The sequence below is a fragment of the Frankia alni ACN14a genome, from assembly GCF_000058485.1.
GTDB classification, from domain to species: Bacteria; Actinomycetota; Actinomycetes; order Frankiales; family Frankiaceae; genus Frankia; species Frankia alni.
In genome coordinates, this window is record NC_008278.1 from 5,512,179 (window position 1) to 5,742,864 (window position 230,686).

Here is a 230,686-nt window from a genome sequence, read left to right on the forward strand (position 1 = left end):
GCAGCACGTGCCGGAAACCCCGCTCGGCCAGCAGCCGGCCCTCGGCCGCCACCTCGTCGACGCTGAGCGTGCGCCGCGCGACCGGCAGGCCCTTGGCGAAACCGCAGTAGGTGCAGGACGACAGGCAGGCATTCGAGACATACAGCGGGGCGAACAGTCGCACGGCCCGCCCGAAGCGGCGCAGCGTCGTCGCCCGCGCGGCGATCGCGAGCTGTTCCAGCCGGTCCGTCGCGGCCGGCGAGAGCAGGACGGCCAGCTCGTCGAGACCGACCCGCCCCGGCGCCGACTCGCCCCGGCCACCCGGACCACCCGGACCGGGGGCGACCCGGCGCAACACCTCGTCGACCTCCGCCGGCGTCGCGCGTCGCGACCGGGCGGACAGGCCGGCCAGGTCCAGCGCGGCAAGCTCGCGGGCGAACTCCCCCGGCGGCGCGCTCACCCGGTTCCCCTGCCGTTGCCGTTACCCTTCGCGGGGGCGCCGAGGGCGCCGAGGAAGCCGGTGAGCGGCGAGGACGCGGACGCCGCGGTGGCCGTCCCGGGCCCGGCCTGCCCGGCCAGGTGGCCCAGCCGCCCGGCGACGGTCGCCAACGCGAAGGCCCGGGCCATCCGCACCGGGTCGGCCGCCACCGCGATGGCCGTGTTGACCAGCACGGCGGCCGCGCCGATCTCCATGGCCTCCGCCGCGTCGGAGGGCACCCCGAGGCCTGCGTCGACGATCACCGGCACGCCCGCGGCCGCCACGATCGCCTCGATCGCGTCCCGGGTGCGCAGCCCGCGGTTCGAGCCGATCCAGCTGCCGAGCGGCATGACCGTGGCACAGCCGGCCTCCTCCAGGCGGCGGGCCAGGACCGGGTCCGCCGAGCAGTACGGCAGCACGGTGAAGCCGTCGGCGACCATGAGCTCGGCAGCGCGCAGCGTCTCGATCGGATCCGGGGCCAACGTCCGCGGGTCCGGAGTGACCTCCAGCTTGACCAGGCCGGTGCCGGTGGCGGCGCGGCCCAGGCGGGCCAGCCGCAGGGCCTCCGCCGCATCCACGGCACCGGAGGTGTTGGGCAGCAGCGTCATCCCCGGCGGGACGAAGTCGAGCACGTCGCCCTCGCCGGCGCGGTCGAGGTCGACCCGGCGCAGCGCGACTGTCACGATCTCGGCGCCGGAGGCAAGCAGGCTGTCGCGCATCACCTCGTGCGCCGCGAACTTGCCCGTCCCGACCAGCAGTCGGCTGCGGTAGGGACGCCCGGCGATCACGAGCTCGTCGCCCTCGACCGGCTCGACGGCGCCGGACGACGCGAGGCCGGACGACGCGAGGCCGGGCGGGCGGGACCACTCCGACGCGGGAACAGCGGGACCTGGCAGAGCCTGCGACACGATGACCATCCTCCCCACGCGCGCATGACCGCGATCGGGTATGCGGGTCGCCGACGGTGCTCCTGGCCGGCCTCTCAGCCCATGTCCACGGGCTCCCCGGTGCAACCCCAGTCTAGCCGGCCCGCAACCGAGCCCGCGCCGGATCGATGCAGGCCGCCGACGTCCGGCGTCCGGACCGGCGTCCGGACCGAGGGCCGAGCGGGGGCCGAGCGGGGGCCGAGCGGGGCGATCAGGGGCCGAGCGGGGGCCCGCGGATCGGGGGCGGCACCCGGACGGGCGGCGTCCCGCGAACGTCATGTTCACGGACAGCGACGACTCGGGCGTGCCGGGACACGCCGTCGCCGGCCCGGGCGGTTTCGCGGGACGATATCCATACGCCACGGCGGATCCGCGCAGCGCGGTGGCCGCATAGCCGCGGGATCAGGGATTCAGCCGACGGCCATCAGCAGGTAAGGCGATAGGCCGCGCTATGTCCGCAGGCATGGCGATGCGTAGTACGGGCATGCCGATGCGTTCGCCGCCGCCCCGCAGCCGAATCCGGAGCTAACGCCACGTGGCGCCGGTAGCGGCATGGTTCGGCAACGATCGTAAACTGTCTCCCGTGGATGCCACCGTGGCCGACCCCGTCATAGGTCGGCTTCTCGACGGCCGCTACACGGCGCAGGAACGACTCGCCGTCGGCGGCATGGCGACGGTGTACGTCGCGCACGACAACCGGCTGGACCGGCTCGTCGCACTCAAGGTCATGCATCCCAACCTCAACCACGATCCGGAGTTCGTCGGCCGTTTCCACCGCGAGGCCAAGGCGGTGGCGCGCCTGAACACCCCCCGGGTCGTCTCGGTGCTCGACCAGGGCTCCGACCACACCTCGGCGGGCCTGATCAACTACCTGGTCATGGAGCTGGTGCGCGGCCGGTCGTTGCGCCAGCACCTGGGCGCCCGGGGGCGGCTGTCGGTCGCCGAGGCCGTCGAGATCATCGAGCCCGTGATGGAGGCGCTCGCCGCCGCGCACGACGCGGGCATCATCCATCGCGACATCAAGCCCGAGAACATCCTGCTCGGCGACGACGGTCAGGTGAAGGTCGCCGACTTCGGTCTGGCCCGCCCGCTCGGCCAGCCCACCCAGGCCCTCACCGACGGGGTGGTGATGGGCACCGTCGGGTACCTCGCGCCCGAGCAGGTCACCCTCGGCACCGCCGACACCCGCAGCGACGTCTACGCCGCCGGGGTCGTGCTGTTCGAGTCGCTGACCGGCCACCTTCCGCACAGCGGCGCGACCCCGATGTCGATGGCCTACCAGTCCGTGCACGGCGACGTGCCCGCGCCGTCCACCATCGTCGAGGGCGTTCCCGCGGAGCTCGACGGACTCGTGCTGCGGGCGACGGCGCGCGACCCCGCCCGCCGGCCCGCCGACGGCGCGGCGCTGCTCGACGAGCTGCACCGCATCGGGCCGTACCTGCCGGCGCCGGACTCCTACCAGACCGGCTTCACCGGCGAGGTCGAGCGGATCGGCCTGATGGCGCCGCCCCCCGAGGACCCGGGCCCCGACCACACCCGCCCCTTCCAGCCCACCGACTACGACAACGACTACAACACCGGCTACGGCGCCGACCATGACACCGGCTACGACGGTCCGCACGGCGCCGCCGGGTTCACCGGCGCGGAGGCGGGACGGCCGCGGGCGGGCATCGCGGAGCACGACTCGGCCGCCGGGGCGCCCTACGCGGGCGGCGTGGCGAGCCAGCCCGGCACCGGGGCGCTCTACCGCTCCGCCGCCGCGCCGACCCCGACCTCCACCAGCTACCTCGGCGCCGGGCACGGGCGGCGCCGCGCCGCGGGCCCCGGCTCGGGCGCCGGCCCGCGCCGGTACCTGCCGCTCGCCGTGGGCGGCGCGGCGATCCTGGTACTGCTGATCGGCTTCCTCGCCGTGCGCATGCTGTCCAGCGACAAGGTCGAGGTCCCGCTGCTGACCAGCGTCAGCAAGTCGGACGCCGAGACGATGCTGCGGGACGCCGGGCTCAAGGCGACCTACCTCGATCCGATCGCCAGCCCCAAGGTGGCCGCCGGTCACGTCGCCCAGCAGGACCCCAGGGACGGGACGAAGGTCGACAAGGGCGCGGTGATCACGCTGCGGCTGAGTTCCGGGCCCGCGACCGTCCCCGTGCCGGATCTCGCGAACCTCACGCGGGACCAGGCCGCGGCCCGGCTCAACGAGGTCAACCTCGCCGTGGGCGGGCAGATCAACCAGGCCAGCGACACCGTCCCGGCCGGCCACGTGATCGGCACGAACCCGGCCGTCAACACGGTGCTCAAGCCCCGCGACGGCGTCACGCTGATCATGTCGAGCGGACCGGACACCCGGCAGATGCCGGCCGACGTCATCGGCAAGCCCTACGACGCGGCCAAGGCGGAGATCGACGCTCTCGGCGTCGCGGGCGTCACGGTTCAGCGCGATCTCGCCGTGACCGAGGACACGCCTGCCGGCAACGTCGTCGGCGCCGCCCCCGGGGTCGGCCAGCCGATCGCGCCGAACACCGTCGTGACGCTGACGGTCGCCACCGCGCCGGACGACGGAACCGACACCTCCGGCACCTCCGACGGCGGTGACGGCAGCGGCGTGCAGGTCGTCGTCCCCAAGGTGGTCGGCAAGACCTACCGCGAGGCCGAGGGCATCCTCGCCCAACGCGGGCTGAAGATCGACCGGTTCGCCCCGTTCGGCAAGCCGAACGACCGGGTGACAGCCCAGTCCGCCCAGCCCAACTCCAAGATCGAAAAGGGTAGTACAGTACACGTGAACACTGTGTGGCAGCTCGGTAACTGAACGACGGCAGACCTCGGTCGGGCCGGCGCGGGGGGCAGCCGGCCCTCGGACCGCCGCCGCACGACCGCTCCCAGGGGGAGGACGTGAGGGCAGCGCGCGGCCGCGACCGGCGTTCCGCCGGGGTGGAGCAACCCGGGCCTCGGCAGCGCGGCTCCCGGTGGTGGCGGCCGCGGCGAGCCCGCGCCCGCGCCGAGCGGGTCGCCTCGCTGCTGGACGGCCGACGAGCCCCGACCGACGCCGCCGACCTGCGCCTGGTGACCGCGGCGACGGCCCTGCGCGACCTGCCGTCCCCCCGCATGAGTCCGGCGCGCCGTGACGCCGTGCGCACCCGCCTGCTCGCCTTCCTCGCCGAACAGTCCAACGCCGAACAGACGAGCACTGAGCAGACGAGCACTGAGCAGACGAGCGCTGAGCAGACGAGCGCTGACCAGGGCAGCACCGAACAGACCAGCACCGCACCGGCAAGCCCCGCACCGGCCAGCCCCGCACGTGCCGAGCCCGCCGTGGCCCGCGGATCGGGCGTGACCGGACGGCGGGTGCGTTCGGCCCCGCCACCACGAGGCCGGGTCCTGCGCGCCGCCCGCCCGCTGCTGGCCGTCTCCCTGGCCGCCGCGGTCGCCCTGGCCGGTCTCGCCGTCAGCGCGGAGGACGCCCTGCCCGGGGAGACGCTCTACAGCGTCAAACGGGGGGTCGAGAACCTTCAGGTATCGCTGGTGCGCGATCCGGTCGCCAAGGCGAAGACCCGCCTCGACGTGGCCGGCACCCGCATGAGCGAGTTGCGCGCCATCACTCTCGGCGACGGCGCCCCCCTCGACCGCCCCGGTGCCGGCGGCACCCGCACCGAGGCGGCTACCGGGGTTCCGCCGACGGCGGCGGCCGGCGTACCCGAGGCATCCTCGCTGGCCGGGGTCGGCACGCTCTCGTCGGCCCTGCGGACATCCGCGTCGGCCACCGGTCCCGCGGGCCCCACCCACCAGGGGTCAGGCCCTGCGGAGGACCCGTCACACCGGGGTGATCCGTCGAACCACGAAGGTCCGGTCGGCCCGCCGCGCACCGCAGGGACGCCCCTTCCCCTCCTGCCCGTCCGGCTCCCCCCGTCCCCCGGGCCTCTCCCACCCGCCGCACTCCTCCCCCCTGCCGAACTCCTCTTCCCTGCCGAGCCTCTCCCGCCCGGCGGGCCTCCCGCCCCGGTTGTGCCGCGCACCCCGCGCGTGGCGGCAGCGCCGAACCCGACAGCCGCGCCGAACCCGACAGCCGCGCCGAACCCGGCAACCACCTCGGGCACGGCGGATGCCTCGCCCACGGCAGTTGCCTCGACGCGGGCCCCCGCCCCGCCCGGCCGTCACGCGGATGCCGGCACGGTCAACAGCCTGCTGCGGGCCTGGTGCGCCCAGGCGCGGGCCGGTTCGCGTGTGCTGCTCGCCCGCGCCTTCGCCGGGAACGCCGATGCGTGGGCGACGATGGACACCTTCACCACCGAGCAGTCCGACCGGCTGAGTCCCGTCCTCGCCGCCCTTCCCCTCGGTACGACCGGTGCCGCCCAGGCGGCGGTCGACCTCATCGGCGAGTTCCGCCGGGCCCTCGGCCCCCGGCTCCCGCGGACGACGGCCGCCACCGCGACGCATCCCACGAGCGCCGTGCCCACCCCAGCGCCGACCACGTCCCCGCAGGACCTCCCGCCGCCCGTCACGCCGGACAGTCCGACCTCCCCGAACGATGCCGATCCGAGCACTGCGCCGACGCCGGCCAGCAGCCCGATCGGCGGCGCTGACGACGAGGCGCCCGGTACGACCGGGGCGGAGCGGGCCGCCGAACTGGCCGCGCCGAGTCCGGCAGCCGCGCCGGGGCGGCCGAGCCCCGCGGCCCCGGCCGCGCCACCCGACGCATCCTCGACGAGGTCAGCGGCCAAGGCTCCGCGCACACCAGCCATCGCCGTGCCGGCGACCACCGACGCCAGCACGACCGCAGTCCCCAGCCAGACCGATGCCACCGGTCAGACCGGCACCGCCAGCCAGTCGAGCAGCACTGGCCAGCCGAGCAGCACCGACCAAGGAGACAAAACCGGCCAAGGGGATAACGCCGACCAAGGGGACAACGCCGGCCTGACGGGCATCGACAGGTGGGAGCCTGCGGGCGGCGACGACACGGCCCCCGCGAGCGGCACGGCCCCGACGGCCAGCACCACGACGGGCGCCACCACGGACTACGGGCTCGCCGACTGAACGGCGCCCCCGGCGTCCGGACGCGGCCTAGGCGGTGGGGAGCTCCTGCATCGCGGCGGCGCGCTCGCCCCGCGCCTGCTGGAGCATCTCGGCGACGAGGAAGGCCAGCTCGAGTGCCTGGCCGGTGTTCAGACGCGGGTCGCAGGCGGTCTCGTAGCGGCCGCCGAGGTCCTCCTCGCCGATCAGCTCGGCGCCGCCGAGGCACTCGGTGACGTTCTCGCCGGTCAGCTCGATGTGCAGCCCGCCCGGGTGGGTGCCCAGGGCCTTGTGCACCTCGAAGAAGCCGAAGACCTCGTCGAGCACGTCGTCGAAGTGACGGGTCTTGATGCCACTGACGTCGCGGGTGTTGCCGTGCATCGGGTCGCAGGACCAGACGACCGGCGGCCCGGCGGCGTTGACCTTCTCGATGATGGGCGGAAGGGCGTCCCGGATCTTGCCCGCGCCCATCCGGGTGATCAGGGTCAGCCGGCCGGGGACGTGCTGCGGGTTGAGCCGCTCGGCCAGCTCGAGGACCTCGTCCGGGCTGGCCTTCGGTCCGATCTTGCAGCCGATCGGGTTGCCGACCCGGGACAGCAGGTCGACGTGGGCGCCGCCGAGGTCCCTGGTCCGCTCCCCGATCCAGATCATGTGCGCGGACAGGTCGTACGGGTTGCCGGTGGCGTCCTCGACGCGGGTGAGGGCCCGCTCGTACTCCAGCAGGAGACCCTCGTGGCTGGTGAACAGCTCCACCCCGGTCAACGCCGCGCTGCCGAGGTCGATGCCGCAGGCCGCCATGAAGGCCAGCGCCCGCTCGATGTTCGTCGCCATCACCTCGTAGCGCCGGCCGGCCGCCGAGTCCCGCACGAACGCCTTGTTCCACTCGTGGACCTTCGACAGGTCCGCGAACCCGCCCGTGGCGAACGCCCGGACGAGGTTCAGCGTTATCGCGCTCTGGTGGTAGGAGGCGACCATGCGCATCGGGTCCGGCCGGCGGGCCGCAGCCGTCGCCGCGATGTCGTTGACGGCGTCGCCGCGGTAGGACGGCAGGCCGGTGCTCGACTCGATGTCCGCCGAGCGCGGCTTGGAGTACTGGCCGGCGATGCGGGCGACCTTCACCACCGGCGTGCTCGCGCCGTAGGTGAGCACGACCGCCATCTGCAGCAGCGTCTTGACCTTGTCACGGATCTTGTTGGCGGTGTTCGCCGCGAAGGTCTCGGCGCAGTCACCGCCCTGGAGCAGGAACGCCTCACCCCGGGCGACCATCGCGAGGCGCTCGGTGAGCGAACGCACCTCCGGCGCGGTGACCAGCGGGGGAAGTGCCGCAAGCTGGTTGTAGGCGGACTGCAGTTCCTCGAGGTCGGGCCACGACGGCTGCTGCTTGGCCGGAAGGGTCCGCCAGACATCCAATGCGCTCACGAGACACCAGGGTACGGTCCCGACCGCCATGTCGGCCGGTCATCCGGCCGACATGTTGCCGCTCAGCCGAAGTCAGCCGAAGAAGGTCTCCGCCTCGTTGTAGAGCTCCTCGGGCACCGTCTTGAGCTCACGGGTCGCCTCCGCCAGCGGCACGCGGTCGATGCGGGTCCCGTGCAGGGCGACCATCACCCCGAAGTCGCCCTCGTGCACCGCGTCGACGGCGTGCAGGCCGAAGCGCGTCGCGAGCCAGCGGTCGAACGCGGTCGGCGTGCCACCACGCTGGAGATGGCCGAGCACGGTGGCGCGGGCGTCCCGGCCGGTGCGGCCGCGGATCTCGGTCTCGAGCACCTGCGCGATGCCCTGCAGACGGACGTGGCCGAAGGCGTCGAGCTCGCCCTCCCTCGTGACCAGGGTGCCGGCGATCGGGGTCGCGCCCTCCGCGGCGACGATGATCGGGGCGTAGTGGGTCGCGAAGCGGGCCTCGACGAAGGCGCAGACCTTGTCGAAGTCGAACGGCCGTTCCGGGATGAGGATGACGTTCGCGCCGCCGGCCATGCCGCTGTGCAGCGCTATCCAGCCGGCATGGCGTCCCATCACCTCGACGATGAGCACGCGGTGGTGGCTCTCCGCGGTGGTGTGGAGGCGGTCGATCGCCTCGGTGGCGATGTTGACGGCGGTGTCGAAGCCGAAGGTGTAGTCGGTGGCGAACAGGTCGTTGTCGATGGTCTTGGGGACCCCGACCACGGGCAGACCCTCGGCGTGGAGCTGGGCGGCCACGCCGAGGGTGTCCTCGCCGCCGATCGCGACGAGCGCGTCGATCTCGGCGGCGGCCAGGTTCTCGCGGATGAGCGACGGCCCGTCCACGGCGGCGTAGGGGTTCGTGCGGCTCGACCCGAGGATGGTCCCGCCGCGCGGCAGGATGCCCCGTACGGCGGCGGTGTCGAGCGGCACCGTGTCACCGGTCAGCGGCCCGCGCCAGCCGTCCCGGAACCCCACGAAGCTGTGCCCGTAGACGCTCTCGCCCTTGCGGACGACGGCCCTGATCACCGCGTTGAGTCCGGGACAGTCGCCGCCACCGGTCAGTACACCGATCCTCATCGCGCATCCTCCTGTCGAGCCGCAGGCCCCCGCCGGCGGCAGCGTAGCGGCAGGTCCGCGTCCAGGAAGCGAGTTCAGTCACTCGGCGTGGCGCTTCGACCACACGGAAGGACGAGGGCTCCGCGGCCTGCCCGCACTGGCCGACAGCGCCGCGGGGACGGAGCGCCGACAGCGCCGCGGGGACGGAGCGCCGTCGGCGCCGGGAGGACGGGAGCGGCGTCAGCGCCGCGGGGACGGAGCAGCGGCGACGCGGGCCCGCAGCGGGGCGAGGACCTCCCAGCGAGCCTGGTTGTGCACGGCGTCGGCGAGGGCATCGTGGGCGTTGGCCGGCGGCGGCGGCAGTGCCGGGCGGCCGACGTCCTCCCAGAGCTGACGCAGGTCCCGGGTGAACCGCGGAAGCGCCGCGGGCAGGTCGGTCATCGTCCCGAAGAGCTGGCAGAGCACCACGTGGTCATAGGCGCCGTACCAGGCCCAGAGCTCCGGCGTGCCGTCGGCGGTCAGCAGCGCGGCGATCTCCTCGCGGATCCGCGCGCGGGACCGCCACGCCGGGTCGGCGGGCGGCGGTAGCTGGTCGAGGACGTTGCGACGGACCCACGGCACCGCGAAGGCCGGGTCGAACTCGGTGGACACGGCGTAGTAGCGCTGCGCGCCGTCCTCGCTGACGATGCCGATGCTGACCAGATCCAGCCAGAGATGATCGGCCTCACGGCGCTCGATGAACTCGGTGTCGTAGAAGAATCGGGTGCCCACCGGCTCAGTCTCCTCCGCGGTCCGGATCGGCGGGAACGGACGCCTGCCCCGGGACCACCACCGGCCGCCGCTCCGCCGGCTCGGCCGGCGCGGGCCGCGGGTGCAGCGGCGCCGGGTCGAGCGGCGCCAGGTCCAGCGGCGACGACCAGCCGGGCGGGCCGGAGGGGCCCGAGCGACGCGAGCGTCGGCGCCAGGGCCGGAACACGAACGCGAGCGGCGCCGCCGCGCCGGCCGCCCCGACCAGGGGCAACACCCACAACAGCGGCCCGGAGTAGTCGTCGTCGCGGCCCTCGGCAGCCGCCGGGGCAGGGGTGACCGATCCCGCCGCCCCCGCCGCGGGGACCGGCGAGGTCGCGCAGCCGCCCGCGCCCGCGGCCGCGGGCGCGCGCACCTGCGGGCCGGCGGTGGCCGGGGAGACCCGGACGTCGACCCGGGCCGCGCCGGGCTCGGCCACGACGCACAGCAGGCCCGCACCCGGCGCCGAGGTCACCCGCGCGCCGACGACCTGGACCTGGTACCCCTGCGGATAGGACCATGCCGGCACGCTGATGGCCGTCGCCGCACCGGGCGCGAGGGAACCGCCGGCGGGCCCCTCGGTCCGGTAGGAGACGGTGAGGACCCGCGCGTCGTCGAACCGCAACGACTCGGGGGTTCCCGCGACGGCCACCGGGTACGGACGGACGATCTCTGCCGGGGCGGCCGGGAGCGACCCGCCGCCCAGGGCCTGCGGCGGGTCGGTGCCAACCGTCCCGCCCGTGCCGCTGGGCGCGTCGTAGAACCAGCTCAGCCCGAACGCGTCCGCGGCCGACGCCAGGGCGCGCACCGCCGCGGGCGAGCCGTCCTTCCACCCGACCAGGTAGCCGGTCGGGTCGTTGACGGCGACGGTGGCGGCGGCGTCGAACGGCGCCGGGCGGTCCCGCCACAGCAGATGGTCGGGGTCCTGCGCCGTGACGGCTTCGGCCAACGCCGCCCCGATGCCCGCCGCCCCGATGCCCGCGGCGGGGACCTCGTAGCCGATCAGGCCCGGTTCCCCGCGGAACCGGGTCGCCAGCCGGCCGAGGCCGGTGGCGAGCGTCGCGCCCGACAGCGCCTGGCCACGGGCGGCGGGAACGAGGCGCAGCACGACTCGCATCCCGCGGCCGGTGAACGCCCGGGTCAGGCCCGTGACCTGATCGAGCCCGGGATCGGCGGCGGCGCGCGCGGTGGCGTCGGACGCCGGCCAGCCGGCGGTGGCCGGAAAGCGGCCGCCCGCGGCCACCGGCACCGCGAGGCGCACGCCGCTGAAGCCGTAGGCGATCCAGGTGTCGAGGTCGGCGGCGGTCGGGGTGACTCCGGCCGGCACCGTCATCCCGCGGATGACGACCGCTCGGCGCTCGCCGTCGGTCAGGTAGGCCCCGGAGTGGCCGATGGTGCCGGCGGGGGCGGGAGCCGCGGGGGCGGGCACCACTGGGGCGGGAGCGGCGAGTGCGGCCGGGCCGCCGGCGACGAGGCAGCCGGCGATCGCGCCAAGCGCAAGCAGCAGCACGGCGGGCCGGCGGGCGCTCTGGCGCGCGCCGGGCGCGCCGGTGCGGCGGCCACGGCCCCGCCGCGAGCCCGGAGCACACCGCCACCGGCGCGCGCCAGCCGACCGATCAACCACCGCCGGCAAAGGACCGCAATCGCGACGCACGCGGACCATCCTGCCGTGTTGCCGCCAGCCGGGTCAGACCGCCCGGTCGGCGTGGTCGTCGGAGCCGCGCGGGCGGGTCGGCGCGGCCACGGGCCGGGCCGGGCGTTCGCCCGCCGCCGCGGCCGGTCCCTCGGGGATCCCCGCCACCGCCCCGGCCGCCGGCACGTGTCCAGCCGCCGCCGGCACCGACCCCGTACCCGCAGTCGTGCCGGTCCCGGCAGTCGTCCCCGTCCCCGCAGCCGGCAGCGTCCCCGCGGCCGGCGTCGACCGTCCGGCCGGCACCGAGGTGCCAGCGGCACGGGCGGCGGCAATCTCCTCCTTGGCCCGCTTGGCGTACATGTCGACGTACTCCTGGCCCGACAGGGCCATCAGTTCGTACATGATCTGGTCGGTGATCGACCGCAGCACGAACCGGTCGTCCGCCATGTCGGCGTAGCGGGAGAAGTCGAGGGGCCGACCGACCCGCATCCCGATCCGGCGGATCTTCGGGACGAGCTGTCCGGGCGGCTGCACCTCGAACGTGCCGATCATCGCGACCGGGATCACCGGCACGCCGGCCTCCAGGGCCATGCGGGCGACGCCGATCTTGCCGCGGTAGAGGCGACCGTCGGGCGAGCGGGTGCCCTCCGGGTAGATGCCGATCAGCCGGCCCTGACGCAGGACCCGCACGCCGGAGCGCAGGGCACCCTCGCTCGCCTTGCCGCCGCTGCGGTCGATCGGGATCTGGCCGGCGCCGCTGAAGAACACGCGCTTGAACCAGCCCTTGACGCCAGCCTCGGTGAAGTAGTCGCTCTTGGCCAGGAAGGTCACCCGACGCGGCACCACCACCGGCAGGAAGAAGTGATCCAGAAAGGAGAGGTGGTTGCCGGCGAGGATCGCGGGGCCCTCCAGGGGGATGTTCTCGGCTCCCTCCACCCACGGACGCCAGACCACCCGAAGGATCGGCGTCAGGACCGCCTTGAGCACCCAGTAGAACAAGACAGCTCCCACCTGGTCACCGCCGTCAGACGACGCCCGCCGGGGGCGGCCGTGGCCGGACCGCCCGTCTCCATCCGCCGCCGATCACACCAGAACCGAGCATCCCACCGTGCGCCAGGTGGGGCACGGCGGCGCTCCGTGGCCCGCGGACTGCGACGGTACGCGGGCCGCCCGGCGGACCCGGCCCGGCCATGGTCGCCGAGGGACGCCAGCCGCCCGCAGGTCCGGTGATCGGCCATCATCACGTCCCTCCAACGCCGATGCGGCCCGGGTCGTGCCCACGGTCGCCGGTCGGGCCCCGACGGCACGCAACTCGCCGGGCGCGCGCGGACCGGCCCACGCCTATATCATCCCAGCCGGGGCTTTCTCGGTCCCGGCGGGATCCTGGCGTTTCGACGGGGTCCGCACGACCGTGAGATACGCACGATCGTGGCCTCAGCCCGCGGACCGTGCGAGCATACGTTTACCGGCGCTTTCCTTTCGCGCCGCCCGCGGACGTGGCATGCGGGCGGGCCCAGGGCACGAAAGGCGGATCACGATGGCGGGCTCCACCGGCACAGCCGTCCTACCCGGTGCCGAACCGTTCGAGTTCGCGGGTGGCCCGGTGGGCGTCCTGCTCGTCCACGGGTTCACCGGCTCGCCGGGCAGCATGCGGCCCTGGGGCGAGTCCCTCGCCGCCGCCGGGCTGACCGTCTCCTGCCCGCTGCTGCCGGGCCACGGCACCCGCTGGCAGGACATGGTTCCCACCACCTGGCCGGACTGGTACGCCACCGTGCAGGGCGCGTTCCTGCGCCTGCGGGCGGACTGTGAGCAGGTGTTCGTCATGGGCCTGTCGATGGGCGGGACGCTGACGCTGCGGCTGGCCGAGGAGCACGGCTCCGACCTCGCCGGCGTGGTCACCGTGAACGCGAGCCTGTCGACCGAGCGGTGGCACGCGGCGCTCGCCCCGCTGCTCGGGCGGTTCATCCCGGCCGTGCGCGGCGTCGCCGGCGACGTGAAGGCCAAGGGCGTGCCCGAGGTCGGTTACGACCGGGTGCCGCTGCTCGCGTTCGCCTCGCTGCGCAAGCTGTGGGGGGTGACCCGCGGCGACCTCGGGCGGATCGAGTGTCCGGTGCTCGCGTACCGCAGCGTCGTCGATCACGTGGTCGAGCCGAGCTCGGGGGCGATCCTGCTGGCCGGGGTGCGCGCGCCGATCGAGGAACGGCTGCTGCCGGACAGCTGGCACGTGGCAACCCTCGACAACGACAAGGAAACGATCTTCAAAGGCAGTCTGGACTTCGTCCAGCAGCATGCGGCGCGCGCGCTCGTGCCCGACACCCCCCGCGACGATGGCTGAGCATCCGCCGTCGCCGGGCCAGGGCGATCCCCGGCCGTCCGCGGCGAGCGCGGCGGAGCCCGACCGTCCGGTGACGGACCGCGGGGCGCCAGGGGCCGGCGTGGCACCCGCCGGGTGCGGCGCGGCACTGCCGGCCGAGACCGGCCCGTCCGATGCCGCGGGAACCCCTGCGGGTGGCGAGGCGTCGGGCGTGGCCGGCACGTGCGCGGGCGGCAGCCCGTCCGGACCCCCCGGCACCGCTGCGGCGTCCTCCACGGACCCCGGCCCGGCCGGGCCGGGGTCCTCGGCCGTCCCGCCGTCGACGGCACCGACTCCTTCGCCGGCCTCGACGCACCCGCCAGCCCCGCCGTCCTCCACCGGGCGGCCGGACGCCGCCGCCGGCGCCCCGGGGAAGCCGGAGGCGGACGAGGTCGTCGCCGGCGGAGGCGGGCAGGCCGGCCCAGCCGACGGACAGTCGCCCGGGTCTCGGCCCGAGGAGCCCGCCGCGCGGCCCGCGCCCCGTTCCCAGGAGGCCGACGACGCGGCCTTCCTCGATCTCATCGCGCACTTCGACGACGAGCCCGACACCCGGCGGTGGCCGGCGGCGGAGGACCTCGGCGACACCCGCCGCCCCACCGTGATCATCCTCCGTCCGCCGTTCGAGCCCGGCGTTCCGCCCGCGCCGGACGACCGCACCGATCCCGGCCTGGACGAGGCACCGCCGCCCCCGGGGCTGAACCCGCCCGGCATCGGCGGCGGGCGCGGCGCCGACCCGGCCGACTTCGTCGTGATCGACCTGGGCGGATCGACCGACGCCCCGGCGGACCCGGAAGACGACCACTACGTGCCGCCACCGGCGCCGCCCCTGCCTCGGATCCGGCCGGTGACCCGCTGGGCGCTGGGCTCGATCGCCCTCGGGGTGGTCTTCCTCGTCGTGCCGACCCTGATCGGCTTCAACCAGTCGCGCGCGCAGGATGTCACCGGCGTGCTGCTGATCCTCGGTGGGGTCGGCACCCTCGTCGCCCGCATGGGTGACCGACCACCCACCGATGTCGACGGCCCCGACGACGGCGCGGTGATCTGACCGCGACGGACCGGGGCAACCAGCCGCCGCGATGAACCTGCGGCGGCGAACCGGTGGTGCGGCCGGCGTCGGTGCGTGGCCGCGTGGTCGGGGCGCGCGCCCTGTGGACGTTCTCGCGCCCCGGCCGGATCCCGGGAACGGTCACCCCGGGCACACCGGAGGGAAGGCAGGGTCGGTGCATGGCATCGGGCCTGAGGACGACGTCGGCGTGGCAGCCGTCGTACTGGCACCGAAGGGAAGGCGTTGGGCGTGCGTTACCACGAGAAGGTCGAGGTGCACGGGCACCTCATGGACACCGGTGTACTGGCCAGGGTGCTCGACGACGTGCTGGACTACGGCGGCGACTACCGGGTGGATCACATCGACCTGGGGCGCAGCCACGACGACGAGTCCCACGCGGTCATCACCGTCGGCGCCGAGACGCCGCGGCGGCTCATGCGCATCCTCATGCGGATCCAGGTCCACGGGGTGAACAAGGTCGAGGCGGGCACGGCGCGCTGCGAGGCCGCGGACCGCGACGGTGCCTTCCCGCCGGACTTCTACTCGACCACGAACCTGGAGACCGTCGTCCATCTCGACGGCCAGTGGGTCCCGGTGGAGCACCCCGAGATGGACTGCGGCCTGGTCGTCTCCGGCGGGCGCGTCCGCACCGTCCCGGTGACGGACGTCCGCGCCGGCGACATGATCGTCTGCGGGGTGGACGGGGTGAAGGTCGTCCTGCCGGTCACCGACCACTCCAGCCGGATCTACGCCGAGTACGAGGCGCTCGGCGCACCGCTTCCGAGCTCGACCCAGCCGCAGGCGGTCCTGGTGAAGGCGATCGCCCGCCAGGTCCGCGAGGTCAAGGCCGAGGGCGCCCAGGTGCTGTGGGTCGCCGGGCAGACGGTCGTCAGCACCGGCGCCGCACCCGCGCTCGTCGCCCTGGTCGAGGCCGGCTACGTCGACGTGCTGTTCACCGGGAACGCGCTGGCGACCCTGGACGTGGAGGCGGCGCTCTACGGCTCCCCGCTCGGCCTCGGGCCGCTGCGCAGCGGCCGGGTGCAGCGTGGCAGCGAGCAGCACATCCGCGCGATCAACACGATCCGCCGCGAGGGCTCGATCCAGGCCGCGGTGGAGTCCGGCGTCCTCTCCCAGGGGATCATGCACGCGATGGTGAAGGCGAACAAGACCTTCGTGCTCGTCGGTTCCGTGCGCGACGACGGCCCGCTGCCCGACGTCCACACCGACGTGGTCGAGGGGCAGCGGGCGATGCGCGCGGCGCTGCGCGGAGTCGGCTACGCACTGATGATCGCCAGCGCCCAACACTCCGTGGCCACCGGCAACATCCTGCCGGCGTCGATTCCGGTCGCCTGCGTCGACGTGAACCCGACGACGGTGCACGCCCTCACGGAACGCACCAGCGCGCACGCCGTCGGGGTCGTCGCCGACACGGGCCTGTTCCTGGAGGAGCTCGCCGTCGAGCTGGTGCCGGACTTCCGCCCACCCCGACCGGGGCCGGGCGGCCCGGGCGCCTGAACCGGGGCCGCTCAGATCCCGGGCCGCTCAGATCCGGGCGAGGTCGGCGGCGCCGACGAGACCGGCCTGGGAACCGAGCTCGGCGATGACCACCTCGGCCGGGGGCCGATGCGCGCGGCCGGGCACCGTCTGGGCGAACCGCTCCCGGGCCGGGCCGAGCAGCAGGTCGCCGGAGTCCGACACCCCGCCGCCGATGACGAAACGGTCCGGGTCCAGCACGGCGGTCAGAGTCGCCATGCCCTCGCCGAGCCAGTGGCCGATCTCGGTCAGGCAGCGGATCGCCGCCGCGTCCCCCTTGCGGGCCGCCTCGGTGACATCCGGGCCGGTCAGCCGCTCGGCGTCACCCCCGCACGCCTCCAACATCGACGCGGCTGCGGACGGATCCGTCGCCGCGATCTGGCGCGCGGCGCGGACCAGCGCCCGACCGCTGGCGTACTGCTCCCAGCAGCCGCGGTTGCCGCACCCGCACAGGTGGCCGTCGGGCACCATCCGCATGTGGCCGGTCTCCGCGCCGATGCCGAACGCGCCGCGGTAGAGCTCGCCACCGAGGACGATGCCGCTGCCGATACCCGTGCCCACCGTGAGACAGACCAGGTCACGGCGCCCCCGCCCGGCACCGAACCGGTACTCGGCCCAGGCCATCGCGTTGGCGTCGTTCTCGACGACGACGGGCAGCCCGACGCGGCCGCTCACCTCGTCGCGCAGCGGCTCGTCGCGCCAGGCGAGGTTGGGAGCGAACAGGACCCGCGAGCGGTCCGCGTCGATCCAGCTGGCCGCGCCGATGCCGACCGCCTTCACCTCGTAGTCGGCGCTGAGCTCCGCCACCACGGCGGCGATGGTGTCCGCGACCTCGGACGCCGAATGACCGGGAGTCGGGCGCCGGACCGACGCGAGGACGGTGCCGGCGCCGTCGACGACGCCGGCGGCGACCTTCGTCCCCCCGACGTCCACGCCGATCGTGAGGCCCGCGGTGCACCGGTCGTCGTCGGCCGACCTGTCCGCGACGGCGGGCGGGAGGGGGCTGAGCGGGGCGTCCGAGCCCGCGGGACGGGCTGAGGAGCTGTCCGGCGCGCCGGGACGATCCGCGTTACCGGAACCATCCGGGCTGCCGGGACGATCCGAGCTGCCGGAAACAATGGTGCTCACGTGACATCGATCCTCTGGACGCGTGGTCTGGGCGCTGGGGCGGGACGGGTGCCCGCGGCGGCCCCCGGCCGCGGGTCCTGGTGTGCTGTGCGCCCCGCGCCCGAGGACGCGGGGGCGGCGGCGCTGGTCTCGTCGCGGGCGTCGCGGGAGGGGGTTCCCCCAGGGCGGGCGTCACCGGTGCGCGTGGTGCCGGGTCGGGCCGTGTCAGGGCGCGCCGTGTCAGGGCGCGCGGTGTCACGGCGCGCGGTGTCAGGGCGGCCGGTGCCAGGGTGCGCGGTGCCGGAGTGGGCGCCGCCGGAGTAGGCGTCGAGGGCCGCGCGGAAGGCCGCCGTCAGTGATTCCGCGGCGGTCACCAGGTGGCGGACCACCTCGGGTCGATCCCCCGCGAACATCGCCAGCAGCCGGCACAGCGGGCACGACGTGCAGGGCCGCCCCTGTCCTGCGCAGCCCGCGCCGCCAGCCGCCCCCGCAGCGCCGGCGGGCACACCGGCGTCGGTCCGCGCGCCCGTGCCGGCACCGACATCACCGGCACCGACATCACCGGCACCAACGCCGCCGGCCCCGGTACGGCCGGCCCCGACACCGCCGACGCCGAACCCGCCGGCCGCGGTCCCGACACCACCGGCGACGTCGGCGACGGTTTCCCACAGGCGGCCACCCGACTCGGTGCCGGCCAGGCCCCGCAGAGCATCGACGAGAAGGGCCGCCTCGACTGCGAGCGGCCCGGGCGGTGGCGGCCGGTCCGGGCCGCCACGCGGGGTGGGATCGCTGCTCGGGGTGGGATCGTCGAGGGGCGGGTCGACCGGGACGGACGTCATGCCCGCACCCACTGATCCGGATCGGGTACGAACGAGACCACCAGCCGATCGTCACGCAGCCGGGCGGCACTGACGTCGCAGCGGCGCAGCGCCGCGGGCAGTGGGACCGCCCGGCGAAACGCGCCGACGGTGATGATCAGATCGTCGCCCAGCCGGGCCAGGTCGATCTGGGAGCCGTCGACGAACGGCAACCCGAACGACAGCGCGTACCCGTCGTCGGTGCGCTCGACCCGCGGCTGTTCGCCGGCCCCGGTCGGCGAGGCGCCGAGGACCCCCGCCGGGTCGAGCTCGCCGTACGTCGCCGCGCCGAAGGCCGCAAGCTCCTCCAGGCCGACCGGTTCGCCGGCCCGATAGCTCACCGGGAGGATCGGGGTCGGCGCGAACGCCCCGGTGATCTCGGCGAGTGCCTCGCGGTGGGCGGCGGCCCAGCCGGCCCGCCAGGCGTCCGCCCCGGCCGGCGAGAAGATCCGGTTGACGACCACGCCGTCGAGGGTGAAGCCATGCAGCGACAGCGCGGTCAGGCTGCTGCGCGCCGTGGCCAGCGCCCCACTCTCCGGAGTGAGCACCAGCCGGATGCTGGTGGCCGCGTGATCGGTCAGGATCGCCCGCAGATCCACGGCGGCGCGGTGCACCCGGGAGACCGTGTCGTAGGCGGGCGCGGCGAGGTTGCCCCACCGGCCGCCGAACGCGCCCGCCCAGCCGAAACCGGGCCGCAGCCAGCGGGCGAAGGCGCCGTCGGGCGGCAGCAGCCGCCGGCAGTACCACGACAGCGTCTCCGGGAAGGCGAGCAGCCGCAGCAGGCCGGCGACCGGGCCACCGTCGACGATGACGACGTCGTGGTCGGCACTGGCCAGCCCGTCACGCAGTTCGAGCAGGGTCAGCGTCTCGATGGCACCGGGCAGGAAGGCCAGCTCCTCGAGCTCGACCGGATCGACGTCGAAGGACGGCCAGGTGTCGGCCAACACCTCGCGCACGGCCGGCCAGCGCGTGCCGACGGCGCGGCGCAGGTCGACCTGCTGACCGGTCAGCCCGGGTTCGAGGTCGGTCGGGTCGGCACCGACGGGGTGGTCAAGCGCGCCGGAGAGCCCGGCCGCCGGATCGACGGACAGGACCAGGGTGCGATGACCCCGTTGCGCGGCAAGGATCGCGGTCGCCGCCGCCACCGTCGTGGTGCCGGCGCCGCCCTTCCCGGTGAAGAGCACACACCGCACGTGCGCTCAGCTCTCGACGTGCTTCTTGAGGTCCTTGAGAGCGGCATCCACGATGCCGCTCTGTACCTTGCGCCGGAGCAGTCCCGGAATCTTGATCTTGGTTTCGGCGGTGAGGTCATAGGTGACCTCGGTGGTGCCGTCGCCGAGGTCACGCAGGGTGTAGCTGCCGTCCTGCGACGACATCGCCTGGCCCTCGACCATGGACCAGGTGACCTGGAGGTCGTCGGACCAGACGTACTCGTTGACGAACTCGTCCTTGACGACGATGGCGTTGATCCGGAAACGGGCGCGCCGTGGCCGGCCGTCCGGGCCGACGTCGAGCACCTCGGCCTCCTCGATCTGGCCGACCCAGGTCGGGTACGCGGGGATGTCGGCGATCGCCCCCATCACCGCGGCGGGCCTGGCATTGATGACGATGGTCGATCGGGCGTGGTCCGCCATGGAGAGCAGCACCTCCACATTCGTCAAGCACGTCTGAAGGAGCACGGCGTCGCCGGCCCACCGGCAACCCGGATCTCTCCGGGATCCCGGATCATTCCCCGACCGATCGCCTGAGGCTACCGGAACCCCGGCCACATCTCGCCCAGCGGCTGGCTACCACTCGAGGACGAACGGGGTACCTCGTGCGTTGAAATGACCGACGTTCACGCAACGCGTTCCGTCGATCTCCAGACTGGCGGTGAGGGGCTGATGAACGTGCCCGAAGAGCACGTAGCGCGGCCGGGTGGCGTGAATCGCCTCGAGGATCGCGACGCTGCCCCGCTCGAAGCGCCGGGCCTGGACGTCATAGACCAGCTCCGGCAGATGCGGGGGAATGTGGCAGCACAGAACGTCCACCTCGCCGACGGCGGCCACCTTCGCGGCGTAGACGTCGTCGTCGATCTCGTACGGCGTGTGCATCGGGGTCCGCAGCCCGCCGCCGACGAAGCCGAACCGCCAGCCGCCGATCGTTGTGGTCTGCCCGTCCAACAGGGTGATGCCGTCGCGCAGGTAGTCGGGGTAGAGGTGGGGCAGGTCGACATTGCCGAACGTCAGGAAGGTCGGGGTGGGGAAGGCGGCGAACAGCCGCTCGTACTGCCGGCGGATAGCGGCCTCGACGATCTCGGTCCGGTCACCGTCGAGACGTGCCCACAGCGAGCGCGACCACTCCCGCGCCTCGTCGAAGCGCTGCGCGGTGCGCAGCTCCACCATCCGGCCGACGGCCTCGGCGCCGAACAGATCACCCATGATCCCCCGGCTGTGGTCGCGGTAGTCGACGAACAGGATGAGGTCGCCGAGGCAGATGAAGACGTCGGCGCCCTCGGCGGCGGCGGGCAGCGCGTCCGCCCGTCCGTGCACGTCGCTCACCACGTGGACCCGCATACCGGGAAGCTTAGGCGGCGGCGAGGGACATTCGGCCCGGTCCGGACAGGTCGGTCGGCCGCCACCGTAGTGCCGTACGACACCCGCACCTCGGGTGGGGCGCTTCACCGTCGCGAGCAGCCACCATCCGTACGCGGACAGGTCGCGCCCCGTCCATCGCCGTCCGCACGGTCGCCAGCACCCCGCCCGCCCGCTAACGTCTGGTGCCCTGAACGGTCTTGCGCCGTTCGGCGGCCTCGTCATCCGGCGGGCGCCCGCGGGCATCCGGTAGGACACACGAGAGCACCTGGTAGGAGTAGCAGTGCGGGAGTACACCTCTGCGCCCCTGGTCACCATCGAGGACGATGCGACGCTGACGGACGCCGTGTTCCGGCACGCGGCCGCTCATCCGGACAAAATTCTCATCCGCCACAAGGTGGCCGAAGAGTTCGTCGGGATGACGACCCGCGAGTTCCACGATCACGTGGTGGCCACCGCCCGGGGACTCCTCGCGCGCGGAGTGGAGACCGGCGGTCGGGTGGGGATCCTCAGCCACACGCGCTTCGAGTGGACCGTGGTCGACTACGCCGCCTGGACCGCCGGCGCCGTCTGCGTGCCCATCTACGAGACGTCCAGCCCGAGCCAGATCGCATGGATCCTCCGGGATGCGGGGATCGAACTGCTCGTCGTCGAGAACGCCGAGCTCGCCGCGCGGGTCGAGCAGGTCCGCGGCGAGGCGCCGGCCCTGCGCGACGTGCTCGTCCTCGACGACGGCGCGCTGGGCACCCTCGCGGCCGACGGCGCCGGCGTCGACGACGACCGGCTGGCCGCGGCGCGCGCGCCCCTCGGTGCCGACAGTCTCGCGACGATCATCTACACCTCCGGTACCACGGCGCAGCCGAAGGGCTGCGAGATCACCCACCGGGCGCTGCTGTTCACGGCCGAGGCGTCCATCGCCATGCTGCCGGAGGTGTTCGCGCCGGGCTGCTCCTCGCTGCTGTTCCTGCCGCTGGCCCACGTGTTCGCCCGCATGCTGCAGGTGGGCCTGGTGCAGGGAGCCTTCGAGCTCGCCTACACCCCGGACTCGGGCACCCTGCTGCCGGACCTGGCCAAGGTGCGGCCGACCTTCCTGCTCGCCGTTCCCCGGGTCTTCGAGAAGGTGCACGCCGGCGCGCGGCTCAAGGCGCACGGCGAGGGCAAGGGCCGCATCTTCGACGCGGCCGAGAACACGGCCGTGGCCTACAGCGAGGCCCTCGACCGCGGCGGTCCCGGGCTGCTGCTGCGGCTGCGGCACCGGCTGTTCGCCGCGCTGGTGTACGGCAAGCTGCACGCCGCACTCGGTGGGCGGGCCCGGTTCGCGATCAGCGGTGGGGCGCCGCTGGGCCCGCGGCTCGGCCATTTCTTCCGCGGCATCGGCTTCACCGTGGTGGAGGGTTACGGCCTGACGGAAACCTCGGCGCCGGCGGCGGCGAACCGGCCGCACTCGGTGCGGATGGGCACCGTCGGGCAGCCCCTTCCGGGGGTGACGATCCGGATCGCCGACGACGGCGAGATCCTCGTTCGGGGCGACCTGCTGTTCCGCGCCTACCACCACAACGAGACCGCGACGAAGGAGGCGCTCGACGCCGAGGGCTTCCTGCACACCGGCGACCTCGGCTCACTCGACGACGACGGCTACCTGCGGATCACCGGCCGGAAGAAGGAACTGCTGGTCACCGCCGGTGGGAAAAACGTTGCGCCGGCCCCGCTGGAGCACGTGATCCAGTCCAACCCGCTGGTCAGCCAGGCGATGCTCGTCGGTGACCAGCGCCCGTTCATCGCCGCGCTGGTCACCATCGACCCGGAGGCCTTCGAGCCCTGGCGCGACGGCGCCGGCAAGCCGGCCGGGACGACCGTCGCGGACCTCGTCGACGACGCCGACCTGCGCGCCGAGGTGCAGCAGGCGATCGACGCGGCCAACGCGACGGTGTCGAAGGCCGAGGGCATCAAGAAGTTCGTGATCCTGCCGCAGGACTTCACCGTCGAGAGCGGCGAGCTGACCCCGAGTCTGAAGGTCCGCCGCGCGCTGGTGATGGACCGCTTCGGCAGCGCCGTCGACGGCCTCTACGCCGACGCGCGCCGTTCCTGAGGCTCCTGGTCCCGGACAGGCCGCGCCGACCGTGGTCGGGGCCACGTCCAGGTCGGGACCGGGATTCAGGTCAAGGTCAGGTCAAGGTCAGGCCGGGTCGGGCTGGCCGGCGAGCAGCGAGCGCAGCTCGGCGGCGAGCACGTCCCAGCGCCAGCGCTGCTCGACCCACGCCCGCCCGGCGGCGCCCATCGAGGCGGCCCGATCCGGGTCGGCGAGCAGGTCCCCCACGGCTCGTTCCACCGCGCCGAGGTCGGTCCCGTCGACGACGAGACCGGTGCGCTGGTCGAGCACCGCGTCAGGGGCGCCACCGCTGTTCCCGGCCACGACCGGCAGGCCGGTGGCCGACGCCTCCAGGTAGACGATCCCGAGCCCCTCCACCTCCAGCCCGCCGAGCCGTGACCGGCACGGCATCGCGAACACGTCGCCGGCCGCGTAGTGCGCGGGCAGCTCCTCCCACGGCACCGAACCGGTGAACGTGACGTGCTCGTCCACCCCGCTGTCCCGGGCGAGCCGTTCGAGCTCCGCGCGGTGCGGGCCGCCGCCGACGACGAGCAGCGCCGCCTCCGGCACCCGACGCCGCAGCGCCGGCAGGGCGCGCACGAGCATGTCCTGCCCCTTGCGGGCGACCAGCCGGCTCACGCACACCACCACCCGCCGCCCGGACAGCCCGTACCGGCGGCGGGTCTCCTCCCGCCCGGTGCCCGGGCCGAACAGCGTCGCGTCGACGCCGCTGGGCAGGCGGGCGAGCGCCGGATGAACGCCGAGCGCAGGACCGATCCTGGTCCGGGTGTAGTCGGTGAGATAGGTGACGACGTCCACGCTCGCGCCGATGCGGCGCAGCGCCTGGCGTGCGGCCGGCAGCGCCGCCCAGCCAACCTCGTGCCCGTGGGTGCTTGCCACGACGCGGCGCACCGCCGTTCCCCCGCGCAGCCGCGAGCCCAGCAATGCGAGCGGGGCGGCCGCCCCGAACCACACCGTGTCGCAGCCCTCCGCCCGGGCGATCTGGCGGGCCCGCCGCAGCACGTCGGGGGTCGGCAGCATGAGCGAGGTCCGGTGGCGCACGACCGGGAAGCCCTGCGCGGCGTCGAAGGCCGCCGCGCCCTCCCACGCCGGGGCGTAGACGACGACCTCGCCGGCCGGCAGCCGGGCCGCGAAGTTGTGCACGTAGGCCTGGATGCCGCCCGGACGCGGCGGGAAGTCGTTGGTGACGGCCAGAACGCGCATCCGCCCATGCTCTCCCACGCCGGCCGGCGGTCACCGCCCGGCCGGCGCCCCGAGCCTTCCCGCACACCCTGTGCTTCCACCACGCCCGCAGCCACCACGCGCGACCCCACCACCCGAGGAGTTCCGCCACGCGGAGACGGCCTGCGTCGCGCAGGGTCGTCGACCTGCGCCTCGACATGGCGGGCCGCTCAGCCGGCGCGACGCGGCGGGCGAGCCGCCGGGCGCGCGGCATCGCCGGGCACGCGCTCGAGTACCGAGCCGGCCAGCGCCTCCAGCGGCGGCAGCAGGCCCGCGGCGGCCAGCACGGCAAGCGCGCGACGCTCCTGCGCGTCCCACACCAGCCCCCCGTCCGCGAACATGACGGTGACGACGCAATCGGCGCACCGGGCGCCGCGGCCGACACAGGAGTCGCAGTCGATCAGCATCGCACTCACCTTCCCGAGGTCCGGCCGGTGACGGCTGGCGACACAATCCGCGCACCGATGTCCCGACGTGATCGACGGTAGGACCCGGGTCCGACAATTTTCGGCGGCCACCGCCGGTGAAGGGTCGTGATCCGCGGGACGAGCGGGGGCGGGGAGACGACACCGCCGCCACTCAGAGACGAGTAGCCATGACCCTGGGCGGTGCGGACACGCTCGTCTAGCGGTCGAGCCGCGCCAACAGGGCCGCCGACGGCACCGCCCGGGCACCGGCCGCGGCGCTGTTCTCCGCCACCTCCCGGTCGGAGGTGACGACGAAGACCGGTCGACCCTGGGGCTCCATCCGGACCAGCCGGACGATCTCCTCGTCGGCGAGCTGGCCGGGCCGGCTGAACAGGACCCGAACACCCCGGGGCATCGTGACGCCGACCGGGCGGGCGACGACCGCGGTCGCGTCGAAGACGACCGTGACCTCGCTGTCCGGGTTGCGCCCGGCAAGCGCGCCGAGCCCGGACAGCAGACGTTCCCGCTGCGCCTGCAGGGTGAGCCGGCCGTAGCCGCGTTTGGTCACGTTGTACCCGTCGATGATCAGATGCACGCCGGGCACGGCGAGCACCTCGTCGATGAGGGTGGGATCGTCGTCGGGCCGCCCGCGGGCCCCGACGAACGCCTGCGGCGCGCTGCTCGGCCCGTCGCCGCCGCGGGCCAGCAGGTCCGCCGGCCGGGCGACCATCGTCGGCAGGTCGAGCTCGCGGCGCACACCGTGGGCCGAGGCGATGAGCGTGTCGAGCAGGACGCGCATGCGGGCGTCGTCCACGCTGCGGGAGTCGCGGGAGTCCCGGCGCGCGGCGGCCAGGGCGCTCTCCAGCTCGGCGACCCGGCCACGTAGCCGACGCACCTCCACCTCGGCGTCACGACCGGCGGCGAGCGCCGCGTCCCGCACCGACTCGGCCGCGACCACCGACTCCCTGGCGGCCTCCTCGGCGCGGCGGATCCGATCCGAGGACGCCCGCAGTCGCCGCCGGGTCTCCTCCGCCTCGGCGCGTGCCGCCGCGAGGCGTTCACGCACCTGCCCCAGCTCGTCGGCGGCGCTGCGCTGGTGCGCGGCGAGCTGCTCGGTGAGCCGGCGGATCGTCCGTTCGGCCTCGTCCGCCCGGCCGCGGACCTCCGCCTCCGCGGCCGAGGCCGAGGCCAGCTCGACCAGCTCGGGCCAGTGCGGGACCCGCAGCAGGTAGGCCACCGCCGCGACCTTCTCCGGCGGGGCGGCCGGCGGGGGCCCATCGGCGGAATCGGCAGCCTCGGCCAGCTCCGGCTGATGCCGGCGGATCCATTCGGCGACGCGGCCGCGGAACACGTCGTTGTCGACGGCGGCGGCCAGCGGGATCGCGCCCACCTTCGCCCGCCGGGACGCCTTGAACCGGCGCACCGCGGCGAGCGACGGCGGCACGTCGGACTCGGGCAGATCGGCGAGAGTCTGCGCGGCGAGCTCGATGACGTACTCCCGCACGGACGCGGGCAGCGGACCCGTCACAGCATGCTCCCCGCCGGGCCGGTCGCCACGGACACGGCCCGGACGGCCCGCGCCGAGGACACGACCGACGCAGCACCCACCATCCCGGCGGCAGGCCGGTGGGAGAGGCCGCCTGGCGCGGTTGGAGCACCGACCGGGACGGCCCGCGGTCCGGACCCGGGCAACGCGGGTTGAGGTCCCGTGCGGAAATGTCCGTCAGCGTCCGGACGACGCGGGAAAGCCGACGGGCCGCGTCTCCGACGGCTCCTCCGACCGGCCAGACAGCAAGGCACGTAGGGACTCCGGAGCCGACGGGAAGAACGATGAAGGTACAGCGTATCGAGAGAGCTCAGAGGGCTCACGCGGACCACCGGTGTGGGATCTAGGACCGGTGAGCCGCGCCGGGGCAGGCATTGTCTCACGGGAAAGCCTGCTTATGTAGCCTCGCGTGGTGCGTTCCCCAGCGTGCGATTTATTCCAAACGCGGCCCGGCTGCGCCGGAGAGGATCATCGTGACCGACCAGAACCCCCCTCACCAGCCCCCCGGCGGTGACGGGAGCCAGGAGACGTGGAAGCAGCCGAGCAACCCCTGGCACCAGTCCGCGCAGACGCCGGGCAGCGGCGCGACGCCCGGCCCGTCCGGGTCCACTCCTGCGCCGGCCCCGTCGTGGGGCGCCGCCCCGGACCGGTCCGACGAGCAGACCCGGCTCGCCTGGTCCGCCGACACCCCTGCCCCCTCGGGTGGGACCTCCCCGAGCGGGCCGCAGGTCCCTGGGCCCGCCACCGCCGGGCAGCCGTGGGCGGCGGGACCGCGCCCCGGCGGTGAGCAGTCCTGGCCGCCGCCGCAGCAGCAGCCCGGCGCCGGCTCCACCGGCTGGGGGCAGCCGGGCGCGGGACAGCCCGGCGCCGAGCAACCGGGCTGGGGGCAAGCCGGTGGGGGGCAGCAGGCGTCCGACCAGCAGAGCTGGGGGCAACCCGGTGGGGGGCAGCCAGGCACGGAGCAGCAGGGCTGGGGACAGCCGAGCGGCTGGCCCCAGGCCGGCTACCCGCCCGGTGGCACCGGGGCCTACCAGGGCGGCCCGGCGTACCAGGGGCCGGCAGGCTACCCGGGCGCGCAGGGCTCCTACCAGCAGAATCCACCCGGTGGCTGGCAGCCGGGCGCCGCCTGGCAGCAGGGCGGCGGCTGGCAGCAGGGTGCCCCGCCCCCGCCGCCGCCGCGGCGGCGCAACCCGCTGTTCGTGATCGTGCCGCTCGCCGTCGTCGCCGCGATCGTCGTCGGGGTGGTGATCGCGCTCGCGGTGGGGGGCGACGACTCGAACGACCTCTCCGCGCCGGTACCGCTGCCCTCGTTGAGCGCACCCGCGCTTGCGGTACCGACGTCACCCGCGCCCAGTGCCACCGCGACCGGCCCGATCGGCGTCTCGAACTGTGTCGCGGTCACCCCACAGGGTGCGCCGGGGGCCGGCGCGGCCGCCATCGGCGGCTCGGGGACCGTCGTCGGCGAGGCGAACTCGTCCGTCAGCGACTTCGAGGCACGGGTGACCCTCAACAGCGTCTGCTCGACGACCGGCAAGGTGACCGAGTACGGCGACCCGCCGACCCAGGGTGCCTACTACATCGTCAACGTGACGGTCGAGGTGAGCCGCGGGGACACGTCCGCCTCCCCGTCGGACTTCTACATCCAGACCCCGGACGGGACGCGCTACGACGGCAGCTACGAGAACGTGGAGCCGCGGCTGTCCGCGTCGACGGTGAAGGCCGGCCAGAAGGTGCGCGGCAACGTCGTCATCGACGCGCCGCCCGGGCACGGCGTGCTGCACTGGGAGCCGCTGTTCGCGGTCAGCCCGGCCATGTTCCAGCTCTGAGCCCGTCGGGTCCTACCGGAGCCCCCCCACCCGGCCCGCCGCGGGCACGCCGGGTGGGGTGGACCATCGCCGGATCCATCCCACCCGGCCGCACGTCAGCCGACGGCGGCGCGGATCCGCTCCGCCACGGCGTCGAGCTCGGCCGAGTCCGGGTCGTGGTCGGCGAGCGTGAAGTCGATCTGCGACTCGTTCTCGATGGGCAGCAGGTGCACGTGCACGTGTGGCACCTCCAGCCCGGCGACGAGCGCCGCCACCCGCCGGGGCCGGAACGCGGCGTCGATGGCCCGGCCGACCGTCGCGGCGGCGGTCCACAGCGCCGTCTGGACGTCGTCGGGCAGGTCGATCCAGTGGTCGATCTCGGCGCGCGGGACCACCAGCGTGTGGCCCGGCCGGATCGGGGCGATCGTCAGAAACGCGACCGTGTACTCATCGGAGTACACGATGCGCCCGGGAAGCTCGCCGTTGATGATCCGGGTGAAGACGCTCGGCATGGCTCACGACCCTATCGACCCGGTCATCCGCCCGCCGGCCGGTCATCGGTGGACCGGTCATCCATCGCGGGACCGGTCATCCACCGGTGGACCGGTCATCAGACGAAGGGCCGGGCGAAGCCGGTCGGACCGGCCGTCATCACCCGGAACTCGTTGCCCTCCGGATCGGACAGGATGTAGCCGCGCTCCCCGTCGTCGTCGTAGCGGCCGACCCGGCGGGCGCCGAGGGTCGACAACCAGCCGATGACCCGCTCGGCGTCCACCGCGTAGAGGTCGAGATGCAGCCGACTGGGACCGCCGCCGCGGCGGGCGCCCGGCCGCAGCAACAGCTTCGGCCCCGCCCCGGCGGGATGACGCAGCAGAGCCGCGTCGTCGTCGCGCCGGTCCACCTCGTACCCCAGCGCGGCGGACCAGAAGCGCACCATCACGTCCACGTTCGCGCAGTCCACTGCGACCCGCCCCACCCGAATGCCGTTCGTTTCAAACCACGCCACCTGCGCATGATTTCGCATTCCAGGCGGGTTGGCCTGCCGAGTGGCCGCCACGTGTCTCCGGCGTGGCGCCACAAGGGGCGCGGGACAGCCCCGACGGGACCACAACGACACCCGCGGGGGGACCCGTCACGTCCCCTGTGGACGCCTCCCGCGCCCCGAGCCTGAACCGACCCGTGCCAGAACTGTCGGCGGTGGGGCTTACCGTGACGCCGTGCGCCCGGACCCCGCTCCCGCCGACCGCTCCCCCGTCGACCGCCCCGCCATCGACCGCCCCGCGGCCGACCGCCCACCCGTCGACCGCCCGCCCGTCGACCGCGGTGGCGTGCCCGCGCATCGGCAGGCCAGCCTCGACGAGCTCGGCCGGCCGCTGTCCGATCTGACGTTCGTCGTGGTCGACCTGGAGACGACGGGGACCTCGGCGGCGACCAGCGAGATCACCGAGATCGGCGCGGTGCGGGTGCGTGGCGGCGAGGTGCTCGCGGAGATGTCCACCCTGGTCCGCCCGAGCGCAGGTATCCCGCCGATGGTCTCGGTGATCACCGGGATCACCGACGCGATGGTGGCGACGGCCCCCGCGGAGGCCGAGGTGGTGCCGACGTTCCTGGAGTTCGCCCGCGGTGCCGTGCTGGTCGCCCACAACGCGCCGTTCGATCTCGGCTTCCTGCGGGCCGCGGCGCAGCGCTGCGGCTATCCGCCACCCGCCTGGGAGCATCTCGACACCCTCCGCATCGCGCGGCGGCTGGTCAGCCGGGACGAGGCTCCCGACTGCCGGCTGGCCTCGCTGGCCCGGCTGTTCCGCAGCTCGACCGAGCCCTGCCACCGGGCGCTGGCAGACGCCCGCGCCACGGTGGACGTGCTGCACGGGTTGTTCGAGCGCCTCGGCAACGCCGGCGTGCGCACGCTGGAGGAGCTGCACGAGTACAGCGCCCGGGTCTCCCCGGCTCAGCGGCGCAAGCGGTACCTCGCCGACGGGCTGCCCACCGGCCCGGGCGTCTACATCTTCCGGGACGCCGATGGACGGGCCCTCTACGTCGGCACCTCTCGGTCGGTCCGGTCCCGGGTGCGCACGTACTTCACGGCGAGTGAGCCCCGCACCCGGATGGCGGAGATGGTGGCACTGGCCGAGCGGGTGGACGCCATCGGCTGCGCGCACGCCCTGGAGGCCGAGGTGCGGGAGCTGCGGCTGATCGCGGAGCACAAGCCGCCGTACAACCGACGCTCCCGCTTCCCGGAACGCACCGTGTACCTCAAGCTCACCGACGAGCCGTTCCCCCGGCTTTCCCGGGTGCGCGCCGCGCGGGACGAGGCGACCTACCTCGGTCCGTTCGCCAGCACCCGGGGCGCCGACGACGCGGCCGACGCGCTGCTCGCCGCCGTGCCGCTGCGCCAGTGCACCGGCCGGCTCTCGCCACGCGCCCGCCGCCCCGCCTGCGCCCTGGCCGACCTGGGCCGGTGCGGGGCACCCTGCGACGGCCGGGAGGACGTCGCCGCCTACGCCCGCCACGTCGCCGCCGCCCGGGCGGCCATCACGGGCGATCCGGGGCCGGTCATCGCGGCGTCGACGCGGCGTATCGACCGCCTGGCCGGCGAGCGGCGCTACGAGGAGGCGGCCGTCCACCGCGACCGGATGGTGTCGTTCGTCCGCGCCGCGGCCCGCGGTCAGCGGCTGGCCGCGCTGACCCGCATCCCGCAGCTCGTCGCGGCGGCGCCGACCGCGCAGGCCGGCTGGGACCTGGCGGTGGTCCGGCACGGCCGGTTGGTGTCAGCGGCGAACGTGGCTCCCGGCATCGACCCGCGGCCCTGGGTCGACGCCGCGGTCGCCAGCGCCGAGACGGTGCGACCACAGCCGGGGCCCGCGCCGTGCGCCTCCGTCGAGGAGACCGAGCGGATCGCCCGCTGGCTGGCCGGCTCCGGGGTGCGGCTCGTGCGCCTCGACGGCGAGTGGAGCTGGCCGGCGGCGGGTGCCAGCCGCGACGCGCTGCGCTACGCCGAGCTCCACCGTTCCCCCGACAGCCCGGAGCAGGCGCCTGGCCGGCGCGCCGAGGGCGAGCGTCCCCGCCGCTGACCACACCCGGCGAGCTCGGCAGTCGCGGCAAAGGCCGCGGGGCCGGCCCGCCGCGACGGCGGACCGGCCCCGCGGCCGGTGTCAGCTCAGCGCTGACGGAGTCGGTGCCGGCGTCAGTGCCTGCCGCCGCCGACCGGTGCGCTCGGACCGCCCGGACCGGTCTCCTTCTCCTCGACGAAGAAGCCACCCACGGCCTTGCCGGCGCGGCGGGCGAGGCCCTTGCCGTGACCGTCCCCGTCCCCGTGGCCGTTCGCCGACGGCAGCGCGAACCGGTCGTTCGTGACCAGCGGGTGATCGGGTACCGGGGTCGGCTTCGGCCGGTGATCCTCCACGAACTCCCCGCTGGGGAGCTGGCGGATGATGCCGGTCTCGATGCCGTGGTGCTCGACCTCGGCGTCCTTCGCCTGGAGGGCAAGGCAGATCTTCTTCGTGATCGCGTACGCGATCGGCGGGACGATGATCAGACCGATGCGGCCGGCCCACGTCATCGCGTTCAGCGAGATGCTGAACGTCTTCGCGATGACGTCGTTACCACCCGAGATCCACAGGACCAGGTAGAAGCTGATCGACATCGCGCCGAGCGCTGTCCTGGTCGGCGCCTCCCGGGGTCGCTGGAGCAGGTTGTACGACTTGGTGTCGCCGGTGAACCTGGCTTCCAGGAACGGGTAGAGCGCCAGCAGCGTGAACAGGATGCCGGGCAGGACCGCCGTCGGCCAGAACACGGCCGGGACCGTATGGCCGAGGCCGCGGAACTCCCACGGTGGCATCAGTCGGGTCGAGCCGTCGAGGAAGCCGATGTACCAGTCGGGCTGGGACGCCGAGGAGACCTTCGACGGGTCGTACGGACCGAACATCCAGATCGGGTTGATCTGCGCGAGGCCACCGAGCAGGGCGAGCATCGCGAAGACCATCATGAAGAACCCGCCGGACTTCACCGCGAACACCGGGAAGACCCGGTGGCCGACGACGTTGTGCTCGGTCTTGCCCGGGCCGGGGAAGTCGGTGTGCTTCTGGTGCCACAGGATGCCCATGTGCGCGCCGATGAGGGCGAGCAGCACCCCGGGCACCAGCAGAATATGGATCACGTAGAGCCGGGGCAGGAAGTTGTCACCCGGGAACTCGCCGTTGAACACCAGGAACGACGCCCACGTCCCGATGATCGGGATGGACTGGGCGATCGAGGCGGCGATCCGCAGACCGGTGCCGGAGAGCAGGTCGTCCGGCAGCGAGTAGCCGGCGAAGCCCTCGAGGATGGCGAGGATCAGCAGGCCGACCCCGATCAGCCAGTTGACCTCGCGCGGCTTGCGGTAGGCGCCGGTGAAGAACACCCGGAACAGGTGGACGACGATCGACGCGACGAAGACCAGCGCGGCCCAGTGGTGGATCTGGCGGAACACCAGTCCGGCCCGGGTGTCGAAGCTGATGTCGAGCGTCGAGGCGTACGCCCGGCTCATCTCCACGCCCTTGAGCGGGACGTAGGAGCCGTTGTAGATGACCTCGGTGTTCGACGGGTCGAAGAACAGCGTGAGGTAGATGCCCGTGAGCAGCAGGACGATGAAGCTGTAGAGCGCGATCTCCCCGATCATGAACGACCAGTGGTCGGGGAAGACCTTGTTCAGGTTGCGCCGCAGCCCGGCCTGGGTGCCGAACCGCTCGTCGATGGCGCGGTTGGCCTTGCGGGCCGGGGTCGGCCGCTTGACGAACTCCGGTGGGGATGCGGTTGTCATGAGCGCTCCCAGAAGGCGGCACCGACCGGCTCGTCGTAGTCACCGTTGCGGGCGTACAGGAATCCGTCGTCGTCCACGGCGATGGCCAGCTGCGGCAGCGACCGGCTGGCCGGACCGAAGATCGCCCGGCAGCCGTCCAGCACGTCGAAGACCGACTGGTGGCAGGGGCAGAGCAGGTGGTGGGTCTGCTGCTCGTAGAGGCTCACCGGGCAGCCGGCGTGCGAGCAGATCTTGGAGTAGGCGACGTGGCCGTCGACGGACCAGTTCTCCCGCCCCTTGCGCGGCCGGTCCACCCCCGGTGGCAGCCGGATGAGCAGCGTGGTGCTGTCCGCCTTGGTGTGCACGTCGGTCTTCGGCTTGTAGGTCGTCGTGCCGTCCGACTCGGTCACCGGGATGGCCGGGAAGACCGTCTCGATGCCGCCGATGGAGATGTCGCCGAGCTTGACCAGGCGGCCGTCCTCGGTGACCAGGCGCGCGCCCTTCACCCAGGAGGTGTGGTCGAGCTTCTTGCCCGGCTTGGAGTTGGTCAGGTTGAGCAGCGGCACGACGATCAGGCCACCGAGCACGGTGCCGGCGCCCAGCAGGGTGCGTCGCAGCAGCGGGAAGCGGGCGAGACCGGTGTCGGCGAAGCCGGCGGTGATCTCCGCCTCGGTGACCGCGATCTCCTCCTTGGCGGAGGTGAACTCGTGGCGCTCCTGGACGGCCTGCTCGTGCGGCATCAGCCGCTTGGCCCACAGGATCATGCCGATGCCGAGCCCGCCGACGGCCAGGCCGAGCGCCGAACCGAGGCACGGCGTGTAGTACGCCTGGTGCTTGTCACCGACGAAGTTCGTGATGACGAACCCGACGGTGCCGACCACCGAGATCAGGAACCAGCAGGCGATCAGCCGCTCCGCCCGCCGTTCGGCGCGGCGGTCGACGTCCTCGGCGCGCGGCGGGCGGACGGTGACCCCGCCACCGCCGCCGGCGTGCGTGCCGTAGGACGGCTGCGCCACCCCGGCGTCGCCGGTCCGCATCACCGTGGTCTCGGGATCGCGGGTGGAGTCCGTCTGGTGCGGCGGGGTGCCCAGGGCCTCCGGGCCGTCGGAGGTGCCGGCCGGGATGTCCGGTCCACCGGCCGAGATCCCCGACCCCCCGGCGGCGGCACCCGACGTGTCGACCGGGTGCTTGGCCCGCTTGAAGATGCTGCTCATCGAGTCCTGGTCCGACTTGTCTGCCGGCTCACCCTGGTAGCCCGCGTAGTGCACGCGTTCCTGGGCGGAGTCGCCCGGCTGGTCCCCTCCGCCCGAGCCCGCCGGTCCCGGCGTCCCCGGGCCCGTCTGGTCACTCATACCTTCTGCCTCGCTCCGATCCACAGGCACACGACGAGCAGGCCACCAATGCCTACCAGCATGGCCAGCAACCCTTCGGGCACCGGACCGTACTTACCGAGGCTGAAACCACCGGGGCTCTTGGTGTCGGTCAGGTGCTTGATGTAGGCCGCCACGGCGGCGGCGTCCTCGTCGTTGAGCTGACGGTCCCCGAAGACCGGCATGGACTCCGGCCCCGTGCGCATGGCCTCGACGATCTGCTTCGGAGTGGACTCGCTCAGCGAGGGCGCAAACTTACCGTAGGTCAGCGGAGCACCCTGGGCGACGGCCTGGTGGCACTGCGCGCAGTTGGCGCGGTAGAGCTCGCCGCCGTGAGCCAGGTCTGCGTCGCTGAGCTCCTTGTCGGTGACCTTGGGCACCTCCGGGCCACCGCCGAGGCTCGCGACGTACGCGGAGAGCTGGTCGATCTGCGTCGCCGAGTAGATCGGCGGCTTGCGGTCGGCCTGCGCGGCCGGGGCGGCCAGCGGCATGCGGCCGGTCGAGACCTGGAAGTCCACCGCGGCGGCGCCGACACCGACGAGGCTGGGACCGGTGTTCGAGCCCTGGGCGCCGAGGCCGTGGCAGGTCGAGCAGCCCTGCAGGTACAGGGCGCGACCCTGCCGGACGGCCTCGTTGGCGTCCGCCGTCTGCGCGGCGTTGCCACTGGGAGCCAGCATCGTCCACAGCACCCCGGTGGCCATCAGGCCGAGCACGAGGACGAGGGCGGAGGATCTCCGGCGCCGGCGCGCGGACGGACCACGCTTGCGCGCGGACGTGTCGCGCTTGCGCGCGGACCGCTTCGTGGCGGCGACCGGCGCCGCGACCTCGCTCGGCGCGGAGTCCGACGAGGCTTCCGGCGGCGTGTCCGACGGTGTGCCCGAGGTTTCAGTCATGTCGCTCACTGGAGGAGGTAGATGGTCGCGAACAGGGCGATCCAGACGACGTCGACGAAGTGCCAGTAGTACGACACGACGATCGCCGATGTCGCCTTCTCCGGCGTGAAGCGCCCGAACGTCGATCGGCCCAGCACCATGACGAAGGCGACGAGACCACCGATGACGTGCAGCCCGTGGAACCCGGTGGTCAGGTAGTACACCGAGCCGTAGGCGTGCGACGCCATCGTGAACTTGTTTTCGCCGAAGTACTCGTTCGCCTGGCCGCCAACGAAGACGAGGCCCATGATCAACGATGCCAGGTACCAGCGCCGCAGTCCGTGGACGTCACCGCGCTCGGCGGCGAACACCCCGAGCTGGCAGGTGACGCTGGACAGCACCAGGATCACGGTGAAGAACAGCGCGTACCCGACGTGCAGCTCCACGGGGCCGTGTTCGGAACCGGCGGGATCACCCGTCACGGGCGGCCAGTTGCCGCTGTTGACCGAACGGATCGTGAAGTACATCGCGAACAGGGACGCGAAGAACATCAGCTCCGACGACAGCCACACGACCGTGCCGACCGAGACCATCGAGGGACGGTTGGCCGTCGGGTGTGGTGGAGGAGCCTTCTCGAGGACGGGGGCTGAGGCCACGACGGTCATTCTGGCACGCGACGCTCCAGGCGCCACCGTAGGTTCGACGTTCGGTAGGACTACGACGCGTCGATGACCGGCCCGAGGCCCCGTGCGGACCACCCCACCCACCGCACAAATCGCTGCGCCGCAGCGGAAACCGCAGGTCCTCGGGCCGCTGCGGCGGGGGTCGAAAAAACCATGACGACCGGTGCCCTTCCGGCGGATGTTGCGTGCCTCACCCGTCGGACGTCCACCTCAGGAGCCGGGTCGCCCGGCCCGGTGGAGCCGGGCCGGACGGCACGGCCCACGTGGCCCTCCGCGCGTCGCGCGACCGCCATAGCCGATCGAAACGGCAGGTCAGAGCGCCTACCGGGCGCCGCGAGCACCCAGTCGACCGCCGAGCCGAGAGGGTGACCGACTGGAGCGGAGCCGGGCCGGTGGCCGGAAGGAGTTCGAGGTTCTCGATGCGATGGCCCTGGCGGTCCGGGCGCACCCCGCCGCCGATCCTGGTCGACGACGGCTCACTCGCCGTCCTCGCCTCCTCGTTCGATCCGGCCGCCGGGGAGGGGCCGGCCCTGGCCGCCCTGGCCTCTGCCGGCCACCCAGCCGACGCCCCCGTGCTACTCCGCCACCTGTTCGCCCTGCCCGACCCCTCCGACGCGCCCGGCCAGCCCGACACGCCCGCCCAGCCCGACACGCCCGGACCGCCCGAAGGCGCCGGAGCGTCGAGTTCCGGAGCAGGCGAGGCGGCGCTGAGGACCGCGGTCGAACGGGACGGCTACGAGGTCCACCGGCTGGGCGAGCGGCTCGCCGTGACCCGCCAGGTGGTCCCGACGATCCTGGCCGTGGCCCAGGAGCGGGCCCGGATGACGGGCCTGGAGACCCGCCTGCCCGTCGTCTACCTCGGCTGGCAGGCGCTGGCCCCGCCGCCCGCCCGGACGTCGAACCCACCGTGAGAGCGCGCACCCGCGTGAGATCAGGTGGTGGCACGCGGGAGGCGCCGCGGCGGGTAGCTGTCCTGTGGCCGAACTGCCGGCGGACCGGTCTTCAGCATCCGTTCTTCAGCATCCGTGGGTGATCGGCGGGATACGGGACCTGCCGAACAGGTGAGCCGAGCCGGCCGCACGCCCGGGCGGAAGGCGTGCGGCCTGGCGGAGGCCACGAGGTCAGGCGGACATGGCGGCGAGTGCCCGCAGGCCCTCCGCCGGCAGGGCGATCCCGGCTTCGGAACCCGGATCGACCGCCAGCAGCAGGTCGTCCGACGGCCAGATCCGACCGAGGGTCGCGATCTGCACCGTGCGGTAGCGGGCGACGTCGGGCAGGGCCTCGGTCAGGCGCTGCTCGGAGGTGAACGTCGGGACGAACTGAGTGCCGTCCTGACGCTCCGCAACGGGAAGTTGCAGAACCTCGCTCTCCTCGGAGAGGTCGGTGATCTCGTCGCCGAGGTCGGGGAGCAGGACGTCCGCGAGGGCGAGGTCACCGAGCGCGGAACGCTCGTCCTCCCCGTCGGCCAGACGGTGCAGCGCGTCGAGCGCCGCCGCGCCCTGCTCGGACGCCCGGCCACCGGCCGTCGGCCCCCGCCCGGTACCCCCGGCCGGCCCGGGGGCGCCGCCGTTCGCGCCGGCGAAGTCCGGGTCGCGGCCGGGGACTGCGCGGGACGGGTCCGAAGCGCCGCGGGACAGGTCGGGAGCTGGTGAGCCGGCGGACGCGAGGTCGGGACGTAGCTGGTCATCGGTCACGGGTGACTCCCTTGACGTGGATGAACGTGCTGACGTGAGTGCCGTAAGTGCCGTAAGCCCTTCGCGTACCCGGTCGCGGGCGCTCCGAACGGATGGCCCCCGACAAATCTCGCCGGCCGCCCCCAGCGGCCCATCGACCTCCTGCTTCCTCGACTACCTGTTCCCCGGATCGGTGGCCCGCACGAGGGACGGCGGGTCGGTCAGGGGCGCAGGGCGAGGTCGGCGATGAGGGCGCGGCGGGTGGCGCCGGTCAGGGGGGTGGAGTCGCTGTACTCGGCGTGGTCGACGACGAGTTCGGCGGGGACGTCCGGATCGCGGAAGGCGTCGCGCAGCTCGTCGGTGAGCACGAAGCGGACCATGTGGACGGAGACCGTCTCGGACGGGACGTCGGGGTCCTCGTCGAGGCCGGGGATCTCCTCCCCCGCGACGCGGGTCCCGCCGATCTCCAGGGCCAGGCTGTGCTGCAGGCCGGCGAGGCGGCTGAGCTCCTCGCGCACCGTCTCGAGCACGTTGAGCTCGATGAACACGGTGGCGGTCAGGACGTGGCTGCCGGGCAGCAGGCGGGAGTACGCCTCGATCTCGTGGGCGACGTCGGCAGACGCCGTCAGTCGCTCGGTGTAGACCATCTCCTGCACCTGGTAGCGCAGGGTCTGCTCGTTCTCGAACTCGGCGAGGACGATGTCGCCGACCCGGACGCGGCGCTCGGCGCGCACGGGAAGCATCTGGCGGCGCAGCTGCGGGCGGCTCTCCGCGTACGCCTGGTGGTCGGTGGTGATGTCGGCGACGGTCAGCGCCATGGCGCGGCCTCCTGTCCGGAAGCGTGGAGTGGGTGTCGTCGGGGGTAGAACACGTCGGGGGTAGAGCACGGCGATGGCCGGCTCCGGCGGAAGGATGCCCGGAGCCGGCCACCGACGTGGTGCGCAGGCGCCGATCAGGCGTCGGCGGTCTCCTCGGCGTTGAGGGCGTCGAGGGCCTTCTTGAACCGGCCGGCGTGGGTCTTCTCGGCGCGGGCGAGGGTCGAGAACCAGTCCGCGATCTCCTCGAAGCCCTCCTCGCGGGCGGTCTTCGCGAAGCCGGGGTACATGGCGGTGAACTCGTAGGTCTCGCCGGCCACGGCGCTGGCCAGGTTCTTGGCGGTGGTGCCGAGCGGCTCGCCGGTGGCCGGGTCGCCGACCTCGGCGAGGAACTCCAGGTGCCCGAAGGCGTGCCCGGTCTCGCCCTCCGCGGTGTCGCGGAACAGCGACGAGGCGTCGGTCAGACCCTCGATGTCGGCACGGCGGGCGAAGTACAGGTAGCGCCGGTTGGCCTGGCTCTCGCCGGCGAACGCCTCCTTGAGGTTCTCGTGGGTCTTGGTGCCGTCAAGCTTCGGCATGAAGCGCTCCTTTGGCGTGGGTGTTCACTGTCGGGCCGGTCCCGCCCGCGGCGCGGGCCGGATCGGAGCCGTTCGCCTGACAGTCCGGGCACATGCCCCGGAACTGCAGGTCGTAGCCGGTGATGGCGAAGCCCGAGCGACGGGCGATCTCCGCCATCATTCCGTCCGGCACGGGGTGATCGATGTCGACCGCGCGGCCACAGCCGTCGCAGACCGCGTGGTCGTGGCGGCGGGTGTTGGCGTCGTACCGGGCCGCCGCGCCGTCGCCCAGGTTGAGTTCCAGCGCCCGACCGGTCGACACCAGCAGCGCGAGGGTGCGGTACACCGTAGCGCTGCCGATTCGCGGCGAGGCACGGCGTACCCGCTCGTACACCTCGGCCGCGGTGGGATGGTCGTCGGCGGCCCGTAGGACCTCCAGAACGGCCATCCGTTGCGGGGTCAGTCGAAGATCAGCCAGGTCGGTCATGGATCACGCCCGTCGGTCGCAGCGGAACCCGCCGCCCGTGCCTGCGGGCGAACGCCCGGCGACCGTGCCGACGGAGGGCTCCGCTGGTTGAGAACGACTCTCACTATCACCGATGTTCCCGCCTCCTGGCAACTGTTCCCGCCTCCTGGCAACTGTTCCCGACTCCTGGCAACCGCTCCGGCCACCGACGCACGCGGCGGGCCGGCCCGGCACACCCGTGGCCGCGGACCGGGTGGACAACGGCGTGACGGCGTGACGTGACCCCACGACCGGGTAATCTTCGGAGCGGATCGCGCCGGTCATCCGGTCGCTCCCGCTCGCCCGCGATCGCCCGCCCCGCGCGGGTCCGGTCGCGGTCGCGGCGGGGAGCGGCGGTCCGCCCCGGGCCGCCGGTCGGCGGTGGCCACCTGATGCGAAAGGCCGTGGACGCCATGAGCACAGTCCTCGTCTACGCCGACCGCGCCGACGTGCGCGCGCGCGTCATCGCCGCGATCGGTCGACTGCCCGCCGCCGACCTCGGCCCGCTGGAGTTCGTCGAGGCCGCGGACGCGGCCGCGGCGATCGACGTCGTCGATCACCACGAGGCCGATCTCTGCATCTTCGACGGCGAGGCCACCCCCACCGGCGGCATGGGCCTGTGCCGCCAGTTGAAGAACGAGGTGGCCGACTGCCCGCCGACGGTCCTGCTCGTCGCGCGCGCCGACGACCGGTGGCTGGCCACCTGGTCGCAGGCCGACGCCGTCGTCGCCCACCCGGTCGACCCCGGCCGGCTCACCGAGGCCGTCGTCACGCTGCTGCGCGCACGGGCCGGCGGCGCGGCGGCCCGGCGGCCGCTGACGGGCGCCCAGCTCGCCGGCTGACACCGATGACCATCGAGGCCACCGTGCCGCCCGCCGTGTCACCCACCGGGCCGCTGGCCGGGCCCGGGCCACTTGCCGGGCCACCCGCCGGCTCGGCCTCGGCGGTGGCGAGCTGGCCGGAGCTGATCGGCGCCCTGCTCGCCCGCGAGTCCCTGGACTCCGCGCGGACGGCCTGGGCCATGGACCAGATCATGGCCGGCGCCGCCACCCCGGCCCAGATCGCCGGGTTCGCGGTGGCGCTGCGAGCCAAGGGCGAGACACCGGCCGAGATCGGCGGCCTGATCGCGGCGATGCGCGCCCACGCCGCCCCGCTACGCATCCCCGACGAGATCCGGGCACGCGCGGTGGACACCTGCGGGACGGGCGGCGATCGGTCGAACACGGTCAACCTGTCCACGATGGCGGCCCTCGTCGTGGCCGGAGCGGGCGTGCCCGTGATCAAGCACGGCAACCGGGCCGCGTCGTCCGCCTGCGGCTCGGCCGACCTGCTCGCCGAGCTCGGAGTCGCCATCGACCTGCCGCCGGCCGGGGTCGAGGCATGCCTGCGGGCGGCCGGCATCGCCTTCTGCTTTGCCAGGATCTTCCACCCGGCGATGCGGCATGTCGGCGGCCCCCGCGCCGAGATCGGCGTGCCGACGGCCTTCAACATCCTCGGTCCGCTGACCAACCCGGCCGAGCCGGGCGCGCAGGCCGTCGGGGTCGCCGACGCCCGCCTCGCGCCGGTCGTCGCCCAGGTCCTCGCCGACCGCGGCACCCGGGCGCTGGTCTTCCGCGGCGACGACGGCCTCGACGAGCTCACCCCGACGACCACGTCCACCATCTGGGTGATCCCCGGCGGCCAGCCATCCGCCGCCGGCGAGGCGGCCGGCCAGACGGCCGCGCCGCCGCGCCGCGAGCAGTTCGACCCCCGCGACGTCGGCATCCACGTGCCGGACATCGCCGTCCTACGCGGCGCCGACGCCCCGCACAACGCCGCCGTCACCCGCGCGCTGCTCGCCGGCGAGCCAGGGCCGGTCCGCGACACGGTGCTGCTTGCCGCCGCCGCCTCGCTGGTCGCCGCGGCGGGGCCGACCGACGCCGCCATCACCGAGCAGATCGCCGCAGCGCTGCCCCGGGCCGCCCACGCCATCGACTCCGGCGCCGCCGCCGCAGTCCTGGACCGCTGGACGGACGCCAGCCAGGCCGCCGCCGCAGCCGCGGCCATCGCCCGCTGAGCCGCCCCACCCCACCCCCGGCACGGCGAGAACCCGCGGCGGGGCGCGCACGCGAAAGGGGCCGGCCGATGCCGAAGCATCTGCCGGCCCCGAAGGTGCGCGGGGCGCGGCCCGGGAGGTGTCCCGGGCCGCGGGGTGAGACTCAGTCCTCGGGCACCGGGGGGTGCCAGAAGTTCTCGAACACGAGGCAGGTCGCGAACACCACGACCATGGCCAGGCCGAGGACGAGCAGCCAGATCCCGAAGACGAGCCCCATCGCCGCCGTCACCGAGCTCGCGCCGATCAGGAACGGGTAGTAGCTGCCCGGCGTGAAGTGCCCGAGCTCGCCGGCACCGTCCGCCACCTCGGCGTCCGGAAGGTCCTGCGGGCGCATGCCGATCCGGCGGCCGGTGAAGATGAGGTAGCCGCCGACCAGCAGGCCCAACCCGGTGGTGAGCGTGAGCGCCGCGGTGCCGGTCGGGTCCTTCGCCCAGAACCAGTAGACCAGCGCCGCAGCCCCGGCGAAGACGCCGAAGAAGCTGAAGATGATGCCTTCCACCTTCATACGATCACCGCCTCCTAACCGATCTCGGGTGTCGCGTGGTAGTCGACCCGGCCCACCGTGGCCGGGAAGTGCAGGTCGAACGCGGGCCGCTCGGAGCGGATCCGCGGCAGCGTCCGGAAGTTGTGCCGCGGCGGCGGGCAGGAGGTCGCCCACTCCAGCGAGTTGCCGTAGCCCCAGGGATCGTCGACGACGGCGAGCTGGCCCTTGCGGTACGAGTGCCACAGGTTGTAGATGAACGGCAGCGTCGACAGGGCCAGCAGGAACGACCCCGCCGAGGAGAACGTGTTCAGGGTGGTGAAGCCGTCGGTCGGCGAGTAGTCGGCGTAGCGCCGCGGCATCCCGCGCAGACCCAGCCAGTGCTGCACCAGGAACGTGGCGTGGAAGCCGAAGAACACGGTCCAGAAGTGGATCTTCCCGAGCCGGTCGTTCATCATCCGGCCGGTGACCTTCGGGAACCAGAAGTAGGTGCCGGCGTAGGCGGCGAACACGACGGTTCCGAAGATCACGTAGTGGAAGTGGGCGACGACGAAGTAGCTGTCGCTGACGTGGAAGTCGATCGGCGGGCTGGCCAGCAGCACCCCGGTCAACCCGCCGAACAGGAAGGTCACCAGGAAGCCGAGGCTGAACAGCATCGGCGTCTCGAAGGTGAGCTGCCCGCGCCACATCGTGCCGATCCAGTTGAAGAACTTGATGCCGGTCGGCACCGCGATCAGGAACGACAGGAAGGCGAAGAACGGCAGCAGCACCGCGCCGGTGACGTACATGTGGTGCGCCCACACCGCGATCGACAGGGCGCCGATGCCGATGGTGGCGAAGACGAGGCCCTTGTAGCCGAACAGCGGCTTACGGGAGAACACCGGCAGGATCTCGCTGATGATCCCGAAGAACGGCAGCGCGAGGATGTAGACCTCGGGATGGCCGAAGAACCAGAACAGGTGCTGCCAGAGCAGCGCCCCGCCGTTCGCGGCGTCGAACACGTGCGCACCGAACCGGCGGTCGGCCTCCAGGGCCAGCAGCGCCGCGGCGAGCACCGGGAACGCGACCAGCACGAGGATCGAGGTGACCAGGAAGTTCCAGCAGAAGATCGGCAGCCGGAACATCGTCATGCCGGGCGCGCGCAGCGTCAGGATCGTGGTGATCATGTTGACGGCGCCGAGGATGGTGCCGAGACCGGACACCGTCAGGCCGACGATCCACAGGTCCGAGCCCGCCCCGGGCGAGTAGATCTCGTTGTTCAGCGGCGAGTAGGCGAACCACCCGAACGACGCCGCGCCGTTCGGGGTGAGGAACCCGGCCACCACCGTGAGGCTGCCGAACAGGAAGAACCAGTAGGACAGCGCGTTCAGCCGCGGGAAGGCGACGTCCGGCGAGCCGATCTGCAGCGGCACCAGGAAGTTCGCGTAGGCGAACGCGATCGGCGTCGCGAACATCAGCAGCATGAGCGTGCCGTGCATCGTGAACAACTGGTTGTACTGCTCGTTGGAGAAGTACTGCAGGCCCGGCCGCGCGAGCTCCGCCCGCATCATGACGGCCAGGATGCCGGCGAAGAGGAAGAACGCGAACGAGGTCACGAAGTACATGACCGCGATGTCCTTGTGGGACGTCGTACGCAGGTAGCCGAGCAGGTTCGTCCGCTTGGGTAGGTGGGGTTGCTCGGGCTCGGCGTGGCCGACGCCCGACTCTTGCACGAGGGTCACTGTCCGCTCCCGGTGGTGGCGGTGGTTGCGGTGCTGGCGGCGGTCGTCGTCCCGGCGGACGTCGACGGAACAGACGCGTTCTGCCGCTCCGAGATGAACCTGTCGTACTCGTCCTGCGGCACGACCTTCACGTAGAAGTTCATCCGGTCGTGGTCGGTCCCGCAGAGCTCGGCGCACCGACCGATGAAGGTACCGGTCTTGGTCACCGTGAGCTCGAACTGGTTGATCCGACCGGGCACGACGTCCCGCTTGAACAGGAACTCGGGCACCCAGAAGGAGTGGATGACGTCCGGTGAGGTCTCCACGAACCGGATGGAGCGGTTCTGCGGCAGGACCAGCACCGCGGGCTCACCGGGCCGGCCGGTGACCTCGATCTGGTTCGGCCCCGTGTGACCGGCGCCGGGGTCGATGTACTTGAACTGCCAGTTCCACCGGAAGCCGATGACGTCCACCGTGACATCCGGCTTGGCCGAGAGCTTCGTGACCTTCGACTCGTCGCGGGCGGTGTAGAAGAACATCGCCCCGACGATCACGACGGGTATGACGGTGTACAGGATTTCGACGGGCAGGTTGTAGCGGATCTGGCGCGGGAGCACGTCGCTGCGCTTGCGGAAGGCGACGACCGCGTAGAGGATCATGCCCCAGACGATCACGCCGACGACGAGCGCGGCGATCGCCGAGCCCTGCCAGATGTTGAGCAGCCGCGGGGTGTGGTTGGTCACACCATCCGGGTAGCCGAAGTTGGGTCTGTCGCAGGCGGTCGCCGCGATCCCCACGACGGCGAGCGCGCCGACCAGGCGCAGGGGTCGGCGCACCGGCCGCGCCCGTCGCCTCCCATGGGCGCCGACCGTGCCAACCGCCTCGACCGCGTCGTTCGCGACCCCGCCCGCACTGCCGGAGTCAGCCGGCGTCGTCGGCGTGTCCTCGACATCCGCGACCGACGGCCGGGTCCGACCGAAGGATCTCCTCACCAGGTCCTGCCTCCCACGACTAGCGGCCCGCGTCGACGGGGCGGAGGCTGTCCGCCGCCATCCGCGAGACCCCAGAAACGCCATGTCACCCCGGTCGATCCCTCCGGACGACATGCTGTCTTCGACACGCTGTAGATGGTGCGGCAGCAGCGTATCTCAGCGGCCCGACAGCTTCTCGCCACAGGCCCCATCAAGGGCCTGTGACGCACGCCCCCCAGGACCCGTCACGGCGTAGCGTCGCAGCCGTGTCGGCCTATCTCGACCACGCGTCGACCACCCCCCTGCATCCCGCGGCCCGGGAGGCGCTCGGGGTGGCGCTCCAGGACGGCTGGGCGGATCCGGCGCGGCTCTACCGGGAGGGCCGGCGCGCCCGGATGCTGCTGGACGCCGCCCGCGAGACCGTCGCGGGCGTTCTCGGCGCCCGGCCCGACGAGATCAGCTTCGCGGCAAGCGGGACCGCGGCGGCCACGCTCGCGCTGCTCGGCACCGCGTCCGCCCGCCGCCGCGCCGGCGATCTGATCATGGTGAGCGCGGTCGAGCACTCCAGCGTGCTGCATGCGGCGCAGCACCACGAACAGGCCGGCGGGCGGCTCGTCGAGGTGGGGGTCGACCGCTTCGGGCGCGTCGATCCGGCGGCCTTCGCGCCACCTCCCGGTACCGCCGTGGCCAGCCTCCAGCACGCAAACCACGAGGTCGGCACCCTCCAGCCGGTCGCCGAGGTCGCCCAGCGGCTGCACGCCACGGGCGTCCCCCTGCACACCGACGCCGCCGTGACCGTCGGCCGGGTGCCCGTCGACCTGGGCGCGCTCGGCGCGGACCTGCTGACCGCCAGCGCCCACAAGTTCGGCGGCCCGGCCGGGGTCGGCATCCTCGCGGTGCGCACGGGAACCCGCTGGCGCAGCCCTGGGCCGGCCGACGAGCGCGAGGGCGGGCGGGTCGCCGGCTACCCCGACGTCCCGTCGATCGTGGCCGCCGCCGCCGCGCTGGCCGCCCGCGCCGCGGAACTCGCGGCGGAGGGCCCGCGGCTGGCCGGCTACGTCCGCGACCTGCGGCGCCGGCTGCCCGAGCTCGTCGACGGAGTGGAGCTGCTCGGGGATCCGGACCAGGCTCCGACCGTGCCGCACATCACCGCGTTCTCCTGCCTGTACGTCGAGGGCGAGGCGCTGCTGACCGAGCTGGACCGGGCCGGCATCGCGGTCAGCTCCGGGTCGAGCTGCACCTCCGACACTCTGACCCCGAGTCACGTGCTGGTCGCGATGGGCGCGCTGACCCACGGGAACCTGCGCGTGTCCTTCGGCCGCGACTCCACCCGGGCCGATCTCGACGCGCTCCTCGACGTTCTGCCGGGCGTCGTACGGACCGTGCGGGCGCGCCTGGGAGCGGACGGGCTGTGACCGGACAGGCTGTGACGGGACGGGTCGTGACGGGTCGGGCAGTGACCGGACGGCCCGGGACGGGACGGGCTGTGACCGGACAGGCTGTGACCGGACGGCCCGGGACGACGCGACGTGTGGCCGTCCGGATCGGGACGGCGGACCCGGCGCGGCGGGCGACCAACGTCACCCGGATCCACCGACGCCCGGCCCGGCCCGGAACGGCCGGTGACCTGCCCGCTCAGGGCCTCGGGAGGTGAGCGGCGGATGACCGTGGACGGGCCGGCGGACGCCGGCACGAACCCCGATCGGGACATCGCCGCGCCGGCGGCGACGGTGGACTCGCGTGGTCGGCGCTGCCCACTGCCGATCATCGACCTCGCCCGTGCGTTCGCCTCGTTGGTGCCCGGCGCCACGATCGCCCTCTGGGCCGACGATCCGGCGGCGGGCCCGGACGTGGCGGCCTGGTGCCGGCTGCGGGGTCAGGAACTGGTGACGGTGCGCGCGCTGCCGGGCGGCGGCGAGGAGTTCGTCATCCGTCGCCTGGCCTGATCGAGCGGCCCGCGGTTCGGCCCGCCGGCCGGTTCAGCCGGCCGCTCGGTTCGGCCCGCCGGCCGGTTCGGCCGGTTCAGACCGCGGGCAGGTGCTCGGCGATCTCGGCGGCCGCGTCGGCGCCGTAGGCCTCGGTGATCCGCTTGAGCATGTCGGACGGCTCGGCGGTGTACTCCTGCGTGCCGACGGTCTCCAGCACCAGGGTCGCGAGCAGGCAGCCGACCTGGGCGGAGCGTTCGAGCGGCAGCTCCCAGGACAGCCCGGCGAAGAACCCGGAACGGAACGCGTCGCCGACGCCCGTCGGGTCCGGAGTGGCCCGGGCGGGCACCACGGGGACGCGGATCGGGTCGCTCTCCGGCGCCTCGATCACCACGCCGTCCTTGCCGTGGGTGGTGACCCGCACGCCGACCTTCGCCAGGATCTCCGCGTCGCTCCAGCCGGACTTGCTGGCCAGCAGCGCCTTCTCGTACTCGTTGCAGAACAGGTAGGCCGCACCGTCGACGAGCTCGCGGATCTGCGGGCCCGCCAGCAGCGCCAGCTGCTGGGACGGGTCGGCGGCGAAGGCGTAACCGCGCTCGCGGCACTCCCGGCTGTGGCGCACCATCGCGTCCGGCGCGTTCGGGCTGATGATCACGACGTCCAGGCCGCCGAAGCGGTCCGCGATCGGCCCGAGCTCGATCTCGGCGGCCTCGTTCATCGCCCCCGGGTAGAAGGAGGCGATCTGGTTGAGATCCTCGTCGGTGGTGCAGACGAAGCGGGCCGTGTGCGCGATCTCACTGACCCGGATGGTGGTGGTGTCCACGCCGTGCCGGTCGAGCCAGGAGCGGTAGTCGGCGAAGTCCTCCCCGACGGCACCGACGAGGATCGGGTGCAGGCCGAGCTGGCCGAGACCGAACGCGATGTTGGCCGCGGTCCCACCGCGGCGGATCACGAGTTCGTCGACGAGGAAGGACAGCGACACGCTGTGGAGCTGATCGGCGAGCAGCTGCTCGGCGAAACGGCCCGGGAAGCGCATGAGGTGGTCGGTGGCAATGGAACCCGTCACGGCGATACGCACGATCGTGGAGCCTACCGGCACCTGTGGCGGTCCGGAACAGCCCCCGCCGCCGCGGGGAGACGCACGAAGCCCGGCCCGACCGTGGTGGGTCGGACCGGGCTTCGTGCATCAGGCACTATCCGGCGGCTCCCGCGGGAGCCGGCCACGACCTCCGGGCCAGTGGCGACCTCCGTGCCGCTGGTGAGAGGAATGCACCAGGGCTGACAGGCGGTCGCCGCGGGCGGCCCGGGTCGGCCGCTCGGTCGATCAGTGGAACGAGTCGCCGCAGGCGCAGGAGCCCTGCGCGTTGGGGTTGTCGATGGTGAAGCCCTGCTTCTCGATGGTGTCGACGAAGTCGATCGTCGCGCCGCCGAGGTACGGAGAGCTCATCCGGTCGAGGACGACCTTGACACCGGAGAAGTCCAGGACGGTGTCGCCGTCGAGGGACCGCTCGTCGAAGAAGAGCTGGTAGCGCATGCCCGAGCAACCCCCGGGCTGCACCGCGATGCGCAGCTTGAGGTCATCCCGGCCCTCCTGCTCCAGCAGGGTCTTGACCTTGCCGGCGGCCGTGTCGGTGAGGATGACGGTCGAGGACTGCGTCGCGGTCTCCGTCGTGTCCTGAACGGTCATAAGGAGTACTCCTGCCCTTGCTGGACGTGCCTGAGGTGCCAGGCATCACTGGTTCCGGTCGGGTACTGCGCTTCCGGTCGGTTGCATCCGGTCGGGTACTGCCCGCGGCGAACCGAGTGGCCTCGGCGACGCCCCGGGCACGGCACAGCGTCTGCGCCGACGTTCATGCCCAACACCATGGGACGGGATCCGCTTCCCATCGTAGCGATGCCGACGGAGCCGAGCCACGGCGCCGACCGGTGGGCCACGAGACGCCGATCACCTCCGATCACCCTGGGTCGCCTTTTCTCACCTCGGGTCGCCTTCTCGCCTGCGGTCACCTTCGTGACCACGTTCACGTCCGGGACCGAAGCGGGCCGAACAGGTCGAACAAGCCGGCGCCCGACCGGCGGAGCTCCGCATACGATGGGCGCGGGGAGTTAGAGTCTCATCGACCATTCGCGGACGACCTCCGGCGGGATCGCCGGCCGGTCGGCGCGGACGACCAGGCGGCCAGGCTGCGGGCCGGTCGACCAGAGGAGCGCCATGACGATCAATCCGACCCTCGGGCGGGATCCGGCCCTCGCGCAGGTGGGCGTCACCCCGTCCCCGCTGGCCCTGCTGCTGCTCGGCCGCGGGTCGGACCCGGCAAGCGAGCGTGGCGTCGACTGCCCCGGCGAGCTGCCGCCGGCCGCCGACCCCACCCTCGCGGCCCGCGCCGCCGCCGCGAAGACCGCGCTCGGTGACCGGGTCTTCATCCTCGGGCACCACTACCAGCGCGACGAGGTCATCGCGTTCGCCGACGTGACCGGCGACTCGTTCAAGCTGGCCCAGCAGGCCGCCGCGCGTCCGCAGGCCGAGGCGATCGTCTTCTGCGGCGTCCACTTCATGGCCGAGAGCGCCGACATCCTCACCGGCGCGCACCAGCGGGTGATCCTGCCCGACCTCGCCGCCGGCTGCTCGATGGCCGACATGGCCACCGCCGAGCAGGTCGAGCAGGCCTGGGACGACCTGCTCGACGCCGGCGTCGCCGCGCAGACCGTCCCCGTCAGCTACATGAACTCCTCGGCCGCCATCAAGGCGTTCACCGGCCGGCACGACGGCACGATCTGCACCTCCTCGAACGCCCGGCGGGCGCTGGAGTGGGCGTTCGGCGAGCGCGGGGGGTCGAAGGTGCTGTTCCTGCCCGACCAGCACCTCGGTCGCAACACCGCCGTCGGCGAGCTGGGGATGACCGAGGCGGACTGCGTCGTCTACGACCCGCACCGGCCCGGCGGCGGGCTGACCCACCGCCAGCTCCGCGAGGCGAAGATGATCCTCTGGCGCGGGCACTGCTCGGTGCACGGGCGCTTCACCCGCGACAGCGTCGACGAGGTGCGCGCCCGCATCCCCGGGGTCACCGTCCTGGCGCACCCGGAGTGCCGCCGGGAGGTCGTCACGGCGGCGGACCTGGTCGGTTCCACCGAATACATCATCTCCGTCGTCGACGCCGCCCCGGCCGGCTCGGCGTTCGCCATCGGCACCGAGCTGAACCTCGTGCAGCGGCTGGCGAAGCGGCACCCCGACAAGACCATCGTCTTCCTGGACCGTACGGTGTGTTTCTGCTCCACCATGAACCGGATCGACATGCCGCACCTCGTCTGGGCGCTGGAGTCGCTCGTCCGCGGCGAGACGGTCAACCAGATCTCCGTCGACCGGGACGTGGCCACCTTTGCCCGGAAGGCACTCGATCAGATGTTGGCTCTGCCCTGATGGCCCTGCTGAAGCGGCGTGGCTCCGCCGAGGCCGACGCCGAACCGCTCGCCGAGCAGGTCGAGCTCGACGATCAGGACCCGTCGGCCGACCCGCGGCGCACCGCGGCGAAGGGGCGTCCCACGCCGAAACGCTCGGACGCCCGGGCCGCCCGCGGCAGGACCGTCGCGCCGGCGGGCAAGGGCGCGAGCCGCCAGGACGCCAAGTCCGCCCGCCGCCGGCAGAGCCAGGAGTACCGGGCGGCGATGATGTCCGGGGACGTCAGCCGGCTGCCGCCGCGCGAGCGCGCCCCGGAGCGGGTGCTGGCACGCGACCTGGTCGACACCCGGCTCACCGTCGGCCCGTTCTTCCTGGTGGCCGCGGTCGTGTACTTCGTCGGCGGCCTGATCCCGAACGGCGTCGTCCGGCTCGCCGCGACCCTGCTGATGCTGCTCGGCATCATCGCGGTCGTCGTCGACTCGATCGTGCTCTCCTGGCAGGTGAGCCGTAAGGTCGCCGAGCGTTACCCGGACTCGCGGGTGCGGGTACGCGCCTACGCCGCGCAACGGGCCCTGCTGCCGCGCCGCTGGCGGCTGCCGCGCCCGCGGGTGTCCCGCGGCGACGCGCGGCCCTAGCCCTCAGCTGGGCTGCGAGCCCCGGCGTGGGTTACGCGGACCCTCGCCGGGGTGGGCGGACGCCGTCGTAGGTTTGTGATGTGAAGCATCGGCGCCTGGGGCGCAGCGGCCTGTCCGTCAGCGAGATCTCCTACGGAAACTGGATCACCCACGGTGATCAGATCGAGGCGGACGCGGCGACGGCCTGCGTGCGCGCCGCCCTCGACGAGGGCATCACGACCTTCGACACCGCGGACGTGTACGCGGGCACCCGCGCCGAGGCCGTGCTGGGCGACGCTCTCCAGGGCGTCCGCCGGGAGTCCTACGAGCTGTTCACCAAGGTCTACTGGCCGACCGGCCCCGGCGAGAACGACAAGGGCCTCGGCCGCAAGCACATCATCGAGTCCGCCCACGCCTCGCTGCGCCGGCTGCGCACCGACCATCTCGACGTCTACCAGGCGCACCGGTACGACCCGACGGTGCCGCTGGAGGAGACGCTGCGGGCCTTCGACGACCTGGTCCGCGCCGGCAAGGTGCTCTACATCGGGGTCTCGGAGTGGTCCGCCGAGCAGATCACCGACGCCGTGCGGATCGCCGGCGAGCTGGGGCTGGACCGGATCATCTCCAACCAGCCGCAGTACTCGATGCTGTGGCGCACCATCGAGGCGGACGTCGTGCCCGCCAGCGAGAAGGCCGGCATCTCCCAGATCGTCTGGTCGCCGATCGCGCAGGGCGTGCTCACCGGCAAGTACCTGCCCGGTCAGCCGCCGCCGAGCGGCAGCCGCGCCACCGGCGGCACCGGCGAGAGGTTCATCTCCCGGCTGCTCAACGACGACGTCCTGACCGCGGTGCAGGACCTGCGCCCGATCGCCGCGGACGCCGACCTCAGCATGGCCCAGCTCGCCGTCGCCTGGGTGCTCCAGAACGACAACGTCGCCTCGGCGATCATCGGCGCCTCCCGGCCGGAGCAGGTACGGGAGAACGTCAGGGCCGCCGGGGTGACCCTCGACCCGGCCCTGCTCAAGCGGATCGACGACGTGCTCGCCGACGTCATCCAGCGCGGCTGAGGCCGCCGCCGAACCCGATCGAGGTGACCGGTGAGTGCCGCCGACCCGACCTCCGACGAAGCCGAGTTACCCCCGCCGGCCGCGGGTGAGCACGTCCTGACCCGCGACGCCGGACCGGTCCGGTGGCTCACGCTGAACCGTCCCCACCGGCTCAACGCCCTGACCGCGGACTCCTACCGGGCGCTGCGGGCGGCGCTGGTGGCGGCGGACGGCGACGAGGCGGTGGCGGTGGTCGTGCTCACCGGCGCCGGGCGGGCGTTCTGCGCCGGCGCGGACCTCACCGAGCTTCCCGGCACCGACCGCGGCCGGCTCGTCGCCGACTTCGAGGCGCTCGTCCTCGCCCTGGCCGGCCTGGCCAAGCCGCTCGTCGCGGGGGTCCGCGGGCCGGCCGTCGGCCTGGGGATGACGATGCTGCTGCACTGCGACCTGGTGGTGGTCGCGGAGTCGGCGCGGCTGCGGGCACCGTTCACCGAGCTGGGGACGGTGCCCGAGGCGATGAGCTCGGTGCTGCTGCCGCGGGCGGTCGGCGCCCAGCGGGCCGCCGAGCTGCTGTTCACCTCGCGCTGGCTGAGCAGCGCCGAGGCCGTCGAGTATGGCCTGGCGATCCGCCGCTGCCCCGACGCCGACCTCGACGCTGTGACCGGCGAGCTCGCCGCGCGCATCGCCGCCTTCCCGGCGCCCGCGGTGGCGGCGACCAAACGCCTGCTGCGCGCCGGTCCCGCCGAGCCCGCGGCGGCGCCCCGGCCGGGGATCGAGCGGGCCGGGATCCAGATCGCCCGCGCGGTGCTGCGCCGCGAGCTCGCCGAGGGCGCCGCCCTGAACAGCCGGCTGGGCCGCTGAGCGGCTGGCGGCCCGACGCCCTCGGCTGCGGCCCGGCCTCCTCGGCTGCGGCCCGGCCTCCTCCGCCGCCGCGGGCGGGCGGGACGCGACGGGAGCGGGATCAGGCGCCGTCGACGGGTCGACCGAACGCCGCGGTCAGCGCGGCCCAGGTCCGATCCAGGTCGGAGCCCGGCAGGTACCGGCCGTCCAGTTCGAGGATGACCGTGCCGTGCGCCGCCGCCCACAGCGCCTGCGCGAGGTAGGGCTCCCCCGTGGCCCGGTAGAACGGCTCGCCCGCCCAGTCCTCCACCCCCGCGGTGAGCTGGTCGCGGCGTAGCGGGCCGGAGGTGACCAGGCGGTAGAGGTTCGGATGCGCGCGGGCGTGGGCGCGGTAGGCGGCCAGCAGGTCGCCGAGCACGCTCGCGGCGTCGGCGCGGTCGACGACACCGTGCAGCAGGTCGCCGATCTCGACCAGGGCGGCGTCGACCAGCCTGGCCTCCAGCTGGTTCTTGCCGGCGAGGTGCTTGTACAGCGAGGGCGCGCGGATGCCCAGCAGCTCGCCGAGCCGGCGCATCGTCAGCGCCGCCGCGCCCTCCTTCTCCAGCACCTCCCGCGCGACCGCGATGATCTCGCCGAGCCGCGGCGAGGGCGGCGCCAGTGCGGGCCGGGGCGCGACGGGCGCCAGCGGCAGCCCACCCGAACCCTGCGGCGTCCCCATCCGTCCCGTCCCTCTCTCGCGCGCCCGTGCCGATCTCTCCCGCGGCGCCGGGGCGACGCCACGAAGGGTCAGCGCGCGGTCAGCGTGAAGACCGGATGGCGAGGGGCGATCCGGCGGATCTCCTCGTCGGTGGAGTCGGGCCCGATCCCGTCGAAGAAGGCGCCGACCTCGGCCTTCCATCGCTTCAGGTAGGCCCGCAGCACGGCGACACTGTCCGCCGGGTCCAGCTCGTCGGCGTGGTAGAGCGTACGCGAGCGCCCCCGCAGCAAGGACAGCTCACCACCCGCGGCGCGGACGTTGCGGACCCACTGCCCATGGCCGCGCGCCGACACCAGGTACTGCCGCCCCTCGTAGGTCAGCAGGTTCACCGGGGTCCGCCGCGGCTGGCCGCTGGACCGCCCGCGCACCTCCAGCACCCGGCTGCCCAGCACGCTCACCCCGGCCCGGGTCACCAGCGCCACCAGGCGGTTGGCCACGTTGCGGGTGAACCAGCCGGGCGCGAGGTAATGCGCCCCGCCGGCGCGGGACGATGCCTGATCACGCTGCTCGCTCATGGATCCACACCTCCGGGTCGACAATGCGGCTAACACCGTTAGCCACACCGCTAGCTAACAACGTTAGCCAGAGCCTGTCAACCCGCTCCGGGCGGCATGCCAGGGCAGCCGGCGATCCTCTCCTCGCCGGATCCGAGGCCGCCATGCGTTCAGCCGTGGCCTTCTTCGGTCGCGAGTTCGACACTGCTGCAGACATCGCCGTGCAGGCGCAAGCACGCGCACACCCGTACATCGTTCCGATGCTGGCCTGCGCACAGGCCCGCGCCTTCGCCCTTGCCGGGCGGCAGGACGAAGCGCGCTCCGCCCTGCGAACCATGGGCGAGAACATCTGGACGGGCAAGCAGGTGCCGGGCCTCTCACCCATCGATGACGAAACGTACGAGGCGTTCAGTGCTGTCATCCTCGGTTACCTCGGCGCGGGCGAGGAAGCTGAACCACACGCCAGAAGATCACTGACGATGCTGGCCCACAGCGGGCGATACAGGTCGACCGCCGGTACACATCTCGCACTCGCGCGCGCGTCTGTTCACCGCCGCCACCCCGACCCCGAACAAGCCGCCAGGGCCGCAGTCGACGCCGTAGCGACGATCGACGGCAGAGAGGTTCCTGACGGTCCCACCGTCGGCCGCGCCGCAGGCCTTTGGTGCATGCTGGTCCGCAACAACGACTGGGCACGCCTCGCATCTGTTCGGGATCTCGGCGACCAGGTTTCGTCCGGGCGACACGCTCTCCCTCCCGGGCCGACCATCTGAGGCGCTCACAGCGCTCTTCTCCGCGATGGGGAACGAGAGCGCGTGTCTGGCGACGCCGAGCTCGCGGGCGACGCCGGTCGGGGATCGGCGCGGCGCGCGAAACCGCGCCACGCGTCCCAATCCCGGCCCCGGCCAGCATGCGGTTCCGCGGAACCGCGCCGCGCCATCGGCCCGGTTCCATCGATGGCAGGCAGCATCACCGGCCACCAGGTACCGGCCACCGCCTGCTGGCCCACCACGTGCCGTGAGCAGGCCGGCATCGGGGAGGTCGGGACGCGGCACGGATCAGGTGACCGGGCGCAGGCTCATCGGGCCGTAGATGCGGCGTCCGGCGTCGAGCAGGGTGACCTGGAGGACGCCCGCGGCGAGCAGGTCGCGCCAGGTCTCCCCGAGCCAGGTCTCGGCGTCGCCCTGGCTGGTGAAGGATTCGGAGCTCGACGCACCGCCGACCGTGACGATCGCTCCGTCGTCGCCCTCGTAACGCCAGGTCCAGGTCATGCGTGGGTCCCTTCTCCGGGGCGGCCCGAGTCGGCCGGCCGCCGTGCGCGATCGCCGATCGGTCGACCGGTGGACCCATCCAACCGTGTGCCCCTCGTCGGCGCGGCGCCGCGGATCAGCGTGCCGCCCGTGGTCACCGTCGCCAGGGGCCGATGCTCCCCGGGGAATCGGCCGAGCGGACGGCTGGTTCGGTGCCGCACGCCACTGGCGCGCAGGCGGACACCCGCGTCAGGATGTCCTCGACGCCGGTAACGTCGGCCTCGACAGGACACGGAACGACGTGCGACGTCGAGCGCACATCCGGTCCATCCGGTCGAGTCCGGTACATCCGTCGAGGAGGAACAACCCGCGTGGGAACGACCGTCTACAACGCCGCAGCCTTCGCCGCCGAGTCCGCGGAGCACGATCCGCCCCTGACCTGGTGGGCTGCCGTGATCGTCACCTTCGTGGCCATCTTTCTGCTGGCGGCGGTGCTCGCGCTGATGACCCGGTGGGAGCGCAAGCGCCACCCGCACGTGTGATCCGGGCGCGGCGGCGGTGCGGGTAACGCTGCTCGGCACGGGTTCGGCGGACGGCTGGCCGAATCCGTGGTGCGACTGCGCGTCCTGCGCCTGGGCGCGCCAGAACGAGGTCCGCGGGCAGACCGCCGTCCTCGTCGACGACGCCCTGCTCATCGACTGCGGGCCCGACGTGCCGCGGACCGCCGCCCGGCTCGGGGTCCGACTCTCCGGCCTGCGCCATCTGCTGATCAGCCACGCGCATCCCGACCACCTCGGCCCGGAGAGCCTGATGTGGCGGTCGTGGTCGTCCGCCGCCGGTCGGCCACTCGACGTCGTCGGGCCGCCCGCGGCGCTGGCGGTGTGCCGCGCGTTCCTGACCCGGTGGGAGGGCGCCGACCCGACCCGGGAGGGCTCCGCCCTGCGATTCGTCCCGGCGACGGCCGGCGACGACGCACCGGACGGCGACGACTCACCGGACGGCGACGACTCACCGGACGGCGATCCGCTGCGCCTCGGCGAGGGTGACGCCGCGTACCTGGTGCGCCCGCTGGCCGCCCGGCACGGCGACGCGAGCATCGGCCCCGCGGTGCTCTACGACGTCACCGCGCCCGACGGCGGCCGGCTGCTCTACGGCTGCGACACCGCCGCGCCGCTGCCAGCGGCAACGCTCGCCGCGGTGACCGGCCGGGCGTACGACGTGGTGCTGCTGGAGGAGAACAACGGCGACCGGCCCGGTTTCGGTGAGCACCTCGATCTCGACTCCTTCGCCGAACTCGTCGCGGAGCTGCGCCGCCGCGGCGCCGTCGTCGACGGCACCCGGGTGCTCGCCGTCCACCTCAGCCACCGCAACCCGCCTGGCGACGAGCTGGCCCGCCGGCTCGCCCTGCTCGGCGCGCAGGCTCCCGGCGACGGCACCGTCCTCGACCTCGCGCCCCACTCACGCCCCGCCGGCCCCACCGGCTCCACCGGGACGCCGGCGCCGCACCGGGTCCTGATCACCGGTGGGGCCCGGTCGGGGAAGTCCGCCGAGGCGGAACGCCGGCTGCTCGCCGAGCCGGCAGTGGTGTACGTCGCCACCTCCGCGCCCCCGGACCCCACCGACGCCGAGTGGTCGGCGCGGATCGCCGCGCACCGCGAGCGCCGTCCGGCGGCGTGGACGACCGTGGAGACCCTCGACCTGGCGCCGCTGCTGCGCTCGCCGGGTCCGCCGCTGCTCGTCGACGGCGTCGGGCTGTGGGTGGCCGCACTGCTCGATGACCCGGCGGAGCTGGCGAGGCGGGCGGGCGAGCTGGTCGAGGCGTGGCGGCACACCGCGCGCCGCGTCGTGGCGGTGACCGACGAGGTCGGCTCCGGAGTGGTGCCGGCGACGGCCGACGGTCGCCGGTTCCGCGACGCGCTCGGCCGCCTCAACGCCGAGCTCGCCGCCGCCTCCGACGAGGTCTGGCAGGTCGTGGCGGGCACCGCGATCCGGCTTCGACCCAAAGCCTGATCACAGGCCACCCCTACAGACAAGTCGCGCGCTGGCGTCGGAGCACGCCGGCGCGCCGGCGGATCCGTCCGCGTGTCTCACCCGTCGAGGTCGAGGTCGTAGCGGAACAGTCCGGCCGAGCCGGCCATGACGAGGCCGCGGCCGAGGGCGGGCGGGAGCCACGTGCAGGCGCGGGCGCCGCCGTCGAAGCGCATCATGGCGACGCAGCGCCAGGTCGCCGCGTCCCAGATCCGCAGCGCGCCGTCGCCACCTGCGGTGGCCAACCAGGCCCCGTCCGGCGAGAACCGCGCCGCCCGGACGGTGTGCACGTGCCCGGTCAGCGTCACAACCGGGGCGCCGTCGTCGACACGCCATACCCGCGCCGTGTGGTCCGACGCGGCGGTGACCAGCAGCTCGCCTCCGGGCGAGAAGGCGACGCCGAGGATCTCGCCGGTGTGCCCGGTGAACTCCCGGCGCAGCCGGAGGGTCGCCGCCTCCCACAGCCGCACGCCGCGATCCCGCCCGCCCGAGGCCACCCAGCGGCCGTCCGGGCTGATGGCGCAGGCCAGTGCGGCCCCCCGGTGCGCCGCCCCGGCCGGCACACCCGGCGGGCCGTCCGGATGCCCCGTGGACGCCGTCCCCACCGGTGACGCCCTCCCCACCTGCGACGCCGTCGGCGACGGGTGTCCGCTCGCGATGTCCCACCGCCGAAGCGTCCCGTCCATGCAGGTGGCGACCGCCCAGGTGCCGGTGGGGTCGAGGGCGAAGCAGGTGATCTCGGCGTCGGCCGTCAGCGTCGCCGCGACGGCGCCCGTCACCGGATCCCACCGACGCAGGGCGGTGAGCGTCTCGGGCACGAGCACCCAGGCTCCGTCGGGACTCACCTCGGCGCCGCGGGCCATCTCCACAGCGCCGGCGATGGCGGTGCCGGTGCGCTCGCCGGTCGCCAGGTCCCAGGCGGCGGCGGTGCCGTCGTCGGAGTAGGCGACGACCCGCGGCGCGACGCCCGGCTCGCGGGAGTCCACGACGGCGCAGCCCTTCATCGGCTCATCCCGGCCGCCGGCGGACGGTTTCGGCAGGTCGACGTCGGTGGCCCACACCCGGATCACGCCGTACCGGTCCGCGGCGGCCGCCCAGGTCCCGTCCGGTGAGAGAACGCAGGTGCGGCTGCCCACCGCCCCCGACAGATCGGCCCGGTGACCGTCCGCCGACACGTCCCACAGCCGGATCACGTCATCCCGGCTCGTGGTCGCCACCAGCCGGCTGTCCGGGCCGACCGCGGCGCCACGGATCGCCCCCGAGGCCTCCCGGAGCATTCCGATCCGGTGGCCCGCGGGCATCGACCATCGACGGAACGTGCCGTCCTGCCCCGACGATCCCAGCCAGCTCCGGTCCGGCGCGACGACCAGCGCCAGGACGGGCCCGCGATGGCCGGTGAGGGTCATCGTCGGCGCCCCGGTCGACGGGTCGACGATGCGGATCACACCGTCCTCCCCGGCGACAGCGATCCAGCCCCCGTCCGGGGCCGGGACGCAGCAGCGCAGCGGTACGTCGGCGACGGTGACCGCGAGCAGGCAGGCCGCGCCGCGCGCATCCCACCAGCGCAGGCTCCCGTCCTCGCCGACCGAGAGGACGACGTCACCGTCCGGGCCGAACGCACAGGCGGTGACGCTCCCGACGTGCCCGCGTCGCACCTGTGACGGGGCCGCCCGGCGCGGGGGTACCGCCGGATCGGGCTCCCCTGGCCCGCCCGGCCACGACCCGCCCACCGGCAACCTGTCCGCCGACGACCTGTCCGCCGACGACCCGCCCGCTGATGACCCGTCCGCCGGCAACCCGCCCGTCCACACCGCGGATCCGTCGTCCCACACCCGCGGCACCGCCCAGGTCCGCACCGTGCCGTCCGCCCCGGCAGAGGCGACCGTGCGGCCGTCCGGCGCGAACGCGCAGCCGAGCACCTCGCCGTCGTGGCCCGTCAGCACCGCCTGGCCCCGCCCGTCCGGCACCTCCCACAGCCGCACGGTGCCGTCCCGACCCGCGGAGGCCAACATCCGCCCGTCGGGGGCGACGGCGAGCCCGTCGACCCAGCGACGATGGCCGCCGAACGTGCGCCGCAGTGCCGGATGCGGCTGGTCCGGACGCGACCACCGGTTGGTCAGCCGGGGCAGGGCGACGTGGGGCGCGAGGGCGGACCGGGCGTCGTCGAGTTCGGGGCTGCCGTCGAGGCGGCTGAGCAGGACCGCGCCGAGGGAGGCCGGCGGGTCGGTCGGGGCCAGCAGGTGGGCGTTGCGCAGGATCGCGCGGCGCAGGGCGGCGAGTACCGGATCGTCCGGCAGGACGGTCGCCGCCAGGGCGAGGTCGGCCTGGACGGCGACCGGGCCGAGCTGCGGGCGTTGCAGCTTGGCCAGCGTCCAGCGCAGATCCCCGACCAGCGCGGCGACCTCGGCCGTCCGGCCCGCGCCGACGAGATGGCCGACGAGGTGGGTCCACGCGTAGTCGGCGGACTCCGGCAGCAGCCACCAGGGCGCGCCCGACGCCCCCGGCGCCGAGGCCGGGACCGAGGCCGGCGCCGCGGCCGGGGCGGGCAGGAAGGTGTCGCGCAGCGCGTCGCAGAGCACGGCCTCGAACTCGCGCAGCCGCTCCTCGCCGACCCGGGCCCGCAGGTAGGTGCGCAGCACGTCCTGCAGCAGCAGCGAGGGCGGCGACCTGCGGTAGGCGACGACCAGGGAAAGATCCGCCAGCTCCTGGCAGAGGTCGTCGACCTCGTCCGGATCGAGATCGCCGGTGGTCCCCCAGTAGGCGTCGAGCACCCGGCGCGGGATCTCGACGTCCTCGGGGAAGACCGCGAGTTCCAGGTAGCGCTCCAGGCGGTGCCCGGTCAGCAGGCCGAGGCTGGCCGCCAGCGTGGCCTCGACGGCCTCGGATCGCTGCGCCGCGCGGGTGACGTCGAGCCCGGTCGGACCGCGCCGGCGCATCCGGCGCAGCACCCGCTCGGCGGCCCGGGGCAGGCTCATGCCGTCGCGGACATGCCGCACGAGCGCGCGGTTGACCAGGCGCACCAGCACCGGCCAGCGTCCGGTCACCCCCAGCAGCCGTTCGGCCGCCTCCGGCGCCTGCGTGCCGAGGTCGCGCAGCAGCAGCGTCATGGCCTCGGCGGGGAGCATTGCCTGGATCTCGATCATCCGCGCCCGGGGCACGAGGTCACGCAGCCGGGTGGTGACGAGTCGGACGGTGCCCGCCCCGCCCAGCAGAAACGGCTGCAACTGGGTGGGGTTCCACACGTCGTCGACGACCAGCAGCCGGGACTCGTCACCGAGCAGCGTCCCGAGATGGAAGCCGGCCTGCTCCGGATCGGCGAGGGTCGGCCGGACGCCGCTGAGCGCCTCGCTGAGATCGTTGATCCGTTCCGCGAGCCGGGCGCCGTCCAGTGTCTCCCCGATCGTGACCCAGAGTAGCCCGCCGCCGAACGTCTCGGCGATCTCCGCCTGCCGGCAAACCGCGCGGGTCAGCGTGGTCTTCCCCATCCCGCCGGTGCCGTGCAGCACGACGGGCTCACGGACAGCGACAAGACGGGCCCCGCCCGCCGCGCTCGCGAGCACCTCGGCGAGCACGGCCGCGGTAAGCGCGGGGCGGGGCACGGAGTCGTCCCGGTCGCCGGGGAGCATCCACGGCCTGCGCCGACCGCCCCCGCCCGGGATGCCCGCGACGCCGCCGGCCGGATCCAGCCCGGTACCGCCCGTGCGGACCACGCGCCGTTGGCTCTCCCGCAGCTTCACCAGGGCGTCGAGGACGGCCGTCTCCAGATCGCCGGCGCTGCGAAAGTCGGCTGTGATGATGCCGGACTCGCGCAGCCGGCCACGGAACGCCTTCTGGCGTTCCGCGTGGTCCTCGTCGACGAACTCACCGAAGGGAACCTCGGCGAGATAGTCCAGCAGGAACACCAGGCGGGGCATCCCGGCCCGGGTGGCCGTGTCGAACTCCAGCTCGGTGTAGGACGTCTCGGGCTGGTTGGTCACCAGCGAGCCGTACCGAAATCCGATGAGTCCCAGGTAGACGTCGGAGGAAAGGACCGTCCGCACGCAGAAGTCGGCGGGATCGGCGTCCCGGGCACCGAAGTACTCCATGTCGATCACCCGGTCGCCCGCCAACGCGACGGCCCGCTCGGCGGCGGCGACGAACGACCGCTCCCGTGGGAACCGGCGCAGCTCCGCGGTATGGCTCAGGAACACCCGCCGTTCGCGCTGGACCGGCAGCCCACCGCCGGCCGACGCCGAGCCGGGTACCCGAACACGTTCCGGGAACGGATCAACCGGGAACGCCATATGTCGCAACGTATCCGATCGACTCCGCTGTCCGCATCCGCCGCCCGCCGCGCTGTCCGCTCCGCCGCGCTGTCCGCTCCGCCGCGCTGTCCGCTCCGCCGCGCCGCCCGGCCGCCGCCGCCGCGCCGCCCGGCCGCCGCCCGGCCGTCGCCGCGTGGCCTGCCGTAGTGGAGACGGGGTGCCGGCTCCTCGAGACCGATCAGGTAGTAAGGACCTCGTGGATTCCCATGACGCTAGCGGCGTCGTTCCCGTCGTCCCGGTGCTGGACAGCGACGCGATGGCGGCGGCCCGGCGCCGGCAGGGCGAGCTGACCAAGCCGCCCGGCGCGCTCGGCCGGCTCGAGGAGCTGTCGATCTGGCTCGCCGGGGTGCAGGGAACCTGTCCCCCGCGGCCCTTCGAGCGCGTCCGGGCGATCGTGGTCGCGGGCGACCACGGCATCGCCGAGATCGGCGTGTCCGCGTTTCCCAGCGACGTGACGGCCCAGATGGTGGCGAACTTCGCCGCCGGCGGGGCGGCGGTCAACGTCCTCGCCCGCCAGGTCGGGGCCGGCGTGCGGGTCGTCGACGTCGCCGTGGACAGCCCACGGCCGACCACCGTGGGCGGGGTCGACGGCACCGCGCCGCCCGACCGCTACCGGGTGCGGCGCTCAAGCGGGCGGATCGACCGGACGGACGCGTTGAGCGTGGCCGAGGCCGAGCGGGCGTTCGCCGTGGGCCGGCTCATCGCGGACGAGGAGATCGACGCCGGTGCGGACCTGCTCGTCCCCGGCGAGATGGGGATCGGGAACACGACCCCCGCGGCGACCATCGTCGCGCTGCTGGCCGATCGCGAGCCCATCGAGGTGGTCGGGCGGGGCACGGGCATCGACGACCGCCGCTGGATGGTGAAGACGGCCGCGATCCGGGATGCCATGCGGCGCGGGCGGCCGTTCGCCGGCAACGCGCTGTCCCTGCTGCGGGTCGTCGGCGGGGCGGACCTGCTGGCGCTCGCCGGCCTGCTGGTGCAGGCCGCCGTGCGGCGCACCCCGGTCGTCCTCGACGGTGTGATCGTCTGCGCCGCGGCGCTGGCGGCCGAACGCGTCGCGCCGGGCGCCCGGCAGTGGTGGGTGGCGGGCACCCGCTCCCCCGAGCCGGCGCAGGCGATCGCGCTCGGCGCGCTCGGGCTGACGCCGCTGATCGACGCCGGGCTGCGCCTGGGCGAGGGCACCGGAGCCCTGCTCGCGGTGCCGCTGGTCCGCGCCGCGCAGGCGACCCTGGCGGAGATGGCGACGTTCGACCAGGCCGGTGTGAGCGGGAAGTCCGAGGCCGTCGACGGTGTCGACGCCACCGACGCCACGGCGGTCGACGTCACGTGATGGTGGCGGCGAGAACCGCGTTCACGCTGCTCACAGCGTTCCCGCTGCGGGGACCGGAGCGGCTGGACCGACGCCTGGCCGGCCGGGCCATGGCGCTTGCCCCCCTGGTGGGCCTGGTCCTCGGCCTGCTCACCGCCGTGGTCGTGGTCGCCCTGCGGGTCACGACCGGGACGCCCGGCCACCGCAACCAGAGCCTGCTGCCCGCCGCGGTCGGCATCGCCGTCCTCGCGCTCGCCAGCCGGGGCCTGCACCTCGACGGCCTGGCCGATCTCGGCGACGGCCTCGGCGCGCGGCGAGTGCGGGGGCGGGACCGCGCCCTGGAGATCATGCGCGAGTCGACGATCGGTGCCTTCGGCGTCATCAGCGTCGTGTTCGTCGTGCTGCTGCAGGTCGTGGCGCTCAGCGCCGCCATCACCGTGCACCGCGGCACGGTCTCGATCCTCGTCGCCGTCATGACCGGCCGGCTCGCCGCGACCCTCGCCTGCACCGGGCACACCCCGCCCGCCCATCCGGACGGTCTCGGCGCGCTCGTGGCCGGCACGGTCCGCACCCGGGACGCGGTGCTGGCCCTCGTCGGCGTCTGCGCGGTGGCGGCGCTGGCCGGCCGCCTCGACTTCGACGGCGGGGACGTCGGCCGGGCCGTGCGCGCCGTCGTCGCGGTCTGCCTCGGAACCGCCTTCGCGGCGGCCCTGCGCCGCTATCTGACCAGCCGCTTCGGCGGCCTGACCGGTGACATGCTCGGCGCGATCATCGAGCTCACCACCATGGTGACCCTGATCGTCATGGCTATGACACTACCGACGCCCGCCGTGCGGTTCCTGGGTCAGTAATAACCGCTCCTCTCGGCGCCGATGAGACCGCGAAGCAGCGGCACCGGGGGACTCCAGGAGCCACGCGCGAGATCAGCATGCGGACCTCTTGGGGAATTGGTTGCACGACACTCGGAAATGGCGCATCCGAGCGCGCCCACCCGCCGGCCGGCTGTATGCTTTCCCGCATGAAAGACTCTGTGCGGGGATTTCTCGGGACGGAGGACGGGCCAGCATGGATCTGCTGTCCGGGCGCACGCGTCGGTGGAATAGTGTCCGACGGCCCGCGCAAGTGTCTGACCTGCACAATGATGGTGCGTCGGTGTTTCCTCGCCGGCCGAGGACCGTGGCGGTAGAGGCCGTTGATGCCTGAGCGCGCCATCCTCGCCAACATCACGTGCAGCACCACCGGGCATCCGGGGGTCGGCCGGTTCAGCCGGCAGGGGGCGAACCTCGAGCTGAAGGGTGTGTCACGGCAGCGCCCGGACAGCGTGCTCCCCGTGTCCGGCTCCCTGGCGCAGGCCACGGACGGCGGTTCCTTCACCATCGGCGCGGATTATCGCGGCTGCCCGAGCTGCGGCGCGGACAATGTCGTTCGATGCAGCCAGTGCCGGCAGCTCGCCTGCTGGTCCTCCTCTCAGCCGACCTTCCACTGCCCCTCCTGCGGCAGGAACGGCCCGGTGAGAGGCGTGATCACCGCTTTCTCCACGCTCGGCGGCGGCTGATCGAGATGGCGGCGGTCACCGGAAGCTGGGGAACCTATGTCGTCGAGAAGGACGAGCTGAGCAGAGGCGGCGTCGGCTCGATTCACCGCACGAACGATCCCGACTCCGTCTTCAAGCGCTACTTCGACCCGGCCAGGGCGCCCGCCCGCACCGATCTCGAAAGGCTGGTCGAGGTGGGCCGCGAAGTCCTGATACGGCAGCGCCGCAGGCCGGGTGAGACGCCCGAGTCCTCGGTGAACTGGCCGGTCGACATCAGCGTCGACCAGCACGGTGCGGTGACCGGCGTCCTGTTACCGATCATTCCGCAGGTGCTCTTCCACGAGGAGTTCGGCGGCGTCCGCACGCTCGACTTCCTCGTGATGGCCCGCGCGAAGCCACCGACCGCGAAGGGGCGCATCGTCCTGCTGCTGCGGATGGCGGAGATCTTCAACTTCGTCAACGCGCGAGGTCTCGTGCACGCGATGTGAACGGCAAGAACCTGGCCTGGGCGGTGCAGCCACAGCCGATCATGTACCTGATCGACTGTGACGGCATGGTCCCGCAGCAGCCCGCGCCAAAGGCGGGCGTGCAGGCCATGGGGTGGACGGACCCCCGGGTCGTCGAACGCCGCATCCCCGCGCACGACCACTACAGCGACTGGTACGCCCTCGCCCTGGCCATGTACCGCGGTCTGCTGCTCACCCCGGGCAAGCTGGACCGGGCGGCGGACGGGAGCTGGCCGCCGCCGCAGAAGATCCCGAACGGCTTCCCGGCGCGGCTGGCCGACCTTGTTCGCAGGGGACTCGAACCGACCGCTGCCGACCGGCGACCACCGCCGGACGCATGGGTGCGGGCACTGCGGGAGATCTACCTGCCGAACAACCGTTTCGACGACGCCGCGATCGCGGCTCTGGACGCGATGAGCGCCCCGGTGAAGAAGACCCCGCCGCCGACGTTCACCCCGTTGCCGGCCACGGACTGGACGACCACGGTCCGGCCGGCCCCCACCGCACCCGCGACCGGCCGCCAGCCGATGAATCCGCCGCGACAACCTCCCAGGCCAGGACCGCCGCCGTACCAGCCGCCCAGAACCGGCCCTCGTTACCAGGGATCCCCACCGCCGCCGTACCAGAACCCGAGGCCAGGACCGCCCTACCCGCAGCCCCCGCCCTACCGGCCGCCCGGAACCGGGCCGTACTACCGGCAGCCCGCACCCCCGCCCTACCGGGCGTCCGGAACCGGGCCGTACTACCGGCAGTCTGCACCCCCGCCTTACCGGACCGGACCGGCGATGCCGCCGAATCCCTACCAGGCACCGGGCTACGGGCCGCAGTATCGGCAGCCCGGCCCCCCTGTCGGCCGGGTGCCCACCGACCCGATCGCTTTCGCCGCACTGCGGGGCGGTGGCCGCTGGTATGCGTTCGGCGTGCTGGCGGCGCTGTTCCCGATCGGCGGCCTCACCTATACGATCACCGGCCTGGTTCAGCTTCGGCACGTCGACGGCGCCTATCCGGGAGCCCAGCGAGCGCGCATGGCGCTCATCGCCTTCACAGTATTCTATCTCCTAGAAATGATCTTACTCATATCTCTTCAAGCCCTGACCCGGAGAACGTGAGAGGATTCCGCGTGGCCGACGAGAGTTCCGAGCTGTACACGATATTCCCGGTGTTCATGGTGCTGGACGTGAGCGCGTCCATGGCCGGCGGCCCGCTGGAGGCGCTGAACGATTCCCTGCCTGCGTTGCAGAAGGAGATGCAGTCCAACCCGACGGTCGGCGAGATCGCCCGGATAAGCATCGTCACCTTCTCGGACGTGGGGCGGACCGTCGTGCCACTGTGCGACCTGGCCGAGGTCTACCTGCCGGAACTCATGGTCGAGGGCGGTACGAACTTCGCCGCCGCATTCCAGGAGACCAGGCGGGCAATCGAGGGTGGGTTGCGGTCGCTACCGAAGGGAACGCCGATCTACCGGCCGGTGGTGTTCTTCATGAGTGACGGAGAGCACCAGGCGCCGGGCGACTGGACTGCGGCACTCAACGACCTGCGGGACCGGTCGTGGCGGTTCGCCCCGGAGGTGGTCGCGTTCGGGTTCGGTGACCAGGTCAACGTGGACAGCATCCGCCGGATCGCGACCCGTTTCTCCTTCCTCGCCAGGGACGCCGACCCCGCGACGCAGGTCCGGGAGATCATGAATGCCCTGATTGGCAGCATCCGGACCACGTCGACGAGCTTCCGCGACCCGAGCCAGGCCGATGGTCTGCACCTGGAGACACCCACCGAGTTCTTCACGCCGCTCCCACCGATGACGCTCTGATGCCAAGGCCCCGATTCCGAGACCTCCTCGGCCACGGAGCCGATCCGTCGGAGCATCCGCCGCAGAACGACGCGGAGCACGACCGGCCGCTCCACCCGGGCGGTGCGACGCCCGGGTGGAGTCGGGGAGCCGGCGAGGCTCCCGCGGCCCCGGATCATGCCGCTGCGCCGGACGCCCCTGCCGCGCCGTGGGCGCCCGCGGACACCGCCGACCCGCCGAGCGCCGCCCCCTGGGAGCAGCCGGCCGGGCTGCCGCCGGCGGCAGCCAGACCCGGCGCCCCCAGACCGCCGGAGGCGGACGGCGCCAAACCGGCACCGGGCGAACCGGCACCGGGCGGGCTGGCCGAACCACCACCGCCGGCCGGTCCGGCCGAGGCGCCGGCGGGCGAGCCCACCCGGCCCGCGGATCCCTGGCGGCTACACAGCTCGCCGACGGCCGCGCCCACCGTCGGCAGGGTCCTGCCCCCGCCGCGGCCGGTACTGGCGCCCGCGACGGTCTTCCGCCGATCGATGCTGAGCCTCGACAGCATCTTCGTCGGCGGCTTCCACGTGGCCGCCGGTTCGCTGGTGGGAACCGCGCACCTGGTGTCCGGCGCCCCCTGCCAGGACGCCTACGACTTCGCGGTCAGCCCCGGCGGCCGCCTGATCGTCGCCATCGCGGACGGGCTGGGGTCGCGCCCCCACTCGCAGGTGGGGGCCCGTTCGTTCTGCGAGGGCGCCGTCCAGGCGGGGTTGGCGCGCGAGGAGCTGACCGCCGCCGACCTGTTGGCGTACGCCGCCCGGTACGCCGAGAGCCAGGCCGGCGCGCACCGGTTGGCGCCGCGGGAGATCGGGTTCGTCGGCGCGGTGGCGGTCTTCGCCGGCGGTCGCTGCGAGATCGCCCGCGTCGGTGACGTCTCGGCCTTTGTGCTGGTCGACGGGGAGTTCCACGAGCTGTTGACGAACGCCCCGGACGAGCACGTCAACGTCGTGACGGACGCCCTGCCCGAACAGCCGCTGCCCGAGCCGGAGGTGCGCCGCCTTGACGCGGTGCGGCGCGTCGTGCTGTGCACCGATGGTCTCGCGACCGACCTGCGCAACTCCCCCGGTGTGCGGAGCTGGCTGGCCGAATCCTGGGAAACGCCCGGCGACGTGCACGCGATGGGTGAGGCGTTGCGGTTCCGGCGCCGCGGCTCGCACGACGACCGGACCGCGGTGGTGATCTCCGTACTGAAGGATCCCGTCGCCGCGGACACTCCCGCCGCCGGCTCCTAGCCGGCCGCGTCGGCCCGCGCCCGAACGCGGAGCCGAGCCGAGCCGAGCCGAGCCCGGGGCCTGTGCGCGTAGGAGGCCTACCGAGGTGTGGACGGGACGAAGGGAGGTCGGACGACCGTCATCGGGCCTGGCCGGCCGCGGACGTCGACGTTCACGGTGTCGCCCTCGGCGACGCCGCGGTCGAGCAGTGCCAGGCCGATGCCCTGGCGCAGCGTCGGGGAGAAGGTGCCGCTGGTGACCTCGCCGACCGGCGCGCCGTCCGCCGCGGTCACGGGCATGTGCGGCCGGGGAATCGCCCGGCCTGTCGACGCCAGCCCCCACAGCAGGCGCGCGGGCCCGGCGGCCCGCTCGGCGAGCAGCGCCTCCCGGCCCCAGAACCGCTCCTTGCCCCAGCCGACCGCCCACCCGGACCGGGCCTGCACCGGCGTGATCGTCGGCGAGAGGTCCTGGCCGTGCAGCGGGTAACCCATCTCCGTGCGCAGGGTGTCGCGGGCGCCGAGACCGACCGGCGAGGCGCCGAGGCCCTCCCCCGCGGCGAACAGCGCGTCCCACAGCGCGGGCGTGTCGTCCCACCGGGGCAGCAGCTCGTAGCCGCGCTCGCCGGTGTACCCGGACCGGCAGACGATCACCGGGCGGCCCTTCCACGCCGCCTCGACGAAGCTCATGTACGCCCCGTCGGTGGGCAGACCGAGGGCCGCCACCAGGGTCGGGGCCGCGGGGCCCTGCACCGCGAGCACCCCGAACCCGGTGTGCCGGTCGGTGACGGACACACCCGCGGGGGCGGCCGCGGCGAGGCGGGCGACGACCTCGGCGTTGTTCGCGGCGTTGGGCACGAGCAGGACCCGCTCGCCGGAGAAGAGATAGGCGATCAGGTCGTCGACGACCCCGCCTTCGTCGTTGCAGCACAACGTGTACTGAGCCTGTCCCGGGGCGATACGACCCAGGTCGTTGCTCAGGCAGGCATTGACGAACTCCGCGGCGCCCGCGCCGGTCACCTCGGCCTTGCCGAGATGGCTGACGTCGAAGATTCCGACCGCGCCCCGGACCGCCTGATGCTCGGCGAGTACTCCGCGCCCGGCGTACTCGATCGGCATCTCCCAGCCTCCGAAGCCGGCCATCTTCGCGCCGAGATCGACATGACGGCCGTACAAGGGAGATCGACGCAGGTCTGCCATGGCGAACAGCCTAGTAGTCGCCGCGATCCGGACCGGAACGACCGGCGGGGGCTCGGCGCCGGCCGGGTCACGGCACCCGGGTCACGGCACCGGGGGGCGTCGACCGGGCTTGTCGTTCAATACGCTCACCGCATGACCAGCATCGCGCCCAGCTCAGCAGCCCTAGCCGATCTCGACGCGGATGCGGTGGTGATCGGCACCGCGATCGGCGAGGACGGCCTCGTGGTGGCCGGCGGCGCCGCCGAGCTGGACGCGGCGCTCGGCGGCCGGCTCGCCGCGGTGCTCACCTCCCTGGGCGCGACCGGGAAGGCCGGCGAGACCGTGCACTTCGCGACCCTGGGGGCGCTGCCGGCGGCGACCGTCCTCGCGGTCGGACTCGGCCCGCTGGCGTCCCCGACCACCCCGTCCGCCCCTCTGGACGCCTCGCTGGACGCGGAGGTCCTGCGCCGCGCCGCGGGCACGGCGGTGCGGACGCTGGCCGGGACCGGATCCGTGGCACTGGCCCTGGCCGCCGCGCCCGGCGCGATCACCGCGGAGTCGCTGCGGGCGGTGGCGGAGGGTGCGCTGCTCGGCACCTACTCCTTCGACCGCCTGCGCACCACCTCGGCGAAGGGGCGGCCCACCCCCGTCGGCACGCTGACGCTCCTCGTGGACGAGGGGTCCCAGGCGCTCGCGCAGCAGGAGATCGACCGCGCCGTGGTCGTCGCCGAGTCGGTCGTGCTGGTCCGCGACCTGGTGAACACCCCGCCGAGTCACCTCTCGCCCGCCCTGCTCGCCGACGTCGCCGTCGAGAAGGCGACCGCCGCCGGCGTCACCGTCGAGGTTCTCGACGAGGTGGCGCTGGCCGAGGGCGGCTTCGGCGGGATCATCGGGGTCGGGCAGGGCTCCGCCAACCCGCCCCGGCTGATCCGCCTCGAGTGGCGTGGCGGCGGCGATTCACCGGCGCTCGCACTGGTCGGCAAGGGCATCACCTTCGACTCCGGCGGCCTGTCGCTGAAGCCCCCGACGGCGATGGAGTGGATGAAGACGGACATGGCCGGCGCGGCCGCCGTCCTCGCCACGGTCGTCGCCGTGGCGCGCCTGCGCCTGCCGGTCACGGTGACCGGCTGGCTGCCCTGCGCGGAGAACATGCCGTCGGGCGAGGCGATCCGACCCTCGGATGTGCTGACGCTGCGCGGTGGAACCCGGGTCGAGGTGCTCAACACGGACGCCGAGGGCCGGCTCGTCCTCGCCGACGCCCTCGTGCGGGCAGCCGAGGAGGCACCGGACCTGATCGTGGACATCGCGACGCTGACCGGCGCCCAGATCGTCTCGCTGGGCCAGCGCACCAGCGGGGTGATGGGCCGCGACGGCGCCGTCGAAGCGGTCACGACGGCCGCCGCCGCGACCGGGGAGAGCGTCTGGCCGATGCCGCTGCCGCCGGAGCTGCGCAAGGGGCTGGACTCCCTGGTCGCCGACATCGCCAACGTCCCGCCCGGCGGCAGCCGGGACGGCGGGATGCTGGTCGCGGCGCACTTCCTCGCCCACTTCGTGCCCGACGAGGCGAGCTGGGCGCACATCGACATCGCCGGTCCGTCGTGGAACGGCGGCCAGCCCTACGGGCACACGCCCAAGGGCGGCACCGGCGTGATCGTTCGCACGCTCATCCAGCTCGCCGAGAGCCGCGCCGGCTCGCCGGCGGCCGACGGCCCCACGACCGCCGGCTGACCGAGCGGGAGGGTGCGGCAGAGCGGCGATTGCGACTGCACCTCGCGCGATGCAGCACACTCACCCATCCGAGCGGAAGGGGGCCCACGGCGTGAAAGACTGGGCTCGGACCGACGTGGTGTGGCGAGTCGTGGCCTGAAACGCCGGCCCGAAGGGCACGTCGATGCCGGCGTTCCCGGCCCTGCCCGGCACCGATCGCCGCCGGCGCGGCTGGCCGTTTCACCGGCATCGCGGGCACGCGACACCGGTGGGTACGGGTCACACTCCCGGCATCACCGGCACAACCATAGAAGTCAACGAGAAGGGACCTCTGGCGTGGCGGATTCAGCGGCCGGTCCCGTCGACCTGGTCATCCTCGGCGGCGGCAGCGGCGGATACGCCGCCGCGCTGCGCGCCGCGGAACTCGACCTGAGCGTCGTTCTGATCGAGAAGGACAAGCTCGGCGGCACCTGCCTGCACCGAGGCTGCATCCCGACCAAGGCGCTGCTGCATTCGGCGGAGATCGTCGACAACATCAATGAGAGCGAATCCTTCGGGATCCGCTCCACCTTCGACGGCATCGACATGGCGAAGGTCAACTCCTACAAGGACTCGGTCATCGCCGGCCTGTTCAAGGGGCTGACCGGCCTGATCAAGTCACGCGGCATCGAGGTGGTCGAGGGATTCGGCCGGCTCGTCTCGCCGACGTCCGTCGCGGTCGGCGACCGGGTGATCTCCGGCCGGCACGTCCTGCTCGCCACCGGCTCGTACTCGAAGTCCCTGCCCGGTCTGGACATCGACCACGACCGGGTCATCACCAGCGACGACGCCCTGACGCTCGACCACGTGCCGGCGTCCGCCGTGGTCCTCGGGGCCGGCGCCATCGGCTGCGAGTTCGCCTCGGTCTGGCGCTCCTACGGCGCCGAGGTGACGATCGTCGAGGCGTTGCCGCACCTGGTGCCGCTCGAGGACGAGTCCAGCTCCAAGCTGCTGGAGCGCGCCTTCCGCAAGCGGGGCATCGCCCAGCACCTCGGCGCCCGCTTCGCCGGCGTGAAGACGACCGACCACGGGGTCACCGTGTCGCTGGAGAGCGGCACCACCATCGACGCCGAGCTGCTGCTCGTCGCGGTGGGCCGCGGACCGGTCTCGGCCGGCCTCGGCTACGAGGAGGTCGGCATCGCGACCGACCGCGGTTACGTCCTGGTCGACCGTTTCCTGCGCACGAACGTCCCCACCGTGTCCGCGCTCGGCGACCTGCGGCCGGGCCTGCAGCTCGCCCACGTGGGATTCGCGGAGGGCATCTTCGTCGCCGAGCAGCTCGCCGGGCTCAACCCGGTGCCGGTCGACTACGACAACGTCCCGCGGGTCACCTACTCCCACCCCGAGGTTGCGTCGGTCGGGCTGACCGCCGCGGCCGCCAGGGAGCGCTTCGGCGAGATCAGCACCGTCACCTACAACCTGGCGGGCAACGGCAAGTCGCAGATCCTCAAGACCGCCGGTGCCGTGACGCTGGTCGCCGTCCCCGACGGTCCGGTGGTCGGCGTCCACATGGTCGGCGACCGCGTCGGCGAGCTCATCGCCGAGGCCCAGCTCATCACGAACTGGGAGGCGTTCCCCGCCGAGGTCGCCCAGCTGATCCACCCCCATCCCACTCTGTCCGAGGCTCTCGGCGAGGCGCACCTGGCGCTGGCCGGCAAGCCCCTTCACGTCCACGGCTAGGGCGATCGCCCTGGGATCGGTGGCGCGACCGGGTTCGCCCCGCGGCCCGATCCCGCCCAGGTACTCACGTTCACGCCACAGCATGAGCGCCTCCGGCCGGCCGCTTGCGCGGTGCATGCCGGATGCGACGAAGGAGTCGTTCCAGCATGTCTGTATCTGTCACGATGCCCCGGCTCGGGGAAAGTGTCTCCGAGGGAACCGTCACCCGTTGGCTGAAGCAGGAGGGTGAGCGCGTCGAGGCCGACGAGCCGCTCCTCGAGGTCAGCACGGACAAGGTCGACACCGAGATTCCTGCCCCCGCCTCCGGTGTCATCAGCTCCATCAAGGTCGCGGAGGACGAGACCGTCGAGGTCGGCGTCGAACTCGCGGTCATCGACGACGGCTCCGGCGGCGGTTCCGCCGCGGCCGCCCCCACCGAGGCCCCCGCCCCCGCCGCGGAGCCTGAGCCGGAGCCCGAGCCGGCCAAGCCCGTCGCCGCGGCGCCCCCGCCCCCGCCCGCACCCACCCCGGCCCCCGCGCCGGCGCCGGTCCGCGCGCCGGAGCCGGCCCCGGTGCCCGCCCAGGCCCCGACCGCGCCCGCCCCGGTGGCCACGTCCAACGGCGACGGCGGGATCGGTCGCTACGTCACGCCGCTGGTCCGCAAGATGGCCGCCGAGCTGGGCGTCGACCTCGCCGACGTGAACGGCTCGGGCCCCGGCGGCCGGATCACCAAGCAGGACATCCAGGAGGCGGCCCGCTCCGGCGGCGCCCCGGCCGCTCCCGCGCCCGCCGCCGCCCCGGCGGCTCCGGCCGCGCCGTCGGCACCGGCCCGCCCCGCGGCGCCGACCGCGGCCCCGGCCGCGTCCGCCCCGAAGGCGAGCGGCGCGGGCACCTCCACCCCCGCCCCGGTCCGCGGGCGCACCGAGAAGCTCTCCCGGCTGCGCGCCCTGGTCGCCAAGCGCATGGTCGAGTCGCTGCAGATCAGCGCCCAGCTCACCACCGTCGTCGAGGTGGACGTCACCCGCATCGCGCGGCTGCGGGACCGGGCCAAGGCCGGCTTCCAGGCCCGCGAGGGACTGAAGCTGTCGTTCCTGCCGTTCTTCGCGCTGGCGACCTGCGAGGCGCTGCGCGAGTTCCCGCAGCTCAACGCCAGCCTCGACGTCGAGGCGGGGACGGTCACCTACCACGGCGAGGAGAACCTCGGCATCGCCGTGGACTCCGAGCGCGGCCTGGTCGTACCGGTCATCCACAGCGCCGGTGACCTCAACCTCACCGGTCTCGCCCGCAAGATCGACGACCTGGCCAGCCGGACCCGGGCCAACAAGATCTCCCCGGACGAGCTCGGCGGCGGGACCTTCACCCTCACGAACACCGGCAGCCGGGGCGCCCTGTTCGACACTCCGATCATCAACCAGCCGCAGGTCGGCATCCTCGGCACGGGGATCGTGACGAAGAAGCCCGCCGTCATCGACGACCCCGAGCTCGGCGAGATCATCGCCGTCCGGTCAGCGGTGTACCTGTCGCTGACCTACGACCACCGCATCGTCGACGGGGCCGACGCCGCCCGCTTCCTGACCTTCATCAAGCGGCGGCTCGAGGAGGGCGCGTTCGAGGCCGACCTCGGCCTCTAGGCTCCGCCCGCCTGGCAGGCCTCGTCAGCCTGCCAGGCGCCGTCAGGAGACACGGACCGGTCGCCGCCTCGCATCCGGGGCGGCGACCGGCCACGATGGTCACCATGCGCATCGTGGTGACCGGGGCCTCGGGACTGATCGGTTCGGCACTCGTCCCCGCCCTGCGCGGGGACGGCCACACCGTGACCGCTCTGGTCCGGCGGACACCCCGCTCCGGTGGCGAGATCCAGTGGGATCCCGCCACCGGTCGGCTCGACCCGGCGGCGCTCGCCGGCACCGACGCCGCCGTCCACCTCGCCGGCGCGGGCATCGGCGACCGGCGCTGGACCGACGCCTACAAGCGCCAGCTGCGCGACAGCCGGATCCGCGGCACCGACCTGCTCGCCCGCACCCTGGCCACGCTCACCCCGCCCCCGCGTGTGCTCCTCTCCGGCAGCGCCGTCGGCTGGTACGGCACCTCGGCGGGCGGCGACACCGGCCCGCTCGACGAGAACGCCCCCGCCGGCGCCGGGTTCCTCGCCCGGCTCGTCGAGGACTGGGAGGCGGCGGCCGCGCCGGCCCACGAGGCCGGCATCCGGGTCGTCACGCTGCGGACCGGGGTCGTGCTCTCCCGCCATGGGGGCAGCCTCGGCCGCCAGCTCCCGCTGTTCCGGCTGGGGCTCGGGGGGCGGCTGGGATCCGGCCGCCAGTGGTTGAGCTGGATCAGCCGCACCGACCACGTGGCCGCGCTGCGCCTGCTGCTCGCCGACGACGCGCTGGCCGGGCCGGTGAACCTGGTCGCGCCCGAACCCGTCACCAACGCCGCCTTCACCACGGCACTCGCGTCGGCGCTGCACCGCCCGGCGTTCGCCGCGGTGCCCCGCCTCGCCCTGCGGGCCGCCCTCGGCGAGTTCGCCGACGAGGGCGTCCTCGCCTCCCAGCGGCTGACCCCCGCCGTGCTGACCGGGGCCGGCTTCCACTTCACCCACCCCGACATCGACACCGCGCTGCGGGCGATCCTCACCGACGGCGCCTAAGCCGCCTCAGGCGGCCGCGGTCAGTTCCCCGTGACGGGGATGCTCTCCGAGACCCGCCAGCCGGAGCTCGTGCGCAGCAGCACGAGATCGTGGCGCTGGGGGGCCTTCTCCGGCTGGTGGGCGAGAAGCTGGCCGCGGGCGTCGAGGTAGTCGTAGGCGGCCAGGCGTTCGGTCACCCGCAGCACCGTACGGTCCGGCTGGTCGGCGCGCACCTGCAGCGCAAGTACCTCGCTGTGCAGCGGCGACGCGTGCGCGCCCTGGGCGACGACCTGCCTCATGAGGGTGACATCCGCGTTGTAGGCGGGGCTGCCCGGAGCATCGGACTGCCCCAGCAGGGACTCGTCGGCACGCTCGAAGGCCCGGCTGCGGGCGGTGTTGAGCTCGCCCAGCACGCCACGCCAGATCTGCTCGGGCGACTGGTTCGCCACCGGCGAGGCGGTCGGGTCCCGGCCGGGCACGCCGGCCACGGGCGACGACGCCTGCTGCGACGGCGCCGGCTGCGACGCCGGCTGCGACGACGCCGACTGCGACGCGGGGGCCGCGGTGTCCCCGCTACCGTCCCCCGACGGGCTCGTCATGAGCAGCACGACGGCCACCACGACGACGAACAGCCCCAGCCCCGCGGTGACCGGCAGCAGCCAGCGCCGCCGCCGGGCGCCCGTCCGTCGGGGCCGGCGACCGGCCCCCGCCCGGCCGGCCCGACCCGACGAACCCGCCGTCCCCGGCGGGGAACCGGACCCCCCCGACGCACCGGTCCGGCCGCGGGTCCCGCGGGATCCGCCGGCCACCGCGCCCGCGGCACCGGCACCGGCGCCGGCGCCGGACCGCGGCGGGCGGGCGGTGGGCCGCGACGCTCCCGGGGGCGCCTTCGCCGGGCCGGTCTGACCCGCGTCGGCCGGGGCCGACCCGGCACCCCGGCCCGCGACGCGTGACGTCCGGCGGGCGGGTGTCGAACGCCGCGGCAGCGGCGGCAGGGAGTCGAGCAGCTCCGCCGCGTCGACGGCGGTGGCGCCGCTGGTCGGCCGGCCGGTTGGGGGGGCGCCCGGTGGGGACTGGCCGGCGTCGTCCCGCGGACCCGGCCCGTCACGCGGGTCGCGGGTGCCGTCCGGCCCCGGGTTCAGGCGGGCGCCCGCCAGCAGCCGCGGCCGGCCGTCGCCGTCGCCGTCGCCGTGTCCGTGTCCGCCGGGTTCCATCACGCCCTGCGCGCCGGCGGACGGAGGTGGACGGCGCGGCGAGCCGGGTGGCTCCGGCGGCCCGGCCGGGGTGCCCCGCGCGCCGGGCGGGCGGGTTTCGGCGGCGTGGCCGCGACCCACCGGGGGAATCCGCGGCAGGGTCTCCGTGGGTGAGGGTCCCGGGGGGCGCGTGGCCGTCCTCGGCTCGCCGTCGCCGGGCAGCCGCACGGGCAGGGGGGTGGCGCTACGGGCGAGCGCGGCGGCGAGCTCGGCGGCGCTCGGCCGCCGATGCGGCTCGTCGATCATGGCCGTGGCGACGGCCACCGCGACCGCGGCGGCATCCGGGCCCGTCGCCTCCCGCATCGCCCCCAGCAGCAGATCGGCAAGGTCGTGCACGTCGGCGGAGGCCGCCTCGGGCGGAACGGGATCGGCCCGGGCGGCGTCGGCCAGCGCGGCGACCCCGAGGCCGGTCAGGACCGGGCGCCCGTTCGGCTCCAGCAGGATGTCCTCCCGCTCGAGCCGGCCGTGCACGATGCCGACGGCGTGCGCGGCGGCCAACGCCTGCGCGACCGGCAGGCCGACGGTGACGACCTCGCCCGGGTCCAGATCACCGCGCACCGCCAGCAGGCGGCCGAGACTGATCGCGCCGACGACCGGCTCGGTGATCAGCGCCAGCCCCTCCGCCGTGGGCAGCACCGCCACCAGGGGGTTGAGGTGCGGGTGTGCCAGCTCGGCCAGCGCGCGGGCCGCGGTGACCGCCGCCGAGCGCAGCACCGGGTCGGGGGCGAGACGCACGCGGCGCACGACGCACTCGATCCCGGACTGGTCGAACTGACCCGCCCAGAGTTCGCCGGAGCCGGCGTCCCGCAGCCGGGAACGCACGCTCACCCCCGGCACCTCGGGTGCCCCGCCGACGCGCCGCGCCGGCCTGTCCGCGGAATCGTCGGTGAAGGTCACAGGTAGCGACGCTAGGCTCATTCGGGGTCGGTCTGCATTGGTCTTCGTCCGGTTGTGGATAACTTTTTACGATCACTCCCACGGCGGCGTCCGCTCCCGCACCGGTCCGGGTCGGGACCTGCCTGGTCACGGCGGGTGCGGGCCGGCGTCCGGCGGGACCGCGCGGCGCAGCGGCCGGCCCCGGCCGGAAACCTGGCGGCGACGCCCGAGCCCCCCGCAGGGGCGCTGCTGCGCGGAGGGCGGACAATCGCCCGAGACGGGTCCGGACGGCCAGCGCCGCCGGCCCACGAGCCAGGGGGAGACCGTCGTGCAGATCCTCGCCACCAGCGGCGGTTTCCTTCCCGACGGCCGGTACGGCGCGAAGGTCGGGCCGATCCTGACCCACGCGATCGAGCTGGCCGCGGCCGGCCCGCGGCCCCGGGTCTGCCTGCTGCAGACGGCGCTGGGCGACGACCAGGGCGCCTACGCCCGCGGCTACGCCGCGTTCAACCGTGACCGCCCGGACGTGCGGGTCTCGCACCTGGCGCTGTTCCCCATGCCGAACATCCCCGACATCCGCGGGCACCTGCTGGCGCAGGACGTGATCTGGGCCGGTGGGGGCAGCGTGGCGAACCTGCTCGCGGTCTGGGCGGTGCACGGGCTGGGCGAGATCCTGCGCGAGGCGTGGGAGGCCGGCGTCGTCCTCGGCGGCGTCTCGGCCGGCTCCCTGTGCTGGCATGTCGGCGGCACCACCGACTCGTTCGGCCCGGACCTGCGGCCGGTCACGAACGGGCTGGCGCTGCTGCCGTTCAGCAACACGCCGCACTACGACTCCGAGCCGGGCCGGCGCCCGCTGTACCAGCGCCTCGTCGCCGACGGGACGCTGCCGGCCGGCTGGGCCACCGACGACGGCGTCGGGCTGCACTTTCGCGGCACCGACCTGGTCGAGGCCGTCGCCGACCGGCCCGGCGTGCACGCCTGGCGGGTCGAGCGCGGCCCGGACGGTGCCGCGGTCGAGACACCGGTCGTGCCCCGGCTGCTACCCGGCGCGTCGGGTGCGGACCTCCCCGGCTGACGCCGGTTCGCGGGCCCGGAGCTCCGGTCGAGCTCACACTGGCGCGGCGTGGCGCGGGCGTACGCTGAATGACGTGGATGTTCTGAGGCTTTCCGTGGTCCCCTACCGCGAAGCGTGGGACATGCAACGCTCCCTCGCCGAAGCCCGGGTGGCCGACGAGGTGGACGACACGCTCATCCTTGTCGAGCACCCCAGCGTCTACACCGCCGGCCGGCGCACGCAGCCCTTCGAACGGCCGCTGGACGGCACCGAGGTCGTCGACGTCGACCGCGGCGGCAAGATCACTTGGCACGGCCCGGGGCAGCTCGTCGGCTACCCGATCGTCAAGCTGCCTCGTCCGCTGGACGTCGTCGCCTACGTGCGCGCCCTGGAGGAGGCCCTCATCGACTCCTGCGCCGAGCTGGGCCTGGCCACCCGCCGGGTCGACGGCCGCAGCGGCGTCTGGACGGCGGACGGTCTGCGCAAGGTCGCCGCCATCGGCGTGCGGGTCCGGCAGGCGGTGACCACCCACGGCTTCGCGCTGACCTGTTCGTCGGACCTGCGCGCCTTCGGGCAGATCGTGCCCTGCGGCATCACCGACGCCGGGGTGACGAGCGTGTCCGCCGAGCTCGGCCGGTCGGTGAGCGTCGCCGAGACACGGCCGATCGTCGAGCGGCACACCCTGGCCGTGCTTGCCCGCTACCTCGGCGGGCGCAACCTCGGCGATCGCGTCACCGCGCGGGTCGAGCCGGCCGACGCGCCCCCGGCGCCGCCGCAGCCGCCGTCGTCGTCGCAGGCCGGGACCGAGCGGATGGAGCTGGTCGGATGAGCGCGGTCGCCCCCGAGGGACGCCCCCTGCTGCGCCTGGAGGCGCGCAACGCACAGACGCCGATCGAGCGCAAGCCGCCGTGGATCCGCACCCGGATGCGCACGGGCCCGGAGTACTCCGACGTCAAGGGGCTGGTGCGGGCCGCCGGGCTGCACACGGTGTGCGAGGAGGCCGGCTGCCCGAACATCTACGAGTGCTGGGAGGACCGCGAGGCCACCTTCCTGATCGGCGGGGACGTCTGCACCCGGCGGTGCGACTTCTGCCAGATCGACTCGGGCCGTCCCACCCCGCTGGACCGGGACGAGCCGCGGCGGGTGGCGGAGTCGGTGCGCACCATGGGGCTGCGCTACGCGACGGTCACCGGCGTGGCCCGCGACGACCTGGCCGACGGCGGCTCCTGGCTGTACGGCGAGACGGTCCGCCAGATCCACGCGCTGTCCGCGGGTACCGGGGTGGAGGTTCTCATCCCCGACTTCGGCGGGCGCGCCGACCAGCTCGACGAGGTCTTCGGCGCGGCCCCCGAGGTGCTCGCGCACAATCTCGAGACGGTGCCGCGGATCTTCAAGCGGATCCGGCCGGCGTTCCGCTACGAGCGCTCCCTCGACGTTCTGCGTCAGGCCCGCGCGGCCGGGCTGGTCACGAAGTCGAACCTGATCCTCGGCCTCGGCGAGACCGCCGAGGAGATCCACGCGGCCATGCGGGATCTGCACGCCGCCGGCTGCGAGCTACTCACCGTCACCCAGTATCTGCGGCCCACGCCCCGTCACCACCCGGTGGAACGGTGGGTGCGGCCGGAGGAGTTCCTCGACTGGGAGCGCGTCGGCGCCGAGCTGGGCTTCTCCGGGGTCATGTCCGGGCCGCTCGTGCGCTCGTCCTACCGGGCCGGCCGGCTCTACCAGCAGGCGATCACGGCTCGTGGCGAGGGCCACACCGCAGCGTCCGATCTCCCCAAAAGTGTGCTGGAAACCTCTCACACGCAGTGACGAGCACGCTGGTGGGTGTCCCCCCGACGGGCTAGGCTACCCATCGTAGCGTCACCCCCTTGTCACGAGGGGGGTCTCTCGCTGGCCCATCATCGAGGTGTGCGCCCACGACCGTGCCGGGAGGTCGTTCCCATCGTGCTCCGTTCACTGCTCAGCGTCCTTGAGGAAGCGACCCTGCTCGTGCTGCCGCATGGCGGGCAGAAGACCGCGCGGCGCAACGCCTGGCGCGCGGCCGCAGATCTGCACGTCACGTCGGGTTACCGGTGGGTCGACCCGGTGGCGCTGGCCCCGATCGTCCCCAGGCCCGAGGCCTGCGCGAGCATCCCGGGCGCCGAGAGTGGCGCACGGGCCCCTCGGCTGGCCGGCCTCGGCAGCGCCGCGACCACCGCCCGGCTGGGCGCGGCCGTGCGCGGGCTGCCGCGGATCGTCGCCGTCCAGAGCTGACCGCCCGACCGGCGGGCCATCCCGCGCACAGCCAGCCGGGGCCGCACGAATCCCCCTGACCGAGCGAATCCCCCTGACCGAGCGGATGGCTCCCGACGGATGCTTCCCGACGGACGCGACAGCCGCACGGGGGCGACGCGCCAGGCCGTAGGCTCGCGGTCATGGCACTGAGGAAGCAGCCGAGGGACACCGCGGGATCGTCGACCCCCGCGGCGGCGGGCAGGAACGCGGCAGCGGGCGGAAAGAACGACGGGAGCCGAGGCGGCGCCTCGGGGCGCGGCGGCGGGGCGGGCCGCAGTGGCGGTACGAGCGGCAGTGGCGGTACGAGCGGCAGTGGCGGTACGAGCGGCAGTGGCGGCGGTAACAGTGCGGGCCGCCGTGGCAGCGCGAGCGGTGCCGCGGAGGGGACCGGGTTCAAAGCCCGTCTCGCGCAGCTGCGGGTGGTCTTCAAGATCACGCGCCAGCGCGATCCGCAGGTGCTCTGGTTCACCCTTGCGGCCTTCTTCGTTCCGCTCGCGGTCGGCATCCTCCTCGGACTCTTCGTCGGGCCGCTCTACGTGTGGATCCCGATCGCCATCCTGCTCGGCGTCGTGGTCGCTCTGAACGTGTTCAGCCGGCGCGTCCAGCGCACCGCCTACGCGGAGATGGAGGGCCAGCCCGGCGCCGCCGCCGGCGTGGTCGAGCGGATGCGCGGCGACTGGCGGATCACTCCCGCCGTCGGCGTGAACCGCCACCAGGACGTGGTGCACCGGGTCGTCTCCCGCGCCGGAGTGGTCATCATCGCGGAGGGCCGCGGCCGCGGGCCGAGGGAGCTGCTCGTCGCGGAGAAGCGCCGCATCCGCAAGGTCGTCGGCGACACGCCGGTGACCGACATCATCGTCGGCACCGGTGAGGGCGAGACGCCGCTGCCGAAGCTTCAGGGCACGCTGATGCGACTGCGCCGGACGCTGCGCCGCGGGGAGGTGGACGCCCTCGACCGCCGGCTGCGCGCTCTGGGCGGCGCGGCCCTGCCGATCCCGAAGGGCCCGATCCCCCGCAACGTGCCTCGCGGCGGCCGCCTGCGCTGACGCCCCCTCGACCGAGGACGACCGAAGAACGGCCAGGACGAGCAGGCAGGGCAGGCAACCGCCGAACAGGACCTACCGGTCCAGGAGGTTCAGCCGGCATTGGAGGTCGGGCAAGCACTGGAGGTTCAGCCGGCACTGGAGGTCGGGCCAACCCTGGAGATCCAGCCGACCCAGGGGCCCAGCCGGTCTAGGAGGCGGAGTCCGCGCGGACGGGATCGCGCACGACCACGGTCCCGGCCGCCCGGTCATGCAGGCCGCGCTGGTCGCGGTCCCAGATGAACACGGGCACCAGCAGGGCCAACAGCAGGGTGCGCACCCCCACCCAGGGCCAGGACTGCCGGCCGCGGTCACGCAGCCGGATCACGCGCATGCCCAACAGCCGCATGCCGATCGTCTGGCCGCCGGTGCTGACGAGGATGAACTCCTCCAGCAGGAACACCAGGTAGATCGCCAGGCCGCGGACGTCGCCGGCGGAGCCGAGCCCGGCCAGGTACAGCACGCCGACGATCAGGTTCGCCACGACCGCGTCGATGAGGTACGCGCCCAGCCGCGGCCCGAAGCCCACGACCGAGCCGCGGCCCTCCGCCGGCAGCCCCAGCCGGACGCCCGGCGGCGTGTCCCTGGGCAGACCAGGCCCTTCGAGCCAGCCTCCAAGTGCTCGTCCCACGACGCAAGCTTATCCGCCGCACCGAGCTGCACCCAAGGGTTCACCAAGGGTGATAAAGTGCGCTCCTGTAACATAAACGAAACGACTTCGTGATGTCACGGGTCCGCCGGGGCATGACCGAAGACACATCGACATGCCGTAACCTACAGGCTTGATAAGCGTGACGGGACGCTGGAGGTCGTATGTTCACAAAAGCCGAGGACGTGCTCCGTTATATCCGCGACGAGGACGTGCAGTTCATCGACGTACGATTCTGTGATCTGCCCGGAATCATGCAGCACTTCACCATTCCGACGCAGGTCTTCGCCGAGTCGGTGTTCACCGACGGGCTGATGTTCGACGGGTCCTCGATTCGAGGCTTCCAGGCCATCCACGAGTCCGACATGCTGCTGCTGCCGGACCCGCAGACCGCCTTCGTGGATCCGTTCCGTGAACACAAGACCCTCGCGATGACGTTCTTCATCCACGACCCGATCACGAAGGAGCAGTACTCCCGGGACCCGCGGAACATCGCCAAGAAGGCGGAGACGTACCTGCGCGGTACGGGCATCGCCGACACGGCCTATTTCGGGCCCGAGGCGGAGTTCTACATCTTCGACGACGTCCGCTATGACTACAACCCCTACGGGTCGATGCACCAGGTCGACTCGGTCGAGGCCGCCTGGAACACCTCCCGGAAGGAAGAGGGCGGCAACCTCGGTTACAAGCCCCGTTTCAAGGGCGGCTACTTCCCGGTCCCGCCGACCGACCATTTCACGGATCTTCGCTCGGAGATGACCCGGGTCCTCTACGAGACCGGCATCACCGTCGAGATGCAGCACCACGAGGTCGGCACCGCCGGCCAGGCGGAGATCGACATCCGCTATGACACGCTGCTGAAGACCGCGGACAACCTGATGCTCTACAAGTACGTCATCCGCAACGTCGCCCGCAGCCGGGGCAAGACCGTCACCTTCATGCCGAAGCCCCTGTTCGAGGACAACGGCTCGGGCATGCACGTGCACTCCAGCCTGTGGAAGGACGGCGAGCCGCTGTTCTACAGCCCCAACGGCTACGGTGGTCTGTCGGACACGGCGCGCTACTACATCGGCGGCCTGCTGCACCACGCGCCGGCGCTGCTGGCATTCACCAACCCGACCACGAACTCCTACCGCCGGCTGGTCCCCGGCTACGAGGCACCGGTCAACCTCGTCTACTCGGCACGCAACCGCTCCGCATGCTGCCGCATCCCGCTCGGCGGCGACTCGCCCAAGGCGAAGCGGGTCGAGTTCCGCGTCCCGGATCCGAGCTGCAACCCGTATCTGGCCTTCGCCGCGATGCTCATGGCCGGCCTGGACGGCATCCGTAACAAGATTGACCCGCCGGACCCGATCGACAAGGACCTCTACGAGCTCCCGCCGGACGAGCTGGCCGCGGTTCCGCAGGTTCCCGGCTCGCTGGAGAAGGTGTTGGACGCGCTCGAGGCGGACAACGACTTCCTTCGCGAGGGCGACGTCTTCACCACGGATCTGATCGAGACCTGGCTGGAGTACAAGCGGCTCAACGAGGTCGACGCCATCCGGCTCCGGCCGCACCCGTACGAGTTCACCCTCTACTACGACATCTGACCGACAGAAGCACCGTCGCCGCCGGCCGGGTCGAGAAACCCGGCCGCGCGGCCGGGGCACCGCGCGCGCGGGCCGAGAACCGGCGAAGAACCGGCCGAGATGCCCGCCGGCCGCCTCTCCAGTCCCCGTTCCGGCCGGGCCGGAGTGGCCTCGCGCATGGCCGCCGGCGTCCCCCGGGCGAAATACTCCGTACTGCCGGGGCGGGAGCGGTAAAATTGGCGCCCACCACCTTGGGACAGCCGCCCGAACGGCCTCGGGGAACCAATGCCCTGGTCCGGCCGCCAATACCATCCGTGACGCACCAGAGACGAAGAATTAACAATCACGGAACGGGCCGGTAACGGGGCCCGACGAAGCTCCGACCGAACCCTCCCGTCCACCGCGGCCTGGGTCGGCCTCCCCCAGGCCGATCACGAAGTCGCTCCGTTCCGTGCAGGACCAACCACGGGGAGTATTGAGTGAGCAAGGCCGAATTCATTCAGGCCGAATACATCTGGATCGACGGCACCGAGCCGGAGCCCCTGATGCGCAGCAAGACCCGCATCATCAAGAAGGGCAAGGAGCCGGAGATCTGGGGCTTCGACGGCTCGAGCACCAACCAGGCGCCGGGATCGAACTCGGACTGCGTGCTGCGTCCCGTCTTCGTCACGCCCGACCCGATCCGGGGTGGCGACAACATCCTGGTGCTGTGCGAGGTCGAGCTGACCGACTTCACGCCCCACCCGACGAACACCCGGGCAGCCACCCGCGCGGTCGCCGAGAAGTACGCCGACATGTCGCCGATGTTCGGCATCGAGCAGGAGTACACCTTCTTCAAGGACGGCCGCCCGTACGGCTGGCCGGAGGTCGGGTACCCCGCACCGCAGGGTCCGTACTACTGCGGTGTCGGCGGCTCGAAGATGCCCGGTCGCGAGATCGTCGAGCGGCACACCCAGGCGTGCCTCGACGCCGGCCTCGCCATCGAGGGCACCAACGCCGAGGTCATGATGGGCCAGTGGGAGTTCCAGATCGGCGTCCTGCCGGCGCCCGCCATCGGCGACCAGATCTGGCTGGGCCGCTGGCTGCTGCACCGGATCGCCGAGGACTACGGCGTCGAGGTGTCCTTCGCCGCGAAGCCGATCCCCGGTGACTGGAACGGTGCCGGCGCGCACACCAACTTCTCCACCAAGCAGACGATGGAGGGCTGGGACGCCATCGTCGCGTGCTGCGAGGCGCTCGGCACGCGCGTCATGGAGCACGTCACCCACTACGGGTACGGCATCCAGGACCGGCTGACCGGCAAGCACGAGACCGCCCCCTGGAACAAGTACTCCTGGGGCGCCTCGGACCGCGGCGCCTCCGTCCGTATCCCCTGGGCCGTCGAGAAGGCCAAGAAGGGCTGGCTGGAGGACCGTCGTCCGAACGCGAACATGGACCCGTACCTGGTCACCGCGCTCATCGTCGACACCTGCTGCAGCGCCCTGGCCGGCGACAAGCCGACCCTGTTCGTGCCGTCGCAGACCACTGCGGCGCCCGCCGAGGTGAGCGTCTGAGCCTGGCCGACGAGGCAGGCCAACGAGGCAGGCCAACGAGGCAGGCCAACGAGGCAGGCCGACACGGCTGGGCAGACATCGCGTCATGGCCGGGGCGCTCGCGCGGGGGAGCGCCGGCGCCCCGATCCCCCGGTTCCCGCAACGGTGCGCACCGCGCGACGTGAGGTGGCAGGCGATAGGCCGGCCGTCCGAGGCTTCCCTCGGACGGCCGGCCTGTCGGCGTCCCGGGGCGGGCGGCGGCGGGCGCTCAGCCGAACTCGGCGGTCCGCTCCCGCGCGAAGACGTCCGCGACGACCGCCTCGGCCCGGGCCGCCAGCCGCCGGTACTCGGCGACGAGGTCACCGGCGCCGTCCGCCGGCCAGCCCGCGGCCCGCGCCGTCGCCTCCAGGGCCGCCGGGCGATCAGGCAGCACGTCCGGCCGCGGCCAGCCCGCGAGTGTGCTCGCGTTGCGCAGCCGCGACGCCAACAGCCAGGCCGCCTGCAGGTCACCCGCCTGCGCCTCGCCGAGCAGCCCGGCGAGCACCGCGGCCCGCAGGCCGTCGAGGGTCGAGGTGGTGCGCAGCGACGGGACCTCCCGGCCGTGGCGCAGCTGGAGAAGCTGCACCGCCCATTCCACGTCGGTGAGCCCGCCGGGACCGAACTTCAGGTGGCGGCTGGGATCGACCCCGCGGGGGATCCGCTCCCGCCGCATCCGACCCCGCAGCCGGATGATCTCCTCGATCGACGCCGCCGGCAGCGCCGTCGGGTAGCGCACCGTGTCGGCGAGCCGGCAGAACCGGTAGGCGAGCTCGGGAGCGCCCGCCAGCGGCCGCGCCCGCAGCAGCGCCTGCGACTCCCAGTCCTGCGACCAGCGGCGATAGTAGGCGTCGTAGGCGTCAAGCGGGCGCGACAGGGCGCCGCTGCGGCCCTCCGGGCGCAGCGTCGAGTCCAGCCGAAGCGCCGGATCCGGGCCGGAGACGGCGAGCAGCCGGTGCAGCTCCCCGATCACCTCGGCGGCGGCCCGCTGCGCCTGCTGCGCCGAGTAGCCCGGTCGGGCCTCGTGCACGAACAGGACGTCGGCGTCGCTGCCGTAGGACATCTCCGCCCCGCCGAGCCGGCCCATCGCGATGACGGAGAGCCGCGCCGGCAGGCAGGCGGGGTCGCCCCCGGCGATCCTGCGCTCCGCGACGAGCAGCGTCGCGGCGACGGTGGCGGCGGCGGCGTCCGCCAGGGCCCGCCCGACCGCGGCCACGTCGAGCAGACCGAGCAGATCCGCGCAGGCCACCCGGACCAGCTCCTCGCGGCGCACCGCCCGGGCCCGGCCGACGGCGTCCTCCCAGTCGGGGTTGCGGTGCGCGATCGCGAGCATCGTTCGGCTGAGCGTCTCGCGCGGCACCGGGACGAGGTCGGCCTCGGTGCGCAGCAGCCGGACCGACTCGGGCGCCCGCGTCATCAGGTCCGCGACGTACGGGCTGGAGGCGAGGACCCGGGCGAGCCGGTCGGCGGCGCCGGCGGAGTCGCGCAGCAGCCGCAGGTACCAGGGGGCGCGGCCGAGCGCCTCGCTGACCCGGCGGTAGGCCAGCAGGCCCGCGTCGGGGTCGGGCGCGTCGGCCAGCGTCGGCAGCAACGTCGGCAGCAGATGGCGCTGGATCGCGGCCGTCCGGCTCACCCCACTGATCAACGCCTCGATGTGGCGCAGTGAGCGGTCCGGGGCGGCGAATCCCAGCGCGGCGAGCCACTGCTGCGCCTCGGCGTGGGACAGCCGGATCTCCTCGGTCGACAGCCGCGCGACCGCCTCCAGCAGCGGGGCGTAGAACAGCTTCTGGTGCAGGGAGCGCACGGTGCGCACGATCCGGGCGTGGGCGTCGACGAAGTCCTGGGCGGTACGCATCCCCATCGACCGGGCGAGCCAGCGCAGCTCGCCCGGATCCCGCGGCAGGCTGTGCACCCGGCGCAGGCGCTGGAGCTGAAGCCGGTGCTCGGCGTTGCGCAGGAAGCGGTACGCCTCGGTGAGCTCGGCGGCGTCGCGCCGGCCCACGTACCCGCCGCGAGCGAGGCCGTCGAGGGCGGCGAGCGTCGAGCGCTCCCGCAGCTTCGCGTCCACCCGGCCGTGGACGAGCTGCAGGAGCTGGACGGCGAACTCGACGTCGCGCAGTCCGCCCGGGCCGAGCTTGAGGTTGCGCTCCGACTCCGCGCGCGACAGCGTCGACTCGACCCGGCGCCGCATCGCCCGCACGTCGGCGACGAAGTCCGGCCGGGAGGCGGCAGTCCAGACCAGCGGCGCGACCATGGCGCAGAACTCCGCGCCGAGCACCAGGTCACCGGCGATCGGACGGGCCTTGAGCAGGGCCTGGAACTCCCAGGTCCGGGCCCAGCGGCGGTAGTAGGTGCGGTGGCTGTCGAGGGTGCGCACCAGGACGCCGTCGCGGCCCTCCGGCCGCAGGCCGACGTCGACCTGGAACAACGCGCCCGCGGAGGTCACCAGCCCCGCCGCCCGCACCAGCCCCTCGGCCATCCGCGTCGCGGCCCGCAGCGCCGCCTCCCCGCCGACCGCCGCACCACCGGCCGTCGCGCCACCGGCGGCCGCCGGCTCGGCGACGAACAGGACATCGACGTCGCTGACGTAGTTCAGCTCCCGGCCCCCACACTTGCCCATGCCGATGACGGCGAGCCGGACCGAGGGCAGGTCCGGGTCGAGGCCGGCGCGGGCGATCGCCAGCGCCGCGTCGAGCGCCGAGGCGGCCAGGTCGGCGAGCTCCGCGGTGGCGTCGTCCAGCGCCACCGCGCCGGTGAGGTCCCGGGCGGCGACGACGAGCAGCGCCCGGCGGTAGGCGACGCGCAGCGCGTCGAGGGTCGCCGGCCGGTCGTCGACGGCGCGGGGCGCCGGATCGGTGGGGTTCGCGCCGACCGCGCGCAGCAGCGCCGCCCGCATCCGGCCGGCATCGGGCGGGGCTGCGACCAGCTCGTCGGGCCGCAGCACCTGCCAGTCGGCGGGATGGCGAGCCAGGTGATCGCCGAGCGCACGGCTCGCGCCGAGCACGGCGCACAGCCGCTCCCGCAGCCCGGCGTGCCCGGCCAGGTCCGCGACGAGTCCCCGCCCGTCGGTCGGGCCGAGCGCGTCGACGAGCCGGTCCAGCGCGGCGAGCGCCAGGTCGGGGTCGGCCGCCGCGGCCAGCGCGCCGACCACGACGTTCCCCGCGAGCCGGACCTCCCCGCCCGACCCGGCCTGCCACTGTCCACCGGCCCGCGACTGTCCACCGGCCCGCTCATCCCCGCCGGACGGCGCCGCCGAACCGTCGAGCAGGCCGAGCCGCTCCATGGTCGCCGCCACCCGGTCGACGTCGCTGAAGCCGAGCCGGGCGAGCCGGGCGACTACCGAGCTGCCGCGCGGATGGTCCGCGGCGGGCGGCGCGGGCGGTCCGCCGGACCCGATCGACACCCCCGGCCGTTCGACACGCATCGCGGGACGCTCACAACACGGGCAGGTAGCGGTCGATCTCGAACGGGGTCACCTGCCGACGGTAGTCCTGCCACTCGGCCCGCTTGTTCCGCAGGAAGAACTCGAACAGCTCGTCCCCGAGGGTCTCGCGCACCAGCGAGGAGCGTTCCATCACCGTGATCGCCTCGGCGAGCGAACCCGGCAGGGCCGTGATCCCCCGCTCCTGACGCTGGACGTCGGTCAGCGTCCACACGTCGTCGGCCGCCGGCGCGGGCAGATCGTAACCGCCCTGCACCCCTCGTAGCCCCGCGGCCAACACCAGGGCGAAGGTGAGATAGGGATTGCACGCGCTGTCCGGTAGCCGGAACTCCACCCGGGTCGCCTGCGACTTGTGCAGCTTGTACAGCGGCACCCGCACCAGGGCCGACCGGTTGTTGTGGCCCCAGCACACGTACGCGGGCGCCTCCAGCACCTCGCCGAGGCGCTGGTCGCCGATCAGCCGCTTGTAGGAGTTCACCCACTGGTTCGTCACCGCGGTGATCTCCGCGGCATGCGTGAGCAGACCGGCGATGAACGCCTTCGCGACCTTCGAAAGTTGGTATTCGTCGGTCGGGTCGTGGAAGGCGTTGCGGTCACCCTCGAAAAGGCTCAGGTGGGTGTGCATGCCCGAGCCGGCCTGATCTCCGAACGGCTTCGGCATGAAGGTGGCGTAGATTCCCTGTCGCAGCGCCACCTCCTTCACGACCTGCCGGAAGGTCATGATGTTGTCCGCGATGGTGAGGGCGTCGGCGTAACGCAGATCGATCTCCTGCTGGCCGGGCGCGACCTCGTGATGGCTGAACTCCACCGAGATGCCCAGCCGCTCCAGCATGCTGATCGCCTGCTGCCGGAAGTCATGGCTGATGTCGTTCGGCGTGAGGTCGAAGTACCCCGACTCATCGACGGGTGCCGGCATCGGGCCACCGCGCTTCGGCGGCTCCTTGAGCAGGAAGAACTCGATTTCGGGATGCGTGTAGAAGGTGAAACCCGCGTCCGCCGCCCGGGCCAGGGCGCGGCGCAGCACCCACCGTGAGTCCGTGGCGGCCGGCGCCCCGTCCGGCATGATCAGGTCACAGAACATCCGCGCGGTCAGCGGATGCTCACCGCGCCACGGAAGCACCTGGAACGTGGAGGGGTCCGGCCGGGCCAGCATGTCGGCCTCGTGCACCCGGGCAAAACCCTCGATCGCGGAACCGTCGAATCCGATGCCCTCGGCGAGCGCACCCTCGAGCTCGGCCGGCGCGATCTCCACCGACTTCAGGTAGCCGAGCACGTCGGTGAACCAGAGCCGAACGAAGCGGATGTCCCGCTCCTCCAGCGTCCGGAGAACGAACTCCTGCTGCTTGTCCATGGTGCCTCCGCGCTGAGGTGGGGACTCGACCATACGGGCCGCCCGGTCAGCCTGACCCGACCCTAGCGAGGACACCGCTGCGCCGCCGTGCTGTTGCGCGCCGGCAACCCGCCCGCCAACAGCGCGTCACATCCTGCCCACACCATCTACCGGAGGGTCTACCCCGCAATCCGCGACCGCACCGCGGATCATGCTGCCGACGAGGCGGGGCGGAGACAGCACTCAGGCCTGGCCTTTGCGCCCCATTCGCAGCGCCTTCCGGTGGAGCTCCGGGACACGATATCGCTCGGCCTCGTCCCGCGTGCCGGAGTCGATGTGCAACAGGCCGACCTCCAACCCCAGGCTGACCACATCCGAGTCCACCGCGAGCTCACCGGCCGGGAACGGCGTGCGGCCGATCTCCCGCAGCGCGTCGAACAGCGGGACGAGTTCGGCGAACTCCTCCTCCAGCGAGGCCATCTCCTGGTCGCTGATGTCGTCCAACGATTCCACCAGCGCCCTGGGCCGGATAAGGCTTCGCTCGTACGGCGATGCCGGATACCATCCGCGTTCCCGCTCCAGCACCCGATCGAACAGCCGGACCAGCGATCGGGGCGAATGATCCCCGTTGCCGTCCGCGAGCCGACGCCAGACCCAGTTGTACGGCGTATACCCGCAGATCCAGCGGAAGATCACTTCTGTGGATCCCGCATTCTTCAAGCAGCGGTATGAGGTTGTGCGTGTGCAGCACGGGCCGCCCGCGTGCCGAGGCGAGGGCCTTCGCGTATGCCTCGGCGACGTAACCCGTGACATAGAGCGCCGCGAGCTGGCGTGCCTGCGCATGGAGCGCGGCGGCGTCGACGCCTCGCTCGCGGGCCACGCTCGCCCAGTGATCTGCCAGCTTGCGTCTTGTCGGATTCAGCGTCCCCCGCGTCTCCCCCGCGCACCACCCACATCTCCAGAAGAGTGGAACCACCCGATTCCGGGGTGACGTCACGGATTCGACGTCACCCCGGAAGGCGGACTGGTGGTGATGCCCCGGGCACCCGGGATCACGTCTGGGTGCGCGCGGCGGTCAGACCTGGAGGCGGCGGGTGACGGCGTCGAGGATCTCGGCGACGGCATCGTCGACGGGGACGCCGTTGCGCTGGGTGCCGTCGCGGAATCGGAACGACACCGCACCCTTGGCGACGTCCTCGTCTCCGGCGAGCAGCATGAAGGGGACCTTCTGCTTCTGCGCCGTGCGAATCTTCTTCTGCATCCGGTCGTCCGAGGAGTCGACCTCCACCCGGACACCGTGGGCGGACAGCTTCGCGGCCACCCCGTCGAGGTAGGGCACGTGCTCGTCGGTGATCGGGATGCCGATCGCCTGGACCGGGGCCAGCCACGGCGGCAGCGCCCCGGCGTAGTGCTCGAGCAGGATGGCGAGGAAGCGCTCGATCGTCCCGAACAACGCTCGGTGGATCATGAAGGGACGCTGGCGGGTGCCGTCCGCGGCCTGGTACTCCAGGTCGAAGCGCTGCGGTAGCTGGAAGTCGACCTGGATGGTGGACAACTGCCAGGTCCGGCCGATGGCGTCGCGGGCCTGGACGGAGATCTTCGGGCCGTAGAACGCGCCGCCGCCGGCGTCCAGGACGAGCTCCAGGTCCTGCTTCTGCGCCGCGGCGCGCAGCAGCTCGGTGGCCTCCTCCCACTCGGCGTCGGTGCCGACGGCCTTGCCCTCCGGCTTGGTCGACAGCTCCAGGTAGAAGTCGCTCAGGCCGTAGTCCCGCAGGAGCCCCAGGACGAAGTTCAGCACGCTGTCGAGCTCGGCGGGCAACTGCTCACGGGCGCAGAACAGGTGGGCGTCGTCCTGGGTGAGGCCGCGCACCCGGGTCAGGCCGTGCACGACGCCGGACTTCTCGTACCGGTAGACCGTGCCGAACTCGAACAGCCGCAGCGGCAGCTCCCGGTACGACCGGCCCCGCGACCGGTAGATCAGGATGTGCATCGGGCAGTTCATCGGCTTGAGGTAGTAGTCGGTGCCGCCGTCGAGCTCCATGGGCGGGTACATGCCGTCGGCGAACCAGTCCAGGTGACCGGAGATCTCGTACAGGTCGGACTTGGTGATGTGCGGGGTGTTGACGAACGAGTAGCCGGCCTCGATGTGCCGGCGCCGCGCGTAGTCCTCCATCGCGGTGCGAATCGCGCCGCCCTTCGGGTGGAACACGGCCAGGCCCGGGCCGATCTCGGTCGGGAAGGAGAACAGGTCCAGCTCCGCGCCGAGGCGGCGGTGATCACGCTTCTCGGCCTCGGCGAGCCTCGTCTGGTAGGCCTTCAGGGCGTCGCGGGACTCCCAGGCGGTGCCGTAGATGCGCTGGAGCTGCGGGTTCTTCTCGCTGCCCCGCCAGTAGGCCGCCGCCGAGCGCAGGATCGCGAACGCCGGGATCGACCGGGTGCTCGGCACGTGCGGTCCCCGGCAGAGGTCCTTCCAGCACAGCTCGCCGGTCTTCGCGTCGAGGTTGTCGTAGATCGTCAGCTCTCCGGCGCCGACCTCGACGGCGGCCTCGGCATCGGCCTCGGCCTCGGCATCCTCGCCGGCGCTCGACTTCAGCCCGATCAGCTCGATCTTGTACGGCTCGGCGGCGAGCTCGGCGCGGGCCTGCTCCTCGGTGACGACCCGGCGGGAGAACCGCTGGCCGGCCTTGATGATGGCCTGGGCCTTCTTCTCGATGGCCTTCAGGTCCTCCGGAGTGAACGGCGTCTCGACGTCGAAGTCGTAGTAGAAACCGTTGTCGATGGGCGGGCCGATGCCGAGCCGGGCCTTCGGGAACAGGTCCTGGACGGCCTGGGCGACGACGTGCGCGGCGGAGTGCCGCACGATGGCCCGGCCGGCCGGCGAGCCGATCGCGATGGGCTCGACGACGGCGCCGTCGTCGAGGACATGCGCGAGATCACGCTGCTGGCCGTCCACCAGGGCGGCGATGACGTCACGGTCGTCGGCGAACAGGTCGGCGGCCGTCGTCCCGGTCGGCACCACCCGCGGATCGCTACGCTGGGCGTGCTGGACGGTAACGCGGACGTCGGACACCGAGAGTCTCCTGTTGCGATAGGACACACGTGCGCGGGGATCACCGCGCCGACGACGTGTCGCCGGCCCTGCGGGCGGCCCCACGGCGGGCCTTCCTGACCCGTCCGCGATGCTACTCGCGCCCGTGTGGGGCCCCCAAGGCGTTTACACTCAGGGTGACGAGTCCGCCCCGCCGCGCTCGTTGGTGACGACCGGCCCGGTCAGCCGGTGCGTCCCGCCGGAGCCATGCCGGCCGGCCACGCCGCGCACGGCCCGGGTCGGGTACATCCCGCCGTGGCCACGCGACCCGCCGACGCCGTTGGACCCGCCGACATTGTTGGACCCGCCGACATTGTTGGACCCGCCGACATTGTTGGACCCGCCGACCCCGTTGGACCCGCCGACACCGTCAGCGCCATCGACGCCGTTGAGTCCAGCGACGCCGTTGAGTCCAGCGACGCCGCTGCTCCCGCCGACGCGGTACGGACCACCGACCGGATACGGACCGCCAACCGGGTAGACGCCGGAATCCGGGCGCCCGCCCGCGCCCGGACCAGCCGTCCCCGCGGGACCGGCCGAGGCCGGCCCGCCGGGACGGGCTGGGCCCCGCGAACCGCCGCCGTCCGGGTCGTCAATCCCGGGGGCGGCCTCCGGGCCGGCGCCCGTTCCCGGCAACCCGGGGTCACGGCGCAGGATGCCACCGAGCACGGTGTCGACGATCGTGCCGATGCGCGTGCCGCTCACCTCTCGATTGCCGCTCATGTACTGGCGGTAGGCGACCGGGCCGATGAGCATGTCGACGACCAGGTCCACGTCGACATCGGCGGCGAGCTCCCCCGCGTCGACGCCGCGGCGCAGCAGGTCGGCCGCGCGCTGCCGGGACGGTTCGATCACCTTCTGTGAGTAGGTGGCGAACAGCTCCGGATGGGTGGACCGCTCCGCGGCGAGCCTGGGCATGATGCGCCCGGACAGGGACTGGATGTTGTGCCGGCGCAGGGCGTTGAGCCAGGCCACGAGGTCATCGCGCAGCGAGCCGGTCTCGACGGCCTCCACGCTGTCGGCCAGCGTGTCCAGGGCGTCGACGATGAGGGCGTCCTTCGTCGGCCACCGCCGGTAGACGGTGGCCTTGCCCACACCGGCGCCGGCCGCCACCGCCTCCATCGACAGGCCGGCGAACCCGACGGTGGCCAGCTCGTGCAGGGCGGCGTCGAGGATCGCCTCATCGCACCGGGGATCCCGGGGCCGGCCGGGCGAGCGCGCGGGCTTCACCCCGGAGGGCACGCGATCGGACGGACGCCGGGGACGCGGGGGGCGCGCATCCGCGGTCGTCATCCGGCACGTCCTCCCTCTGCCCTGCCATCCATCCCGTCACCACCGTGCCGATGCATCCGCATGGATAGGCCACCCGCTACCTGGTCGCGCCGTGTGTTCTCACCGTGTGTCTTCACCGCGTCGTCTCGCCGCATTTCAAGATCAGCATACGTGCCCGGAGGCCCAGACGCATCCGTTTGCCATGGCAGCGGCGTGGCGGGCGGTTCCCTTCCGCCCGGGTGTGCGATGCGCACCGGTTTCACCCACTCGGCGGGCGGGCCCGACCGTGGCAGCATGGACAGCACGCCGGGACGCCCAGCGCCCGGACGGACGCATCAGGGAGTGCTCATGGATTCGTCAGGCACTGTCCGCAACCAGACCTCCGACGACCACTCGCGGCCCGCAGACGCTGCGGGCACGGCGGCGACGCTCTACGGCGCGCCGGCCGAAACCCGGTCGCCGCGCCGGTCGCGGTTCACGGTCCGCGACGTGGCGGCGGCGAAGAGCCGGGGCGAGAGATGGTCGATGCTCACCGCGTACGACTTCACCACCGCCACCGTCTTCGACGAGGCCGAGATCCCCGTCCTGCTGGTAGGGGACTCGGCCGCCAACGTGGTCTACGGCTATGACACGACCGTGCCGGTCACGGTCGACGAGCTGATCCCGCTCGTGCGCGCCGTGGTGCGCGGCGCACCGCACGCGATGGTCGTCGCCGACCTGCCGTTCGGGTCCTACCAGGCCGGCCCGGAGCAGGCACTGGCAACCGCCACCCGGTTCCTCAAGGAGGGCGGCGCCCAGGCGGTGAAGCTCGAGGGCGGCGCGCGGGTCGCCCCGGCGGTCGCCGCGCTCGTCGGCGCGGGCATCCCGGTGATCGGCCATCTCGGCCTGACCCCGCAGAGCATCCACGCCCTGGGCGGCTACCGGGTGCAGGGCCGGGACGAGGCGGGTGAGGTCCTGCTCGCCGACGCGCTGGCGATCGAGGCCGCCGGCGCGTTCGCGGTCGTGTTGGAGGTCGTGCCCGCGGATCTCGCCGCCCGCGTCACCAAGGAGCTGCACATCGCCACGGTCGGGATCGGCGCCGGCGCCGACTGCGACGCGCAGGTACTGGTCTGGCAGGACATGGCCGGGTTGAGCGGCGGGCACGTCCCCCGGTTCGTGAAGCGGTACGCCGATCTGCGCACCGTGCTGGGCGACGCCGTGCGCACCTATCGCGACGAGGTGCGCGGCGGGCAGTACCCGACGGTCGAGCACAGCTACTGATCGCCCACTGACGCCGGCGGTCGGTGGCCGGCCGCGGACGCCGCAGTCCCGCCACCGACCGCCGATCACCGATCCACCGACCATCCGCCAACCGCCAACCGCCAACCGCCGGAGTCGGGCGGTCAGGCGCGGGCCAACGCCGCGGCGAGTTCGTGACGCGCCGCCACCAGCGACGGTCCGTACCAGGTCAGCAGGCGGCCCGGGACGCAGACGGCGGGGGCGGCGAACGCTTCGGGCCCGTCGGTCGGGCTGAAGGCGTACGGCTCGTCGGGCAGCACGACGAGGTCGTGCGGCGGGAGGTCGGCCGGATCGAACCGCGGGTAGCGCTGCGGGGAGTCCGCCAGCACGTTGTCCACCCCGAGGCGGCGCAGCACGTCACCGGCGAAGGTGTCGCGCCCGACCGCCATCCACGGGCGGCGCCAGATCGGCACCAGGGCGCGACGGCGCGAGCCAGGGCGCGCGGCGTCGCCCTCGCCGCCGCCGTCGCGGCCGCCATCGGTGTGAGCGTCTGCGACGGCGGGGCCGGCGGCGACGGGGCCGGCGGCGACGGCGTCAGTGCCGGTACCCGTGTCGGCCCAGGCCACCTGGGCGGCGTCGAGCCAGGCGGGGCGCGTCAGGCCGCAGGCCAGCCGCAGCATCCGGTCGAGGCTGTCCAGGGCCGCCTCGACGGTGCTCGGCGCCGTGACCCACACCGCGAGCCCGGCCGCGCGCAGGGCGGCGAGGTCGGATTCGCGGTTCTCCTCGGCGTTGGCGACGACCAGGTCCGGGGCGAGGGCGACGATCGCGTCGACGTCCGGATTCTTCGTCCCGCGCACCCGGGCCACCTCGAGCCCCGGCGGATGGCTGCACCAGTCGGTCGCCCCCACCAGCAGGCCCGGCGCGGAGAGCGCGATCGACTCGGTCAGGCTGGGCACCAGCGAGACCACCCGGCTCACCGATGCGGGAATCCGCACCGGGCGGCCGAGGTCGTCGTAGCTCGGGTCATCACCGTGAGATGCGCCCGGGCGGGGCCCTGTCCCCATCGCCGTCCCCATCGCCCGCGCGGCGCTCAGACGTCGGTGATGCGCAGGCCGGCGTGCGACTTGTACCGGCGGTTGACCGAGATCAGGTTCGCGGTCAGCGCCTCGACCTGGCCGGCGTTGCGCAGCTTGCCGGCGTAGATGCCGCGCATCCCCGGAATGCGTTCGGCGAGCGCGGCGACCAGATCGGTGGCGGCCCGGTCGTCCCCGAGCACGAGGATGTCGGTGTCGATCTTCGCGACCGACTCGTCGGCCAGCAGCACCGCGGACACATGGTGAAAGGCGCCGACGACGGTGCTGTCCGGCAGGACGGCGGCGGCCTGCTGAGCGGCGCTGCCCTCGGGCACCGCCAGCGCGAAGGCGCCGCCCTTGTCGAACCCCATCGGGTTGACGCAGTCGATGACGATCTTCCCGGCGAGCGGCTCACGCAGCGCCTCGAGCGTCTCCCGGTGACCGTCCCACGGGACGGCGACGATCACGACGTCGGCACGCTGCGCGACGGTGGCGTTGTCGGCGCCCTCGATGCGACGCCCGGGGCCGGCGAGCTTGGCCGCCGCCTCCTCGCCACGCTCGGTCGACCGGGAGCCGATCAGGACGAGGTGGCCGGCCGCGGCGAAGCGCAGGCCCAGGCCGCCGCCCTGCGGCCCCGAGCCGCCGAGGATGCCGATCGTCAGTGCGGGAACGTCCGGGAGGACGCGGTCAGTCGAAGTCACTCTGTCATCCTGCCCGACCGGGCCGTTCGCCGCGCGAATCCATGACCGGCCGTGAATCCGCCCACGGATCTCGGCCGAACGGTGGGAACCGGGACGTTCACCCTCCGGCGCGACGTCCGACCACGAGCCCACCCCCTCGCGGACAGCCGGGGGCAATGAGGGACTATGCATGAACAACGGGACAGCTACGTGTTTGCTTCACCCGCCCCCACCCGGCCGGGACTTCGGCCGGACCCGACGGGGCCCACACACGTCGCTACCGGCAGAGGAGCAGCGCACGTGACTGACAGCTACAACACATGGACCGCCACGATAGGTGAGCGAGCGCATACACCGGGCGATACCGGTGGCGCCCACGGCAACCCCGGGCGTGCATTGGTCCCAGATGGGCCGTACCGTTCCGTTCCACACGCATCGAGCAGATCTTCCGAATCAGGCGAGAGAGGTCGAGCAATGGCGGACGTATCGGTTCGCTTCGCGATGACGAACGACAGCGAAGTGGTGCTGAACCTGTCGCTGCCGCAGGCGCTGCGCCTGATGGAGGCGATCGCACGCAAGGTGGGCGAGACCCTCGCCGAGCGCAGCACGCAGGCGGTCGGCGGAGTCGGCGGGGTGCCGACGTCGGCGCCGTCGAACGGCATGCCGAGCCTGGGGCCCTACACCCCGTCCTGAGCAGCCGGTTGTGGGCACGCTCGGTCACTACCCGAGTTCCGTGCCGCCGAACGGGGCACGGCCGGCGCGACCGTGGCGGCGCCGGTCGGGTCCCTCAGCCGCCGGCCGGGTGCCCGGGAATCCAGCCAGCGGCCGCGGGTGGACCCGCGCCCAGCGCCCGGGGATGTGACGTCGCATACACCTCCCGCAACCGATCCACCGTCACCAGGGTGTAGATCTGGGTGGTGCTGACCGAGGCGTGGCCCAGCAGCTCCTGGACGACCCGGACGTCCGCCCCCCCGTCGAGCAGGTGGGTGGCGAAGGAATGCCGCAGCACATGCGGTGAGACGCCGTCGACTCCGGCCTGGTCAGCCGCGGTCCGCAGCACCGTCCACGCGCTCTGCCGGGACAGCCGGTTGCCGCGCCGGGAGAGGAAGACCGCCGCCCCCGACCGGGGCCCCGCGAGGCTCGGCCGGCCCAGGCGCAGGTAGTCCCCGAGCGCGGCGACGGCACACCGGCCCAGGGGCACGATCCGGTCCCGGCCGCCCTTGCCGTGCAGCCGCACCGCCGCGGACTCCAGATCGAGATCGTCGACGTCCAGCCCGACCGCCTCGGAGATCCGCGCACCGGTCCCGTAGAGCAGCTCCAGCAGCGCCGTGGCGCGCAGCCGGCGGACCGCCTCGGCGGGTTCCACCGGCGCCGCAGCGAGATCCTCGGCCCGGCCGGCCACCCCCGCCACCCCCGCCCGCGGGGTGCCCGCGGCCGCGGCGAGCACCGCTGTCACCTGGTCGACGGAGAGCGCCTTGGGCAGCTTGCGGGGCGGCGTCGGCGGTCGCACCGGGCGGGACACGTCCTCGCTGACGTCCCCCTCCTCTGCGGCGAAGCGGTGCAGCGAGCGCACCGCGACGAGCATCCGCGCCACCGATGCGGCCGCGAGCGGCGGATGGGTCTCGTCCCCCAGACGCAACGCGGCGGCGAAGCCGGCAACCTCCGCCTCACCGACCGCGTCCAACGAGCACAGGCCCTGCGCCGACAGATGGTTGAGGTAGCGGCGCAGATCGCGACGGTAGGCAAGAACGGAGTTCTGGGCGAGTCCCCGTTCGCCCTCCAGATGATGGAGATAACGCGCGATGACGTTCCCGGGCGTGCCCCGCTGCGAGGGCACGGGATGATCGAGGGCCGCAGCGGGCCCGCTGCCGTCGGGCGGCGATCCCAGCCGCATCGCCTCGACCGGCCCGCCCGCCGCGGCGGGGGGGCGCATCCGGAATGCCCGGTCGCCGTCGGTGACTCCCATCATCGAACTGATAGTAGGACCTGCGCACCGTTCCCCGTTGGCGCCTATCCACATGCCGGGCTCCTGCGGCTATTCTGGCGACTTGTGCGGACGGACGCCGAATCGTCACGCTACGCCGCGCGGCTGGGGGTCGTCATCACCGCCGTCACGACACTTGCCCTCCTGGCGGGAGCGGGCCTGCTCGCGGGCTGCGGCGGCGACGGCCACGAGCCCGCCGGCGCGGCCGTCCCCGCCCGCCCGGGCGCGGCGTCCGCCGGCAGTCCGTCCGGCGCCGGCTCGCCCGCCGACGTTCCCTCCGCCGACGTTCCCTCCGCCGACGTTCCCTCCGCCGACGGCCCGTCGGACGCCGGCCCGGCCGACGGCGATCCGTCCGACGGCGATCCGTCCGCGGGCGGCTCCGCCGGGGTGGCCGGGGGCTCCGACGACACGCCCGCCGCGGCCGCCCGCACGGTCCAGGCGTACTTCCGCGAGATCAACGACGCCACCCGGGCCGGCCGGCTGGCGGTGATCACGCCGACCGCGCTGGCCGGCTGCCAGCCGTGCGCCCTGGACGTCGGGGTGACCCGATCGCTCCAGCAGCGCGGCCTGCACGCCGACGCCGCCGCCTACCGCCTGACCGACCTGTCCGCCCGGCCGCGGGCCGGGCTCGTCGGCCTCGTGACCTTCACGCTGCACACCGGCGCCGTCGGGCTGCTCGACCTCGCCGGGCGCCACGCCGCCGACGCCCCCGGCGTGCCCAGCCGGGCCGCCACGGCCGTGCTCGCCCTCACCCAGCGCGGCTGGCGCATCCAGGCCCTGCGTTACGCCCCGGGGCCGGCATGACGATCCAGCCTGCCGCGTCGGACTCCCCCGCCGATCGGCGATCACTCGCCGGCCCGCACGGGCACTGCGAGTGCTCGCGCGGACACTGCGAGTGCTCGCGCGGACACTGCGGCCGGCGATCGCCGTTCCGCCGGCGGTGGCTCGCACGGGTGGTGGTGGTCGCCGTCGCGGTGGGGCTGCTCGCCGGTGTCGGCGGCCCGCTGCCGGGCGCGGGGCTGCCGGGCCTGGCAGGGCTGCCCACCGCCGGCCGCGCCGAGGCGGCTCCCGGCGGCGAGACCCGCGTACCCTGCGTCGGCGTGCTCTGGGGCAGCTGCGACACCCGCGCCACCGCCAACGGCTACCAGTACAGCTACCACGACGGGGTGCTCGAGCGGATCCCGGCCGGCGCCGACGGGGGCGTCCCGCGGCGGGCATCCTGCGGGCAGGCCTGTCCGGACGACCCCGCCGCGGTCTGCGAGCTGTACGAGCTCGTCGGCCCGGACCCGGCGATGACCCCCGCCGAACGCGCCCAGTTCGACCAGACGATGGCCGGGTGCAACAACTACCTGCTGCCCGACAACGCCGTGCCGGTCGCGGCCGTGCAGGCCGCGCTCGCCGACTACCTGCGAGACAAGCTCCTGCCGAAACCGTCGATCGTCATCGCGCCGTCCGGGCGCAGCTTCGCGAACCTGGCGACGATCCTCTACACGCCCGTGCCGGAGTCGTACACGTTCAACGTCGACGAGCCCGTCGTCGCCACGATCAGCGCGATCCCCCACTACCGCTGGGAGTTCGGCGACGGCGGGACCGGCCCCGACGCACCCGGACGGCCCTACGACTCGGCGATCTCCCCGCGTGACCACCCCGAGGCGTACGTGTCGCACGAGTACGCCCGGCCGGGGCAGTACCAGGTCACCCTCACCGTGACCTGGGACGGAACGTTCACCCTGCCCGGCGTCGCGCAGGCGTTCGCGCTGGACCCGGTGACCCTCGCCGCCGCGCAGGGCCTCGTCGTCAACGAGGCCGCCGGCGTGCTGGTCCACAACGACTGACCAGGCTCCGCCGGGCTAACCGCGGTGGGCCGGTCGGGCGGGCCAGGGGGCGTCGAGCGGGCGCAGGCCGGCGAAGTCCGCCGCCCGTGCCCGCACCGTCGCCAGCAGGCCGACGACCGCCATCGCGTTGGTGATCTCGCCGCGCAGGAGCCGGGCGACGGCCTCGTCGAGGTCGATGCGCGCCAGGCCCATCTCGGCCTCCTCGTGCTGCGGCACGTACCGCTCGGCCGCCGGGATCTCGTGCAGGTCCCGAGCCAGGAAAACCCGGTAGGCCTCGTCGGTCATGCCCGGCGAGGACCAGACGTCGACGAGCAGGTCGTACCGGTCGGCGCGCAGCCCGGCCTCCTCGGCGAGCTCCCGGGCGGCGGCGACGGACGCCGGCTCCCCGGGCACGTCGAGGATGCCGGCGGGCAGCTCCCACAGCGGGCCGCCGACGGGATGGCGGTACTGGTGCACCATCACGACCCGGCCGTCGTCGTCGAGCGCGACCACGCCCACCGCACCGGGGTGGACGACGACGTCGCGCTGGGAGACGTCGCCCTCGGGCATGCGCACCTGGTCGCGGCGGACGGAGATGATCCGCCCCTCGTAGGCCAGCGTGCTCTCCGTGACCTCGTAACGGTGCGCCTCGGCGGTCACGGCGACACCAGGGCGGCCGTGCCGTTGGAGCTGGCCCCCGGCCGGGCGTTGCCGCGCCGGCCGCCACCGCCCCGGCCGGACGCGCCACCCGCGCCACCCGCATGCCCAGCGCCGGCGACAGCCGGCGCCACGACGTCGTCCGCGGATCCCTCGGCGTGAGCCGCGCCCGCCGTCTCGGCTCCCTCGTGGGCCCCGGCGTCGGTGGCCGGCAGGTCGACGGGCAGCACCCCGCGGCGACGGTCGGCGTGTGCGATCGCCGCGGCGACGAGCCCCCGGAACAGCGGATGGGCCCGCGTCGGCCGGGACCGGAACTCCGGATGCGCCTGCGTTCCGACGTAGTAGGGGTGCACGTCGGCGGGCAGCTCCACGACCTCGACCAGCCGGCCGTCCGGCGAGGTGCCCGAGAAGACCAGCCCGGCGGCGGCGAGCCGGTCGCGGTAGTCGTTGTTGACCTCGTACCGATGACGGTGACGCTCGGCGACCTCCGGCTGCCCGTACTCGCGGCGGGCGACCGTGCCGGGGGCGAGCGTGCACGAGTACAGGCCCAGGCGCATCGTGCCGCCCATGTCCCTCGTGCCGGCGACGACCTCGTGCTGGTCGGCCATCGTGGAGATCACGGGGTGCGGGGTGTCGGACACGAACTCGGTGGAGTTCGCCTCCGCCAGGCCCGCGAGCCCGCGGGCCGCCTCGATGACCATGCACTGCAGGCCCAGGCAGATGCCCAGCGTCGGCAGGCCGTTCTCCCGGGCGTGCCGCAGCGCGGTGAGCTTGCCCTCGATTCCCCGGATCCCGAAGCCGCCGGGCACGATGATCCCGTCGACCCCGTCGAGCAGCGCGGCCGTCTCCTCCGGCGAGGAGCACTCGTCCGAGGTGATCCACCGCAGCTCGACCCTGGTGTCGGTGGCGAACGCGCCGGCCCGCAGCGCCTCGGTCACCGACAGGTAGGCATCCGGCAGGTCGACGTACTTGCCGACGATCCCGATCGTCGCCGTGTTCGTCGGATGGTGCACCCGGCGCAGCAGCGTGTCCCACTCGGTCCAGTCGACGTCGCGGAACGACAACCCCAGCCGGCGCACCACGTAGGCGTCGAGGCCCTCCCGGTGCAGCACCCGGGGAATGTCGTAGATCGAGCTCGCGTCCGGCGCCCCGACGACCGCCTCGTCGTCGACGTCGCACATCATCGCGATCTTCTTCTTCAACGCGTCGGGCAGCGGCCGGTCGGAGCGGCAGACCACCGCGTCCGGCTGCAGGCCGATACTGCGCAGCGCCGCCACCGAGTGCTGCGTCGGCTTGGTCTTCAGCTCCCCGGACGGGGCCAGGTAGGGCACCAGACTGACGTGCACCGTCAGCGCGTTGTCCCGGCCGACCTCGTGGCGCACCTGGCGGATCGCCTCCAGGTAGGGCAGCGACTCGATGTCGCCGACGGTGCCGCCGACCTCGGTGATGACCACGTCGACACTGTCGTCGGCGAGCCGCCGGATCCGATCCTTGATCTCGTCGGTGATGTGCGGGACGACCTGCACCGTCTGGCCGAGGTAGTCGCCGCGGCGCTCACGGGCGATGACCGCCGAGTACACCTGGCCGGTCGTCACGTTCGCGCTGCCGTCGAGGTTCACGTCGAGGAACCGCTCGTAGTGCCCGATGTCCAGGTCGGTCTCGGCCCCGTCGTCGGTGACGAACACCTCGCCGTGCTGGAACGGGTTCATCGTGCCGGGATCGACGTTGAGATAGGGGTCGAGCTTCTGCATGGTGACCCGCAGTCCGCGAGCCTTGAGAAGCCGCCCGAGGCTGGATGCGGTCAGTCCCTTGCCGAGACTGGACGCGACCCCGCCGGTGACGAAGATGTGCTTCGTGACATGCACCTGGCCCACGTGAAACTCCCGTGGTCACGCCGCCGGTCCGGACCCGACGCCTCCACGGGACTTCACGGTAACACCTTCCCCGTGAGGTGCCTTCGGCACCTCACGGGGACCCCTGGTTCCAGGCCGCCGTGCGGGTCCCGTCAGATCGCCTTCGGCGATCCTCCTGGGCACACCGCCCGGGGCGCCTCCGCCCGTCACGGGGACCCCGGTCCCCACCGCCGTAAGGGGAACTCCTGCTTATCCAGAGGCCTTCGTGTCCGGTTTATCCCTCCGGATAAGCGGGAAGGCGGCGTTGGCAGACTCGCGGATGGCATTCCACCAGGGACATGGGAGGTCAGTAGCGGGCGCCGACCACCTGGGCGTCGAGGGCGTCGAGGACCGCCAGGTCGTCGGCGTCCAGGGTGAGGTCGAGGGCGGCGGCGTTCTGCTCCAGCCAGCGGCGGCGCTTGGTGCCGGGGATCGGCACCACCGGGACGCCGAGCCGCCCGGCCTGCCCGTGCACCCAGGCGAGGGCGACCTGGGCCGCAGCGGCGTTCCTGCGGGCGGCGATGTCGACGACCGCCTGCACGATCGCGCGGTTGGCCTCGCCGGCCGCCCCGACGAAACGCGGGCTGCGCGCCCGGAAGTCGAGCGCACCGAGATCGGAGCCGTCGACGGTCGCGGTGAGGAAGCCCCGGCCGAGCGGGGAGTAGGGCACCAGCCCCACGTTCAACTCGCGCAGCGCGTCGAGGACGGACGTCTCGGGATCGCGCGTCCACAGCGAGTACTCGCTCTGGACCGCCGCGATCGGGTGCACGGCGTGCGCCCGCCGCAGCAGCGCGCCGTCGACCTCGGACAGCCCGAGGTAACGCACCTTGCCCTGCGCGACGAGTTCGCCCATCGCCCCGACCGTCTCCTCGATCTCGGCGGTCTGCGGCGGCCGGTGCAGGTAGTACAGGTCGATGACGTCCACGCCGAGCCGCAGCAGCGAGGCGTCGCAGGCCCGCTGGACGTACGCCCGCTCCCCGCGGACGACCCGGGCGCCGTCGCCGGCGGAGCGGTCGATGCCGAACTTGGTGGCCAGCTGCACCTGGTCCCGGCGGTCGTGGATGGCCCGTCCGACCAGCACCTCGTTGTGCCCGGCCCCGTAGACGTCGGCGGTGTCCAGAAACGTGACGCCCAGATCGAGCGCGCGGTGGATGGTCGCGATCGACTCGTCCCAGTCGGTGGCGCCGTACCACTCGCTCATTCCCATACAGCCGAGCCCCTGGGCCGAGACGTTCAGTCCACCAAGGTTGACCTCGTGCATGCCGCTACTCCCTGCCCGCCGGGTCCGTGCGCCGTCAGCGGCAACCCTAGGTGTTGGAGCGCGCGCTAAGACAAGTCCGCACGCTACGGCCGGGCCCTGACCTACGGGCGGGCCTTGTCGGCGGCGGCGGCGGCGAGGAGTTCCTCGGCGTGGCCGCGGGCCAGCGTGCTCTCCTCCTGGCCGGCAAGCATCCGGGACAGTTCGCGGACGCGGCCGGCGTCGTCGAGGGTGATGACGCCGCTGCGGGTGACCGAGCCGTCGTCGGCCTTGTGGACGACGAGATGGCGGTCGGCGAACGCGGCGACCTGCGGCAGGTGGGTGATGCAGATGACCTGGTGGGTGCGGGCGAGGCGGGCCAGGCGGCGGCCGATCTCGACGGCCGCGCGCCCGCCGACGCCGGCGTCGACCTCGTCGAAGACCATCGTGGAACCGGCGTCGTCGGCGGCGAGGACGACCTCGATGGCGAGCATCACCCGGGACAGCTCGCCGCCGGAGGCGCCCTTCTGCACCGGCCGGGGCGGGGCGCCGGGATGTGGGATGAGGCGCAGTTCCACGTCGTCGACGCCGGAGGGGCCGAAGGCGAGGCGCCGGTCGCCGACGGGCAGGCCGGCGGGATCGTCGCGCTGGGCGACAGCGGCCTCGACGCGGGCGCGGGGCATCGCCAGACCGGCGAGCTCGGCGGCGACGGCCGCGCCGAAGCGGGCCGCGGCGGCGCGCCGGGCGTCGCTGACCGTGACGGCGAGCCGGGCGAGCTCCGCGGTCAGCTCGTCGCGGCGGGCCGTGAGGGCCTCGGCGCTCTCGCCGGCGCCGTCGAGCTCCAGCAGCCGGCGGCCGGCCTGGTCGGCCCAGGCGAGCACGCCGTCGATGTCGGTGCCGTGCGCGCGGGTCAGGCCGGTCAGGGCGGCCTTGCGGTCCTGGGCGTCGGCGAGGCGTTCGGGGTCGGCGTCGATGCTCTCGGCGTAGGAGGCGAGGTCGGCGGCGACGTCGGTGAGCAGCATGCTCACCTCGGTCAGCCGGGCACCCAGCGCGGCGAGGTCGGCATCGAGGTCGGCGTCGCCGGCGATGACGCGGCGGGCGGCGGAGACCAGATCGACGGCGCCGGGGTCGTCGGAGCCGGACGCGGGGTCGCTGATCAGCGCCGCGTGGGCCATGCGGGCGGCGCGCACGAGCGTCTCGGCGTGTTCGAGCTTCGTCAGCTCCGCGTCGAGGGTGACGTCCTCCCCCGGCGCCGGTTCGACCCGCTCCACCTCGGCCAGGCCGATCCGCAGCAGCTCCGCCTCCTGCTCGCGTTCGCGGGATCGTTCGGTGACCTCCGCGAGCGCCCGGCTGACCCGGTTCAGCTCCGTGTAGACCACGCCGTAGCGGGTCAGCGGCCCGGCGACGGCGTCGCCGGCGAAGCGGTCCAGCGCCACACGCTGCGTGGACGGGCGCAGCAGCCGCTGCGCCTCGGACTGGCCGTGGACGGCGATAAGATCCTCGGCGATCTCCGCGAGCAGGCTCGCCGGCACCGAGCGGCCCGCCACCTGCGCCCGGGACCGGCCCTCCGACGTCAGCGTCCGCCCGACGACGAGGACGGCGCCGCCGGGATCGTCGTCGAGGTCGCCGCCGACGTCGCGGACCCGCTCGGCGACCGCGGAGTCCGGCGGGATCAGCAGGCGCCCCTCGACGAACGCCCGCTCCACCCCGGGCCGGACCAGGCCGTAGTCGGCCCGGCCGCCGGTGAGCAGGCCCAGGCCCTGCACAATCATCGTCTTGCCGGCGCCGGTCTCGCCGCTGACCACGGTCAGGCCGGCGGCGAGATCGAGGGCAGCGTCGTCGATGACCCCGAGGCCGCGGATGCGAATCTCCTCGAGCACGCCCCGAACTCTAGCCGCCCCACCGGGTCCGCCGACATCCTCAACCGTCAACAACCGTCTACAACCGACACCGGGCCCGGCCCGCACCCGAAGCCGGAGCCGGAGCCGGACCCGAAGCCGAAGCCGAACCCGGACCCGAACCTGCCCGAGTCCACCCGACCGGGTCCGACGGCCGCTCAGCGCTCGTTGCGGCCCCGCCAGCCCGCCACGGGCAGGTCGAACTTGGCGACGAGCCGGTCGGTGAACGGCAGCGGGCGCACCACGGCCAGGCGCACCGGCCGCCGGCCGCGCACGACCTCGACCCGCGACTCGGGCGGCACCTCGACGAGGCGCCGCCCGTCGCAGTAGAGGACGCCGGGCACCGGCTCCAGGATCTCCACGGCGACGGTCGCGCTCGGCGCGAGCACGAGCGGCCGGGCGAACAGCGCGTGCGCGCTGATCGGGGCGACGAGCAGCGCCTCGACCCCCGGCCACATCACCGGGCCACCGACGGAGAACGCGTACGCCGTCGACCCGGTGGGCGTCGAGCAGATCACCCCGTCGCAGCCCCACCGGGACAGGGGGCGGCCGTCGATCTCCAGGACGCATTCCAGCATCCGCGCCCGCTCGGCCTTCTCCAGCGACATCTCGTTGAGCGCCCAGCCGGAGTAGGTGACCTCGCCGCGGCGGCGGACGGTCACATCGACGGTCATCCGGTCCTCCACCGTGTAGTCCTTGCGGACGACGTGGTCGATGGTGGACTCCAGCGCGTCCGGTTCGGCCTCGGCGAGGAAACCGACGTGACCGAGGTTGACGCCGAGCAGCGGCACGTCGGCGCCGCGGGCGAACTCCGCGCCGCGCAGCAGGCTGCCGTCGCCGCCGAGGACGAGCACCATCTCCACCCCGACGGCGGCGTCCGCGTCGTGCGGGACGACGTTCGCCCCGGTCAGGTCGAGCTGCTCGGCCTCGTCGCGCAGCACCCGCGGCGACACCCCGGCGGCGGCCAGCCCCTCGATCACCCGCTGGGCGCTCTCCCGCACGATCGAACGGCGTGGATGGGTGACGACGAGGATCTCCCGGGTCATGCCGGACGCTCCGGGCGGCCTCCGGCGGGACCGGTCTCGACCGCGTGGGCGAGCGCGTCGTCGTCGAGGGGCGGCGCGCCCGCGGCGAGCCAGAGCAGGTACTCCACGTTGCCGGCCGGGCCGGGCAGCGGGCTCGCGGTCACCCCCCGCACGCCGAGGCCGAGCCCGCCCGCCACGGCCGCGACGTCACGCACCGCCTCGGCGTGCAGCGCCGGATCGCGGACCACGCCGCCGGCGCCGAGCCGCTCGCGCCCCACCTCGAACTGCGGCTTGACCAGGAGCACGAAGTCGGCGTCCGGCGCCGCGCAGCTACGCAGCGCCGGCAGCACCAGGCGCAGCGGGATGAACGACAGGTCCCCGACGACCAGCTCGACCGGCTCGCCGACCTCGGCCGGGGTCAGCGCGCGGGCGTTGACCCGGTCGAGCACCCGCACCCGCGGATCCGAGCGCAGCCGCCACAGCAGCTGGCCGTAGCCGACGTCGACCGCGACGACCGACGCCGCGCCGTGGCGCAGCAGCACGTCGGTGAAGCCCCCGGTGGACGCGCCGACGTCGAGGCAGCGCCGCCCGGCCACCACCAGCGACGCACCCGGAACCACCCCGGCCGGCGTAACCACCCCGGCCGGCGTGGCCGGCGTAACCACCCCGGCCGGCGTGGCCACCTCGGCCGGCGTGGCGCCGGCGTCAGGGGCGTCCGGGCCGAAGACGGCGTCAGCGGCGGTGATGCCGTCAGCGGGGGCGACGGCGTCGGGGACGGCGTCGGGGACGGCGTCGGGGACGGCGTCGAAAGCGGGGACGCCGAAGGCGGCGAAGGCGCCGAGCAGCTTGTGCGCGCCGCGCGACGCCCAGCCGGGGTCATCGCCGGCGGACACGGCGATCGACGTGGTGCCGTCGACGACGGTGGCGGCCTTCGTGGCCGGGATGCCGCCGACCAGGACGCGGCCGGCGCTGATCGCGGCCACGGCCTGCTCCCGCGAGCGGGCGAGGCCACGCCGGACGAGCTCGCTGTCCAGACGTACGCGACGGGACACCACGCCCCCTGCCCGACTCACCGAACCGGCCGGACCGGACCCGGCCGTGGCTGCGCCCGATCGACCTCGGCTGCCGCGCCGCCGCCCGACCCGTCCAGGTCGGCCAGGGCGTCGGCCAGTCGGCGGTTCATCTCCTCGAAGACCTCCACATGTGCCGACGTCGCCACGACGTCGAGGGTGTCCAGCCGCGCGAGCGCGTCGCGGATCTCGGCGGGCAGGTTCTCGATGCTCACTCTGTCAGCCTCCCGCACTTTCCGTCGATGATGCGACGCTCCCGCGCGACATGGGTCATGCGACGTATCTCATGACCGCCGCGGGGCCGCCCGCGCCCCGGCCGCCCGCGTCCCCGCCACCTTCGCCGGCCACGCGCCCGGCGAGCGTCGCCTGCCGCCCCGCGGAAGGCACCATGGGAGGGCCCCCGCCGACGGGCGGCCCCGAACCGACCCGAAGGAGGCCGGAGCTCCCGATGGCCGACAGGTCACAGTGTGAGATCGCGTTCCGTAGCATCGCCGACCGTCTGGACAGGCTCGCCGCCGAGGGCCGCCCGCCTCGGACCCCCGACCGCACGATCGTCTGCCGCATCCCGGATCTGGGGACCGCCTTCTCCGGCGAGCTGCGCGACGGCTGCCTGCGCGACCTCGGCGAGGGTCACCGCGACGACGCCCAGATCACCCTGACCGTGAACAGCGACGACCTGATCGCGGTGACGGAGGGTCGACTGTCGGTGCTGTCCGCCTGGACGAGCGGCCGGCTGAAGGTGGACGCGAGCGTGCGCGACCTGCTCAGGGTCCGCTCGCTGCTCTGACCGCGCATCCCACGCCGACTCCCGTACGGCTACCACAGCGTCATCCTGGCCAACGCCTGCGGCCCGAGCTGCGGCCGCCCACCGATCAGGACCGATACGGTGCATCGGAGGTAGCCATGACCATCGCCGTCATTGGAGCCGGCCTGGGCGGCCTGGCTCTTGCCCGTGTGCTGTATGTGAACGGTATTGACGCCGTCGTGTACGAACGTGAATCAGCGCGCGGCGCGCGGGGGCAGGGCGGCATGCTTGATCTGCATTCCGGGACCGGGCAGCGGGCGCTGCGGGAGGCCGGCCTGATCGACAAGTTCCACGCGATTGCCCGTCCCGAAGGCCAGGACCTGCGACTTCTCGAGCCAGACGGCACCCTGCTGTTGCAGCAGGACACGCCCGACGACGCCCCGCTCGAACGACCTGAGGTCGACCGTGTAGATCTGCGCAACCTGCTGCTGGACTCTCTGCCCGAACACGCGGTGCGCTGGGGCCGCGCCTTCACCTCCGCCGACGATGGCGTGCTGTACTTCGCCGACGGCAGCAGTGCGACGTATGACCTGCTGGTCGGCGCCGACGGCGCGGATTCCCGGGTCCGCGCGCTGCTCACCGACACCCGACCAGTGCACACCGGCCAGAACGTCGTCGAGCTCGGCATTCCCGACATCGACCGTACTCATCCCGATCTCGCGGCGATGGTGGGGCGCGGCAACTACTGGGTGCTCGGCAACGGGCAGTCCCTGTCGGCGCAGCGGAACGGCGACGGCCGCGTACGCATCTACCTCAGCTTCCACACCGCCGAGGACTGGTTCGCGGCCAGCGGCATTCCGTTCGGCGACCCGGCCGCCGCCCGGATGCGGCTGATCGAGCTGTTCGCCGGCTGGGACCCACGGTTCACCGCACTGATCGCAGCCTGCGACGACACGATCCTGCCACGGTCGATCACCACGCTCCCGATCGGCCTGACCTGGCCGTCGAGGCCGGGCGTGACGCTGCTCGGCGATGCCGCGCACCTGATGCCGCCGGTGGGGCAGGGCGCCAACATGGCGTTGCTCGACGGCGCCCTGCTCGGCCTCGCGCTGGCCGCGCACCCGGACGACTTTCCCGCCGCCGTCCGGGAATACGAACGCGAGATGTTCGCACGCACCAGCGCCGCCGCCCAGCAGTCCGCGCGCGCCCAGGAAATCCTGATGGCGCCGGACGCCAGCCGGAAGATGCTGGCGTTCTTCCAACCGGACTGAGGGAGGGCGGACGGTGCCGCCGCGCTCGTGCTGCCGGGGTCAGGACGCGGCGGCGGGTGCGACCAGATCCGCGCAGCCCGGGGGCCGTTCGGCCGCGATCGCGTGGACGGCGATGCCCACGTCGGTGGCGGACCAGACCGCCGCGCACGCGGCCCGCAGCGCGTCGAGGCCGTCCCCCTCGTCCTTCTCGTCCTTCTCGACCTTCTCGACCCTCTCGGCCCGCTGGTCGCCCGCATCCACACCGTCCGCCGTCCAGCGCAGCTCGCCGTCCTCGACGCGGGCGACCCATCCGCCGCAGGCGGCAGCGTGCTTGCCGGCCGCCGGCAGCGCCCGCACCGGCGGCGCGGGCCGCAGCAGGCCCCGCAGGTCGGCGGCCAGGAAGGTCGGGCGGTGCTCCGGCGGCGCGGCGAGCAGCTCCGACGGCGTCGTGACCCCGGTGAAGACCAGCAGCGTGGGCGTGGACGACCGGGTCCCGGCTTCGATGTCGGTGTCGAGCCGGTCTCCGACGATCACCGGGGTGCGGGCGCCGCTGCGCCGCATCGACTCGCGGTGCATCGCCGCCTCCGGCTTGCCGGTCACCAGGGGCTCCTGGTCGGTCGCGGCGCGCAGGAACGCGGCGACGGCGCCGTTGCCGGGGGCGATGCCACGCTCGGTCGGCACCGTCCGGTCGGCGTTGCTCGCGACCCACCAGGCTCCGGCCCGGATCGCGTAGGACGCCTCGGCCAGGCGGGCGTAGGTGAGGTCGGGGTCGAATCCCTGGACGACGGCCACGGGGGCGTCCTCGGCGGAGTCGACCGGGGTCAGCCCCTCCTCGGTGAGCGCCTGGCGCAGCCCACGCCCGCCGAGCAGGAGCACCCGGGCGCCGGCGGGCAGCCGTTCGGCGAGGACGTGCGCCGCCGCCTGCGCGGAGGTGACCACGTCCGCGGCCCGCGCCGGCACGCCGAACCCGGTCAGCCGATCGGCGACCTCCGCCGGCGGGCGCAGGGCGTTGTTGGTGACGTAGACGGTGCGCAGGCCGCGGCGGCCCGCGGCGGCGATCGCCTCCGCGGCGTGCGGCACCGCCGCCGCACCGCGGTTCACCACCCCGTCGAGATCCATCAGGGCGACGTCGAACAGGTCGGCGAGCGGCCGGTCCGTGCCGCGCAGCGGGCCGGCCCCGGCCGCGTCGCGGGGCTCGGCCACCAGGCCGGCGGTCAGATCTGGGGACACGGCGAACTCTCCGGGGGTTGCGCTGGTCGCGGGCCTGCCGGCCGCGGGGGGCGGTGGCGCCGGACCGTCGCCGGCAGCCGATCGGTCATGCCCGGGCCAGGGCGGCGCGGGCACCGCGCAGCGCGATCCCGTAGTGCCGGATGTCCGGACGCATCGCCACCGCCAGCGCGAGGTGCTCGACGGCCGCGCGGAGGTCGCCGATCTTGCGGGCGGACAGACCGAGGCCGAACTGCGCGTAGTCGTCGGTAGGGTGACGGTCGACGATCCAGGCGAAGGTCTCCCGGGCGGCGACGTACTGCCCGGCGCTGAACTGGGCGCGGCCCAGCGCCTCGCGGACGCTCGGCGAGGCGGGCTCGGCCGCGACGGCGTGCGCGAGCAGCTGCACCGCGGCGTTGGCGTCCCCGTGGCCCAGCAGAGCCATCCCGCGGGTGTACCAGTCGTAGACCTCGCCTGCCGGCCCCGGGCGGACGCTGTCCGTCGGGGCGCCCTCGTCCGGAGTCTCTTCCGGGCGGCCGGTCTTGTCGACCATCTTCACCTCCACGACCTGGACGAACACCTACGCTGCCGCCGGGCGCCCGCACCGCGTCGGCCCTGCCGCGCCCAGCAGGTCCACCAACCGTGATTCCGAGACCCGGGAATCACGCTTCGTAACCACACCTCCCACCAGCGAGGATGGTGATGCTCCGGTCTCCAGTGTCGCCGCAAAGCCCGCCGGGACGCCCCCGGATCGGATAATGATCACTTCCGGTGGCCCGCGACCTCACCGTCCCGGCCGGACACACCACGCCCCGCGCCTCACGGCGACCGAGCCGGGCGGTTCGCGGCGACACCCACCTACGGGCCGCCGGCGCCACCCCACCCGGCCGGCGGGCCCCCCGCATCGGTCGGATGGCACCGGGCGGGTCCTACGATGCGGCTCATGCCGCATGCCGATCATCCCGTCCCCGTTCCCGCGGGACTCGTGCTCGTCCCGTTCCGGGCGGCGCGCTTCCCCGCCTCGGGGCCGGCTCTCGCCGCGCTGACCTCGCCGCCCTACGACGTGATCGACGACGCCGAGCGCGCCCAGCTGCAGGCCCGTGACGCCCACAACGTGGTGCGGCTCATCCTGCCCGGCGACGACTACGACGGCGCCGCCCGCACGCTGCGGGAATGGCTCGACGGCGGGGTGCTGCGCCGGGACGACAGGGCGTCCGTCTACGTCTGCGAGGAGGAACAGGACGGCCACGTCCAGCGGGGGCTGATCGGCGCCGTCGCCCTGGCCGACCCGGAGGCGGGGATCATCCTGCCGCACGAGAACACCATGGCGGGGACGGTCTCGGACCGGCTGGCGCTGACCCGGGCGACCCGCGCCAACCTGGAGCCCATCTTCCTGCTGTACTCCGGCGGCGGCGAGACCAGCCGGGTCGTCGGCGAACTGGTCGCGACTCCCCCGCAGGTCGAGACCACCACCGACGACGGGGTGACCCACCGGCTCTGGGCGATCGACGACCCGACGGTGCTCACCGCCGTGGCGGCCGACCTGCTGCCTCGGCGGGCCGTCATCGCCGACGGGCACCACCGCTACGCCACGTACCGGCAGTACCAGGCGGAGCGCCACGCGGCCGGGGACGGTTCGGGTCCGTGGGACTTCGGCCTCGCCTTCCTCGTGGACGCGACCGTCTCCGGCCCGCAGGTACACGCCATCCACCGGGCGGTGACCGGCCTGGACCTCGCCGCCGCGGTGCGCCGGGCCGCCGCCGCGTTCACCGTCCGCCGGCTCGCCGGCCCGGACGTCGCGGCCGCCGAACCAGCCAGCACCGAATCAGCCGACACCAGGCCAGCCGACACCGAGCAGGCAGGCACCGAGCAGGCGGGCACCGCCTGGTCGGCCTCGGGCTCCGCCGCCGGGCGCCCGGGTGGCCTCGACCCGGATCAGCTGCTCGACGAACTGGCCCAGGCCGGACAGAGCGGGCATGCCTTCGTCGTCACCGACGGCACCTCCGCCTACCTGCTCACCGAGCCCGCCGCGGACCTGCTGGCCCGCAGCCTGCCGGCCGGCCGCTCCGCCGCCTTCCGCCGGCTCGACGTCACCGTCGCCCACCTGGGGCTCATCGTGGACGTCTGGGGACTCGCGGACACGGTCGGCGTCGTCGACTACCACCACGACGCGCCGGCCGCGATCGCCGCGGCCGCAGCCGCCGGCGGGACCGCGCTGCTGCTCAACCCGACCCCCGTCGCGGACGTGACCGCGGTCGCCGAGGCCGGGGAGCGCATGCCCCGCAAGTCGACGCTGTTCACCCCGAAGCCGCGCACAGGCCTCGTCCTGCGCCCGTTGGACGCCTGACCGGCGTCAAACCGGCCTGGGAAGCCGACTGCGGTGCGTTGTGCACGATCTGCGGGCCCCTACCGTGCTCAACGCGCCGCAACCAACCGGCCTGTGCGTCAACTGGCCTGTGCGTCAAACCTGTCTGTGCGTCAACCGGTTTGTGACGGGCCGTGTGTCTGCTCCACCGCCGCCGCCGAATCCGCTTCCACAGAGTCGTCCGGATTCACCACCACTGCGGCGGCGTCTCCCTCCTCCGTGTCGGTGGCGCCCGAGGTGGAGGAGTCGCCCGGACCGACAGGGCCCACCAGGCCCTGCTGATCGGCGGCTGTCGGCGCGCTTCCCAGCAGTTCGACGGCGTCAACCGTCTCGGAGTCGACGTCTTCCGCAGAGTCGACGTCTTCCGCAGAGACCGCGTCCGCGTCCTCGGGCATCGGCTGGCCGGTGACGATTTCGTAGGCGCGAGCGGCCGCGTCCGTCTCACCGTCGTCGACGGCCGCGGCAGAGGTGAACCACCGGGCCGCCTCCTCGGGACGGCCGGCGGCCAGCAGCGCCTCGGCGTAGGCGTACCAGAGCCGCGGAGCCCACGGCGCGGGCGCACCCTTCGCGGTGGCGAGGTCACGCAGCAGGACGACGGCGGCCTCCGGTTGGCCCAGGTCGCGTCGCGCTCCGGAGATCACGATCAGCATCTCGGCGCGGGCCGCCGGGTCCAGCTCGTCGGCCTGCGGGTCGCGCAGGTAGGCGATGGCCCGCTCGGGCCGGCCGAGGCCGCGCTCACTGTCCGCCATCAACGGCAGGTTGTGACCCGAACCGTCCATCCGCCGGGCCGCCCGCAGCTCGACGAGCGCCGTGGCGTACTCGCCGGCGTGGTAGGCCGCGATGCCGACCGCCTCACGCACGGCGGGAAGGCGGGGCACCCGATCGGCGGCGGCCTGTGCATGGGCGAGGGCCGCGGCCGGATCGTCGTCGAGCAGCAGCGCGGTCGCGACGAGATGCCGGGCGATGGTGTCCGCCAGATTCGTCGGCAGACCCCGCAGCGAGCGGCGGACGTCATGATCGAGCATGTCCGCGCGGGCCTCGTCGGGCAGCGGCGGGGTCTGCACCCGGGGCCGGCGGCTGCCGACGTCGGTGCGCTCCGGCCGGGCCGACCGATCCGGGCGGTCCCCTCGCCGATCATCGGGACGGCCAGGTCCACCCGGTCGCCCGCCGCGTCCCTGCGGGGCCCCGCGCCCCTGGCCCACACCGCGCGCCCCGGCGCCTCGGGGGGCACCGTTACCCCGCGCGCCCGGCGCACCGTCGCGTTCCCCACGACCGCCCGCGGCCCGAGCACCCGCCCCGCGAGCGCCGGCCCCAGCGCCTCGAGCACCTGCACCCGCACCCGCACCTCGCGCACCCGCATCGGGGGCGCCGGAGCCAGCCCCGGCGCGCCACGGCCGCTGCTCGCGGTACTCGCGTCGCTCGGCGCCGTCCGTCGCGGCTGATCGGGGCGCGGCTGATCGGGGCGCGGTCGGTGGGTCACGACGATCGTCACCGGCAGTGGCGTCGGCGGGCCGTGCGCCCGCCGGCCGGCCGGCCGACCACCTGTCGGGTCGGCCGTCACGCCCCGACGGACCCCGGTCCGGTGCCATCCGCTCCCGGCCGCGCTCCCACGGCCGCTGCTCCCGGCCATCGCGCTGGTCCTGGCCCTGACGGGGCGGCCGCTCGCCACCGGCGACCCGCGGCCGTTCGAACGGCGTTCGGGTCGCGGTGGACGGCCGCTGCCCGCCGGTCCACGAACGGGTCGCGGACCCTCCGCGTCCCTGTCCGGACTCGCTTCGCTGCCACCCGCCGCGGCCGGCGGCGCCCTCGGAACGCGACGGCCGCTCGGCCTGCACGCGCCCGTGCGCCATACCCCGCTCCGGCGGGGTCTGATCCGGACCGCGCCGGTCGGGGCCGCGCCCGGAGGCACCGGCCGCGCCGTACCTGCGGGCGGTGTCATCACGGCGCCCGGCGTCATCACGACGGGCGGCGTCACCACCGCGGGACCTGTCGTCAGGACGGTCGTTGCGGTCCTGCGAAGGATCCCGGAACGGGCGGCGCCGTGCCTCCGGGGCACCGGTGCGGTGGCCGCCGGAGGCGGTCCTGTCGTCGGCACCCGGCCGGCCACGACGGGTCCGCCATGCCGACTCCGCCGTCATCCGTCCCGGGGCCTGTCCCGCACGGCCGGCGCCGCCCCCGCGCGTCGCCCCGCCCGCACGTCCGTCACCGTTACTACCCGCGCCTGCACGAAAGCCGGCACCCGGCCGGCCCCCGCCGGCCCGGTCATCACGGGGCCGGCCGGCACCATAGGACGCCTCGGCCGGCCCGCGCCGAGCGAAGCGGTCGCCGCCGGCCGAATCCTGCCCACCCTGCGGACGGTCACCCCGCGGGCGGTCGGTACGCGGGAAACGGGCGCCTCGGTCCGCACCGCCCGCGGAGTCGCCGGCAGCCCGCGGCCGCCGGGCCGGCGCGTCCCGGCGACCATGCCCACCGCCGTCGCCCTCCGCGCGGTCGGCCCAACGGCGGTCTGACCCGGTCGGGCGCGCGCCTCGACCGGGGGCGGCGTCGGTCAGCCGCCGGACCTGTCCGGACCTGGCTCGGCCCGCGCCGCTGGCGGCATCGCCGGACCAGCTGCCGCGGCCGGCGCCCTGCCCTCGGCCGGCGCCCGAACGCGGCGCTCCCGACCGCGACGCGGTGGCGCTCCGCCCAGGCTCCCGGTCGCGCCGCTGGGGCCGGTCGGAAGCGTGCGGCACCGATGCGCCACGCTCGTTCGCTGTGTCTTCCCTCGCCATGACCGGCCGTTCCCCTTCGTCCCGCCTGCGCCGCGGTCGGCGGCCGCGGATCTGATGTGTGCTGTGCCTGCAGGGCATGGGCCCCGCCGATCTGCTCCGGCGCGGCCCAGCCGCGGCATCGGAGGAGACCTCGACGGGAATCCGGCCGCGGATCCGCGGGATGGCGCAGCGATGTCCACAGTACGGGGTATGCCCCACGCGGAAGCTTCCAGCCGGACGCGTCACCGCGACGGCGCCGACTCCCTACCGACCGGACCACGACCGGCGCGGCGCCCGGCGGCCATCGAAGTACAGCGATCGGGCCTCAGCCGACCGCCGGGAGAATCCCCACGCAAAAAACAAGTGTGGGGTTGCCTCGAAAGGCAACCCCACACTTTGTGTAAGTCCGGCGGCGTCCTACTCTCCCACACAGTCCCCCATGCAGTACCATCGGCGCTGAAGAGCTTAGCTTCCGGGTTCGGAATGAGACCGGGCGTTTCCCCTTCGCCAAAACCACCGAAACACTATTCAACTATACAACCAGCACCCAGCCGGCCATACAGCTGGGAACCGCACAGTGGACGCGTAGCACCTTCGAAGACAAGCCCTCGGCCTATTAGTACCGGTCAGCTCCATGCGTCACCGCACTTCCACCTCCGGCCTATCAACCCGATCATCTAGTCGGGGGCCTTACCAGGCTACCCTGTGGGAGACCTCATCTCGAAGCAGGCTTCCCGCTTAGATGCTTTCAGCGGTTATCCCTTCCGAACGTAGCCAACCAGCCATGCCCTTGGCAGAACAACTGGCACACCAGAGGTTCGTCCGTCCCGGTCCTCTCGTACTAGGGACAGCCCTTCTCAAGTCTCCTGCGCGCGCGGCGGATAGGGACCGAACTGTCTCACGACGTTCTAAACCCAGCTCGCGTACCGCTTTAATGGGCGAACAGCCCAACCCTTGGGACCTACTCCAGCCCCAGGATGCGACGAGCCGACATCGAGGTGCCAAACCTTGCCGTCGATATGGACTCTTGGGCAAGATCAGCCTGTTATCCCCGGGGTACCTTTTATCCGTTGAGCGACGGCGCTTCCACAAGCCACCGCCGGATCACTAGTCCCTGCTTTCGCACCTGCTCGACATGTCTGTCTCACAGTCAAGCTCCCTTGTGCACTTGCACTCAACACCTGATTGCCAACCAGGCTGAGGGAACCTTTGGGCGCCTCCGTTACTCTTTAGGAGGCAACCGCCCCAGTTAAACTACCCACCAGACACTGTCCCTGATCCGGATCACGGACCGAGGTTAGACATCCAGTACGACCAGAGTGGTATTTCAACAATGACTCCACCAGAACTGGCGTCCCAGCTTCACAGTCTCCCACCTATCCTACACAAGCCGAACCGAACACCAATATCAAGCTATAGTAAAGGTCCCGGGGTCTTTCCGTCCTGCCGCGCGTAACGAGCATCTTTACTCGTAATGCAATTTCGCCGAGTCTGTGGTTGAGACAGTGGGAAAGTCGTTACGCCATTCGTGCAGGTCGGAACTTACCCGACAAGGAATTTCGCTACCTTAGGATGGTTATAGTTACCACCGCCGTTTACTGGCGCTTAAGTTCTGAGCTTCGCCCCGAAGAGCTAACCCGTCCCCTTAACGTTCCAGCACCGGGCAGGCGTCACTCCGTATACATCGTCTTACGACTTAGCACGGAGCTATGTTTTTAGTAAACAGTCGCTTTCCCCTGGTCTCTGCGGCCACTCCCCGCTACGGAAGCAAGTCCCTACACGGAGAACGGCCCCCCTTCTCCCGAAGTTACGGGGGCATTTTGCCGAGTTCCTTAACCACAGTTCACTCGAACGCCTCGGTATTCTCTACCTGACCACCTGTGTCGGTTTAGGGTACGGGCGGCCCTGACACTCGCTAGAGGCTTTTCTCGGCAGCATGGGATCATCCACTTCGCCACAATCGGCTCGGCATCAGGTCTCAGACACATGGAACGCGGATTTACCTACGCACCGTCCTACACCCTTGCCCCAGGACAACCACCGCCTGGGTTGGACTACCCTCCTGCGTCACCCCATCGCTTGCCTACTACCAGCCGGGATCCCACCCTCCCAGACACATCTCCGAAAAGACACATCCGATCAGATGGTTAGCACAACCAGGTTCAGCATGGGCGCGTCAGCGCCGGTACGGGAATATCAACCCGTTGTCCATCGACTACGCCTGTCGGCCTCGCCTTAGGTCCCGACTCACCCTGGGCGGATTAGCCTGCCCCAGGAACCCTTGGTCATCCGGCGGACGGGTTTCTCACCCGTCATTCGCTACTCATGCCTGCATTCTCACTCGTATGGCATCCACGACTAGGTCACCCCGCCGCTTCACACGCCACACGACGCTCCCCTACCCATACACACACCTGGACATCAAAGATGCCTGGCTAACATGCGTATGCCGCAGCTTCGGCGGTGCGCTTGAGCCCCGCTACATTGTCGGCGCGGAATCACTTGACCAGTGAGCTATCACGCACTCTTTCAAGGGTGGCTGCTTCTAAGCCAACCTCCTGGTTGTCTATGCGACTCCACATCCTTTTCCACTTAGCGCACGCTTAGGGGCCTTAGCTGGCGATCTGGGCTGTTTCCCTCTCGACTACGAAGCTTATCCCCCGCAGTCTCACTGCCGCACTTCACTTACCGGCATTCGGAGTTTGGCTGACTTCAGTAAGCTTGTGGGCCCCCTAGGCCATCCAGTGCTCTACCTCCGGCAAGAAACATGCGACGCTGCACCTAAATGCATTTCGGGGAGAACCAGCTATCACCGAGTTTGATTGGCCTTTCACCCCTACCCACAGCTCATCCCCCAGGTTTTCAACCCTGGTGGGTTCGGTCCTCCACACGGTCTTACCCGCGCTTCAACCTGGCCATGGGTAGATCACTCGGCTTCGGGTCTTGGACATGCGACTCAAACGCCCTCTTCGGACTCGCTTTCGCTACGGCTACCCCACACGGGTTAACCTCGCCACACATCGCAAACTCGCAGGCTCATTCTTCAAAAGGCACGCGGTCACCAGACCGAAGTCCAGCTCCCACGGATTGTAGGCACACGGTTTCAGGTACTATTTCACTCCCCTCCCGGGGTACTTTTCACCTTTCCCTCACGGTACTAGTCCGCTATCGGTCACCAGGGAGTATTTAGGCTTAGCGGGTGGTCCCGCCAGATTCACACGGAATTTCACGGGCTCCGTGCTACTTGGGAACACGTCCGGGAGGAACACTGTTTTCAGCTACAGGGCTATTACCCTCTATGGCGGCCCATTCGCATGACCTTCGCCTAACAGCGCTCTTTCTGACTCCCCGACGGAACGGCAGTCCCGTCCGGACGATCCCACAACCCCAGCATCGCAACGCCTGCCGGCTATCACACGACACTGGTTTAGCCTCATCCGCTTTCGCTCACCACTACTCGCGGAATCACGGTTGTTTTCTCTTCCTGCGGGTAATGAGATGTTTCACTTCCCCGCGTTCCCTCCACATGCCCTATGTGTTCAGGCATGGGTGACAGGATTTAAAGCCCTGCCGGGTTTCCCCATTCGGAAATCCTCGGATCACAGCTCGGTTGACAGCTCCCCGAGGCATATCGCAGCCTCCCACGTCCTTCATCGGCTCCTGGTGCCAAGGCATCCACCGTGCGCCCTTACTAACTTGGCCACAAAGATGCTCGCGTCCACTGTGCAGTTCTCAACGTACGGACGGCCCCAGCCGACCCGGCAGAACCCACCCCCACACAGGAAGGCGGTCTCCTACCACGACCGGTCCGTTCACCAGCAGACCCCCACCACAACCCCCCGAAAGGGATCAGCAGAAGGGGTCACACCAGACGAGGAAGCCTCACTCCCTCAGGACCCAACAGCGTGCCACGCACCACCAGCCACCCACCAGACCCGTTCCACCCCCACCCACCCAACCCCACAAGGGAGAAGGACGACCAGAGAGTACTAGACGCCTGCCAGACAACCAGCAGCACTATCGTCAGCGTTCCACCCATGAGCAACCAGACCGGCATGCACATCCGGCCCTGGCCCTGAACCAGCCCACCCCCAACAGGACAGACCAGCCAGACGCTCCTTAGAAAGGAGGTGATCCAGCCGCACCTTCCGGTACGGCTACCTTGTTACGACTTCGTCCCAATCGCCGGTCCCACCTTCGACGGCTCCCCCCACAAGGGTTAGGCCACCGGCTTCGGGTGTTACCGACTTTCGTGACGTGACGGGCGGTGTGTACAAGGCCCGGGAACGTATTCACCGCAGCATTGCTGATCTGCGATTACTAGCGACTCCGACTTCACGGGGTCGAGTTGCAGACCCCGATCCGAACTGAGACCGGCTTTTTGGGATTCGCTCCACCTCACGGTATCGCAGCCCTTTGTACCGGCCATTGTAGCATGTGTGCAGCCCAGGACGTAAGGGGCATGATGACTTGACGTCATCCCCACCTTCCTCCGAGTTGACCCCGGCAGTCTCCTATGAGTCCCCGACATAACTCGCTGGCAACATAGGACGAGGGTTGCGCTCGTTGCGGGACTTAACCCAACATCTCACGACACGAGCTGACGACAGCCATGCACCACCTGTGCAGGACCCTTACGGACCCCGTATCTCTACGAGATTTCCCTGCATGTCAAGCCCTGGTAAGGTTCTTCGCGTTGCATCGAATTAAGCCACATGCTCCGCCGCTTGTGCGGGCCCCCGTCAATTCCTTTGAGTTTTAGCCTTGCGGCCGTACTCCCCAGGCGGGGCGCTTAATGCGTTAGCTGCGGCACGGAGGCCGTGGAAGGTCCCCCACACCTAGCGCCCAACGTTTACGGCGTGGACTACCAGGGTATCTAATCCTGTTCGCTCCCCACGCTTTCGCTCCTTAGCGTCAGTTCCGGCCCAGAGACCCGCCTTCGCCACCGGTGTTCCTCCTGATATCTGCGCATTTCACCGCTACACCAGGAATTCCAGTCTCCCCTGCCGGACTCTAGCCTGCCCGTATCGACTGCAGGCCCGGGGTTGAGCCCCGGGTTTTCACAGCCGACGCGACAGGCCGCCTACGAGCTCTTTACGCCCAATAATTCCGGACAACGCTTGCACCCTACGTATTACCGCGGCTGCTGGCACGTAGTTGGCCGGTGCTTCTTCTGCAGGTACCGTCACTTGCGCTTCGTCCCTGCTGAAAGAGGTTTACAACCCGAAGGCCGTCATCCCCCACGCGGCGTCGCTGCGTCAGGCTTTCGCCCATTGCGCAATATTCCCCACTGCTGCCTCCCGTAGGAGTCTGGGCCGTGTCTCAGTCCCAGTGTGGCCGGTCGCCCTCTCAGGCCGGCTACCCGTCGTCGCCTTGGTAGGCCATCACCCCACCAACAAGCTGATAGGCCGCGGGCCCATCCCGAGCCGATAAATCTTTCCACACCACCAGATGCCCGGTAGCGTCATATCCGGCATTAGCCCCGGTTTCCCGAGGTTATTCCAGAGCTCGGGGCAGGTTGCCCACGTGTTACTCACCCGTTCGCCGCTAGGAGCCGAAGCCCCTCGCTCGACTTGCATGTGTTAAGCACGCCGCCAGCGTTCGTCCTGAGCCAGGATCAAACTCTCCATCAATGATTTCGAGAGTGCCGGACAAACCGGCAGACCCCGACATCGACACCACAACCGTGATGCCGTGTCCAAAGGAATCCCTCACAACCACAACCAGCCACCCCCCACACACCACAAACGATGCGCAGAAAACAACCAGCCAGGCCATGAACGGGGTAAAACAATTGGCACTGACAATCGGCACGCTGTTGAGTTCTCAAGGAGCAGGCGCGAACGAGATGACATCGGGAGATGTCGTACTCGTGCGGATTCCTAGCCACTTACGAAGTTTTATGGAGCGGTGCTCGTCAGTACGCCCAAGAAGGGGCCGCCTCGCACCTGCTCTCCCCGAGCTCCCTCCGGGGAGGGGCTCTGCCAGCGAGTGGAGCCGCCCTGTTCGGCGTCTGCCGTGCTGCGCTGACAGAGAGAACATTACGGGTGGATGACGGGGGGCGTCAAATCAATCCCCCGCCCAGATGTGTGACCTATGTCACACCACTCGCGGAGAGGTTCGTTGTGATGTTCTGATATGGGAGGCTTGGCGGTCTGGGCCAAGTTGCCCACGAGCAGGCCGCGTACCGTCCGTCCGCATCTGTCCGCGGGGCCGTCACCTGCGGCGACGGCCCGGCCGCGCGGTGCTGACCGATGGCTCGCCCGCCAGCCAGAAGCGCCACGGACGCTCGGCAGCGGCGCTGATCCCCACTCGTGGGCCACGGGCGATCCGTTGGCCGGGCGCCCCCGACCTCGCCCCATCCCCTGCCGCTCCGGCGCCCCCTGCCGGTATCGCGCCCGCTGCCGGTCCAACGCCTGCGGCCGGTACAACGCCTGCGGCCGACACACGGCCGACGAGCGGTCCATTGCCGAGCCCGGCGACCTCGGATGTCGGCGGGCGGACGACAAGAGGTCCGCCGCCCGTCACCGGGGTTCCGGTCAGCGATGCGGTGACGCCGAGGACCCGTCCGAGTCGACCGGGTCCTCGGGCCAGATCCCGGACGGCGAGCGTGGGCCAGCGGGCCTGCGCCGCCTCCAGACCGACGACGACCTCACCGGCCCGCAGCAGCACGGCCGACCCCTCCCCCACCGGTCCGCAGACGATGTTGAGGCACCAGTGGACGCCATAGCTGAGGTACACGTAGGCCCGGCCCGGCGGCCCGAACATCACCGCGGCCCGCGGGGTCGGCCCGCGGAAGGCGTGGGAGGCGGGATCGCCCAGGCCGCCGTAGGCCTCGACCTCCGTGATCCGAACGGCGACCGGCCCGTGCCGGACCGTCGCACCGAGCAGATCCGGTGCCACGGCCAGCACGGGCCGGTCGAAGAAGCCCGCCGGGTACGGCGCCGGGCCGGCCACGTCGGCGGCCGGCCCGGGACCCCCTGGGGGCTCGAAACCCTCGGGAGGCTCAAGTCCCGCAGAGAGCTCGAGACCGTCCTGGGGCCTGGGACCCTCGGAGGGCCTGGGAGGGCCCTGAGAGGGCTTGGCAGGACCCTGAGGGGGCCAGGGAGTAGCCGTCAGTCCACCGCCCACGCGCGGTCCCGGTCGAGGACCGGCCGCAGCGCCGCGAGCTGCTCGCGCACGCGGTCCGGTGCGGTCCCGCCGGGCGCGGAGCGGGCCTGCAGCGCGCCCGACACCGACAACACGCCGCGCACGTCCGGGGTGAGCAGCGGATTGATCACCGCGAGGTCGTCGTCGGAGACACCGTCGAGGTCGACGTCGTGGGCGACGCACCAGGACACGAGCTGGCCGACGGCCTCGTGCGCCTGACGGAACGGCACGCCACGGCGCACCAGGTACTCGGCGACGTCGGTCGCCAGGGCGAAGCCGTCCGGCGCGGCCGCGGCCAGCCGCTCGCGGCGGACCCGCATCGTCGCGACCGTGCCCGTCAGCGCGGGCAGCACCAGCAGCAGCGTGTCGACCGCGTCGAAGACCGGCTCCTTGTCCTCCTGCAGGTCCCGGTCGTAGGCGAGCGGGAGCCCCTTGAGGGTGGCGAGGAAGCCGGTCAGGCCGCCGATGAGCCGGCCGGACTTGCCCCGGGCGAGCTCGGCGACGTCCGGGTTCTTCTTCTGCGGCATGATCGAGCTGCCGGTCGCGAAGGCGTCGTCCAGCTCGACCCAGCCGAACTCGCGGGTCGTCCAGAGCACGATCTCCTCGCCGAGGCGGGACAGGTGCACCCCGATCAGCGCGGCCACGAACAGGAACTCCGCGGCGAAGTCGCGATCCGACACGGCGTCGAGCGAGTTGTCGAACGCCCGGTCGAACCCCAGCTCGGCGGCGACCCCCCGCGGGTCCAGCGGCAGCGACGAGCCGGCCAGCGCCCCGGCGCCGAGCGCGCTCACCGACGCCCGACGGTCCCAGTCCCGCAGCCGGTCGGTGTCCCGCACGAACGCCTGCACATGGGCGAGCAGCTGATGACCGAACGAGATCGGCTGAGCGTGCTGCAGGTGCGTCATCCCCGGCGCCGGAGTGTCCACGTGCTGCTCGGCGACGGTGACCAGCGCCTGGGACAGCTCGGTCAGCCGGGCGGCCACCTGGCGGGCGTGCTCGCGCAGGTACAGGCGCAGGTCGGTGGCGACCTGGTCGTTGCGGCTGCGGCCGGCGCGCAGCTTGCCGCCGAGCGCGCCGAGCCGCTCCAGCAGCCCGCGTTCGAGGGCGGTGTGAACGTCCTCGTCCTCGACCGTGGGACGAAACCGCCCCTGGGCGACCGCGTCGGACAGGTCGTCGATGGCGGCGAGCATCGCGGCGAGCTCGGCGTCGTCGAGCAGGCCGGCCCGGTGCAGCACCCGGGCGTGCGACTTCGAGGCGAGCAGGTCGTAGGGCGCGAGCCGCCAGTCGAACTGGACGCTCACCGACAGCCGGGCGAGCGCCTCGGCCGGGCCGCCGGCGAACCGTCCGCCCCACAGCCGCATCGGGGCGCCGGCCGACGCCCCGCCGGCGAGCACCCCGCCGGCGGGCGCGTCGGCGTCGGTGGCCCCGCCGGCGGGTGGCTTCGGCACCGCCGCCTCCTCGGAGTGATCCGTCGAGGTCACGGGTTCAGCCGCTGCTCGCGGGCCGCCCAGACCTTCGTCGGCAGGCCCCAGAGCTCGATGAACCCACGGGCATCACCCTGGTCGAACTGGTCGCCGGCGTCGTAGGTGGCCAGGGCGTGGTCGTAGAGGCTGCCCGGGCTGCGCCGGCCGACGACCTGGGCGACCCCGCCCGCGAGCCGCAGCCGCACGTCCCCGTCGACCCCGGCGCTCGCCGCGTCGACGAAGGCGTCGAGCGCGGCCTTGAGCGGCGAGTACCACAGGCCGTCGTAGACGATCTCGCCCCAGCGCTGGTCGACGCCCCGCTTGAACCGGGCGACGTCGCGCTCGAGGGTGAGGTCCTCCAGGTCGCGGTGCGCGGTCAGCAGGGTGATCGCCGCCGGGCACTCGTAGATCTCCCGGCTCTTGATCCCGACCAGGCGGTCCTCGATCATGTCGATCCGGCCGACACCGTGCGCGCCCGCGCGGGTGTTGAGCTCGGCGACGAGCTCCGCCAGCGACAGGGATCGCCCGTCCAGACCGGTCGGGACGCCGTCGGTGAAGGAGATCGTCACCTCGTCGGGGGTCCGCGCGACCGTCGGGTCCGCCGAGTAGACGAAGACGTCCTCCGGCGGCTGTGCCCACGGGTCCTCGAGGATGCCGCACTCGGCGGTGCGCCCCCACAGGTTCTGGTCGATGGAGTACGGCGAGCGCTTGGACACGTCGATGGGCAGCCCGCGCTCCTCGGCGAAGGCGATCGCCTTGTCCCGGGTCATGCCCGAGTCGCGCACCGGGGCGAGCACCTTCAACCCGGGCGCCAGCGCCGACACGCCGACCTCGAACCGCACCTGGTCGTTGCCCTTGCCGGTGCAGCCGTGGGCGATCGCGTCCGCGCCGTGCTCGCGGGCGGCCTCGACCAGATGCTTGACGATGATCGGCCGCGACAGCGACGAGATCAGCGGGTACCGATCCATGTACAGCGCGTTGCTCCGGATGGCCGGGGCGACGAAGGACTCGGCGAACTCAGTGCGGGCGTCGACCACGATCGACTCGACGGCGCCGCAGGTGAGGGCGCGCTGGCGGATGGCCTCGAGGTCCTCGCCGCCCTGGCCGACATCGACCGCCAGCGCGACGACCTCGGCGCCGGTCTCGGCGCCGATCCAGCCGATGGCCACGGACGTGTCGAGGCCGCCCGAGTAGGCAAGCACGACGCGTTCGGTCACGGGACTTACTCCTTATGTCGGATTGCGCGGAAGATCATCATCAGGTGTGCCGGTGCCGCCGCCGGTGCCCGCCAGGACCGCCCCGCCCGCCGGCGGGGTGCGTGGACGGGCCTGGGCGGCGGCGGCCACGCCCGGCACGGCGCGGGCCCGCCCGTCGGCGAGCCGCAGCAGGTGGGCTGCCAAACCCGGCCCGCCCGGGACCGGCGGCTGGCCCGCGGACGGCCCGGTCGGCGACGCCTCCCCCGCGCTCTGCCCGCCGGCCGGGGTGGTCTCGGAGATGCTCCCACCCGCGGGAGCGGGCAGCTGCGCCCGACAGACGACGAGGACCGTGTCGTCCCCGGCGATCGTGCCCATGACCGCCGGCAGCGCCTCCCGGTCCAGCGCGGACGCGAAGAGCTGGGCGGCCCCGGGCGGGGTGCGCAGGACGACGAGGTCGCCGTTGGCCTCCGCCGAGACCAGCAGCTCCTCGCAGAGCCGGGTCAGCGGAAGCCGGACGATCTCCGCCGGCGCGAGGTTCACGTCGACGGCGTAGACCAGGCCGCCGTCGGCGCCGCGCACCTTCGTCGCCCCGATCTCCTCCAGGTCACGGGACAGGGTGGCCTGGGTGACCTGGACACCCTCGGTGGCGAGCAGGCGGGCGAGCTCCGACTGCGAACGCACCGGCCGCTGCGCGATCAGCGCCGCCAGCCGCGCCTGCCGGGCGTGCTTGGTCAGCGGGGCGGCCCGCCGCACCCCCGCGCCCACGCCCGCCGTGGTCATCGGACCGTGCCCTCCCCCGCGGACGTGCCCTCGCCGGCGGCCGTGCCCTCCCCGGCGGACGTGCCCTCGCCGGCGGCCGTGCCCGCCCCCGTCGACGGCGGCGCGAGCAGCAGCGAGAGCAGGGCCTTCTGCGCGTGCAGCCGGTTCTCGGCCTGGTCGAACACGACCGAGTGCGGCCCGTCGAGCACCGACGCGGCGATCTCCAGGTCCCGGTGCGCCGGCAGGCAGTGCATGACCAGCACGTCCGGCCGGGCGGCCTCGACGGCCTTCTCGTCGAGGCGGTAGGGCTGGAACACCAGCGAGCGGCTGTCCGACTCGTCCTCCTGGCCCATCGACGCCCAGACGTCGGTGTAGAGCACGTCGGCGCCGGCGGCCGCCTCCAGCGCGTCGTGCATAACGAGCGCCTCGCCGCCGGTGGTCGCGCCGATCTCGTTGGCGTGCCGGACGACCTGCTCGAACGGCTCGTAGCCGGGCGGGGAGGCCACGTGCACCCGCATCCCCGCGAGCGCCCCGGCGAGCAGCAGCGAATGCGCCACGTTGTTGCCGTCGCCGAGGTAGGTCAGGGTGAGCCCGGCGAGCCGGCCGCGGCGCTCCCGGATCGTCTGCAGGTCGGCCAGCGCCTGGCAGGGATGGGCATGGTCGGACAGCGCGTTGACGACCGGCACGCTCGCCGCGGCCGCGAGCCGCTCGAGGCGCTGCTGGGCGAAGGTGCGCACGACGATCGCGTCGACGTACCGACTGAGCACCGCGGCGGTGTCCTCGATCGTCTCGCCGCGGCCGAGGTGACTGGTCGTCGCGTCGATGACGATCGGATGGCCGCCGAGCTCGGCGACGCCGACGTCGAACGACAGGCGGGTGCGGGTGGAGGGCTTCTCGAACAGCAGGGCCACCGACCGCCCGGCGAGGGGACGGTCCGCCGGCCCGGGATCGCGGCGGCGGGCCTTGAGCTGGTCGGCGACGTCGAGAATTCCGGCCTGCTCCGCGGAGGTCAGGTCGGTGTCGAGGAGGAAGTGTCGGGCCGTCATGCGGTGACCTTAGAGGCTCGCTCCGACAGGCTCGCGCCGTCACGGGCGGCGCCGACGATCGCGGGTAGCGCCGCGGCGAAGGCGTCCGCCTCGGCGTCGGTGAGGATCAGCGGCGGGGCGAGCCGGACGGCGTCCGGGGCGACCGCGTTGACCAGGTAGCCGGCCGCGCGGGCCGCCGTCTCCACCGCCGGGGCGAACGGGCCGTCGAGCTCGATCGCCCGCCACAGGCCGACGCCGCGCACCCCGATGACACCCGGGATCCCCGCCGCGACGATCTGGGCGGCGAGGCGGTCGCCCAGCCGCGTCGCGTGGTCGAGCAGCCCCTCGGCGGCGATCGTGTCGAGCACGGCCAGGGCCGCCGCGCAGACGATCGGGCCGCCGCCGAACGTGCTGCCGTGATCACCAGGACGCAGCAGGTCCGCCGCGGCGCCGATGCCGATGCAGGCGCCGATCGGCAGGCCGCCGCCGAGGCCCTTGGCCAGGGTGACGATGTCCGGTTGGACGCCGGCGGCCTGGTGGGCGAACCAGGAGCCGGTCCGGCCGATGCCGCTCTGCACCTCGTCGAACACCAGCAGCGCCCCGGCGTCGTCGCAGGCCGCCCGCGCCTGCGCCAGGTAGCCCGGCGGCGGCGGGACCACGCCGGCCTCCCCGAGGGTCGGCTCCAGGAACACCGCCGCGGTCCGCTCGCCGACCGCGGCCCGCAGCGCGGCGGCGTCGCCGTAGGGCACGAACCGCACGCCCGGCAGCAGCGGCTCGAACGGCGCGCGCTTGGCCGGCTGCCCGGTGATGGACAGCGCCCCGAGGGTACGGCCGTGGAACGCGCCCTCGGCGGCGATGATCTCCGGCCGGCCGGTGCGTCGGGCGATCTTGATGGCGGCCTCGTTGGCCTCGGCGCCGGAGTTCGCGAAGAAGGTCTTCGCGCCGCCGGCGGGCAGGCCCGGGGCCGGGGCGCCCGCGGCGAGCAGCTCGACGAGCCGCTCGGCCAGGCGCACCTGCGGCTCGTTGGCGTACAGGTTCGACACGTGGCCGAGGGTGTCGAACTGGTCGACGACGGCGGCCCGGATCGCCGGGTGGCCGTGACCCAGCACGCTGACGGCGATCCCGCCAAGCAGGTCGAGGTACTCACGCCCGGCGTCGTCCCACACCCGGGTGCCCTGCCCGCGGACCAGGGAGATCGTCGGACGGCCGTAGGTCGCCATCACGACGGCGTCGCGCCGGGCGAGCAGATCGGCGGTCATGGCCTTCCTCCGGAGTAGGCGGTGGGTGCGGCGGGTGCAACGCGGTTGGCGGTGTCACGGTCCGGGGTGATCAGGGTGCCGATGCCGTCGTCGGTGAAGATCTCCAGCAGGACGGCGTGCGGCACCCGACCGTCGAGCACGTGCGCCTGCGGAACGCCGCCGCGCACCGCCCGCCGGCACGCCTCCATCTTCGGAATCATGCCGGCCGCCAGCGTCGGCAGGAGCTGTTCGAGCTCTGTGATGCTCAGCTCGCTGAGCACCTCGTCGCTGGTCGGCCAGTCCGCGTACAGCCCCTCGACGTCGGTCAGGACGACGAGCTTGGTGGCGCCGAGGGCGACGGCGAGCTCGGCGGCGGCCGTGTCGGCGTTGACGTTGTAGACGCCGCCGTCGATCCCGCGGGCGACGGAGGCGACGACGGGCACCTTGCCGGAGTCGAGCAGGGCGTCGACCGTCTCGGCGCGGACCTCGACGATGTCGCCGACGAGGCCGACGTCGACCTCCTGCCCGTCGACGATCGCGGGGCGCCGGCGCGCGGTGAACAGGTTCGCGTCCTCGCCCGACAGGCCGACGGCGAACGGGCCGTGGTCGTTGACCAGGCCGACGACGTCCCGGTTGACCTGGCCGAGCAGCACCATCCGCACGACGTCCATGGTCTCCGGCGTGGTGACCCGCAGGCCGCCGACGAACGTCGACTCGACGCCGAGGCGCGCCAGGTGCGCGGTGATCTGCGGCCCGCCGCCGTGGACGACGACCACCCGCAGCCCCGAGTAGCGCAGGAAGACGATGTCGGCGGCGAACGCGGCACGCAGCGCGGGCTCGGTCATCGCGTTGCCGCCGTACTTGATGACGATCGTGGCGCCCTGGAAGCGGGACAGCCACGGCAGCGCCTCGATGAGGACCTGCGTCTTGGCCAGCGCCGCATGCCCGCGCGCGGTCGCCGCCGGTCCCCGGCCGGTGCCGGTGGCGGCGCCGGTGGCGGTGGTTATGTCGGTGGCGGTGGTGATGTCAGTGGGGGCGGTGTCGGTCATGTCGAGTAGGCCGAGTTCTCGTAGACGTAGCCGTCGGTCAGGTCGTTCGTCCAGATGGTGAGTTCCTCGCCGCCGGCGTGCAGGTCGACGAGGATGTCGATCCGCCGGTCGGAGAGGTCGACGAGGTCGCGGTCCTCCCCGGGCGCGCCGGCCCGGCACACCTGCACGCCGTTCATGGACACGTCGAGCTGGTCGGGCTCGAAGGCTGCCTGGGTGGTGCCGACCGCGGCGAGGACGCGCCCCCAGTTCGGGTCCTTGCCGTAGAGGGCGCACTTGAGCAGGTTGTTGCGGGCCACGGACCGGCCGACCTCCAGGGCGTCGGCCTCGCTCGCGGCCCCGGTGACGGTGATCGCGATGGTCTTCGTGGAACCCTCGGCGTCGTCGAGCATCTGCTGGGCGAGGTCCGCGCACACCGCGGCGACGAGCTCGGTGAGCTCGGCCTCGGGCAGCGTCACCCCGGCGGAGCCCGAGGCGAGCAGCAGCACGGTGTCGTTGGTGGACAGGCAGCCGTCGGAGTCGACCCGCTCGAAGGTGACCCGCGACGCCTGGCGCACCACCCGGTCGAGGGTCGCGGCGTCGGCGACGGCGTCGGTGGTCACGACGACGAGCATGGTCGCCAGCGACGGGGCCAGCATCGCCGCGCCCTTGCCCATCGCGCCGACGGTCACCCCCGGCGTGGCGGTCGAGGTCCGCACCGCGGTCTTCGCGACGGTGTCGGTGGTGCGGATCGCCTCGGCCGCGTCGTCGCCGCCGGTGTCGGCGAGGTCCGCGACGGCCCTGGTGACCCCGGCGAGCAGGATGTCCATCGGCAGCCGGACGCCGATCAGCCCGGTGGAGCAGACCGCGACGTCCCCGGCGCCGAGGCCGAGCCCGGCCGCGACGTGCTCGGCCGTGGCGTGGGTGTCGGCGAAGCCGCCCGGCCCGGTGCAGGCGTTGGCGCCGCCGGAGTTGAGGACGACGGCACGCAGCCGGCCGTCGGCGAGGGTCTGGCGGGTCCACAGCACGGGCGCGGCCTGGATCCGGTTGCGGGTGAACACGCCGGCGGCGGCGTCGGACGGCCCGTCGTTGACGACGAGGGCGATGTCCGGACGCCCGGACGGCTTCAGTCCGGCCGCGACTCCGGCGGCCCGGAAGCCCTTCGGGGCGGTGACGCTCACCGTGACCTCTCCTGTCTGCTGTCCCTGTCGTTTCTGCTGTCCATGTCGCTTCTGCGGTCCACGTCGCTTCTGCGGTCCACGTCGCTTCTGCGGTCCACGTCGCTGGTCGATCGGCGACGGCCGGTCGCCTTTACTGCGTATCCCGAGGCTTTGGTGTCCGTTTCGTCCCTCTGGACAAGCAGGGAAGCGGCGGTCACGGGGCGATGCCCTGGGCGGTCAGGCCGGCGGTCTCGGGCAGGCCGAGCATGAGGTTGGCGCACTGCAGCGCCTGGCCCGCGGCGCCCTTTCCGAGGTTGTCGATGGCGGACACGACGATCGCCCGCCCGGACTCGGCGTCGAAGGTTCCCTGGATGTGCACGGCGTTGCCGCCGAGGGTCGCCGCGGCGTGCGGCCACCGCCCGGGCGGCAGCACCCGGACGAACGGCTCGCCCGCGTAGGCCGAGCGCAGCGCCTCGTACACGGCGTCCGCGTCGGTGCCGGGGGTGGCCCGCCCGGAGCAGGTCGCGAGGATGCCGCGGGGCAGTGGGGCGAGCACGGGGGTGAAGGACAGGCTCACCGCGGTCCCGGCCACGCCGGACAGGGCCTGCACGATCTCCGGACGGTGCTGGTGGGTGCCGACCTTGTAGGCGGTGAGGTCGCCCATCACCTCGCTGCCGAGCAGGTTGACCTTGGCCGACCGGCCCGCGCCGGAGGTGCCGCTGGCGGCGACGACGCTGAGGTCCTGCGGCTCGACGAGGCCCGCGGCCAACAGCGGCGCGAGGGCGAGCGAGGAGGCGGTCGGGTAGCAGCCCGGCGCCGCGACTCGGCGGCTCGCGGCGATCCGAGCCCGCGCCCCGGGCAGCTCGGGCATGCCGTAGGTCCAGGTGCCGGCGTGCTCGCCACCGTAGGCGCGTCGCCACGCCTCGGAGTCGGCAAGGCGGTGGTCGGCACCGAGGTCGACGACGCGGACGGTGCTCGGCAGGGTCGCCGCCACCGCCGCCGACTGCCCGTGCGGCAGGGCGAGGAAGACGACGTCCGCCTCGGCCGCGGCGAGGGTCTCGGCGTCGGTGAAGACGCGGCCTTCCAGGTCGGGCAGGTTCGGGTGCACGTCCGTCACGGGCAGGCCGACCGACGTGTTCGCCGCCAGCGCGCCGATCTCGATCTCCGGGTGGGCGAGCAGCAGGCGGAGAAGCTCCCCGCCGCCGTACCCGCTCGCCCCTGCCACTGCTGCGGTCACTCCCATGTGCAAGGTTATACACACGAGCTTATGAGCATGCAACGGCATTCGGCGAACGCGGGCGGCGCGGCGGGCAGCGCGGCCGCGTCGGCCGCGGGCACAGACGTCGGTCCGCGCCCCCTCCGCGCCGGGCGTCGACCGCCTGACCTGGCAGTTGACCTCACGTTGACGCTGAAGGTACCGCGCCCTCCCATCCTGGGCCGCACATATCACGCACTGTCCATCGGACGACGCACGGCAGTGAGGAGCGGCGGATGGTGATCGCGATCGGCCATGTCGCGCTGGTGATCGTCGCAGGCGGAGGAGCTGGCCCTGCTCGACGGCGGCCCGGATCTGGCGGCACTGGTCGCGGTGGTCGCGGTGGTCGCGCTCGGCGAATCGGGAGCCGTGGGGCCGGGCGCCCCCCGGGGACCGTGATCTCCCGTCGCCCCGCGGTCGGCGCAGATCAGGATCTGCGCTGCGCCATCCACCAGGAGATCGACGCGCACGGCGAGCGCCGCATCGCCGAGCTCGGTCGGTGGCTCGCCGGCACCCCCGCGCTGGCCGCGACCCGCCAGCGGCTGTGCGAGGAGGGGCTCCTGCCCACCGTCCGGCAGAAGCGGGTGCTGCGCTGGTGCCGGACCGCCGCGTGGGCCCTGTTCGTCGGCGGGATCATCCTGCTGGTGGCGGACGTCGGCTCGCCCGACGGCAACGCCGTCTTCGTGCTGGCGCTCGGCGAGGTCGGCGCCCTCGTTCTCGGCGTCTGCCGCACGACGCCGCGGACCACCCTGGCCGGGTGGGCGGTGGCGACCGAGGCCCGGCAGCGCCTGCCCGGACTGGCCGGCGGCGGTCTGCCGGGGCAGCATGCGCTCGCGGTCGCACTGTTCGGACCGGAGGCGCTCGGCCGCGCCGACCGGAAACTGGCCACCGAGCTCGGGCTGCTCGCGCCCGCCGTCCCGCTGCGGCCCCGCAGCGTCGACCGATCGAGAAGAAGCCTGGACACCACCTCGAGTGGCGGCTGCGGCGGCGAGGGCTGTGGCGGCGGGGGCTGTGGAGGCGGGGGTGATGGCCCGGACCGTCCCGAGTTGATCGACAAGCGCCGGTCGGCGGTGGCCGAGCACTGGCCCGCGCTGGCGGCGACGCCCGGGCTTCCACGCCGGGTACCGGCCAGCGCGGGCGCGGCTGACGGGACTGACTGACCTAGGCGCGCAGGGCGGCGCCGGTGCGCTGGGCGGCGAGGTCGACGGCGGCGTCGCGCACCGCGTTGGCCTCGGCGGCGGTCAGCGTGCGGTCCGCTGCCCGCAGCCGCAGGCCGAAGGCGAGGGAGCGCTGGCCGGCGCCGACCTGGGCACCCTCGAACACGTCGAAGAGGGTCAGCGACTCCAGCAGGTCGCCGGCGCCCTCGCGCAGCGCCTGGGTCACCTCGGCGACGGGTACCTGGGTCGGGACGACGAGCGCCACGTCCCGGTCCGCCGGCGGGTAGGTGGAGATCACCGGCGCGACGATCGGCGGCGCCGCCGTCGCGGCCTCGACGAGGACCTCGAGGCTGAGCTCCAGCGCGACGGTCCGCGGCGGCAGGCCGGCGTCGCCGAGCACCCGCGGGTGCAGTTCCCCGGCGAAACCGACGAGCCGGCCGCCCACGGTCAGCTCCGCGCAGCGGCCGGGATGCCACGGCATGGCGTCACCGGCGTTGACGGTCAGCGTGAGTCCGACCGCCTCGGCGACGACCTGCGCGGCGTCGACGGCGTCCGCCCAGTCCGCCTCGCGGCCCGGCGTCGACCAGCCGGCCGGCTCCCGGCGACCGGTGAGCAGCGCCGCGACGTGACGGGCCTGCCTGGGCAGGACCGAGTCCAACGCGGCGACCTCCTCGGCGGACGGGCGGCGGTCCACCGGCGGCGTCGGCACCCGCACCGGCGCGCCGGGCAGCTCCCGGAAGACCCGGCCGATCTCGAACAGGGCCAGGTCCTGCTGGCCGCGGCCGATGTTGCGCACCGCGGCGGCGATCAGCCCGGACAGCAGGGTCGTGCGCAGGTAGGCGGCGTCCTCGGCGATCGGGTTGGCGACCCGGACGGCCAGGCGCCGCTTGTCCTCCGCGGGCAGGCTGAGCGCGTCGGCGGCATCCGCGGCCACGAACGGCAGGGTCAGCACCTCGGCCAGACCGGCGTATGCCAGCGCCCGGCCCACCGCCCGGTGCATCCGCTGCGCGGCGGTCAGGCCGCGGCCGGCGGGCAGCAGCGGCAGGGTCACCGGGATCGTGTCGTACCCCTCCAGCCGCACGATCTCCTCGACGAGATCCGCGGGTCGGGTCAGGTCGGGCCGCCACGACGGCGGCGACACGACGAGGACCCCCTCGCCGGCGGCGCTGTCGGCGGCACTGCCAGCGGCGGGGCCGACGACCGTGCAGCCGACGTCGGCGAGGCGGCGGCGGACGACCTCGGCGGAGTACGGCCGGCCGGCGAGCCGCTCGGGCTCGCGCAGGGGCAGCGGCACCGGCGCCACGGCCGGTCGGTGGTCGAGGTCGGTCACCCCCGCGGCGGGGCGGGCGCCGGCGAGTTCGACGAGCAGGTCGACGGCCGTCGCCGCGGCGACCGGGGCGAGCGCCGGGTCGACACCGCGCTCGAAGCGCCGCGAGGCCTCCGACGACAGCCGGTGGCGCCGCGCCGTGCGGGCGACGCTGATCGGGTCGAAGTGCGCGGCCTCCAGCACGATGTCGGTCGTCTGCGTGGAGATCTCCGTGCTCGCGCCGCCCATCACCCCGGCCAGCGCGATCGGGCCGGTGTCGTCCGCGATGACCAGGTCCTCGGGGTCGAGGGTGCGCTCGACCCCGTCGAGGGTGCGCAGCGTCTCCCCCGCCTCGGCCCGGCGCACGATGATGGCGCCGGTGAGCTTCGCCCGGTCGAAGGCGTGCAGCGGCTGGCCGAGCCCGAGCAGGACGGCGTTGGTGACGTCGACGGGCACGGAGATCGGCCGCATCCCGGCCAACGCCAGCCGCCGCGACCAGGTCAACGGCGTGACGGCCGCGGGATCGACGCCGGTGACCACCCGGGCGACGTAACGGTCGCAGCCCGCGGTGTCCTCGACGACGACCGGATACGCCTCCCCGGCCGCTCCCTCCCCGGCCGCGGCCTGCCCGGAACGGGGGGCGCCCGGGTCGGTGAAGGGCAGCGCGAAGGCGGTCGCCGCCTCCCGGGCGATGCCCCGCACCGACAGCGCGTACCCCCGGTCGGGGGTGACGGCGATGTCGAGGATCTCGTCGACGAGGTCGAGCAGTTCGGTGACGTCGGCGCCGAGCGGGGCCGACGGCGGGAGCACGAGGATGCCGTCGTGCTCGTCACCGATGCCCAGCTCGCGGGCCGAGCAGATCATCCCGTCGCTGACGTGGCCGTAGGTCTTGCGGGCCGTGATGGCGAACCCGCCGGGCAGCATCGCGCCGGGCAGCGCGACGGCCACCCGGTCGCCGACGGCGAAGTTGTGCGCCCCGCAGATGATCCCCCGCACACCGGGGGCGGACGAGGCCTCGCCGGCCGCCACACGGACCTGGCACCAGCGGACGGCCTTCTTCTTCGTCTCCACGATCTCGAAGTCGACGATCTCCCCGACGACGACGCCGGAGACGTCGCTGCCGACGCCGCGCAGCCCCTCGACCTCGAAACCGGCGCGGATCAGCGCGTCGGCGACCGCCCGGGTGGGTGGCAGCCCCTCGACGTACTCCCGCAGCCAGGACATCACGATCAGCATCTGCTCAGACCTCGATTCCGAACGGGAGGCCGAACCGGACGTCACCGTCGACGAAGTCGCGGATCTCCCGGACGCCATGCCTGATCATCGCGGCCCGTTCCAGGCCCATCCCGAAGGCGAAGCCGCTGTAGCGGGTCGGGTCGACCCCGGTGGCCCGCAGCACGTTCGGATCGACCATGCCGCAGCCGCCGATCTCGATCCAGCCCTCGTCCGAGCAGACCCGGCAGGGCTGGCGGGTCGCCTCGCCGCGGCAGGCGAAGCACTGCACGTCCAGCTCGGCGGACGGCTCGGTGAACGGGAAGAACGACGGCCGCAGCCGCGTCGACAACCCGGAGCCGAACAGCGCCTGGGCGAAGACCTCCAGGGTGCCGCGCAGGTCGGCCATGGTGATGCCCTCGTCGACGGCGAGCCCTTCGAGCTGGCCGAACACCGGCGAGTGGGTGGCGTCGATCGTGTCGTTGCGGTACGTCCGCCCCGGGCACACGACGTACACCGGCAGCGGCCGCTCGAGCAGGGCCCGGACCTGTACCGGCGACGTGTGGGTGCGCAGCACCCGGCCGGAGGCGGTGGGCTCGACGTAGAGGGTGTCGTGCTCGCTGCGGGCCGGATGGTCGGGGGCCATGTTCAGGGCCTCGAAGTTGAACCAGTCGTGTTCGATCTCCGGTCCCTCGGCGACCTCGTAGCCCATCGCGACGAACACGTCGACGAGCCGGTCGGACAGCGAGGACAGCGGGTGGCGGGCGCCGCGGCGGCGGCGCGCCACGGGCAGGGTGACGTCGACGCGCTCCTCACGCAGCACACGGGCGTCGCGTTCGGCGGTCAGCTCGGCCAGGCGCGTGTCGTAGGCGGCCTGGACCTCGGCGCGGGCGGCGTTGTGCCGGCGGCCGGCGTCGGCGCGCTCCTCGCGCGGCAGCGCGCCGAGCTCCCGGCGGGCCAGCACCAGCGGGGCGGCGGCGCCGTGAACGTGGGCGGTGCGGGCGGCGGCCAGCGCGTCGAGGTCGGCGGCGGCGCGGATCGACTCCCGGGCCGCGGCGACGGCCGCGGCGAGCTGGTCGGGGTCGAGGGCGTGGACCCGGGACGGGTCGACAGTCTCTCCAGGGGCGGGCACGGTGCTCATCCTCGTATCGTTTCGCCGGGCGTGAGGTCGCCCGGCCGTGGTGGTCGCCGCCGGCCGGGACGGGCCGAGGCGGGCGCTGGAGGCCGGGAGGCAGCCGCGGCGGCGGCGCGATCGCGCTCGGTGCCGCCGCCGGCAGCCCGGGGCGCCCGCCGGCCGATCGTGACGCTCGGCCTCAGCCGAACACCGGACCGCCGGCGGGCACGAAAAATCGGAACTCGGCGCCGCCGCCCGCGGCCCGGCCGACCGAGATGGTGCCCCCATGCGCCTCGATCAGTGCCTTGGCGATGTAGAGCCCGAGACCGGTGCCGTTGCCGCGGCTCGCGCCGCGCCAGAACTTCGTGAACACGCGCGCGGCGTTCGATTCGGACACGCCTTCGCCCTCGTCGGCCACGCTCACCTCCGTGCCGGTGTCGCTGCCGCGCAGCAGCACCGTCACAGTACCCGCGCCGTGGCGCAGCGCGTTGTCGACGAGGTTGTGGAGCACCTGCTCCATCTTGTCCGGGTCGACCCACATCTCGGGCAGCTCGCCCTCCTCGCGGACGTCGAACCGCTCGGCACCCGCCGCCCCGGCGGCGATCTTGCCGTCGACCACGGAGCGCACCCGGCCGGGCAGGTCGACGATCTGCTTGCGGACCTGGATGCGGCCCGAGTCGATCCGGGAGACGTCGAGCACCTCGGCGAGCAGGCGGGTGACCCGGTCGGCGTCGGTGTTGACCGTGTTCAGCATGAGCTTCTTCTGCTCGTCGGTGAACCGGTCCCACTTGGCCAGCAGCGTCGCCGTGAAGCCCTTCACGCTGGTCAGCGGCGAGCGCAGCTCGTGGGCGACGGTGGCGACCAGATCCGCCCGGTTGCGCTCCAGCCGCTCCCGGCTCAGCGTGTCGCGCAGCGACAGCGAAACCCGGGCCAGCCGGCCCGCGACCCGGGTGAAGCGGACGGTGACGTGGAAGTCGCGGTCATGCACGGGACCGGCGTAGGTCAGCCGTCGCTCGGGCTGGCCGATGACCCGCGGCAGCTCCCGGCTGACCGCGGAGCACTCCCACCAGTCGTTGCCGCGCTCATCCAGCAACGGGAGCACCTCGGTGAGGTGCCGGCCGACCGCGGCCGGCGCGGACACGCCGATCAGGCGGACCGCGGCCCGGTTGAAGACCTCGACCGTGCCGGCGGCGTCGGTGACGACGACCGCGTCGGGCAGCAGGTCGAACGCGGCCGCGGGCAGCGGCCCGTCCAGCGCGGCCGAGCCGGCACCGTCGCCGCCGTCGGCCGCGGCGGGGTCCGCCGGTGCGCCGTGATCCTGCGCGGGCTCGTCGTCAGCAGTCATGGCCTCGCCTGATGCCGGGGCGGCGGTGGTGGGCAAGCCGGCCGAGCCGCCCGCCGGGGGAACGGTTGCACCGGCGGGAGCCGGTGGCTGCTGCGCGGTCGGCGCCTGTTCGGATGTCGATGCGACGGTGTTCACCACCGCCGACCACCTCCTCCGGTGCCGTCAGTACCGGACCTACCCGTTCTCTGCGCCCGCGCCGATGCGTATAGGCACAGGGCGGACGCAACCGCAAGATTCAGGGACTCGGCCTGACCGTACACCGGTACCCGCAACGCCGCGTCCGCGGCGGCCAGACCGGCGGGGTCAAGACCATGCGCCTCGTTGCCGAACAACCAGGCAGTGGGCCCGTCGAGCTCGCCGGCGTCCACCGCGGTGTCGAGATCACGCCGCGCGGAACCCGAGGTCGCGACGATTCGGCACCCCCGTGCGCGCAACCCCGTCACCACCTCGGTGAACGTCGGCTCGACGATCACCGGGAGGTGGAAGTGGCTGCCGGCCGACGACCGCACGCACTTCCCGCCGAACGGGTCGACGCCGCCGCCGGTGAACACCACCGCGTCCGCCCCGGCCGCATCCGCACTGCGGATCACGGTGCCGGCGTTGCCCGGATCGTTCGCGCCCACGCACACCGCCACGAGTCGGGGGGCGGCGAGGTCGGCGAGCCGGTGCCCCGGCAGAGCGGCGACGGCGACGAGCCCCTGAGGGGTGACCGTCTCGGACAGTGCCGCCGCGGCCTCGTCCGTCACGAGCCGGACGGGCACCGCGGCGGCCCGCAGCAGATCCTCGTGGCGGCCGGCCGCCGACACGCCCACGAACACCTCGAGCAGGCCGCCCGCGGCGACGGCCGCGCCGACGGCCTGCGCCCCCTCGACGAGGAAGCGGCCCTGCTCGCGACGCTCCGCCGGGCGCCGCAGACGCCGGGCGGCACCGACCCGGGCCGACCGCAGCCCGGCGACCGGCCCATGATCGGGCGGCGGGAGCACGCGGGCGGCGGACACGGGTCGGCGTCGCGACGGGCTCAGGCGGCGGTCGGCTCCGGCGCCGCCGCCAGGGCCGCCCGGGCCACCTCGACCAGCGCGGTGAAGGCGGCGGCGTCGTTGACCGCCAGATCGGCGAGGATCTTGCGGTCCACCTCCACGCCGGACAGCTTCAGACCCTGCACGAAGCGGTTGTACGTCAGGCCGTTCGCCCGCGCCGCGGCGTTGATTCGAGTGATCCACAACTGCCGGAAGTCGCCCTTGCGCGCGCGACGGTCCCGGTAGGAGTAGGTCATCGAGTGGAGCATCTGCTCCTTGGCCTTGCGGTAGAGCCGCGAGCGCTGGCCCCGGTAGCCGCTGGCCTGTTCGAGGACCGTACGGCGCTTCTTCTGGGCGTTGACCGCCCGCTTCACGCGTGCCATGAGGGCACCTGTCTCCTTCGTTCGGGTGCATCCGGCCGGCCGGACCGGGATCGATCACCGCGCAGGGCGCGCCGGTGTCACCGGGGCCGGATTCGTCAGCGGGGCGCGATCAGCGGGCGAGAAGGCGCTTGATTCGGCCTGCGTCCGCCTTCGTCAGCGGCTCCACGCCGGCCAGCCGGCGGGTACGGCGGCTGGACTTGTGCTCCAGCAGGTGGCGGCGGTTGGCCTTCTGGCGCACCACCTTGCCGGAGCCGGTGATCCGGAACCGCTTGCTCGCGCCGCTGTGGGACTTCTGTTTGGGCATGTCGACATCCTGACGGTTTACGGGGGGTGGTCGAGCGGTCGGCGCGGCGAGGTCCGGACGGTGGGCACACCACCGCGCGGACCCACCGACGTCGGGTCAGACGTGGCCAGCCGGTTCAGGCAGCCGCTGCGGCTTGGAACCCTTGTGCGGGGCCATGACCATCGTCATGTTCCGGCCGTCCTGCTTGGGCTGGGCCTCCACATAGCCGAGTTCGGCCACGTCGGCCGACAGCCGCTGAAGCAGGCGGATGCCGAGCTCCGGCCGGGACTGCTCCCGACCACGGAACATGATGGTGATCTTCACCTTGTCACCGGCTCGCAGGAACCGCACGACGTGACCCTTCTTGGTCTCGTAGTCGTGCGGATCGATCTTCGGCCGCAGCTTCATTTCCTTGATGACGGTCTGGACCTGGTTCTTCCGAGCTTCCCGACGCTTCTGGTCGGACTCGTACTTGAACTTTCCAAAGTCCATCAGCTTGCAGACCGGAGGGCGAGCGGTCGGCGCGACCTCCACGAGGTCGAGATCGGCCTCCTGCGCCATGCGCATGGCCTCGCCGATCGCAACGATGCCGATCTGCTCGCCTTCCGCGCCGACGAGGCGGACCTCGGGAACGCGGATCCGGTCATTGATACGGGACTCTGTGCTGATGTGTTCCTCCGTTGCTCGACGCGCGGGCGTGACCTCACCGCAGCGGAGCACCGAGCCTGGCGGCACCAGGCTCCCGGCCGACAACCGCGGGAACGGCTCGGCCGACCGGCGACCCGGCTGCCGTGGCCACGGCCCGGAACTCGGGCCGATCGACACTCCGGCGCCCCGTGGAGGCGGCGCCAGTCGGCAACATCGGGTGGAGGGCGAACCCCCGCTTGGTCCTGCCGGACAGGCTCCGTGCCCTCGCCAGGGCCGCCACGAACGACGACCCATCGGATGGGTGGAACCAACCGGCAATCGGTCTGAGGCCAAGAGTAGCACCACACCGCCGGGGCAGGACGATCACAGCCGCGACCGGCCGCCCCGAACGGGCCCGGTGACCGATCCGCGGGCCGGTTGGCGAGGCGATCCCCGTGTCAGTCCGCGCAGAACGCACCGCAATCGGCCCCGCCCCGGCCCGGACCCGCCTGGATCGGCGTCGGCAGGCCCCAGGGACGTCGGGGCGGCCCAGGCTCGAAGTCGGCCGCGGGCCCGCCGTGGCTCAGCGGTGCAGCCGCGAAGCCCAGCCCCGCTCCGCGCGCAGGCCACGGCCCAGGAGCCGACGCACCGCCCGTGCCTCGGACGCCCCGACCACCAGCACCGCCACCGCAGCGGCACCGGCTCCTGCACCGGACCCGGCACCGGCACCGGCACCCAGAGGCTCGGGCCCAGGACCCCCGCGCCGGTCGACCGCGTTCGTCGCGTCCGTCGGGGCTGAACCACCGGGGTCGGGGACGGCACCCAGGAGCTGGGACAGGCGGCGGGCGATCGACTCTCCCGCCGCAGACGTGTCCCCCGCCGGGCCATGGACGGCGATGGCGAGCACGGGCCGCGGGGCCGCCGCGCCGGGCTCGACCAGTTCGGCCGGCCAGGCCTCGACCCGTTCCGTGATCGCCCGCAGGGCCACCCGCACCCGCGCGCGGGCCAGCGGCCCGTCGGGGTTCGCTGGCCGCCGCAGCGCCGTCAGGGTGGTGTCGGCGGACGGATCGGGCCGTCCCACGCCCACCGGCGCATCCACACCACCGTCGGCGACACGCGAGCGATCGACCGCTGCCGCGCGCTCGTCGACGGCGGCCGCGCGGTCGGCTCGCCAGGCATCGCCGACGGCGTCCGGGCCGACCGGAACGTCGGCGCCGCCGTGGCCGACCTCCAGGCTGGTGGAGTACGGGCCCGCGACGTCGATCACCACCGAGTCGAGGCCGAGCCGGACCGCCTCCGCCCAGGCGTCCGGCGCGGCCACCGGCACGGGGCGGGCGGCCCCGCGCCAGGCGGCGAGCGTCGCCACGCTGGAGAAGATCGGCAGCGCGGTCGCGCCGGACGGGGTGCGCAGGGTGGCCAGCGCCATCTCACTGGTCTTGTCGGCGCCGGTGGTGGCGTCGGCCGAGGTGAGCATGGCCTCGATCGCGACGAAGACCCGGGCGCGGCGCAGGGCGGCGGTCAGGGCGGCAGGATCGACGCGACCGGTCGGGCCGCCGGCGGCGAGCACCCGGACGAGGGCCTCGTCGGCCGCCCCGTCGTCTCCCTGCCCGGCCGGAGTCAGCAGATGGCGTGCCATTCCCCGCAGCCTAAACGCCGCAGCGCCGGACGGCCCCACCACCGCCGGTGCCGGACGGGCATGCAGCCGCACCCACCGCCCCCCGCCGCCGGCGGGCCGGCTGGCGACCGCTCGTGCCACCCGGGCCGCGCGACGGGTGCCTCAGGCCCCCGAGGGCCAGGCGGCGACGCGGGCCTGCGGGTCGGCGGCGGCGAGCGCGGGACGGGCGAGGGCCGCCGCCGGCTGGGAACCGGGCAGCGGGGCGGTGGCGACCGCGCCGGCGAGGCGCTGGAAGGCGAACCTGGTTCGCCGGCGCAGGCGATACCAGTTGATCGGACGGCTGTCGGCCAGCGCCGCGTCGAACGGCACCGGCACCGTCATGTACGCCCGGTCCTCGAGATGGTCCAGGCGCATCCGGGCGCCGCGGCTGAGCCGGGACGGGTAGGTCTCCACGACAGCGACGATGACGGTGGCGGCGAGGTCGCCGCGGCCGGCCGCCGTGAGCGCGGTCAGGGCGTCGTCCGCACCCGCGATCTCCGCCTCCCCGGCGCGGACGGTCAGCACGAGCAGGTCGGCGCGCGCGAGCAGGGTGGCGGGGACCGGCTGGTTCCAGCCCGGCGGCGCGTCCGCGACGACGACCGGGTACCAGTGGCCGAGCAGGTCCAACGCCCAGGCCAGCTCCTCGGGCAGCAGGCCGGGGCCGGCGAGGTCGCGCATCCCGGCCAGCACCTCCAGCCCACCCGACCCGTCGGAGGCCAGGAAGCGGCGCACGTCGTCGAGGGAGGAGACCGGCGGACGGGCGCCGGCCAGCTCCCGCAGGCCGACCCCCGGGGGCATGAGGCCGACCCGGTGCGGGAGCAGTCCGCACTGGTCCGGGGAGGCGTCGACGGCGACGACCCGGTGGCCGTGGTGCGCGGCCATCGCCAGGCCCAGCCCGGCAGCCACGGTCGTCCGCCCGCCCCCGCCGCCGAAGCCGCCGATCAGCACCCGCCGGCCGCCGGCCCGCGCACGCTGGTGGACCGGCCCGTCGGAGCCCACCGGCGCCGCGCTCGCCGCCGCAGCGGCCGCGGCCTGCGGGACGGCTCCGGCCGCCCGAGGCGCGAGGACCGCCCCCGCCGATCGAACCGCCGCCACGGGAACCCGCCGGACCGGCATGTTCGGCGGCGGCGGGGGAAGCGCGGGCGCAGCGGAGATCGGCTCCGCCCACCGGCCTACGGCAGACTGCTCGCCCGCCCGCCACGAGTCGCCGGCGGCCGCATCGACCGCCCGGCCCCGCCCACGAGCCTCGTTCTGTCCACCAGCCTCGTTCTGTCCACCGGCCTCGTCCAGCCGACCAGCCCCCTCCTGCCCGCGGTCCGTGGCCGCTCGGTCGGTCATGACGCCGTCGCCGAACCCGGCTACGTCATCACGTCGAGGGACGTCGCGAGTCGCGGCGCCGTCGCCGGTCAGGGCGCCGTCACCGGGGCGGGGGAACAGGCCGGTCCCGGGCGGGTCCGGGATCTGGGGCGGCTGGGCCGGCATCAGGGCCGCGCCCGGGCGGGTGACGTCGAAACGGCTCGCCTCCTCCCGGTGCGCGGGCGCGGTCTCCTCGGCTGCGGGCCGGGGCGGGTACGCCACGCCCGACGCCGCGGGGCTCCCCCCCGGCACCTGCCACGGCGCGGCGGGGTTGGCGGACGAGGGCAGCGGCGGTAGTTCCGGTCCGGCCGGGGCCGCAGCCGGGTGAAAGGGGGTCCCCGGGACGGCGGCCGGGCCGTACTCGGCCCCGGAGGGGCCGAACAGCGGATCGGCCGGCCGGTACGCAGCGGCGGATGCCGGCAGGCCGGCCGGCGATGCCGGTGTGACGTCCGGATACGGCAAGGGCAGCGCAGGCCTGGACCGCTCGTGGGGCATGGGCATGGGCATGGGCCCGGCCGAGGCCGGGTCGATCGGCGTGGAGTGGGGCGCACCGACCCACCGCTGACCGGGCTGTTCGGTGCCCGCGCCGGCGTCGGCGTCTTCGGCGCGGTCCGGTCCCGAGGCGGCGGGTGCGGCACCGGGCGGGAGGAGGGGGCCGGCCGCGGGCACGAGGACCGTCATGCTGCCCCAGCTCTCACCGGGCGGCGGAACCGTGGGGGGTGGCGGAACCGTCGGGGACGAGGCAACCGCGGGAGACGGGGACACGGTGGGAGACGGGGACATGGTGGGAGACGGGGACACCGTGGGAGACGGCGGTGCAGCGGGGGGAGTCAGAGCAGCGGGAATCCGCGGGGAGACATTCGGCGGCACCGCCGTGGCGCTGGGTGGCGGAGGTACCGGGAGGAACGGGATGCGCTCGCCAGCCGCCTCGACGGGCTGCGCAGCGTCCGCGGCCGACGGGGGGACCAGGCCACCGGGGACCGGACTCGCGGCCGGCGGGCCCGGCGGGGGCGGTACGGGCGGCGGGGGCGGCAAGGGGTGGGCCGGGACCGCGAGGTCGGGCGTCCATCCGGCCGGGGCCGGGGTGCCGAGGTGACCCCGGCCAGGCCGGCCCGGGGGCGACGCGGGCGGCCCGTCGGTCGCGGTCGGCCACCCGCCGCCGACTGCGGGCGCCCAACCGCCGGCCGACGGGATCTGATCGCCGGCGCCGGTAACCGGAGGCGGCGGGAGCGCCGGGCTGTCCGTGGTGGACGCGGCGGCCTCCCCGCCGTCGGACGGCGCGGGATACGGCGACCACGGGGGCAGCGGAGGAGGCGAGGTCCGATCGTCGGAGGGGCGGTCCTCGGGCGGGCGGGCGGGCGGCGCCGACCGTTCGGCGGGCGGCCGGGTCTGCGGGGGTCGGGTCTGCGGAGGTCGGGTCTGCCCGGGCCGGGCGGGCGTCGAGGCGGAAGGGGAGGGCAGGGGACCGGGCACGCGATCACCGGGAACCCCACCGGAGGGCCCCCCGGTCGGTCCCCCGGAAAATCCACTGCCGGAGTCGACCCGCGGCACGCCGGGGCGCGTCCGCGTGGGGCGCCGTGTGACCAGGGCGTTGCGCGGCGACTGCGGCTCGGTCAGGCGCAGTCCGAGCAGGGAGATCGGACGCGCGTCGCCGCCCCCGCCGGAGGCGTCCGCATCGGCGGATCGGGCCGTGGCGTCGAGGCCGTCCCGGTCGGCCCCGGACGGATCGGCCGGCGCCACGGTGTCGTCACCGTCCCGGCTCCCACCATGACTCGCCATCCCTGCCACCCCGCCCCCATCTCCGGTCCGACTCCGCTGGACGACACCGGAGCGCGAGGCCACTGCTACGGCGTGACATCACGGTCTCGCGTCACCCACTGCCCCGACAAGAGCTCCGAGATGATCCAGATCGCCGGAAACAGACCCACGAGCAGCGAACACACCACCGGCACACTCGATCCACTCCGAATCGCCATGCGATGGCAACACCATACCGAGGCCATGTCACCGGGACGGATCAGGCTCGTACCGTCCGTGCGACATGAGGATGCGGACGGCCACCGCCCCCCGGGGGGACGGTGGCCGTGTGACGCCTGGGGCGCGGATCGAGAGCTCGGCCGATGCGGGTCGGCCGATGAGGTGTCAGCCGATGCGGGTCGGCCGACGGGTCAGCTCGCCAGGGCCAGGTCGCGCAGCACCGCGGCGGTGTCGAGGGCGGCCAGCGTCGCCTCCCGGCCCTTGTCCTCGGCGGAGTCGGGCAGCCCGGCCCGGTCGCGGGCCTGGTCGACGGTGTCGCAGGTGAGCACGCCGAAGCCGACGGGGACCCGGGCGTCGAGGGTGACCCGGGCCAGCCCCGCGGTGACGAACTGGCAGACGTAGTCGAAGTGCGGCGTGCCGCCGCGGATGACCACGCCGAGGGCGACGACCGCGTCGTGCCGCTGGGCCAGCGCCGCGGCGACGACGGGCAGCTCGACCGCGCCGGAGACCCGCACGACGGTCGGCGCCGTCGCGAGCCCGGTGTCCTTGACCGCGCGCAGCGCCCCGGCCAGCAGCGCGTCGGTGATCTCGGCATGCCAGCGGGTGGCGACGATCGCCAGCCGCAGCCCGGCCACCGGCGGGAGCACCTCCTGCGGCGCGCCGAAGCCGCTCACAGACCCTCTCCGTCGGTGAGGTCGACGCCCGCCGAGGAGCTGCCGGCGCCGCCCGGGACGGCGGCGCAGCCGGAGGTCGCGGGCACCCGCGCGGGGCTCGGCGCCCAGCGGCCGCCGGCCGGGGTGTCCTCCCCGACGGCGCGGGCCAGCCCGGGCAGGACGTGGCCCATCCGGTCCCGCTTGGTCGTCAGGTACCGCAGGTTCTCCGGGGTCTGGGTGACCGGCATGCCGATGAGCTCGACGATGCGCAGCCCGTAGCCCTCCAGGCCGGCCCGCTTGGTCGGGTTGTTCGACAGCAGCCGCAGGCCGCGCACCCCGAGGTCGACGAGGATCTGCGCGCCGGTGCCGTAGTCGCGGGCGTCGGCGGGCAGGCCGAGCGCGAGGTTGGCGTCCACGGTGTCGTGGCCGGCGTCCTGGAGCTGGTAGGCCCGCAGCTTGTGCATCAGGCCGATGCCGCGGCCCTCGTGGCCGCGCACGTAGAGGACCACCCCGCGACCCTCGGCCGCGATCATCCGCAGGGCGGCGTCGAGCTGGGTGCCGCAGTCGCAGCGCCGCGAGCCGAACACGTCGCCGGTGAGGCACTCGCTGTGCACCCGGACGAGGACGTCCTCGCCGTCGCCCAGCTCGCCGCGGATCAGCGCGATGTGCTCCACCCCGTCGAGGACGTTGCGGAAGCCGACGGCGCGGAAGGTGCCGTAGCTGGTCGGGATCGTCGCCTCGGCGACCCGCACCACCTGCTTCTCCGTCCGCCGACGGTAGGCGATGAGGTCGGCGATGGAAATCAGCAGCAGGCCGTGGTCGCGGGCGAACGCGGCGAGCTCGGGAAGGCGCGCCATCGTCCCGTCGTCGTTGACGATCTCGCAGATGGTGCCCGCCGGGCGCAGTCCGGCGAGCCGGGCCAGGTCGACGGCCGCCTCGGTGTGGCCCGGCCGGCGCAGCACGCCGCCGTCCTTGGCCCGCAGCGGGAAGATGTGCCCCGGCCGGCTCAGGTCGCCCGGGACGGTGTCGGGGTCGGCGAGCAACCGGATCGTGCGGGCCCGGTCGGCGGCGGAGATGCCGGTGGAGACGCCCTCGCGGGCGTCGACGGTGATGGTGAACGCCGTGCCCATCCGCTCGGTGTTGTGCGGGACCATCTGGTCGAGCTCGAGCCGGTCGGTGTCGACGGCGTCCATCGGCACGCAGATCACCCCGGAGGTGTAGCGCGTCATGAACGCGACGAGCTCGGGGGTGGCCGCCTCGGCGGCGAAGATCAGGTCGCCCTCGTTCTCCCGGTCGGCGTCGTCGACGACGACGAGCGGCCGGCCGGCGGCGATCTCGGCGATGGCGTCCTCGATGGAGGCGAACGTCACGTCGACGTCGCCGTCGACGGTCGCCGGGCCGGCACCGGACGTCCCGCCGACGGCCGCGGGCAGAGCGTCCGCGGGCAGGGCGGAGGCGGGCGGAGCTGAGGCGGGCGAGGCGGGGAGGGACGAGGCAGAGCGAGGCGAGGCGGGGGCGGGCGGGGCGGGGATGGCCGTCGAGGAGGCGCCGGCCGCGGATGTGGTCATCGGGGCAGTCCGTTCGGGTCGATGGTGCCGGCATGCAGCTTCTCGACGTACTTCGCCAGCACGTCGACCTCGATGTTGACCCGGGCACCCGGTGCACGGCGGCCGAGCGTGGTCAGGTCGAGGGTGGTGGGGATCAGGCTGACGGTGAACGTCGCCGGAGAGTCGCCCCCGGCCGGGGTGACCTCGACGACGGTCAGGCTGACGCCGTCGACCGTCACCGAGCCCTTCTCCACGAGGTAGCGGTCGAGGCCGGCGGGCAGGGCGATGCGGACGATCTCCCAGTGCTCGTCGGCCTGCCGGTCGACGACGACGCCGACGCCGTCGACGTGCCCCTGGACCAGATGACCGCCGAGACGGTCGGCCAGCCGCACGGGCCGTTCGAGGTTCACCGGATCGCCCACGGCGAGCTGGCCGAGGGAGGACCGCACGAGGGTTTCGCGCATCACGTCAGCCGTGAACGTCGCGGACGCCGAGATTGTGCCGGCGGGACCCGCGCGACCGGCCCCCGCGGCCGGCGCGCCGCCCCCCGGGTCGGCGCCACCAGGGTCGGCGGCAGTCAGACCAGCGCCGGCCGGATCGCCGCCGGCCCGCTGGAAGGAGGTCACCGTGAGACACACGCCGTTGACGGCGATGGAGGCGCCGTGGGTCGCGTCCGCCAGTACGGTCTGACAGGCAATGGTGAGCGCCGCCGACTCCGGCCGCGCATCCACCGCAGCCACCACGCCGAGCTCTTCAACGATGCCGGTGAACATCCGACTCGCGCCCTTCGGTCCCGGGCACCGCTCCCCGGATTCGGGGGGTTCCCACGCGGGACCTGCCGGCGTGCGCACGCCGACGCGCGCCCGCGGACGGCAACGGCCACCCACGGACACTCGGCCCGCGCGCGTCCTCCCATCCGGACTTTGACCGTCGGTCCCGGAGTTCCACCGGATCAGCCGTCCCATTACCTGCGGACGGGTCGCGGACTATCACCGCCGGCTCGGAGTTTCACCGACCCCGGAGCGCGCGTGCTGCTGGTTGTACTGCCCCAAGTCTGACATACGAAGCGGCCACACGCCGCACCCGGCGACGTGACCGAGGTCATGCCCGCCCGGGCAAACACCAGGTCGGGCGCGCCTGCGCGGTGCTCAGCCGAGCGGGAGGTGGCTGTTGACCGCGCGGACGTCCGCGGCGAGCGCCGGGATCTCGACCACCTCGACGCCGGCCGCGGCCAGCCGTTCGGCGCCGTCGCAGTCGACGAACAGCGACGGCTCGCGCCAGGCGAAAACCACCCGGCCGATGCCGGCGGCGAGGATGAGCTCCGTGCAGGTCCACGGCCGCGACGCCCGCGCGCTGCACGGCTCCAGCGAGCTGTACACCGTCGCCCCCGCCGGATCGACACCGACACCGGGATCGCCGCCGCCACCGGAATCGACACCGCCACCGGGATCACCGCCGGCGGCCGACGCGTCGAGGCGGGCGGCGAGGCGGCGCAGCGCGACCTCCTCGGCGTGGTCGTGCGGTTCCTCCGCTCGGGAGTAGCCCTCGGCCAGCGGGGTTCCGTCGGCCGCCACGATCAGCGCGCCGACCGAGTACGCCGTGGACGACGGCGGGCAGCGGCGCCCGAGCTCGACCGCGCGGGCCAGCCAGTACCGGTCCCTGTCGGGGCCCGGCGGCGGACCACCGGGAGACGGCGAGCCGGCCGACGTCACGCCGGGTCGCCGACCGCCGGGTCGCCGACCGACCGGGAGGCCGGCGGGGAGGCCGGCGGGGTCAGCCGGGGGGCGACCCGCAGCGCCTGGGCGCGCAGCTTCTCGACGGCCTCGCCGGGATCGTCGGCGCCGAAGACCGCCGTGCCGGCGACGAAGACGTCGACCCCGGCCGCCGCGGCCTGCTCGACGGTGTTCTCGTTGACCCCGCCGTCGATCTGCAGCCACAGGTCCAGGCCGCGGTCGTCGATCAGGCGGCGCGCCGCCTCGATCTTCGGCAGCACCTCGGTCATGAACTTCTGACCTCCGAAGCCGGGCTCGATGGTCATCAGCAGCAGCAGATCGAAGCGGTGCAGGTCGTCGAGGTAGCGCTCGACCGGGGTGTTCGGCTTCACGGCGAGGCCGGTGCGGGCGCCGGCGGCCCGGATCGCCGCGGTGGTCCGCCGCAGGTCGGACACGGCCTCGGCGTGGATGGTCACGTTCGCCGCGCCGCGCTCGGCGTAGTCGGCGGCCCAGCGGTCCGGGTCCTCGATCATGAGATGGCAGTCGAGCGGGGTCTGCGTCGTCGACCGCAACGCCGTCACCGCGTCCGGGGAGAACGCCAGGTTCGGGACGAAGTGGTAGTCCATGACGTCGACGTGCAGCCAGTCGGCCCGGCCCTCGACCGCGAGGGCGGCGTCGGCCAGTCGACCGAAGTCCGCGGCGAGCATGCTGGGATAGATCTGTGCGGTTGCCACCCCGCGAGACTATCGACCGAATCGCCGCACGCCCCGACCCGTTCGACACCTTCGCGGCGGACATCTTCCGCGTTCGACAACCTTCGCGTTCGGCAACCTTCGCGTTCGGACCCTCGGCCGCGCGCCGGGCCCAGGTCGGGCAGCCGGCGGTCGGTGGGCAGGCGCCTGCCCACCGGGCGGGCTCAGTCCGGGTTGCGGCGCAGCAGCGCCACGAACATCGCGTCCGTGCCGTGCCGGTGCGGCCAGAGCTGGACGAACGGGCCGGATCCGAGCCCGTCGACCTCCGGCAGCCCGAGCCGGGCGTCGAGCACGGAGACATCCACCCGTTGCCCGGTCACCTGGCGGACCACCTCCACGGTCTCCGCCGGATGCGGGGAGCAGGTCGCGTAGGCGACCACCCCGCCGGGCCGGACCAGGTCCAGCGCGGCGACGAGCAGGGCGCTCTGCAACGGCACGAGGGCGGCCAGGTCGCCGGGGATGCGCCGCCAGCGGGCCTCCGGACGGCGCCGCAGCGCCCCGAGCCCGGTGCAGGGGACGTCGACGAGCACCCGGTCGGCGCTGCCCGCCGGCAGCGGGGCCGCCCGCCCGTCCGCGCGCACCACCCAGGCCCGCGGCTCCCCCGCCAGCGACCGGGCCACCAACCCGGCCCGGGTCGCCCGCGGTTCCAGCGCGAGCAGCGTCGCGCCGGAACCCGGCGCCGCGAGGCCTGCGGGCGCCGCGGGCTGCGACGAGAAGCCGGGCCCGCCGCCCGAGCGGTCGGTGAGCAGCCCGGCGAGCAGCGCAGCCTTACCGCCCGGACCGGCGCACAGGTCGACGGTCAGCCCACGGTCCCGGCCGACCGTGGGCGTGCGGGCCAGGGCGAGCGCGACCAGCTGGCTGCCCTCGTCCTGCACCGCGGCGGCCCCGGACGCCACCGCAGGCAGCCGCGCGGGATCGCCGCCGTCGAGGCGCACCGCGTACGGCGAGTAGGGCCCGGCGGCCGCGTCGAGCCCCTCCTCGGCGGCCTCGGCGAGCAGGCGGTTCTGGTCGGTGCGGCCCGGCCGGGCGACCAGGTGCACCGCGGGCCGGGTGTCGTCGGCGACGAGCGCGGCGCGGGTCTCGTCGAGGTCGTCCCCGAGCGCCTCCGCCACCACCTCGACGATCCAGCGCGGGTGAGTCGTCACCACCGCCAGGTGGCCGATCGGGTCGGTCTCGAAGCGGGGAGCGCCGAGCAGGGTGGCGAGGTCCCCGCCCGTCTCCGCGATCCGGGTGGCCACCCGACGCAGCACCGCGTTCGCGAACCGGACCGGACGCTCGCCGCTGGTCGCCCGGACCAGGTCCACGGTGCTGGCCACCGCGGCGCGGGCGGGCACCCGGGTGCGCAGCAGTTGATAGGCGCCGAGCCGTAGCGCGTCGCGCAGCGGCGGGTCGATGTCGTGCACGGGCCGACTCGTCGCCGTGTCGAGCAGACCGTCGAGGGTGCCCTGGGCGCGCAGCGCACCGTAGGCGAGCTCGGTGACGAAGCCGCGATCGCGGGCCGGCAGGCCGCTGCCGGCGAGCAGCGACGGCAGGAGCAGGTTCGCGTACGAACCACGCTCGTCGACCGCGCGCAGCACCTCCCAGGCCAGCAGACGGGGGCGGTCGACGGCGGCGGGCGGGCGGGCCCCGCGGGTGCCCGGTGATCCGGCCGGGCTCACGGGGCTCCCCCGGCACCGGCCGGACTCCCCGCCGCCGAGACCCGCTCCGCCGGGGCGTGCAGGAGGTCGTCGTCGGTCAGCCGGGCCCCTCGGGCCCAGTCGGCGGCCTTCATTGGTCCGCGGCCCTCCGGCCGCACCTCGTCGAGCAGCACCGGCGCCGTCCCGGTGCCCACGGCGACGGCGCCGTCGGCAAGCGCCACCAGCCGGCCCGGCGCCAGCTCGTCCGGCACGTTCTGCGCCCCGAGACGCACCGGGCCGATCTTGATCCGCCGGTCCCGGAACACCGTCCAGGCTCCGGGGGCGGGCGCCGCCGCCCGGGTCAGCCGGTCCACGGCGACCGCCGGCAGGGTCCAGTCGATCAACGCGTCCTGGGCGGTCAGCTTCGGCGCGAACGACACCCCCTCGGCGGGCTGGGGCACCGCCTGCAGGGTCCCGTCATCGATGCCGTCCATGACCGCGGCGAGCAGGTGCGCCCCGGAGTCCGCGAGTCGGTCGAGCAGGTCACCGGAGGTGTCGGTGGGGCGGACCCGCTCGGTGACGACGCCGAACACCGGCCCGGAGTCCATCGCCGGTTCGATCTGGAACACGCTGGCGCCGGTGAGATCGTCACCGGCGAGCACCGTTCGCTGCACCGGGGCCGCGCCGCGGTAGGCCGGCAGCAGCGAGAAGTGCAGGTTCACCCAGCCGTGACGGGGGATCGCGAGCGCCTCCCGGGGCAGCAGGGCGCCGTAGGCGACGACCGGGCAGCAGTCCGGCGCCAGATCGGTGAGCGCCGCGAGGAAGTCCGGGTCACGCGGCCGCTCCGGACTGAGCACCGGGATGCCGGCCTCGTCGGCGAGCAGGTGTACGGGCGGTGGCTTGATCTTCCGACCTCGACCGGCGGGCCGGTCGGGACGGGTGACGACCGCGACCACCTCGTGGCGTGGGCTGTCGATCAACGCCCGCAGGCTGGGCAGGGCGACCGCCGGTGTGCCGGCGAAAACAAGACGCATACGCGAGCACCGATCCGCCGCGACGCCGTGCGGACGCCGCAGCCGTCTACAGGGGCAGGGGAGCTGTCCGGCCAGGCCGGGGAGGTCCGCCGGCACCCAGGACGGGAACGGGCGGCATCCTCGGGCCTGCCGCCGCCCGACCGTACCGCGGACGACCACCACTGTGACGGACGGTCGGCCCCAGCCGCGATCGGGCCGCGGTCAGCCGATCACGAGCGGGTCGAGCTGGACGCGCAGGCCAGCCGTGCTGCGGCGGGCCCCGAGGACGCCGCGGGCCTCGTGCAGGGCGGCGGCGAGCGCCGCGCCGCGCTCGCGGGGCACCCGGATGAGCAACCGCTCGATCTCGCCTGCCTCGTCCGGGCCAGCGCCGCCCCGGCCGCCGGCCGGGGTCGGTGCCGCCCGGGCGGGGGGCGGCACCGGCACGGGGCCCAGCAGATCGGCCCCTTCGGGCAGGCGGGTCACCGCGAGCAGCTCGGCGACGGCCGCGGCACCGCCCTCCACGGTGGCCATCCGGGTCGCCGGCGGGAAGCCGAGTTCGGCGCGCTCGTCGGCCTCCCGGGCGGCGAAGGTCGCGGGATCCCAGCGAATCAGGGCCTGCACGACCGGCAGCCCGGCGTCGGCCGACACGATGACCCGCCCGCCCTGTGGCGCCGGGCGGGCCAGCGCCGCCGCCGCCGCCCAGCGCCGCAGGGCCGTCTCGGCGGCCCGCAGGTCGGGACGGCCGAGCAGGGCCCAGCCGTCGAGCAGGAGCACGGCGCCGTAGCCGCCGGCCGCGACCGGCTCGGCGCCGGGGGTGGAGATGACGAGCGCCGGCTCGGCGGGAACGGCGGCGAGCACGCCGTCGCGCCCCGAGGTCCGCACGGGCACGTCGGGGAAGGCCCGGCCCAGCTCCTCGGCGGTGCGCCGATCCCCCGTCACCGAGGCCCGCAGCCGCACGCTCGAACACGACGGGCATCGCCAGACCGACGCCCCGACCGGGCCGTCCGGGGCGGCGGGCACCGGTCGTCCGCACCACCGGCAGGTCAGCAGGCCGGCGCCGGAGGAGCGGCCCAGCGGACCCTGGCAGTGCCGGCAACGGGCGGGACGCCGGCAGTCCGCACACGCCAGCGAGGGGTGGTAGCCGCGCCGGGGCACCTGGACCAGCACCGGGGCGCCGGCCGCCAGGGCCTGGCGGGCCGTGCGGACCGCGAGCGACGGCAGCCGAGCGGCGCGGGCGGCCGGATCGCGGGCGTACTCGTGGTCCGAGCCGGTCGCCTCGACCCGGGGGGCGAGCGCCCGGACCTCGGGCAGGGGCAGCACCAGCGGATGGGCCCAGCCGCCGCGCACGAGCGCCTCGGCCTCCGTCGTCGGACAGAAGCCGCCGATCAGCAGGGCGCAGCCGTCCTGGCGCGCGCGCAGCACGGCGACGTCGCGGGTGTGCGGGTAGGGGGCCAGCGGCTCGGCGTGCAGATCGTCCCCGTCGTCCCAGACGACCAGCAGACCGAGGTCGGCGACGGGGGCGAAGACCGCGGAACGGGTGCCCACGACGACCCGCGCCTGGCCGCGACTAACCGCGAGGAAGGCGCGGTAGCGGCGGGACGGGCCGAGGTCGGCCCGCAGGACGACGGTGGTCTCCCGCCCCACGACCTCGACCAGCGCGGCCTCGACCCGGTCGACGTCGCGATGGTCGGGCACGACGACGACCGCCCCACGGCCCGATCGCACCGTGGCGCCGACCGCGGCGGCGATCATCGACGGCCAGGCGGGGCCGGGCGGCGCCCACCACACGGCGCGCGACGATCGGCCCGCGGCCAGCGCGGCGAGCATCGAGGGCCCGGCGGGATAGCGTGCCCATTCCTCCGGCCGCTCGCCGGGGGCAACGTCACCCGCCGGCGCCGAGGGCACAGCCGCACTCTCGGTGCGGCCGTGGCGGGGTGGCACGGCGAGGCGAAGGACGTCGGCCAGCGTGCCGGCGTAGCGGTCCGCCACGGCGCGGGCGAGCCGGGCGATCGACTCGGACAGGACGGGCTCCGGCGAGACCGACCGCTCCAGCGGGGCCAGCCGGCCCGGATGCTCCGAGGCGGCCCGCCGTTCCAGGACGAAACCGTCCACCTGCCGGCCGGCGAAGCGGACGCGGACCCGGGAGCCGGGCACGGCCGCCGCGGCGAGATCGGCCGGAACGAGGTAGTCGAAGGGACGGTCGAGGTGGGTCAGCGGGGTGTCGACCGCGACCCGGGCCACCGGCAGCTCCGCGGCCGGCGGGGAAACGCCGGGGGTCGTGGCGGGCTGCTCGGTCATGAGGGCATTAGTACCAGGCACCTCCGACAGGACCGACCGCCGGGAAAGCGGAGGCCGGGCCGGTCCACGCGGCGCGGACCGGCCCGGCCTCCCGGGTCGTGCCAGGAACGGGCGGGCGGAGTGTCAGCCCTTGACGGCGCGCTGGAGCGCCTCGGCGCGCGAGGTGGACTCCCAGGTGAAGTCGAGCTCGGGGCGACCGAAGTGCCCGTAGGCGGCGGTCTGGGCGTAGACCGGGCGCAGCAGGTCCAGGTCGCGGATGATGGCGGCCGGGCGCAGGTCGAACACCTGGGTCACGGCGTCCTGGATCTGCTCCTCGGGGACCGTTCCGGTGCCGAAGGTCTCGACGAACAGGCCGACCGGGTGCGCCTTGCCGATGGCGTAGGCGACCTGCACCTCGCAGGCGCTGGCGAGGCCGGCGGCGACGACGTTCTTGGCGACCCAGCGCATGGCGTAGGCGGCCGACCGGTCGACCTTGGACGGGTCCTTGCCGGAGAAGGCGCCGCCGCCGTGGCGGGCGTAGCCGCCGTAGGTGTCGACGATGATCTTGCGGCCGGTCAGGCCGGCGTCGCCCATCGGGCCGCCGATCTCGAAACGGCCGGTCGGGTTGACCAGCAGGCGGCGGCCCTCGGTGGAGATCTCGAGCAGGGCCAGCTCCGGCTCGACGACGTACTCGGCGATGTCGGGCGCGAGCAGCGTGTCGAGGTCGATGTCGGCGGCGTGCTGGGTGGAGACGACGACCGTGTCGAGGCGGACGGGCTTGCCGTCGGCGTACTCGATGGTGACCTGGGTCTTGCCGTCCGGACGCAGGTAGCCGACCTGGCCGTCCTTGCGGACCGCGGACAGCCGCCGGGCGAGGCGGTGCGCCAGCGCGATCGGCAGCGGCATGAGCTCGGGGGTCTGGTCGCAGGCGAAGCCGAACATCAGGCCCTGGTCGCCGGCGCCCTGACGGTCGAGCTCGTCCTCGCTGGACCCCTCGACGCGGGTCTCGTGGGCGGTGTCGACGCCCTGGGCGATGTCCGCGGACTGCGCGCCGATGGAGACGCTGACCCCGCAGGAGGCCCCGTCGAACCCCTTCTTGGACGAGTCGTAGCCGATCTCCAGGATGCGCTCGCGGACGACCGCGGCGATGTCGACGTAGGTCTTGGTGGTGACCTCACCCGCGACGTGCACCTGGCCCGTCGTGATGAGCGTCTCCACCGCGACCCGGCTCTTCGGATCGTCCTTGATCATGGCATCGAGGATCGAGTCGCTGATCTGGTCAGCGATCTTGTCCGGATGTCCCTCGGTGACGGACTCGGACGTGAACAGGCGCGTCGCCACTGGTCTAACCCCCTGGGAGATCCGGTTGATTCCGACGAAGCTTACCGAGGCGTCCGCACGGGTACCCGCACTGCCTCGCTGGACGTTCCGTCCCCGTGACCGATCGGGAACTCCACCACGAGGTCGAGGATCCGGTGCGCGACCAGATCCTTGCTCGACCGTTCGATGGTTGTCTCCCGCCCGTCGGCCGCCAGGACCACCGCGGCGTTGTCCGCCACCTCGAACCCGAGGCCGGCGCCGACCTGGTTGACGACGAGGAGGTCGACGGGCTTGCGGGCGAGTTTCGCCCGCGCGTGGTCGAGAACCCCTCCGTCGGGACCGCCCGTCTCGGCGGCGAAACCGACCAGGAGCTGCCCCGGACGACGGTTCGCCACCAACTCGGACAACACGTCAGGGTTTCGCACCAGAGCAATGGAGTCGGGCGCCGCGGATTCTTTCTTAATCTTGTACGCCTGCGTCGCCTGCGGCCGGAAATCGGCGACCGCGGCCGCCATCACGACGACATCCGCGGACGGCGCCACCTCGTGCACCCGCTCCCGCAACTCGGCCGCCGAGGTGACCGCGACTGTGCGCGCCCCGGCCACCTCGGGCAGGGCGACGTTGGCCGCGACCACCGTCACCGCGGCCCCGCGGGCGAGCGCCGCCCGCGCCACCGCGTAGCCCTGCCGCCCGCTGGAGGCGTTGCCGAGGAAACGGACCGGATCGAGATACTCCCGGGTACCCCCGGCGGTGACCAGCACGTGCCGGCCGGCGAGGTCCGGGCGGACGCCGTCGGCCCCGCGGGCGAGCACCGCCATGCCGAGCGCGGCGATCTCCGCCGGCTCGGGCAGCCGGCCCGGCCCCGAATCGGCGCCGGTCAACCGGCCGACGGCCGGGTCCAGCACCACCGCGCCCCGGGCCCGCAGCGTGGCCACGTTCGCCCGGGTGGCCGGATGCTGCCACATCTCGGTGTGCATCGCCGGGGCGAAAACCACCGGGCAGGTGGCCGTCAGCAGGGTTCCGGTGAGCAGGTCGTCCGCCCGCCCGGCGGCCGCGCGGGCCATCAGGTCCGCGGTCGCCGGGACGACGAGGACGAGATCGGCCTCCCGCCCGATGCGGACGTGGGCGACCTCGTCGGCGTCGCTCCAGACGTCGGTCGCGACCGGGTTGCCGGACAGCGCCGCCCAGGTCGTCTCCCCGACGAACCGCAGCGCGGACGGCGTGGGCACCACCCGGACCTCGTGCCCGGACTCGGTGAACCGGCGCAGCACCTCGACCGCCTTGTAGGCGGCGATGCCCCCGGCCACGCCGAGCACGACCCGGGGCCGCCGGGCCGGGGCGCCCGCGGCGCCGGTGGGCTCGTCGGTCACGGCCGGCTCGTCGGTCACGGCCGGGTCAGGCGACCGGCGGGAGGCTGTCGGAGACCGTCTCGTGGGTGAGCAGGCCGGCGTTGATCTCGCGGAGCGCGATCGACAGCGGCTTCTCCTGGGCGTTGGTCGTCTCGACCAGCGGCCCGACGTACTCCAGCAGGCCCTCGCCGAGCTGCGAGTAGTAGGCGTTGATCTGGCGAGCCCGCTTGGCCGCGTAGATGACCAGGCTGTACTTCGAGTCGGTGGCCTCGAGCAGCTCGTCGATCGGCGGGTTGGTGATGCCTTCGGGGTGGGCTACGGTTCCGGCCACGATGTCCTTCCGGGGTGAGCGTCCGGGGCGGCGGCCGCCGTCCGGACCGTGCTCCCGCGCACAGGGTTGCATGCGCAGGCCGCCAAGCCGCCTGCGCCCGGGTTCAGGCGCGTGAGGTGCGGCTTCGCGGCGCGGTACGAGGAGACCCGCACCTAGGAGCCGATCATCAATGCTACCAACCGCGCGGCCGCGGCCCGCACATCGTCGTTGACGACCACGTGGTCGAACTCCGTCTCGGCCGCCAGCTCGATGCGAGCCCGGTCCAACCGGCGGGCGATGACCTCGGGTGACTCGGTCCCCCGGCCGGTCAGCCGCCGGACCAGCTCCTCGAACGTCGGTGGCGCGAGGAAGACGAACCGGGCGTCGGGCATCGCCGAACGCACCTGGCGGGCCCCGAGCAGCTCGATCTCCAGCAGGCACGGGACGCCGGCGGCGAGCCGTTCCCGCAGGGGACCCCGCGGGGTGCCGTAGGCGTGCCCGGCGAACATCGCGTGCTCGACGAACTCGCCGGCCTTGACCATCCGGGCGAACTCCTCGGCGTCGACGAAGTGATACTCGACGCCGTCGGTCTCCCCGGGCCGGGGAGCCCGGGTGGTCGCACTGACCGAGACCCAGACCTCGGGATGACGCTCGCGGACGGCCGCGACGACCGTTCCCTTCCCGACGCCGGACGGCCCGGACAGCACTGTGAGACCCACGGCCCCAACCCTAGGGCCTCCGGGACGGCTGCCGCACAGCGGTCATCCGGCCGCGGATGGCCCAGGATGGGACTTGTTTCCCATGGACTTTCGGATCGGGGGCCGGTAAAGAATTCGGCCCCCGATCCGCTCGGAAGGTACCGCGGCTTCGCCGGAAGAACGTGAGTGAGACCACTCACCCGACGACGCCGCGTCCCGCCAAGGCCCTGTTCCGGTTGCCGGAGTGGATTTCCCACTCCACCGGATCAGGCCGTTCCGAACTCCTCGAGGAGCGCGGCGCGCTGCTTCGCGCCGAGCCCTCTCAGCCGGCGGGTCGGACTGATCCCGAGCCGTTCTCGGATCTTCTGGGCGCGCACGCGCCCAACTCCGGGAAGCGACTCCAGAACAGCCGAAACCTTCATCTTGCCGACGACCTCATCGATCTTGCCGACGACCTCATCGGCCTCGGCCTGTTCCAAGACGGCGGCCAGAGTGGTCTCCGCCTTCTTCAACCGCTCCTTGAGTTCCGCGCGCTGCTTACGAGCCAGCGCGGCTTTCTCGAGGGCGGCGGCCCTCTGCTCGGGCGTTAGGGGCGGCAGGGGCACGGGTACGCCTCCTCAATTCGGTGATCGCGCCGCGCAAACTAGCGAGGAAGTGGCTCCTCGGTCCAGCCTTGGCCACAACACTCTGATGCGGACATATTGTCCGCACAAGAGAAGGCTTTGACGGGACGAAAGGGGTGGCCCGCTCGTGCCGCACCCTTTCGGTCTACGACGGCCCCACCGTACCGCTTCGTACCGCACCAGGACGAACACACCCCGCCCTGACCACGGCCGTCAGCGAGCCGCAGGCCCCTGACCTGCGGAAATACTGTCTGCGACCATCTTCGCCGCTCCGCCCAGATCGGTGGCTCGGGTGATGGGACGGCCCACCACGACCAGGTCCGCACCCGCCTCCAGCGCCTCCCGCGGGGTCGCGATCCGCGCCTGGTCGGCCGCCTCGGACCCCTCCGGACGCACTCCGGGCGTGATGAGAGTCACGTTGCTACCGAGCTCCGAACGGACCATTCGGACCTCCCGCGGGCTGCACACAAGGGTGCGCGCCCCCGCCTCGACGGCGAGCACGGCGAGGCGGCGGACGGCGTCCTGCGGCGGTCCGGCGAGCCCGACGGCGGCCAGCGCGGCCGCATCCAGCGAGGTGAGGACGGTCACAACGGCTACCTCGACCGTGGGGGCCGCGGCGATGGCCGCACGTATCATCGCCGCTCCCCCAGCCGCATGCACGGTGACGAATCGAGGCTGCAACGTGGCAACCGACCGCATTCCACCGGCGACCGTCGCCGGAATGTCGTGCAGCTTGAGATCAAGGAACAGCTCGGGCGGCCCGCCGGCCGCCTCCCCGGGCGCCGTGCCGAGCTCGGCGGGCCCGGCGCCGTCGGCAGGCCCGGCGAGCAGGCCGGCCGCGCGCAGGGCCGTCACGATCGCCGGCCCCTCCCGGTAGAACAGCTCCAGCCCGATCTTGAGCACGGCGGTGTGCGGCGCGACCGCCGCGGCCCACCGCAGCGCGGTCGCGCCGTCCGGAGCGTCGAGCGCCACGGCCAGCGGTGCGCGACCGGCGCGCGGGGTGAAGCGGCGCCCGGCGCTCACCGAACGGTCCGCGCGGGGTCGAGGCCGGCGTCGAGGCCGGCCACCGCGCCCGGCCCGGCCGACGCATCCGACCGGGTCGACGCAGGTGGTCCGGTGGACGGGTCCGGGCCGGTGGACGGGTCCGGGCCGGCGCCGCCCGTCACCGGCCCGGCCGGCAGCTCCTCGATGTGCTCGGTCGGCTGATCCTCGAACGGCCCGGGCAGCAGGCCGTCCAGACGCTCGGTCGGCTGATCCTCGAAGTCCTCGTCCTCGAAGTCCTCGTCCTCGCTCTGGTCATCCTCGACGTCCTCGAACGGCTGCTCGTCGAACGGCACGCCCGGATCCGCGCCCGTGAACTCCGCGGACGCGGCTTCCGTGAGCTCCGTGGACGGGACGTCCGTGGACGGGGCGTCCGTGGACGGGGCGTCAGTGGAGGGGACGTCCGTGGACTCCGGGGAGGGGGCGGCCGTGAACGGGGCGGGATCGGCGCCCAGCGCGTCCGAGGTGTCCGAGGTGTCCGAAGCAGCCGCGCCGCCCCACGCCTCGCGCAGGGCCGCGTGGTATTCCTGCAGGGGCCGGACGCCCAGCTCTCCGCGGACCAGGGCCTCGACGCCCTGCACGCAGGCGGCGGCGCCCTGGATGGTGGTGATGCACGGCACTCCGGCGCTGACGCAGGCCGTGCGGATCTCGTAGCCGTCGAGCCGCGGGCCGACGCCCCACGGGGTGTTGATGACCAGATCGATCTGGCCCGAGGTGATCATCTCGACGCAGTCGAGCAGGCCCTCGGTCGGCGCCCGGTGCTTGCCGAGCACGACCGCCTTGACCCCGTTGCGCCGCAGTACCTGGGCGGTCCCCTCGGTGGCGTAGACGACGAAGCCGAGGTCCGCGAGCCGCTTGATCGGGAAGATCATCGCCCGCTTGTCCCGGTTGGCGACCGAGACGAACACCCGCCCGTAGGTGGGCAGCCCGTTGTAGGCGGCGGCCTGCGACTTGGCGTAGGCGGTGCCGAAGCCGTCGTCGATGCCCATCACCTCGCCGGTGGACTTCATCTCGGGGCCGAGGATGGTGTCCACCCCGCGCCCGACGGCGTCGCGGAAGCGGCCGAAGGGCAGCACCGCCTCCTTGACCGCGATGTGCGAGTCCAGCGGCAGAGTGGCGCCGTCGCCGGTGCGCGGCAGCAGGCCCTCGGCGCGCAGCTCGTCGACGGTGGCGCCGAGCATCACCCGGGCGGCGGCCTTGGCCAGCGGCACCGCGGTCGCCTTGGAGACGAACGGGACGGTGCGCGAGGCCCGCGGGTTGGCCTCCAGCACGTAGAGGACGTCGGACTGCAGGGCGTACTGGACGTTGAGCAGCCCTCGCACGCCGACGCCGCGGGCGATCGCCTCGGTGGACGTGCGGATGCGCTCCAGGTCGGCGTGGCCGAGCGTGATCGGCGGCAGGGCGCAGGCCGAGTCGCCGGAGTGCACGCCGGCCTCCTCGATGTGCTCCATCACGCCGGCGAGGTAGAGCGTCTCGCCGTCGAACAGGGCGTCGACGTCGATCTCGACGGCGTCGTCGAGGAACCGGTCGACGAGGACGGGGTGCTCGGGGGAGATCGCCGTGGCCCGCTCGATGTAGTCGCGCAGCATGGAGTCGTCGTAGACGATCTCCATCCCGCGCCCGCCGAGCACATAGGAGGGACGGACGAGCACCGGGTAGCCGATCCGCTCGGCGACGGCTCGGGCCTCCGGGAAGGAGGTTGCCACCCCGTGCGGCGGCGAGGGCAGGCCGGCGTCGGCCAGCACCCGGCCGAACAGGCCGCGGTCCTCGGCCAGGTGGATCGCCGCGGGCGCGGTCCCGACGATCGGCACGCCCGCCTCCGCCAGCGCCGCGGCGATGCCCAGCGGGGTCTGGCCGCCGAGCTGGACGATCACCCCGGCCAGCGGGCCGGCCTGCTGCTCGGCGTGGACGACCTCAAGGACGTCCTCGACCGTCAGCGGCTCGACGTAGAGCCGGTCGGCGGTGTCGTAGTCGGTGGACACCGTCTCCGGGTTGCAGTTGACCATGACGGTCTCGAACCCGGCGTCGGACAACGCCATCACGGCGTGACAACAGGCGTAGTCGAACTCGATGCCCTGGCCGATGCGGTTGGGGCCGCTGCCGAGCACGATCACCCGCGGGCGCCCACTCGGCGCCACCTCGGTCTCGCTGTCGTAGGCCGAGTAGTGGTAAGGGGTCTCGGAGGCGAACTCGGCCGCGCAGGTGTCCACGGTCTTGAACACCGGCCGGATGCCGGACCGGTGGCGGAAGGCCCGGACCACGTCCTCGGACGTGCCGAGCAGCTCGGCGAGCTGGGCGTCGGCGAAGCCGGCCCGCTTGGCCCGGCGGATGCCCGCCGGCGTGCGGGTCACACCGGCGGCGATCTCGTTCAGGAAGACGATCTGGTCGACGAACCAGGGGTCGATGCCGGTCACCCGGGTGACGTCCGCCGGGTCGGCGCCGGCGAGCAGTGCCTGCTGGACGGCCCGCAGCCGCCCGTCGTGCGGGACCCGGGTCGACTCCAGCAGGGTGGCCGCGTCGTCGGCCGGCGGGATGAACGAGAACACCGAGCCCGCCGACTCCATCGACCGCAGCGCCTTCTGCAGCGCCTCGGCGAAGCTTCGGCCCACGCCCATCGCCTCGCCGACCGACTTCATCGTCGTCGTCAGCGTCGGGTCGGCGCCGGGGAACTTCTCGAACGCGAACCGCGGCACCTTCACCACGACGTAGTCCAGCGTCGGCTCGAAGGCGGCCGGCGTGGTGCGGGTGATGTCGTTGGGGATCTCGTCGAGGGTGTAGCCGAGGGCGAGCTTCGCGGAGATCTTGGCGATCGGGAAGCCGGTGGCCTTCGACGCCAGCGCCGACGAGCGCGACACCCGCGGGTTCATCTCGATGACGACCTGCCGACCCGTCGCCGGGTCGACGGCAAACTGGATGTTGCAGCCGCCCGCGTCGACCCCGACGGCGCGCATGACCGCGATCGACATGTCGCGCATCGTCTGGTACTCGCGGTCGGTCAGGGTCATCGCCGGGGCGACGGTGATCGAGTCGCCGGTGTGCACGCCCATCGGGTCGACGTTCTCGATGGAGCAGACGACGACCACGTTGTCGGCGCGGTCGCGCATGAGCTCCAGCTCGAACTCCTTCCAGCCGAGGATGGACTCCTCGACCAGGACCTCGGTCGACGGGCTCGCCGACAGGCCGTCGGCGGCCATCCGGGTGAGTTCGGCCGGGTCGTGGGCGAAGCCGCTGCCGGCGCCGCCGAGGGTGAAGCTCGGCCGCACGACCACGGGGTAGGCGAACTCCTCGCCCGCGGCCAGGCACTCCTCGACGGTGTGGCAGATCGCGCTGCGCGCCGTCTCACCGCCGACGGCGGCGACGATGTCCTTGAACGCCTGGCGGTCCTCACCGGCGCGGATCGCATCGATGTTCGCGCCGATCAGCCGGACGCCGTAGCGGTCCAGGACGCCCGCGTCGTGCAGGGCGACGGCGGTGTTCAGCGCCGTCTGGCCGCCCATGGTCGCGAGGACGGCGTCGGGCCGCTCCCGTTCGATGATCTTGGTGACGATGTCCGGGGTGATCGGCTCGACGTAGGTCGCGTCGGCCAGCTCCGGGTCCGTCATGATCGTGGCCGGGTTGCTGTTGACCAGGATGACCCGCAGGCCCTCCGCCCGCAGCACCCGGCACGCCTGGGTGCCGGAGTAGTCGAACTCGCAGGCCTGGCCGATGACGATCGGCCCGGAGCCGATCACCAGGACGCTGCGCAGATCCTCGCGCCGGGGCATCAGGACTCCCCTCCGGCGACCGTGGCGCGCGCCTCACGGGCGGCGGCCATCAGGTCGCGGAACCGCTCGAACAAACCGGCCGCGTCGTGGGGTCCCGGCGCGGCCTCCGGATGAAACTGCACGCTGAAGGCCGGCACGTCCAGGCACTCCAATCCCTCGACGACCTCGTCGTTGAGGCCGATATGGCTGGCCACGACCCGGCCGAACGGCGTGTCCGTCACGCCGGTCAGCGGGGCGTTCACGGCGAAGCCGTGGTTCTGGCTGGTGACCGCGATGCGGCCGGTGGCCACGTCGCCGACGGGCTGGTTCACCCCGCGGTGGCCGTAGGTCAGCTTGTACGTCTCGAAGCCCAGGGCGCGGGCGAGCAGCTGGTGACCGAAGCAGATCCCGAACACCGGCACGTCGGCGCGCAGCACGGTGCGCAGGGCCTCGACGGCGTAGTCGGCGGTCGACGGGTCGCCGGGGCCGTTGGACAGGAAGACCCCGTCGGGTTCGAGGGCGAGCAGTTCCTCGCCGGTGGTCCGGGCGGGTAGCACGTGCACCTCGCACCCCAGCGCCGCCATGGCGGCGGGGGTGGCCCGCTTGATGCCGAGATCCACCGCGGCGACCTTGAACCGCGCCGGGCCGTTCGCGGCCGGGACCACATAGGGCTCGGAGGTGGAGACGACCGGCGCCAGATCGGCGCCGACCATCTGCGGCGAGCTGCGGACCCGGTCGAGCAGCGCCGCCAGCGCAGCGCTCTGCCCGCCCCCGTCGGCGTCGGCGGCCGAATGCTCGGGAGCTGGGTCGTCGGCGAGCGTGCTGCTGATCCCGCAGCGCATCGCTCCGCGTTCGCGCAGGTGACGGGTCAGCGCCCGGGTGTCGATGCCGCTGATGCCGACCACCCCGGCGGCGGCCAGCTCGTCGTCGAGGCTGCCACGCGAGCGCCAGCTCGACGGGCGCCGCGCCGGGTCGCGCACGACGAAGCCGGCGACCTGGATGCGGTCGGACTCGTAGTCGGCGTCGTTGACGCCGGTGTTGCCGATGTGCGGCGCGGTCATGATGACGATCTGGCCGTGGAACGACGGGTCGCTCAGCGTCTCCTGGTATCCGGTCATTCCGGTGCAGAAGACGGCCTCGCCGAAGGTCTCGCCGAGCGCGCCGTACGCCTCGCCGACGAAGCTGCGACCGTCCTCCAGCATCAGCACGGCGCGGGTCGGGTTCGCCCGGTCGGCCGGCCGGTGTGCCGGCGCCGCCGCGGGAGCCGCGGGCTGGTCGCCGGCCGCGGAGCCGGGGGTCGTGGTGAGGGTGCTCACCGATCCTCCTTCAGCCTGCGCACCTCACCCAGTGGTGAGGTCAACGGGTCGACCGGTGACCGGCCGGGGTCGGACTGCTCGGGGCGGCCCTGGTCGCCGTAGCGCGGGTCCGCCGGATGGGGGTCAGAAGGGCGAGGGTCGGGCTGACGGGAGGCTGGCCGGCGGGGGTCTGCGCGGCGCGGGTCCGGACCACGCGGGTCCGGACCACGGGGGTCCGGACCGCGCGGGTCCGAGTGGCGGGGGTCCGGGGGCCGGGTGTCGGCGGGGCCGGGCACCCGGCGCGGGTCCCCGCGGTCGAGATCGGCCGGGCGCGGACCGCCGCGGCGGGGATCCGGCAGGTCGGCGTCCTGGTAGCGGGGGTCCGGACGGCGGGAATCCAGGGCCCGGGGGCCCGAGGCCCGGGGGTCGGGGGCTCGGGAGTCCGAGGCTCGGGAGTCAGGGTCGCGGCGCCGATGCGGGTAGTCGGGCCCGTCGGCGGCGACCGGCCGCTCCCCGCGGGCCGCACCGCGCTCGCCGCGGCGCAGCCGGGGACCGGTGCGGATCGCCGGCATCTCCTCGGTGGGCTGGCCCGAGCCCGGGCGGGGCGGCAGGCCACCGCCCGGTCCCGTGGCCGCGGCCCGCGGGCGCAGCCGGGGTCGCATCCGCGGCACCGCGTGCGGCGAGGTGACGTCGCCGGAGGCCAGGTGGGCCGGCGGCGGGCCGATGAGGTCGTGCACGGCGCGGACCACCTTGGGCTGACGCGCCCGGTCCTCCCCGCGGAAGCCGGTCTCCAGTTCGTGCCCCTCGTACGACCAGGCGATCACGATCAGGCGGCCCGGCGCGGAGACCTTGCCGGCGTGGGCCCGCTCCAGCCGGGCACCGCGCACGGCGTCCCGAGGGATCCAGAACGTGTCGCTGCCGCGGTCGACCCGCACGCCGGTCTCGTACACGCTGACGTACCCGCCGGTGCGTCCGCCCAGGCCGTGGGCGGCGATCCGCTCCAGCCAGTGGCCGGCGTCGACGGTGCCGAGGTACATCCCGCGCAGCGGGGCGGCGAGGACCGTGCCGGGCTCGGCCGGCGGGTCGGGCAGCTCGGGCAGGTCCTCCTCCTGCCGGTCGGCCTTGGCGCGCCAGGCCCGCAGCATCGCCCCCACCACCGCGACGAACAGCAGCAGCAGGCCCACCACGAGCAGCAGGTGCAGGCCCAGGCGGTCCGGCCCCCGGCCGGCGGCGAGGACGACCGGGCCGGTGGCGGCGGGCGCGTCGGCGAACGGCGAGGTGGGAAACGGCGAGGTGGGAAACGGCGAGGCTGCGAACGGCGAGACGGCAAGGGGCGAGACGGCCGCCAGCGAGACAGTCATACGACCTTCCCGTCGAGCACGGTGGGTCGGCCTCGCAGGAACGTGGCGCGGATCGCTCCCGGCAGAGACCGCCCCGCATAGGGGGTGTTGCGGCTGCGGCTGGCGAGCGTGTCCGCCTCGACGACCCGCCACGGTGACGGGTCGAGCAGCGTCACGGTCGCGGGCGCACCCACCGCTATGGAACTCCACCGCTGCGCCGCCGGTTGCGGCAGGCCGCCGATGCGGGCCGGGGCCAGAGCCATCCGGTCGGCGACGCCGGCCCAGTCGAGGTGCCCGGGGATGACCATCGTCTCCATCACCACCGACAGCGCGGTCTCCAGGCCCAGCATGCCGGGCCGGGCCGCGGCCCATTCGGTCTCCTTGTCCTCCAGTGCGTGCGGGGCGTGGTCGGTCGCCACGCAGTCGATCGTCCCGTCGGCGAGCCCGGCGCGCAGCGCGGCGACGTCCTCGGCGGTCCGCAGCGGCGGGTTGACCTTGAAGACCGGGTCGTACGAGCTGACCAGATCGTCGGTGAGCAGCAGGTGGTGCGGGGTGACCTCGGCGGTGACCTGCCAGCCCTTCGCCTTCGCCCAGCGGATGAGCTCCACCGAACCCGCGGTGGAGACGTGGCAGACGTGCAGCCGGGAACCGACGTGCCCGGCCAGCAGCGCGTCCCGGGCGATGATCGCCTCCTCGGCGACCGCGGGCCAGCCGGGCAGCCCCAGCCGGGCGGCCACGACCCCCTCGTTCATCTGGGCGCCGGCGGTCAGCCGCGGCTCCTCGGCGTGCTGGGCGATCACTCCGTCGAACGCCCTGACGTACTCCAGCGCCCGGCGCATGAGCAGGGCGTCGGACACGCAGTGCCCGTCGTCGGAGAACACCCGCACCTCGGCCGCGGACGTCGCCATCGCGCCGAGTTCGGCCAGCCGCTCCCCCGCGAGCCCCACCGTGACCGCGCCGACCGGCCGCACGTCGCAGTGCCCGGCGTCGAGCCCGAGCCGCCAGACCTGTTCGACGACGCCCGCGGTGTCGGCGACCGGGTTGGTGTTCGCCATGGCGAACACGGTGGTGTAGCCGCCGAGCGCCGCGGCCCGGGTGCCCGACTCGACCGTCTCGGCGTCCTCTCGGCCCGGCTCGCGCAGGTGGGTGTGCAGGTCGACCAGGCCCGGCAGCATGATCAGGCCGTCGGTGTCCAGGATGGCCGTCCCGGCGGGCAGGCCCTCGGAGTCCGGGCCGGTCGAGCCCGGGGGGCGCCAGGCCGCCACGACCCCGTCGGCGAGCAGCACGTCGACGGGATCCCCGCCGAGCGGGCGAACCCGGCGCAGCACCCAGGCCCGTCCCGAGCCGTCCGCTCCCGAGCCATCCGCCGTCATGAGACCTCCCCGGAACCGCCCAGCAGCAGATACAACACGGCCATCCGCACGCTCACCCCGTTCGCAACCTGCTCCACCACCGTCGACCGGTCGGAGTCGGCGACCCGGGAGGCGATCTCCATCCCGCGCACCATCGGCCCCGGATGCATGACCAGGGCGTGCTCGGGCAGGGTCGCGGCCCGGTCGACGTCCAGCCCGTAGCGGCGGCTGTACTCCCGCTCGGTGGGGAAGAACGCCGCCGACATCCGCTCCCGCTGTACCCGCAGCATCATCACCACATCGGTCTTGGGCAGCACCGCGTCGAGGTCGTACGACACCTCGACCGGCCACGAGGAGACACCGATGGGCAACAGCGTCGGCGGAGCCACCACCGTCACACTGGCTCCCAGGGTGGCCAGCAGCCAGACGTTGGACCGCGCCACCCGGGAATGCAGCACGTCACCGACGATGGTGACGGCGAGCCCGTCGACCCGACCGAGCCGCTGGCGCATGGTGAACGCGTCGAGCAGCGCCTGGGTCGGATGCTCGTGGGTGCCGTCGCCGGCGTTCACGACGCTGCCGCGCACCCAGGTCGCCAGCCGGTGCGGCGCGCCGCTGGCCGAATGCCGGCAGACCACCGCGTCGGCGCCCATCGCCTCGAGGGTCTGCGCGGTGTCCTTCAGGCTCTCGCCCTTCGACACGCTTGACCCGCGAGCCGAAAAATTGATCACATCGGCCGACAGTCTCTTGGCGGCTACTTCGAAGGACGTGCGGGTACGGGTGGAATCCTCGAAGAAAAGGTTGACCACGGTGCGGCCCCGCAGGGTCGGCAGCTTGCGGACCGACGCCTCGGCGACCCGCGCCATCCGCTCCGCGGTGTCCAGCACCAGCAGCGCGTCGTCCCGGCTGAGGTCCTCCGTCGACAGCAGGTGGCCCTTCATACCCGACCTCCGTTCGCCGCCGACGCCGACCACTCCGCCTGCGCGCGCCCGCGCTCGGCGAGCAGGCGCCGGGTCACGGCCGGTCTCCCGGGTCCGCCGTGCCCGCCGCGGCGCCGGCCGGGCTGGCTTCGGGCGAGACGATGAGCACGCCGTCGGCGCCGTCGATCTCCCGCAGCCGGACGGCCACCGACTCGCGGCGCGAGGTCGGCATGTTCTTCCCGACGTAGTCCGCGCGGATCGGCAGCTCGCGGTGGCCCCGGTCGACGAGGACGGCGAGCTGGACCGTGCGTGGGCGGCCGTAGGCGGCCAGCGCGTCGAGCGCGGCGCGCACCGTGCGCCCCGAGTAGAGGACGTCGTCGACGAGGATGACCACCCGGCCGTCGACCCCGCCGTCGGGAATTTCGGTCACCTCCAGTGGCCGAACTCCGCGCAGTCGCAGATCGTCGCGGTACATCGTGGGGTCGAGCGAGCCGACGGGGAGATCCACTCCCTCCACAGCCTGTACTCGCTGTGCCAGTCGATGCGCGAGGGGTACCCCGCGGGTGGGCACCCCGAGCAGCACGACACCGGCACCACCGGAGGTCTTTTCGAGGATCTGATGCGCCATCCGGCTGACGATCCGGGTGATGTCGTCGGCGGACAGTACTGTCCGGGCAATGCCGGGACGGCGCGATGCGGGGTCGCTCGCGGCGGCAGAGGCCACGCGGCATCCCTCCTTCCCCGCCTCACGGGACGGTCCTTAAAGGAGCGGTCTCAGCGACGTTACCAGGGCACTCCGGACGAGTGAGGGTCTCGCGGCACCGGTCCGCCGACCCCCGTCCGGCCGCCTGACTCCGTCCGCGCCCCCCGGTTCGCAGGCTCGTGCGGATTGTTGCCGCGCCAACTATCATCGCCACGCCGTGACTGCACGTCACCGGGTTCACTTCCGCCTGCGCCGGTACGGCGATCGGCGGAAGTTCCCGCCGGGCAGGCGTAGGGCGCAACCGGAGGGCTACAGAAAGTGGTACAAAGAAAGAAGCGACACGACCCCCCGGGTGTCGAGCCTCAACCCGGGGGGCACTACTATCGGTAACCGCCGGCGGCACGAGCCCCGGTTCCAACTGATCGACCACGACAGGAGTGGGCACTCCGATGTCCGACTATGCGAAGGCGCTCGGTGCTCGGCTGCGCGCGATACGCACCCAGCAGGGGCTCTCGCTTCATGGCGTCGAAGAGAAGTCGCACGGTCGGTGGAAAGCCGTCGTCGTCGGTTCCTACGAACGTGGGGACCGCGCCGTCACCGTACAGCGTCTCTCGGAGCTCGCGGAGTTCTACGGCGTTCCGGTCGGGGAGCTTCTTCCCGAGGGTTCCACCGTCGCCCCGCTGGAGCAGTCTCCGCGGATCGTCCTCGACCTCGAGCGCCTTTCCCAGGTGCCCAAGGAGCAGGGCGGACCGCTCGCGCGGTACGCGGCGACCATTCAGAGCCAGCGCGGCGACTACAACGGCCGGGTTCTCTCCATTCGCTACGAGGACCTGCGTTCCCTCGCGGTGATCTATGACACCTCCCCCAGCAAGCTCACCGAACAGCTCGTCTCGTGGGGCGTGCTGTCCCCGGAGCAGGGCGCGGACGCCACCGCTTCCGACGTCTGACAACCCTGCCGGTGCTCCACCGGCAGCGCACCAACCAACGGTTCCAGCATCACCAACGTTCCAGCATCACCAGCGGTTCCAGCATCACCAGCGGTTCCAGCACCACCAGTGGTTCCAGCACCATCTAGCGACGCAGCATCACCAGCAGTCTCGTTCGTGGCACAGCAGCTTCATCTCGATGTGATCGCGGGTCGGCATTCGGGGTCTCCGGCCGGCCGAACGCGAGTGGCACACCGGCAGCCGGGGGTACCCCGGTACGTCGCTGGGGCGACGTACCGGGCACGCCGATCGCGCGGCACCGGCCACGGCCGACAGGCCGGTCAGGACTCCCGGACCGACCCGGTGTCCGGTTCGGCCGTCACCGGCACCGCCCCGGCGTCGACCAGGCCGTTGACGAAGGACGGCGACCGGTCGGTGGACAGGTTCTTCGCCAGTTCCACCGCCTCGTCGATGACGACTCGGGGCGGAACGTCGGGCCGCCACAACAGCTCCAGCACGGCGATCCGCAGGATGTTGCGGTCGACCGGGGGCATGCGCTCCAGCGTCCAGCCCTCGGCGTGCCGGCCGATCCGCTCGTTGATCTCCCGCCAGTGCTCGACGACGCCCCTGACCAGCCCCTCGGCGTACTCCGAGACGGGCGGGTCGGCCTGGGCGCGCCGGGCGGTGAGGATCTCCGGGACGGCGGCACCGCGCACGTCCGCCTCGAACAGGATGTCCAGCGCGCGCTTGCGGGCCTTGGACCTGGCGCTCAGCTCGTCACCCGGCCCAGATAGCGGCCGTCGCGGGTGTCGACCTTGACCTTCTCGCCGGTCGTGATGAACAGCGGCACGTTGATCGTCGCGCCCGTCTCCAGGGTCGCGGGCTTCGTGCCGCCGGTCGAACGGTCGCCCTGCACGCCCGGGTCGGTCTGGGCGATCGTCAGCTCGACGCTGGCGGGCAGCTCCACGTAGAGCGGGGCGCCGTCGTGCAGCGCGACGGTGGCGACGGTGTTCTCCAGCATGTAGTCGGCGGTCGTGCCGACGACGTCGGGCGGGATCGGGATCTGGTCGTAGGACTCGCTGTCCATGAAGACGAACTCGGCGCCGTCCCGGTAGAGGTAGGTCATCTCGCGCCGGTCCACGGTCGCGACCTCGACCTTGACGCCGGCGTTGAAGGTGCGGTCGACGACCTTCCCGGTGAGCACGTTCTTCAGGGTCGTGCGGACGAACGCCCCGCCCTTACCCGGCTTGACGTGCTGGAAGCCGACGACGTTCCACAACACCCCGTCGATGTCGAGCGTCATGCCGTTCTTCAGGTCGTTGCTGGTCGCCACTGCGCGCGTTCTCCCGTTCGGTTGCCATGCGTCGGCACGGCGGATCGTCGTCGTGCTGAAGCCTAGAGTCATCGGGTCGCACGCAGCGCGGCGACCCTGCCGGCCGCGACCGCCCGCCCGGGACCACTGCCGGTCCCTGCGCGGCGGCGATCAGCCAGGCCGCGGACAAGTCTACCGAGCCCGGCGCCCGCACCCCCGGGGCAGCGGTGTGATCAGGGTGCTTCGGGCAGCGCCAGGCCGCCGGGGGCGACCGCCGTGAACGCGGCGATCAGCAGGCCGGTGTCCGGACTGTCGAGGATGACGGTCTCGCCCTGGGCGGCCAGGCCGATGAAACGCAGCCGCCGGCCGCGGGACTTCTTGTCCACCCGCATGGCGTCGAGCAGCGCCGGCCACCGGTCGCCGCGGTAGCTCACCGGCAGGCCGATGCGGGTCAGCAGCTCGCGATGCCGGTCGGCGGTGGCGTCGTCGAGGCCGGCGACGAGCCGGGACAGTTCCGCCGCGAACACCATGCCCACCGAGATCGCCGCGCCGTGCCGCCAGGTGAAGTGCTCGACCTTCTCGATCGCGTGGCCGAGGGTGTGGCCGTAGTTGAGGATCTCCCGGCGGCCGGCCTCCCGGGGATCACCGGAGACGACCTCGGCCTTGACCCGGATGGAGCGTTCGACCAGTTCGGGCAGGTGGGCGGCGCCCGTGGGGTCGTCGTCGAGCAGGTCGAGGATGGCGGCGTCGGCGATGAACCCGGTCTTGACCACCTCGGCGAGCCCGGCGCGCACCTCGACGGCCGGCAGCGTGGCCAGCGCGGCGAGGTCGCACAGCACGGTCAGCGGCTGGTGGAACGCCCCGACCAGGTTCTTGCCCGCGTCGATGTCGACGCCGGTCTTGCCGCCGACGGCCGCGTCGACCATGCCGAGCACGGTGGTCGGCACCTGGACGACGTCCACTCCGCGCAGCCAGCTCGCGGCGACGAACCCCGCCAGGTCGGTCACGGTGCCGCCACCGAGACCGATGATCACGTCGTCGCGGGTGAAGCCGATCCGGCCGAGGACGTCCCAGCAGAAGCCGGCGATGCGCAGCTGCTTGGCCTCCTCGCCGTCGGGCACCTCGACCGCGTGCGCCTCGACGCCGGCGTTCGCCCGCAGGTCCGCGACGACGGCGTCCGCCGTGGTTCGCAGCGCCGCCGGATGGATCACCGCGGCGCGGGTCCGCCCGGCGACCGTCTCGGCGAGATCGCCGAGCAACCCCTCACCGAGCACGACGTCGTAGGCCCGCTCCCCGCCGGGACGGACCGGGATCCGCACGACGTCGGACACCTTCGCCTGCACACTCACCGTGGAATCCTCACTGACGCCCCCGGAACCGGCGGCGCGGGCAGTTCCGCCAGGGCGGCGGCGACCAGATCGGCGACCTCGTCCGGCTGCCGGCCGGCGGTGTCGATGACGACCGCCGCCACCTCGGCGTACAGCGGCTGGCGGGCCTTGAGCAGGGCGGTGAGCCGCGCGCGCGGCCCCTCGACGAGCAGCGGCCGGTCGCGCGCGAGGCCGACCCGGCGTACCGCGTCGGACACGCCGACCTCCAGGTAGACGACCCGGTGACCGGCGAGCAGCGCCCTGGTGGCGGCGTCGAGGACCGCCCCGCCGCCCAGGGCGACGATCCCGCGGTGCTCGGCGAGCGCGGCGGCCACCGCCCGCGCCTCCGCGGCCCGGAAGTATTCCTCGCCGAACTCGATGAAGATGTCGGCGACGCTGCGGCCGAGCTCGGCCTCGACGTCCGCGTCGGTGTCGCGGAACCCGACGCCCCACCGCTGCGCGAGCCGCGTCCCCACTGTCGTCTTGCCCGCGCCGGGCGCCCCGACCAGGACCGCACGCGGCCCGGCCGGCGCCGCCGGCGCCTCCTCCCCAACCATGATCCTGTTACCCCGTCTGCAGTTCTGCCCGGCGACCGGCGGATGACCCGATCAGCGGATGCCCCGAACCCGAACCGGTGGAGGGCCCCCACCGGTGGACCACCGGCGCGTCAATGGATGACCAGGGACTTCAGGTAGCCCTCGCAGTTGCGCCGGGTCTCCTCCACCGAGTCGCCGCCGAACTTCTCCAGGGCGGCGTCGGCAAGCACGAGCGCGACCATCGCCTCGGTGACGACGCCCGCGGCGGGCACCGCGCACACGTCCGACCGCTGGTTGATCGCGACCGCGGCCTCGCCGGTGGTCACGTCCACGGTGGACAGGGGGCGGGTGAGCGAGGAGATCGGCTTCATCGCCACCCGGACCCGCAGGGGCTCACCGGTGGTCATGCCGCCCTCGACACCGCCGGCCCGGTCGGTGGCGCGCCGCACGCGCCGGCCCACGCCGCCGACCGGCTCGATCTCGTCGTGCGCCACCGAGCCGCGGCGGCGCGCGGTGGTGAACCCGTCGCCGAACTCGACGCCCTTGATCGCCTGAATGCCCATGAGCTCGCCCGCGAGGCGCGCGTCGAGGCGGCGGTCGCCGTGCACGTAGCTGCCGAGCCCCGGCGGGCAGCCGTAGGCCAGCACCTCGACGATGCCACCGAGGGTGTCGGAGTCGGCCTGGGCGGCGTCGATCTCGGCGACCATCCGCTCGCTGGTGGCCTGGTCGGCGCAGCGGACGGGGTTGGCGTCGATCGCCGCGAGCGAGGTGGGCGCGGGCAGGCCCGGCGGGACCTCGGCCGCGCCGATCGCGACGACGTGGGAGAGGAGCTCGATGCCGTACGCCTGGCGGAGCAGCGCCTTGGCCGCGGTGCCGAGCGCGACGCGCGCCGCCGTCTCGCGGGCGCTGGCGCGCTCCAGCACCGGACGGGCGTCGTCGAAGCCGTACTTCTGCATGCCGGCGAGGTCGGCGTGGCCGGGCCGCGGCCGGGTCAGGGGAGCGTTGCGCCCCAGGCCCGCGAGTGCGGCCGGATCGACCGGGTCGGGCGACATGACCCGCTCCCACTTCGGCCACTCGCTGTTGCGGACGACGACGCTGATCGGACCGCCGAGCGAGACACCGTGGCGCAGGCCGCCGAGCAGCTCGACGACGTCCCGCTCGAAGCTCATCCGCGCCCCACGGCCGTGCCCGAGACGCCGACGGGCAAGCTCCGCGGCGATGTCGTCACTGGTCACCCGGATACCCGCGGGCAGCCCCTCGACCGTGGCCACCAGGGCGGGACCGTGCGACTCCCCGGCAGTCAACCAACGCACCATGCCCCCTAGTGTTTCACGACTGCCGATGGTGCACGTCGCGCCGGGAACTCCGTCACCTTCGCCCCCGCCGGGACCCATCTGTCGGGCCGGCCGCGGCCGGCCCGGTCAGCCCCCGCCGACCAGCCGCCGGTCAGCCGCCGCCGACCAGGACCGCCAGCAGGGTTCCGGCCAGCAGGAACGGCCCGTAGGCGAGGCGATCGTGCCAGCGGGCCCGGCCGGCGGCGAGCAGCACGAGCGCCGCCACCCCGCCGAGGACCACCCCGGCGAACATCCCGAACACCACGCTCGGCCAGCCCAGCCAGCCCAGGGCCCCGCCGAGCAGACCCGCGAGCTTGACGTCGCCCCGGCCGAGGCCGGCGCGCGGCAGCCGGTACAGCGTCAGGAAGGCCAGCCAGCAGGCGGCGCCGGCAAGCACCGCCCGCAGCAGGCGATCCGGTGCGTCGTCAACCAGCGCGGCGGCTCCGAGCAGCACGGCCAGCAACGGGTAGGACGGCAGTACCAGAGCGTCCGGCAGGCGGTGCACCCGCACGTCGATCGCGGACAGCCAGACCCCGAGCATGCCGAGATACAGATAGGCCGGTAACCAGCCAGGATGGTTGTGCAGGACGGTGGTCACCGCGGCCACCACCACCGCCGTGCCGATCCCCAGGGCCGCCTTCCCCGGAGCGGCGCGACGCGGTTCGGCACCGTCCGGCGGGGGCACCCCCGCCACGACCCGGTGCCCGACCGGTATCGCCACCGCGAACGCCACCAGCGCCATCAGCACGCTGAGCCCGATCTCGCCCACCACTAGGACCGATGATCATGGTGTTCCGCGGAACCGTGCCGTACGTCCGCCCCCGGTCCTGACTCCAGCCCTGACTCCAGCCCTGACGTCGGCCCTGACGTCGGCCCTGAGTCCAGCACGGACCTCACCCGCCCGCAGAGCCGGCGCCGTCGATGCCGGCGACGACACTGGCGTTGAGGCGTTCGTCGAGGGCGGCCTGGCCGGCGGTCAACAGCACCCCGGCGGGAACGCGGCGGCCGGTGAAGTGCTCGACCTGCCCGACGGCCTGGGCGGCGAGGATCTCCAGGCCGCTGGCGACGCGGGCACCGGCCCGGTACGCGGCGGCGGCCAGCGCGGTCGGCCACGGGTGGTAGAGCAGCTCCACAAGCTGGCTCGACGCCGGCCAGCGGCGGGTCGCCAGGGGGTCGGTCGCGCCGGCGGGGGTGGTGGCGATGACGAGGTCCGGGCCCGCGGGCAGGCCGCCGGCGAGCAGCTCCCACGGCAGCGCCGTCACCTCGACGCCGAGGCGGGCGCCGATCCGGGCCACCTCCGCGACCGCCTCGGGACGCCGGGCCACCACGGCGACGTGCGGACAGCCGGCGGCGGCGACGGCCGCGACGGCCGCGCGGGCGGTGCCCCCGGCGCCGAGGATCAGCGGCTGGCCGGGCACCGCGCCCCGCATGACCCGGCGCAGGGCGACGCCGATGCCGACGACGTCGGTGTTGTAGCCGTGCAGGCGCCCGGCCTCGCCGACGACGACGGTGTTGACCGCGCCGATCGCCGCCGCCGTCGGGTCGACCTCGTCAAGCAGGTCCACGACGACGGTCTTGAGCGGCATCGTCAGGGACAGGCCGACCCAGTCCGGGTCCGACCGGACCCGCTCCATCATCGCCGGCAGCTCGGAGGCGTCGCAGTGGATGGCCGTGTAGGTGACGGCAAGCCCGAGCTCCGCGTAGGCGGCCGCGTGCAGCACCGGGGAGAGCGAATGGTCCACCGGGGCGCCGAGCACTGCGGCGCGGACCGGATGCGCGGGCGTCGCCGCGGCGGCGAGGCGCTGCGGCCGCTGCGCCGCCGCCCACGCGCCCACGCCGGCGTTCCCCCCACCGCCGCCACCACCGCTGCCGCTGCCGCTGCCGCTGCCGCTGCCACCACTGCTACCGCTGCCCAGGTCGCCCGCCGCGCCTACGCCGCCCAGCTGGATCTCCCGCACCACGTGGCCTCCCGCCTGGTTCAGAGGCGTCCGGGCACGGCCGAACGCGCCGGATCGCCCGCCGCCGCCGGTGTTGTCACCCGTCGGTCGCCCGGCTGGGGCTGCGCTACTCCCTGCCACCCTCGGCGCGGTACTGCGCCCGCGCCTCGGCCCACTCCGCGTCGGTCGTCGCGAAGCGGGTCACCCTGCTCTGCGGCATGGACACGAAATACAACCATGACCCGGCGGCCGGTTCCAGGGCCGATTTCAACGCCCAGATCCCGGGGTTGGAGATCGCGCCCGGGGGCAGGCCGGCCACCGAGCGGGTGTTGTACGGATTGGCCTTGTTGAGCTGGTCCTTCGTCAGCGGGCCCTCGTACTCGTCCTCGGCGTAGCGGGTGGTGGAGTCCATGTCGAGGCGACGGAAACGCCCGGTGGTGTCGTGGAGCCGGTTGTAGATCACCCGGGCGACCTTGGGCCCCTCGCTCGCGTTCGCGACCTCCTTCTCGACGATCGAGGCGATGGTCACGATGTCGGCCGGCCTGACACCCATCGCGGTGGCCCTGGCCTCCAGGTCGATCGACGCCGCCTCCTTCTTGAAGCGGGCGACGAAGGAGGTCAGCAGCTGGCTCGGGGTGGACCCGGGCACCAGGTCGTAGGTGGACGGGAAGAGGTAGCCCTCCAGGGTCGGCGCGTAGGACGGCAGACCGAGTTGGGCGGGATTGCGGGCGATCGCCTCCAGATCGCTCAACGGCAGGCCGAGCCGCTGGTGCAGGCCGTCGAGCACCTGGTGGACGGTCATGCCCTCCTTGATGACGAACTTGAACGGCGCGGAGGACGCCGGATCGAGCAACGCGGCGAGCGCGGCCTCGGCGCTCATCCGGCTACGCAGCCGGTAGGTGCCCGGCTGGATGCCCAGCGACTTGGGGTTGGCGGAGGCCGCCTTGACGAACGCCGAGACCGACGCGGTCACGTCCGCGTCGTGCAGCTCCACGGCGATCTGGCGGGCGGTGGCGCCGTCGGGGACCTGCACCACCGCGATGCCGTCGCCCGAGCCGTCGTAGTCGGCGCTGGTGGAGCTGCCGCCGGAGACCCTGCCGATGACCTTGCCGATGCCGAAGATGGCGACGCCCAGCAGTGCGGCGACGACGAGGAGGACGGCGATCAGCTTCGGCAGCGCCCGGCCGCGGCGCTCGTCGGCGCCGTCGTCGTCCCAGCCGCCGCCCCAGTCCTCGGCGTCGTCCGGCGGATAGCCGCCGGCGGCGGAGTGCCGATCACGCCGGCGGCCGCCGCGGTCACGGCGGGAGCCGGCCCCGGCGTCGCGCGGGTGCCCGTCGTCGCCGTAGTCGTCGGCGTAGCCCTCGTCGTCGTGACCCGCGCCGGTGTGGCCCGAACCGGAGTAGCTCGCGCCGACCTGGCCTTCGTCGGCGTAGTCCCCGTCGGCGTAGTCCCCGTCGGCGTAGCCCTCGCCGGCATAGTCCTCGTCGACATACCCGTCCTCGGCGTACCCCTCGTCGGCGTAGCCGTCCTCGGGATACCCGTCGGGACGCCTGCCGGCGGCTCGGCGGTCGGCGTGCCCGGCGGAGCGGCGGCCACGGCGATAGGGATCCTCGTCGAGCATCTCGTCGAGGTTGCCGCCCGTCACCTCTCATCCTGAGAGGCGGCATCCGCAGAGGCGGCATCCGCAGAGGCGGCCTCCGTGGAAGGGGCCCCCGTGGAGGAGGCCCCCGTGGACCCGGCCACGCCGGGCGCGCCGCCCCGGGGGCGGCTGTCCAGGTCGTGCTGCAGGATCTGCACGGCTGCCTCCTGATCCACGAGACTGCGGCGGGCGCGGGAACGAACGCCACGCTCGGCCATTCTGCGATGAGCCGCAACCGTGGTGAGCCGCTCGTCCACGAACCGCACGGGGACGGGGGCGATCCGCTCGGCGAGTACCTCGACGTACTGCCGGACAAGCTGGACCGCCCGCCCCTCCTGCCCCGACATCTGCCGGGGCAGGCCCACCACGACCTCTACAGCCTGCCTGTCTCGCACGATCTGGACAAGCTGCTCGATGTCCGCATTATGGCGCTTATCCCGGGCCAGGGTCGTGACGGGCACCGCGAGGACACCGCCGGGATCGCTGGCGGCCACCCCGACCCGCACGGAGCCGACGTCGACACCGATACGCACCCCGCGCCGCAGGTCCGGGCCACTGCCCGAACCATCCCCCGGCCCGTTGCCCGGCCCACCGCCCGGCCCGTTGCCCGGGCCGCTCATCGGTTCCGCCGGACGGTCACCGGGACGCGAGCTCGGCCACCAGCCCCCGCAGCTTCGCGAAGACGGCCGGGATCATCTCGGAGTTCCCGCCGCCGCCCTGGGCGATGTCGGGCTTGCCGCCGCCCTTGCCGCCCAGGCTCGCCCAGGAGTTGCGGACCAGCTCGCCGGCGCGCAGCCCCGCCGACCGCGCACCGGAGTCGGTGACCACGACGATCGACGAGCCGTCCGCCTTGACCACCGCGACCACCGCCGGCCGCCCGGCCAGCCGCCCGCGCACGTCCATCGCCAGCAGGCGCACGTCGTCGGGCGAGGTGCCGGCCGGCACCTCGGCGGTGACGACGGCGACGCCGCCCACGTCCTCGGCGCCCTCGGCCAGCGCCCCGGCGCCGGCGAGCACCGCGGCGGCCCGCAGCCGGTCCAGCTCCCGCTCGGCGTCGCGCAGCCGGCCCACGATGTCGGTGACGCGGTCGGCCAGCTCGTCGGGGCGGGCCTTGAGCGCCGTGGACAGCTGGGAGACGAGCAGGTGCTCGCGGGCCAGGTAGCGGAACGCGTCGATGCCGACCAGCCCCTCCACCCGGCGGGTCCCGGCGGAGATCGACGACTCCGAGAGCAGCTTGACCGCGCCGAGCTGGGCGGAGCTGGCGACGTGGGTGCCGCCGCACAGCTCGCGGGCGTAGTCGCCCACGTCGACGACGCGCACGGCGTCGCCGTACTTCTCCCCGAACAGCGCCATCGCGCCGAGTCGGCGGGCCTCCTCCTGGGTCGTGACGAACGCGCGGACCGGCAGGTCGCGCAGCGCCACCTCGTTGATCTCGTCCTCGACGTCGGTGAGGACCGACGGCGGAACCGCGCCGAGGGCGTGGAAGTCGAAGCGCAGCCGGCCCGGGGAGTTCAGCGAGCCGGCCTGGGTCGCCCCCTCTCCCAGCGCCCGGCGGAACGCGGCGTGCACGAGGTGGGTGGCGGTGTGCGAGCGGGACACCGCCCGGCGGCGGTTCTCGTCGACCTCGGCCTGCACCCGGTCACCGAGGCGCAGCTCACCCGAGCGCACCTTCACCCGGTGCAGGACCAGCTCCGGCACCGGCCGCTGGACGTCGAGGACCTCGACCTCGCCGCCGTCGAAGCGCAGCAGCCCGAAGTCCGGCTCCTGGCCGCCGCTCTCGGCGTAGAAGGGGGTGGCGTCGAGGACCACCCCGACCTCGTCACCCTCGCCGACCACCGTCAGGCCCGCACCGTCGGCGATGCCGACGAGACCGACGACGCCGGACTCGCGCGAGAGCTCCTCGTAGCCGGTGAAGGTCGTCGCGCCGGAGCGGGCCAGGATCGGCCGGAACGCGGACAGGTCGACGTTGCCGATGCGGCGCGCGGCCCGGTCGGCCTTCGCGGTCTGGCGCTGGCGCTCCATCAGCCGGCGGAACCCGGCCTCGTCGACGGACAGCCCCGCCTCGGCGGCCATCTCCAGCGTCAGGTCGATCGGGAAGCCGTAGGTGTCGTGGAGCTTGAACGCCTCGTCGCCACCCAGGGTCGCCGCGCCCGTGGAGCGGACCTGCCGCACCGCCGCGTCGAAGATCGTCGTGCCGGTGCGCAGCGTCTCGGCGAACGACGCCTCCTCCGCGACGGCGACGCCGGTGATGGTCTCGGCGTTGTCGACGAGTTCCGGGTAGATCGGGCCCATCGCGGTGCCGATGGCACCGAACAGCTCGCTCATGACCGGCTCGCGCGCGCCGAGCAGCCGGGCGTCGCGCACCGCCCGGCGCAGCAGGCGGCGCAGCACGTAGCCGCGGCCCTCGTTGGAGGGGACGACACCGTCGGCGATGAGCATCGCCGCGGTGCGGGAGTGGTCGGCGACGACGCGCAGCCGCACGTCGTCGGCCGGGTCGGCGCCGTAGCGGCGGCCGGTGAGCTGGCCGGCGAGGTCGAGCACCGGGCGGGAGATGTCGATCTCGTAGAGGTTGTCGACGCCCTGCAGGATCGTCGCCATCCGTTCCAGGCCCATGCCCGTGTCGATGTTGCGGGCGGGCAGCTCACGCAGGATCGGGTAGTCGTACCCGGCGCCCTCACCCCGCTCGTACTGCATGAACACGAGGTTCCAGACCTCGAGGTAGCGCTCCTCGTCGGCGATCGGGCCGCCCTCGCGCCCGTACGCCGCGCCCCGGTCGAAGTAGATCTCGCTGCACGGCCCGCACGGACCGGGCACGCCCATCGACCAGAAGTTGTCCTCCTTGCCGCGCCGCTGGATGCGCTCGGCGGGCAGCAGCTCCCGCCAGATCCCCTCGGCCTCGTCGTCGTCGAGGTAGACCGTGGCCCACAGGTCGTCCGGCTTGAAGCCGAACCCGTCGACGAGCAGCTCGAAGGCGAACGGGATCGCCTCGGCCTTGAAGTAGTCGCCGAACGAGAAGTTGCCGCACATCTGGAAGAACGACGCGTGCCGGGCGGTGCGGCCGACGTTCTCGATGTCGACGGTGCGCACGACCTTCTGCACGCTGGTGGCCCGCGGCCACGGCGTCGCCAGGTCTCCGAGGAAGTAGGGCTTGAACGGCACCATCCCGGCGTTGACCAGCAGCAGCGTGGGGTCCTGAGCGACCAGGGAGGCGCTCGGGACGATCGTGTGCCCGCGCCGGGCGAAATGGTTGAGAAAGCGGCTGCGGATCTCGGCCGTGTCCATCGGGTTCACATCGTCCAGACTGGTGGGAGGAGGGGCGTCATCCAGGGGTGGGCGGCGCTGCTGCTGCCGCCGCCCGTGCGGCCGCCGTGCCGTCAGGGCCGGCGGGCACCCGGGACCAGCCGCATGGTGCGCTCGGCGTCGTCGAGGTCGGCCGGATAGCCGGCCGCGCCCGGCCCGCTGCCGGCCGGCCCGGCGCCACCGGCACCGGCGGCCGGCCCGGCGGGGCCGGCGGGGCCGGCGGGCTGCCCGGCGGGGCCGGAGAGATCGTCGTCCGCGTCGCGATCGAGGCCGAGAGCAACACGGATCTCCTCCTCCCGCTGCGCCGCCGCCTCACGCACGTCCGCGAGGAACTCCTGCACCGACTGTACGAGAGATCCGGCCAGGCTCGTCGGAGTGAGCGCCGCGGCGGCCTTCGCCGCCTGGCGCACCACCACGACGCCGGCCGCGGCGCCGAACGCCAGATAGAAGATCCTGGACATCTAGCGACCCCCCCGGCGTCCGTCGGCCGCCCCGGCGACCGGGGTCAGGCCCGCGTCCTCGGTGACCGTGCGCCGCGCCGCCTTGTCCGCCTTCATCTGCGACTTCACCCGCGACTCGACCTCGGACCGGGTGCGCTTGGCCGCAGCCTGGCGCACGCCGTAGCTGAACGCGGCCACCCGCACCATCGGACCGCCGAGCGTCGCCGCGAACAGCGACGTCAGCGAGGAGACGTTCGTCGTGATCGACTGCACGTTCGCCGTGATCGCGTCGACCCGGTCCAGCTCCTTGTTCACATGGGCAAGTGCCACGTTGACCTCGTCGACCGTCGCACCGGCCTGCCGAACCCGGGCGGTGCCCTCGTCGATGGCGACACCGGTCTGACGCACGCGCGCCGCCGCCTCGTCGAAGATCTTGCCGAGTTTGAGCAGGACGAAACAGCCGAAGAGGGCGAGCACCGCGAACGCGCCCGACGCGATCAGGCCCGCGACCGCTCCACCGGACATATGTGCTCCTGCCTCCATCGTCGATTGGGCCGGTCCCACCCCACCCGATCCGGCACGCCGTGCCACGCCGCGGTCCGCCACCAGGGCCCTCGGTCACGAGGGCTCGCGGCCTGCGTGGGACGCGGCCGTCGGTGGCCGCGAAACCCGCGGTCCGCAACCGCGGTGACCGTGGACGCCGTGGACGCCACCCCGGTGACGCCCACGTGTGACCTTACCGAGGCAGCCGCGGGGGCCTCGGGTAACCCCCGTCGCCCGGCCTGGGGCGCGGGCCCGTGGCCAGGGTGTCTCTCAGGCGGCACAACGGTGGTTGCGACAGGCGGCCGCTCAGTCGGCCGGCCCCGGTGGCGCCGCGTCCGACGCAGGTTCCGCGGGGGTGCCCCGCACGGTGGATCGCAGGTCGCGCAGGCGTTCGGTGGCCCGGCGCTCGAAACCGTTGCCGCCGGGCTGGTAGTAGTCCGCGCCCGTCAGCCCGTCGGGCGGGTACTGCTGGCGGACGACGCCACCGGGGGCGTCGTGCGGGTAGCGGTACCCGGCTCCGCTGCCGGCCCGGGCGGCGCCCCGGTAGTGGGCGTCGCGCAGATGCGCCGGCACCGGCCCGGCCCGGCCGGCCCGCACGTCGGCGGTGGCGGCGTCGATCGCCCGGATCACCGCGTTGGACTTCGGCGCCAGGGCCAGGTGGATGACCGCCTGGGCGAGCGCGAGCCGCGCCTCGGGCAGGCCGACCAGATCGAGCGCCTGCCCGGCGGCGACCGCGACGCCGAGCGCCCCCGGATCGGCCATCCCGACGTCCTCGCTGGCCAGGATGATCATACGGCGGGCGATGAACCGCGGGTCCTCGCCCGCCTCCAGCATCCGGGCCAGGTAGTGCAGCGCGGCATCGGCGTCGCCGCCGCGCATCGACTTGATGAAGGCACTGATCACGTCGTAGTGCTGGTCACCGGACCGGTCGTAGCGCACGGCGGCCCGGTTGACGGCCTGTTCGAGCACGGCCACCTCCAGCAGCGCCGCCGGCCGACCAGTGCCGGCGCCGTCGGCCGCCCCGACCCCCTCGACCAGATCGACCAGATCGACCGGATCGACCGGATCGACCGGATCGACCGACTTCGCCGCCTCCACCGCGGCGAGGTCGGCGAGGAGGGCCTCCGCGCCCGCCTCGAGGACGGTCAGCGCGCGGCGGGCGTCCCCGCCGGCGAGGCGGACAACGTGCTCACGGGCCTCGTCGGTCAGCGCCACCCGGTCGGCATACCCGCGGGGATCGTGCAGGGCCCGGTCGAGCACGCCACGGATGTCGTCGTCGGTGAGCGGTTCGAGGGTGAGCAGGAGCGACCGGGACAGCAGCGGACTGACCACCGAGAAGAACGGGTTCTCGGTGGTGGCCGCGACCAGGGTGACCCAGCCGAGCTCCACCGAGGGGAGCAGGGCGTCCTGCTGGGTGCGGGTGAAGCGGTGGACCTCGTCGATGAACAGCACGGTGCGCGTGCCGGAGGCCGAGCTGGCGGCGCGGGCCTCGTCGATCACGGCGCGGACGTCCTTCACCCCTGCCGTCACGGCGGACAGCTCCCGGAACCGCCGGCCGGTGGCCCGGGAGACGATGTGGGCCAGGGTGGTCTTCCCCGTACCGGGTGGCCCCCAGAGGATCACCGAGGTCGTCCCGCCGCCCTCGACGAGCCGGCGCAGCGGGCTGCCCGCGCCGAGCAGGTGGCGCTGGCCGACGACCTCGTCCAGGGTTTGCGGCCGCAGCCGCGCCGCGAGCGGGATCGGGCCGGCCCCAGCACTGCCAGAAGCGGCGTCCCTGCCGCCGGTACCCCCGACGTCCGAGCCTTCCGCAGCGCCGGCGGCGCGGCCGACCACGCCGCCGGCGCTGCGCCCGGCACCCGGCGGTGGTGTGGCGTCCCCGCCGAACAGGTCCGCGGTGTCGAACAGGCTCACCGGTTCACCGTACGACCGTGACCGACCCCGTCACGCGGCCGGATCGGGCGCGGCGGCCGCGGATCGGCACCGTCAGCCGGAGCGGGTCGTCGACTCCCCCGTGGACGGCCGGCTCCAGACGGGGACCGGCGGGGCAGGCCGGTACTGGTCGCCGCGGGGGTTCACGAAGGCCGCCGGCAGGGGCGACTGACCGGCAGCTCCGCCCCCGCCCCCGCCTCCGCCTCCGCCTCCGTCCACGATGCGGCCCGCGGGCCCCCCAGCGGCACCGTCCACCGTCGCCCTGCCCGCGCCGCCCGGGCGGCGGTGGCGGCTGCCGCCATCGCGGACCATCGAGAACGAACCGGACTCGGTGACGCCACCCAGGGCCGTAAAGATCACCACCGCAAGCACCGAGAAGGCGATCACGCAGACGATCGGGGCGAGGGAGATCGGGTCGGTGCCCACCGCCTCGGAGTCCCCCGGCCCGGCCTGGACCTGGGTGGCGGCCATGGCGGTGTAGTGCATGCCGCAGACCGCCGCCGCCATGACCAGGGAGGCCGCCACCACGTGCCGGCCGGTGCGCACCCGGAAGGCGATCCACAGGGCCGCCAGGGCCGCGGCCACGGCGATGAGGATGGACAGCACGACGATGCCCGGCCGGTAGGTCACGGTCCCGCCGACGTGCATCGCGGCCATGCCGGTGTAGTGCATCGCGGCGATTCCCAGGCCGGAGATCACCCCGCTGAGCGCGAGCCATCCGGTACTCCGTGGACGGCGCGCCACGAGGGTGAGCCCCAGCGCCGAGACCACGACGGCGAGAACCAGCGACACCGCGGTGAGCGGCAGGTCGTAACGCAGGTCGAGCCCGTCGACGCGATAGCCGATCATCCCGATGAAATGCATGGACCAGATCGCGCCGCCGCCGAGGGAGAGCGCGGCGGCGAGAGTCCAGCGAACCCTGGCCGCACCCTGGGACAACGGGATCCGGATCGCGCTCACCAGCGCGGCGAATGATCCCACCGCAGCAAGCCCGACGGATACCACCACGAACAGAAGGTCCTGACTCGCATGCTGATGAACGGCCTGCGCGACGATCACGTGTTCCCCCTTGAAGCGACCGGAGCCCATCACATCTAGCACGTGTCACATCGAAAGCCAAAATTATCCCGAAAGCAACCGACACCGCACAGACTCCGCTTGACGCCGAAAACGGACCATGTGGATTTATCGGGCGCGGCCAACGTAACGCATCGGCACGTTCGAAGCCGTCGACTGACGACGTCGCGGGCGGTGTCGGGCCGATGCGATCGAGCCGTCCGAGGTCGCGGAGCTGCACGGACGGACTCGCTGCCCGTTCGCCTACTCGGGCCTAAGGTCCCTCGCCGCAGTGACCTCCAGGCCACATCACCCCACCGGCTCCGTTAACCCGCCCAGGTCGTCCCCTCAGCCCTGGTCACCCCCCGCCGAGCAGACAACGGCCGGACACGCATCTGGCACCGAGTTTCATCGATGACACAGACCCGCATCTCGACTCCGGGTCCGCGTTCCGCTCGCGGCGAGGAACGGGACGCGCATTTCCGCGGACCGGCGGGCTCTCGGCGACCGGAAACGGCGTCTTACGTCACGCCGATCCCTTTCCCTCGGCCACGCTCGGATCACAAAGAACCGCGCCCACCACTTGACAGGAACCCGATAGCGCCAGATCGCCGCGCACCACTCGGAACTCTCCACCAAGAGACCACACTTCATTCTTGGGAGACAACATCTTCCCAATGGTGCGCGTGTATGGTTCAGGTAGTCGGTTTATCTTCTCCGGTGGCTCCCACCACCTCCGTGGGGTGTGCGGCGACGAGCGACGCCGATGCCCGTCTGCCGTTCACGGCGTCGGTCACGCACCCGGCGACGGTGCACCCCACCTACCGCCGCGCGGCGACGACCGGCGGGAATGCGGCCCGTCCGCGACGCACCGCGCATCCGGCCGGCGGCACCGGACCGACGCCGACGCCCCCTGGATGACGACGCCCGACCGATACCGCAGTTCACCCGCAGCCCGCCCCGCCAGATCCACCGCCCGCCCGAATCCACCCCCGGTGACCGAAACCCCGCCCCGGAAAGGTGCACCCATGACCGTGATCCCACCGCCCCGCGCCCGGACCGACCGACCTGTCCCCGTGGGGGCATCGGCCACGGCTGCGCCCCGGACCGAACCGTCGGACCGATCCGCCCCGCCGAGCGGCCTCGCCGCGTCGGACGGCTCCCCGGCGCCGGCGGGAGCCGCACGCCCGGGACGGCCCGCGACCTCCACCCGGGCCGCGACGCCGGGCCGGGGCAGCCCGCCGCGTAAGGGCGCCGCCGCGAGCCGGCGCGGGCGGCGGGCATCCACCACGCCCCCGGACATCGCCACGCCCCCGGACATCGCCCCGCGCCCGGACATCGCCGCACCCGCGCGCACCGCCGCGCCCGCGCACACCGCCGCCATCCGCATCGGGCAGCATGTCCGCGTTCCGAAGACCGCCGAACTCGTCGCCGCCCACCTACGCCGCCAGATCGTCCGCGGCGAACTCCACGAAGGCGACGCCCTGCCCCCCGAAGCCGTCCTCATGGAACAGTTCGGCGTCTCCCGCCCCACCCTGCGCGAAGCCTTCCGCGTCCTCGAATCCGAAGCCCTCATCAGCGTCCGCCGCGGCGCCCACGGCGGCGCCCGCGTCCACACCCCCAACGGCCACGTCGCCGCCCGCTACACCGCCCTCGTCCTCGAACACCAACACACCACCCTCGCCGACATCCACACCGCCCACACCCACCTCGAACCCGCCGCCATCCGCCTACTCGCCACCACCGCCACCGACACCCACCTCACCCACCTCACCACCCACCTCACCACCACCGACCACGCCCTCGCCACCCCCCACCCCAACCCCACCGACATCCACACCCACCACCTCAACTTCCACACCCTCCTGCTCACCACCCCCGCCAACCACACCCTCACCATGATCAGCAGCATGCTCCGCCACATCCTCGACGCCACCACCCCCACCCCCGACACCCCCACCCCCGACCTCACCACCCTGCGCCACCAACACACCACCCACCACCAACTCCTCACCCACCTCACCAACCACGACCCCGACGCCGCCGAAACCCTCTGGCGCCACCACCTCACCACCACCCCCCACACCCCCCACCAACCCACCACCCCCCTCGACCTCCTCGGCGACTAGGCCGCGTAGCCGACCACCCGGGCAGCGAGCCACCCGCCGCCCGTTCGGGGTACCGGCCGCCGCGGCGCGCCCGGGATGGCCACCTGCCGGCGGATGCGGCCGACGACGGCGCCACCGCGGCGCTCCGTCGGCCCCACGCGATCCCTGTACGCTGCCCCGCATGGGATCTGGGCGGGTACGGGTTCGATTCGCGCCGTCTCCCACCGGCATCTTCCATGTGGGTGGGGCGCGTTCGGCGCTGTTCAACTGGCTGGTGGCGCTGCGCGCGGGCGGCGACTTCGTGCTGCGCGTCGAGGACACCGACGCCTCGCGCAACCGGCCAGAGTGGACCGACGGCATCATCAGTGCGCTGGACTGGCTCGGGATCAGCCCCGGCCGGTACGAGGGCCCGGTGCTGCAGTCCTCTCGCGCGGACCGGCATCGGGCGGCCGCGGTCCGCCTGCGGGAGGCGGGGCTGGCGTACTTCTGCGACTGCACCCGCGAGGCGCTGGCGGAGCGCACGGGCAACGCCCAGCACGGCTACGACGGTTTCTGCCGCGACCGCGGGCTGGAGCCCGGTCCCGGCCGCGCGCTGCGCTTTCGCACTCCCGACGACGGCGTGACGACGGTGCACGACCTGATCCGCGGGACCCCGGAGTTCCCGAACGACACCATCGAGGACTTCGTGATCGCGCGGGCGGACGGCTCGGCGGTGTTCCTGCTCGCCAACGTCGTCGACGACCTGGAGATGGGGATCACCCACGTCATCCGGGGCGAGGAGCACCTGTCCAACACGCCCAAGCAGCAGCTGCTGTGGGCCGCGCTCGGCGCCGCCGAGCCGCCGGTGTGGGCGCACGTGCCGGTCATCGTCAACGAGAAGCGGCAGAAGCTGTCCAAGCGGCGGGACAAGGTGGCGCTGGAGTCCTACCGGGACGAGGGCTACCTGCCCGGCGCGATGAAGAACTACCTGATGCTGCTCGGCTGGGCGCCGTCGGGCGACGACGAGATCGTGCCGTGGGAGACGATCGAGTCGACGTTCGACCTGGCCGACGTGAAGCCGTCCCCGGCGTTCTTCGACGAGAAGAAGCTGCGGGCGTTCAACGGGGAGTACATCCGGGCGCTGAGCGTCGAGGAGTTCATCGCGGCGGTCGAGCCGTGGCTGGCTCCCCCGGCGGCGCCGTGGGCGGCCGACGCCTTCGACGCCGGCACGTTCGCCGCCGTCGCCGGGCTCGCCCAGTCCCGGGTGTCGGTGCTGGCGGAGATCGTGCCGATGGTCGACTTCCTGTTCCTGCCGGCGGCGCCGGTGGACGACGCGGCCTGGGCGAAGGCGATGAAGGGGCCGGCGGCGCAGCTGCTCGCCGACGTCCACGACGTGTTCGGCAAGATCGAGTGGGACGCCGAGACGCTGAAGGCGACGCTGGCCGAGCTCGGCGAGCGCCACGGCCTGAAGCTGGCCAAGGCGCAGGCGCCGGTGCGGGTCGCGGTCACTGGGCGCACCGTGGGGCTGCCGCTGTTCGAGTCGCTCGAGGTGTTCGGCCGGGAGGCCACCCGCCGTCGGATCGCCGCGGCCCGGGATCGTCTCGCCGCCGGCTGAACGGCGGCCGCCGCGCTCCCGGACTCGGCTCACCGGCTCCGGGAGCTGGCCCGGACTGAGGGAGCTGGCCCGATCTCACGAGCTGAGGGAGCTGGCCAGAACTGATGAGCCCGGGTCGCGGCTGGGACGGGCCGCGACCCGGGCTAGGGAGACCCACCGGAGGTCGGGGTTACCTCCGCCGGGTGAAGCTCGGATCCATCAGGTCGCGCTCCGGTGCTCGTCGGCACCAGGTTCGACGGTGACCAGCACATCTCTCGGGGCCTAAAGGATTCTTAAGATCAGCAAAAGACAACCTGTGATCTCGAAATCACGCTCCGTTCATTGACGGTAGACATCCCGTGATGTCGGGACAAGAGTCCGCCCACGCGCACTCAGGGCTCGTCGTGGCCGCGGGTGGAGGCGCCGCGCGGGCTGCGCTGGCGCGGGCTGAGCGCCGCCCAGTCCGCCGCCCAGGTGGCCAGGGGCTCGAGCACGCCCTGCAGGCGCCGACCGTGGGTGGTCAGCCGGTACTCGCCGACCTCGTCCACCTCGACCAGGCCGGCCTCCCGCAACTCCCGCAGCCGCTGGACGAGCTGCGCCTCGGGGGCGTCCAGCCGGGCCGCCAGCGTGCGAAACGGCAGCGAGCCGCCCCGCAGGTGCCAGTAGAGGCCGAGGGCGAAGCGCCGGCCCAGCAGGTCCACCAGGGCGGCGAGCGCCGGCGGCACCCCACCGGGAACCTCCGCCGGCGCGGGGCCGCCCGCTCGCCCCGGCCCCGCCGCCCGTGCCCGCGCCGACCTGGCCGGCTTCATCGCCATGGGGTGCTCCGATCCGTCGCGCCCGCACGCTCCCCCGGGTCGACCCGCCGGGAGCGGCGACGACCGAACCATCCGGCGGCGACACCACCCGACGGGAACAACGCCCAACGGGGACACCACCCGGCGGCGACGCCGTCCAACGGTGAGACCATCCGAGAGGAGACGACGGGACACCGGCTGCCAATCCGGTCCCGGGACGATGCGACGGCGGCGCCGCCGGTCCTCAATGGGCGCCGACGGAGCTGACACCGTTCGAGCTGTGCGCCGCCACCGGACGGAACGGGCGGGTTCCGGACGGCTCGACCTCCCCGGCGAACAGGCCGCGGACCCGGTGGAAGACCGTCCCTGCCTGCGCGGACACGACGCCGGCGGCGCTCTGCACCTCTGGGCGTTCCCGAACCTCCCGAAGCTGTCGCATGATCACGTCGTAGTGCTCGCGTCCGCCTCGGGACCCCAGGACGTACCCGAGGCCGAGTGCGATGACGACGCTGGGCCTGATGCGCATGTTGCCTCCCGGGAGACCGATGGACGTGCTGGCGGATGGCCGCCGGCCGGCCGGCGTTGTGCCGCCGCAATGATTACTACCCCACGGCCAGGTCAGCATGAACCTCAGGTGGCCAGCGCGGTCCCCCGCGGAGCCGAGCTCCCGCTGGTCCGGCGACCGGCCCGGTCAGCTCCCGGCACCGAGCTCGGGCAGGTCGACGGAATCCAACCGCAGCAGGTCCTCGGTCGTCGGTACCGCGAGCTCCGCCACCCGCTGCGCCTGGTTCTCCGTCATCTGCTGAAACACCTGACGGGCGAGCCGGCCGTTGCCGAAGCCGCGGTTGCGGGGCAGCGCCGCGAAGTAGGAGTCCAGTGCGGCGACGGTGGGGGCGGGCAGCTCGTACTCGTGCTGGCGGCACTGGCCGGCCACGATCTGGGTGAGTTCCGCGCAGGTGTAGTCCTCGAAGGGGATGACGCGGGAGAACCGGGAGGCCAGCCCGGGGTTCGAGGTGACGAACCGCGTCATCTCCGCCGGATATCCGGCCACGATGACGACGACCCGATCGCGGTGGTCCTCCATCAGCTTGACCAGCGTGGCGATCGCCTCCTGGCCGAAATCGTTGCCGAGGCCGGGCGGAACCAGGGAGTAGGCCTCGTCGACGAACAACACGCCGCCCAGCGCCCGTCGGAAGATCGCCTGGGTCTTCGGCGCCGTGTGGCCCACATACTCGCCCACCATGTCCGAGCGGTCGGCCTCGACGAGATGGCCGCGTTCGAGTATGCCGAGCGCCGCGAGGAGCCGACCGTACAGCCGGGCCACGGTCGTCTTCCCGGTGCCCGGGTTTCCGGCGAACACCAGATGCCGGCTCAGCGGCGGCGCGGGAAGGCCGGCCTCCTGGCGGCGCCGGACGGTTCGCATGAGTTTGACCTGCGCGCCGACGTCCTGCTTGACCCGCTCCAGGCCGACCAGCCCGGCCAGCTCGCCCAGCAGGTCCGCCAGGCTCGCAGTCGGTCGCTCCCGCGCCGCGCCGCGCCGTCCGCGCCGGTCCGGGTCTGTCGGGGCGCCCACAGCGGCGGGACCCGTGCCGACCGCCGCGTCGGGCGACCCGCCCCCGGCACCCGTCGCGCCCGGCAGGCGCACCTGGCGTACGTCACGGACCTCGCACCGCGCGAACTCCGGCTCGGCGCCCTCGGCGAGACTCAGGTCCGCCTCGCAGTCCAGGATGCGACAGCCGACCAGCCGCGGGCGGGCGCCGTCGCCCACGTGCACGGCCGGCAGGCCGGAGCCGGCGATCTCGCAGTCCTCGAAGGTGCCCGCGGCGCCGTCGCCGACGAACAGGCCGTTCTTCGCCGGCCGCCGCAGCCGCGTCGATCGCACCACGGGGCTGGCACCGGTCCAGATCACCAGGGCCGAGCCGCCGGTCTCCACGATCTCGCAGTCCTCGAGCCGGGCGCGGGCCCGCTGGGCCAGCACCACCCCGGCCGCGCCGGTTCGTTCGACCCGGCAGGTACGCAAGGTGGCCTCGGCATCGGTACCGATCTGCACGCCGGCCCCGGAACCGCCGGTGATGCGGCAGCCCGTGCACACGGCCGACGTGCCGGCGGCCACGGCGAGACCGTTCGCATTGCCGTCGAGCTCGCAGTCGTCGGCTGTCAGGGCCGCCGTGCCCTCCGTCTGGATGCCGGACATCGCGCTGCCGGCGACCGAGACGCCGCGCAGCCGCGCCACGGCCGCACCGGCGACGTGCAGGCCATGCTCGGGGGTCCCGCGCAGCCGGCCGCCGGACAGCTCGCCGTAGGCGTCCGCGCCGAGGTGGACGTTGCTGTAGCCGCTGGTCTCGACGGTGAGGCCGGCCAGGACGGCCCGCGCGCCGTCGGTGAGGAACACCCCGTTCGCCGCGCAACCGCGAACCGCTCCCCCCACGCCGTGCAGCGACGCCTTGCCGCGGGCAACCAGCCCGCTGGTGCCGGCCGCGTCGATGTCGCACGAGTCGAGGCGCAACTCGGCGTGCCCGAGGGCGACCACTCCCGCCAGGGCGGTTCGCCGGATCCGGCATCGGACGAGGCTGGCGCGGGCGGCTCCCTCGAGCAGCAGGCCGTCGGCGCCGGCCTGGACGATCTCGCAGGCGACCAGCCGCACCCCGGCCCCCCGCTCATCCCCGGCCGCGTCGGCGTCTCCGGAACCGTCGCCGTCTCCGGAACTGCCGGCATCTCCGGAACTGCCGGCATCTCCGGAACTGCCGGGGTCCGCCGCCGACGCGCCGGCATCCGCGGGCGGACCCAGCAGCCGGATCCCCTCCCTGCCGGGGTTCAGGAACAGGCAGCCCTCCAACATCGCGGCGCAGTCCTCCTCGACCAGCAGGCCGCTGCGTCCGGACCGGCTGATCTCACAGTTGCGCGCCCACAGCGTCGCGCGGCCCCGCAGCCGAAGTCCGGAACCCCTCACCCGGCTCACCCGCGAGTCGACCAGGTCCACGACAGCCTCACCAGCCGCCACCACACCCGTGCCCGCCACGCTCTCGACGACGCAGCCCGTGAGAGTCGCCCGCCCGTCACCGAGGACGTGCAGCCCGGCCAGGTCGGCTCCGGCGATCCGGCAGCCGCGCAGGTGGGCGGAGCCGCCGGCGATCTCGACCCGGCCGCCGACGATGTCGCAGTCCGCCAGCTCGGCGACGCCGGCGGTGACGAGCAGCGTGGCGGCGGCGGGGTCGGCGCCGGCCAGGCCGAGGCCGTCCATCACGACAGGCGCGCGCACGATCAGCGGTCCGACTCCGGCCAGCCACACCGTCCCCGGGCCGCTTGCGGCAACGAGGCGAACCGCCCGGTCGAGGACGAGCTGTTCCGGGTAGCGGCCGGGGGCGATCGACACCATCCCGCCGGCCGGCAGCGCCCGTAGCGCGGCGCCGACGGTCGGAAACGCACCTGGCCCGACCCGCACCGCCGCCTCCGCGTCGCCCTCCCCTGTCGGAATCCGCCCGGCCATCGGCGCGCCCCCGACCACCGGCGCACCCACGACCACCGGCGCGCCCTTCACCATCGGCGCATCCCCGACCACCGGCGCACCCTTCACCGCAACGGCGCCCACGACCAGCCGTGCCCCGCCCGCGTCGCCGGTGGCGACGATCCGGGCTGTGCCTTCACCATCACCGGCTTGTCCACGGCCCCGCACCCTGCGCATCGGTACGCCCCCATCGCCCGTTCACCGAGCCGCGGCACACCGCCATCCTGGCGGCTGCCAGGGCACGGTCCGAGTGTCCGCACCCCGATCGGTACTACGCGCCCGGACCGCGGCACGGTTCATCCGTGAACCGGTCGGCCTCCTGCACTTGCCGACGCGACCAAAGGCGGGCACCCGCCGACACGGCACCGCCCACACACCACTTCTTGATCACAAGTGGACAGGCACTCTGGTCCATGGACTCGCTCCCCGCCTGGCCGCCCGCCCGGCCACAGGGACCGCTGTCGGACGTGCTCGCGGATCAGCGCCGGGCCGGCCGGCGTCGTGGAGCCGAGTCGGCGTCCACCCCTCCGTCCAAGACCATCCGAACCTCAGGTAAGCTCACCGTGTCAGATGCGAAGAGCATCCGATCCCGCGTAGCTCAATTGGCAGAGCAGCCGGCTGTTAACCGGCAGGTTATAGGTTCGAGTCCTATCGCGGGAGCATCGTCGCAGGTCAGAGGCTTGATCATTGATCAAATCCACACTTTTCCCATAGAAAATTTGTGGCGCGCTCCACAGACTCTCCGGCTGGATCATGGTCGCCGGGATGATCGAAAGCTTCCCGGATCCCGCCTCAAAGATCGGTGCTCTTCACTCCCGAGCCCAAGATCCAACGAGCGAGCACGGTCCGCTTCGATGGGCGATCCGGTGGCTACCGGCTCTGGAGACCAGCAGGAGCTGGAGGCAGCGGCTCCAGGTCTGATCGGCCGGCAGCGTCGGCCACCGCGCCAGCGCCGCGACACGTGTCACTGACCGGCCGCCCACCCGTCGCGACCGGCCGAGCCGCTTGGCCGAGCCCCTTGGTCGAGCCGTTGATCGGCGGCTTCGTCTGGCTCGGCGGGCTCGCGGGACCACGGATCGCCCGGCGGCGGGCCGCCTCGGCCGCCACGCCGACCGCCGACCGCCGACCGCCGACCGCCGAGGCTGCCGTCCCGACCGGCTACGGCAGTGGCCGGGACGGCAGCCGGCAAGCCGTCGGCCACGGCCTCGGCGTCCCAGATGGCCTCGGCGTCCCAGATGGCCTCGGTGGCTCAGGTGCGGACACGCTTTGGGGTCGGAACCGGGACGAGCTCGGCGAGGAGGCCGCTCCGCGACTGCGGGTGTCGGTCGCCTTCGCCGAGCTCGCCAGGGGATGCCGCTCAGCCGATCAGCCGTTCGGCGGTCCCAGCCCGGTCCTGCCTTGGTTCAACCAGCGCTCAGGAGATGGCGTTCTTCGCGGTGGCGATGCCGTCTGGCGAGGTGGTCTGCAGGATGGTGTTGAGCTGGGTGTCCGACGGCGTGTACCCGAAGTGGTTCTTGTAGAAGTCGCGGGTGACCGACCGGAGGTCGACGTCGGCGAACAGCGACGGGTTGAGGACCTTCGCCACCCACTGCAGCTGCAGAGCCTGTTCGACGGTGTACTGGCCCCACGCGTACAACCCGCTGGGGTCGATGAACACCTTGTCCGACTTGACCGCCTTCAAATCGCTCCAGCCGCTGATCTTCGACAGGCCCGCCAGCACCGAGGCGCCGGTGTCGGCGGCCAGGCCCTGGTCACCGCCCGGCGTCTGGATGATCAGGTTGTCCGGGTTCCACTGCAACAGCTGTTCCATGGTCACGTTGACGCGACCACCGCTGATCCCCTTCGCCGCGTCCGTCCCGCCGGCCTTCGTGATCCACTGGTCGATCAGCGACGATCCGCCCTGGACCACGATGTTGTTGCCGGTGTACGCCTCGATGTACACCACGGTCGGCTTGGTCGCCGCCTTCGCCAGCCGCGACGTCAGGGTGCTGTCGACCTTGTCGAAGTAGGCGTTGTACGCCTTCGCCCTGGCCACCGCGGCGCCACCGTAGGTCTCCCCGGCGACGGTGGTCGACTGCTGGAGCTGCGCGTACTTCGGGAAGAACATGGTGACCGCCGGGATCCCCGCGGCCTGGAACGGCTTCACCGTGTCACCCCCGGAGATGGCGGAGACCACGTCCGGCTTCTGGGCGAGCAGCTGCTCCATGTTCACGTTGCCGCTGTGGAACAGCTGCGGCACCTTCGTGATCGACGGCTGCACGGTCCGCAGGAACGGGATCGTGCTGACGTTCTGCGGGATCGCGACCAGCTTGTCGCCGACCCCGAGCATGATGTCGGCCACGACATGCGCCGGGAACTGCTCGGCGATGCGGTTGACCGTCGTCGGCACCGTCACCGTCGCACCCGACAGATCCGTCACGACGTGCGTGGCAGGCGTCGCGGGCGCCGCCGGCGTCGCACTGCTCTTGCCGCCGGCGTCGGCACTCGAGCCCCCCGAGCTCGAGCAGGCCGCCAGCGCGAACACGCTCGCGACACCGACCGCGACGGCGACCCGTGCCGGGCGGCGCGTCGTTCTTACCGACCATCCCCCCAAAGAACTCACTGACAGTCCCCCCGAACCGAGCGATTCACGCCGCTCGCCATTCCCTGAATAATCATGGGCGGAAGTTAGCAGCGAGAAAAGAGCGACGTCAAGCAAGATCTACCGCGATAAGACCGAGTAACGGTCTCATGAAGATGGTGTTTCGTCGGCCGCACCCGGCACTTCACCGAGGAAGCTCCAGCGATATTGTCAGCGCGCGTTTCAACCCCGCTCGACAATGCGGGCGCCCGAAGCCCGCGGATGCACCAGAATTTGGGCAGCCTGCGGACATCGACCGACCCGGAGATCGAGCGAGCCAAAGAAGCTCGTCACGGCACCGAGCGCCGAATGTGGTTATTTCTCTCTCAGCTGCTGCCGCGTTCCCGTGGATACCGCAGAACAGGATCGGCAGACAACTGATCGCACCGCGCGATCAGGGTCTCCTTACCGAAGATTTCTCCGACATGTGACATGCGAGAGCGCACGCGGACTCCTCCGCGACCAGGCCGAGATCTGCGGCGCGACCGTACGCCACAGCAGTCGACAGAAACCTGGTGCAGACAGCGCACGGATTCAGGAGCGAAGAGCACACCTGTCCACCAGCGCCGCCCGGAGCCGGCGTTCGCAAGTGTACTCGCACGACGTTCGCCGTGCGTTCGAGCCGGGCTCGCGATGGGCGGACGATGTCGCCGGGGGAAGGGCGAGAAACCGGCCGGCCCTCGACCCGGCGGGCGTGCGGCGCGGGCGGGATGGCGGCACAGGCGCCCTCGGCCGCCGTTCGGACGCGAGGCGTCGGGGCCCGGCCAGGTGAGCTGTCGACTCGGTCCGACTATGCGGAAGCCCGGCGGCGGAGAATCGACTCGCACACACCGGATCACCGAGTCCGGGTGCCGTTCGCCGGCGCCGCCGCCAAAAAGCTGACTAATGACACTCGGGACGTGTGGACTCGCCGCGAGGTCAGCCGGTGAGGTGGGCGCGCAGGAACGTCCAGATCCGCGGCCAGGCCGCCCTGGCCGCGGCGGGCCGGTAGGCGTCGCGGTCCGTCGCGAGGAACGCGTGGCCGGCGGCGGGGAAGCTGTGGAACTCGAAGGTCCTGCCGTGCTCGGTGAGCGCCGCGGCGAGGGCGGCGACCTCGGCCGGTGAGGGCATCCGGTCGTCGTCGCCGAACAGGCCGAGCAGCGGGCAGGACAGCCTTCCCGCCAGGTCGACGATCGGCCGGACCCCGCGCAGCACGGAATCCTCCGGCGGCGTGGCGACGACGTAGGCGCCGTAGCAGTCGACGGCGGCGTCCAGATCGAGGCTGCACGCGGCGAGGAACGCCTGGCGCCCACCCGAGCAGAAGCCGATCACCGCCACCTTGCCGTTGGACGACGGCGACGACCGCAGCAGGCGCACCGCCGCGTCGACGTCCCCGACGAGCCGATCGTCGGGGACGCCGCCGCGGGCCCGCGCGAGGGCGGCGGCGTCCCCGGGGCTGGCGCCGGGAGCCTCCCGTGAGTACAGGTTCGGGCAGACGGCGAGGTAGCCGTGGGCGGCGAACCTGCGGGTGATCTCCTTCGTCGACTCGTCGTAGCCCGGCATGTGGTGGATCACGACGACGCCGCCCGCGGGTGACCCGTCGAGCGGCTCGGCGAGGTAGGCCTCGATGTCGTCGTCCCCGGCTCCCCGCATCGACACCGTCTGCGCGCGCAGGGCATCGCTCACCGACGCTGCTCCCCTCGGCTCGTCCAGTCCACCCCTCGTCCACCCCACCCCGCTCGTCCAGCCCACCCCGCTCGTCCAGCCCACCCCGCTCGGTCAGCCCGCCCGGCTCGTTCAGCCCGCCCGGTCGGCCCGTTTGCGGGCGAAGCGGGACATCATCGCGGTGAACTCGGGGGCCAGGTCCGGTTCCGGTTCGCCCAGCCAGCGGTAGAGCAGCAGGCCCGCCGGGTTGCGGATGTGCATGGCGGTGTCCGGGCGGGCCACGCCGCGGGCGATCGAGATGTCGGTCGAGCGGGCGCAGACGATGGCGAACCGCAACGCCGCCAGCAGCTTGTAGTAGGCCAGCTCCCGGGCGGGACGGCCGACCAGCCCCTCCCAGCGGGCGATCTGGGCGTCCTCGTCCGGCACCCCGGGCAACGGCGGCGAGCCCAGGCCATGGCTGTAGAACTCGTCCATCATCAGCCACCAGCCGAGGTCGACCTCGGGCGGGCCGACCGCGGGGGTCTCCCAGTCGAGGACGGCGGCGACCGTCCCGTCGGGCGCGAACATCATGTTGCCGACCCGGGCGTCGCCCCAGCTCAGCGTCCGGTCGTCGTGGTCGGGACGCTCGCTTTCGACGTACTCCATCGCCCGGCTGAGCACGTCGAGTTCACGTTCGCCGCGGACCCAGTCGAACCAGTGTCGGGTCGCGGTGACGAGCTGCTGCAGCCCGGTCGGGCCGAGCGCGGGTGCCCAGAGGAACTCCAGCTCGCCGTGGACGGGGATGCGCCCGACGTCGACGAGGGTGCGCAGTCCGTTGTCCCACAGGGCGGCGCGCTGCGCCGGCGTCCACTCCAGCAGCCAGCCGGCCGCGTGGCAGCTCGGGATGTCCGAGAGCACCCGGCCCGGGACGTGGCTCATCACAAAGAACGGCGAGCCGACCACCGCGGCATCCGGCTCGAAGGCGAGCACCCGCGGCACCGGCACCGACACCGACGCGGGTACCGACACCGACGCGGGCACTGGCACCGACGCGGGCACGGACATTGGCGCGGGCACGGACATTGGCGCGGGCACGGACACCGGTGCGGCCGCAGCGATGGCCCGCAGGACGCGGCCCTCGCCGATGGTGTCCGGATGCTGGAACAACTGACGCCCGGTCGGCTGGATACGGATCACCAGGCGCTCGTCGCGTCGCTGGCCGTCGTCGTCCCATCGCACGGTGACGATCACGGTTTCGTTGGACGTGCCCGCTTTCGGCCTGGACAGCCCCGCGACCTCCAGTGACGGCCGCTCCAGCGCCCGACGCAGCCAGCCGCCCAGGGTCCCCGCGAGCACGTTGTCGTCCCTGGTGGCGGTGACGCTCATGGCTGCCCCGTTCCCTCCGAGTCTCGGCGACCTACGCATGCGCCGACGACGGCGTCGAAAAGGTAATGAGCCGACGATGTCGATAGGCTGTCGATGCAATCGCCTTCGGCCGCACGACATTCAGTGCGCGAAACGGGCGGTCAGGTCGCGCTTCACGACCTTTCCCATGGCATTACGCGGCAGCTCGGGCACGAGCTCGAGCTGCTCGGGAAGCTTGCGATTGTTCAGCCCCTGCGCGCGCAGGTGGGCGCAGAGGGTGGCCAGATCCGGCGGGTCGGCCGGGTCGGCGGGCACCACCACGGCGCACACCCGCTCGCCGGAGGAGGCATCGGGCAGGCCGACGACGGCCACCTCGCCCACCGCCGGATGGCCGAGGAGCAGCTCCTCCAGTTCCCGGGCGGAGACGTTCTCGCCCTTGCGGATGATGACGTCCTTGATCCGTCCGGTGATGCGCAGGTAGCCGTCCTCGTCGAGGGTGCCGAGGTCGCCGGTGCGCAGGAAGCCCTTGGCGTCGAAGGCGTCCCGGTCCGCGGCGGCGTCGACGTAGCCGACCATGAGCTGCGGGCCGCGCACCCGGATCTCGCCGACCTCCCCGGCGGCCGCGGGCGTGGCGTCGTCGAGCATGACGACGATCTCGACGTCGAGACCCGCGCAGCCCTCGGTGCTCGCATGCTGGGAGTCGGTGTCGTCGTGGCGACCCCAGGTGACGAAGGGGCACTCGGTCAGGCCGTACCCGGAGATCACCCCGACGCCGCCGAGCAGCTCCTTGACCTCGAAGTGCAGCGCCTCCGGCCGGCCCGCGCCCCCGCACAGTGCCGCCCGGGCCAACGGGAACAGCGGTACGGCCGGCTGGCGACGCTGGCGCGCCAGGTAGGCCTGCAGCATCTGCGTGCCCGCCCCGACGAGCGTCACCCCCGCCGCCGCGAGGGCGTCCGGTGTGGACGCCGGATCGAAACCACGACTCACGATCACGCCACAGCCGGTCTGCAGGCCGGTGAGCAGGTGCGTGATTCCACCGATGTGGGAGATCGGCAGCAGGATCGGCAGTCGGTCCGTGGGGACGACGGCGAGATGGTCGCAGAACGTCGCCGAGGCGGCCAGCAGGCCCTGGTCGGTGTGCCGGGCCCCCTTCGGATCCGAGGTTGTCCCCGAGGTGTAGAAGATCCACCGCACGGGCACGACAGGCTCGGTCGACGAGACGGCGGCCCCGCCCGAGCCCCGTCCGGGCGAGACCTCCCCCGGCACGGCCACGCCCGGCACGGCCTCCCCCGGCGAGATGTCCCGCGGCGCGGTGTCCACGGGCGAGGCGGTGTCGACGACGTGCACGGCCAGACCGGGCACCGCCGCGGCGGCCGTCCGCGCCAGTGCCGCATGGTCGACGCCGCGGAAGGCGCTCGGGACCAACAGCAGCTCGCTGCCGGCCTGCCGGCAGACAAAGGTGATCTCCCGCTCGCGCAGCATCATGATCAGCGGGTTCTGCACCGCACCGAGTCGGGCCAGCGCGAGGCAGACCACGACCGTGTCGATCGTGTTGGGCAGTTGCCACGACACGACCGAGCCCGGCCCGACGCCGAGCGCGCGCAGGCGCACGGCGGCCGCCTCGGCGCGGTCGCGTAGCTCGCGAAACGTCAGATGCCGCCGGTGCTCGTCGATGACGGCCAGGCCGTCCGGCGAGGCCGCGGCGCGCGCCTCGACCAGCTCCCATGTGCTGTCGGCGGTGAGAACCACTCGATCACTCCAGGATTGCGGGTAATGGGACCCGGCGCCATGACGGAACCCTCGCACGGAAATAGGTTCGGCACGCCTTCGAACCTCGCATCGACAGCAAAGAGAAATCATTGAATGCCCGCGGACGAGGATCCTAGAATTCGGCGCGGAATCCGGGACGACCGAGGAGTCGGTGTGCGCGAACATCGGGAGCTGTTCATCGACGGCCGGTGGGTCGGCGCCACGACGGAGGAGACGCTGGCCGTGGTCTCGCCGGCCACCGAGGAGACCATCGGTGTGGTCGCGGCGGCCGGCATCGGCGACGTCGACCGGGCCGTGGCCGCCGCGCGGCGCGCGCTGGACGACGGCCCCTGGGCTCGCGCGACCCCACCGCAACGGGTGGCGGCGCTGGTGCGGCTGGCCGACGCGCTGCGCGCCCGGGCCGACGAGCTCGCCGAGGTGCTCACGGCGGAGGTCGGCTCGCCCCGGTCCTGGTCGCAGCCCTACCAGGTGGGCACCGCCCTGGCGGCGTTCGACGCCTTCGCCGCGCTGGCCGGGGACTACCCGTGGGCGGACGAGCGGCCGGCGGCGCACGGCTCGGTGCTGGTCCGGCGGCTGCCCGTGGGCGTCGTCGGGGCCGTCGTCCCGTGGAACGCACCGCTGTTCATCACCGCCCTCAAGCTCGGCCCGGCCCTGGTCGCGGGCTGCACGGTCGTGTTGAAGCCGGCTCCGGCGGCGCCGGTGTGGTCCTACCTGTTCGCCGAGGCGGTCGTCGAGGCGGGCCTGCCGCCCGGGGTGGTCAACATCGTGCCCGCCGGGACCGCGGCGAGCGAGTACCTCGTCGGCCATCCCGGCGTCGACAAGGTCACCTTCACCGGCTCGACGGCGGTGGGTCGGCGCATCGGCGAGGTCTGCGGCCGTGACCTGCGCCGGTGCACCCTGGAGCTGGGCGGGAAGTCGGCGGCGATTCTGCTGGACGACGTGTCGCTGACCCGCCGGACGGTCACCACGCTCACCTTCGGCGCGATGGCGAACTCCGGCCAGGTCTGCATGGCCCAGACCCGCATCCTGGCCCCCCGCTCGCGCTACTCCGAGGTGGTCGACGCGCTGGCCGAGCGGGTGGCCGCGCTGCGCGTCGGCGACCCGACCGAGCCGAAGACCCAGATCGGCCCGGTCATCTCGGCGTCCGCGCGGGCCCGGATCGAGGCGCACCTCGCCCGCGCGCGGACCGACGGCGCCCGGGTCGCCGCCGGCGGGGGCCGGCCGGCCGGGCTCGACCGGGGCTGGTTCGTCGAGCCGACGCTGCTGGCCGGGGTCGGCAACGACGCCCCGGTCGCCCGGGAGGAGATCTTCGGCCCGGTGGCGGTGGTGATCCCCTACGACGGCGTCGAGGAGGCCGTCACCCTGGCCAACGACTCCGACTACGGCCTGGCCGGGTCGGTGTGGAGCGAGGACCCCGAGCGGGCGGGGCGCGTCGCCGCGCGGCTGCGCACCGGCTCGGTCGCCGTGAACTCGCCGGCGCCGCTGGACCCGGGCAGCCCGTTCGGCGGAATGGGCGCGTCCGGCATCGGGCGCGAGGGCGGCCCCGAGGGCGTCGACGCCTTCGTGGAGCTCCAGTCGATCATCCGGCCCGCCGACGGCTGAGTCTCCACCGACCCGCACCCGCACCCGCACCCGCACCCGCACCCGCACCCGCACCCGCACCGGGATTAGAACCGCACGAGACCGAAACCGCACGAACCCGAAACCGCACGAACCCCAAACCACACGAAACGAGAGCACGAAACCGAGAGAAGGTGCCGTGGAGACCCTCGCCGCTGTGCTGTGGGACCGCAGTTCGCCGTGGTCGGTCGAGCCGATCGAGCTCGATCCGCCCGGCCCGGACGAGGTGCTCGTCGAGCTGCACGCCTCCGGTCTGTGTCACTCGGAGGAGCACATCGTCACCGGTGACATGCCGTTCCGGCTGCCGTGCGTCGGCGGGCACGAGGGCGCCGGGGTCGTGCTGGAGGTCGGCTCCCGGGTCAGCTCGGTCGTCCCCGGCGACCATGTCGTCTTCGGCTTCGTGCCGTCCTGCGGGCGGTGCCGGCAGTGCGCGACCGGCCACCAGAACCTCTGTGAGCTCGGCGCGAAGATGTACACGGGCCGCCAGATCGCCGACGGCACCGCGCGCCACCACGCCCGCGGCCAGGACCTGGCGATCGCCTGCATGATCGGCACGTTCGCCCATCACACCGTGGCCCACGAGTCGAGCTGCGTCCGGATCCCGCAGCACGTCCCGCTGGACCGGGCCTGCCTGCTGGGCTGCGGCTTCGTCACCGGCTGGGGCTCGGCGGTGTACGCCGCCGACGTGCGGCCGGGCGACACGGTCGCGGTCGCGGGAGTCGGGGGCATCGGCGCGGCGGCGATCCAGGGCGCCCGGCTGGCCGGCGCCCGCGTCATCGTCGCCGTCGAGACGGTGGCCGAGAAGCAGGAGCTCATCCTTCGGCTCGGCGCGACCCACGTCGCCACCTCGTGGGACGAGGCCGCCGCCGTCATCCGGGGGGCGACCTGGAACCGCGGGGTCGACCGGTTCATCTGCACGATGAGCCGCGGCGACGGCGAACTGCTCGGGCGGGCGCTGGCGATGACCGCCAGCCGCGGCCGGGTCGTGGTGACCAACGTCCATCCGGCGGGGAAGCGGACGGTGTCGCTGGACATGATGGATCTGACCCTGTCCGAGAAGCACATCGTCGGCACGATCTACGGTTCGGGCAACGCCCGCGCCGACATCCCGAAGATCATCGAGCTGTGGCAGCACGGCCAGGTCGACCTCGACGCGGTGGTGAGCCACAGCTACCCTCTCGACGGCGTCAACGACGGCTACGAGGACATGCGCAGCGGCCGCTTCCTGCGCACCGTGCTGCGTTACCCGGCCGCCGACGCCCTCGACGCCCGGCGCGCGGCCCACACCCGGGTGCCGCCCGACGCCCAGGTGCCGCCCGACGCCCAGGTGCCGCCCGACGCGCGTCCGGCTTCGGCGCCCGCGCAGGTAGAGAGGCTGCCGGCATGACCACGACCGGGGACGTGCCGGGGACGCGAGGGCTGCCCGGCGACGTCCTGGACGACCTGAGCTGGTGGACTCGGCCGGCGGCCGAACGCGACGCGACGTTCGCCTGGTTGCGCGCCCACGACCCGCGGCCGTACGTCCCCGAGCTCGACCTGACCGGGGCCCCGCGCGGCGGCGGCTTCTGGGCGCTGACCCGCCTGGACGACGTGCGCGAGGTGAGCCGGCGGCCGGCGGACTTCTGCTCCGGCCAGGGCAGCCTGATCTTCGACCAGCCGCCGCGCCTACGCGAGTTCCGCGGCTCGATCATCGACATGGACAACCCGGAGCACGCACGCCAGCGGCGCATCGTCGCCCGCGGTTTCACGCCGAAGGCGGTGGCCGCGCTGGTCGAGGACATCGCCCGCACCAGCCGCGAAGTGATCTCCGCGGTCGCGCGGCGGGGCGAGTGCGACTTCGTCACCGAGGTCGCGGCGCTGCTGCCGCTGCGAATCGTGAACAACCTGCTGGGCATTCCCCGCAGCGAGGAACGGTTCCTGTTCGAGCAGACGAACATCCTGATGGGTGCGAGCGACCCGGAGTACGTCCCGGACCAGACCCCCCGGTCGGTCGCGCGCGCCGTGCACGGCGCCGGCCAGGCCATGAGCGGCCTGCTGGAGGAGCTGGCCCGCGACCGGATCCGCAACCCACAGGACGACCTGGTCAGCTCGCTCGTCGCCGCCCAGGAGGAGGAGAACCTCACCCCGACGGAGCTGGCGACCTTCTTCAACCTGCTCGTCGGGGCGGGCAACGAGACCACCCGCAACGCGTTGGCCCACGGGCTGTCGGCGCTCACCCGTTTCCCGGACCAGCGCGAGCTGTGGCGCTCGGACCTCGACCGGTACACCCCGGGCGCCGTGGAGGAGCTGCTGCGGTGGGCCTCTCCGGTGCTGTACATGCGTCGCACGGTCGCCCGCGACGGGGTGACGCTCGGCGAGCAGCGCTTCGATGCGGGTGACAAGGTCGTGCTGTGGTACCGCTCGGCCAACCAGGACGAGGCGTACTTCGACGACGCGACCGCCTTCCGGGTGACGCGCGACCCCAATCCGCACGTCACCTTCGGCGCGCCCGGCCCGCACCACTGCCTGGGCGCCAACCTCGCCCGGGTCGAGCTGGCGATCGCGTTCCGAACCCTGTTCGAGCTGCTGCCCGACATCGAGGCGACGGCCGAGCCGGACCTGCTGCGCTCGAACTTCCTGCATGGCGTGAAGCACCTGCCCGCCCGCTTCACCCCCACCGCCCCGCGCCCCTGACCCGACGGGAACGTCATGGATCTCGACAAGCACCCCGACCTCGACGGGCACCCCGACCTCGACGGGCACCCCGACCTCGACAAGCACGCCGGCCCCGGCAGGTTCACGGATCCCGACGGGCGCGCCGACTTCGACGAGATCGCCTACGGCACGCGGGACGGGGTCGCCGAGATCCGCCTCGACCGCCCGCAGGCGCGCAACCCCATCTCGGCGCGGCCCGGCGGCACCCGCGACCAGATCCTCGCCGCCCTCGCCGACGCCGAGGCGGACCCGTCCGTCGGCGCCGTGCTCATCACCGGCGCGGGCTCGGCGTTCTCGGCCGGCGGGGACCTGGCCGGCAACCCGATCCGCGAGCACGCCGCCGACGAGGCGCGCTTCCGCGAGACCGCCGACGACTTCCACCGGCGGGTGCGCCGCTGCCCGCTGCCGGTGGTCGCCGCCGTGCGGGGCTACTGCCTGGGCGCCGCCGTCGTCCTCGCCGCGAGCTGTGACCTGGTCGTCGCCGGCGACGACGCCCGCTTCGGCATGCCCGAGGGACGCCTCGGGCTGCCCGGCGCGGCCGGGCTGGTGCCGCTGATCGGACGTCAGTGGGCGAAGTTCCTGATCCTCACCGGCGAGCTGATCGACGCCGGCCTGGCTCAGCGGATCGGCCTGGTCACCGCGGTCGTGCCGGCCACCGAGCTGCACCCGCGCGCCCATGACCTGGCTGCCCGGCTCGCCCGGATGCCCCGGGAGGCCACCACGCTGAACAAGCGGGCCGTGGACGCCGCCGCCGACGCCTCCGGCGACGAGGCCGCCCGCGTCGCGGCCTCGGGCTACGACGTCATCACCCTCGCGATGAGCGGACGGGCGCAGGCCCCCGACGGCCGCACCTTCGCCGAGATCCGCCGCGAGCAGGGCGTCCACGGCCTGAAGGCCGCCCGCGCGGCCCAGTTCACCACCCCTTGGATGCCCGCCACCCCTCCCGACGCCACTATGTGACCCCCGTACGACCGTCGGCAGGGTTCACGAAGGCACGTCGCGCAGCCACAGCGGGCATGGCGATCGAGCCGCCTAAAGGTACATCCGCTAGACAAGCCCTTCGTTGTGCGGACGGGCCAGGACACGCCTGCGCTCGTACCGTTCCTTGGCGGAGCGGTTGCGCTGGTACGCGGGGGCAGCCAGACCCCGTGCGCGAGTCCGCGTCAGGCCTTCCATTCGCCGACTACTTCTCCAGGTTCCTTGAGGAAGGAGGCGAAACGCTGGAGGGTCTTCGGGCATGGCGCCCGGAACCACCTCGTCGAGGAATGCCACGGAAGGTCCGAACCTGATCACGAGATCAGCCGAAAGGCGAACGCAGGGTTCGTGACGGCCCGCCGGAGCCCCTGGCCATCAGACCGCGGACAGCCGCCAGCTCACCGCCGAGTCGTCGCCCATCGACGATCCGCCGCGCCACGCGCACGGGATCCACATGTCCGCGCTGGCCAGGCGTGCCGGAGGGCAGGAACCTGCTGCACGCCGAGAGGTGGGCGTTCTGATAGTCGATGAAGACAGCGACTCGCGGGGCATGACGTAGCCGATCTAGAAAAAAGCCCCGCCAGTCCCGGAGGACGGCGGGGAGAAAGTGATGACCACGCTACTGGCCCAGGCTCCGGCCCGCCAAACGCAGAGACGGTCACTCACTGTGGTCCTTCACTCCGGCAGCCCCGAGCCGGAGTGGCACTACCAGGTCAGGCGAAACCCACCGCTGCGCTCGACGCGCCAGCAGGTACAGCCGGTACTTCTGTCGACCGTGCGATGATCATCTCTGCGACCGCGGCCCGGTCGTCGGCCCGTGCCGGGCGCATCACCAGCATGACCACATCCTCGCCCGCGCGAGACGATAGGCGTCGCCTGGGCTACGAGTCGGGTGCGGGGGCCGGGGGCAGGAGGAACTTGCGGATCTTGCCGACGGAGGTTCGGGGGAGCTCGTCGACGAGGACGAACTCGCGGGGACGTTTGACCGGGCTCAGCCGCCGCCGGCACCAGGCGGCCAGCTCCTCGGCTCCGGGGGCGGCGCCGCGGGGGTCGGCGACGACGTAGGCGACCGGGACCTCGTCGCGCACCGGGTCGGGCCGGCCGACGACCGCCGCCTCGAGCACGCCGGGGTGCTCGGCGACGACCGCCTCGACCTCGACCACCGACACGTTCTCGCCGGCCACCTTCAGCGTCTCGCTGTCGCGACCGGCGAAGTGATAGACACCGTCGGCGTCGCGGTAGGCCCGGTCGCCGGTGCGGAACCAGCCGTCGACGAAGGCGCGCCGGGTTGTCCCGGGGTCGTCGAGGTACCCGGCAAACAGCCGGGCGCCCCGCTCGCCGCCGACGAGCAGCTCGCCGACCTCCCCCGGCGCCCGTTCGCCGCCGTCCGGCCGGGGGCTCAGCCGCACGGCGCAGCCCGGCGTCGGACGGCCCATCGCGTCGGGGCGGGCCTCGTCGGGTCGGCTGGTCAGGACCGCCGCGGTCGTCTCCGTCATCCCGTAGAGCTGGCGGGGACGGCAGCCGAGCAGGGCCGCGAGCCGCTCGTACTGGTCGGCGGTCACGTTCTGGGCGAACCACACGTGCCGCAGCACCAGGGCGTCGCGCCGCTGCGCGCCCCGGGCCAGGATCATCCGCATCGGGGCCGCGAACAGGCTCGCGTGCGTTGCCCGGTGCCGGGCGGCCTGCGCGAGGAACCGCGACGCCGAGAAGGAACCGAGCAGGGCGACACTCGCCCCGACGGAGATGGCGGCGGCGAACGAGTAGTACTGGGCGTTCGCGTGGAACAGTGGCAACGCGACGAGCTGGCGGTCCGCGGGCCCCAGCCCGGCCGCCGCCGCCATCGTCGCGCCCGCGAAGGCGTAGTTGGCCTGAGTGATCACCACGCCCTTGGGTGCGCTGGTCGTGCCGGAGGTGAACAGAACCGCGGCAGTCGTTTCGGGGCCCGGCGTTTCGAGGCCCGGCGTTTCGGGGCCCGAAGTGACGAGGCCCGGAGTGACGAGGCCCGGAGTGTCAGGGCTGCCGGCCGACGGTGCCTGTCCGGTTCCGGCAGCGGCACCGGTCAGGGTCGCAAGCTCGACGTCGTCCTCGTCGACGGCGAAGACGACAAGGTCCGAACCGGCGCCGGCCGACCCGGCTGCGGCTGCGGCTGCGGCTGCGGCTGCCTCGGCGTAGACCGTCCGACGCCGCGGCGAGCAGATCCCGACCACGGCCCTCGTCCGGGTGAGCTGCGCGGCGATCTCCGGGGCGGTGGCGGCCGGGTCGGCGGGCACGATGTGCGCGCCGAGGACGACGGCGGCCAGCCACACGGCGACGAAGGCCGGCGAGTTGGCCAGCGCGAGGTGGACGGCGCCGCCGGCGGGCAGGCCCGCCGCGCGCAGCCGGGCCGCGACCCGTCCGGTGAGCCGGTCGAACTCGGCGTAGGTCCACGTCGTCACCGCCCCGGTCGAGGACTCCCAGCTCAGGAACGGGCTCGCGCCCCGGTCGGCGACCGCGCGCCGCCAGGCCGCGCTGAACGTGGCGGCCGACGCGCTCGTCGCCCCGTTCGCGGTCACGGCGAGGTCTCCGGCCGGGGGCTCACCAGGTCGCGATCGCATCGCACGCCGCGCGCAGCAGGTCGGGCCGGCCCTCGAAGTAGTGCGTCGCCCCGTCGATGAGCAGGTAGTCCTTCTTCGCCGGCCCGATCGCGTCGTGGAGCTGTTCGAGCACCACCGGCGGCGAGCCGGTGTCCGCCGAGCCGCCGACGACCAGCGTCGGGGTGGACAGCCCCGGCAGCCACCGCAGGGCGTCGCCGTTGGTGTCGTCGATCGACCACTGGTTGATCCACGACCGCAGCGTCGTGTAGCGGTTGAGCCCGGCCGGCAGGTAGTCGGCGATCTCGGGGCGGCCCCACAGGGTGCTGCCGATCGTCCGGTCGCTGGCGTCGATGGCCGGATCGAGGAAGCGCAGGTCGGCGCTGGTGCCGTGGACGACGAACGCCAGGTCGTCCAGCCCCGCCGGCCAGTGTCCCGCGGCGGTGACCAGGCGTAGCTGCGCCCGCGCCCAGGCGGTGATCCGCCGGTTGCGGGCGAGCTGCGCGGCGCGGTAGCGGGCGATGAACTCGGCGGAGAACGGCGGGGTGTTGCGAGGGTCGAAGGCATCGAGGTCCGGGTCCCGGCCGAACGGCACGGACTCGTCGATGATCGCCGGGTCGAGCCACTCCATCGACACCCGGGCGCGGGAGGGATGGGCCATGAAAAGCACGATCGAGTCGGCCGGCGGCAGGTCGGCGCGGGTGAGGTCCGGCCCGACGCCGCCCGGCGGGGCCACGACCGTCGGCCGCTCGGCCTGCGCCTGGTAGTAGGGGACGATCGAGCCTCCGCCCGAGTTGCCGACGAGCACGATCCGCTCGTAGCCCCGCCCGCGCAGCGTGCCGATCGCGGCGCCGATGTCGAGCAGGCAGTTCTCGACGTTGAGGTTGGCGTCGTTGCCCACGTAGCGGGTGGCGAGCCCGACCGCGGCGACGCCGAGCTCGGCGAGCGTCCCCAGCGCGTAGTGACCGAGGAAGTTGGCAGTCGGGTGCACGATCAGCACGGCCGTGCTGGGCCTGGGGCCCGCCGGGCGCACCTCGGCCGCCCAGATCGCCCCCGACAGGCGGGCGACGCCCGAGAACACGTCCACCCGCCCGGACGGCGGAATCGGTATCTCCACCAGTTCCCGCTCGACCCCGTTCGGCAACGGCACGACGACCTCCCAGCGACTTCAGTTCCCGGCGGCGGCATCAGCGTTCGGCGGCGGCATCAGCGTTCGGTGGCGGCAGTTCCCGGCGGCGGCGTCACCGTCCCGGCGGCGGCATCGGTTCTCTCGACGAGCACGAGCGCATCGGCCACCACGCAGCCCGACGGCGAGCAGATCAGGGGGTTGACGTCGATCGAGCCGATCCAGCCCGCGCCGGCCACCCCCAGCTCGGCGACGGCCAGCACTGCCTTCGCCAACGCCGACCGGTCCCAGCCGGCCCCCGCGCGCAGCCCCCGGAACACGGTCGCCCCGCCGAGCTCGTCCAGCATCGACTCGACGACCGCGCCGTCCACCGGCAGCAGCCGGCCGACAACCGTGCGGGTCAGCTCGACGAGGATGCCGCCGAGACCGGCCACGACGACCGGGCCGAGGTCGGTGCGGGCCTGGTAGCCGACGAAGGCCTCGCCGGCGCCGGCGAGCTGGCTCTGCACGGCGACGGTGCGCGGCACCCCGTGGGCCGCGGCGATCGCCTGCAGCTCGGCGGCGACCGCGGTCACCTTCCCGGACGCAACACCGAGACGAACGGCGCCCAGCTCGGTGCGGTGCGCGACGTCGGCCAGCTTGACGACCAGCTGGGCGCCGCCGCCGAGGTCACCGGCGCGGGCCGGCCAGTCGGCGGGATCGTCGAGCACCACCCACGGCGCGACCGGCAGGCCGCGCTCGGCCAGCAGCGTCATCGTCGCGGCGAACGACAGCATCGCCCCGGCGTCGCCGCGCACCACGTCAGCCGGCCGCGGTGGCGGGATCGGGCGGGGCGGGGCCGCCGGACGCACGCGGGGCTGCGGCGACAGGTGCCGGGTGATCGCGGCCAGACCGCGCACCGCGCCGCCGAGACCGCGGGCGAAGGCCAGCCCCGGCCCGCCGGCCGTCGCGGTCCACGACCCCAGCCGCGACTGCTGCACGGTGGTGAGCACGACCGGCTTGCCCGCGCGCCTCGCCGCCTCGCGGGCCGGTCCGAGCAGCACCTCCGCTCGCTCGCGGTCCTCCTCGTCAAGCCACCAGGTGACGACGACGGCATCGAGCGCCTCGGCGGCGAGGTAGATCCGCAGCACGTCGTCGAGCGACTCACGCCGGGCCATGGTGAAGCCGGTCAGATCGAGCGGGTTCACGACCTCGGCGCCAGGGATGATCGCCCGCACCTCGTCGGCGATCTCGGTCAGCTCCGGCGTCTCGACCTCCTCGCCGGCCCGCACGTCCGAAGCCCGCACGTCGGCGGCCCGCACGTCGGCGGCCAGCACGTCGGAGGCCAGCGCGGCGACGCCGCCCGACGAGGCGATCACGGCGATCCGCTCGACCGGACGCAGCCGGTGCGCGGGCAGCTGGGCCAGGATCGCCGCCCGGTCCATCAGGTCGTCGACGTCGCGGGCGTCGACGACCCCGGCGGCGCGAAACGCGAGGTCGTAGACCCAGCTTTCGCCGGTCAGCGCCCCGGTGTGCGAGCGCACGATGGCCCGCGCCCGCTCGCTGCGGCCGAGTTTGAGCACGACGACGGGCTTGCCGGCCGCCCGGGCGCGCTCGACCGCCGCGAAGAACGACGCCGGGTCGCGCAGCTTCTCGATGACGACGGTGATGACGCGGGTAAGCGGATCGGCCACGAGGAAGTCGAGGTAGTCGGCCAGCACCGTGACCGCCTCGTTGCCGGCCGAGACCGCCAGGCGCAGGCCGAGGTTGCGCTCGCGGGCCGCCGCCATCGCCGCGCGCATCAGGTACCCGCTGGAGGACACCAGGGAGACCCCGCCGGCCGGCACCGCCACCGCCGTCCCGGTGAACAGCGAGACCCCACTGGTGACGTTCACCAGACCGGTGCAGTTCGGCCCGCACACCGGCAGGGCGGCGCCGGCCGCGGCCCGGGCGAGGCGGTCCTGGCGCTCGCGGCCCTCGTCGCCGGCCTCGGCGAACCCGCTGGCCACGACGACCACCCCGCCGCACCCGAGCTGCGCCGCCTCCTCGACGACGCCCACCGACCCTGCCGCGCCGACCAGGCTGAACACGGCGTCGACCGGCCCGCCGACCGCCCGCAGGCTGGCGACCGTCGACCGTCCGTAGGCGACGCCGGGGCGGGGGCTGACCAGGTGCAGCTCGACGGGCGCGGCGAGCAGGTGGCCCACGGCGACGTTGGACATGGGACGCCGCTCGCTCACCCCGACGACGGCCACGGACGCCGGGTTCAACAACCTGTCCAGCGAACCCGCCCCGGGCTCCGACCCCGCCACGTCCTCCTCCTTCGCCCGGCCTCCTACGCGACGGCCCATCCGTACGACCCACCGGCGCGACGGCCGTCTGTACGACGGCCCTGCGCCGGCGGCAGGCCCGTGATCCCGCGCCAGCACGGTATGCGCGGAACCCTTTCGGTTCGATGCCAGCGCCACGAGCCCGGTGCCGCCGGGCCGACGGCGACCTAGCATCCGGGTGTCGCCGCGAACGGAGGACGGACATGGCTCTCAGCACCGCCACCGCGATTCCGCTGGTGCTCATGCGCGGCGGGACGAGCAAGGGCGTGTTCGTCACCGACGACGCGCTGCCCGGCGCCGGGCCCGAGCGGGACCGGGCGATCCTGGCCCTGCTGGGCTCGCCCGACCCGATGCAGCTCGACGGGCTCGGCGGGACGCATTCGAGCACCAGCAAGGTGGTGCTGGTCCGGCCGAGCGAGCACCCGGGCTGCGACATCGACTACCTGTTCGTCCAGGTCGGCATCGACCGTCCGATCGTCGACTACGCCGGCAACTGCGGGAACCTCACCGCCGCGGCCGCGGTGTACGCGCTGGAGGAGGGCCTGCTCGCCGGCGACGCCCGACCCGGCCTGGTGCGGATGTTCAACCGCAACCTGGGGCAGCGCATCGACGCTCTCGTGCCGGCCCCGCCGACCCGCGGCGTCGGGCCGGACGCCGTCGGGCCGGAGGGTGACAGGCCGGACGCCGTCGGGCCGGAGGGTGACGGGCCGGAGGGTGACGGGCCGGACCGCGACGGACGGGAGGGCGACTGGCGGGAGGAGGCACGGCTCGCGGGGATGCCCACCACGGGGCTCGCGGTGCTGACCGAGTACCTCGACCCGGCTGGTCCGGTCACCGGGGCGCTGCTGCCGACCGGCCGACCGCGCGACGTGCTCACGCCGAGCGTCGGCGGGCCGATCGAGGTGTCGCTCGTCGACCTCGCGGCGCCGATCGTGTTCGTCCGGGCGGCGGATCTCGGGCTGCGCGGCGACGAGGCGCCGGCCGCCCTCAACGCCAGGCCGGGCCTGCTCGCGCGGCTGGAGTCCATCCGCGCCGCCGGCGCCGCCCGCATGGGGCTCGCGTCCGACGAGGCCGCGGCCGCGGTCGACTCCCCGGTCCTGCCCCGGCTCACCATCGTCTCCCCGCCGCCGCCATCGGCCGATCTCGTGGTCCGGGCGACGTCGCTGGGACGCGCCCACCACGCCTGCCCGATCACCACCGCGCTGTGCGCCGCCGCCGCCGCCCGCACCGCCGGCACCCTGCCGTTCGCCTACGCCCGGGTCGCCACCGACACCCACACCACCGACACCGACACCCACACCACCGACACCGACACCGACGCCGCCGACACCGACGCCGGCACCACCGCCCCCGGCACCACCGCTTCCGACGCCGCCGGCCCGGAGACGGTCCGCATCGCGCACCCCAGGGGCACCCTGACCGTCACCGTCCGGACCTCGGACCGTGCGGGTCGGGAGATCGTGGCGGTGGGCGTGCTGCGCACCGCCCGGCGGCTGCTCGCCGGAACCGCCTACCTGCCCGGCTGAGCTGCCTCGGTACACCGGACGCTCGGTGCGCCCAGTACACCGGATGCCGCCGTCGTGCGCGCCAGGGACCCCGTCAGCGCAGGTTGCCGTCAGCGCAGGTTGCCGTCAGCGCAGGTTCGAGAACGGCAGGGGGCGCAGGATGCTGCTGTGGGTTCTCGCCACGAGCAGCCCGTGCTCGGCGGTGCTGCGCAGGCGCACCTCGGCCCACTCGGGGTCCCGGTGGAAGTCGGCCCAGGCCCGCTGGCGTTCGTCGAGGCCGTCCCAGGCGAGCAGGTAGGTGAGGTCAGGGCCGTCGCCGATCACGGTCTCGAAGTAGCCGACCTGACGGAAGCCGTGCCGGTCGAACAGGGGCACGGTGTGGTCGGCGAACCGGTCGTGCAGGGCGTCGCGGTTGTGGCCGAACAGCTCGTAGCGGCGCAGCTCGTACAGCATCGGCGCCTCAGTCGAAGGTGGTCGGCTCGGACGTGACGACGAGCTCGTGCAGCGCGGCCGAGACCTCGGTGCCGTCGCGGCGGGCCCGTTCCTTCGTCGCCGTCCACGCCTCCAGCGCCCGACGGGCCTGGATCGGCCGATCGTTCCAGTCGGCGACCAGCGGCGTCGTGATCTCGAGCCGGTTGCCGTCGGGATCATGGAAGTAGATGCTGTAGATGATGGTGTGGTCGACCGGGCCGAGAACGTCGACGCCGTGCCCGCGCACCCATTCCCGCCATTCATCGACCATGTCCGTGGTGGGCACCTCCAGGGCAATGTGCCGGAAGACGTCATGGGCCGGATGGGAGGGCGCCGCCGCGGCGGGCAGGTCGGGAACCTCGAAGAAGGCCACCGTCGAGCCGTCCTGCATCCGGAAGAAGATGTGCAGGTAGGGCATGGTGTCCCCGGTCGACGGCACCCGCTCGTGCATCACCGCGGCGACGAGTTCCATCCGCATCACGGTGCTGTAGAAATCGGTGGTGGCGGCGGCGTCGCGCGTCACCAGGGCCAGGTGGCTCAGGCGGGCGGGCGCCTGTGCGTCGGCGGGGCGGACCGGTGCGGGAACGACCCTGCGCGGGGAGTTCGTGAAAGTCATCGATCGTCCTCCTCGGGCGGGACGCTACCGCCGGGAAGATGTCGGTTGACGTTCGATCGCGGGCCCGGGGAACCGCCGGGGCGCCGTCATCCCGCCAGGTCGGACGCCGGCCGGATGACCAGCGAGAACATGGCGGCGATCGCCACGCCGAAGGTCGTGACGGCCGGGTCGAGCGGGCGGCGGGAGCGGCTGGCCAGGCCCAGCCCGCCCCAGGCGGTGGGGCCGTTGAAGATCGGCACGAACAGACAGCTGTGGAAGCCGTCGGCCGCCAGCGCGCGAGTGGTCTCCCGGTAGCCGTGCGCGCCGCCGACGATGTCGGCGATCTGGGTCGGCTGGTTGGTCTCGAACGCATGGACCTGGGCGAAGCTGGACCGCAGGGGCACGCCGCCCGCCATCAGCTCCCGCCAGCGCGCGGTGTTGCCCCGCTCGGCGACGAGGTGCATGTGCCCGCCGCCGCGGCGGAAGATCGCCGCGGCGTCACAGGCGGCGCTGGTCACCAGCGTGGTGGTGAGGAACTCCGCCGCCGCGGTCTGCGAGGCGCGGGGCAGCCGGCGGGCGACGTCGAGGACCGTGCGCGGCATCGTCAGCGAGGTCAGCGAGGTCGGCCGGGCGGCGCCGCCGCCGACGTCGTCGCCCATCTCCAGGACGTTCTCGGTGAACTCGTACCCGACGCCGCGCACCGCGCGGATCAGCGGCGTCGGCCGCCCCGCGGCAGTGATCTTGTGGCGGAGCCGGGAGATCTGGATGCGCAGGGCGTTGGTGTCGCCCGGCCCGCCGGCGTTGCCCCACAGCGTGCGGACGATCCGCAACCGCGGCAGGGCCCGGTGCGGGTGGTGCATCAGGTAGACGAGCAGGCGGAACTCGGTGGGCGACAGGGCGAGCTCCGCCCCGTCCAGCAGGCAGGTCCGGGCCCACAGGTCGACGTGCAGCTCGGCGGCGCTCAGGTAGCGCACGGTCGGCTCCCAGGTGTCGCTGACCCGGCGGAGCAGGGCGATGATCTGCGCCCCCAGGGCGGACGGGTCCAGCCCGGTCGGCAGGGCCAGGTCCGCCCCGTCGGTGAGCACACGCACCCGGACCATCGGGTCGAGGTCGCCCAGGACGATGACCGGGGCGTCGCAGGCGCGGCACATCGCGCGGGTCACCTCGACGGCGAACCGCGGGTCGTCGGTGACGACGGCGACCAGCGACGCCCTGCGCAGCGAGGTGGCGCGGCGGGCGGCGTCCGCTCCCGAGGCCTCGACCAGCCGCCACCGCTCGCGGCCCGCCAGCAGGGCCAGCGCCTCGGCGTCGGGCCGGGCACCGTCGGCCACCACGACGACGGGACCGTCCAGCCGCACCTCCCGGCGAGGGTCGCCACCGGGCTCCTGGGCCCGCTGCGCCTGCGTGTCTGCCCGCATGTCCGGCTCCTCTCGCGGCGACGGTCGCGACGTGCACGAACGGCGATGGACTGTGTGTCGCGTGTCACTCTGCGGATGCTGGACGATATCCCGACTCCTCGGTCGAATGTCAGCGTTCCACGATCCGCGGGAGGCTCTGAAACGATCCGCGCTTTTCAGCCCGAAAAAACGGGCTTTATCCGTACACCGGCGATGACCGACAGGTAGGCGACATCTTGTCGGCGTTACGTTCGGGCCATCGGCCGGTTCGGAGAGCTGCGAGGCGCGCATGGAACTCCCCAGGATCGAAGTCCCCAGGATCGAACTCCCGAGGATCGTCAGCACCGATGACCACGTCGTCGAGCCGGCCCATCTGTGGCAGAGCTGGCTGCCCGCGAGGTTTCGCGAGCGCGGCCCCCGGGTCGAGCGTCGTGGGGTCGCGAGAATCCGGGTGGTCGGCGCGGGCCCGAAGTACGCCCACGATTTCGACCCGAGCGGGCGTCCGGCGGACTGCTGGGTCTTCGAGGATCTGGTCTTCGTCCAGAAGCGCACCACGGCCGCGGTCGGATTCGCCCGCGAGGAGATGTCGCTGACCTCGATCACCTACGACGAGATGCGGCCGGGCTGCTACGACCCGAAGGCCCGGCTGGAGGACATGGACGTGAACTGGGTCGAGGCGTCGCTGTGCTTCCCCACGTTCCCCCGGTTCTGCGGCCAGACCTTCCACGAGGCGACCGACGACCGCGAGCTCGGCCTGGCCTGCGTCGAGGCCTACAACGACTGGATGGTCGAGGAGTGGTGCGGCGACTCCGGCGGGCGACTCATCCCGTTGTGCCTGGTCCCGCTGTGGGACGCCGACCGCGCGGCGGCCGAGGTCCGGCGCAACGCCGCCCGCGGCGTCCGGGCCGTGGCGTTCAGCGAGATCCCGCCGTTCCTCGGCCTGCCCAGCATCCACTCCGGCTACTGGGACCCGCTGTTCGAGGCCTGCGACGAGACCGGCACCGTCGTCTGCATGCACATCGGGTCGTCCTCGCGCATGCCGTCGACGTCGGCGGACGCGCCGCACGCGGTGAACGCCTCCGTCGCGTTCAACAATGCCATGGCCTCGATGTCGGACTATCTCTGGTCGGGTCTCATGGTCCGTTACCCGAACCTGAAGCTCGCCTATTCCGAGTCACAGATCGGCTGGATTCCGTTCCTGCTGGAGCGGATCGACGCCAAGTGGCGTGACGCCCGTTCCTGGCTCGGCGACGGAGGCCTGCCCGAGCCGCCGTCGCACTACTACCACAACCGCATCTTCGGCTGCTTCTTCGACGACCGCTTCGGCGTCCGGTCCCGGCACGACGTCGGCATCGACAACATCACCTTCGAGACCGACTATCCGCACACCGACTCCACCTGGCCGAACACCCGGGAGGTCGCCGAGCGACTCATGGCGGGCGTCCCCGACGACGAGATCTACAAGATCATGCGAGGCAATGCCATCCGCATGCTCGGCCTGGATCTGGACCTCGACCGCCCCTGACGGTTCGCTGCCAGCCGGCGGGGATCGCGCCGCCCGCCCGCGGTTGTTCGACTGACAGGCCCGCCGGATCCGCGCACCGCCATCGACGCGCCGCGCGGGTCCACGGCGCCCTGTCGCCGGGCTGAATCCACGCCGCCGGAAGGAATCGGAGCCACCGGACGGCATCTGGAGTCACCGGACGGGATCGGAGCCGCCCGATGGATCGGCCAGCGGGCGGGATCAGCCAGCGGGCGGGATCAGCCATCGGGCGGGAACGGTCGCCCGCCGAGATCAGTCACCCGCCGGGATCAGCCATCGGGCGGGAACGGCGGGGCCTGGTCACGGGCGAGACCGCCGAACTCCGGCGCCAACCCGGTCGTCGAACTCCGCGGCCGGCACGCCCCATCTCCACGTCACGGAGTTGAAAGGGACGATAGATCCCATTTTGAACCGTCAGTAAGACCTGCGGTCCGACCCGAGGGACCGCCGAACCACACGGCCGCACTCCACCCTTACGCGAATGTTAACTTTTGCCCGTCGGCAAGCGCCGCCGGTTGGTGGACCGCCCCACGGCCGCCGCGACCGGCACGACCGGGGTACCAGCACCAACTCGTCACCTTAAGTTTCCCTCAAACTCGCTGGAACCAGCGGACCGCACGTACGCGCGACCCGTCCACCCAGTAACGTATTGGCGATATTCTTCGCACTCTCTCGTTACGGCACGGCGGAATCGGGGACACCACGTGGCGGAGTCATTGCTCTCTTTCCAGCGGCTGTGCATTCTCTTCTTCTGCGAGCAGTACCCGCCGGTCGTCTGGGACGGCGCGGGTACCTACACGGCCGCCCTGGCCGCGGCGCTCGCACGGCTCGGCCACGAGGTCCATGTGCTGTGCGCGCAGGGTTACCAGATTGCCGACTCCGTGGAGGACGGGGTGCACGTCCACCGGCGCCCGTTACTGCGAGTGCCGGTCAGCCGCGCGCTGGGAAGGATAGGCGCCCAGCTTCGAGGGCCGCTGTACCCGCGTGACTCGCTGACGCTGCGGGCCAGCCTCCCGCTGTCCTACACCCTGTGGACCCGCCAGCTCGGGCTGCGACCGGACGTGATCGAGACGCAGGACGGCGAGACCCGGGCCCTGATCCAGGCGGCGCGCCACTCGGTTCCGCTGGCCATTCACCTGCACTGCCCGACCATGCTCACGGTCCGGCTCTCGGGCCAGCCGATCGGGGCGAAGGGTCTGCTCGCCGACCGGTTGGACCGGATCTCGACCGCCCGGGCCGACGTGGTCACCTCCCCGTCCCAGCTCCTCGTCGACACGCTGCGGGAGCGGGGCTGGCTGGATGACCGCGAGGTCGAGGTGATTCCCAACCCCTTCGACGCGGAGCCGTGGCTGAGCGTTCCCGACGTCGCCGACACCACGCCGACCATCGCCTGCGTGGGCCGGCTCGAGGCCTTCAAGGGCGTGGACGTCCTGCTCGACGCCTCGGCGCGGCTGCGGGCGGCGGGGGTGTCGCACCGGCTGGTGCTCGCGGGGCGCTCGGCGGGTGAGATCGACGGGATCGCCTCGGGCGAGTGGCTGGCCCGTCGGGCCTTCCAGCTCGGGCTGGACGTGGAGTTCACCGGCCACCTGTCCAGTGCGCAGCTCCAGGAGGTCTACCGGCGGGCCCGGGTCGTCGCGGTGCCGAGCCGCTTCGAGAGCTTCTCGATCGTCGCCGCCGAGGCGATGGCGGCCGGGCGGCCGGTGGTGACCACGAACCAGGCCGGGGTCGCGCCCTTCGTCGAGCGGTGGGAGGCGGGGTCCTCGGTTCCGGCGGGCGATCCGGCGCCGCTGGCCGACGCGCTGGCGCCGTTCCTGCTCGACCCCGCGCGGGCGAGCGCGTTCGGGGCCCGGGGGCGTCTCGGCGTGGTCGAGATCGAACCCGCGGCCATCGCCCGGCGCAAGGTCGAGGCGTACCGGCGGGCCATCGCGCACTTCGGGGCGCAGAACCTGCCGCAGCAGCGGCGCCGGTCGAGCCCCCCGAGCACCGGCGCCCTCTACCCCGACCTGCCCGGGGAGCGGCGCCGGCACTGGCCCGCCCCCCGCGGCTGACGCGACGCCCGCCCCGCCGGCCCGGACCGATCGCCCGCCGTGCTGTGGGCGGCGCGGGCCGGCCCGCGCTACTGGTGCTGGCCGGAGCCGGCGTCGGAACGCCACGGGCGGTCGAAGTCGAGATGGTTCAGCGCCCCCGCGTCGACGTAGACCTCGTACGGGCTCTGCAGGGTCGCGAGCAGCGAGCCGGTCACCGGCGCGGCGGCGTCGGGCTCCGCGTCCCCCTCCCCCACCTGGGTGGCGTGCTCCGCGAGGGCCAGGCGCTGGCGCTCGCGCAGGCCACGTGCGTCCACCAGCAGCGGACGGCGTTCCCGCAGCCGGTGGACCGGCTGGACGAGCAGCCGCTGCGCCGACCAGCCCGCCGACCCGTACCCCAGGGTCCAGGGCCAGTGCGTCCAGAGCCAGACGGTGTATTCGAGCACCTGGCCGCGGTACCCGGTCGCCGCCACCGCCCGGCGGACCGCCTCGTTGGTCGCGTCGTGGTCCGGATGGCCCTCGCAGGAGGTCGGCGCCAGGATCTGCTCGGGCTCGAGGGCGCCGATGAGCTCGCCGATCCGCGCGGCGACGGCCGCCACCCGGTCGCTGAGCTCCGCGTCGGGAAATCCGAGGAACAGCACGTCGGACTCGTCGACATCCAGCAGGGCGCAGGCCCGGCGGGTCTCGGCCTTGCGCAGCTCGACCAACTCCGCCGGGGGCAGCGTCGCCGGCTCCCCGCGGGAACCGTCACTGACGATCACCACCGTGACCGGGGTGCCGGCGGCCCGCTTGCGCAGGATCGCCACCGCGCACCCCAGCGTCTCGTCGTCGGGATGCGGGGCGACCACGAGACAGGATCTCGTCGCCATGGACGAGGTGATGTCGATGCCGCGCCGGGTCCAGGCCCTGCGCCACAGCGAGCGCGCCGGCACCATCACCCGGTCGCGCGTCGTCTCCGGATCCCCCGGGATCACCCGGCGGACCGCCTTCGCCACATCCATCCCGTCGATCTCCCCGTGTGCGACTGGTGACCCGGGCGGATCACGGCCGAAATCACTGTAGCGAGCGCCGCCGACACCCACGGCCGCGGCCGGCGGCGAGGGACTGGTCAAACCCCGGTGACCCGCGGCCTACCGCCACCATCTTCGCGGGTGATGCGCATTGTGTCTGACTGATTACCTTCGGCGCGATCGGGTATAAGACTCCAGGGACCAGCCGGGCGGAGTGGGAGCGGTCGTGACGCAGGGGGAGCGTCCGGACCTTTTTGAGGTACTGGACATAGCGGTCGTCGAGACCGGTGCGCGGGATCATCGCATCCGGCGCGCCAACGCGGCGGCCTGCGCCGTGCTCGGCCGCCCCGAGTCCGAGGTCGTCGGCCTGACCTGGGAGGACATCGCCGTCCCGGAGGACAGGGAACGCTGGTCCGAGCAGGCGCGCCTGCGGCTCGCGACGGGCCAGCCCAGGACCCGGATGATGCTGCGCCTGCTGCACCCGGACGGCGCCATCGTGCACGCCCTGTCCACGATCGCGCTGCTGACCGATTCCGGCGGGGAAGAGTACTTCCTCTCCACTCTCCAGGACGTGTCCGAGGAGATCGCCGCGCACGACCGGCTCCGGCTCGTGGTGGAGAACACCCCGGTGTCGATCTTCCTGGCGGACCGCGACGGCCGGGTCCTGGTGAGCGAGGGGACGGTGAGCCCGCAGGCTGCGGCGGGGCTGTGGGAGGCGCGTCAGTCCTCCATCTTCACGACGTTCGCCGATCTTCCGCAGGCCGTTTCGATCATGCGCAGGGCACTGGCCGGGGAACGGGTCAACGAGATCGTCGAGGCGTACGGCCGCTGCCTCGACGTGCATCTCGTGCCCATCCGGGACGGCGGCGAGGTGGGTTCCGTCGCCGCGGTGGTCACCGACATCACCGAACGACAGCAGGCCTTGGCGGACCTGCGGGTCCGGTCCGCCGAACAGGCGGTGATCGCCGAGCTCGGCCAGCGGGCGCTGGAGGCCGAATCCCCGGCCGCGCTGTGGGAGCACGCGGTGACGGCGCTGGCCGACCATCTCGGCGCCGACCTCGTGCAGGCCCACGACGTGGACGAGCACGGACACCGGGGTGACCTGCTCGCCCTGGTGGATCGGCGCGTCCCGCCCGAGGCCGCGGCGGGCTCGGCCCCGGCCACCGGGGACGCGGGCACCGGGGACGCGGGCACCGGGGAGGCGGGCACCGCGGACGCCGGCGGCCGGACGGTCCCGGTCGGGCGGGCCGACCAGGTCCTGGCGACGATCGAGGTCCGCCGGCCACCGGGCGCGGAGCCGTTCACCGACCAGGACGACGCGTTCCTCCACTCCGTCGCCGCGGTACTCGGGTCGGCGGCCATCCGCTTCCGGATGGAGAGCGAGATCCGCCACCGATCCCTGCACGACGGACTCACCGGGTTGCCGAACCGCACCGCCCTGCTCGACCATCTCGGCCGGGCGCTGCGCCGCGCCCGCCACGACGACCGCCGGGTCGGGGTGCTCTTCATCGACCTCGACGGGTTCAAGGCGGTCAACGACACCCTCGGCCACCAGGCCGGCGACGAGGTGCTGCGGGCCACCGCCGACCGCCTGGGGCACGCGGTGCGCCCCGGTGACGTGGTGGGCCGGCTCGCCGGAGACGAGTTCGCCGTCCTGTGCGAGAACGTGGACAGCATCGCGGACCTGGCGACGATCGCCGACCGGGTGCTCGCGGCGCTGGAGGTGCCGAGCCAGCTGCGGGAGGCGCCCATCGTGCTGACCGGCAGCGTCGGCCTCGCCCTGTCCGGTCCCGAGCTGTCCGGCCCCGAGCTGGGCGGCGAGGAGCTGGGCGGCGGCGAGGAGCTGCTGAACGCCGCCGACATCGCGATGTACGCCGCGAAGCGGGCCGGACCCGGCCGGCGCATGGCCTACGACCGGTCCATGCGCACCCTGCTGACGAACCGGCTCGCCCACCCCGACGAGCTTCGACACATCCTGGACGCGAATGAACTGATCATGCTGAGGCTCACCGCGGTCTCGGCACTCCTGCACGCCGCGCACTGCTGACCGGCGGGACTGCTGACCGGCGGGCGCCACCGCCCTGTCGTCACAGGGCGGTGTTGATGATCGCCTCGACCAGCGTACGGCCGTCCCGGGTCAGCGTCACCGTCCCGGCGGCCTCGTCGACGCCGACGAGCCCGCGCTCGGCCAGGGCGCGGAACCGGCCGAGCCACGGCTCGTCGAGCAGGCAGCTGCCGGGGAACCGGGCGCGGTGCAGGCGGTCCCGCAGCGGCTGCAGGGTGGACAGGGCCATTCGGATCGCCCGTGCCTCACGGGCGGCCGGCGAGAACGAGGTGGCGGACGCCAGCGGCAGCCGCCCGGACTCGACGGCCGCGGCGTAGCGCCCCCAGGCCACCTCGGTGATCGCCTCCGAGGTCCGGCAGCTCGAACTGCCACCGAGACCGATCGCCACTTCGGCCTCCTGCCGGTCCTGATCCACCATGATCGACTTCCAGGTCTCGGGGCCGAGCCCGGCGCGGGCGAAGTACATGGTCGGATGCTCCACATAGCCGGCGTCGACCAGCCCGTCGGTGAGCACCTCACGCATCTGGTACTGCTCGCCCAGCGTCGGCCACCGGTGACCTTCCGCGGCGAGCCGGTCGCGGTAGGCGGGGATCTGCCAGGCCGCCGGTCGTTCCCCGGCGACCCCGGTCCTCGTCTCGGCGTACGGCCGCAGGTGGAGTTTCGTGCAGACCACCGCGGTCAGTCCGGTGTCCACGACGACGGCCAGGTCCCGGCGGACGCTGTCGACGGTCTGGTCGAGCAGGCCGTACATCAGGTCGACGCTGATCCAGGCGAATCCCAGCCGCTGGGCGTCCCGGACGAACTCCACGCACCGTGCGCCGGTGTGCGGCCGGCCGGACTGCGCCAGCACCCGGTCGTCGAAGGACTGCACCCCGCAGGACAGCTTGGTGACGCCGAGCTCGGCGAGCGTCTCCAACTTCTCGGCCGTCAGGCTGCTGGGATCGCCCTCGAACCGGATCGCGGTGTCGGGGGTGAAACCGAAGTGCTCCCGGTAGAACCCGAGAAGCCGGCGGATGGCGGATGCGGGCAGCAGGGACGGTGTGCCGCCGAAGACGTTGAACTCGCCGACGGGCGCAGCCGCCAGCGTGGGCACCCGGTCGAGCCAGAGGCGGGCCTCGGCGATGTTCAGGTCCACCCACCGGGCCGCCCGGTCCGCGGCCACCGCGGGTTCACCGGCGATCAGGACCGTCGGGTACTGGCAGAATCGGCAGCGGTAGGAACAGGTCGGAATGTAGGACCACAGGTGGATGGGCGCGGTGTCGGCGAGCTGGTCGGCGAGGTCGGCGAGGAAACGCTCCGGCGGATGGTCGGCCAGGTCGCCGGGAAAGACGTGCGCACCGAACGGATCCCGGGCGACGTAGTCCAGCAGCTCCCGGTTCCGCGGCGCGCCGAGCACGGACAGCACCGTCGGAGCCGGGTACGACGGGTCGAGTTCCCGCAGAGACGCCAGTTCCGCGTTCTCGTCGACGATGGTCATCAGAACACCCCGCCGTTGCCGAAGTAGTCGTGGGCCGCACCCGATTCCCGGTCCTCGCAGTAATAGCGGACGAACTCCCGGAAACGGCCGGCGGGGACCTCGCGCAGGCAGGTGGGCAGCGGCGGTGGTAGACCGATGTCCGACCCCGCCGTCGCCCGCAGCCGGGCGAAGATCTCGTCGGCGAACTCGAAGTACAGCCGGTAGCTCGGCGTCTTGTAGGCGTGGATCGGGGTGAGGTCGACGACGCGCATCTCGTCGATGATCTCGGCGATGCGGCGGCCCAGCCGCCGGGCCAGCGACGGCGTGAAGAAGTCCGCCACGGCGTCGTCGTCGAGCAGGGACGGGGTGAGCAGGACGGGCAGGATCGTGTTCTTCGGCGTGAAGTCCTTGACGGAGAACTCCCACGCCTGCCGGGCCTGCGCCGCGGTGAGGTCCCGGGCTCGGTCGACGGCGAGGTCGGGGTCCCGGATGTCGCGCATCACGATCGTGCCGCCCTGACCGTACGCCCGGCCGGCGATGACCTCGTCCAGGGCATGGTCGACCCGCCGGGGGTTGATCTCGACCCGCGATCTCGGCGCGTACACGATCTCCTCACCGGATCCTCGCACCGAGATGCCGAAATCCCAGTCGTCGGACAGGTGCGGGACGAACCGGCCGTCCTGAACCTGATAGAAGATCTCTATTCCGCCGACCTTCTCGTACGCGCCGCGCTCGACCGCGAAGCCCTTTCCGTCGGGAAAACCGCCGAACAGGCGGAAGGTCACCGCACGGCAGCGCAGGGTGCGGTCGATCGCGGCCCACAGCCGCGGCCGGCCGGCGAAGTGCTCGGCGCGGTAGTAGTAGTCGCAGACCCCGATCGCCGCCTTTCCCACCTCCATGGCGACGAACAGCTCCCACAGCCAGGTGGGGTCGACCCGGCAGTCCGCATCCGCGGAGACCAGGTAGAACCGCCGGGCCGGCTCGGCGTCGGTCCGGGCCCGGCTGCGCGCGACCGCGAACTGCATGCCCGCCCGGCGGGCGCAGGCGACCCCCTGCTCGCCTTCGTGGATCACCTGGACAGGAAGGTCGGGGTGCGCGGCGGCGAAGCGGCGGGCGACGTCGACGGTGGCGTCGGTGGAGTTGTTGTCGACGACCACCACCTCGTAGGGCACCCTGACCCGCAGCGGTGACCCGTCGTCGCCGCGCTGGCCGTACAGGGACGCCAGCACCGCCGGCAGGTTCGCGGCCTCGTTGTAGACCGGCAGCACGACGGTCATCCGGATGCCGGCGTCCATCGGTGTCGGCCGCAGCGTGGGCCTTGGTGTGGGCCCTGATGTGGGCCCTGATGTTGGCCCCGGTGTGGGCCCTGGTGCCGTCGCGGGCCCGACCATACCGTCGAGCAGGTCGCCGACCAGGCGGCGACCGAGGGCGAGGCGACGGGCACCGAGCCGGTGGTTGACGGCGACGGTCCGCCGGCGCGTCTCGGCGTCGCCGAGCAGGTCCGCGACGGCGTCGACGAAGTCGGGGGTCGGCAGGTCGCCGGCCGCGAGATCCATCACCGGCGCCTGGAATCCGGCGCTGCCATACACCTCGTCGTACAGGTCGTAGCCGGTGGTGATGTACGGAACGCCGGCGGCGATGGCCTCCCCGATCGGATTGCCGTAGCTCTCGTAGTCGCCGGAGGTCAGGAACGAGACCAGGTCGGCATGGGCGAACAGGTCCTGCACCGAATACCCGCGCCCCGCCGGTCGACCCACCTCACCGGCGTGCGGGGCGAGCCAGCCGCCGAACACCACCCGGTCGGCCACCCCGAGCCGTCGGGCGAACGCGGCGAGACGCGTGTACTCGGCCGGGGATTCCGCCCGGTCGCCGGTGACGAACAGGTAAATGTCGTCGGCCAGCCGCGGATGGGCGAGCAGCGCCGCGAGGAGGTGGATGTCGCGGTCGATGCGCTTCTGCGGAATGAGGCGGGTGGGACGGGCGATGAGGAGGGCCTGCGCCGGAATGCCGTGGTCCCGACGGAAGGCGGCGTTGTGTTCGTCGACGACGGCCGGCGACGCGCTGAACGTGTTCGGCAGGACCGCGAGGTGACGCAGATCGGGCTGCCAGTGCAGCATCCGGCGGCGGGCCTCGGCGTGCTGGACCAGATACTGGATGTGCGGTGAGTCCGCGGGGGCGACGGCCTGCGGATAGGGAAAGGTTCCGTACTTGCCCGCGCCCGGCTCGCTCTGCCACATCAGGTCGTGGTCGCGCCAGAGCACGAACCGACCGAGCCCCTCCTCGCGCCCGTACCGCTCGATGGCCAGATACAGCGCCCGGGTGTAGGTGATGTTCTCCGGCAGCGTGCCGTTCTCCACCAGCACGAACGAGACGCCGAACCGCCGCCAGGTGTCGACGATGCGGCGACTGATCTGCTCGGCGACTGCATCGATGCGCGGCCCGAGCCGCTCGTCGTCGCCGGCCTGGACCACCTCGCGCAGCACGGCGGTCACGAAATCCGCGTCATATCCCGCCACGGCGTCGAGCCCGTCGATCCGGGCGAGCCGAACCCAGTCCGGCAGCAGCGCGGCCTCGTCCCGGTAGGGCCGGAAGAACGCGTTCTTGTCGGCCTTCACGTCGTACCCGAGGTCGAGGTGGACGCGGTAGCCGCGCTCGGAGAGGATCCGGGCGGTCTTCACGAACTCGACCACCACGCCCGAGATGGGGGTCGCGTCGAAGGAGATTCCCCAGAGCACCGGTTCGCCGCATCCCACTGCCACACCCGCCTTTCGGCCGTCTGCCGTGGTCCGCGACGCGCGAGGAGCAGTCGCAGCCGACCGCGACGCGGCGCCACCCGGAATTCGGCTGCCTTTGGCGATCCGCTGGTCGCCGGTGATCCGGTTATACCCGTAGCCGGCCGCTTTCCCACCGCCAACGCGCATCTCCGGTGGCGTTCTCGCGACCGGTTCACCCGGGAAGAACTCCACGTGCCGCGGCGAAACCCGACCGAACACCGGGCAGGCCAGCCGAGAGGCCTCCGCCGACGCACGGCCCGCGCTCACGCAGCGGGGCCGCCGCCACGCAGCGATCACCGCGCAGCCGATCACCGCCGATCGGCGCTCCCCCACGCGGCGGGACCGCCCGCCACGCGGCGACCTCGCCGGCCGGTGTGGTCGCGGGTCGCCGTGCGACGGCCGACGGCGGCCCCGGCCCCGACGGGCGCCGGCGGGCGAAGCGGGCTCCCGGTGCCGGCGGCTGCTTCCGGCGAAATGGTATTACCAGAGCGGATGACGGCAGATTCGGGCGTGAGGAGGTTCCGTGCCGGATTCGGCTCCGACCGAAGTTCTCCTGGTGGAGGATGATCCCGGTGATGCCCTGATGATCCAGGTGGCGTTACTGGACCAGGGAGTGCCGGCGCAGTTGCGGGTGGCCGCCGACGGTGTCGCCGCGATGACGTATCTACGCGCCCTCGGAGCGGGCCGAAGGGTGCGGCGACCCGATCTGATCCTGCTTGATCTGAACCTCCCGCGTCGGGATGGCAGGGAGGTACTTGCCGAGCTCAAGGCCGATGTCGATCTACGATCGATCCCCGTCGTCGTGCTCACCGCGTCGGCCGCGGAGGCGGACGTCGCCGCCTGCTACGACCTGCAGGCCAACGCCTTCGTCACCAAACCCGCCAATCTCGATCAGTTCGCCGAGGTGGTCCGCAGAATCGACGAGTTCTTCCTGACCGAGGTTCGCCTCCCCCTGCCTGACCAAAGGGCAAGGAATGTGTGACCGGCCGGGCTTTCGTCGTCGGCCGGGAACATCGGCTTGATACCTGACCTGCGGGTGACAGAACCCTGACCAACCACCCGGACGTTCCCCGGCCGCACCACGCGGCCGGGGCCGACCCTGGAGTCGCCCGCCGGCCGGATCCGTCTGCCGGCGGGCTGGCGGGCTGGCGGGGACGGGCGCCGGCCGACCTGGTGCTCCCGCACGCCGGCCCTTGATCACAGGTGGGTGCGCGCCCTGGCCGGATCAGTGACTGGCGGAGTCGTTCATGGCACCGCGGGCCGGAAAGGGGACCATGCTCGCCCCGCCGTCGACGAGCAGAGAGGCACCGGTGATGTAGGAGGCCTCCCGGGAGGCGAGGAACAACACCGCCGCGGCGATCTCCTCGGGCAGGCCGGCCCGACCGAGCGGGTAGGTGCTGGCCAGCGCGTCGGCCTGGGCATGGGTGAGGTGACCGAGCATCCGTTCCGTCACGGTCAGGCCGGGACCGACGACGTTGACCCGCACGCCGAGCGGGCCGAGCTCGCCGGCCAGGCCACGGGCGAACGACTCCAGATACGCCTTCGTGGAGCCGTAGGCGTTCAGGCCGGGCGAGAAGACCCGGTTCGCCGCACCCGAGGAGATGAAGATCATCCTCCCGGGAAGCTTCGATCTGGTCAGATGCGGCACCGCCGCCCTGGTGATCCAGTGCAGTGCGTGGACATTGCTGCGCAGCAGGTAGTCGAGCGTGTCGTCGTCGATCTCGGCGAGCAGGCCCTGGGCGTTGTCGGCGGCGCTGTGGACGACCACGTCCAGCGCCCCGTGCCGGGCGACCGCCTCGTCGAACATCGTCGCGACGTCGGCCCGTTCGGCCAGGTCGCCGATCACCAGGGAGGCCGACAGCCCCCGCTCGCGGAACTCGCGCACGGTGCGCTCGCCGTACCGCGCGGTCCGGGCGGCGACGACGACCGTGGCGCCCTCGACGGCGAACGCCTCGGCGATCGTCCGCCCCAGCCCGCGGCC

At 73.4% G+C, this 230,686-nt stretch carries 183 protein-coding genes, 1 tRNA gene, 3 rRNA genes and 1 riboswitch (2 of these 188 only partly in view); of the genes, 61 read left to right on the forward strand and 126 right to left on the reverse strand.

What is annotated here, in order from left to right; translation table 11 throughout:
* Together thiH and FRAAL_RS22150 are read right to left on the reverse strand one after the other, a co-directional pair.
* Positions 1-439: the beginning of a 2-iminoacetate synthase ThiH gene (gene thiH / locus FRAAL_RS22145; protein WP_011606188.1), read on the reverse strand. 758 nt of this gene lie to the left of the window's left edge; the window shows 439 of its 1,197 coding nt (coding positions 1-439); it begins with the start codon at positions 437-439; its stop codon lies off the left edge, out of view.
* On the reverse strand, positions 436-1,365 hold the full coding sequence (locus FRAAL_RS22150) for a thiazole synthase (RefSeq protein ID WP_083867037.1): 930 nt from the start codon (positions 1,363-1,365) through the stop codon (positions 436-438). Before FRAAL_RS22150 ends, thiH begins: the two co-directional genes overlap by 4 nt.
* A gap of 601 nt (positions 1,366-1,966) precedes the next feature.
* On the opposite strand from FRAAL_RS22150, the gene FRAAL_RS22155 reads away from it, so the two are divergent.
* Both FRAAL_RS22155 and FRAAL_RS22160 read left to right on the forward strand, forming a co-directional pair.
* The gene (locus tag FRAAL_RS22155; RefSeq protein WP_231861200.1) at positions 1,967-4,186 is read left to right on the forward strand and encodes a Stk1 family PASTA domain-containing Ser/Thr kinase; all 2,220 of its coding nucleotides are present in this window, start codon (positions 1,967-1,969) and stop codon (positions 4,184-4,186) included.
* An 83-nt stretch (positions 4,187-4,269) separates the two neighbouring features.
* Positions 4,270-6,408: a DUF5667 domain-containing protein gene (locus FRAAL_RS22160; RefSeq protein WP_011606191.1), complete on the forward strand. Its 2,139-nt coding sequence runs from the start codon at positions 4,270-4,272 to the stop codon at positions 6,406-6,408.
* 27 nt (positions 6,409-6,435) lie between these two features.
* Here the strand turns inward: FRAAL_RS22160 and FRAAL_RS22165 are convergent, their stop codons facing one another.
* The 5 genes from FRAAL_RS22165 to FRAAL_RS22185 form a co-directional block, all read right to left on the reverse strand.
* Positions 6,436-7,833 carry a class II 3-deoxy-7-phosphoheptulonate synthase gene (locus FRAAL_RS22165; RefSeq protein ID WP_011606192.1) on the reverse strand — a complete coding sequence of 466 codons (1,398 nt, stop codon included), beginning with the start codon at positions 7,831-7,833 and terminating at the stop codon, positions 6,436-6,438.
* Between the two features lie 42 nt (positions 7,834-7,875).
* The gene (locus FRAAL_RS22170; RefSeq protein ID WP_011606193.1) at positions 7,876-8,901 is read right to left on the reverse strand and encodes a 6-phosphofructokinase; all 1,026 of its coding nucleotides are present in this window, start codon (positions 8,899-8,901) and stop codon (positions 7,876-7,878) included.
* A gap of 219 nt (positions 8,902-9,120) precedes the next feature.
* The gene (locus FRAAL_RS22175) at positions 9,121-9,651 is read right to left on the reverse strand and encodes a polyadenylate-specific 3'-exoribonuclease AS (protein ID WP_011606194.1); all 531 of its coding nucleotides are present in this window, start codon (positions 9,649-9,651) and stop codon (positions 9,121-9,123) included.
* A 4-nt stretch (positions 9,652-9,655) separates the two neighbouring features.
* Positions 9,656-11,176: a hypothetical protein gene (locus FRAAL_RS22180; RefSeq protein ID WP_231861202.1), complete on the reverse strand. Its 1,521-nt coding sequence runs from the start codon at positions 11,174-11,176 to the stop codon at positions 9,656-9,658.
* 177 nt (positions 11,177-11,353) lie between these two features.
* Positions 11,354-12,298 carry a lysophospholipid acyltransferase family protein gene (locus FRAAL_RS22185; RefSeq protein ID WP_083866884.1) on the reverse strand — a complete coding sequence of 315 codons (945 nt, stop codon included), beginning with the start codon at positions 12,296-12,298 and terminating at the stop codon, positions 11,354-11,356.
* A 538-nt stretch (positions 12,299-12,836) separates the two neighbouring features.
* Between FRAAL_RS22185 and FRAAL_RS22190 the strand changes: the two genes are divergently transcribed.
* The 3 genes from FRAAL_RS22190 (at position 12,837) to FRAAL_RS22200 (ending at position 16,212) form a co-directional block, all read left to right on the forward strand.
* On the forward strand, positions 12,837-13,634 hold the full coding sequence (locus FRAAL_RS22190) for an alpha/beta hydrolase (RefSeq protein WP_011606197.1): 798 nt from the start codon (positions 12,837-12,839) through the stop codon (positions 13,632-13,634).
* A complete protein-coding gene (locus FRAAL_RS22195; RefSeq protein WP_162137486.1) occupies positions 13,627-14,697 on the forward strand; it encodes a hypothetical protein in 1,071 nt (356 codons plus the stop codon). The genes FRAAL_RS22190 and FRAAL_RS22195 overlap by 8 nt, the downstream gene beginning before the upstream one ends.
* A gap of 249 nt (positions 14,698-14,946) precedes the next feature.
* A complete protein-coding gene (locus FRAAL_RS22200) occupies positions 14,947-16,212 on the forward strand; it encodes an ornithine cyclodeaminase family domain (RefSeq protein WP_041939632.1) in 1,266 nt (421 codons plus the stop codon).
* A gap of 27 nt (positions 16,213-16,239) precedes the next feature.
* Here FRAAL_RS22200 and FRAAL_RS22205 read toward each other — a convergent pair whose 3' ends face one another.
* On the reverse strand, positions 16,240-17,358 hold the full coding sequence (locus FRAAL_RS22205) for an ROK family glucokinase (RefSeq protein ID WP_157892182.1): 1,119 nt from the start codon (positions 17,356-17,358) through the stop codon (positions 16,240-16,242).
* Positions 17,359-17,714: 356 nt separating this feature from the next.
* Between FRAAL_RS22205 and FRAAL_RS22215 the strand changes: the two genes are divergently transcribed.
* Positions 17,715-18,191 (forward strand): hypothetical protein, encoded by a 477-nt coding sequence (locus FRAAL_RS22215; RefSeq protein ID WP_011606202.1) that lies wholly within the window; start codon positions 17,715-17,717, stop codon positions 18,189-18,191.
* On the opposite strand, the gene FRAAL_RS22220 is transcribed toward FRAAL_RS22215, so the two are convergent.
* From FRAAL_RS22220 to FRAAL_RS22230, 3 genes are all read right to left on the reverse strand, one after another.
* On the reverse strand, positions 18,173-19,387 hold the full coding sequence (locus tag FRAAL_RS22220; RefSeq protein WP_011606203.1) for an ArsA family ATPase: 1,215 nt from the start codon (positions 19,385-19,387) through the stop codon (positions 18,173-18,175). The genes FRAAL_RS22215 and FRAAL_RS22220 overlap by 19 nt on opposite strands.
* Positions 19,388-19,393: 6 nt before the next feature.
* Positions 19,394-19,828, reverse strand: coding sequence for an SRPBCC family protein (locus FRAAL_RS22225; protein ID WP_011606204.1), 435 nt, complete (start codon positions 19,826-19,828; stop codon positions 19,394-19,396).
* Between the two features lie 153 nt (positions 19,829-19,981).
* On the reverse strand, positions 19,982-20,749 hold the full coding sequence (locus tag FRAAL_RS22230) for a metallophosphoesterase family protein (RefSeq protein ID WP_011606205.1): 768 nt from the start codon (positions 20,747-20,749) through the stop codon (positions 19,982-19,984).
* A 301-nt stretch (positions 20,750-21,050) separates the two neighbouring features.
* Here FRAAL_RS22230 and FRAAL_RS22235 point away from each other — a divergent pair, with 301 nt between their 5' ends.
* On the forward strand, positions 21,051-22,856 hold the full coding sequence (locus FRAAL_RS22235) for an AMP-dependent synthetase/ligase (RefSeq protein ID WP_011606206.1): 1,806 nt from the start codon (positions 21,051-21,053) through the stop codon (positions 22,854-22,856).
* An 87-nt stretch (positions 22,857-22,943) separates the two neighbouring features.
* Here FRAAL_RS22235 and FRAAL_RS22240 read toward each other — a convergent pair whose 3' ends face one another.
* The 3 genes from FRAAL_RS22240 to FRAAL_RS22250 all read right to left on the reverse strand — a co-directional run bounded on the left by FRAAL_RS22240 (position 22,944) and on the right by FRAAL_RS22250 (position 26,033).
* On the reverse strand, positions 22,944-24,080 hold the full coding sequence (locus FRAAL_RS22240; RefSeq protein ID WP_041939634.1) for a glycosyltransferase family 4 protein: 1,137 nt from the start codon (positions 24,078-24,080) through the stop codon (positions 22,944-22,946).
* A gap of 188 nt (positions 24,081-24,268) precedes the next feature.
* Complete coding sequence (locus FRAAL_RS22245; protein WP_011606208.1) at positions 24,269-24,505, reverse strand: hypothetical protein; 237 nt, start codon at positions 24,503-24,505, stop codon at positions 24,269-24,271.
* 217 nt (positions 24,506-24,722) lie between these two features.
* Positions 24,723-26,033 (reverse strand): NYN domain-containing protein, encoded by a 1,311-nt coding sequence (locus tag FRAAL_RS22250; protein WP_011606209.1) that lies wholly within the window; start codon positions 26,031-26,033, stop codon positions 24,723-24,725.
* 491 nt (positions 26,034-26,524) lie between these two features.
* Between FRAAL_RS22250 and FRAAL_RS22255 the strand changes: the two genes are divergently transcribed.
* Positions 26,525-27,877, forward strand: a complete 1,353-nt coding sequence (locus tag FRAAL_RS22255) for a DUF4352 domain-containing protein (RefSeq protein WP_041939635.1) — start codon at positions 26,525-26,527, stop codon at positions 27,875-27,877.
* A gap of 95 nt (positions 27,878-27,972) precedes the next feature.
* On the opposite strand, the gene FRAAL_RS22260 is transcribed toward FRAAL_RS22255, so the two are convergent.
* Both FRAAL_RS22260 and FRAAL_RS22265 read right to left on the reverse strand, forming a co-directional pair.
* Positions 27,973-28,368, reverse strand: a complete 396-nt coding sequence (locus FRAAL_RS22260) for an HIT family protein (RefSeq protein ID WP_041939636.1) — start codon at positions 28,366-28,368, stop codon at positions 27,973-27,975.
* Between the two features lie 98 nt (positions 28,369-28,466).
* Positions 28,467-28,880 (reverse strand): VOC family protein, encoded by a 414-nt coding sequence (locus tag FRAAL_RS22265; RefSeq protein WP_041939637.1) that lies wholly within the window; start codon positions 28,878-28,880, stop codon positions 28,467-28,469.
* Positions 28,881-29,184: 304 nt separating this feature from the next.
* On the opposite strand from FRAAL_RS22265, the gene FRAAL_RS22270 reads away from it, so the two are divergent.
* The gene (locus FRAAL_RS22270; protein ID WP_011606216.1) at positions 29,185-30,927 is read left to right on the forward strand and encodes a DEDD exonuclease domain-containing protein; all 1,743 of its coding nucleotides are present in this window, start codon (positions 29,185-29,187) and stop codon (positions 30,925-30,927) included.
* 113 nt (positions 30,928-31,040) lie between these two features.
* Here the strand turns inward: FRAAL_RS22270 and qcrB are convergent, their stop codons facing one another.
* Genes qcrB through ctaE form a run of 4 tightly spaced genes read right to left on the reverse strand, consistent with a single transcriptional unit; the run spans position 31,041 to position 35,540 of the window.
* Positions 31,041-32,654 carry a cytochrome bc1 complex cytochrome b subunit gene (gene qcrB, locus FRAAL_RS22275; protein WP_011606217.1) on the reverse strand — a complete coding sequence of 538 codons (1,614 nt, stop codon included), beginning with the start codon at positions 32,652-32,654 and terminating at the stop codon, positions 31,041-31,043.
* Positions 32,651-33,985, reverse strand: coding sequence for a cytochrome bc1 complex Rieske iron-sulfur subunit (gene qcrA, locus FRAAL_RS22280; RefSeq protein ID WP_041939638.1), 1,335 nt, complete (start codon positions 33,983-33,985; stop codon positions 32,651-32,653). The genes qcrB and qcrA overlap by 4 nt, the downstream gene beginning before the upstream one ends.
* Positions 33,982-34,896 carry a cytochrome bc1 complex diheme cytochrome c subunit gene (qcrC, locus tag FRAAL_RS22285; protein WP_041940874.1) on the reverse strand — a complete coding sequence of 305 codons (915 nt, stop codon included), beginning with the start codon at positions 34,894-34,896 and terminating at the stop codon, positions 33,982-33,984. Before qcrC ends, qcrA begins: the two co-directional genes overlap by 4 nt.
* Positions 34,897-34,901: 5 nt before the next feature.
* On the reverse strand, positions 34,902-35,540 hold the full coding sequence (gene ctaE, locus FRAAL_RS22290; protein WP_041939639.1) for an aa3-type cytochrome oxidase subunit III: 639 nt from the start codon (positions 35,538-35,540) through the stop codon (positions 34,902-34,904).
* 437 nt (positions 35,541-35,977) lie between these two features.
* Here ctaE and FRAAL_RS22295 point away from each other — a divergent pair, with 437 nt between their 5' ends.
* Positions 35,978-36,469: a hypothetical protein gene (locus FRAAL_RS22295; RefSeq protein ID WP_011606221.1), complete on the forward strand. Its 492-nt coding sequence runs from the start codon at positions 35,978-35,980 to the stop codon at positions 36,467-36,469.
* Between the two features lie 210 nt (positions 36,470-36,679).
* Here FRAAL_RS22295 and FRAAL_RS32010 read toward each other — a convergent pair whose 3' ends face one another.
* From FRAAL_RS32010 to FRAAL_RS22315, 4 genes are all read right to left on the reverse strand, one after another.
* Positions 36,680-37,252 (reverse strand): SseB family protein, encoded by a 573-nt coding sequence (locus FRAAL_RS32010; RefSeq protein WP_011606222.1) that lies wholly within the window; start codon positions 37,250-37,252, stop codon positions 36,680-36,682.
* A gap of 200 nt (positions 37,253-37,452) precedes the next feature.
* Positions 37,453-38,049, reverse strand: coding sequence for a DUF3501 family protein (locus FRAAL_RS22305; protein ID WP_011606223.1), 597 nt, complete (start codon positions 38,047-38,049; stop codon positions 37,453-37,455).
* A gap of 134 nt (positions 38,050-38,183) precedes the next feature.
* Complete coding sequence (locus tag FRAAL_RS22310) at positions 38,184-38,624, reverse strand: rubrerythrin family protein (RefSeq protein ID WP_011606224.1); 441 nt, start codon at positions 38,622-38,624, stop codon at positions 38,184-38,186.
* Complete coding sequence (locus tag FRAAL_RS22315; protein ID WP_050997216.1) at positions 38,611-39,090, reverse strand: Fur family transcriptional regulator; 480 nt, start codon at positions 39,088-39,090, stop codon at positions 38,611-38,613. The genes FRAAL_RS22310 and FRAAL_RS22315 overlap by 14 nt, the downstream gene beginning before the upstream one ends.
* A 431-nt stretch (positions 39,091-39,521) precedes the next feature.
* On the opposite strand from FRAAL_RS22315, the gene FRAAL_RS22320 reads away from it, so the two are divergent.
* Positions 39,522-39,950 carry a response regulator gene (locus FRAAL_RS22320; protein WP_011606227.1) on the forward strand — a complete coding sequence of 143 codons (429 nt, stop codon included), beginning with the start codon at positions 39,522-39,524 and terminating at the stop codon, positions 39,948-39,950.
* Positions 39,951-40,054: 104 nt separating this feature from the next.
* The gene (trpD, locus tag FRAAL_RS22325) at positions 40,055-41,164 is read left to right on the forward strand and encodes an anthranilate phosphoribosyltransferase (RefSeq protein ID WP_011606228.1); all 1,110 of its coding nucleotides are present in this window, start codon (positions 40,055-40,057) and stop codon (positions 41,162-41,164) included.
* A gap of 142 nt (positions 41,165-41,306) precedes the next feature.
* Here trpD and ctaF read toward each other — a convergent pair whose 3' ends face one another.
* The 3 genes from ctaF to ctaC are packed head-to-tail and all read right to left on the reverse strand — an operon-like array spanning position 41,307 to position 44,376.
* Positions 41,307-41,708: an aa3-type cytochrome oxidase subunit IV gene (gene ctaF / locus FRAAL_RS22330; protein ID WP_041939640.1), complete on the reverse strand. Its 402-nt coding sequence runs from the start codon at positions 41,706-41,708 to the stop codon at positions 41,307-41,309.
* 14 nt (positions 41,709-41,722) lie between these two features.
* The gene (gene ctaD / locus FRAAL_RS22335; protein ID WP_041939641.1) at positions 41,723-43,405 is read right to left on the reverse strand and encodes an aa3-type cytochrome oxidase subunit I; all 1,683 of its coding nucleotides are present in this window, start codon (positions 43,403-43,405) and stop codon (positions 41,723-41,725) included.
* Positions 43,402-44,376, reverse strand: a complete 975-nt coding sequence (gene ctaC, locus FRAAL_RS22340; RefSeq protein WP_041939642.1) for an aa3-type cytochrome oxidase subunit II — start codon at positions 44,374-44,376, stop codon at positions 43,402-43,404. Before ctaC ends, ctaD begins: the two co-directional genes overlap by 4 nt.
* 245 nt (positions 44,377-44,621) lie before the next feature.
* On the opposite strand from ctaC, the gene FRAAL_RS22345 reads away from it, so the two are divergent.
* Positions 44,622-45,770, forward strand: a complete 1,149-nt coding sequence (locus FRAAL_RS22345; protein WP_041939643.1) for a cysteine desulfurase family protein — start codon at positions 44,622-44,624, stop codon at positions 45,768-45,770.
* Positions 45,771-46,016: 246 nt separating this feature from the next.
* On the forward strand, positions 46,017-46,301 hold the full coding sequence (locus FRAAL_RS22350) for a sulfurtransferase TusA family protein (RefSeq protein WP_083866885.1): 285 nt from the start codon (positions 46,017-46,019) through the stop codon (positions 46,299-46,301).
* A 76-nt stretch (positions 46,302-46,377) separates the two neighbouring features.
* On the opposite strand, the gene FRAAL_RS22355 is transcribed toward FRAAL_RS22350, so the two are convergent.
* Both FRAAL_RS22355 and erpA read right to left on the reverse strand, forming a co-directional pair.
* Entirely contained in the window at positions 46,378-47,358 is a 981-nt protein-coding gene (locus FRAAL_RS22355) for a carbohydrate kinase family protein (RefSeq protein WP_041939644.1), read from the reverse strand.
* A gap of 246 nt (positions 47,359-47,604) precedes the next feature.
* Entirely contained in the window at positions 47,605-47,967 is a 363-nt protein-coding gene (erpA, locus tag FRAAL_RS22360; RefSeq protein WP_009742888.1) for an iron-sulfur cluster insertion protein ErpA, read from the reverse strand.
* A gap of 525 nt (positions 47,968-48,492) precedes the next feature.
* On the opposite strand from erpA, the gene nadA reads away from it, so the two are divergent.
* From nadA to FRAAL_RS22380, 4 genes are all read left to right on the forward strand, one after another.
* Entirely contained in the window at positions 48,493-49,698 is a 1,206-nt protein-coding gene (nadA, locus tag FRAAL_RS22365) for a quinolinate synthase NadA (protein ID WP_011606235.1), read from the forward strand.
* Entirely contained in the window at positions 49,698-50,312 is a 615-nt protein-coding gene (locus tag FRAAL_RS22370) for a DUF3043 domain-containing protein (RefSeq protein ID WP_041939645.1), read from the forward strand. The genes nadA and FRAAL_RS22370 overlap by 1 nt, the downstream gene beginning before the upstream one ends.
* Before the next feature lie 80 nt (positions 50,313-50,392).
* Positions 50,393-51,358 (forward strand): aldo/keto reductase family protein, encoded by a 966-nt coding sequence (locus FRAAL_RS22375; protein WP_011606237.1) that lies wholly within the window; start codon positions 50,393-50,395, stop codon positions 51,356-51,358.
* 30 nt (positions 51,359-51,388) lie between these two features.
* The gene (locus FRAAL_RS22380; protein ID WP_011606238.1) at positions 51,389-52,198 is read left to right on the forward strand and encodes an enoyl-CoA hydratase/isomerase family protein; all 810 of its coding nucleotides are present in this window, start codon (positions 51,389-51,391) and stop codon (positions 52,196-52,198) included.
* A 100-nt stretch (positions 52,199-52,298) separates the two neighbouring features.
* Here the strand turns inward: FRAAL_RS22380 and FRAAL_RS22385 are convergent, their stop codons facing one another.
* Together FRAAL_RS22385 and FRAAL_RS22390 are read right to left on the reverse strand one after the other, a co-directional pair.
* Positions 52,299-52,895 carry a TetR/AcrR family transcriptional regulator gene (locus FRAAL_RS22385; protein ID WP_011606239.1) on the reverse strand — a complete coding sequence of 199 codons (597 nt, stop codon included), beginning with the start codon at positions 52,893-52,895 and terminating at the stop codon, positions 52,299-52,301.
* Positions 52,896-52,963: 68 nt separating this feature from the next.
* Complete coding sequence (locus FRAAL_RS22390) at positions 52,964-53,449, reverse strand: nitroreductase/quinone reductase family protein (protein ID WP_011606240.1); 486 nt, start codon at positions 53,447-53,449, stop codon at positions 52,964-52,966.
* 155 nt (positions 53,450-53,604) lie between these two features.
* Between FRAAL_RS22390 and FRAAL_RS22395 the strand changes: the two genes are divergently transcribed.
* Positions 53,605-54,201: a hypothetical protein gene (locus FRAAL_RS22395; RefSeq protein ID WP_231861204.1), complete on the forward strand. Its 597-nt coding sequence runs from the start codon at positions 53,605-53,607 to the stop codon at positions 54,199-54,201.
* A gap of 285 nt (positions 54,202-54,486) precedes the next feature.
* Here FRAAL_RS22395 and FRAAL_RS22400 read toward each other — a convergent pair whose 3' ends face one another.
* The gene (locus FRAAL_RS22400) at positions 54,487-54,699 is read right to left on the reverse strand and encodes a hypothetical protein (protein WP_011606242.1); all 213 of its coding nucleotides are present in this window, start codon (positions 54,697-54,699) and stop codon (positions 54,487-54,489) included.
* 350 nt (positions 54,700-55,049) lie between these two features.
* On the opposite strand from FRAAL_RS22400, the gene FRAAL_RS33805 reads away from it, so the two are divergent.
* Both FRAAL_RS33805 and FRAAL_RS22405 read left to right on the forward strand, forming a co-directional pair.
* On the forward strand, positions 55,050-55,220 hold the full coding sequence (locus FRAAL_RS33805) for a hypothetical protein (RefSeq protein ID WP_009742877.1): 171 nt from the start codon (positions 55,050-55,052) through the stop codon (positions 55,218-55,220).
* A 16-nt stretch (positions 55,221-55,236) separates the two neighbouring features.
* Positions 55,237-56,688 carry a bifunctional adenosylcobinamide kinase/adenosylcobinamide-phosphate guanylyltransferase gene (locus FRAAL_RS22405; protein WP_011606244.1) on the forward strand — a complete coding sequence of 484 codons (1,452 nt, stop codon included), beginning with the start codon at positions 55,237-55,239 and terminating at the stop codon, positions 56,686-56,688.
* Positions 56,689-56,765: 77 nt separating this feature from the next.
* Here FRAAL_RS22405 and FRAAL_RS22410 read toward each other — a convergent pair whose 3' ends face one another.
* Positions 56,766-60,989 carry a DUF4062 domain-containing protein gene (locus FRAAL_RS22410; protein WP_231861206.1) on the reverse strand — a complete coding sequence of 1,408 codons (4,224 nt, stop codon included), beginning with the start codon at positions 60,987-60,989 and terminating at the stop codon, positions 56,766-56,768.
* A gap of 217 nt (positions 60,990-61,206) precedes the next feature.
* Here FRAAL_RS22410 and cobT point away from each other — a divergent pair, with 217 nt between their 5' ends.
* The 7 genes from cobT (at position 61,207) to FRAAL_RS22445 (ending at position 67,422) form a co-directional block, all read left to right on the forward strand.
* Positions 61,207-62,343: a nicotinate-nucleotide--dimethylbenzimidazole phosphoribosyltransferase gene (cobT, locus tag FRAAL_RS22415; protein ID WP_011606246.1), complete on the forward strand. Its 1,137-nt coding sequence runs from the start codon at positions 61,207-61,209 to the stop codon at positions 62,341-62,343.
* Positions 62,343-63,173 carry an adenosylcobinamide-GDP ribazoletransferase gene (locus FRAAL_RS22420; protein WP_041939646.1) on the forward strand — a complete coding sequence of 277 codons (831 nt, stop codon included), beginning with the start codon at positions 62,343-62,345 and terminating at the stop codon, positions 63,171-63,173. The genes cobT and FRAAL_RS22420 overlap by 1 nt, the downstream gene beginning before the upstream one ends.
* Positions 63,174-63,517: 344 nt before the next feature.
* Positions 63,518-63,877: a hypothetical protein gene (locus FRAAL_RS22425; protein WP_041939647.1), complete on the forward strand. Its 360-nt coding sequence runs from the start codon at positions 63,518-63,520 to the stop codon at positions 63,875-63,877.
* A 5-nt stretch (positions 63,878-63,882) separates the two neighbouring features.
* Positions 63,883-64,344, forward strand: a complete 462-nt coding sequence (locus tag FRAAL_RS22430; RefSeq protein WP_011606249.1) for a hypothetical protein — start codon at positions 63,883-63,885, stop codon at positions 64,342-64,344.
* Positions 64,341-65,471 carry a serine/threonine-protein kinase gene (locus FRAAL_RS32525; protein WP_011606250.1) on the forward strand — a complete coding sequence of 377 codons (1,131 nt, stop codon included), beginning with the start codon at positions 64,341-64,343 and terminating at the stop codon, positions 65,469-65,471. Before FRAAL_RS22430 ends, FRAAL_RS32525 begins: the two co-directional genes overlap by 4 nt.
* A gap of 11 nt (positions 65,472-65,482) precedes the next feature.
* Positions 65,483-66,169, forward strand: coding sequence for a vWA domain-containing protein (locus FRAAL_RS32530; RefSeq protein ID WP_050997217.1), 687 nt, complete (start codon positions 65,483-65,485; stop codon positions 66,167-66,169).
* Complete coding sequence (locus FRAAL_RS22445; RefSeq protein ID WP_011606252.1) at positions 66,169-67,422, forward strand: PP2C family serine/threonine-protein phosphatase; 1,254 nt, start codon at positions 66,169-66,171, stop codon at positions 67,420-67,422. Before FRAAL_RS32530 ends, FRAAL_RS22445 begins: the two co-directional genes overlap by 1 nt.
* 77 nt (positions 67,423-67,499) lie before the next feature.
* Here the strand turns inward: FRAAL_RS22445 and gcvT are convergent, their stop codons facing one another.
* Positions 67,500-68,597 carry a glycine cleavage system aminomethyltransferase GcvT gene (gene gcvT / locus FRAAL_RS22450; protein ID WP_011606253.1) on the reverse strand — a complete coding sequence of 366 codons (1,098 nt, stop codon included), beginning with the start codon at positions 68,595-68,597 and terminating at the stop codon, positions 67,500-67,502.
* Positions 68,598-68,729: 132 nt separating this feature from the next.
* Between gcvT and FRAAL_RS22455 the strand changes: the two genes are divergently transcribed.
* The 4 genes from FRAAL_RS22455 to FRAAL_RS22470 all read left to right on the forward strand — a co-directional run bounded on the left by FRAAL_RS22455 (position 68,730) and on the right by FRAAL_RS22470 (position 74,628).
* Entirely contained in the window at positions 68,730-70,304 is a 1,575-nt protein-coding gene (locus FRAAL_RS22455) for a leucyl aminopeptidase (protein WP_041939648.1), read from the forward strand.
* Between the two features lie 315 nt (positions 70,305-70,619).
* Positions 70,620-72,002, forward strand: coding sequence for a dihydrolipoyl dehydrogenase (gene lpdA, locus FRAAL_RS22460; RefSeq protein WP_011606255.1), 1,383 nt, complete (start codon positions 70,620-70,622; stop codon positions 72,000-72,002).
* Positions 72,003-72,148: 146 nt separating this feature from the next.
* The gene (gene sucB, locus FRAAL_RS22465) at positions 72,149-73,612 is read left to right on the forward strand and encodes a 2-oxoglutarate dehydrogenase, E2 component, dihydrolipoamide succinyltransferase (RefSeq protein WP_041939649.1); all 1,464 of its coding nucleotides are present in this window, start codon (positions 72,149-72,151) and stop codon (positions 73,610-73,612) included.
* Positions 73,613-73,716: 104 nt separating this feature from the next.
* Entirely contained in the window at positions 73,717-74,628 is a 912-nt protein-coding gene (locus FRAAL_RS22470) for a TIGR01777 family oxidoreductase (protein WP_041939650.1), read from the forward strand.
* 20 nt (positions 74,629-74,648) lie between these two features.
* On the opposite strand, the gene FRAAL_RS22475 is transcribed toward FRAAL_RS22470, so the two are convergent.
* Positions 74,649-76,757, reverse strand: coding sequence for a protein kinase family protein (locus FRAAL_RS22475; protein WP_193790318.1), 2,109 nt, complete (start codon positions 76,755-76,757; stop codon positions 74,649-74,651).
* Between the two features lie 307 nt (positions 76,758-77,064).
* Between FRAAL_RS22475 and FRAAL_RS22480 the strand changes: the two genes are divergently transcribed.
* The 5 genes from FRAAL_RS22480 to FRAAL_RS22500 all read left to right on the forward strand — a co-directional run bounded on the left by FRAAL_RS22480 (position 77,065) and on the right by FRAAL_RS22500 (position 81,113).
* Positions 77,065-77,811, forward strand: coding sequence for a Type 1 glutamine amidotransferase-like domain-containing protein (locus FRAAL_RS22480; RefSeq protein ID WP_041939651.1), 747 nt, complete (start codon positions 77,065-77,067; stop codon positions 77,809-77,811).
* 73 nt (positions 77,812-77,884) lie between these two features.
* Positions 77,885-78,619, forward strand: a complete 735-nt coding sequence (gene lipB, locus FRAAL_RS22485) for a lipoyl(octanoyl) transferase LipB (RefSeq protein WP_011606260.1) — start codon at positions 77,885-77,887, stop codon at positions 78,617-78,619.
* Positions 78,616-79,602: a lipoyl synthase gene (gene lipA, locus FRAAL_RS22490; protein ID WP_011606261.1), complete on the forward strand. Its 987-nt coding sequence runs from the start codon at positions 78,616-78,618 to the stop codon at positions 79,600-79,602. Before lipB ends, lipA begins: the two co-directional genes overlap by 4 nt.
* A 135-nt stretch (positions 79,603-79,737) precedes the next feature.
* Entirely contained in the window at positions 79,738-80,046 is a 309-nt protein-coding gene (locus tag FRAAL_RS22495) for a hypothetical protein (protein WP_011606262.1), read from the forward strand.
* 161 nt (positions 80,047-80,207) lie between these two features.
* Positions 80,208-81,113, forward strand: coding sequence for a DUF4191 domain-containing protein (locus tag FRAAL_RS22500; protein WP_011606263.1), 906 nt, complete (start codon positions 80,208-80,210; stop codon positions 81,111-81,113).
* A 187-nt stretch (positions 81,114-81,300) separates the two neighbouring features.
* Here the strand turns inward: FRAAL_RS22500 and FRAAL_RS22505 are convergent, their stop codons facing one another.
* Complete coding sequence (locus FRAAL_RS22505; RefSeq protein ID WP_157892184.1) at positions 81,301-81,780, reverse strand: RDD family protein; 480 nt, start codon at positions 81,778-81,780, stop codon at positions 81,301-81,303.
* 182 nt (positions 81,781-81,962) lie between these two features.
* Between FRAAL_RS22505 and glnA (FRAAL_RS22510) the strand changes: the two genes are divergently transcribed.
* Positions 81,963-83,387 (forward strand): type I glutamate--ammonia ligase, encoded by a 1,425-nt coding sequence (gene glnA / locus FRAAL_RS22510; protein WP_011606265.1) that lies wholly within the window; start codon positions 81,963-81,965, stop codon positions 83,385-83,387.
* Between the two features lie 458 nt (positions 83,388-83,845).
* Positions 83,846-84,919, forward strand: coding sequence for a glutamine synthetase GlnII (gene glnII, locus FRAAL_RS22515; RefSeq protein ID WP_011606267.1), 1,074 nt, complete (start codon positions 83,846-83,848; stop codon positions 84,917-84,919).
* A 247-nt stretch (positions 84,920-85,166) separates the two neighbouring features.
* Here glnII and FRAAL_RS22520 read toward each other — a convergent pair whose 3' ends face one another.
* The 5 genes from FRAAL_RS22520 to FRAAL_RS31000 form a co-directional block, all read right to left on the reverse strand.
* Positions 85,167-88,358, reverse strand: coding sequence for a bifunctional [glutamine synthetase] adenylyltransferase/[glutamine synthetase]-adenylyl-L-tyrosine phosphorylase (locus tag FRAAL_RS22520; RefSeq protein ID WP_011606268.1), 3,192 nt, complete (start codon positions 88,356-88,358; stop codon positions 85,167-85,169).
* Positions 88,359-88,368: 10 nt separating this feature from the next.
* A complete protein-coding gene (glnA, locus tag FRAAL_RS22525) occupies positions 88,369-89,727 on the reverse strand; it encodes a type I glutamate--ammonia ligase (protein WP_041939652.1) in 1,359 nt (452 codons plus the stop codon).
* Positions 89,728-89,949: 222 nt separating this feature from the next.
* Positions 89,950-90,426: a hypothetical protein gene (locus FRAAL_RS22530; protein ID WP_162137487.1), complete on the reverse strand. Its 477-nt coding sequence runs from the start codon at positions 90,424-90,426 to the stop codon at positions 89,950-89,952.
* Between the two features lie 355 nt (positions 90,427-90,781).
* Positions 90,782-92,776: a threonine--tRNA ligase gene (gene thrS, locus FRAAL_RS22535; protein ID WP_041939653.1), complete on the reverse strand. Its 1,995-nt coding sequence runs from the start codon at positions 92,774-92,776 to the stop codon at positions 90,782-90,784.
* A 150-nt stretch (positions 92,777-92,926) separates the two neighbouring features.
* Positions 92,927-94,087, reverse strand: coding sequence for a TetR/AcrR family transcriptional regulator (locus FRAAL_RS31000; RefSeq protein WP_011606273.1), 1,161 nt, complete (start codon positions 94,085-94,087; stop codon positions 92,927-92,929).
* Between the two features lie 327 nt (positions 94,088-94,414).
* On the opposite strand from FRAAL_RS31000, the gene panB reads away from it, so the two are divergent.
* Entirely contained in the window at positions 94,415-95,326 is a 912-nt protein-coding gene (gene panB / locus FRAAL_RS22545) for a 3-methyl-2-oxobutanoate hydroxymethyltransferase (protein WP_041940879.1), read from the forward strand.
* A 122-nt stretch (positions 95,327-95,448) separates the two neighbouring features.
* Here panB and FRAAL_RS22550 read toward each other — a convergent pair whose 3' ends face one another.
* Together FRAAL_RS22550 and npdG are read right to left on the reverse strand one after the other, a co-directional pair.
* Positions 95,449-96,261 carry a helical backbone metal receptor gene (locus FRAAL_RS22550; protein WP_011606275.1) on the reverse strand — a complete coding sequence of 271 codons (813 nt, stop codon included), beginning with the start codon at positions 96,259-96,261 and terminating at the stop codon, positions 95,449-95,451.
* Between the two features lie 113 nt (positions 96,262-96,374).
* Positions 96,375-97,058 carry an NADPH-dependent F420 reductase gene (gene npdG, locus FRAAL_RS22555; RefSeq protein ID WP_011606276.1) on the reverse strand — a complete coding sequence of 228 codons (684 nt, stop codon included), beginning with the start codon at positions 97,056-97,058 and terminating at the stop codon, positions 96,375-96,377.
* 453 nt (positions 97,059-97,511) lie between these two features.
* Here npdG and FRAAL_RS22560 point away from each other — a divergent pair, with 453 nt between their 5' ends.
* Complete coding sequence (locus FRAAL_RS22560; protein ID WP_009742848.1) at positions 97,512-97,730, forward strand: hypothetical protein; 219 nt, start codon at positions 97,512-97,514, stop codon at positions 97,728-97,730.
* 94 nt (positions 97,731-97,824) lie between these two features.
* Here the strand turns inward: FRAAL_RS22560 and FRAAL_RS22565 are convergent, their stop codons facing one another.
* On the reverse strand, positions 97,825-99,003 hold the full coding sequence (locus tag FRAAL_RS22565; protein ID WP_173402767.1) for a site-specific tyrosine recombinase XerD: 1,179 nt from the start codon (positions 99,001-99,003) through the stop codon (positions 97,825-97,827).
* Between the two features lie 84 nt (positions 99,004-99,087).
* Between FRAAL_RS22565 and FRAAL_RS22570 the strand changes: the two genes are divergently transcribed.
* Positions 99,088-99,825: a hypothetical protein gene (locus tag FRAAL_RS22570; RefSeq protein ID WP_011606278.1), complete on the forward strand. Its 738-nt coding sequence runs from the start codon at positions 99,088-99,090 to the stop codon at positions 99,823-99,825.
* 155 nt (positions 99,826-99,980) lie between these two features.
* Positions 99,981-100,856: a PKD domain-containing protein gene (locus FRAAL_RS22575; protein WP_011606279.1), complete on the forward strand. Its 876-nt coding sequence runs from the start codon at positions 99,981-99,983 to the stop codon at positions 100,854-100,856.
* Positions 100,857-100,871: 15 nt separating this feature from the next.
* Here FRAAL_RS22575 and FRAAL_RS22580 read toward each other — a convergent pair whose 3' ends face one another.
* From FRAAL_RS22580 to FRAAL_RS22610, 7 genes are all read right to left on the reverse strand, one after another.
* Positions 100,872-101,495: an NUDIX domain-containing protein gene (locus FRAAL_RS22580; RefSeq protein WP_011606280.1), complete on the reverse strand. Its 624-nt coding sequence runs from the start codon at positions 101,493-101,495 to the stop codon at positions 100,872-100,874.
* Complete coding sequence (gene pyrG / locus FRAAL_RS22585; protein WP_011606281.1) at positions 101,492-103,366, reverse strand: CTP synthase; 1,875 nt, start codon at positions 103,364-103,366, stop codon at positions 101,492-101,494. The genes FRAAL_RS22580 and pyrG overlap by 4 nt, the downstream gene beginning before the upstream one ends.
* Before the next feature lie 325 nt (positions 103,367-103,691).
* On the reverse strand, positions 103,692-104,645 hold the full coding sequence (locus tag FRAAL_RS22590; RefSeq protein ID WP_011606282.1) for an aldo/keto reductase: 954 nt from the start codon (positions 104,643-104,645) through the stop codon (positions 103,692-103,694).
* Between the two features lie 101 nt (positions 104,646-104,746).
* Positions 104,747-106,501: a DNA repair protein RecN gene (gene recN / locus FRAAL_RS22595; protein ID WP_011606283.1), complete on the reverse strand. Its 1,755-nt coding sequence runs from the start codon at positions 106,499-106,501 to the stop codon at positions 104,747-104,749.
* Between the two features lie 176 nt (positions 106,502-106,677).
* Positions 106,678-107,565 carry an NAD kinase gene (locus tag FRAAL_RS22600; protein WP_011606284.1) on the reverse strand — a complete coding sequence of 296 codons (888 nt, stop codon included), beginning with the start codon at positions 107,563-107,565 and terminating at the stop codon, positions 106,678-106,680.
* Positions 107,562-108,596 (reverse strand): TlyA family RNA methyltransferase, encoded by a 1,035-nt coding sequence (locus tag FRAAL_RS22605; RefSeq protein WP_041940881.1) that lies wholly within the window; start codon positions 108,594-108,596, stop codon positions 107,562-107,564. Before FRAAL_RS22605 ends, FRAAL_RS22600 begins: the two co-directional genes overlap by 4 nt.
* Before the next feature lie 17 nt (positions 108,597-108,613).
* Positions 108,614-108,829, reverse strand: a complete 216-nt coding sequence (locus tag FRAAL_RS22610) for a hypothetical protein (protein WP_041939654.1) — start codon at positions 108,827-108,829, stop codon at positions 108,614-108,616.
* A gap of 233 nt (positions 108,830-109,062) precedes the next feature.
* Here FRAAL_RS22610 and FRAAL_RS22615 point away from each other — a divergent pair, with 233 nt between their 5' ends.
* Both FRAAL_RS22615 and FRAAL_RS22620 read left to right on the forward strand, forming a co-directional pair.
* Entirely contained in the window at positions 109,063-109,401 is a 339-nt protein-coding gene (locus FRAAL_RS22615; RefSeq protein WP_011606287.1) for an alkyl sulfatase C-terminal domain-containing protein, read from the forward strand.
* 116 nt (positions 109,402-109,517) lie between these two features.
* Positions 109,518-110,630, forward strand: coding sequence for an FAD-dependent oxidoreductase (locus FRAAL_RS22620; protein WP_011606288.1), 1,113 nt, complete (start codon positions 109,518-109,520; stop codon positions 110,628-110,630).
* 39 nt (positions 110,631-110,669) lie between these two features.
* On the opposite strand, the gene FRAAL_RS22625 is transcribed toward FRAAL_RS22620, so the two are convergent.
* The gene (locus FRAAL_RS22625) at positions 110,670-111,839 is read right to left on the reverse strand and encodes an HAD-IIA family hydrolase (RefSeq protein WP_157734029.1); all 1,170 of its coding nucleotides are present in this window, start codon (positions 111,837-111,839) and stop codon (positions 110,670-110,672) included.
* A gap of 85 nt (positions 111,840-111,924) precedes the next feature.
* Positions 111,925-112,368, reverse strand: coding sequence for a tetratricopeptide repeat protein (locus FRAAL_RS22630; protein WP_011606290.1), 444 nt, complete (start codon positions 112,366-112,368; stop codon positions 111,925-111,927).
* A gap of 381 nt (positions 112,369-112,749) precedes the next feature.
* Here FRAAL_RS22630 and FRAAL_RS22635 point away from each other — a divergent pair, with 381 nt between their 5' ends.
* On the forward strand, positions 112,750-114,162 hold the full coding sequence (locus FRAAL_RS22635) for a DUF1015 family protein (RefSeq protein WP_011606291.1): 1,413 nt from the start codon (positions 112,750-112,752) through the stop codon (positions 114,160-114,162).
* Between the two features lie 131 nt (positions 114,163-114,293).
* Here the strand turns inward: FRAAL_RS22635 and FRAAL_RS22640 are convergent, their stop codons facing one another.
* Positions 114,294-115,205, reverse strand: a complete 912-nt coding sequence (locus tag FRAAL_RS22640; protein WP_193790319.1) for a tetratricopeptide repeat protein — start codon at positions 115,203-115,205, stop codon at positions 114,294-114,296.
* Between FRAAL_RS22640 and FRAAL_RS33590 the strand changes: the two genes are divergently transcribed.
* Positions 115,194-115,622 (forward strand): hypothetical protein, encoded by a 429-nt coding sequence (locus FRAAL_RS33590; RefSeq protein WP_041939655.1) that lies wholly within the window; start codon positions 115,194-115,196, stop codon positions 115,620-115,622. The two genes, FRAAL_RS22640 and FRAAL_RS33590, sit on opposite strands and share 12 nt — an antisense overlap.
* 1,712 nt (positions 115,623-117,334) lie before the next feature.
* On the opposite strand, the gene rrf is transcribed toward FRAAL_RS33590, so the two are convergent.
* The 12 genes from rrf to argC form a co-directional block, all read right to left on the reverse strand.
* Positions 117,335-117,451, reverse strand: a 5S ribosomal RNA gene (gene rrf, locus FRAAL_RS22655).
* 75 nt (positions 117,452-117,526) lie between these two features.
* A 23S ribosomal RNA gene (locus FRAAL_RS22660) occupies positions 117,527-120,632 on the reverse strand.
* A 421-nt stretch (positions 120,633-121,053) separates the two neighbouring features.
* A 16S ribosomal RNA gene (locus tag FRAAL_RS22665) occupies positions 121,054-122,563 on the reverse strand.
* The 16S, 23S and 5S rRNA genes sit together here, the layout of an rRNA operon.
* Positions 122,564-123,146: 583 nt before the next feature.
* On the reverse strand, positions 123,147-123,887 hold the full coding sequence (locus FRAAL_RS22670) for a DNA-3-methyladenine glycosylase (protein WP_011606294.1): 741 nt from the start codon (positions 123,885-123,887) through the stop codon (positions 123,147-123,149).
* Between the two features lie 158 nt (positions 123,888-124,045).
* The gene (argH, locus tag FRAAL_RS22675) at positions 124,046-125,560 is read right to left on the reverse strand and encodes an argininosuccinate lyase (RefSeq protein ID WP_011606295.1); all 1,515 of its coding nucleotides are present in this window, start codon (positions 125,558-125,560) and stop codon (positions 124,046-124,048) included.
* The gene (locus FRAAL_RS22680; protein ID WP_011606296.1) at positions 125,557-126,759 is read right to left on the reverse strand and encodes an argininosuccinate synthase; all 1,203 of its coding nucleotides are present in this window, start codon (positions 126,757-126,759) and stop codon (positions 125,557-125,559) included. The genes argH and FRAAL_RS22680 overlap by 4 nt, the downstream gene beginning before the upstream one ends.
* A gap of 12 nt (positions 126,760-126,771) precedes the next feature.
* Complete coding sequence (gene argR, locus FRAAL_RS32025; protein WP_050997218.1) at positions 126,772-127,518, reverse strand: arginine repressor; 747 nt, start codon at positions 127,516-127,518, stop codon at positions 126,772-126,774.
* A complete protein-coding gene (argF, locus tag FRAAL_RS22690) occupies positions 127,515-128,543 on the reverse strand; it encodes an ornithine carbamoyltransferase (RefSeq protein WP_011606298.1) in 1,029 nt (342 codons plus the stop codon). Before argF ends, argR begins: the two co-directional genes overlap by 4 nt.
* Positions 128,540-129,781, reverse strand: a complete 1,242-nt coding sequence (locus FRAAL_RS22695; RefSeq protein WP_011606299.1) for an acetylornithine transaminase — start codon at positions 129,779-129,781, stop codon at positions 128,540-128,542. The genes argF and FRAAL_RS22695 overlap by 4 nt, the downstream gene beginning before the upstream one ends.
* The gene (gene argB / locus FRAAL_RS22700) at positions 129,778-130,809 is read right to left on the reverse strand and encodes an acetylglutamate kinase (protein ID WP_011606300.1); all 1,032 of its coding nucleotides are present in this window, start codon (positions 130,807-130,809) and stop codon (positions 129,778-129,780) included. The genes FRAAL_RS22695 and argB overlap by 4 nt, the downstream gene beginning before the upstream one ends.
* On the reverse strand, positions 130,806-131,966 hold the full coding sequence (gene argJ / locus FRAAL_RS22705; RefSeq protein ID WP_011606301.1) for a bifunctional glutamate N-acetyltransferase/amino-acid acetyltransferase ArgJ: 1,161 nt from the start codon (positions 131,964-131,966) through the stop codon (positions 130,806-130,808). Before argJ ends, argB begins: the two co-directional genes overlap by 4 nt.
* A gap of 193 nt (positions 131,967-132,159) precedes the next feature.
* Entirely contained in the window at positions 132,160-133,188 is a 1,029-nt protein-coding gene (gene argC / locus FRAAL_RS22710) for an N-acetyl-gamma-glutamyl-phosphate reductase (RefSeq protein ID WP_041939657.1), read from the reverse strand.
* Positions 133,189-133,436: 248 nt separating this feature from the next.
* Between argC and FRAAL_RS22715 the strand changes: the two genes are divergently transcribed.
* Positions 133,437-134,360 carry a TIGR04222 domain-containing membrane protein gene (locus FRAAL_RS22715; RefSeq protein WP_083866888.1) on the forward strand — a complete coding sequence of 308 codons (924 nt, stop codon included), beginning with the start codon at positions 133,437-133,439 and terminating at the stop codon, positions 134,358-134,360.
* Position 134,361: 1 nt separating this feature from the next.
* Here FRAAL_RS22715 and pheT read toward each other — a convergent pair whose 3' ends face one another.
* From pheT to pyrR, 29 genes are all read right to left on the reverse strand, one after another.
* Positions 134,362-136,899: a phenylalanine--tRNA ligase subunit beta gene (gene pheT, locus FRAAL_RS22720; protein WP_041939658.1), complete on the reverse strand. Its 2,538-nt coding sequence runs from the start codon at positions 136,897-136,899 to the stop codon at positions 134,362-134,364.
* 4 nt (positions 136,900-136,903) lie between these two features.
* The gene (pheS, locus tag FRAAL_RS22725) at positions 136,904-138,007 is read right to left on the reverse strand and encodes a phenylalanine--tRNA ligase subunit alpha (RefSeq protein WP_011606305.1); all 1,104 of its coding nucleotides are present in this window, start codon (positions 138,005-138,007) and stop codon (positions 136,904-136,906) included.
* Positions 138,008-138,188: 181 nt separating this feature from the next.
* The gene (locus tag FRAAL_RS22730) at positions 138,189-139,334 is read right to left on the reverse strand and encodes a sensor histidine kinase (RefSeq protein ID WP_011606306.1); all 1,146 of its coding nucleotides are present in this window, start codon (positions 139,332-139,334) and stop codon (positions 138,189-138,191) included.
* A gap of 131 nt (positions 139,335-139,465) precedes the next feature.
* Positions 139,466-140,317 carry a TrmH family RNA methyltransferase gene (locus FRAAL_RS22735; RefSeq protein WP_011606307.1) on the reverse strand — a complete coding sequence of 284 codons (852 nt, stop codon included), beginning with the start codon at positions 140,315-140,317 and terminating at the stop codon, positions 139,466-139,468.
* Positions 140,318-140,352: 35 nt separating this feature from the next.
* Positions 140,353-140,733, reverse strand: coding sequence for a 50S ribosomal protein L20 (gene rplT / locus FRAAL_RS22740; RefSeq protein WP_011606308.1), 381 nt, complete (start codon positions 140,731-140,733; stop codon positions 140,353-140,355).
* Positions 140,734-140,842: 109 nt separating this feature from the next.
* Positions 140,843-141,037 carry a 50S ribosomal protein L35 gene (rpmI, locus tag FRAAL_RS22745; protein ID WP_011606309.1) on the reverse strand — a complete coding sequence of 65 codons (195 nt, stop codon included), beginning with the start codon at positions 141,035-141,037 and terminating at the stop codon, positions 140,843-140,845.
* A gap of 96 nt (positions 141,038-141,133) precedes the next feature.
* The gene (gene infC, locus FRAAL_RS22750) at positions 141,134-141,841 is read right to left on the reverse strand and encodes a translation initiation factor IF-3 (protein WP_231861211.1); all 708 of its coding nucleotides are present in this window, start codon (positions 141,839-141,841) and stop codon (positions 141,134-141,136) included.
* A 385-nt stretch (positions 141,842-142,226) separates the two neighbouring features.
* Positions 142,227-143,279 carry an SseB family protein gene (locus FRAAL_RS22755; protein WP_041939660.1) on the reverse strand — a complete coding sequence of 351 codons (1,053 nt, stop codon included), beginning with the start codon at positions 143,277-143,279 and terminating at the stop codon, positions 142,227-142,229.
* Positions 143,280-143,420: 141 nt separating this feature from the next.
* Positions 143,421-145,334, reverse strand: coding sequence for a hypothetical protein (locus tag FRAAL_RS30645; RefSeq protein WP_050997220.1), 1,914 nt, complete (start codon positions 145,332-145,334; stop codon positions 143,421-143,423).
* Positions 145,335-146,821: 1,487 nt separating this feature from the next.
* Positions 146,822-147,304: a 6,7-dimethyl-8-ribityllumazine synthase gene (ribH, locus tag FRAAL_RS22765; protein ID WP_041939661.1), complete on the reverse strand. Its 483-nt coding sequence runs from the start codon at positions 147,302-147,304 to the stop codon at positions 146,822-146,824.
* The gene (locus FRAAL_RS22770) at positions 147,301-148,851 is read right to left on the reverse strand and encodes a bifunctional 3,4-dihydroxy-2-butanone-4-phosphate synthase/GTP cyclohydrolase II (RefSeq protein ID WP_011606315.1); all 1,551 of its coding nucleotides are present in this window, start codon (positions 148,849-148,851) and stop codon (positions 147,301-147,303) included. Before FRAAL_RS22770 ends, ribH begins: the two co-directional genes overlap by 4 nt.
* Positions 148,848-149,603 (reverse strand): riboflavin synthase, encoded by a 756-nt coding sequence (locus FRAAL_RS22775; protein ID WP_011606316.1) that lies wholly within the window; start codon positions 149,601-149,603, stop codon positions 148,848-148,850. The genes FRAAL_RS22770 and FRAAL_RS22775 overlap by 4 nt, the downstream gene beginning before the upstream one ends.
* A 127-nt stretch (positions 149,604-149,730) precedes the next feature.
* Positions 149,731-149,860, reverse strand: a riboswitch (FMN riboswitch).
* Between the two features lie 118 nt (positions 149,861-149,978).
* Positions 149,979-150,542, reverse strand: a complete 564-nt coding sequence (locus FRAAL_RS22780; protein WP_011606317.1) for a cytidine/deoxycytidylate deaminase family protein — start codon at positions 150,540-150,542, stop codon at positions 149,979-149,981.
* Positions 150,539-151,276 carry a ribulose-phosphate 3-epimerase gene (gene rpe / locus FRAAL_RS22785; RefSeq protein ID WP_011606318.1) on the reverse strand — a complete coding sequence of 246 codons (738 nt, stop codon included), beginning with the start codon at positions 151,274-151,276 and terminating at the stop codon, positions 150,539-150,541. The genes FRAAL_RS22780 and rpe overlap by 4 nt, the downstream gene beginning before the upstream one ends.
* Before the next feature lie 182 nt (positions 151,277-151,458).
* Positions 151,459-152,952 carry an RsmB/NOP family class I SAM-dependent RNA methyltransferase gene (locus FRAAL_RS22790; RefSeq protein WP_011606319.1) on the reverse strand — a complete coding sequence of 498 codons (1,494 nt, stop codon included), beginning with the start codon at positions 152,950-152,952 and terminating at the stop codon, positions 151,459-151,461.
* Positions 152,949-153,944 (reverse strand): methionyl-tRNA formyltransferase, encoded by a 996-nt coding sequence (gene fmt, locus FRAAL_RS22795; protein WP_011606320.1) that lies wholly within the window; start codon positions 153,942-153,944, stop codon positions 152,949-152,951. The genes FRAAL_RS22790 and fmt overlap by 4 nt, the downstream gene beginning before the upstream one ends.
* Before the next feature lie 201 nt (positions 153,945-154,145).
* Positions 154,146-156,221 (reverse strand): primosomal protein N', encoded by a 2,076-nt coding sequence (locus tag FRAAL_RS22800; RefSeq protein ID WP_083866891.1) that lies wholly within the window; start codon positions 156,219-156,221, stop codon positions 154,146-154,148.
* A gap of 123 nt (positions 156,222-156,344) precedes the next feature.
* Entirely contained in the window at positions 156,345-157,541 is a 1,197-nt protein-coding gene (gene metK / locus FRAAL_RS22805) for a methionine adenosyltransferase (protein ID WP_011606322.1), read from the reverse strand.
* Between the two features lie 41 nt (positions 157,542-157,582).
* Positions 157,583-158,890: a bifunctional phosphopantothenoylcysteine decarboxylase/phosphopantothenate--cysteine ligase CoaBC gene (coaBC, locus tag FRAAL_RS22810; protein WP_041940887.1), complete on the reverse strand. Its 1,308-nt coding sequence runs from the start codon at positions 158,888-158,890 to the stop codon at positions 157,583-157,585.
* A 25-nt stretch (positions 158,891-158,915) separates the two neighbouring features.
* A complete protein-coding gene (gene rpoZ, locus FRAAL_RS22815; protein ID WP_009742799.1) occupies positions 158,916-159,200 on the reverse strand; it encodes a DNA-directed RNA polymerase subunit omega in 285 nt (94 codons plus the stop codon).
* Between the two features lie 152 nt (positions 159,201-159,352).
* Positions 159,353-159,898: a guanylate kinase gene (gene gmk, locus FRAAL_RS22820; protein ID WP_011606324.1), complete on the reverse strand. Its 546-nt coding sequence runs from the start codon at positions 159,896-159,898 to the stop codon at positions 159,353-159,355.
* A 245-nt stretch (positions 159,899-160,143) separates the two neighbouring features.
* The gene (gene mihF / locus FRAAL_RS22825; RefSeq protein ID WP_011606325.1) at positions 160,144-160,482 is read right to left on the reverse strand and encodes an integration host factor, actinobacterial type; all 339 of its coding nucleotides are present in this window, start codon (positions 160,480-160,482) and stop codon (positions 160,144-160,146) included.
* A 231-nt stretch (positions 160,483-160,713) separates the two neighbouring features.
* On the reverse strand, positions 160,714-161,523 hold the full coding sequence (gene pyrF / locus FRAAL_RS22830; RefSeq protein WP_011606326.1) for an orotidine-5'-phosphate decarboxylase: 810 nt from the start codon (positions 161,521-161,523) through the stop codon (positions 160,714-160,716).
* Positions 161,520-165,305, reverse strand: coding sequence for a carbamoyl-phosphate synthase large subunit (gene carB, locus FRAAL_RS22835; protein WP_011606327.1), 3,786 nt, complete (start codon positions 165,303-165,305; stop codon positions 161,520-161,522). The genes pyrF and carB overlap by 4 nt, the downstream gene beginning before the upstream one ends.
* Entirely contained in the window at positions 165,305-166,600 is a 1,296-nt protein-coding gene (gene carA / locus FRAAL_RS22840) for a glutamine-hydrolyzing carbamoyl-phosphate synthase small subunit (RefSeq protein WP_011606328.1), read from the reverse strand. The genes carB and carA overlap by 1 nt, the downstream gene beginning before the upstream one ends.
* On the reverse strand, positions 166,597-167,940 hold the full coding sequence (locus FRAAL_RS35210; protein WP_011606329.1) for a PH-like domain-containing protein: 1,344 nt from the start codon (positions 167,938-167,940) through the stop codon (positions 166,597-166,599). Before FRAAL_RS35210 ends, carA begins: the two co-directional genes overlap by 4 nt.
* On the reverse strand, positions 167,937-169,292 hold the full coding sequence (locus FRAAL_RS22850; protein WP_050997221.1) for a dihydroorotase: 1,356 nt from the start codon (positions 169,290-169,292) through the stop codon (positions 167,937-167,939). Before FRAAL_RS22850 ends, FRAAL_RS35210 begins: the two co-directional genes overlap by 4 nt.
* Positions 169,289-170,212: an aspartate carbamoyltransferase catalytic subunit gene (locus tag FRAAL_RS22855; protein ID WP_041939662.1), complete on the reverse strand. Its 924-nt coding sequence runs from the start codon at positions 170,210-170,212 to the stop codon at positions 169,289-169,291. The genes FRAAL_RS22850 and FRAAL_RS22855 overlap by 4 nt, the downstream gene beginning before the upstream one ends.
* A gap of 73 nt (positions 170,213-170,285) precedes the next feature.
* Positions 170,286-170,915, reverse strand: coding sequence for a bifunctional pyr operon transcriptional regulator/uracil phosphoribosyltransferase PyrR (gene pyrR, locus FRAAL_RS22860; RefSeq protein WP_041939663.1), 630 nt, complete (start codon positions 170,913-170,915; stop codon positions 170,286-170,288).
* A gap of 428 nt (positions 170,916-171,343) precedes the next feature.
* Between pyrR and bldD the strand changes: the two genes are divergently transcribed.
* Positions 171,344-171,841, forward strand: coding sequence for a transcriptional regulator BldD (bldD, locus tag FRAAL_RS22865; protein ID WP_009742788.1), 498 nt, complete (start codon positions 171,344-171,346; stop codon positions 171,839-171,841).
* A 320-nt stretch (positions 171,842-172,161) separates the two neighbouring features.
* Here bldD and nusB read toward each other — a convergent pair whose 3' ends face one another.
* The 14 genes from nusB to FRAAL_RS22935 all read right to left on the reverse strand — a co-directional run bounded on the left by nusB (position 172,162) and on the right by FRAAL_RS22935 (position 187,165).
* Positions 172,162-172,593, reverse strand: coding sequence for a transcription antitermination factor NusB (nusB, locus tag FRAAL_RS22870; RefSeq protein WP_083866892.1), 432 nt, complete (start codon positions 172,591-172,593; stop codon positions 172,162-172,164).
* Positions 172,590-173,153, reverse strand: coding sequence for an elongation factor P (gene efp / locus FRAAL_RS22875; protein ID WP_009742786.1), 564 nt, complete (start codon positions 173,151-173,153; stop codon positions 172,590-172,592). Before efp ends, nusB begins: the two co-directional genes overlap by 4 nt.
* A 212-nt stretch (positions 173,154-173,365) precedes the next feature.
* Positions 173,366-174,481, reverse strand: coding sequence for a 3-dehydroquinate synthase (gene aroB, locus FRAAL_RS22880; RefSeq protein ID WP_011606336.1), 1,116 nt, complete (start codon positions 174,479-174,481; stop codon positions 173,366-173,368).
* Positions 174,478-175,056 (reverse strand): shikimate kinase, encoded by a 579-nt coding sequence (locus FRAAL_RS22885; RefSeq protein ID WP_011606337.1) that lies wholly within the window; start codon positions 175,054-175,056, stop codon positions 174,478-174,480. The genes aroB and FRAAL_RS22885 overlap by 4 nt, the downstream gene beginning before the upstream one ends.
* A 110-nt stretch (positions 175,057-175,166) precedes the next feature.
* Positions 175,167-176,351: a chorismate synthase gene (aroC, locus tag FRAAL_RS22890; protein WP_011606338.1), complete on the reverse strand. Its 1,185-nt coding sequence runs from the start codon at positions 176,349-176,351 to the stop codon at positions 175,167-175,169.
* A gap of 130 nt (positions 176,352-176,481) precedes the next feature.
* Positions 176,482-177,141 (reverse strand): prepilin peptidase, encoded by a 660-nt coding sequence (locus FRAAL_RS22895; protein ID WP_011606339.1) that lies wholly within the window; start codon positions 177,139-177,141, stop codon positions 176,482-176,484.
* A 121-nt stretch (positions 177,142-177,262) separates the two neighbouring features.
* On the reverse strand, positions 177,263-178,126 hold the full coding sequence (locus FRAAL_RS22900) for a shikimate dehydrogenase (protein ID WP_011606340.1): 864 nt from the start codon (positions 178,124-178,126) through the stop codon (positions 177,263-177,265).
* A 307-nt stretch (positions 178,127-178,433) separates the two neighbouring features.
* A complete protein-coding gene (gene mltG / locus FRAAL_RS22905; RefSeq protein WP_011606341.1) occupies positions 178,434-179,951 on the reverse strand; it encodes an endolytic transglycosylase MltG in 1,518 nt (505 codons plus the stop codon).
* Positions 179,948-180,565: a Holliday junction resolvase RuvX gene (gene ruvX / locus FRAAL_RS22910; RefSeq protein WP_011606342.1), complete on the reverse strand. Its 618-nt coding sequence runs from the start codon at positions 180,563-180,565 to the stop codon at positions 179,948-179,950. Before ruvX ends, mltG begins: the two co-directional genes overlap by 4 nt.
* A gap of 16 nt (positions 180,566-180,581) precedes the next feature.
* On the reverse strand, positions 180,582-183,227 hold the full coding sequence (alaS, locus tag FRAAL_RS22915; RefSeq protein WP_041939664.1) for an alanine--tRNA ligase: 2,646 nt from the start codon (positions 183,225-183,227) through the stop codon (positions 180,582-180,584).
* 92 nt (positions 183,228-183,319) lie between these two features.
* On the reverse strand, positions 183,320-183,706 hold the full coding sequence (locus FRAAL_RS33810; protein ID WP_011606344.1) for a hypothetical protein: 387 nt from the start codon (positions 183,704-183,706) through the stop codon (positions 183,320-183,322).
* Entirely contained in the window at positions 183,707-184,210 is a 504-nt protein-coding gene (locus FRAAL_RS22925; RefSeq protein ID WP_011606345.1) for a DUF948 domain-containing protein, read from the reverse strand.
* Between the two features lie 324 nt (positions 184,211-184,534).
* Positions 184,535-186,139, reverse strand: coding sequence for a replication-associated recombination protein A (locus FRAAL_RS22930; protein WP_011606346.1), 1,605 nt, complete (start codon positions 186,137-186,139; stop codon positions 184,535-184,537).
* 72 nt (positions 186,140-186,211) lie between these two features.
* A complete protein-coding gene (locus FRAAL_RS22935) occupies positions 186,212-187,165 on the reverse strand; it encodes an MHYT domain-containing protein (RefSeq protein WP_231861212.1) in 954 nt (317 codons plus the stop codon).
* 1,124 nt (positions 187,166-188,289) lie between these two features.
* Between FRAAL_RS22935 and FRAAL_RS22940 the strand changes: the two genes are divergently transcribed.
* On the forward strand, positions 188,290-189,342 hold the full coding sequence (locus FRAAL_RS22940) for a FadR/GntR family transcriptional regulator (protein WP_011606350.1): 1,053 nt from the start codon (positions 188,290-188,292) through the stop codon (positions 189,340-189,342).
* Between the two features lie 160 nt (positions 189,343-189,502).
* The gene (gene gltX, locus FRAAL_RS22945) at positions 189,503-190,915 is read left to right on the forward strand and encodes a glutamate--tRNA ligase (protein WP_011606351.1); all 1,413 of its coding nucleotides are present in this window, start codon (positions 189,503-189,505) and stop codon (positions 190,913-190,915) included.
* A 371-nt stretch (positions 190,916-191,286) separates the two neighbouring features.
* Here gltX and FRAAL_RS22950 read toward each other — a convergent pair whose 3' ends face one another.
* The 3 genes from FRAAL_RS22950 to FRAAL_RS22960 form a co-directional block, all read right to left on the reverse strand.
* The gene (locus tag FRAAL_RS22950; protein ID WP_157892188.1) at positions 191,287-191,709 is read right to left on the reverse strand and encodes a winged helix-turn-helix transcriptional regulator; all 423 of its coding nucleotides are present in this window, start codon (positions 191,707-191,709) and stop codon (positions 191,287-191,289) included.
* Between the two features lie 223 nt (positions 191,710-191,932).
* Entirely contained in the window at positions 191,933-192,214 is a 282-nt protein-coding gene (locus FRAAL_RS22955; RefSeq protein WP_011606354.1) for a hypothetical protein, read from the reverse strand.
* A gap of 165 nt (positions 192,215-192,379) precedes the next feature.
* Positions 192,380-195,229: a right-handed parallel beta-helix repeat-containing protein gene (locus FRAAL_RS22960; RefSeq protein ID WP_162137488.1), complete on the reverse strand. Its 2,850-nt coding sequence runs from the start codon at positions 195,227-195,229 to the stop codon at positions 192,380-192,382.
* Positions 195,230-195,780: 551 nt separating this feature from the next.
* Here FRAAL_RS22960 and FRAAL_RS22965 point away from each other — a divergent pair.
* Positions 195,781-195,853 (forward strand) — tRNA-Asn (locus FRAAL_RS22965).
* A 754-nt stretch (positions 195,854-196,607) separates the two neighbouring features.
* On the opposite strand, the gene FRAAL_RS22970 is transcribed toward FRAAL_RS22965, so the two are convergent.
* The 4 genes from FRAAL_RS22970 to FRAAL_RS22985 form a co-directional block, all read right to left on the reverse strand.
* Entirely contained in the window at positions 196,608-197,795 is a 1,188-nt protein-coding gene (locus FRAAL_RS22970) for an ABC transporter substrate-binding protein (protein WP_231861214.1), read from the reverse strand.
* Positions 197,796-198,731: 936 nt separating this feature from the next.
* On the reverse strand, positions 198,732-199,478 hold the full coding sequence (locus FRAAL_RS22975; protein WP_041939666.1) for a dienelactone hydrolase family protein: 747 nt from the start codon (positions 199,476-199,478) through the stop codon (positions 198,732-198,734).
* A 111-nt stretch (positions 199,479-199,589) separates the two neighbouring features.
* Positions 199,590-200,822, reverse strand: a complete 1,233-nt coding sequence (locus FRAAL_RS22980) for a phosphotransferase family protein (RefSeq protein WP_041939667.1) — start codon at positions 200,820-200,822, stop codon at positions 199,590-199,592.
* 120 nt (positions 200,823-200,942) lie between these two features.
* Entirely contained in the window at positions 200,943-202,550 is a 1,608-nt protein-coding gene (locus tag FRAAL_RS22985; RefSeq protein WP_011606363.1) for a class I adenylate-forming enzyme family protein, read from the reverse strand.
* Between the two features lie 114 nt (positions 202,551-202,664).
* Between FRAAL_RS22985 and FRAAL_RS22990 the strand changes: the two genes are divergently transcribed.
* The 4 genes from FRAAL_RS22990 (at position 202,665) to FRAAL_RS23005 (ending at position 207,845) form a co-directional block, all read left to right on the forward strand.
* Positions 202,665-204,173 carry an aldehyde dehydrogenase gene (locus FRAAL_RS22990; protein WP_011606364.1) on the forward strand — a complete coding sequence of 503 codons (1,509 nt, stop codon included), beginning with the start codon at positions 202,665-202,667 and terminating at the stop codon, positions 204,171-204,173.
* A gap of 157 nt (positions 204,174-204,330) precedes the next feature.
* Positions 204,331-205,578 carry an NDMA-dependent alcohol dehydrogenase gene (locus tag FRAAL_RS22995; protein WP_011606365.1) on the forward strand — a complete coding sequence of 416 codons (1,248 nt, stop codon included), beginning with the start codon at positions 204,331-204,333 and terminating at the stop codon, positions 205,576-205,578.
* Positions 205,575-206,864 (forward strand): cytochrome P450, encoded by a 1,290-nt coding sequence (locus tag FRAAL_RS23000; protein ID WP_050997223.1) that lies wholly within the window; start codon positions 205,575-205,577, stop codon positions 206,862-206,864. Before FRAAL_RS22995 ends, FRAAL_RS23000 begins: the two co-directional genes overlap by 4 nt.
* A 15-nt stretch (positions 206,865-206,879) precedes the next feature.
* Entirely contained in the window at positions 206,880-207,845 is a 966-nt protein-coding gene (locus FRAAL_RS23005) for an enoyl-CoA hydratase/isomerase family protein (protein ID WP_011606367.1), read from the forward strand.
* An 896-nt stretch (positions 207,846-208,741) separates the two neighbouring features.
* Here FRAAL_RS23005 and FRAAL_RS23010 read toward each other — a convergent pair.
* From FRAAL_RS23010 to FRAAL_RS23020, 3 genes are read right to left on the reverse strand one after another with little or no spacing between them, the layout of a single operon-like run.
* Positions 208,742-210,412 carry a class I adenylate-forming enzyme family protein gene (locus FRAAL_RS23010; protein WP_011606369.1) on the reverse strand — a complete coding sequence of 557 codons (1,671 nt, stop codon included), beginning with the start codon at positions 210,410-210,412 and terminating at the stop codon, positions 208,742-208,744.
* 22 nt (positions 210,413-210,434) lie between these two features.
* The gene (locus FRAAL_RS23015) at positions 210,435-211,580 is read right to left on the reverse strand and encodes an alpha/beta hydrolase (protein ID WP_011606370.1); all 1,146 of its coding nucleotides are present in this window, start codon (positions 211,578-211,580) and stop codon (positions 210,435-210,437) included.
* Between the two features lie 56 nt (positions 211,581-211,636).
* The gene (locus FRAAL_RS23020) at positions 211,637-213,847 is read right to left on the reverse strand and encodes an acetate--CoA ligase family protein (protein WP_231861215.1); all 2,211 of its coding nucleotides are present in this window, start codon (positions 213,845-213,847) and stop codon (positions 211,637-211,639) included.
* A gap of 221 nt (positions 213,848-214,068) precedes the next feature.
* On the opposite strand from FRAAL_RS23020, the gene FRAAL_RS23025 reads away from it, so the two are divergent.
* Positions 214,069-215,391 (forward strand): PrpF domain-containing protein, encoded by a 1,323-nt coding sequence (locus FRAAL_RS23025; protein WP_157892191.1) that lies wholly within the window; start codon positions 214,069-214,071, stop codon positions 215,389-215,391.
* 105 nt (positions 215,392-215,496) lie between these two features.
* Here FRAAL_RS23025 and FRAAL_RS23030 read toward each other — a convergent pair whose 3' ends face one another.
* The 3 genes from FRAAL_RS23030 to FRAAL_RS23040 all read right to left on the reverse strand — a co-directional run bounded on the left by FRAAL_RS23030 (position 215,497) and on the right by FRAAL_RS23040 (position 217,854).
* Positions 215,497-215,823 (reverse strand): NIPSNAP family protein, encoded by a 327-nt coding sequence (locus tag FRAAL_RS23030; RefSeq protein WP_011606373.1) that lies wholly within the window; start codon positions 215,821-215,823, stop codon positions 215,497-215,499.
* Positions 215,824-215,830: 7 nt separating this feature from the next.
* Positions 215,831-216,457 (reverse strand): VOC family protein, encoded by a 627-nt coding sequence (locus FRAAL_RS23035; RefSeq protein ID WP_011606374.1) that lies wholly within the window; start codon positions 216,455-216,457, stop codon positions 215,831-215,833.
* Positions 216,458-216,543: 86 nt separating this feature from the next.
* Complete coding sequence (locus FRAAL_RS23040; RefSeq protein ID WP_011606375.1) at positions 216,544-217,854, reverse strand: winged helix-turn-helix transcriptional regulator; 1,311 nt, start codon at positions 217,852-217,854, stop codon at positions 216,544-216,546.
* 268 nt (positions 217,855-218,122) lie between these two features.
* On the opposite strand from FRAAL_RS23040, the gene FRAAL_RS23045 reads away from it, so the two are divergent.
* A complete protein-coding gene (locus FRAAL_RS23045) occupies positions 218,123-219,358 on the forward strand; it encodes an amidohydrolase family protein (protein ID WP_011606376.1) in 1,236 nt (411 codons plus the stop codon).
* Between the two features lie 722 nt (positions 219,359-220,080).
* Positions 220,081-221,424, forward strand: coding sequence for a glycosyltransferase family 4 protein (locus FRAAL_RS23050; RefSeq protein ID WP_041939669.1), 1,344 nt, complete (start codon positions 220,081-220,083; stop codon positions 221,422-221,424).
* 68 nt (positions 221,425-221,492) lie between these two features.
* Here FRAAL_RS23050 and FRAAL_RS23055 read toward each other — a convergent pair whose 3' ends face one another.
* On the reverse strand, positions 221,493-222,401 hold the full coding sequence (locus FRAAL_RS23055; RefSeq protein WP_041939670.1) for a PIG-L deacetylase family protein: 909 nt from the start codon (positions 222,399-222,401) through the stop codon (positions 221,493-221,495).
* Positions 222,402-222,636: 235 nt separating this feature from the next.
* Between FRAAL_RS23055 and FRAAL_RS23060 the strand changes: the two genes are divergently transcribed.
* On the forward strand, positions 222,637-224,457 hold the full coding sequence (locus FRAAL_RS23060; protein WP_041940900.1) for a sensor domain-containing protein: 1,821 nt from the start codon (positions 222,637-222,639) through the stop codon (positions 224,455-224,457).
* A 40-nt stretch (positions 224,458-224,497) separates the two neighbouring features.
* On the opposite strand, the gene FRAAL_RS23065 is transcribed toward FRAAL_RS23060, so the two are convergent.
* Together FRAAL_RS23065 and FRAAL_RS23070 are read right to left on the reverse strand one after the other, a co-directional pair.
* Positions 224,498-225,952: a radical SAM protein gene (locus FRAAL_RS23065; protein WP_011606381.1), complete on the reverse strand. Its 1,455-nt coding sequence runs from the start codon at positions 225,950-225,952 to the stop codon at positions 224,498-224,500.
* A complete protein-coding gene (locus tag FRAAL_RS23070) occupies positions 225,952-228,666 on the reverse strand; it encodes a glycosyltransferase (protein ID WP_011606382.1) in 2,715 nt (904 codons plus the stop codon). The genes FRAAL_RS23065 and FRAAL_RS23070 overlap by 1 nt, the downstream gene beginning before the upstream one ends.
* 562 nt (positions 228,667-229,228) lie before the next feature.
* Between FRAAL_RS23070 and FRAAL_RS23075 the strand changes: the two genes are divergently transcribed.
* On the forward strand, positions 229,229-229,687 hold the full coding sequence (locus FRAAL_RS23075; RefSeq protein ID WP_041939671.1) for a response regulator: 459 nt from the start codon (positions 229,229-229,231) through the stop codon (positions 229,685-229,687).
* A 243-nt stretch (positions 229,688-229,930) separates the two neighbouring features.
* On the opposite strand, the gene FRAAL_RS23080 is transcribed toward FRAAL_RS23075, so the two are convergent.
* A protein-coding gene (locus FRAAL_RS23080; RefSeq protein ID WP_173402700.1) for an SDR family NAD(P)-dependent oxidoreductase crosses the window boundary here: on the reverse strand, positions 229,931-230,686 show its 3' portion. Its footprint extends 240 nt past the window's final position; 756 of the gene's 996 nt are visible here — the last part of the coding sequence; its start codon lies beyond the right edge, outside the window; the stop codon is at positions 229,931-229,933.

Bases quoted from the DNA above. Each gene is read 5' to 3' on its own strand.
- FRAAL_RS22165 (WP_011606192.1), bottom strand. From the start codon at position 7,833: ATGGCGGTCGGGACCGTACCCTGGTGTCTCGTGAGCGCATTGGATGTC.
- FRAAL_RS22170 (WP_011606193.1), bottom strand. From the start codon at position 8,901: ATGAGGATCGGTGTACTGACCGGTGGCGGCGACTGTCCCGGACTCAAC.
- FRAAL_RS22190 (WP_011606197.1), top strand. From the start codon at position 12,837: ATGGCGGGCTCCACCGGCACAGCCGTCCTACCCGGTGCCGAACCGTTC.
- FRAAL_RS22195 (WP_162137486.1), top strand. From the start codon at position 13,627: ATGGCTGAGCATCCGCCGTCGCCGGGCCAGGGCGATCCCCGGCCGTCC.
- FRAAL_RS22225 (WP_011606204.1), bottom strand. From the start codon at position 19,828: ATGGCGGACCACGCCCGATCGACCATCGTCATCAATGCCAGGCCCGCC.
- FRAAL_RS22230 (WP_011606205.1), bottom strand. From the start codon at position 20,749: ATGCGGGTCCACGTGGTGAGCGACGTGCACGGACGGGCGGACGCGCTG.
- FRAAL_RS22240 (WP_041939634.1), bottom strand. From the start codon at position 24,080: ATGCGCGTTCTGGCCGTCACCAACGACTTCCCGCCGCGTCCGGGCGGC.
- FRAAL_RS22245 (WP_011606208.1), bottom strand. From the start codon at position 24,505: ATGCTGATCGACTGCGACTCCTGTGTCGGCCGCGGCGCCCGGTGCGCC.
- FRAAL_RS22260 (WP_041939636.1), bottom strand. From the start codon at position 28,368: ATGCCGAGCGTCTTCACCCGGATCATCAACGGCGAGCTTCCCGGGCGC.
- FRAAL_RS22265 (WP_041939637.1), bottom strand. From the start codon at position 28,880: ATGCGAAATCATGCGCAGGTGGCGTGGTTTGAAACGAACGGCATTCGG.
- qcrB (WP_011606217.1), bottom strand. From the start codon at position 32,654: ATGACAACCGCATCCCCACCGGAGTTCGTCAAGCGGCCGACCCCGGCC.
- qcrA (WP_041939638.1), bottom strand. From the start codon at position 33,985: ATGAGTGACCAGACGGGCCCGGGGACGCCGGGACCGGCGGGCTCGGGC.
- qcrC (WP_041940874.1), bottom strand. From the start codon at position 34,896: ATGACTGAAACCTCGGGCACACCGTCGGACACGCCGCCGGAAGCCTCG.
- ctaE (WP_041939639.1), bottom strand. From the start codon at position 35,540: ATGACCGTCGTGGCCTCAGCCCCCGTCCTCGAGAAGGCTCCTCCACCA.
- FRAAL_RS22295 (WP_011606221.1), top strand. From the start codon at position 35,978: ATGCGATGGCCCTGGCGGTCCGGGCGCACCCCGCCGCCGATCCTGGTC.
- FRAAL_RS22305 (WP_011606223.1), bottom strand. From the start codon at position 38,049: ATGGCGCTGACCGTCGCCGACATCACCACCGACCACCAGGCGTACGCG.
- FRAAL_RS22310 (WP_011606224.1), bottom strand. From the start codon at position 38,624: ATGCCGAAGCTTGACGGCACCAAGACCCACGAGAACCTCAAGGAGGCG.
- FRAAL_RS22315 (WP_050997216.1), bottom strand. From the start codon at position 39,090: ATGACCGACCTGGCTGATCTTCGACTGACCCCGCAACGGATGGCCGTT.
- FRAAL_RS22320 (WP_011606227.1), top strand. From the start codon at position 39,522: ATGAGCACAGTCCTCGTCTACGCCGACCGCGCCGACGTGCGCGCGCGC.
- ctaF (WP_041939640.1), bottom strand. From the start codon at position 41,708: ATGAAGGTGGAAGGCATCATCTTCAGCTTCTTCGGCGTCTTCGCCGGG.
- FRAAL_RS22350 (WP_083866885.1), top strand. From the start codon at position 46,017: ATGACCGTGGACGGGCCGGCGGACGCCGGCACGAACCCCGATCGGGAC.
- erpA (WP_009742888.1), bottom strand. From the start codon at position 47,967: ATGACCGTTCAGGACACGACGGAGACCGCGACGCAGTCCTCGACCGTC.
- nadA (WP_011606235.1), top strand. From the start codon at position 48,493: ATGACGATCAATCCGACCCTCGGGCGGGATCCGGCCCTCGCGCAGGTG.
- FRAAL_RS22370 (WP_041939645.1), top strand. From the start codon at position 49,698: ATGGCCCTGCTGAAGCGGCGTGGCTCCGCCGAGGCCGACGCCGAACCG.
- FRAAL_RS22385 (WP_011606239.1), bottom strand. From the start codon at position 52,895: ATGGGGACGCCGCAGGGTTCGGGTGGGCTGCCGCTGGCGCCCGTCGCG.
- FRAAL_RS22390 (WP_011606240.1), bottom strand. From the start codon at position 53,449: ATGAGCGAGCAGCGTGATCAGGCATCGTCCCGCGCCGGCGGGGCGCAT.
- FRAAL_RS22400 (WP_011606242.1), bottom strand. From the start codon at position 54,699: ATGACCTGGACCTGGCGTTACGAGGGCGACGACGGAGCGATCGTCACG.
- FRAAL_RS22410 (WP_231861206.1), bottom strand. From the start codon at position 60,989: ATGGCGTTCCCGGTTGATCCGTTCCCGGAACGTGTTCGGGTACCCGGC.
- FRAAL_RS22420 (WP_041939646.1), top strand. From the start codon at position 62,343: ATGGTGGCGGCGAGAACCGCGTTCACGCTGCTCACAGCGTTCCCGCTG.
- FRAAL_RS22425 (WP_041939647.1), top strand. From the start codon at position 63,518: ATGCCTGAGCGCGCCATCCTCGCCAACATCACGTGCAGCACCACCGGG.
- FRAAL_RS22430 (WP_011606249.1), top strand. From the start codon at position 63,883: ATGGCGGCGGTCACCGGAAGCTGGGGAACCTATGTCGTCGAGAAGGAC.
- FRAAL_RS22445 (WP_011606252.1), top strand. From the start codon at position 66,169: ATGCCAAGGCCCCGATTCCGAGACCTCCTCGGCCACGGAGCCGATCCG.
- gcvT (WP_011606253.1), bottom strand. From the start codon at position 68,597: ATGGCAGACCTGCGTCGATCTCCCTTGTACGGCCGTCATGTCGATCTC.
- FRAAL_RS22455 (WP_041939648.1), top strand. From the start codon at position 68,730: ATGACCAGCATCGCGCCCAGCTCAGCAGCCCTAGCCGATCTCGACGCG.
- sucB (WP_041939649.1), top strand. From the start codon at position 72,149: ATGTCTGTATCTGTCACGATGCCCCGGCTCGGGGAAAGTGTCTCCGAG.
- FRAAL_RS22470 (WP_041939650.1), top strand. From the start codon at position 73,717: ATGCGCATCGTGGTGACCGGGGCCTCGGGACTGATCGGTTCGGCACTC.
- lipA (WP_011606261.1), top strand. From the start codon at position 78,616: ATGAGCGCGGTCGCCCCCGAGGGACGCCCCCTGCTGCGCCTGGAGGCG.
- FRAAL_RS22500 (WP_011606263.1), top strand. From the start codon at position 80,208: ATGGCACTGAGGAAGCAGCCGAGGGACACCGCGGGATCGTCGACCCCC.
- glnA (WP_011606265.1), top strand. From the start codon at position 81,963: ATGTTCACAAAAGCCGAGGACGTGCTCCGTTATATCCGCGACGAGGAC.
- FRAAL_RS22520 (WP_011606268.1), bottom strand. From the start codon at position 88,358: ATGCGTGTCGAACGGCCGGGGGTGTCGATCGGGTCCGGCGGACCGCCC.
- glnA (WP_041939652.1), bottom strand. From the start codon at position 89,727: ATGGACAAGCAGCAGGAGTTCGTTCTCCGGACGCTGGAGGAGCGGGAC.
- FRAAL_RS31000 (WP_011606273.1), bottom strand. From the start codon at position 94,087: ATGACGACCGCGGATGCGCGCCCCCCGCGTCCCCGGCGTCCGTCCGAT.
- panB (WP_041940879.1), top strand. From the start codon at position 94,415: ATGGATTCGTCAGGCACTGTCCGCAACCAGACCTCCGACGACCACTCG.
- FRAAL_RS22560 (WP_009742848.1), top strand. From the start codon at position 97,512: ATGGCGGACGTATCGGTTCGCTTCGCGATGACGAACGACAGCGAAGTG.
- FRAAL_RS22565 (WP_173402767.1), bottom strand. From the start codon at position 99,003: ATGGGAGTCACCGACGGCGACCGGGCATTCCGGATGCGCCCCCCCGCC.
- FRAAL_RS22590 (WP_011606282.1), bottom strand. From the start codon at position 104,645: ATGCACGAGGTCAACCTTGGTGGACTGAACGTCTCGGCCCAGGGGCTC.
- FRAAL_RS22600 (WP_011606284.1), bottom strand. From the start codon at position 107,565: ATGACCCGGGAGATCCTCGTCGTCACCCATCCACGCCGTTCGATCGTG.
- FRAAL_RS22615 (WP_011606287.1), top strand. From the start codon at position 109,063: ATGGCCGACAGGTCACAGTGTGAGATCGCGTTCCGTAGCATCGCCGAC.
- FRAAL_RS22620 (WP_011606288.1), top strand. From the start codon at position 109,518: ATGACCATCGCCGTCATTGGAGCCGGCCTGGGCGGCCTGGCTCTTGCC.
- FRAAL_RS22630 (WP_011606290.1), bottom strand. From the start codon at position 112,368: ATGGTCGACAAGACCGGCCGCCCGGAAGAGACTCCGGACGAGGGCGCC.
- FRAAL_RS22635 (WP_011606291.1), top strand. From the start codon at position 112,750: ATGCGGCTCATGCCGCATGCCGATCATCCCGTCCCCGTTCCCGCGGGA.
- FRAAL_RS33590 (WP_041939655.1), top strand. From the start codon at position 115,194: ATGATCGAGCATGTCCGCGCGGGCCTCGTCGGGCAGCGGCGGGGTCTG.
- FRAAL_RS22640 (WP_193790319.1), bottom strand. From the start codon at position 115,205: ATGCTCGATCATGACGTCCGCCGCTCGCTGCGGGGTCTGCCGACGAAT.
- argR (WP_050997218.1), bottom strand. From the start codon at position 127,518: ATGACCACGGCGGGCGTGGGCGCGGGGGTGCGGCGGGCCGCCCCGCTG.
- argF (WP_011606298.1), bottom strand. From the start codon at position 128,543: ATGACGGCCCGACACTTCCTCCTCGACACCGACCTGACCTCCGCGGAG.
- FRAAL_RS22695 (WP_011606299.1), bottom strand. From the start codon at position 129,781: ATGACCGCCGATCTGCTCGCCCGGCGCGACGCCGTCGTGATGGCGACC.
- argB (WP_011606300.1), bottom strand. From the start codon at position 130,809: ATGACCGACACCGCCCCCACTGACATCACCACCGCCACCGACATAACC.
- argC (WP_041939657.1), bottom strand. From the start codon at position 133,188: ATGGGAGTGACCGCAGCAGTGGCAGGGGCGAGCGGGTACGGCGGCGGG.
- FRAAL_RS22715 (WP_083866888.1), top strand. From the start codon at position 133,437: ATGGTGATCGCGATCGGCCATGTCGCGCTGGTGATCGTCGCAGGCGGA.
- pheT (WP_041939658.1), bottom strand. From the start codon at position 136,899: ATGCTGATCGTGATGTCCTGGCTGCGGGAGTACGTCGAGGGGCTGCCA.
- FRAAL_RS22730 (WP_011606306.1), bottom strand. From the start codon at position 139,334: ATGACTGCTGACGACGAGCCCGCGCAGGATCACGGCGCACCGGCGGAC.
- rplT (WP_011606308.1), bottom strand. From the start codon at position 140,733: ATGGCACGCGTGAAGCGGGCGGTCAACGCCCAGAAGAAGCGCCGTACG.
- rpmI (WP_011606309.1), bottom strand. From the start codon at position 141,037: ATGCCCAAACAGAAGTCCCACAGCGGCGCGAGCAAGCGGTTCCGGATC.
- FRAAL_RS22755 (WP_041939660.1), bottom strand. From the start codon at position 143,279: ATGGCACGCCATCTGCTGACTCCGGCCGGGCAGGGAGACGACGGGGCG.
- FRAAL_RS30645 (WP_050997220.1), bottom strand. From the start codon at position 145,334: ATGACGGTCCTCGTGCCCGCGGCCGGCCCCCTCCTCCCGCCCGGTGCC.
- FRAAL_RS22770 (WP_011606315.1), bottom strand. From the start codon at position 148,851: ATGACCACATCCGCGGCCGGCGCCTCCTCGACGGCCATCCCCGCCCCG.
- FRAAL_RS22775 (WP_011606316.1), bottom strand. From the start codon at position 149,603: ATGTTCACCGGCATCGTTGAAGAGCTCGGCGTGGTGGCTGCGGTGGAT.
- fmt (WP_011606320.1), bottom strand. From the start codon at position 153,944: ATGCGTCTTGTTTTCGCCGGCACACCGGCGGTCGCCCTGCCCAGCCTG.
- FRAAL_RS22800 (WP_083866891.1), bottom strand. From the start codon at position 156,221: ATGACCGAGCAGCCCGCCACGACCCCCGGCGTTTCCCCGCCGGCCGCG.
- carB (WP_011606327.1), bottom strand. From the start codon at position 165,305: ATGCCCCGGCGCGAGGATCTGCGCAGCGTCCTGGTGATCGGCTCCGGG.
- FRAAL_RS35210 (WP_011606329.1), bottom strand. From the start codon at position 167,940: ATGACTGTCTCGCTGGCGGCCGTCTCGCCCCTTGCCGTCTCGCCGTTC.
- FRAAL_RS22850 (WP_050997221.1), bottom strand. From the start codon at position 169,292: ATGACGGCGGATGGCTCGGGAGCGGACGGCTCGGGACGGGCCTGGGTG.
- FRAAL_RS22855 (WP_041939662.1), bottom strand. From the start codon at position 170,212: ATGAAGGGCCACCTGCTGTCGACGGAGGACCTCAGCCGGGACGACGCG.
- bldD (WP_009742788.1), top strand. From the start codon at position 171,344: ATGTCCGACTATGCGAAGGCGCTCGGTGCTCGGCTGCGCGCGATACGC.
- FRAAL_RS22885 (WP_011606337.1), bottom strand. From the start codon at position 175,056: ATGGTTGGGGAGGAGGCGCCGGCGGCGCCGGCCGGGCCGCGTGCGGTC.
- aroC (WP_011606338.1), bottom strand. From the start codon at position 176,351: ATGGTGCGTTGGTTGACTGCCGGGGAGTCGCACGGTCCCGCCCTGGTG.
- ruvX (WP_011606342.1), bottom strand. From the start codon at position 180,565: ATGAGCGGCCCGGGCAACGGGCCGGGCGGTGGGCCGGGCAACGGGCCG.
- alaS (WP_041939664.1), bottom strand. From the start codon at position 183,227: ATGGACACGGCCGAGATCCGCAGCCGCTTTCTCAACCATTTCGCCCGG.
- FRAAL_RS33810 (WP_011606344.1), bottom strand. From the start codon at position 183,706: ATGTCCAGGATCTTCTATCTGGCGTTCGGCGCCGCGGCCGGCGTCGTG.
- FRAAL_RS22925 (WP_011606345.1), bottom strand. From the start codon at position 184,210: ATGTCCGGTGGAGCGGTCGCGGGCCTGATCGCGTCGGGCGCGTTCGCG.
- gltX (WP_011606351.1), top strand. From the start codon at position 189,503: ATGGGATCTGGGCGGGTACGGGTTCGATTCGCGCCGTCTCCCACCGGC.
- FRAAL_RS22950 (WP_157892188.1), bottom strand. From the start codon at position 191,709: ATGGCGATGAAGCCGGCCAGGTCGGCGCGGGCACGGGCGGCGGGGCCG.
- FRAAL_RS22955 (WP_011606354.1), bottom strand. From the start codon at position 192,214: ATGCGCATCAGGCCCAGCGTCGTCATCGCACTCGGCCTCGGGTACGTC.
- FRAAL_RS22960 (WP_162137488.1), bottom strand. From the start codon at position 195,229: ATGGTGAAGGGCGCGCCGGTGGTCGTGGGTGCGCCGGTGGTCGGGGGC.
- FRAAL_RS22980 (WP_041939667.1), bottom strand. From the start codon at position 200,822: ATGAGCGTCACCGCCACCAGGGACGACAACGTGCTCGCGGGGACCCTG.
- FRAAL_RS22990 (WP_011606364.1), top strand. From the start codon at position 202,665: ATGCCCGCGGACGAGGATCCTAGAATTCGGCGCGGAATCCGGGACGAC.
- FRAAL_RS23000 (WP_050997223.1), top strand. From the start codon at position 205,575: ATGACCACGACCGGGGACGTGCCGGGGACGCGAGGGCTGCCCGGCGAC.
- FRAAL_RS23005 (WP_011606367.1), top strand. From the start codon at position 206,880: ATGGATCTCGACAAGCACCCCGACCTCGACGGGCACCCCGACCTCGAC.
- FRAAL_RS23025 (WP_157892191.1), top strand. From the start codon at position 214,069: ATGGCTCTCAGCACCGCCACCGCGATTCCGCTGGTGCTCATGCGCGGC.
- FRAAL_RS23030 (WP_011606373.1), bottom strand. From the start codon at position 215,823: ATGCTGTACGAGCTGCGCCGCTACGAGCTGTTCGGCCACAACCGCGAC.
- FRAAL_RS23035 (WP_011606374.1), bottom strand. From the start codon at position 216,457: ATGACTTTCACGAACTCCCCGCGCAGGGTCGTTCCCGCACCGGTCCGC.
- FRAAL_RS23040 (WP_011606375.1), bottom strand. From the start codon at position 217,854: ATGCGGGCAGACACGCAGGCGCAGCGGGCCCAGGAGCCCGGTGGCGAC.
- FRAAL_RS23045 (WP_011606376.1), top strand. From the start codon at position 218,123: ATGGAACTCCCCAGGATCGAAGTCCCCAGGATCGAACTCCCGAGGATC.
- FRAAL_RS23055 (WP_041939670.1), bottom strand. From the start codon at position 222,401: ATGGATGTGGCGAAGGCGGTCCGCCGGGTGATCCCGGGGGATCCGGAG.
- FRAAL_RS23065 (WP_011606381.1), bottom strand. From the start codon at position 225,952: ATGACCATCGTCGACGAGAACGCGGAACTGGCGTCTCTGCGGGAACTC.